This window comes from Ureibacillus chungkukjangi (assembly GCF_044795995.1).
In the GTDB taxonomy this organism is placed as follows: domain Bacteria; phylum Bacillota; class Bacilli; order Bacillales_A; family Planococcaceae; genus Ureibacillus; species Ureibacillus chungkukjangi.
This window is the reverse complement of sequence record NZ_CP085009.1, coordinates 995073-1225758: the sequence shown is the minus strand read 5'-3', so window position 1 is coordinate 1225758 and position 230686 is coordinate 995073. Positions and strand designations below refer to the sequence as shown.

The window sequence follows — 230686 nt, the reverse complement described above, 5'->3', positions numbered from 1 at the left end:
GCTTTTACCTTTACTAACCGTTAAAGTAATTTCTGTCTCACCTGGAATAACCTCTTCGCCAGCCTCTGGTTCCTGTCCGATAATTATTCCTTCATTTTCATTTGAATCTTCTTCTATTAAATTTACTTTAAAGTCACTGTTTTCAAGGATAGCGATTACCTGATCAATTTGCTTTCCAGTATAATCGTCCATTGGAACAGTTTCATTTCCTAGGCTCGTGTAAATCGTAATTTCTGTGCCTTCTACACGTGTAACGCCAGCTTTTGGATTTGTTTCAATGACAAGGCCTTCTTCTACATCCTCTGAATGCTTCTCTTTCGTTTCACCAATAGTAAACCCAGCTGTTTCAAGAGTTTCAATAGCCTCTTCAAGCTCTAAATTAGCCACGTCAGGAATTTCAACCTGCTTTGGACTAAGTAAGTTAAATAGTAAAATAGCAGCTAAAATGACAATCAAAAGTGAAGCAAGAATTATTCCAAAAATCTTTCCACGACTTTTTTTCTTCTTCTTTTCGCCTTTTGGCTCTTTTTTATTTTTTGTCAGTTCAACCTTCTCAATCTTACCTATTTCTTGATTTAAAATTTTTGTATTCGCCATATCGCCGATTGGCATTGGCTCTTTTATAATTGGGATAGCTTTTGTTTCATCATCATCGACAGGTGGAGCAAATTTTTGTTCATTTGTACGATTTGGCGATAAAACTGTTAACAGGTCCTCCTCCATCGCTTCAACTGTAGGATATCGATGAAGTGGATTTTTTGCGGTAGCCCTTAACACGACATTTTCCAAGCTTTGTGGAATCGAGGCATCTATCGCTCTAATTGACGGTGTTTCTGCCTGTAAATGCTTTAATGCGATAGATACGGCAGATTCCCCAGAAAATGGAAGTTCACCTGTCAATAATTCATACAATACGATTCCAAGTGCATAAATGTCGGATTGACTTGTTGCAGTTCCTCCACGCGCCTGTTCAGGTGATAGGTAGTGCACTGTCCCAATGACAGAATTAGTTTTCGTATAGCTAGTCGCAGATAATGAGGTTGCAATACCGAAATCGGTAATTTTCACATTCCCTTCAACATCTACCAATATATTTTGCGGCTTAATATCTCGATGAATAATTTGATTTTCATGTGCATGGGTAATTGCTGAAGTTAATTGCTTCATGATTTGAACACTTCTAGCTGGTGATAAAGGCGAAAACTCATTTATGTATTGTTTTAACGTTTTGCCTTTTATATATTCCATCACGATGTAGTGCATATCCTGGTCTTCACCAACATCATAAATACTTACGATATTAGGATGTGTAAGGCTTGTAGCTGATAATGCTTCCCTATGGAAACGCCGATGGAACTCTTCTTCGTTCGTAGCATCATAGCGAAGAATCTTCACAGCCACATCACGGTTAAGAATCATATCGTGCGCTAAATAAACATTCGACATTCCGCCTCCGCCAATGAGGTCTAAAATCTTATAACGGTCATTTAATCGTTTTCCTTCAAGCATCTCTACACCTCCCCATCGTTAGATAATAAAATTACTGAAATATTATCTTCTCCACCTGAATCATTCGCCAGCTGAATTAGCTTCTTACCTTTTTCCTCGATTGATAAAGGCAAGGTTAAAATGGCTGCCATCTCTTCAGTGGTAAGTTTATTACTTAAACCATCAGAACAGATTAATACATTTGATGCATCTTCTACTTGTAGCTCATAGAAATCTGGTTCAATGGTACTTTCCGTACCAAGCGACTTTACAATAAAGTTTTTTTGAGGATGATTTTCTGCTTCCTCTTCACTAATTTCCCCATACTCCACCAGGAAATTTACATAAGAGTGATCCTTCGTAATTAACGTGACCGAATCAGCCGTAAAATAATAGACTCTACTATCCCCAATATGTCCTATTAAACAGTCGTATTCATCAATTAGCATCGCAATTAAGGTTGTTCCCATCCCTTTACAGCTTTCGTGTAATAAGGAATGGTTATAAACCTTTTCATTAACTGACTGAATTGTTTCTAGCATCCATTGTCTTTTGGCCTCAGTTGAGTCTAGCTGCGTTACATCTAAGTTAAGAAAATATGATTTCATCTCTTCAATCGCCATTTCACTAGCAACATCACCAGCATTATGACCACCCATTCCATCTGCTAAAATGGCGAGCTTAAAGCGATCGGGATGCTCAAAAAAAGCAACCCGATCCTCATTAACCATACGTTTACGCCCCACATCACTTTCGACTGTAAACTTCACATAAGTCACCTGCCTACTTTGTTTCTTCTTGACGTTCTTGTGCACGTAACTGTCCACAAGCTGCAGCAATATCCGCGCCTTGCTCACGGCGAATTGTTACGTTAATGCCACGTTTCTTTAAAGTTTTTTCAAACGCAAAAATACTGTTTCGTGATGTACGAATATAATCACGCTCTGGCACATAGTTGATAGGAATTAAGTTTACATGGCATTTGATGCCTTTTATTAGAGCTGCTAATTCTTCTGCAACTTCAACTGAATCATTTTCACCTGACATTAGACCATACTCAAAGCTCACACGACGTCCTGTTTTGTTCGTATAATAACGAACCGCCTCTAATAGATCTTCAAGCTTGTAGGCACGAGCAATCGGCATTAATTTTTGACGTGCTTCTTGGTTTGGTGCATGTAGTGAGACCGCGAAATTGATTTGTAATTCTTCATCTGCAAATTCGTAAATTTTAGGCACAATACCTGATGTAGATACGGTAATATGACGTGCACCAATATTTAACCCCTTGTCATTATTGATGACCTTTAAGAAGTTCATCATAGCATCATAGTTATCGAATGGTTCACCAATTCCCATAATAACAATATGAGAAACACGTTCGCCTTCTTTATCTAACTCTTGTTGTACCTTTACAACCTGTTCAACAATTTCACCGGCTAATAAGTGACGTTTTAGCCCACCTAGTGTTGAGGCACAGAATGTACAACCGATACGACAACCTACTTGTGTAGTTACACAAACAGAATTTCCATATTCATGGCGCATTAATACAGTCTCGATTGAATAGCCATCTTGAAGTTGGAATAAAAATTTGATTGTACCATCTTTTGATTCCTGTTTAATAATTGTAGATAATGTTGTTAATAAGAAATTCTCTGCTAATTTTTCGCGTAATGCTTTTGAAAGGTTTGACATCTCTTCGAAGGTTTTTACACGTTTTTCATATAACCATTCATAAATTTGTCCAGCACGGAAAGCTTTTTCACCGTTTGCTGTTAACCATTCTCCTAATTGATCAGGACGCAGTGAATAAATTGATTCTTTTAATTTTGGTTTTTCTTTCTTCTCACGACGAACCGGCTTTTCTTCTGACTTTTCTTCTGGCTTTTGTTCAGCCTCTTCTACCAAGTCTTGTATACGTTCAATAAATTTATTTTCATCCATTAGTCTTTAGGATTCTCCTTTTATGTCTAATCTTGTTTGTTTTTTCGGAAGGCAGCTACAAAAAATCCATCGCTCCCAAAATCTTGTGGGAATACTTGTAGCATACCACCCTGGCTTTTTTCTAAAAGTTCTTTTGGTAAATTTTCTAACGGGACAGCTTCCATTTCAGGATGAGACGCTAAAAACGCTTGAACAGTTTCTTCGTTTTCCTCTTTATTTATAGTACATGTACTATAAACTAGTCTCCCACCCTTTTTAAGAACCTTCACCGCATTATCCAAAAGCTGAAGCTGAATTTCATGAAGTCTTGATAAGTCTTCTTCACGCTTTGTATATTTAATATCAGGTTTGCGTCTCATTACACCCAATCCTGAACACGGCGCATCTACTAATACAGCATCAAAGGATTCCGCTTCTAGAAATTCTGCCGCTTTACGCCCATCAACTGGTGCAGTTTGGATGATTTCTAAGCCTAGACGATTACTTGTCTCATCGATTAAGTCCAATTTATGTGGATGTAGGTCTGTAGCTAAGATAGAACCTTCATTTTTCATTTTTTCAGCCATATGAGTTGTTTTCCCGCCTGGTGCTGCACACATATCCAATACACGCCAGCCCGGCTGTGGGTTAAGGGCATTTGCAGGCATCATCGAGCTTTCATCCTGAATCGTAATATAGCCATCTTTAAACGCCTTTGTACGAGAAGCTTGGCCACTCAATAAGTGCAGGCATTCAGGAATGACCTTACTCTGCTCAGCTTTTACACCTTCTTCTTCTAATAGAGCAAGTACTACTTCTACTGTAGCTTTTGCCGTATTTACACGAATCGATGCAATTGGTGGTAGATTATTTTCTTTGAGCATTTCTTTTGTTTTTTCAAATCCATATGCTTCGATAAATCGTGCTACTAGCCAATCTGGATGGCTTGTTTCAATTGCTAGTCGCTTTGTAGAATCCGTAATTTCCTCAGTAGAACGAACTCCCTGACGTAAAATAGAGCGTAATACACCATTCACCACTGATGCAATCCCTTTATGACCTCTACGTTTTGCAATTTCCACTGCTTCGTTTACCGCGGCATGATCTGGAACACGATCTAAAAAAACGATTTGATAAAGTGAAAGACGAAGAAGCCACTTTACCCAAAGGTCCATCTTTCCTTTGATAAACGGCTCTAAATAGTAATCTAGTGTGTACTTATACTGAAGAGTACCATAAGTAAGTTCAGTTAGTAGAGCTCGATCTTTTGCTTCGATTTTATATTTGTTTATCGTCTGGTTTAGTAAAAGGTTACTGTATGCTTGATGTTTGTCTACTGCTAATAGGATTGTTAGTGCTGCATCTCGAACATTGCCGTCCCAAATTTGTTCTTTCTTTTTTGTCATTCAAATTGGTCCCCTATCGCTAGCTTCGATCCTGTCCCACGCAGGTAGTCTTGTGCTGTCATTCTTTTTTTCCCAGCAGGCTGTAATTCATATATCACGATAGACTTCCCGTCACCTGTTGCAACTTCAAAGCTATCGTTTTCAATTTTCACAACTTGACCTGGTGTGTGTGTTGTTACACTGTCGCCTTCTTTTACAGACCATAATTTCACATTCTCGCCTTGGAAGGTTGTATAGGCTGTTGGCCATGGCGTTAAACCACGAACTTGGTTGAACACATTTCTAGCTCCGTTTGACCAATCCACACGTTCCTGTTCGCGAGAGATATTATGGGCGAAGGTTACTTTTTCTTCATCCTGAGGAATTCGTTCATTTTTCCCTTCGATAATTATAGGCAATGTTTCTTTTAATAGTTCTCTTCCAACTACGCTTAACTTCTCGAACATTGTCCCTGTATTATCTTCATCCTCAATAGAGATGGCACGTTGTGTAATTATATCCCCAGCATCCAATTTCTCTGCCATGTACATAATCGTTACACCCGTTTTTTCTTCTCCATCAATGATCGCTTGGTGGATTGGTGCTCCGCCACGATACTTTGGTAAAAGTGAAGCATGTACATTAATGCAGCCAAGAGGAGGTGCATCCAGTAAGCTTTTAGGTAAAATTTGCCCAAAGGCTGCTGTAATAACTATATCTGGCTTCAAATTGATAATTTCTAGTAGCTCCTCAGAATTACGCAATTTTTCAGGTTGAATAACTGGCAGCCCTAAACGTAAAGCCTCTGCTTTAACTGGTGGAGGTGTTAACACTCTCTTACGACCAACTGGACGATCGGGCTGAGTAACAACTGCTAATATCTCGTACCCTTCCTCTTGAATCATTCGTAAAATTGGAACCGAAAAATCTGGTGTTCCCATAAAAACAACTGAAGTCATTCTTATTCCTCCTCACCATACATTTGAGCTAGCTCTTCCTCTGTGACAACTCGAATTAGTTTAGAATCAAATAAAATACCATCTAAATGATCGATTTCGTGGAGAATCGCACGAGCATCAAAGCCACCAGCTTCTAGCTCATAAACACGACCTTCACGATCACATGCTTCAATTTTCACATAAGTTGGGCGTTCGACCTCACCAAATAGGTTTGGGAAGCTTAAGCAGCCCTCTATATCAACCTCTGCACCAGAGGTTTCAATTACAGTTGGATTAATCATTTCTAAAACATCACGTTCTTCGCCAAGCTCTACAATTGCCACTCGTAATGGGACATTAATTTGTGGAGCTGCAATCCCAACCCCATCATGCTCAACCATCGTGTCATATAAATCATCAAGAAGTGTAATAATTTCTTCGTTAATCTCTGTTACTTCTTTACATTTCTCTGTAAGCACCTTTGCTGGATGCTCTACTACTTCTTTAATTGCCATTATTATTACCTCTTTCTACACTTCTTTAAGCTTATTATTATCAGAATTCGCAGCATCATATCTAACTCTACTAATCCTGTTTAAATCATGTTCGGATCTAAATCTACAGTCAAATTAATTCCTTTTTTAATCCAATCTGAACGGTAAATTTTGATCAGTTGCAATAAGGTTGGGATTAAATCTGGCTCTACCTTGTATTTTATCAAACATTGATAACGATATCTATTTTGGAGACGACTGATGCCAGAAGCGGTCGGCCCAATGATTGAAACATTAAAAGAAAGCTGTGAGCGCAACCACTCTACTGCTTTTCCTGCATAATCCGCAGCCATCAATACATCCTCGTGAGATACTTGTATCAACGCTAAATAATAGTAAGGTGGATAGCCTGCTTGATGGCGCATATGCATTTCACGTTCATAAAATGGGTCATATTCCTGTGCTTCTGATAATTCAATCGCATAATGTTCAGGTGTATAGGTTTGTACAACTACTTCGCCTGGCTTTTCATGTCTTCCAGCTCGTCCACTTACCTGTGTTAAAAGCTGGAATGTTTTTTCTGCAGCTCTGAAATCGGGTAAATGCAGCGACGTATCTGCACTAAGCACCCCTACTAATGTAATGTTAGGATAATCGAGACCCTTCGCAATCATTTGGGTGCCTAGTAAAACATCTGCTTCTCCATCACCAAACGCCTGTAATAGTTGTTCATGCGATCCCTTAGCACGCGTCGTATCAACATCCATCCTCAGTACTCTAATTCCTGGAAAGAATTTTGCTAATTCCTCCTCCACCTTTTGCGTTCCTGTTCCGAAATATCGAATATGGTCGCTCTGACATTGTGGACAGGTTTTTGGCACATGTATTTCGTAGCCACAGTAATGACATTTACATTTTTCATTTTTCCTGTGATAGGTTAAGGAGATATCACAATTTTCGCATTGCAGGACTGTTCCACAATCCCGACACATAACGAAGGATGAATAGCCGCGGCGATTTAAAAACAGAACGATTTGTTCCTTTTTTTCCAAACGAATCTGGATAGATTCCATAAGACTTTGAGAGAACATTGAGCGATTCCCTTTTTTCAATTCATCACGCATATCGACAATTTGAACCTTGGGTAATGATTGCTTTAATGCACGCTCCTTTAATGTCAGTAATGTATAGACATTTTTCTTTGCACGGGCAAAGGATTCTAGTGAAGGTGTTGCACTTCCCAAAATAACCGGACAGTTATGATACTTGCTTCTCCAAATGGCTACATCGCGAGCATGGTATCTTGGTGAATCCTCTTGCTTATACGTCGATTCATGTTCTTCGTCTAAGATGATAATTCCGACGTTTTCAAAGGGAGCAAAAACAGCCGAACGAGCACCAACAACTACCTTTACTTTGCCTTGGTGAATTTTTCTCCACTCATCATACTTTTCACCAACTGATAAACCGCTGTGCATAACCGCTACTAATTCACCAAATCGAGAGCGAAATCGCTCCGTCATTTGTGGTGTTAAGGAGATTTCAGGAACTAGGACAATCGCTTCTTTCCCATCATTTAATACCTTGGCGATAGTTTGTAAATAGACTTCTGTTTTACCACTACCGGTAACACCCTGGAGTAAAAAGGTCTTTGGTTCTTGTCCTTCGATTGCGTTCATAATTTGATTTAATGCTACGGACTGTTCATCTGTTAAATTTAAAAAATTTGTTCTTTTAACCTCTTTTGTAAAAGGATCTCGATAGACCTCTTCTTGAACAAAGGCTGCTGCACCTAGGTCAACTACTGCATTTAACACTTGGGCTGAAGTATGCATCTCTTTATAGATAACTTCTGGATTCATTATTTCACCAGCATGAAGCTGCATCCATTCCACAAGTTGCTTTTGCTTTTTAGCACGATTTGAAATATTCGCCTGGATGTCAGCTAGCTTTTGGTTGTCTTCTATGATTTGAACTTTTCTAACTTCCTTTACTTTTCCCTTTTGCTTTACGACATTTGCGATTGAAACCTGCTTATTTTTTATCGCTGCTTTCAACTGAGGAAGTAGGTTGTTTTTTTCAAATACATTTAAATTAATCTGCTGTGAGGCTCTAAAAATTTCCTGAAGCGGCTCAGGTAAAAGTTCCAATTCAGTTTGCAGATTTGCGATTTTTTCATATTTAGCTCTTAAGGCAGAAGGTAGCATCACCTGTAGAGCATCGATTTCATAACAGATGGTTTCATTTTTCAGCCATTTTGCAAGATCTAGCATTTCACCAGTTAAAACGGGTTCAATATCAAGAACCTGCGAGACTGGTTTTATCTTTTCTATAGGGACATCGGTTTCGTTTTTAATAGCTACAACAAATCCGAGTACATTTCGTGGTCCAAATGGTACTTTAACGCGACATCCCGTTTCGATTATTTGTGTCATTTCAGCAGGTACTAGATAATCGAAGGGACGATCGACAGGATATGCAGCAACGTCCACGATAACTTGCGCAACGGTGATCATTTTTCTTTTACTTCTTCTTTAAAAAAGTCGACCACAATTTGTGTTATCTTTTCTGGTTCTTCTAGTCGCCCTTTACCGACATACCCACAGGCTAAAAATCCTTCTGACGGCTCGATAAAGGAACATCCATCCTCTGCAAGCTGAGCAATATTGCGTTTTACAGCAGGATGATCATACATATGTACGTTCATGGCAGGAGCTAGCCAGACAGGACAGGTAGCAGCAAGTAAAGTAGTCGTCACCATGTCATCTGCTATACCGTTGGCAAGTTTTCCGATCACGTTTGCCGTAGCTGGAGCGACTAGAATTAGGTCGGCCCAATCAGCTAAATCAATGTGTGCGATTTTACTTGAGTCTTTTTCGTCAAAAGTATCAAAGAATACATCGTTTTTTGACATGACCTGAAACGTTAGAGGTGTTACAAATTCCCTTGCGGATTCAGTCATAATGACTTTTACGTTGAACTGTGCTTTTGTTAGTTGACTCACAAGTGCTACTGCTTTATAGACTGCAATCCCGCCTGATACGCAAAGCAAAATATTTTTTTGCATGGCTAATCTCCTTTCAAATGACAAGCTCCCAAAGAAATATTCTTCGGGAGCTTCTTAATAACAACTTATCTACAAACAAATTCAGAACTAGAAATTAAAGTTTGGAGAGCGACAAAAAATGTACTATATACACCTCAAACAGTTTTTAACAAGGATTCTAATAATAGTATTTTAATTGAGCGTTCGGAAGCACACAAGCCGCAGAGCCACCTTGAAGTGTCTCTCCGACTTGTCTATGTGCTTTTGTGAAGGCCCGCTCAATATAGTCTATTGTTCTAATACTTCGGAAATTTTTGCGCAGCTTACACGGTAGGCTGCGAGTTCTACAATTAATACCTTTCCCAAATACTGTTAAAGATACATTTGATCCGCTCTGTCTAATGTTACAAATTTAATGTATCTATTAATTAAACTTCGTCTTCGTAAATTGTTGATGCGTCTTGTTTTTCTTTTTTTAGTACGCCAGCTGCTACTTCTTCTAGTGCTTTACCTACTGGTTTGTAAGAAACGTATTTGGCTAATTGCTCGTTACCCTCTTCTTGCATTTGACGAGCACGTTTTGAAGCTAAACTCACTAAAGAGTATTTTGAATCGATTTTGTTTTTTAAAGCGTCAATAGATGGGTATAACATATAATTTATTCTCCTCTCAACATAGACAAATAGGTTTTTTCAATACGTTCACGACGGCAATGCTCAGCGACAATGATTGCATTTATTTTATCACATGCGTTTTGAATTTCATCGTTTTCAACCACATAATCATATAAACTCATCATTTCAAGCTCATTACGTGCCGTATCAATTCTCTTTTTAATAATTTCTTCTGTTTCAGTACCGCGTCCAATTAGACGATTTTGCAACTCAGAAATACTTGGTGGCGCCAAGAAGATGAAAAGAGCATCTGGAGCTTTTTCACGAATTTGAGCTGCTCCTTGCACTTCTATTTCAAGAAATACATCACGACCTGCATCCAAGGTTTCATTTACATAGGCAAGTGGCGTGCCATAATAGTTACCGACAAACTCAGCATGCTCTAATAAGCCGCCTTCTTCAATAAGCGCTTCAAATTCATTACGTGATTTAAAGAAGTAATCTACTCCATCAATTTCACCTTCACGAGGCAAGCGAGTTGTCATTGAAATCGAATATTCATAATTAGTGCCGGCCTTAGAAAAAAGTTCTTTACGTACTGTTCCTTTACCGACACCAGATGGGCCTGATAGAACAATTAATAAACCTCGTTCTTTTCTCATTGTTCTCAAATTCTCCCTTACTTACTGCTTTTACAACAATATTTTTAATGATTACTACAGTATAAAGTAAAATTTTAAATTGTGGGGACTTTTTTATTCTTCTACTTATAAAGTTAAATCGATGAGGTTTTAACAAGAAGTGAAATTCCCATTAAATAGAAGACTCCTTTTATATAGAGGATTCTTGCCACTTTAAAGGGTGATACTTTTATTATTCAATATTTTGTACTTGTTCACGCATTTTTTCTAGAATTGTTTTAGATTGAACAACTGCTAGTGAAATCTCGGAATTTTGATTTTTAGAACCAATCGTATTAATTTCCCGGTGCATTTCCTGCATTAAGAAATCTAATTTACGTCCAATAGACTCTGACTCTTCAATTGTACTTTCCAACTGTTTAAAGTGACTAGTCAAACGATCCAGTTCCTCAGAGATATCAATTTTTTCAGCGAAAATTGCCACTTCTGCCAACAATCGATCTTCTAGTTCATCTAAATTACCAATTTCTTTTATGCGATCAATTAGTTTATCTCGAAACTTATTGACAGCTTCACCAGATAATCCCCTAATACGTTGGATTAATTCTTTTAACTGGCGATTAAAACTTGTCAAAATTTGTTTCAGCTGCTGACCTTCTTGAATCCGCATTTCAACTAATTTTTCTGCAGCCTCTTTAACTGCGAGTCCAATCGATGTCATTAACTCTTCAGGGGCTAATTCCTGTTTTTCATAAGATATAACATTCTCTAATGAAAGAATTTCTTTCATCGACCATTTCTCTTCTATAGAAACGACTTCTTGAAGCTGTTCCTTAGCCTTTTGATAAGCTTCAACTAATGGCCAATTGATTTGGATAGCTAACTTCTCATTCCCAATGGTTTTCAAATCAATCGCAACATCAATTTTCCCACGTTTCACATATTGTGATAATTGTTTTTTTGTTGCGATTTCAGCCTCAAACCACTCTTTTGGAAACTTCGTATAAATTTCTAAAAAACGATGATTCACTGAACGAATTTCCACAGTGAGTTGATAGTTATTCGTAGCTGTGACACCCCTGCCAAAACCGGTCATACTACGCACCAAGGTCATCACACCTTTCTTTGCATACTATTCCAAGTATAACACATTTAAGTAAATTTTTAATCTAAGAGGTTTATAAAAAGTAAATATTGGAGGAAACGTGCTAGAACTGTAGTATAATGTGAAATAGATTTTTTCTATCTAATAAGAAACAGAAGAATTTTCACCATTTTCAAATTGATTTTTAGAAAAGAGGAACACAATCATGGCTTTTGATGGATTATTTACATTTGCAATGGCAAATGAATTAAAAAAAATAGAAACTGGTCGTATAACTAAAATTCACCAACCTAACGCCATTGAAATTGTATTACACATACGGGCAAATGGCGAGAATTTCAAATTATTAAGCTCTATTCACCCATCTTACGCTCGAGTACATTTAACCGGGCATTCGATTGATAATCCTTCTGAACCACCGATGTTTTGCATGCTACTTCGTAAACACATAGAAGGCGGCTTTATTCATACCATTGAAACAGACCCCTTTGAACGAGTTATTTCATTAAATATTGAAAGTAAAAATGAAATTGGGGACCAAATTTTTAGAAAGCTAACAATCGAAATAATGGGACGACATAGTAATATTATTTTGATTGATAAGGAAAACAGCAAAATTATTGATAGCTTGAAGCATTTACCTCCATCTATTAATAGCTATCGTACAGTGTTACCTGGACAGCTCTATATCACACCGCCTGAGCAAAACAAAAAGAATCCCTTACTGGTTAGTGATGAAGAAATAAATCAATTTTTCACTGAGGAAACTTCAACAAAAGAAATTGTTGAACAATTTAAAGGCTTCTCGCCAACCCATGCACAGGAGTTATTGCATCGACTACAAGGTGACGATAAAGTAACTCATTTCCGAGGTTTTCTTGATGAAATTGTAAAAAGTGCCCGTCCAACCTATATCGAGGTTGATCGAAAAATCTTTTTCTCGCCTACAAAGCTAACACATTTAGAAGGTGCAGAAACAGCCTATGAAACACTAAGTATTCTTTTAGACCGTACTTTCTTTGCACGTGCCGAACGTGATCGTGTAAAGCAGCAAGCCGGAGACCTAGAACGTTGGCTTCAAAATGAGCTTAACAAATTGAAGCTTAAAATCAAAAAGCTTCAAAAGGACTTAGATCATGCATCTAAACTCGACAAGTTCCAGCTTTATGGCGAATTGTTAATGGCCAATCTCTACTTATTTGAGAAAGGCATGAAGGAGGTTACGGTTTCCAATTACTATAGTGAAGCTGGTGAACAAATTACAATTCCTATAAGTGAACGAAAAACTCCTGTTGAAAATGCTCAAAGCTATTATAGTAAATATAATAAAGCTAAAAACGCTCTTATAATGGTTAAAGAGCAGCTGGAAAAAACGGAAAGTGAAATTCAGTATTTCGAAATGCTAATGGCTCAGGTTAACCAAGCATCCCCTGCAGATATCGAGGAAATTCGTGAAGAACTAGCAGAGCAAGGTTATCTTCGCCTCCGTGCAAGCAAAAAGAAGAAAAAACCGACGAAGCCTTCGCCAGAATCCTTTGTTTCTTCTACTGGAATACCGATTTCTGTCGGAAAAAATAATAAACAAAACGATTATCTAACCTTCAAGCTCGCAAAAAAATCAGAGATTTGGCTACATACGAAGGATATCCCAGGCTCACACGTCGTTATCCATTCAAACGAACCCGATGAATCAACTCTACATGAAGCAGCAACTTTAAGTGCTTATTTTAGTAAAGCTAGAGATTCTTCCTCAGTTCCTGTCGATTATACTGAAATTCGACAAGTAAAAAAGCCAAATGGATCTAAGCCTGGTTTTGTTATATATTTCGAACAAAAGACACTTTATGTCACACCAGATGAAGAGCTTGTTATGAAGTTAAAAAAATAAAATTAAAATAATTTTCCTGATCTAAGAAGATTTTCACCTTCTTAGATCTTTTTTTATCCTTTGAAATAGTCATATTATCCCCTATGCACTAAGCCTTTTCTATTATCTTAAAATCTTCCAAAAGGTCTATTAACACTCCTTCTCGACAATTAGCAACTTAATGCGACGCCATAATTCATTTCCCATTTATTTTCCAAACAAAAGTATCATCCTTTAGATTCAAAATTTACACAATTGAAGGAATATTCTGTCTGCCAATCAAATAATAGAATAATAGAAATAACTCTCTTAAATCTAAAGTCGCTATAGATTTAATTTCAGTTTTTCTACAACAACTTTTATATGAAACAGGGGGAAAACGAATGAATTTAAGGAAGTCCTTACTAGTGGCACTTATTTTTATGCTGTCATTAAGTTCAGCGCTATTTAACGTTAGTGCTGCAAGTGCTAGTACAAAAAGTATTAAAAATTTACCAACAATTCAGCAAGAAAAACCAAAAGCCAACATTTCTAAATCACTAATCAATCCAGAAAATCCTGACGAAAAAGTTCGTATTGTAATCGAGCTTGAGGGAGAACCTGCAATTCAAAAAGCGACGAAAAAAGGTCTTCTTTACAAAGAATTAAAAGCAGCAGAAAAAGAATCTATAGAAGCTGCTGTTGAGAAAGAGCAAAAAAACGCAAAAGCAAGCTTAAAGGCTGCTGCTCCTTCTATGAAATATCTTAAAAACTTCACAGTTGTATTTAATGGATTCTCTGCCGAGGTTGAAGCGAAGGTTGTAGAGAAAATTGCAGCAACTACTGGAGTTAAAGCTGTATATGAGGCGACAGAATACGAAAGACCAGAAGAGACGCCAGATATGGTCTATTCAAAGGAATTAGTTCAGGCACAACAAGCCTGGAATGATTATGGCTTCAAAGGTGAAGGTATGATTGTCGGAATCATTGATACAGGTATCGACCCTAGCCATAAGGATATGATTTTATCTGACAACAGTACAGGCGAGTTAACTGAAAGCGAAGTAAACGCACTGTTAGCAGATGGATCTATCGAAAATGGTCAATTCTATACTGCCAAGGTTCCTTTTGGCTATAACTATATGGATGCAAGCCATGAAATTTTAGATTTAGGTCCTGAAGCCTCTATGCACGGTATGCACGTAGGTGGAACTGTTGCGGCAAATGGCGACGAAGAAAACAACGGTATTAAAGGAGTAGCTCCAGAAGCACAGCTTTTGGCTCTTAAAGTATTCGGGAATGACCCTTTAATCTCTACTACTTATGGAGATATCTACATTAAGGCAATTGACGATGCTATTAAACTAAATGCAGACGTACTTAATATGTCTTTAGGTTCTCCTGCTGGCTATGTTGACTCAAATAGTCCTGAACAACAAGCAGTTTCAAGAGCAACTGAAAACGGAATTATTGTTGCTATCTCTTCAGGTAACTCAGATATGTATGGATCAGGTACCTTCTATCCATACGCTGAAAATCAGGATTATGGTGTAACAGGCTCTCCTGGTATTTCACAAGACTCAATTAGTGTTGCATCCTTTGAAAATAGTATGATCACTGCTTATAGCTTTGACTATCAATTCGATGGTGAAAAAGCTGGTGGAGCTCTATATCTAGCAGCAAATGATGCAGATCCGCGATCAGTTTTATCTGGAGCAGTTGAAGTAGTAGATGCTGGTTTAGGTTATCCTGATGATTTCGTTGGGAAAGACTTTACTGGGAAAGTAGCTCTAATTTCTCGTGGTGATATCTCTTTTGTTGAAAAAGGAATCAACGCGCAAAATGCTGGTGCAGTAGCTGCAATTGTTTACAATAATGCAGCTGGTACAATCAATATGGCATCAGATCCTGCGATTACAATTCCATTTATGTCAACATTGCAGTCAGATGGATTAGCTTTGAAAGCGGCTATTGCTAACGGGCAAACGGTAACAGTATCTTTTGAAGGGAATTTCATCGAGGTTCCAAATCCAACCGCTGGCGAAATGAGTAGCTTCACTTCTTGGGGTCCAACACCAAACTTAGACTTCAAACCTGAAATTACAGCTCCAGGAGGCAACATCTTCTCTACTTTAAACGACAATGAATACGGTATTATGAGTGGGACATCCATGGCTGCTCCTCATGTTGCCGGTGGTAGTGCATTAGTTTTAGAACGTGTTGACACAGAATTCAACCTAACTGGTGCTGAACGTGTTCAGCTTACTAAAAATCTACTAATGAATACTGCAACTCCAATCGAGCTATATGAAGGTGAATATGTATCACCTCGTCGTCAGGGTGCGGGTTTAATGCAGATTGCAAATGCTCTTACATCAGATGTTGTAGTTACAGAAAGTAATTCAAAAGAAGGTAAGGTTGCGTTAAAAGAAATTAAAAACGACCAATTCTCCTTCACACTTCAAGCGAAAAATTATTCAGGTGAAGCAGCAACATATGATGTAAATACTCAGCTTCAAATCGACTATCCTGCTAATGCTGGCGGAGGTTTATACATTACTCCAACAAACACTTACGGTTCATACGTGTTAACTGACGTAGAAGCCGATATTGATGCTCCAGAAACTGTTACTGTTCCAGCTAACGGTACAGCAACAATTACAGTTTCAGTGGATGTAACTGATATTCCAGCTGACATTCGTTCAATCTATAAAAATGGTTTCTTTGTAGATGGATTTGTTACTCTAACAGATGCAAATGAAGAAATTACAGGCAATGTTCCATTATCTGTACCATTCTTTGGATTCAACGGTGGCTGGGATGATGCTCGTATTTTCGATTACTTTGCATGGGATGATCTAACATACTGGGGCTATACTGCTTTAGCTGATGAACAAGGTAATTTCATTGATGGTGGAGGCAGCTTTGACACAACTCGCTTTGGTTTCTCTCCAAATGGTGATGGTGTTCGTGATAAAGCAATCCCTGTATACTCTCTATTCCGTAATGCAAAACAATTTAAAGTGGAAGTTGTAGATAGTAAGGGCAAGGTTGTACGTACTGTTCGTACTGCAAATGATTTACGAAAGCATTATGTTTCTTCAGCTACTACTCTTCCTTACACGTACAATACAAATTACGGCTGGGATGGAAAAATTAATAATAAAGTCGCTGCTGACGGTGACTACAAAATCCGCTTAAGTGGTGTAATCGATTATGATGGTGCAGAATGGCAATCCATCGAATACCCTGTAAAAGTCGATACTGCAGCACCAACGGCAAAAATAAGCTTCGATACTGCCACAAAAACAGTTTCAGCTTCTGATTTTGCTGATGTAGGTTCAGGTACGGGCGTGGAATACTGGCAAGTACTTGTAAATGGCAAAGCTGTTTCACAAAATCTAGCAACTGCAACTACTAGCTTTGTAGTTTCAGGCGAGTTAACAAATAAAGATAAAATTACTGTCCAGGTTGTGGATGCTGCTCGTAACGCGACTGCATATGATTTCCAAGTAGGAAGCACAGCAGAAACAAAAGCACCTGTTATTTACATCCAGTCTCCTGGATTATTCGATGTATTTAATACTAACGAAGTGGACGTATACGGAACAATTGAAGATGATTCTAAAATTACTTCAGTAACCGTAAATGATGCAAAAGCAGCATTTGATGGTTTAAACTTCTCACACAAGCTAAACCTAAAAGATGGTTTCCATAACGTTCGTGTGAAAGCAATTGACGAGTTCAACAATGAAATGCAAATTGCACGTCAAATTTTCGTTGATACACAAGCACCAACTATTAAACTTGGTAGCGTTCCTAAAAACACAAAGGATAGTGTAGCAACTGTTATCGTTACATTAAAGGATAATTTTGACGAGCTACGTTTAACTGTAAACGGCGATGAGAGATTCATGCACGAGCTTTCTTCACCTTACGCAATGAAAGGCTTCGAAAAGCAAATCGAATTAAAGCTTGAATTAGTTGATGGTACTAACGAATTTGTTATCGAAGCAGAAGACCTAGCCGGCCACATTACAACTCAAACAATCCAAATCAAAAAGACTGGAAGCTCGAATGAGAAACCAGGGAATGGCAATGGAAACGGTAAAGGCAATGGAAAAGGGAATGGAAAATAAGTAAAGTTTGAAGATGGAGAAAAACGGAGACGTTTTTCTCCATTTTTTTATTTGGCTACTCTTTATTGTTTTTGGCGGGTGAATGAAATGCATTGTGAGTCTGTTTTGTGCGTGGGATGCAGTTCATCGGGTAAATGAAATGCATCGCGACTCTGATTTTGCGGCTGGTGCATTTCATCGGATGTATGAAAATGCATTGGGACTCTGATTTTACAGCGTGGTACAGTTCATTTGGAGTAAGAAATACATCACGAATCGATTTCTACACTTCTACCATATTAATAAAAGGAGTTCATCAAATTGATGAACTCCTTCTTTTCAAACTCTTTCAAATCCGCGGTGCGCCTGTCGAAGCTTTCGGCACAGCTCCCGTTTAGTATAAATAAATTTACAAAATAAGCTATTCGTTTGAGATTTATAATCTCCCTGCCTTCAAATCTGCGTGCCACTCTTTTAAGAATGGGATATCGCCTTCATTGATAGCACCGGTTTCTGTTGCTGCTTCTACTAGGTAGTCGAAGTTTGTTAGGGAGACGTATTTTATGCCGGCTTCTTCAAAGGCTTGTTCGGCACGTGGTAAATTATATGTATAAACGCAGACAACGCCTACTACTTCACAGCCAGCTGCACGTAATGCTTCTACGGCTGTAATCGATGAGCCGCCTGTTGAGATGATGTCCTCTACTACGACTACTTTTTGACCTGGTGCAATTTTCCCTTCGATTTGGTTGCCTCGGCCATGCTCTTTTGCTTTAGATCGAACGTACACCATAGGGCTCTCCAATACATCTGAAACCCATGCAGCATGCGGGATTCCAGCAGTTGCTGTACCAGCTACAATTTCTGTTTCAGGGAAAAATTCTTTGATATTTTGTGCAAGACCATGCGCGATTTGTTTACGAACTGCTACGTCAGAAATTGTTAAACGTGTGTCACAGTAGATTGGTGATTTTATTCCTGAAGCCCAAGTAAATAAATCAGTTGGATTTAATTCGACAGCTCCTACCTTTAGCATTCCAAGAGCAATTTCTTTATGTAATGACATTTAGTTTTCCTCCCATAATTCGCAAACTTTTTTATATGCAGCTGCTGGATCAGCTGCTCCAGTAATCGCGCGACCCACAACGATTAACGATGAGCCGCTAGCCTTTGCCCCGTTTGGTGTTGCAATTCGTTTTTGATCGTGAGCTTCTCCACCCGGTAAACGAATACCAGGTGTTACTCTTAAAAACCCCTGGCCACAAGCTTCACCGATTTGACCAGCTTCGTGCACAGAGCAAACAACTCCATCCAAACACGCATCCTTTGTGATACTTGCATAATGCAATACAGAGTCAAGTAACGTTAAGTTGATTTTTTGCTCACTCTTCATTTGTTCTTCTGTCGTTGAAGTTAGCTGTGTAACTGCAATTAGTTTCGCTCTTTCCTTACCTGCTGGCGTTCCTGCCTCCAAACCTTCAAGTGCACCACGCATCATGTCGATTCCACCTGCTGCGTGTACATTAACTAAATCCACGCCTAAACGAGCTAATCCTTTCATGGCAGACTTTACGGTATTTGGGATGTCATGAAGCTTTAAATCTAAGAAAATATCATGGCCTTGTTCCTTTACCTTTTGAACAATGCTAGGGCCCTCTTGTAAATATAGCTCCATTCCAATTTTCACGAAAATCGGCTCATTAAAATTGCTTAAAAACTGGAATACTTCCTTTTCGCTTGGAAAGTCTAGTGCAATGATTGGTTTCGTGTTCATTTACAGATGACTCCTTCCGATAATTTCTTTTATGCGTTGTACTCCAAGCTCTTCTAGGCGAGCTGGCAATGCTTCGATAATATTCGGACAAACGAAAGGATCTACAAAGTTTGCAGTACCTACTGCAACGGCTGATGCACCTGCAGACATGAAGTCAATTACGTCCTGTGCGTTTGTTACTCCACCCATACCGATAATCGGAATGTTTACATTTTTGTATACTTCATAAACCATACGTATTGCTACTGGTTTAACAGCAGGACCTGATAAACCACCTGTACCATTTGCAATAACAGGCTTACCAGTACGTTCATCTAAACGCATACCAACCAAAGTATTAATCATCGTAATACCGTCTGCTCCACCTGCTTCAACAGCTTTTGCTATTTCCACTATATCCGTTACATTTGGCGATAGCTTCACGTAAACTGGAACCTTTGAAACTTTTTTAACTGCTTCTACTAATTCTCTAGCGACAACAGCATCTGTACCAAAAGTGATTCCGCCATGCTTGACGTTCGGGCAGGAAATGTTTAACTCTAGTGCCTTTACATTTGCCGCTTCAGAAATCTTCTCAGCCACTTCCACATAGTCTTCCGTTGTCGTTCCTGCAACGTTTGCAATAATTGGAACATCGAAGCGTTCTAAATATGGAAGTTCGTTTTTCATTACTTTTTCTAAGCCTGGGTTTTGCAGTCCAATTGCGTTTAGCATCCCAGCTGCCGTTTCTGCTACACGAGGTGTTGGGTTACCTAGACGTGTCTCTACAGTAGTAGCTTTAATCATGATGGCCCCAAGCTTTGACAAATCATAGAGATTAGAAAATTCTTTACCGAATCCGAAACAGCCTGAAGCTGGCATGATTGGGTTTTTTAAATCTAAGCCTGGGAGTTGAATACTTAGTCGACTCATAACTCTACAACTCCTTTCGGGAACACTGGTCCATCTGAACAAACCTTTACATAATCCTTGTCTGTTTGATCTGTCGTTTTGCAAATACATGCAAAGCAAGCACCAATTCCACAGCCCATACGTTCTTCGAAGGATAGGAATCCAGTCTTATCTGGATAAAAGTTTTCTAATGCGCGAAGCATCGGTAAAGGGCCGCATGCGTAAAAGACATCAAATTCAGGCTTTAGCTCCTCAAGTAAATCCGTTACAAAGCCTTTTGTTCCTTTCGTACCGTCAACTGTTACGAAATGCGTCTCACCTAAAGTCGTAAACTGATCGTCATAGAAGCATACATCTTCCGTTGCAAATCCGAATACATGAATTGTTCGGATGCCTCGTGCATTCAATTGTTGGGATAGCTCATAAAGTGGTGGTACGCCAATCCCTCCACCTACTAATAATGCTGTACCGCCTTCATGTGTAGCCTCTACTGGGAAGCCATTTCCTAATGGACCTAGAACATCTACTTCATCGCCCACTTGTTTTTGGGAAAGTATCTGTGTACCTCTTCCTTCAGCACGGTAGATAACAGTTGCTTCACCTGTTTCTTTGTCTATATTAGAAATACTTATTGGTCGTCGAAGAAGTGGCTCAAAGCTGTCTGACACACGAATATGGACAAATTGTCCAGGATTCATGTCCTGAACAATTTGACCTTGTAATGTTAGTTCAAAAATATGATGAGCTATTTCTCTTTGACGAACGACAATCATTCGTTCTTGTTGAATCATTAATGAACTACCTCCGCTTTTGGCATTTCTTCTGCTGTAAATGTCATTGATTCAATAACCTCTAACATTGCTTCTGCTGTATCTAATGATGTTAAGCAAGGTACACCATTTTCAACAGATTCACGGCGAATTCGGAAGCCATCACGAGCTGGCTGCTTACCTTTAGTTAAAGTATTGACAACTAACTGAGCTTGACCGTTTTGAATTACTTCTAGTAATGTCTTTTCTTTTGACCCGATTTTTCCAACTACATCTGCTTGTACACCAGCTTCTTTAAAGCTTTGTGCAGTACCTTCAGTAGCCATAATGCGGTAGCCAACTGTGTTGAAGCGTTTCGCCAGCTCAATCGCTTCCTTTTTATCTTTATCAGATACTGTGAATAACACAGTTCCATGAGTTTTGATTTCCATCCCTGCTGCTACAAAGCCTTTGTATAAAGCTTTTTCGAATGTTGAGTCTTTCCCCATTACTTCCCCTGTTGATTTCATCTCAGGTCCTAACGTAATGTCTACACGACGAAGCTTTGCAAAGCTAAATACTGGTACTTTTACAAATACACCCTTTTGCTCCTTCGCTAAACCAGTTGGGTAGCCTTGTTCTACAATGGATTGACCAAGAATAGCCTTTGTTGCGATATTAGCCATCGGGATATTTGTAATTTTACTTAAGAACGGTACAGTACGACTTGAACGCGGGTTTACTTCGATTACGAAAATGTTCCCTTTTGATAGTACATACTGAATATTCATCAGCCCTACTATGTTTAACCCTTTTGCTAGACGAGTTGTGTAATCAACAATTGTTGCTTTTTGTTCGTCTGTTAGCTTTTGAGGTGGATATACAGAGATTGAGTCACCCGAGTGAACGCCTGCTCTTTCAACGTGCTCCATAATCCCTGGTATCAACACATTTTCGCCGTCACAGATTGCGTCTACCTCAATTTCTTGCCCCGTTAAATAACGGTCAACTAATACTGGGTGGTCCGGCGAAGCCTCTACTGCATTTTCCATGTAATGCTCTAGTTCTTGCTCGTTATATACGATTTCCATCGCACGTCCACCTAATACATAAGATGGGCGAACAAGCACTGGGAAGCCAAGTTTTTTACCGATTTCTAATGCTTCTACAGTTGATATAGCTGTTTCTCCTGCCGGCTGTGGTACATCTAATTCGCGTAAGGCTTGCTCGAACTTATCACGGTTTTCTGCACGATCGATATCCTCTAAGTTTGTTCCTAAAATTTTCACACCATTTGCCGCTAATTTGTCAGCTAGGTTTATAGCAGTTTGACCACCAAATTGAACAACTACACCGATTGGTTTTTCTAAATCAACAATGTGCATTACATCTTCAATCGTCAGCGGCTCAAAGTATAGCTTATCTGAAATCGAGAAGTCGGTAGAAACTGTTTCTGGATTTGAGTTGATGATGATTGCTTCATAGCCAGCCTCTTGAATTGCCCATACCGAGTGAACTGTTGCATAGTCAAACTCAACCCCTTGTCCGATTCGGATTGGGCCAGACCCTAACACGACTACGGATGGTTTTTCTGTTACGATGGATTCATTTTCATCCTCATAAGTTCCGTAGAAGTATGGTGTTGTTGATTCAAACTCTGCAGCACAAGTATCTACCATTTTGTATACCGGAATAATGTTTTGTTCTTTACGATATGCATATACCGCTTCAGGATTTGTGTTCCAAAGCTCGGCGATTTTCTTATCCGCAAAGCCCATACGTTTAGCTTGACGTAAAATTTCTGCATTATTTACGTTGTCAGCTAAAGTGGCTTCCATTTTGATGATGTTTTGTAATTTGTTTAAGAACCAAAGATCAATTTCTGACCATTCATGAATTTTTTCTATCGTTACACCACGGCGTAATGCTTCACCGATGAAGAATAAACGCTCATCCCCTGCTTTACGAATACGTTTTTCAATCCAGTTATCACTATTTTCTTCAGCGTGCTTCAGCTCAATATGTGTATGTCCCGTCTCAAGCGAGCGAACTGCTTTTAGAATGGCTTCTTCAAAGTTGCGGCCAAGTGCCATAACTTCTCCAGTTGCCTTCATTTGTGTTCCTAGATTACGTTTTGCAGATTCGAATTTATCGAATGGCCAGCGTGGAATTTTTGCAACAACATAGTCAAGTGCTGGTTCAAAGTCAGCATAAGTTGACCCTGTTACTGGATTGACAATTTCATCTAAAGTTAAGCCTACTGCAATTTTCGCTGCTAGCTTCGCAATTGGATAACCAGTTGCCTTAGATGCTAATGCTGATGAACGTGAAACACGCGGGTTTACTTCAATTACATAATAATTGAAGCTATTCGGGTCTAATGCTAGCTGTACGTTACATCCACCTTCAATTTTTAGAGCGCGGATGATATCTAATGAAATATTGCGCAGCATTTGGTATTCGCGATCCGATAATGTTTGAGAAGGTGCTACTACGATTGAATCGCCTGTATGAATCCCCACTGGGTCGAAGTTTTCCATATTACACACAACAATTGCATTATCGATGGAGTCACGCATTACCTCGTATTCAATTTCTTTATAGCCTGCAATTGATTTTTCAAGTAAACATTGTGTTACAGGGCTATATTTCAAGCCGCTTGTTACGATTTCCTCTAGCTCCTGATCGTTTGAGCAAATTCCTCCGCCTGTACCGCCAAGAGTGAAGGCTGGACGTACGATTACTGGGTAGCCAATTTTAGCTACAAAGTTTTTTGCTTGCTCAAGATTTGTAATAATATCAGATTCAGGTACTGGTGCACCTAATTCATACATTAAAGTACGGAATAAATCACGGTCTTCTGCCTTATGAATGGCATCTAATTTCGTACCTAAAATTTCAATTCCTAGCTCATCTAAAATGCCAGAGTCATTTAATTCGATAGCCATATTTAAGCCAGTTTGTCCACCAAGTGTTGGAAGGATTGCATCTGGACGTTCCTTACGTAAAATACGTGATACAAATTCTAGTGAAATTGGTTCAAGATAAACTTTGTCTGCAATTTCTGTATCTGTCATAATTGTGGCAGGGTTTGAGTTGATTAAAATTACACGGTAGCCTTCCTCTTTTAAAGAAAGACAAGCTTGTGTACCTGCATAGTCAAATTCTGCTGCTTGTCCAATTACGATTGGACCTGATCCGATTACTAAAATAGTTTCAATATCTGTACGTTTAGGCATGTTGTTTCCCTTCCTTTACATGTGATTCCATTAATTCAATAAATTCGTCAAATAAGTGATTGGAATCTTCTGGTCCCGGTGATGCTTCTGGGTGGTATTGCACTGTAAATACTGGATGCTTTTTGTGACGTAATCCTTCAACTGTTCCATCATTTAGGGCAACATGTGTTACTTCTAAATCGGTATATGCTAGTGAGCTTTCATCAACAGCATAGCCGTGGTTTTGTGAGGTAAGCTCTGTACGACCAGTGCGTAAATCCTTTACAGGGTGATTTGCGCCGCGGTGACCAAATGGAAGCTTAAAGCTTTTTGCTCCACTAGCTAATGCAAACAGCTGGTGCCCTAAGCAAATACCGAAGATTGGAACTTTTCCGATTAAATTACGAATTGTTTCAATGCCCTCTGTTACATCAGCAGGGTCTCCAGGTCCATTTGATAGCATAATGCCGTCTGGATGCCATGCTAAAATTTGTTGTGCTGAAGTGTTGTAAGGTACTACTAGTACGTCACAATCACGTTTGTTTAACTCACGTAAAATACCATGCTTCATACCGAAATCTATTAGTACAACACGTTTTCCACGCCCTGGACTTGGGTAAGCCGCTTTAGGTGACACTTCTTTCACATGATTTGTGATTAATGGTGTCGCTTGTAACGTTGCTACTATTTCATCTATATTTACTTCCTCATCAGCTGCTGTCAGCATCGCTTTTACAGCACCCTTTGAACGAATAATTCTTGTTAGCTTGCGTGTGTCAATTCCTTCAATACCGGGAATATCCTGTGACACTAGATAATCATTTAATGAAAGGTCACTTCTGAAATTCGAAGGTTCCTTTGCAAGCTCGCGACAGACCATGCCGCGAATAGCTGGTGTAATGGATTCAAAATCATCACGATTAATGCCGTAGTTCCCGATTAACGGATAAGTGAATGTAACGATTTGTCCGTAAAAGGATGGATCAGATAACGTTTCCTGATAGCCAGTCATCCCCGTTGTAAATACTACCTCACCCTGTGACGCTCTTTCGCTGCCGAATGCGTACCCGTAAAATACTGTTCCATCCTCTAAAATCAATAATCGCTTTTTCATTATTTTGCCTCCTCGTTGTAAACGATGTTACCTTCAACCATTGTTAGTACCGGCCAGCCTTTTGCCTTCCATCCAGTAAATGGTGTATTGCGACCCTTTGATGCAAATTCATCTGGGTTGATTGATTGTTCTTGATTTAAATCTATTAATACTAGGTCAGCTGCAGCCCCTACTTCTAATGTTCCATATGGAAGGTCAAAGATTTGTGCTGGCTTAACCGTCATCCAATCTACCAATTGCTTCAAAGTCCATTTCTTCGTTTCTACAAATTGTGTATATAAAAGTGGGAATGCTGTTTCAAAGCCTACAATCCCAAATGGAGCACCAACCATTCCACAGCATTTTTCCTCAACTGTGTGAGGTGCGTGGTCTGTTGCGATACAATCGATTGTTCCATCAAGTAGTGCAGCATGCAGTGAGTCTTTATCATCGATTGCTCGTAATGGCGGGTTCATTTTCCAATTCGCATCATCACTTGGAATATCCATTTCTTCTAATAGAAGATGGTGTGGACAAACCTCCGCAGTAACTCGAATACCTGCCGCCTTTGCATCTCTTACTGCGCGTACAGATTCCTTCGTAGAAACGTGACATACGTGGTAACGTGCTCCTGCTGCTTCAGCCAACAGAACGTCACGGGCAATTTGCACCGACTCACAAATCGAAGGAATACCTGGTAAACCAAGCTCTTTATTACGTTTTCCTTCATGCATAACCCCGTCGTAGATCAACGAGTTATCCTCACAGTGTGCTACCACAACCATGTCAAGCTTTGCTGCAGCCTGCATTTGCTCATACATCGTTGCTGCAAGCTGTACACCAACTCCATCATCCGAGAAGGCAACTGCACCCCTCGCTTTAAGCGCCTCTAAATCCGTACGTTCGTCACCAGATTGAGCAACCGTTAATGATCCATATGGCAGTACTCGCACTTTTGCACTTTGTTCGATTAAGCTGTTGATTAATTCCAAATTTTCAACCGAGTCAGGCACTGGTTTCGTATTTGGCATCGCACAAATAGTTGTAAAACCACCCTTTGCAGCAGATGCGGTACCTGTTGCAATTGTTTCTTTATGTTCAAATCCAGGCTCACGTAAATGCACATGGACATCAACAAATCCTGGTGCCAGGAAGTTTCCTCTACCATCAATTATTTCAGCACCAGCTGGCTGTTCTCCACCTATTTCTGTGATGCGTCCGTCAACGATTGTTATCGTACTTTCTACTAGTTCACTTTGTCCGTTTAGTAATTTTACGTTTTGAATATATTTTGTCATATCGATCTTCCCTCCAGGAGTGTCTCTAATATTGCCATTCTCACAAAAACGCCATTTCGAACTTGATCGAATATCCTTGAACGTTCACATTCTACAAGCTCTGATACGATTTCTACATCTCGGTTGACTGGAGCTGGGTGCATGATAATCGCGTTTTTCTTCATTTTTGCTTCGAGTTCAAAAGTCAGTCCATATTGCTCGTGGTAGCTTTCTTTTGAAAAGCTTTTATTGATAACATGACGTTCATGCTGAATTCTTAATAACATGACCACGTCACTATCCTCAATTAGTCCATCCCAGGAGTGATATGCTTCAAAATCTCCAGCCCATTCTGGTGGACATAAGAAGCGAACGTTCACACCTAAACGTTTTAGTGCAGTTGCATTTGATTTAGCGACACGGCTATGAGATATGTCACCAACGATTGTGACATTCAAGCCTTCAAATGATCCAAATTCCTTATGTATCGTATATAAATCAAGCAAACTCTGAGAAGGATGCTGCCCAGCACCATCTCCTGCATTAATGACTGCTACATTGATCCCTTCAAGAAGCTCATTATAATATTCATCCTCTTTAGCTCGAATGACGACTGCATCCATTCCAATCATTTCAAGAGTTTTGACAGTGTCATACATTGTTTCTCCCTTTAATGCACTCGAAAAGTCAGCATCAAACGGGATTACTGTGCATCCTACTTTCCTTTCAGCCATTTCAAAGCTTGTTTTCGTTCTAGTACTTGGCTCAAAGAAAAGGTTTGCTACGTTATAGGATTTTGCTAATCTTGTCATTTCCCCATCCTCAAACTGAGCGGCGCGTTCTATAATCTGCATTACTTCTTCATTTGATAAATGCTCCATCGATAATAAGTTTCTCATTACCTCTTCCTCCTAATTGTCGTATTTCCTCTAGAAAACACGTTTACTAGATCCCTATTAGTAGAAAAAAATGCCTCGCAAATGTCGATTCGCGAGGCAAAAGGTATGACAAGCTAAGGTACCCTATTTTAGATGTACCTACTTGTTATTCCCCTTCTTTGCCTCTCTGGACAATTCATTAAAAGGTTTTCTTTATTCTTCTAATTCATTTTCTTGCCTTGGTCTTCCTGGTAAGACAAGATTTAAAATTACTCCGACGATAGCTGCTAAAGCCATCCCTTCAATAGTGAATAACTCATCAAACAATCGAAGTGAAGCTCCACCAATCCCAACTACTAAAATAACAGATGCAATTACCATGTTGCGGTTGTTTCCAAAGTCAATGTTGTTTTCAACTAACATACGTAGACCACTTGAAGCAATAATCCCAAATAGCAGTATGGAAATTCCACCTAGAACAGCTGTAGGAATTGTTTGGATTAATGCCATCGCTTTTCCTAAGAAAGAGAATAGAATGGCTAATACTGCTGCACCAAAGATCACATACACCGAAAACACTCTTGTGATTGCAAGGACTCCGATATTCTCTCCGTATGTTGTTTTAGGAGGTCCACCTATGAATGCACTGACAAATGTCCCTAATCCATCCCCTAGTAGGGATCTATTTAAACCTGGATCTTTTATGTAATTACGGTTTACTACTTTTCCTAATACTAATTGGTGACCAATATGTTCTGAAATCGTTACAATTACAATCGGAACCATTGCTAGTAAGATCGTTGATGTGATTTTAAATTCGTAATCCACACCTGGAATCAAGAAGTCTGGCAAGGCGAACATTTTTGCTTGTGATACAGGCGTAAAGTCAACAATACCGATAATTGCTGAGTAAACATATCCAACGATTAAGCCTAAAAGAATTGGCATTGTACTTAGTATGTTCTTAAAATACACATTGAAAATGATTGCTGCGAACAAAGTTACAAGTGCTGCTGAGAAATGCTTGAAGCTGTATTCTCCATTTACGTTCATCGCCATATCTACTGCAGTTCCGGATAATCCAAGCCCAATCACGATAATAACCGGTGCTACTACGATTGGCGGTAATAAACGCATTAGCCATTTATAACCTGTTGTCCAAATTAATAAGGATACAATCCCGTAAACAACTCCGACTGCCATCGCACCCATCATTGCGTTTCCTGGGTTTACACTTGCTCCATTTTCTAATCCACCAACTGCAAGAATCGGCGCTATGAAGGCAAAGGATGAACCTAAATATGCAGGTACTTTAAATTGTGTAATTAGTAAAAATATAATTGTTGCGATCCCACTAGTTAGTAATGCAATTGCAGGACTTAATCCTACCAATTGAGGCACTAATATTGTTGAACCAAACATTGCAAACATATGCTGAAAACTTAATGTAACAAGTTGTCCTGCTGTAGGTTTGTCATTGATGTCTAACACCGCTTTTGACATATTCTTTTCCCTCTTTTGCCAGTTAGTCTTCTTTATGAAGTGTTACGTTATCTTCTTTATCCACTTCTGTTAAACGAACAACGATTCTCTCAACACCTGATGTTGGAATGTTTTTTCCTACATAATCAGCACGGATTGGCAATTCACGATGCCCCCTGTCTACAAGGACAGCCAGCTGGATATGAGAAGGTCGACCTAAGTCCATTACCGCATCTAATGCAGCTCTCACTGTACGACCAGTGTACAAAACGTCATCTACAAGAATAATTTTTTGATTCGCCACTACATAATCAATATCAACCTGTTTTACAAGTGCTTCACCGTTTTCGGTTTTAGTAGTAAGATCATCTCGGTAAAGCGTGATATCTAATTCCCCTGTACGAATTGGTTTTCCTTCGATCTTCTCGATTTTGTCTGCCAGTCTTCTAGCTAGAAAAGCACCACGTGTTTTAATGCCTACTAGAATACATTCGTCGATTCCTTTGTTCTTCTCGATGATTTCATGAGCAATTCTTGTTAAAGCGCGATTCATTGAAGGGCCATCTAATAATTCTGTAATTTGTCCCATCATTTTTCCTCCTTCCTAACTTGGATTTACAAATAGCTTGATACAGTCAAAAGAGGGTTGTAGTTTTTCACAAAATAAAAACCTCTTAAAGCTTTTGGCTTTAAGAGGTTGGATATACGTGTTGAAATAACATGCTTGGATAATTTTTGCACTATATTCATATAGTGCTGCAATCTTTTCTCTACTATTTTGAGTTAACAGTCTAAACTATTCCTCATTCGAAAAAAGCGCATAATCATTCCATAACATTTCTACAAGTACCTTCTCAGCCTCTCTGGACTGCCATTAAAGGTGTATCTATTTGATTTTACTTTTCGTGTTCCCATCTCTGTAGGCTTCACTGTTGTTAGTATAGTATTGTAATTGTTATTCGTCAACCTTATTTTGAAAATTATTTGAAAATATGAATAGGAATTAGATTAAGAGTGTTGTGGGGGTGGGGACTTTGCTACCTTTCGGAGTGAGGTTCTTGCTGGATTGTTGCAATGCTGGGGGTTTTGCTACCTTTCGGAGTGGAGTTCTTCTTGGATGGTCGTAATACCGGTTGCTTTGCTACCTTTCGGAGTAAGATTCTTACTAAATCGTTGTAATCACCAACGTTTTGCTACCTTTCGAAGTGAGGTTCTTGCTGGATTGTCTTAATGCTGGGGGTTTTGCTACCTTTCACGATGAGCTTCATGCTGGATTGTCTTAATACCGGCTGCTTTGCTACCATTCGGAGTTAGGTTCTTGCTGGATTGTCTTAATAGCTGTTGTATTGCTACCTTTCAGAGTTAGGTTCTTGCTAGATTGTTGTAATGACTAACGCTTTGCTACCTTCTAACACGTTTCACCACAGATATGAATTGCATTCCAACCCCAATTCCTCCTCCTAACACGCTTCATCACCATTAGAAACCGCATTCCTATTCTAATTCTTCTTCGTAACGCATTACAACCCTAACTCTCCCTTCCAACACGTTTCATCTTCCATATGAAACGCATTCTAACCCCAAGTCCCTCTCCAAAAACGTTTCATCCCCGATATGAAACTCGTTCCAACTCCGACCCTTCATCCAAACGCGTTTCATTTCAAATATGAAACTCATCCCAAGCCCAACTCTCCCTCCTAACACGCTTCCTCACCATTACGAACCGCATTCTTATTCTAATTCTCCTTCGTAACACGTTTCATCCCAGATATAATTGCACTCACCCCACCTCCCAAAAACACGCCAGCCTGGTCTCCCCCCAACAAAAAAAGCCGCAGAGTCAACTTAGCGTTGTCTCTTGCGGCTTGTTAGTTATGCTTTTCGTAATGCTTCTAATAATGCCACATAGTCTGCTGGAAGTGGCACTTCAAATTCTAGGTATTCTTTTGATGTTGGATGTACAAATCCTAAAACACCTGCGTGCAGTACTTGTCCACCAAAGTCGATTGTTTTCTTTGGACCGTATTTTGGGTCTCCTGCTAATGGATAGCCAATATAATTCATGTGTACACGAATTTGGTGTGTGCGTCCTGTTTCTAGACGGCATTCCACAAGTGTGAAATCAACAAGTCGCTCCATTACACTGAAGTGAGTGACAGCATGCTTACCATTATCAACAACTGCCTGTCTTTGGCGGTCTTTGGGATCACGTCCGATTGGGGCATCTACTGTCCCTTTGTCATGAGCAATATGTCCATGCACTAGAGCGGTATATTTACGAGTTACTGTTTTATTTACAAGTTGTTCCACAAGTGATTGGTGGGCTTGATCATTTTTAGCAACCATTAATAAACCTGATGTATCTTTGTCGATTCGGTGTACAATACCAGGTCGTAAAATGCCGTTAATGCCTGATAAATCTTTGCAATGGTGCATTAAGCCATTTACTAATGTGCCTGTTAAGTGGCCTGGTGCCGGATGGACAACCATGCCTTTAGGTTTATTTACAACAAGTACATCCTTGTCTTCATAAATAATTTCTAAATCTAAATTCTCTGGAATAACTTCTAGTGCTTCAGGATCTGGCACGTCCACTTCAATGACATCGCCTTCTTTTACCTTGTATTTTGGTTTAATATCTTCACCATTTACTTTCACAATTCCATTTGTAATCCATGTGGAAATTTGTGATCTTGACCATTCTGCTTCAATTGTTGACAGCGCTTTGTCAATACGCTCTCCTGCATTTTCTTGTTCGATTGTAATTGTGACTAGTGTCATCATTTCACCTTTTTCTTTTCATTCCGTTCTTCTCTAAGCATTACTAAAATAAGCATGATAACTGATATTGTTAAAGCTGCATCAGCAATATTAAAAATTGGGAAGTCATAATTAATAATTGGGATTAGTACATCTGCAAAATCGACTACTTCTCCTCTGAAAATTCGATCGATAAAATTACCTAAAGCCCCACCAAGTAAAACCATTAAACTGATTCCAAAAGCTGGCTTTCCTTTTGCTTCTTTATGGAAGTAATAAATAATACCTGCAATAACGATTAAGGTTACAATGGTGAATATCCACATTTGCCCTTGTAGCATTCCCCAAGCAGCACCACGATTACGATGAGAAAGAAGCCCAAACCATGGATCCCAAATTACGATACGGTCTCCAAGCTCCATATTTTTAACTACTAACCATTTCGTCCACTGATCTAATATTATAACGATTGCAGCGATACCATAGTATTTATACACAGTATTCCCCCATTTGCCATTATCTTTACCTTTTTTCAATTTCAAATTAACCATGGCAAAGATTAAATTTAATATATACTGTTATCCTAACACTTAAACGGTGTCAGTAGGTACTAAACATCATTTTTTTGTGTCACTATAAAACAACCGCCCCCGAAAACGAGAGCGGTTATTTATCTGCGCGTCGTAATAAGACTTAATTTTTTTTGTGATGGAGGTAAAGTTCTGGATATCCTGTTAGTTTTGGCATTTTTTGCGCCAATTAGTGTCGAATGTCCGCCACTTTTACGAATATATCCGCCAACTACAAAAAATTAATCTTAAACGTAATGTTTTTCTACTACATCCGCACAACGGCTACATAAAGTAGGATGTGCTTCGTTTTGACCTACAGTTTCGGAGTAAGACCAGCATCGCTCACATTTTTCTCCGCCTGCTTTTTCAACTACGATTGAAGTTTTCTCTAAAACTAGAGCATTTTCAGGTGCATTTTCTTTCCCTGCTACTACTTCAAGCTGAGAAATGATACAGCTTTGAGCAAAGTTAACCGCTGTATCATTTAAAAGTGCAGTAACCTCTTCATTTGCGAAGATAGTTAATTTAGCCTCTAATGATTTACCGATTGTTTTTGCATTACGAGCTTCTTCTAGTGCTTTTAGTACTTCGTCACGTACAGTAATTACCTTTTCCCATTTCGCACGTAGCTCAGAGAAATTACTATGCTCGTCAACTTCAGGGAAGTCTGTTAATTGAACAGAAGCTTCTTCTTCGTTTAAGTAAGACCATAATTCATCCGTTGTATGTGGCAGGATTGGTGTTAACACTTTTAATAGTGTTTGAAGCGTATCATACATTACTGTTTGCATTGCACGACGATCATGGTTCTCTTTACCTTCGATATATACAACATCTTTTGCCACATCTAAATAGAATGCTGATAATTCAACTGCAACAAAGTTGTTAATAGTGTGGTAAACAGATGCAAATTCATAACGATCATAAGCAGCACGTACAGCTTTTAAAACATCCTGCAAACGCATGTACATGTATTGATCCATTTCACGTAAATCATCGTAAGCTACGCGGTCTTCTTTAGGATTGAAGTCAGAAACATTCCCGTGTAAGAAACGAAGTGTGTTACGGATTTTACGATATACTTCAGAAATTTGTTTTAACATATCCATTGAAATACGTACATCCGCAGTATAATCCACTGACGCTACCCATAAACGAAGGATATCTGCACCATATTGATTCATTACTTTTTCAGGAATGATAACATTTCCTAAGGATTTACTCATTTTACGACCATCGCCATCTAATACGAAGCCATGCGTTAATAGGCCTTTGTATGGTGCATACCCATTAATGGCAACAGATGTAATTAATGAAGAGTTGAACCATCCTCGGTGTTGGTCAGAGCCTTCTAAGTAAAGATCAGCTGGATATTTCATGCCGCGCTCAACAAGTACACCTTGGTGTGATGAACCTGAGTCGAACCATACGTCCATGATGTCATTTTCTTTAGAGAACTTCCCGTTAGGACTACCTGGGTGTGTAAAGCCTTCTGGAAGTAAGTCTTTTGCTTCCCATTGGAACCAAATGTTTGAACCGTGCTCACGGAACAGCTTCGATACATGAGCAATTGTTTCAGGTGTAATAATTTCTTCACCGTTTTCAGTATAGAATACTGGAATTGGAACTCCCCATGCACGTTGACGAGAAATACACCAATCTCCACGGTCACGAAGCATATTATAAAGTCGTGTTTCTCCCCAAGCTGGCGTGAAAGTCGTACTTTCAACCGCATTTAATAGCTCGTCACGGAATGCTTCTACTGAACAGAACCATTGTGGTGTAGCACGGTAAATAACCGGTTTTTTTGTACGCCAGTCATGTGGGTATGAGTGAGAGAAGAAGGATAGCTTTTCTAAAGCACCAGCCTCTTTTAACTTTTCAGTAACCACTTTATTTGCATCGTTATAGAACAAACCTTCAAAACCAGGTGCTTCATTTGTATAGCAGCCTTGATCATTGATTGGGCTTAGTACCTCTAATCCATAGCGTTTACCAACTTGGAAGTCATCTTCACCATGACCCGGAGCCGTGTGAACACATCCTGTACCAGCATCAGTAGTAACATGATCCCCAACCATAATTAATGAATCTCGGTCATATAATGGGTGTTTTGCAACTACGTATTCAAGCTCTTGCCCTTTTACTTCTTGAACAACCTCTGCATTTTCCCACTCTAGTGTTTGTGAAACTGTTTCTAATAAATCCTTTGCAATGATAAATTTGTTACCATTTACAGCCACTACTACGTAAGTAATTTCAGGGTTTAAGGAAATCCCTAAGTTTGCAGGAATAGTCCATGGTGTCGTTGTCCAAATGATGAATTTTGCATCCTCAGGAACAACACCCTTTGCATCCTTAATACCGAAGCTTACATAAATTGAAGGAGATTTAATATCTTGATATTCGATTTCTGCTTCTGCAAGAGCTGATTCTGAAGAAGGAGACCAATAAACTGGTTTTAAACCTTTATAGATATAGCCTTTTTCAGCCATTTTACCGAATACTTCGATTTGACGTGATTCAAATTCGGGCTTTAATGTGATGTAAGGATTTTCCCAATCGCCACGAACACCTAAACGTCTGAATTGTGATTTTTGGTTTTCAACTTGCTCATAGGCATATTTTTCACATAGCTCACGGAACTCGGCCACTGTCATTTCTTTACGTTTAACACCTTTGTTTGTAAGAGCTTGCTCGATTGGTAAACCGTGTGTATCCCAACCTGGTACATAAGGTACATGGTAGCCAGTCATTGAACGATGACGGTTGATCATATCTTTAATAACCTTGTTCAATGCATGCCCGATATGGATATCTCCGTTGGCATATGGAGGACCATCGTGTAGTACGAAATGCGGACGGTCTTTTGTACGTTCTAATACTTTTGCGTTGATGTCCATTTCATTCCATTTCCCTTGCATTTTTGGTTCATTTGCCGGTAAATTTCCGCGCATTGGGAAATCTGTCTTTGGCATTAATAACGTATCTTTGTACTCTACCATTTTAAGTCCTCCTAAAGTTTCAACTTCTCAAATTTAAAAATAACTAGCGCTGTTTCAATCAATAAATAAAGTGGATTCTTGGATCTATTTCGCAGCTTTCATAGTAGGCTACATATTGTGTATTAGAAGCCTTTTCCGAATCCAATATAAATGACTCAGAACTTTTTTAAAATAAAAAAAGCCTCTCATCCCTGGTAAAAGGGACGAGAAGCTATAACTCGTGGTACCACCCTAATTTGTAATCTAACACTAAGATTAGATTACCTCTTAGACACTTTAACGCTAGTGTTAACGAAATCACTTACTTACAGCACCATTTTGCGCGCTCTTTTTCAGGGATTTTGCTCTGGAGTGATTTTCTTTTTTTGAAGGTATTGTTCGAGCTTTCACCATCCTCGAATCGCTTGTGGTCACTTTCAAAAAATACTGTCTCCGTCAACGCATATTTTAAGTTATTTTTAATCTCGTTTATCAGTATATGAAACCGAATAATTTTCGTCAAGTAAATCGGATATTATAGAAGCTTGTTTAACTCTTCGCTAGTAAGCTCGATTTCATCTGTTTCTTTTCTGGCATGATTTTGGATTTCAGTAAGACCCACATTATATTCCATTAAATGATCCCAGTCATCTGTGCTTAACAAATCTAATTGAGCTTCTACTAGCATTTTGAAGCGATTACGGAATACTTTCGATTGTTTTTTCAACTCATCAATTTCAATTGCAATTTTACGAGCTTTGCCCAATGCTTCATTGACAATACGATCAGCATTCTTTTCAGCTTCTTTAATAATTAGCTTAGATTCCTGCTGAGAATTACGACGAACCTCTTCTGCTGCTTCTTGAGCTACAACGATAGATTTTTGTAATGTTTCTTCTAGTGTATTATAATGACCCATTTGTACAGTCATTGTTTTAATCTTCTCTTCTAACTCTTTTTTCTCACGAAGGATAATTTCATAATCTTTAATAATTTGATCTAGAAATTCGTTCACTTCGTCCTCTGCATAGCCGCGGAAGCCTCTAGTAAATTCTTTATTATGTATATCAAGAGGTGATAATGGCATGGTCAACACTCCTTCTCATTTGAAATAACTAATCCTATTATACAACTCGTGTCGTCACTTGACATCAAATTTTCGTAATTTTTCACCAGAAACTACTATTTTTGCTCTAATCGTCCTACTTGCAGTCGTATTTTATCCTTTTTTGTTCTACCTTCAGTCATCATAACCTTGATTCTACCATGACCTCTAGCTGAAATTACATCGCCTTCTTGAACCTCAAAGGAAGTATCCTCTCTAACGGTCCAATTCACTTTTACTTTTCCAGCCTTAATAAGACTTTGAGACTTTTGTCTAGATATATTCACTACTGTTGCAACTATCACATCTAACCTCATAGAAGATACGGTATAGGTATTGTCAAACCATTCTTCCTTTACGGTGATTAATTGATCGGTAGTTTTTACATATTCTAGCTTTACTTTCGATTTCCCGATTGAAGTTAGGTTCGCTAAAATATAGTCCTGTACTTCCCCTACTGCTGCAAATTGGATAGTGTCTCCTTCTATTCTTATATCTCCAAATTTACTGCGTTCAATACCAAGGGATAGTAGAGCCCCTAAGACATCCGGATGTTTTAACTGCACAAATTTGGATGGGTAGTTAATAGAGAAAAAGGAGATTTGGAAGTCCTCTGAGGATGGTTCAAAGTAACTCGGGCAAATAAATAGCCTTTGACGCTCGGCTTCCTGAAACCCTCCAAAAGTTTTTACTTGCAGATCATTATCCTGACCAATTATGGACGAAACAATAAAACGTTCTCGTGGGTCAAGGAAATCTGTTAGCTTTGGAGCGAAACGGTCCTCTACTTCCCGTTGCCAGCCAATGACTTTTTCTATAAACGTTTGTTCATCTTTTCTAAAATGCTGGATTAAATGCTCCATCTGCAAAAAGCCCCTCTTTTATAAATATTATTATTCCTATTTTTTTAAGTTTTATAGTAAAATTGAGAGTTTTTTCACATAAAATTCTTATCTAATTTTTCCTTCTAAAAAATATGGAATAAAGTCTCTTTAGCTATAGTGTTTTTCAAAATTATAAAAAAACCCCCACTTGTTTGTAGGGGCTTGTCCTATGCAATCAGGCTAAAGATATTAAGAAAAACAATTTTTATGCCTCGTTCGATAAAGCTTAATAATAAGATACCGATGATTGGCGAAAAATCGATCATACCGATTGGTGGAATGAACTTTCTAAAGATGCCTAAATAAGGCTCACATGCTTTTGCTAATAAACGGCCAAATCCAGATTGTTGTACTGCCGGAACCCAGGACATTAAGATGTAAATGATTAGCATAAACGAATAAATCGAGAATGCAATTGTGATTACTCTTAGGATTGATTCTAATAACATATAAATTGATGACCCTCTCTAAATTAAATTCCCCTTAATAGCTAGGAGTAAACCTTTACCAAAGCTAGTTGATTGTTCTTTTATGTACTTTAATATCAGAGGGAAACTCCATTCCTGGTGAAGGAATGAAGCTAGTATTCCTCAGAAAAATAATTAGAGATTTCACCAGATACCTCTACATTTTCTGGTGTACATAAGAATATATCGGTACCGATTCTTTGAATATCTCCACCTAAAGCATACACTGTTCCACTTAAGAAATCGATAATTCGAATACCAGATTCACGATCAATTCTTTGTAAATTGACAATAATAGCACGTTTATTCTTTAAATGCTCGGAAATATCCTGTGCTTCTGCATACACACGTGGTTCGATAATGACCACTTTAGAATTTTTCAGCGCGTTTGCAGCTTGTAGACTTACAACATTACGTGGTGGCTGCGCTGTAGTTGCTTCAACCTCCACTACTTTTCTTTCCTTTTTCGCGCGCGACTTTGCTACCGGTTGCTCTTTTGGAAGATTCACTGGGCTTTGAGCTTGCACTTGTGCTGCTGCTTCCTCTTCTTCCTCTAAGTAAAAGAAATTTTTGATTTTGTTTTTCATGCTCATCTAGTATCCCTCTTTTCTATCCAACAAGAGCTGTTCCAATTCTTACAAAGGTTGCACCCTCTTCTACTGCAATTTCGTAGTCATTTGACATACCCATTGAAAGCTCTTCGCAAGGTGCAAACGGTAAGTTAAGCTTAACAACTTCCTGTTGTAGATTTTTTAATTCACGAAATACGTTTCGAATTATTTCTTTCTCTCCTGTATTTGGAGCCATTGTCATTAAGCCTACGATACGAATATGTTCAAATTGTGCTAGACTTTCGATAAAAGGTATTACTTCATCTCTGTTAAGTCCGTGCTTTGACTCTTCTCCTGATACATTTGCTTGCACAAAACAATTAATCGTTTTTTGTGCTCTTTTATTAATTTCTTCAGCTAAGCTAAAACGGTCTAAAGAATGGAGATAGTCAATTTCATTTATTACTTGTTTTACTTTTCTTGACTGCAAGGAGCCAATGTAATGCCATTTTGCTTGATTATTAATTTCGCTTTTTTTAGCCAATAATCCTTCTGGTCTGTTTTCACCAAGATGAATTAGCCCAGCTTCAACCGCTTCAAAAGCTCTTTCGGTAGTGACCTGTTTTGTTACAGCAATTACGGTCACATCCTGCTTTTTTTCAGAACGATTTTTTGCCTGTTTTATTTTTTCATTTATGAATTGTAAGTTTTCTGTAATCTTTGCCAATTTAAACCCAACTTTACATCATTAGTTTCTTTTATTGTATCAATCTACATGCTACTTTTCAATGCATTGCTACTTCTATCAGACAAGTTCTCTAACTAAAATTACATCTTTTCCTACTACGAGCACATCGCTAATCAGCACTTTTCTCACTTGTTCGTCGCTTTGCATAAAGGACATAAACTTTTTGGGTTCCGAAACTAAAAAAGCTACAATGTCACCTGACTTTTCATCCACCTCGGCGTCAATAATATACCCAATAAAACGACCACTACCAGCCTCAATAATTTCCTTTTGCTGCACATCAGAAAAACGCAAATCCGATCTCCCTTCGTGTACATATTCACATATACCACTCTTTAATAACACTTATGCTTGGTGAGGCTAAATATTTACTTGTTCAAAGGAATTTCTAGATTTATTGTGTCGCGTCTTACTTACTCCCAAATAAAAACGCACTTAAAAGATAAGTGCGCTGCATGTTTTATCCTAATTTATAGTCTTTTTGCATTGTCTCAATTGCATTTTTTTCTAATCGAGAAATTTGCGCCTGAGATATGCCGAGTGATTTTGCGATTTCCGTTTGAGTTTCGCCGTAATAGAATCGTTTTGATAGTATCATCTGCTGTCTTTCATCTAATTTCTGCATACTTTCTTTTACACTTACATATGCAACCCATTGTTCCTCTGATACATCATCATCTCTTAACTGATCCATAATATAAACGGCATCACCGCCATCTGAGTAAATTGGCTCTTGTAATGATAAAGGATCCTGAATTGCATCCAGTGCATACAATACATCTTCCTTTTTCATTTCAATTGCTTCTGCCAATTGTTCAATTGTCGGCTCATGTAGATTTTCTGAAATAAACGCTTCCTTGGCTTGCATTGCTTTATAAGCAATATCTCGTAAGGATCTAGATACACGTAATGCATGATGATCACGCAAATGTCTTCTAATTTCACCAATGATCATTGGTACAGCATATGTCGAAAATCGAACATTATGCTTAAGGTCAAAATGATCAATAGCTTTTAATAAACCGATACACCCTACTTGAAATAGGTCATCTGCTTGTTCGCCTCGATAGGAGAACCTACCGACAATACTTAACACAAGCCTTAAATTACAAATTACCAGTTCATCTCTTACCCATTCTTCTCCAGCTTGTAAGCGAACGAACAACTCTCTCATCTCTTCATGTTTTAGCACTGGCAAAGAAGCAGTATCTACACCACAAAGTTCTACTTTAGTACGAACCATCTTCTTTTCCTCCGAACTGTCATTTTTTTCCCCGCACTATCCTGCTGTTATGACCAAAGGAATATACAGTCAAGAAATGCATGAATTTCTATGTGCACAGACAAGGAGCATAAATGAATGCAGTTATGTCTATGAAGCACATGAGATGCACTTCAACCTTCATTAGGAATTTTTATGAAAGTTTCACATATATCTCTGAACTGTTTTTTAAGTTTGTCCGGAATAAAAAAGAATATGCACAAAATTTTCGTCCAATTTCATCCAATCGGATTCGTACTAAAGCTCTCAATATTCAATTGTATTTGTCTTAAACAAAACCTTTCTTATTATATAAATTAAGAAATTGGTTGATTTAAATGTTCACGTAAATCTAAAATTATTTTCTTTTCTAAACGTGAAATATAGGATTGTGAAATTCCTAAATGGTCTGCCACTTCTTTTTGTGTCATTTCTTGCTTCCCATTTAAACCAAAACGACACTCCATAATATATCTTTCACGTTCACTCAAGCCGTTAATCGCTTGGAACATATGCTGACGTTCTATCTTCTTCTCAACATCATTCATAATAATTTGTTCTTCTGTACCAAGAATGTCTGAAAGAAGTAATTCATTTCCATCTGGATCTGAATTTAAAGGCTCGTCTAACGAAACCTCACCCTTCATACGGCTTGTCTTTCTCAAATGCATTAAAATTTCATTTTCAATACATCTGGAAGCGTAAGTTGCTAATTTAATATTTTTTTCTGTATTAAAGGTCTCAATGGCTTTTATCAAGCCAATGGAACCTATGCTAATTAGATCCTCAATAGGTGTACCAGTGTTATCAAAACGTCTTGCAATGTACACAACAAGACGAAGATTTCTCTCAATTAGTGTATCTCTTGCTCTTAAGTCACCATTCATAAAGGCTTCAATAACTGTCGTCTCTTCTTCTCTAGTCAATGGTACTGGCAATGAATCGTGCCCTCCTATATAGTACGTTCCCTTTAGTCGAAACTTACTCCAAATTTTTCTAAATAAGTCAATAATTTTATTAAACAATCATTTTCCCCCTTTATGCGTAAATTTGATTAAGTGACCCTCCAATAGCTAAAACCTGTTTAGCTTTTGTTAGGTGAGCTGATTTGGCGCATGTGGACTTACCTCTCCTACACTTCTTCATTTTACTTATCATCTAGGAAGGAGATTTTAGTACCCTATTATGCGGGTTGAATACACCTGGAGCACCTTGTCCAAATTTTGGTTCTAGTAGCTTCAACATTTCACAAATAGTTTTGAAAATGAAGTCGAAGCAGCTCACTGCTACCTTAAGAAAATAGCTTAAAGTGCCAAAACATGAAGAATCATTTGTGCGTCTTGTGGGTACCTCGCATCTTGCTTAGTGAAAACAACATACTGTTCGAAGATTTCTTTCGTAGTTGTACCACTTAGTTTTAGTTTGTCAAAACGGAAGGCAAGTACTGTTGAACGTTCTTGTTGAACTGTCGACAGCGTTAAAACCCTTACCTTTGGATAGACATACGTTGGAAACATCTTAAGCTGATAAGGATTCTTTTCATCCCATTCTAGTAATGCTTTATGGAAGTCCTCTGGTAGCTCCTGTGAGACTGCCGAATACGAAAGAAAATGTACTGGCTTTCCACTCATAGGCTCCGAGCACTCATTCCCCGTGTCAATAAATCCTTTTAAACTATATGTGTTCTTAAATAATTCGAGGTCACAATCTACGACAAATGAATGTTGAATCTTTGATTGCATCATTTCTCTCCACTTTGAATGAATCGCTGTTAAACCAAGAAAGGCGACTGCTGTACATAATATAAAAAAGGTGACATCGGATTGATTTAATAAAAAGGGCAGTAAGCTTGTTAACACGCCACCTAGAAAAAAGGTTGTAATAAAAAGTACAGTGCCTTGCTTTAACAACGACTGGAGTCTAAAGGAAAATGCCATTCCAATTAGTACGATAAAACTCAGTAAGGCTCCAAGTAATGTCTGGTAGAAAATGCTGGCAATCAGTCCACTACAAAACGCACTAAGTAGCAACCTACTCCTTTTTACATACAATCCCGTTATTTCTTGCGTAAATTTTAATAAAAAATAGTTGAATAACGTATTGTATAGTACGAGTAATTCTCCAATCATTTCAGCGTCCTCCTGTAAATAGAGTAACATCCTGCCTGTTCAGAAATTGTCAAACTGTCGTACAAATATCCAATTTCTTTTTGACAATAACCCTTATAAAACTGAGTAATTTCGACATGTTTTGTAGAAATATTCAACTAGGGAGAGAGTATATGTGGATGTAAAAAATAATAGAATTTATTAAATCGAGATTTGGAGGTTTCTAAGTGATTAGAGATAGAGGATGCAAATTTAGTATTTTGGTGGTGAGCTGGCTAAACACACAAGTAGCTCCGAGCCAACATGGAGTGTCTTTACAACTGTCTTGGTGATATATGAATAGGCATACTGATAATAGTTGTCCCTATAATAGGTTTTGGATATAGAGTGGAGCTTAAGCTGTAGGATGCGGCTTTTGGAATAGAGTAGCTTCTGGATAAACTTCTTTATTGCGGAGGAGAACAGCTTCTATTTATGTCGAATTTTACCTTACTGTAGTATGTATATTTTTGAAATTTGATAGATTAATTGGGGATGGGAATAGGATAAAGGGTGGAGGATGTGAAATGTGTTTTTTGTGTACCTCTTTTTTAAATGAGATCGATGCTGGTTATGAAGTGCGTTTTATGTAAATTTTCTACTTCTAACGCTTTTCAATTCAATATCCACCTCCCAAAGCGTTTCATCACCGAGCTGAAACGCATTCCATTCCATTCTCCACTCCCTACTCACTCTCCTAGCACGCTTCATCCCCAAATTCCCCTATGAAATCCTCATTAAAATCAAAAAAGAAGCCATCTCAACTTAATGAGACGGCATCCTTTTATATGGTTTTGTTTTATATCTTACTTCGGTGTCTTATCGGTTGCGACGGTTGCGTAAGAATGTTGGAATTTCTAATACGTCATCTTGCTGTTGTTGTTGAACCTGTCTTTGAGGCTCTTGCTGGTGTTGTTGCACTGATTGTTGTTCTTGTGCACGTTCACGAATTGGCGCTTGTGGCTGAGCTTGAGCTTGTCCACCACGAATAGCCCCCGTTGAACGATTCGTATTTGAGCGTTGTGGCTGAGTAAGGATATCGTCAGAGAAACCTGTTGCAATAACAGTAACAATAATTTCATCATTTAAGCTTTCGTTGATAACCGAACCAAAAATCATGTTTACTTCTTCATCTGAAGCTGATGCAACGATATCTGCTGCTTCTTGTACTTCAAATAAGCTTAAATTAGATCCGCCTGTGATGTTCATGATAACGCCTTTAGCACCATCAATTGAAGTTTCAAGTAATGGACTTGAAATCGCTTTTTTCGCAGCTTCCGTTGCACGGTTTTCACCTGTTGCAATACCGATACCCATTAATGCTGAACCTTTGTCAGACATAATTGTTTTTACATCGGCGAAGTCAAGGTTAATAAGACCAGGAGTTGCGATTAAGTCAGAGATACCTTGTACACCTTGACGAAGTACATTATCTGCTTCGCGGAATGCTTCAAGCATTGGCGTGCTTTTATCTACAATTTGTAATAATTTATCATTTGGAATAACGATTAATGTATCAACAGCATCTTTCATAGCTCCGATACCGCCGATTGCTTGTGTTTGGCGTTTTCGGCCTTCAAAAGAGAATGGACGTGTTACTACACCAACAGTTAACGCTCCTAAATCACGAGCAATTGAAGCAATGACTGGTGCTGCACCTGTTCCAGTGCCTCCACCCATACCTGCAGTTACGAATACCATATCTGCTCCTCGAAGTACCTCTTCAAGCTGCTCACGGCTTTCTTCGGCTGCTTTTTTGCCTACTTCAGGGTTTGCACCTGCTCCAAGACCTCTTGTTAACTTATTACCAATCTGTAATCTATATTCGGCTTTTGATAGATTTAAAGCTTGTGCATCTGTGTTTACAGCGATAAAGTCAACACCTTGTACACCATGCTCAATCATTCGATTTACTGCGTTGTTACCGCCACCGCCGACACCAATGACCTTGATGTTAGCTAGTTGGTCTATATTCGTATCAAATTCTAACATAGTTTCTCCTCCTGCCACGAATCTTGAATTATTATTCAAAAAACTTATCGAATAGTTTCTTAGCTTTATTAATTACGCTTGTTTTGTTTGTATTGTTGCTTTCTTTTTCTACTGTATTTGATTGTTTTTTTGGAGGCGTTGCTCCAGCACCGACCGTTGCATATGCAGGTGTTTGAACTGGACTTCTACCATAAAATTCATCCTCTGAATGTGCATAGCGTATTAAACCTACAGCAGTTGTATAAGCTGACTCACGAACTCCTATATAATCTGGAGTATAAATTCTTACACGTGTTTGCATAACTTGACGAGCAAGCTGTGCAATTCCCTCTAGCTGAGCAACACCACCTGTAAGGACTACTCCACCAGGTAAATCGCGAACACCTAAACGAGCTAATTCATCTAAGACTAGTTCGAATAATTCTTCAAGACGGACACCGATAATTTCTGAAATGAATTTTTGACTATATTGATCCATTGCATCTGTGCCAGAAACTGGTACTTCAAAAATTTCATCGTCTGAAGCATCTTCATAGAATGCATGTCCAAACTGCTTCTTAATGATTTCTGCTTGTTCAGTTGGAGTTTTAAGAACAATTGATAAATCTTTCGTTATATGTTCGCCACCAACTGGGATAACACCTGTTCTTGTTAATAAACCTTCTTCAAAAACTGCAACCGTTGTGGAACCGCCTCCAAGATCGATAAATGCTGTTCCTTGGTTTTTCTCGTCCTCTGTTAAGGCAAAGAATCCTGCAGCTAATGGTTGTAAATAGATTTCTCTAATTTGCAGCCCAGCTCGTTCAACACAACGTAAAACGTTATGAACTAAAGTTTTTGAAGTTGTAATCATTGTAGCATCCATTTCTAAACGAATACCAATCATACCTCGTGGATCTTTGATTTCATCAAGATTATCAACAATGAATTGTCGAGGGATAAGATTTACAAGTTCTCTTTCAGGTGGAATTGACATCACTTGTGCGGATTCAATTACTCTGTCTAAGTCTTCATCAGTAATTTCACGGTTTTCGCTATTAACAGCTACTACACCTTTTACTGGTTGAAGTGTTGTTTGATTTGCGGGTATACCAAGAACTACTTCGTTTATTTTAATTCCAGTCATACGTTCCGCTTGTTCAACTGCTTTTTTAATGGATTGTACTGTAGCATCTATATCAACGATTGCGCCTTTACGTATACCGTTCGATTTTACATTACCAACACCAATTACGTGTAATTGGTTATCTGTAATCTCTCCTATCAAAACTTTAATAGAAGATGAACCAATATCTAGTGATATATAAATATCCTGGTGATTCATCACTTCCGCACCTCCTTCGTTTCCTACTATATTTTATTCTATTGTAATTCCATAGTAATGTCTAAATAAAATCATATATACGATATCATTTTACAGCTATTATACTGTATTTTCATCCTTTTTTATATGTCTCTCTTCCCATTTTACTATCAAAATTCGTCGAATGACTGCAATATTTTGGAATAACCGGACACCAAAGGCAAAAATGGCAGCTAAATAAAGGTCAACACCTAGATGAACACCTAAAAATGCTAGTCCAGCTGCAAGGGCTATATTGAAGAAAAAACCTGATAAAAATACCTTGTCGTCATACACTTGCTGTAAATTTGCTCGAATCCCACCAAACAAAGTATCTAATGCTGCTAAAACAGCAATTGATAAATAATTTTCATAAATAGCAGGAATTTGTATATCGGTTAACAAACCTAAGCTCAAGCCTAATATTAACCCTAATAATGGTAACCACATAGTTATTCCCCTTCGTTGTTTTCAACTAAATAATCTGTTGATAATTTTCCATCAAATTCTGCAATGGTAATAGCTCTTTGCGCTTCGTTGATACTTAAATTTAAGTTATCGAGATAGAAATCATCCCTAAATGTCGAAGCGTATAAGTAACCATATAGTTTTTCAGCTTTTTCGAAGGTTTCAGTGATAATTTTGATGGTAATTTCTGCGTCATCGATTGGAACACTATTTACGGTTGTGACACCATTAATGTCTCGAATTGCTGATGTATGAGTAAGCCGTTGTCCGTTAATTTCAATATAAAGGCCATCATATCGGTAAATTTCATTAACTAATCGAATTAATAAATCAGGTGAAATAGGTTCAATCTCATAACCAAATTGGATTAATTCAGCAGCAGGAGTAATTTCTAATTCAAGCCCTGGACCATCTACTGATAATAAACCAATTTGACGTTTGAGATCCTCTACCGTGTTATTCAATAAAACAGCTTGGTTATTTGTATCATTATCTTCATATTGTTCAACAAATTCGTTGTAATTTGCGATTTCTCTTAATAGTTCTGAGTGATTTTCTTTTTCCTGTGACAATTCCTGCCTAATAGCCCAAATATCCCGTGTGTCCCTTGTAGTCGGGTTCTGAACCGTATTATATTGTACAGAAATCATAATACCTACAATAAATGATATAATCGTTATTCTGGTAACTATTTTGTTTGTCATCGGTTCCCCTCCTAAACGTTATAGGCTTGTCCTCGAATAATTTTACGCCTCATCATTTATTGAAGGCATTTGTATTAGATTTTTTTCCTCGATTGTCACAACAATATTATCACTCAGTAATTGGTCGAAAACTCCACCAACAATTTTTAAAGATGATACAAGGGTTTTAGAATCACCAACTGCTTCGATTACAAATGGTGCTGGATATTGCTTTCCATCAATTGTAATAACCGGGCCATTACATCTGATATATGAATTCGATTTTAACCTTTGTCCATTAATAGCAATACTTTCTGCTCCTGAAATTTTCAGTTCATTGATAACTGATAAAACATGGCTTTCATGTACGATGTATTCATTTGGATTTGTGGAATTCGGGTTATATTCATTATCCTTTAATGTAACCTGAATACCTCCTCCCTGTGCCGGAATTATCCCTAGCAACAACCGTAATTTTTCAGCCTCTTCTATTAAATGCTCATATTCCACTTCATTTTCCGCAAAGGATTTTTCATATTCTCTTAAGCGATTTTGCAGATCATTAAGCTCTTCAGCTAATTCCTTATTTCTCTCCTGCTGATCAATCAAATCCTCTCTATAGGATTCTTCCTGATCGATATAGGAATTATTAATTTTTTCGTGATTTTTTGTTAGTTTATACGAATAACCAATAATAAATCCTGTTGTGATACATACAATTAGTATGATGAGCTGCTTTCTTGTAAATTTGTTATTTTTTTTACTCTGAAGTGGTATCTTCATCATCGATCACTTCCTGTTCTTCGATCACCGCTTCACCAGATTCATCAATATTAAAATCAAATTGGGCATATTCATCTAGATAAGATCTGTAGTATGAACCAACTTCTATATCAATTATTCCTTTTTCATAGCTTCCTGTACTTTCAATTTGAGCTACAATGGAAGGATAATAATTTAGCTTTTCTGCTAAAGTTGTTACTTCAGCACGAACCTCATACCCGTCATTCATATAAAGAGTGACCGCATATGGGTCGCTGCTTGAAGGGGTTGAATTGATTTGAGAGATAAGCGATAAAACCGTTGGATCTAGCTTTGCAAGCTCTGTTAATAATCTTTTTCTCAATTTTTCATCATCAAATTCTAAAAATAATGGTGCATCTATTGGCTCAAGACTACTTACTTCCTTTAACACATCCCCATTTTCTAGCATAGGGTAAAGTTTATTATCAAGGGAGATATAAGCAACCTTTTCCCACTCTTCCACTTCAATTTGAACAGTCGTTAACCATTTTCTTTGTACATTTACACCCTTCACCCAATGATATTCGCTGATTTTGTCCTCAATATCATTTGTAGTAAATCCCCACATCGAATCTCCTGTTTGTAAAGCAGCTTGTTCTTTATAAGCATCTGCCTCTACTAACCCAGCACCAATCACTTCGACTTTTTTGATTTCGCTATACGGAGATTGAAAGTAAAGGAGTAAAAATAATGTTACTAAAAATAATACTAGTAAGAAGATAAATTTAAAATTTGTTCTTTTTCTTCTTTTTTCCCTTAGGGTCGGGATTCTTTCTTCAATATCAATTACCTTTTCCATAATTTTTACTCCTCCTTTCCTCCACTATTTTTGTTTAAAAACTACTGTTAAACTTACGTGATATCGGTTCGATTTGCAAAGCTCACAATAATCGCTACTACAAACCAAATAATCATTAGTGACGTACCACCATAACTAATGAATGGCAAGGTCACCCCTGTTACTGGTATTAACCCAATAACAACGCCAATATTTAACGCTGCTTGGAATCCGACCATTCCAACTAAAGCCGAGATCGCATAAAAATCTGAACTCTTCAATGATTGAACAGCCAATCCGCACCCTGAGTATATAAATACTGCAAAAAGGGCTAACACGACACAGCCACCTAAGAAGCCAACCTCCTCTAAAATAATAGAAAAGATAAAGTCATTTTGAGGCTCTGGTAAATATAAAAACTTTTGACGACTCTCTTGGAAGCCATGTCCAAGTAATCCGGCTGGACCTATGGCAAGTAAAGACTGAACAGCTTGGAACCCACTACCTAATGGATCTTCCCAAGGATTGAGAAAAGCTTGGATACGTTTTAAGCGATATGGTGCAGAGACGATTAAGGCAATCAATCCAATGACACCTAGTCCAATAAAGCCGACATATAATTTAATCGGATATTTGGCAATGAATAACAAGATAAATGATGCTACAACTAATATGAAAACAGAACCAAAATCGGGCTGCAGCATGATTAATCCACAGGGAATGATAATAATTAAAAAATGCTTTAGCTGAACAACACGTTCATCATTTCTTACTTTACTTAGTAAAAAGCTTAAATACATCAAGGTCGTAATTTTCACTATCTCTGCTGGTTGAATCGTTAAGGGACCAAGACCAATCCAGCTTTGTGAACCATTTCTAACAAGACCGATTCCCGGTATTAAAACAAGAACTAACAATAATAACGAAATGACATAAAGTATTATCCAAGTCTTTTCCTCGGTAAAAATGGGCATATTTGTTATAAATAAAAATACGACAATAGCTAATATCAAGTAAATACTTTGCTTCAGATAGAAGGGTAACTCCCCTTCATAATGCATAGAGCTCCAATATGTACCGGCCGAATAAATGAAAATGATTCCTATCAATGACAATAAGATTGCAGAAATTATGAAGATTCTCTTATAAGTAAACTTCAGTTAAGGCATCCTTTCCTCTTATATCTAATACAGTGCTTAGAGCTTTACCTCTAAGCACTAGGTTTGATCATTCGTTCAAATATTCTATTCATTAGCGCGACTTAAAGCTTCATGACTGCATCAATGAATAAATCGCCTCTAATTTCAAAGCTTTTATACTGATCCCAGCTTGCACATGCAGGTGATAACAATATGACATCCCCACTTTGTGAAATAGAGGCTGCTTTTGGCACTGCAACTTCAACATTCTCTGCTAATACCGCTTCTTCCACTCCACAGGATTTTGCAAACTCGATAAATCTTTCACCAGTTTGACCAAATGCTACAACACTTTTAACATTTTTCATAGATGCTCGCAGCTCCTCAAAGGAGTGGCCTCGGTCTAATCCACCAGCCAGTAAAATCGTTGGCTGTGTAAAAGCGTCTAGAGCAACCTTTGTCGCTAAGCAGTTGGTCGCTTTTGAGTCATTGTAAATTTTTCTTCCATTCCATTCACGAACAAATTGGGTACGGTGCCGAACACCAGTAAATGTTTTTAGCACTTCTTCTAACGCTTCTATTTCACAGCCATATAAAATACATGCAGCAAGTGCTGCTAAGATATTTTCTAAATTATGTTTCCCGGGTAGTGCAATATTTACTCTTTCTAAAATGGCCTCACCCTGCCAGTAAATCGTTGTTTCATCTGCACTAATTCCCTCATTGGAACGTCCATTTGAGCTAAATGGAACTTTTTGTGCATTTGATTTAGCAGCATACTTCTGAACAATCTCTTGCTCTCTGTTATAAATTAACCAATCTGTTTCATCTTGATTTCTCGTAATGTTGAATTTAGCCTCTGCATAATCCTCAAAAGTACCATGATAATCTAAGTGAGCATCATAAAGATTTGTTAAAATTGCAATTTTTGGCTTAAACTCCTTCGTCCCCATTAATTGGAAGGAGGAAAGTTCAGTAACAATCACATTTTCCTTACTTGCACTAGCAGCAACACCACAAGCAACCGTCCCAATATTCCCAGCGATTAATGGTTTTTTACCTCCACTATTTAACATTTCAAATATTAAAGTAGTAGTCGTTGTCTTTCCGTTTGTCCCTGTGATTCCGACTATAGGAGCCTCGCTAACTAAATAAGCGAGTTCTACTTCCGTTATTACTTGAAGGCCACGCTTAACCGCATCATCCACGATTGGATTTGAATAAGGAATACCTGGATTTTTAACAACTAGTTCAAATCCTTCATCTAGTAAGTCCTCTGGGTGACGCCCACAAATAACTGTAATCCCTTTTTCCAAAAGGCTCTGTGCCTGTGGATTTTCATCAAAGGGCTTTGAATCATTTACCGTAACAAAAGCACCTAGTTCGTGGAGTAGTTCTGCTGCTGCGACACCACTTTTGGCTAAACCGAGAACTAATACCTTCTTATGTTGTAATTTTGTATATTGAATCATAGCAATGCCTCCGATACGACTGCGATTAACGCAACAACTACTGCTGTTGACCAAAAGACGCCTACTACCTTACGTTCAGACCAGCCTGATAGCTCAAAATGGTGATGAATAGGACTCATTTTAAAAATACGTTTTCCTCGTAATTTAAAGCTTGCTACCTGTAAGATTACCGATAATGTTTCAATAACAAACACTAAACCAATTAGTAGTAAAAGCAGTTCAGCCTTTACTAAAACCGATACTAGGGCAAGGGCACCACCTAAAGCTAATGAGCCCGTATCTCCCATAAATACCTTTGCAGGATTGGCATTAAAAATTAAAAACCCTAAAAGTGCACCAGTAACTGCAAATGTAAACAAAGCAACATCTGCTTGTTCATTAAATAAAGCGATAACACCGAATGCAGTAAAGGCAATTGATGCTGTTCCAGCAACTAAACCATCTAAACCATCTGTTAAGTTCACTGCATTTGAGAAGCCTACCAACCAGAAGATTAAAAACCCCACATATAAAATCCCTAAATCAATAGACCACTCTGTAAATGGAACACTTATTGATGTATCAAAAGATCCCAGGCGTAATAATAGGAATGCAGCGATTGAAATGATAATTTGACCAATCAGCTTTTGTAATGAAGTTAATCCTAAATTACGTTTAAAAATTACTTTAATACCATCATCTAAAAATCCGATCAATCCAAAACCAGCTAATACTAATATGATTACGACAGATTGAGTCGTAAAGATATCAGATATATTTCCAACAATTACCGTTGTAGCAATTATCGAAATCAAGAAAATTATGCCACCCATTGTTGGTGTTCCAGCTTTTTTCATATGTGATTGTGGACCTTCTTCACGAATACTCTGTCCGAATTTCAGCCGACGAAGTAATGGAATGAATACAGGTGCCAAAATCACTGAAACGATAAATGAAATTGCTAGAATGGTTACTATTGTTGCGATTGTCATGTTAAATCTCCTCTAATTTCTGTTCTTTCTTCTTTTAGTATTGTTTATAAAATCAAATTTTAGTGTTTACACTAAGAAGTTAATCACTAATTTTTTTCGTCTAAATAAAGATGTATTGTCCCATCTTGTTCTAGAATATTGTCCGCTTCTGGTAATTGCGCTTTGACAAGCTGTCCTTCACCATGTATCTCTATTTTAAATGGATACTGCAAATTCGCTAATTCATCCACCGAATAGCCTACTAAGTTAGGTACTCGATCTGTAATAGGGTCTCCCCAGCGATATTGCTTTTCCATCTGTCCTTCACGGTTCACTTCTATTCCAACTGTTGGTGCAATGTCCTCGATAATTTGACCAACGATTGGTGCAGCAATCGTACTACCAAATACTGTTGAGCTTTTTGGATTATCAATAGCCACATAAACAACAACTTCTGGATTGTCTGCAGGAGCAAATCCTATAAATGATACGATATATTCGCCATCTTTATAACGACCATCCACAACTTTTTGTGCTGTACCTGTTTTTCCTCCGATACGAAGGCCATCACGGAAGGCTGCTCTACCAGAACCATTTGCAACTACAGATTCTAAAGCGTTACGAACTAGTGCGGATGTCTCCTCACTAATTACAGATTTTTTCAATTCTGGCTTATTATTAAGAATTACTTTGCCACTTTCTGGATCGACTACTTTTGAAACCACATAAGGCTTATATAATTTTCCGCCATTTACAGCAGCTGCTACAGCTTGCACCTGTTGAATCGGTGTCACAGAAATCCCTTGACCAAAGGAGGTCGTTGCATGCTCGACTGGGCCAAAAGCTTCTTTAGAAAAAAGTATCCCGGATGCTTCCCCTGGAATGTTAGAACCAGTTGCTTCACCAAAACCAAAGTCTTTAATATATTGCAGAAGCTTTTCAGAGCCTACCCTTTGTCCCATCTCGATAAAGCCTGGGTTACAGGAATTTTCTACAACCTCTAAAAAGGTTTCTTGCCCGTGTCCCTCACGTTTCCAGCAGCGCAGGCGAGAATCCTCAACCATTACATAGCCTTTGTCATAAAACGTATCCTTCTCTAAGTCTACAACACCTTCTTCAAGTGCTGCACTTAATGTGATAATTTTAAAGGTAGAACCTGGCTCATAGGTCATCCAAACCGGTAGATTTCGGTTATATATGGATTGATCTACGTCTTTATAATTAGCAGGATCATATGTAGGATAGGATGACAACCCTAATATCTCACCAGTATTCACATTCATAGCAATTGCTAATGCTTGATCGGCATCATATTTTTCCATCGCTTGAGAAAGTTCTCTCTCTATAACCTTTTGTACTTCTAGATCAATGGTTAACTCTACTGTTGCACCTTGATCTCCTTCACGCCATTCATCGTCCACATGAGGTAGGGAATTCCCTTGTGCATCAGTAAAGAGTCGAATCGCAGCTTCTCTAGATGTTAATACCTTATCATACTGGTATTCAATCCCTGCAAGGCCTTGTGTATCATAGCCAGTAAATCCTACGAAACGAGATAATAAGTCTCCATAAGGATAATGTCGGACATAATCTACACCACTATATAGCCCGTCTATTTTGAGGCTTTGAATTTTTACTGCTTGCTCGTAGGTAATATTCTTTGCTTCAGGTGCAAGTTTAACTAAATAAGTTCGTTTGTTCATTTTCTCAAATAACTCTTTTTCATCTAGCTCTAATACTGAAGCAATTTGCTTGGCAGCTTCCTCAATATTATCATTCTGAGCAGGCATAAAATAAAGAGTTGGAGCTAATTTATTTGTTACAATAACTTCCCCGTCGCGGTCTACAATTTCTCCTCTTTCAGACGCAAATGGAATCTCTCTATCCCAGTTTTCCTTAGCAAGTTCTGTTAGCTCATCATGCTGAATAACTTGAACATAAAATAACCGAATAACAACAGCCAATCCAAATAATATAAAACCATAGACAATTAACTTTAACCGATTCTTAGAAATGGTAGATATCCACTTCATGCTAATTTCACACCTCGTTTTTAACAAAGTATGAAAGAAAGACAAGTTCTATTCGGATACATTTAATCAAATTCGCCTTAACGAATTTTTCGTCCAGAGTTTATACTGCATATCTGAAATTAGTCTTGTGGTAATTCTTCTCCATCAGATGATGTTTCTTCTTCAATTGGAGGTGCAGAGTAAGTTTCCTCTGGCGTTCTTAGTTGCACAACAATTGGAGATCCCTCACCAATAACTGTGTTTTCAGATACACTTTGACTTTCAACAAATCCTTCACCGACAATTTCAATCGACAGCCCTGACATCATTTTATATACGAGCAGATTCCTTAATGACCAATTTTCAAAGGATGGTAAGGTAACTGATCCTTCTGTCTTCAAGAAAACAAGGCTTCCCTTTGTAATGGCTAAATCTTTTTCAGGATACTGAGCAATTATTTCCCCACCATCACCGATTATAATTGGTGTAACACCTGCATTCTCTAGCTCGATCTTAGCTCCCTCTGCACTTTCACCAATATAATCCTTTATCTTGGTTGTTTCTACCTGTGCTACATCTTCAGGGTTAATATTTAAATATTTTAAGCTATTTTGCATAACAGAAGTGAATACTTCTGAAACAGGTTGAGAACCAACCTCTGTTGCCTCTAGTTTTGGTTTTTTTACAGCCACATAGACAATCAATTGAGGATCATCAGCTGGAGCCATTCCTAAGAAGGAATATAGATAGTTATTTTTGTTTCCAGTTAAATAACTTCTCGATCCATCCGTCCTTGGAATATAAGCAGTTCCTGTTTTCCCTGCTACGTCATAGCCCTCTATTGCGAAGCTTTTCGCCGTACCAGCTTCTGAAGTAACTGTAGAAGCTAAAATTTCACGTACCTGTTTAGCTGTTTCTTTTGATATTGGATTACCTTTAACCGTTGGCTTCTCATCCTTAACTACATCACCAGTAGCAGAATCTACTATTTTATCAATTACGTAGGGCTGCATCATTTCACCGTCGTTTGCAATCGCTGTCATTGCTTGTACGAGCTGAATAGGTGTAAACGTAGAGCCTTGTCCGTAAGATGAAGTAACATACTCTATTGGGTTATTTGTTAATAAGGTACCTGATGCTTCACCTGGTAAATCGATTCCGGTCTTTTGACCAAAACCAAACTTTTTAAAGTAATCTATTAATGTATCGTTTCCGATATACTCTAGCATATTAGCCATAGCCGTGTTCGATGACCGCTGGAAACCTTCTAAATACGTAATCTGTCCCCAGCCTCGTAGATTATGATCTCGAATAGTATCACCATATAATGTGTAAGAACCGGATTGATAGAAAGCGTTTGGATGCCAATTATTTGTCTCAATCGCTGTTGCTAGAGTGAAAGTTTTTACCGTAGAACCAGGTTCAATTACTGACTCGATAACAATATTATTCCACGAATCTAGCCCTTCTCTTGTATCCGGGTCGAAGGTAGGTCGCTGTGACATAGCTAAAATTTCTCCTGTTTTTGGATCGGCCACTACAGCTACCATAGATTCAGGATTGTATTCTTTATAAACATCGGTCATTGATTCTTCTAAGAAGTTTTGAATTGTTTTGTCTACAGTCAAATAGATATCATCTCCATTTTCTGCAGGAGTGACCATCTTTTCACTGTTTGGCAGTAAGTATCCAAAAATATCACTTTCATATTGCATTGAGCCATTTTTGCCTGTCAGCTCTTTGTTATAGGTATATTCTAAGCCCATTTTCCCTACTGTATGAAAACTACCATCCTCTTGTTCTTCCTTTAGAGCAAAGCCAATTAAATGCGATGCAAAGGGACCATTTGGATAGTAACGCGTAGAATCGCTTGCAAAAGTGATGCCTTCAAGTTCTTCTTTTTTAATAGCTGTCATTAGTTCATGACTTATACTACGACCAGCTACACCAAATTCAACTTGGTAAGGCGTTCTCCCATCTGCTAATTTTTTTGTTAGAATCTTATAAATCTCTGATTCTTCCATTGAAATATAGTTTGCAAGAACTTTAGCAGTTTTTTCAGGGTCTATTACATGACGTGGCTTGTCCTCATCCACAGTTGCTTTAGGATTGACTACAGCTACCAATCGATAACTAAGCGTATCCTCTGCGATGATTCCCCCATTACGATCTAAAATTTTTCCACGTTCAGCAGTTAACACTGCATCTTTTCCATAGAGGGCGGCTGCTCTTGCTTCTAGTTGTTGTCCATTTACAGTTCCCGATGACTGAATGTAAAAGATACGGATAAATAATGCAAAAAAGAGCCCTCCATAAATAACTAACATTAGAAAGGCTCCCCATTGGAATCGAAATCTCTTTTTTTTCATTCTCCCGGCACTACCTTCACATTTTTCTCATTAAGTGTTAAACCGAGTGCTTTTGCTTTTTCCCAAATTCTCTCATATGTCGACAGTTCACTAACTTGAACTTTTAAATCTACATTTTGTTTTTGGATTTCTGTGATTTCTGATTCAATCTTCTGTATTTCTATGGTTGTTTGTTGGATTGAACTTTGTTTATGTAGTATAGTCACTGCCAAAACTGCAACCACCACAATAAATGCAATGTATAACATTTTTTCTTTTGCCGTGATAATAGATTTCTTTCTTTTACTACCCTGCTGTTTAACTGGTACATGTTGCTCTGTAGTTATTGGTTGGCTAATATAAGAATTATGCCTAGCACGCACTGCCATTTACCCTATCCCCTCTCGTTTATTTTTTCGGCAACCCGAAGTTTCGCTGAACGTGAACGATTATTTTCTTCAAGCTCTTCTTCTGTTGGTAAGATTGGTTTTCTTGAAATAAGTTTTAAAACGGGCTTGTACTCCTCTGGAATTACCGGTAAACCTGGTGGTAAATCTGGAATAGAAGAAGCCTCTTTAAAAATCGATTTTGTTAAACGGTCTTCTAATGAATGGAAAGTGATAACACTAACTCTCCCGCCAATTTTCAATAACTTAATAGCATCTACTAATGAGTCCTCTGCAGCTCCAAGTTCATCATTCACTGCAATTCGAATTGCTTGGAAGACTCTTTTAGCAGGATGTCCGCCTTTTCTTCTTGCAGGAGCAGGAATGCCTTCTTTAATCAGTTCAACAAGCTGTCCAGTTGTTTCAATTGGTGCGTGTTTTCTTGCTCCCTCGATTTTACGAGCAATTTGCTTCGAGAATTTCTCTTCGCCATAACGGAAAAAAATACGAACTAAGTCTTCATAGGCCCACTCATTTACTACATGAAACGCAGTAAGTGGAGCTGTTTGGTCCATACGCATATCTAAAGGTGCATCATGATGATAACTAAAGCCGCGCTCTGGTGTATCTAACTGTGGGGAAGAAACACCTAAGTCGTATAGGATACCATCAATTTTCTCAATATTTAATTTCTGTAATTCCTCTTTTACATAACGGAAGTTCGAATGTACAAAAATCACTCGATCTAAATAATCCGCTAATCGTACTTTTGCATTTTCTATCGCTGTTGTATCTTGGTCGAAACAAATTAGTCGACCTTCTGATGATAATTGCTGTACTAAGTATTCGCTATGCCCAGCGCCACCTAATGTACAATCCACATAAATTCCTTGTGGATTGATGTTCAGTCCATCAACAGTTTCTTTTAATAATACGGTTGTATGATCGAACATTAACCATTACTCCTTCTTGGCGCATTCTTAACTAGAAGTCAAAGCCAATTAAATTTTCTGCTATTTCATTAAAGGATTCCTCAGCTTCGTTGAAATAAGATTCCCAAGCTTCTTTTGCCCAAATCTCTATCTTACTTGAGACACCCAAAACTACACATTCTTTTTCAAGCTTTGCGTAAGTAGCAAGTGTTGAAGGAATATTTATTCTCCCTTGCTTATCTATTTCAACTTCTGTAGCTCCAGAAAAGAAGAACCTTGCAAAAGCACGGGCATCTTTTTTGGTCATTGGTAATTCCTTTAACTTTTCTTCGAGTTTTCGCCATTCATCCATAGGATATCCAAATAGACAGTTATCAAGTCCGCGCGTAATAACAAAAGTATTCCCTAAGTCCTCACGAAATTTCGAAGGTACAATTAGGCGTCCTTTTGCATCAACGGAATGCTGATATTCTCCCATGAACATGCTACTCACCCCACTTTAGTAAATAATGTACCACATTCCCCCACTTTCCTCCACATTTTTAAAGATATTGTTAACTACTTTTTACAAATTGTGTATATAGTACTTTCCTCCACTTAGTCACATGTGAAAATTGGCACAAAAAAGAAGTCGTCTCTTTTATGAGACGACTTCTTTTTCTGCACCGAAAGCTCTATACATCAGGGTTTAACGGCTATATTAGGTATATTCACCTAACAATATTAAAGAACCAATACAATTATTACAGATGAATTACATAATGCTTATTTGCAATTTCTAGTGGAAGTGCACATAAATCCTGTATTAGAGTTGGTCCATAATGATTCATATACTGATACGGGTTATAAACTCTCTCTTGCAAGCTATCATCCGGATAGATTTCAAGCTGCATCACATCAAATTGGCGAATTGTTTTATCATGCTTTGTCAAAACCTGCTGCTCAATCTTCTTAGCCAAATAATCAAATTGCATTTCATGGTATTTGATATTTTTTTCTACAACAGCATCCATATCAAGCTTTTGCGATTTTAAGTGATCTTCTAGCTTTTTGTATTGCTCTTTTACCAATTCATTTAAAGTCTCAAGCTGTTGTTTTGCTCCCTCATCCTGAACGCTGGCAATATACTGCTCCTTCTTAGACTTCGCTTTACCCTCGATAATATCTATAATCGATAAATCGTATGTTGAAAGAAGCTGATCAATTTTGCGCTCCACCAAAGTAATATTCATGCGCGGAGCTAATATAGGCATTTGTAGATCAAGGGCGTTAAAGGCATCCTTTAATGTTGCCCAATAGGCTAATTCACCTGGACCACCAACAAAGGCCAATACAGGTATCGTCATTTCCTGCATAAGCGGTCTTGTCACTACATTATTACTTAGCTTTTCAGGGCTATTTTTGGCAACCTCTAGAAGCTGTTCTCTCGTTAATGTGATAAATCCAGTCGAATCTTGATAATTTTGACCTGTTCTTTCCAGTAAAAACCGTTCGCCTTCCAGTACATAAAAAAGATTGGCATTGTCAGCCTTTGCAAGGATGGGCGTACCATAACCTGCACTATCTAGAGCTTGCTCTTTTGCCACTACAGCCTGTGAAATTTGTTCATTTAACTCAATAATTTTCACAAAAAAATCAGCTTCATGCTTCCTGAAAGGTGTATATGCAGCATCAACCATTAATAAACCCTCAGTTTTGAACAACTCATTCATTAAACGAGCAAAGAAGTCTGTAAATGTTGTACTTTGCTCCAGCTGACTGAGACAATTTTTATAAAGAGCTTGTGTATATTCGGTCTCACCATACTCTTTGAAAATCGCGCTTATTAATCGTTCCAGCTCTTCTTTTTGAACCGTTGTTGTGGAAGCCATTGTTTTTAGTTTAGATCGGTTATTGTAGACACGTTTTTTTATCGTGCCATTTACAACGGTATAGGTATGATTGATCTCATCTAAATCATGGTCTTCCCCAGCAATCCAAAAGATTGGAACAATTTTCTCACCTAATTTAAGAGTCTGCTCTTTCGCCAAAAGAATCACTGATATAGCTTTATGAACCGAATATAATGGACCAGTTAAAATGCCGGCTTGTTGACCGCCTACTACAGCAACCGCCCCACCTTCTAGAGCATTTAAGTTTTCTTCTACCATTTCAGAAATACCAAAAGGCTCCATAAATTGACGGATAATACTGCTTAACTCATTATTATAATAATGCTTAGATTTTAAATAATTAAAGCGCGTTTTGAATGCTTCATCGTTATACTCGTATTCAAAAAATGAACGTAATTTTTCACTACCTGACCAATAATCAGCTAGCAATTTATTGTTAACTGGTAATTCAATATGCTCCAGTCTCATAAAAAATCTCCTCTACTCAACGAACAGTTATCGACCTTGTTCTAATTTCTATCTTATTTATAAATAATTCCATATTCTTTATTGTAAAGTATCAATCTTCTACTTCAAAAGAAAATGCTTATCTTTAACTAAAAGCATATTCAATTATACTTTGTATCAACCCAACAATCCATATTACAACAAAGGCAATAGTTAGCAGAATAAAGTATAATCTCCATGTCTTTTTAATCAACCTTAATACTTCAATTTCTTTTTTTGTGCGCCAATCTATGTATGTAAAAATCATCGCGATAACTATTGCGATAATAAGAATGATAATATTATAATTTTTCTCCCAAAGGCTCGAAATGGAAAGGGGTACTGAGAAGAACAATACGACAGTTGTTACATCACTTGCCAACCCGAATGATTTCACTCTGCTCTTTTTCCCTTTACGCCCTAAAAAATATGTAATGATAAATAGAATTATAGGGAAAAAGATAATAATACTCACTAAATAATGAAACAGCATCTTCACATTTTATCACTCCTTCCTTCCTTTGCTAAAACTAATAAATACAAGGTTTCTAACATTGGTAGTCTTTTTCCATTTTTAACTGCTCTTTCAATAACAGCCCCGACAATGGTTTCAATCTCAGTCGGTTTAAAGCTTAAAATATCTCCTAGCATCGAAGACGTATTGGTCGCCGTTCTCCTGCATAAGCCTTCAACGTCAGGAAAAGAAAGCTGTGCCATATCTTCTGGGAAAGCCGTAAACAGTTCATCATATAATTTTCCTAGCAGCTTATAAGTTTGCGGATTTTCTACTAGTATTCCATTCTTCACCTCTAACAGGGCTGTTAAAGGATTTATAAAACAATTCAGCAGCGCTTTCTCGAAAAGCATTTTCTCTGCACTCTTGACAAATTCAACCTGAAATAATGGGCTTGTACTGTCCGGCAAGAACATATATGGACTGGCATCCCCTTTTTCAACAGCAATTTTTAAAATGCCTTGTCCACGATGAAGAACCGTTGTATCATTTTCACGTTGCGCACCAAACTGACATGAACCAAAGGCAATTGATTGTTGAGGCAAAGATTTCGCTTCCTCAAAATGAGCTAAACCGTTTTGTAGGAAAAGGAGTGGAATAGAAGAATCTAAAGTATGTAATGTCTCATAAATCTGATGTAATTGTCCATATTTCACTGCAATAATTACTACTGAATCCTTAGACAGATTGTAGAAATCAGTTCTCGCCTTAATGACAGACTTTGTAAGTGTACCGTCAATATTTTTACGGACAAGCCCAGATTGCTCCAGATTTCTAGCCTGTTCTTCTCTATGGACGATTAGAGTTACTCTATCATTAAATTCTGACAAAAAGCTAGTCATCAGCATCCCAATAGAACCAGCACCAAGCACTACAATCTCCAATGAACCCACCCTCTTTTCCTTTGAAATGCGTAACGAAAATTAAAGGCCTACCAAATGGCAGACCTTGTTTTACATAATTATAATGGATGCTTTAAGTATTTACGATATGTTTCATAAAATTTATTACCACTTTTAGGTATATGTTAAAATCCGATAACAACATTATAAGAATAAGAACAAAAAATTATACCTGTCGGATGTAACACACCTTCTTAAACGATCACATCTATATAAAATGCATTTTTGTGCCGCCCATTTGTTTTAAAGCAACTTCGTTTAGCTACTTATTCTCATTTAGGCGACCCTGAATACATTGATGTGTTTCTTAATTAAATAAAAAATAAAATCGTTCTCATTTAACATGGCACCTTCGATTTGACTTCAAATCTCCAAAAACAAAAGCAGCGGCTAATCATCCTTTGACCCTTCAATTTAAAGATACCAATTTATCAATCTATTATTTCTGGTGTTCCATAAAAACAGAACCCTGTTGAAGCCATTTTAGGATCTTTTCGTGTTCTGTTTGTAATTCTCGATATCTAACTTCTAGCTCGTTATAAGCTTCTGTAAGCTCATCGAAACTATTTAGTGCTAGTTTTAAATGGCTACGCATTAATTGCTTAGGACGCTTTCGAACACTGTTTAGCATTTGCCCATATTGCTGTCTAAGTGTTTTGTTCCAGCGGAAGCCACACGCTTGCTTTGTTCGATTTAATATACTTGCAGCCTCAGCAAAAGCCTCAAGCTGTGTTTTACCATTTTGAACAGCCTGAATAACAATTTCAGCTAATTTTTCATCATCATCGGCCGTCCATTGATCCTTACGTCTTTTTCCATCCATATCTATCACCTCGCATTTTTTACTACTATATGCAGGTAAATAGATTAAATAGAATAACAAACAATAGAAAAAGGATAAATCGTATTAAATTTCCTTCTACCACCTTTTTACCAAAAAGAGTGAGTCAGCCATCCTCTATGACAGAAGAATACCCAATTTTTATTTGGATTTATTTAAAAATCGATTAACAGCTTCATTGTGTGCATCACTTTCCCATAGTTTTGCACATAACCGAATCTCCTGCATCACTCGCTCATAAATATTGCGCTCCTGCCATTTTCGAAGCTCTATTTGCTTATATGCCTGGTGAACCTCTGGATGGATTTTTCTTATATCAAAAATAAACTCCTCTAAGGCTTGGTCCTTGGAGCCTTCGAAAACCTGTGTTGCCCAGCCGATTTCATGGAGATGAGCTGCATCGTATTTTTTCGAATCTATGAGCATTTTTAAGGCTTGGTCGTACCTGAGCCTTCTCTCTAACAAATAGGTTCCTCCACCCCATCCGCTTGTAATCGCTAAGGTACCTTGTATAAAACCACATCTTGCATGACTGGCCACAAGTCTAAAATCACAAGCGGTCGCAATTTCACAGCCTCCACCAACAGCAGCTCCATTTACCAATGCAATCGTTGGTACAGGTAATGTCGCTAATTCGTATAAGATATTGCCCATCTTACTTAACATTCCAAAGGCTTGTTCCTCAGTTTTCAAAAGATGAAACTCCGACAAATCTCCACCCGAGCAAAAAGCCTGTTCGCCACTACCAGTAATTACTAGAAATTTCACTTCATTGTGCTCTTTAATATATGTAATAACCTTCTTCAAGCCTTCCATCACTTCATCATTAACCGCATTCCGTTTTTCCTCGCGGTCAATCGTAAAAGTAACAATCCCCTCGTTATTTTCTATTTTGTAAGCCACACTTACCATCCCCTTTATGGATACTTATGGAATAAATAGACATCTTTATTAAATAGTAAAGGAGACAATTGGATTTTACAAGCTTGGTAGGTCGAGGGAGGCTTTTAGGTTTTCTATAAAAGTCCATAAAAATTAAAAAAGGCTACTAGAGAGCCATGGCCTCTCTAATAGCCTTATTATTAGTAAATACTGAATTATTTACTAACTACTTCTTTACCTTTGTAGTGACCACAAGCTTTACATACGTGGTGAGATAAAGTAGCTTCACCACAGTTTGGGCATGCTACCATACCAGGTACAGATAATTTGAAATGCGTACGACGCTTTCTTTTTGCAGTTTTAGAAGTTCTTCTAAACGGTACAGCCATTATTGGCACCTCCTTACAGATTATCTATTCATCTGTTTGATCAAAATACTTAGCTAAATCAGCCAGTCTTGGATCCACTTTTGGTTCGTCATTTTCGTTTTGACGAGCCACATCTTCATCAGTTAAATAACTCCAGTTTTTGCCTCCCTGTACTTTTCCTTCAGTATCCTCTTTAAAAATTTGCATAGGCACTTCAAGTAGTACTAGTTCCTCTAAAACTGGTTTAAAGTCGATCACGTCACCATCAATATAATGTATATCTTCATCGTCATTTCCACGATGCTCAGGATCTATCCAGCTGAAAATTTCAACTGCATCGACTTCAATCGGGTATTCAACATCTTCCCATGTTCTAGAACATGGTAGAGTTAATGTAGCTGTCATCGTAAACTGACATGTCATTTGCGATGCACCGAAAGTACAGTGTCCTTTTACATGAACGGGTGAAATATGACGAATTTCTTTGTTTCGTTTCATTACATCATCCAATTGTACTTCTGCATCAATCGGCATCCCATTTTGGCGATACTTCGATAATTGATGAATTGACCATTTCATTCACTAATCACCTCGAGACAACAATGTTGATTATATAATGTGTATTTTTAGATGTCAAGATATTTTCTTGTCACTATACAAAATGAGTAATATAATTTTAAATAATTGAAGAAAAACGTTAGAAAAAGGAAATTATTAAAATAGTTTCAGCTAATTTCTTATTTTTACTTCTTTTCCAAGAAATTACTCAGTTAATGCTTTAAAAATCTTCCTACTTAGGAGTGTAACATAATGAAGGCTGTTGGTGTGGTTGTTGAGTATAATCCATTTCATAATGGACATTTTTATCATATAAGTCAATCAAAAAGCAAAGCAAATGCTGATGTCGTTATCGCTGTGATGAGCGGTCACTTTTTACAACGTGGTGAGCCTGCTTTGTTAGACAAATGGCACCGTACCAAGATGGCTTTAAACAACGGTGTAGATCTTGTAATAGAGCTCCCTTATGTGTTTTGTACTGGACATGCTACTTCCTTTGCAGAGGGCGCTATTCAACTGTTAGAGGCTATTGGCTGTACCAAATTTGCATTTGGAAGTGAGGAGGGCTCTATAGATCCTTTTTTAAACACCTTTCATTTATTAAAGAAGCACGAAGAACAATATAATGCTCTGATTAAACAGTATGTTACAACTGGAATTAGTTATCCCCAAAGTTTATACAAGGCATACGAGGAACTTCGTCAAAATGAAGAGAATCAGACAATCGATTTATCACAGCCAAATAATATTTTAGGCTATCACTATATTGAAGCTGCCAAGCGATTAAAACTTGAAATAGAGCCTATGACAATCCCGAGAATACAAGCTGGATTTCATGATGACATTAACACCCAATCTACAATAGCAAGTGCAACTGGCATAAGAAAGGCTCTATTTGAGCAGCACTCGCTTCATGAAATTAAACAATTTGTTCCTGACGAGTCATATAACCAGATGGAAAGCTGGCAAAATAAGTATGCTTCCTTTATCAACTGGGAAACATTTTGGCCTTACCTTCGCTTTTCCATTTTGCGAAACACGCCAGAGCAGCTCACTCAATTTGCTGATGTGAGCGAGGGCATCGAATTTGCTTTAGTCAAGGCAGCTAAAAAAAGTGAAACCTTTAGTCAATTTATGAATCAAATCAAGTCAAAACGCTATACTTGGACAAGACTCCAGCGAATGGTGACACATATCTATACTGGTATCACAAAGGAACAATTGCACTATTCCAAAATGCCATCCTATATTCGATTATTAGGCATGACTAAAAATGGACAAGCCTATCTATCACAAAATAAAAAGCAATTTCAGCTGCCACTAATCAGCCGTGTGGCATCCACGAACGACCCGATGCTACAGCTAGACATCCGTGCAACAGACATGTATGCACTTGGCGTAGAATTAGCATTAGGCAAGCAAATTGCAAGTGACTATCAGACACCTCCGATTCGGGTGTAAGGATGCTGGATTGAATGGGGATGGGAGAATAACGGGAGTGAGCTAACTAGGATTCAACTTCGGTTTGTCTCGGCTTGGGCAGTGCCGGGACACTTCGCTCGGAAAGCAGCGTCGGTTTGTCTTTCCGGGACACCTCCCGTTAACCTCGGCTTCCATTTGTCCCCTTGTAAAGTCTATTAAGTCAGTTTCAGAAAGTTATCCGAAAAATCGGAGGTTATAATTTCTTTAACATTAGAAAAACACAACTCGACTAGAATAGGTCGAGTTGTGTTTTTTCTTATGCGGATTTCCTTCAAATCTTATACTTTCTTATCCGCCATATAGACGGAAAAATTCCGCTTAAATTTCGCTTATATTTGCTTTTTAAGTGCTCTATATCTACATTAACCGGAATTTCTCCTCTTATGATACCTACACGAAAATCAATAAAGTATAATAACAGTACAAACAACAGACTGAAAAAACAGTAAATCTGCCAGAAAGTTATCCGCAAATCGGAATTTTATAATTACAAATGAAAAATAATGGAGAAAAAGCAAATGCTTTTTCTCCAACCTTTTCTCCAACCGCTCTATTCTTCTTTTGGTTTTAATTTTTCTATATAGTTAAGGGCATCATCGATTGTTTTGACTGGTACGATTTCCATTTGCGTGTCGATTTTTTCGGCTGTTTCAACTGCGGCTTGGTAATTGGATTTTAGAGCTGGATTCACATTAAGCATCGCTTCAGTAATTTCGTCATCTGGTGCGAAAAAGATTTCAACCCCATCCTTATCTGCTGCCACCACTTTTTTCTCGATACCACCAATTCGGCCGACCGTGCCATCCTCATACATTTCACCAGTACCAGCGATACTGTACCCCTTTGTTAAATCTTCATCAATTAATTGGTTTAAAATTTCCAAGGTAAACATTAATCCAGCGGATGGTCCTCCGATTTTATCGGCATCAACCTTTACGTTTGGTTCTGTTTTGATGAATTTGCTTTCAGAGTATGTGATCCCTATCCCAACCTTTTCACTGCCTGGGATTTGTTTCAGCGTGAGTGTGCGATCTAGTAGTTTATCTTGACGATTGATTACTAATTCGACTACATCATTTTCTTTTTTTGTACTTAATATCTGTGTAAGCTCCTGTGCTTTTTCGATTAGGACACCGTCCACCTCAACAATTTCATCTCCTGCTTCAAGCTCACCATCAGCTGCACCTTCAGCTAATACATTTAGAACCGTTACACCGTGGTATTCGATTGTATATGGCAGGTTTGCTTTTTGAAAGGCAATATAGAGTGCATTGAATTGAGAATCCGTCATTAGTTTTAACTGACGCACAGTGTACTCTTCTTCGTCTTCTTCCTCTTGTCGTACGTCTTCTTCTTTGAACGTTTCCTCAAATTCTTTAAAATACGAAATGGCATATGTTAGAGGAGTGGCTTCAGCCATTGCTACTGTCATCAAGCTCATGGTTCCTTCATGGTCTTTCTCACCGTCTTCAACCGTGACAAATTGACTTACATCATAGGCGCTACCAGGCTTCATAATATAGTAGTCAAGCCTATAAAAGCTTAGAAAAAAGACTACGATGAACAGAATAATTATAGAAACTAACGATTTTTTCAATATGTATAGCACCTCCAACTAGTAACCTTTTAAGACTAAAATTTTAAAGCATCGCATATATTAGTTTAGCATTTGCAGAAATGGAAAACAAAAATTTGAAAAGAGATGATGCTTATTCCTCTACTCTATTTATTTATCTGTATTACTTTAATCTGTTTATTATTATTCTTTCCAGGAGTCGCACATGAAGGTACTGATCTAGGTGTCGAGTTATTTATGGAGGCTTTATTCCCTTACTTATTACCCTATTTAATTTTAACTCAATGGTTTATCAGATTAACACCTAATAAAAGTAACTCTTCTTCACGATTTAAGCTTTATTTTAAAACCTATGGGATTAGTGCTCTTGGGGGATTTCCGACAGGTGCTGCAACGATTACTTATTTAAAAAAAAGCAATCAAATTTCCCTTCGAGAAGCGAATATCCTATTAAGTATTTGTCATAGTCCAAGCCCTTTATTCGTATTGGGCTTTGTAGGGAATGATTTATTAAATGACACAACTTTTAGCTGGCAGTTTTTATCGTTATATCATATTGTCTCAATTCTAGTATTAACCGGTATATTTTTTTATTTTCGTAGAGAGGATAAAGGAAAACCAATCAAAACTGTATCTACAGAAAAACAGACTAATCCTTTTACAAGCAGTGTAAAGGATAGCATTCCAACTGTTCTAGTAGTTGGAGCGACGATTATATTTTTCACAACAATTTACACGGTTGTCATGCATTCTGTTAAAAGCTTTGTTCCTGACATACATAATAATGTCATGCTGCTTATTGCAGCAATGCTTGAAATGACAAACGGTTTACGAATTGGACATGAACTCTTCGCCAATCACCATACGATTCTTCTGGTCCTGATGGCTACCTTTTTAACGAGTCAGGGCTTAAGCATCCATATGCAGGTTGCTGTAATTGCAAAAGGTGAAGACTTGTCCTTAAAGCCATATATTTTAATGAGAATCTTATATGTATTTTTAATTCCAACTCTTTTTTACCTACTCTTCCTATAGAGAGGGAGGGGTTTAAAAAAATAAAACGACAGACTCCGCTATAGGAATCTGTCGTTTATTTTACTTCTTAAACTTTTCTAGCAATGCATTTTCTACAATTTCTGGTACTAAACCAGTAACGGTGCCACCATATTGTGCAACCTCTTTAACAATGCTTGAGCTTAAGAAAGAATATTGGTTTTTTGTCATGATGAAAAAGGTTTCGATAGAATCATCTAAAAATTTGTTCATGGAAGTGATTTGCATTTCATATTCAAAATCCGAAATAGCACGTAGCCCACGAACGATTGCTTTAGCATTTTTAGCTCTTGCATATTCTATTAATAAGCCTGAGGAGCTTTCAATACGAATATTTGGGAAATCCTTTGTCACTTCTGAAATAAGACTCATTCTTTCCTCAATCGAAAAAAGAGGCTTCTTTGAAGAATTATTTAAAACAGCAACATAAATGACGTCGAACACATCTGCTGCACGTTTGATGATATCTAGATGTCCATTTGTAATTGGATCAAAACTCCCCGGTACAACTGCGATCTTTTCAGACAACGATTTCTCCCCATTTCCCTTTAGCATTTTCACTAAAGTACATTTCTATAAACTGATATTATGGTACTTCCGTACGTTTCTTGTCTTGTTAAAGTATAAGGACCATAATTTTCCGGCAGATTTACTTCTACTGCATGCTCACATACAATGATGGCATCACTAGATAGTTTGTCATTCTCTATTAAAGAATTTAGTAAGTCATAGTACTCCGTTTTATGGTAAGGTGGGTCTAAAAATAGATAATCCAACTGAATATCTCTTTTTAGTAGCCCTTTAACAGCACGAGTGGCATCTGTTTTAAAGGTTTCTGATACATCTTCATACCGGCATTTTTTTATATTCTCCTGCAATGTTTGAAATGCACGACCATCCTTCTCAACAAAGATTGCTTTACTAGCACCTCTACTTAAGGTTTCGATGCCAAGCCCTCCACTACCTGCAAATAAATCTAAAACAATCCCACCATCAAAGAAAGGTCCGATTATATTAAAAATAGACTCCTTTACTTTATCGGTTGTTGGTCTTGTTGTTGTGCCTGTAATTGCTTTTAAAGGCATTCCTTTTCTTTCGCCTGCTACAACTCGCATTCTATCACCAAGCCTTTTTATTTATGTTTTAGTTGCTGTAGCCTTTGAAATAAGCTTAGGTGAAATTCCCAAACTTATTGCTGTTTGATTGTTATAGTTTTTTCACTTTTTTCGATGCTTACATTAAACAGTCTTTGTAGCCATGACTCTTCGATGTAATAGCTATCCGCTATTAGCGTAAGTGGGTCCGAGACTGTATTATATCGCTGATTATTATAAACATAAAACCCATAGCCTTGAGGGAATCTAAAATTCTTCGCTTCATTTTGAACATAATAGCCGTTTTCGCCTACTGAAGTTTGATAGCCTAAGCTTTGTAAAATTGGATCTAGAGAGTAAAGAACTTGGCTATCTTTTAAAACAACGCTTACCTCATTGTTTAGTGCATCTTCAATAATTACTTCTCTTTCGTCATTGAATAAGAACGGAAAAATACGTTCAGTCGTCTCATTCATGGCAAAAAATTCAGTATGAAGTCCAAAAACCTCTTTTAACATTTCGTCTAATTCATTTGCAGAAAGCTTTGTGCCATGCGCATCTTGCAGCATATCTACAAAGCTCACCCTTTGAGTATCTGTCATTTTACTGTTCAAGGTATTAACGATTTCAGTAGATTTGTTACTTCCAACTATTGAATCCGTTAAAAATGAAGCAATGACTTCAGTTAACCATTGCGGACTTTCCTCTAAATCATATTGTAATTTAACCTGTGAAAGTACGACCTGTTCATTAATAGAATCAATCGACAGCTCTTCTAAAAATAGGATTCGTTTCCCCTGCTGAGCCGAAATATTCTTCCCTTGTACAATATCAATATGATCTTCATTTAATAGTTTTAAATCCCTCACATGCTCACTGAGTTCTGAACTTAATAGATTCTTTGCATAAATCGTTAATGCATCATTCGCTTTGTGAATATTGAATTCCCCATTTTGCCAATAGATTTCAGATATTTCACCTGTCCCGGCAAACATCGAATAGTTAACAAGCGTAAGCGATTGACTACCCACTAACGGTAACCCAGTAATCCATTGCCCCTGTACATCACTATCTGTTGAGATATGAACTGTTGTATATGCAGCATGCCCGTTTTGTAAAGTAACAAAAATATCCTTTAAAAGTTGGTTAGATTTTAGCCCACCCTCTAATGGGATGATGTAGGATAAAGACGCATTTCTGCCTTCAAATGCCTCGAATTTTGTTTTATCTTCACTTAAGCGATCACAGCTAGTCTCAGATTCTAAGAAACAATCTGCACTTACACTTAAGTTTGGCCAAGTAATATCAATCGATTGGTTCGCTAAATTATGAAAATGCTGTCGAATATCTAAACTTCCACTTCGATATGTAATTTCAATTTCCTGAGTGTAAGAAAAATCACCTTCACCAGCTTCAAGCTTGTCAGAGAATACGTGATACTGGAAGAAGAGCGTTCCGCAAATTATGAGCATTAAAATTCCCAAAAAACTTATTGCATATTTCATGTGCCTTCCCCCCTTTCGTCGTGATACTATTGTTATCGGAAAGGATGTGTGAAAGTTGATTCAACAATTTATCGAACTTGGTCGCGGGTTTGGAGACATATATGAGCTTTGCGAACTTATTAAAACAAATGAAAAAAGATATCATCATGCCTTTATCTTTATCTCGAATAAAGGAGATGTGCAGGTTGCTTCCATTGCTGTTGCGTTAAAACCGGTAGGGGAAAGTAAATTTATGCCGATATATGTATGTCGCGAAGGTATTCCATATAATCCTGAAAAACCTTCTAAACGACTTGAAATCTTTGAAGAAACTTTAAATGAACTAGGTAAAAAAGCAATTCCAATGGAAGTAAAACATTCCTCAGTATTTTCTGAAACGGTATTGTTTTACCAGCATTTAATTGGCATTTTACGAATGAATCATTTTATCCCACCAAAACAATAAAGAAAAGCTGTTAGCACCTGTAGCTAGACACTGTTTCGAATTACTATACTTCTGTATTTAATTGAACGATTATAAACCAACTTTATAATCATATTCCTTCGCTTTATCTGGTTTGGCATTTTCAAACTCGGTTTTCAAGAATGGACGAAACGACTCTACAACGTCTTTCACAAAAGGAAGGCGTTGTATTTTATTTATCGTTCCTTCAATTTCTTGACGATTACAATAAATAACAACATATTTTAACTTTCGAGAAATATAATGTACATGTCCATATTTTCTTAAACTTTTGGCATGCTTCAACTGATGAATGTATACAATTAAACCTTGTCGTTCTTGCATTCCACTTCCCTCATTTCTTACATAAAAGAATACCATAATGTCAATTTTGATAGCAACAGAGTTTAGTGACACTAAAGCATAATTTCCGTTATAATCTTTGTAGAGAGTTTACAATTCTTTTACTTTCATTTAAATTTACTTATGTGTTGAAGCGAACACATAAAAATTATATTAGATTTATTACTTGTGCTCATAACAACAGTAGAAGAAATCTTACCTCCTCTATAATAAAGAGATGGACTTTAGAATTTTTTAAGGGGAAGTCCCTGCTACATTCAACTGAGGATTATTTGCTGGAAACAGGTTTTGATTATTGTACAAGATAAGGCAGGATTTAAGGAGGATATCCATGGGTAAAAAAACAAAAGTAGCTATTGCTATTGCAGCTGCCAGTGCAGCAGCTTGGGCTGGCAGTAAAGCAATTATAAAACCTCAAAAAAGAGACGATAAAGAAGTTTTACAATACGGGCGACCAATTGTACTTGCTCATCGCGGCGGCTCTCTCTTAGCTCCTGAGCATACTATGCCGGCTTTCGAGAAAGCACAGGCACTCGGTGTAGATGGATTTGAAATTGATATACGTTTAACTAAGGATGAAGAAATCGTAGTATTCCATGACGAAACAGTGGATCGTACAAGTGACGGGACTGGTTCTATAAAAGATTTCACCCTGGAGGAATTAAAACAACTAAATTTCGGCTATAATTTCGAAGATTTAGATGGGCAATCCCCATATAAAGAAGAAAAAGTGGAAATCGTAAGTTTGCGTGAATTGTTAGAGGTGTTCCCTAATATGTATATCAACATCGATATTAAGGATCATCCAGATACGTATGAAGGCAGCTTAATGCCATCTAAATTATGGCGCCTTATTGAAGAATTCGATGCACAAAACCGCATTGTGTTAACAAGCTTCTTTAGCGAACAGGTCGACCGCTTTAACTTATATGCACAAAATCGTGTTGCCTTAGGTGCAGGCGAGAATGATGTAAGAAAAGCCTTTACAGCATTCACAAGCCAATTTGGCCATCTATATCATCCAAAGGTGGATGTATTTCAAATTCCAACCAAGCACGGCAGAGTTTCCTTGGATTCTCCACGATTTATCGCCTTTTTGGAAAAGCTCAACATCCCTGTGCACTACTGGACGATTGATGATGAAGAAACAATTCGTAGCCTAATTGAAAATGGCGCAAAAGGCATCGTAACCGACCGACCAGATATCGCCGTAAGTGTTCTTCAGAGTATACAAGAAGAGAAAGCAGCAGAAGCTGAATAAATAGAATTTTGATTTGCCTCGTGGATGGTTGTCCGCGAGGTTTTTTAGTTGTGCTTTGCTATTAATTGAGTACAAACTATTCCAAAAGAAAAAACCGTCTCTAATTTTAGAGACGGTTGATTTTTAAGCTGAGCAAGAGCAGCCTCCACCAGTGCCACAGCCTGTTCCACAGGAAGACCCACTAGTTGCAAAGAATGGATTGCTTACTGGCACTTTGACAGCTTCAGAAACGGACTTTCCAATAATTAGACTGATTTCATCAAGTAAATCTTGAAAATCGTTTTCTGCTATCTTTAAACTCGCAACACGTTCGTCTAAATCTAGACTTCTTTTTTGCTGGCGAATTTGCTTCATAATTGTATGATAATCAGGATGATATTTACCAAAACGTTGGACATCCTCATATTGTTCTTTCATGCGGTTAAATGTAGAAATCTGATGAACTAAAATATCATCTGTATATACATCGTTATATGCATTGCTTAATTTTTGAGCTTGTTCTGAAGAAAGGATCATTGCACTCAATTCATCTGCTTCATCTAAAATGAAGGCCCATTCTGATGTCATTATCATCATTACTTCCTCCAATCTACTACTACCAATCATAGCAGAATTTAATTAAAGTTTGTATTAAGAAGTTATAAATTTTAATGGAGTTTTAGAATTTTGTTGTAAAAGGCTCCAAATTACGGGATTTAAAAATGTCCCAAAGATTTGTTTATCCAAACCTCTGGGACACTTATTTATTAATCAACATGGTCATTTAATAAATTTTGCAGGGTTAGCCTTACGCTTTCAAAATCAGAGAATTCAATTTCTGTTGAACCAATAGTTTGGGTAGTTTCGTGACCCTTTCCAGCTATTAATATCGTATCCCCAGGCTTAGCTTGACGAATGGCTGTTTCGATTGCTTTTCCTCTATCTAGTATCATTTCATATTTCTGCTTAGGCGAAAATCCTGCAGCAATCTGAGCATTGATAAGTTCTGGGTCTTCACTACGTGGATTATCAGTAGTCAAATAGATTAAGTCTGCATATTTGGAAGCGACAGCCCCCATCTTAATTCTTTTGTGTTTATCTCGATCACCGCCACAGCTGAATACCACTATTAGATCTCTTTTGACCGTTTTGTTTAATGTTTGGAGAACAGCTCTTAAAGCAGCCTCTGTATGGGCATAATCAATATAAATATCTACATCTAAATTATTTTCAATTGTTTCTAATCGACCATTTGGCAAAGTTAGTTTTTCAACTACATCGCAAATGTCTTCTATCGCAAAACCTAATTGACTTACAGTTGTAATGGCAGCAATGGTATTTTGTAAATGGTGCTCCCCAACAAAGGGAATGGAAAATACCTTTTGCCCTTTATTACTCTGCAAGCAGCAGGTTGAAGTTGATAGTCCTTCTGCAAGAAGCTGTAATTGATAATCCACTCGATTACCTAAGCCAAAATATGCTTTTTTCTTTTTCGCCTGCAAACCGACTGTACGACAAAAAGAATCGTCCCCATTTAACACGAGTTGATCTGAAAGTGTAGCAAGCAATTGTTTTGCTGCTTTATATTTTTCATAGGAACCATGATCTTCTATATGGTCTTCTGCTAAATTTAAAAAGACTCCAATATCAATCGAACAATCATCTAAGCGATGCTTTGCAAGGCCCATAGAGGATGCTTCTAGGACAACATACTCAACACCACGACTGACAGCGATTTTCAAAATTTTGTGCAAATGTTTTGGCTGAAGAGTCGTTAAATGCTCATAATCAATGTTTACTTCAACGCCGTTAATGTAAATTCCGTTTGTTCCAATGACTATTACGTTTTTATGTAGTGCTTTTAGTAGCTGTCCGATAAAATGACTAACTGTTGTTTTTCCGTTCGTACCTGTAATTGCTATAACTTGCATTGCATCAGCTGGGAATCGATTTAGCTTTGCAGCACCATATGACATAAATTTTAAGACGTTTGGAACCCAGATGACAGGAACAGAAATTTTTAATGAATCCAACTGTTTCTCATCTTCAATAACAATTCCAACTGCCCCATTTTTTATTGCCATATCGACATATTTTAATCCATCAGACTTTCGCCCTTTACGTACGATGAATAAATCGCCTTCTTTTACACCTTGTGCAAAATCCTCAATTCCAGTTACTTCAACTCGAATAGAACCACCTTTTACCGTACATGGCCATTCCTTTAAAAGTTCTGCTAATTGCAAGTTGTCACTCCTTTTCCCTATTTTATGCCTAGGTTTGAATAGTGACACTAAAATTTGTGTGGGCTTTAAATTTTTTCGTTTCAAAAAAAAGAACCTCTATAGCCAATTTACTCAGCTAAGAGGTCCGGTACCACACTATTCTTCTATTTCATTTTTTTCTTCTTCTACAAAAATTTGTGTATAATAATTCATAAACGTTCCCGACCCCACTTGAGTATAGGCTTCATCAAGCATGTACTTACGGTGTGTACTAGAATTTAGCCAGCCATGAACAGCTTCAATGGAATCAATATAAGAGGTCGCAATATTTTCCTCTGCATTTTTAAACTGGATTCCTTCTGAATCTAATCTTTCCTTTAAGGAGCCTTTAGTTGGTGATTCATGTGAAAGATAACTCTCGGTATACATCTCCTCACTATGCTCCATAGCAACTGATGTTAAAGAAGCCTCCTCAGAAATAATAGGTAAATTATTGTTTACTCGGAATACATTTAGTAAATCATAAATGATAGTTGCATTTGCCTTATTACTTTCTTCTATTAAATAGGAAGTAGGACTTGGAGGAGATAATAATTTACCGACAAAGGACATCTCATATGGGCGATGTATGACTAGTGTTCTGCTATCCATAAAGCGAATTCCACTTAACATGCCAGTTTCACTATCGATATAAAGCTGTGCAAAGATATCACCGAATTTCGTTAAAATTCTTGTATTCATATCATCTTCACTCATTGTAAAACTATAGATATTATTTTCAATCGTTGCATTCAGTTCTGATTCGATAATCGTCATGCTATAAATGTCTTCAAGTGTCTGGCCCATTTTATAGGGACTTATATCAGATTCATTTGCATTGGTATACACTTGCGTTACAACACCATTTGCAACAGCAAACATCATAAACTGAGTTGGAATTTGATTATAAATCCACCAGTCATAACCATAGGCAGATTTATCAGTACGAGCAGGTTCTTTATACAGCTTTTTGAGCTCATCACTACTTTTACCAATCAGGGTTGATAAGCCTTCTTCTGGACGAGGTAAAGAGTCCTGAGAGATTTCTTGGTTACTACTTGTTTTTGGAATAATTTGAGATGTAGAATTGGGCCCCTCTAAAGGTTGATAATTATCTGAGCTTGAAGAATAAAAAAAGATAATTGCAAGAAAAGAAAGGACAATTAATATTCGAAAAAGAGTTTTCATTTCGTTCCTATCCTTTTAAATTTATTGGTACTATTATATCAATAATATAGTGGTTGACACAATGTTGCCATTGCAACAAAAGAAATTTTGCTCTATTATAAAAAATGAGCGTATACTTATTGTACGATTTAGCTAAAGGAGGATTTTTTTAATGTATTTCGAAAACAAAACACTTGAAAATATAACTGCTGAACAAGAACTACTTGTAAGCGTTATGGAAAAGAACGGTCTAGAATGCGACGGTGGCTGGGATTTCGATCGTATGACTTTCGATAAACGTTTCGATTTAAAAGAAGGGCGCTACTACTTACGTGTATTCTGTCAAGCTATTTCAGGAGACGTTGGTAATCGCTCAGCAGTTCTAAAAATCGCTAAACCTGCACTTGGTAAGTACTACTATCCACATGGTGTTGAGTATGGTGAAGATGAAGTATTCCCAAAACACCTAGTGACAGAATGTGAACAAATTCTTGAAAGTGTTAAAAAAGAATTTGCTGCTTTCGGTATTGAAGCATAATATAAAAATACACAAAGGACATGGACAAGCGCCATGTCCTTTTTACTTGCAGTATTTCCTTGGAAAACATAAAAATTCCCCAATTTTCCCGAATGAAAAAAAAAACAGCCCTTAAGACAAGCTCAAAAGACTGTTTTAGTTCAAATTAGAATCCAAGTATTGCTTTAAATAGTGACGTTGTTTCTCCACCATGGTAAATTACATACAGTAATAGATAAACGGCTACACCTGTAATAGCTACGAAAAACCAAATAATACTTGTAATTGGACCGATTTTACGGTGAATACTTAGCTTTGTTTTTAACCCTGTCGTAATACTAACAATACCGAATACGGCTCCCGAAGTAGCTAAAATAATGTGGAAAATTAAAAAGAATGTGTAATACCCTTTTATATCATCTGGACCACCAAATGACGTATTCCCGATAAATATTGTTCTAGAAGCATAAATGATAAAGAAGATTAAAGCTGCAACTCCAGCAGCAAACATTACCTTTTTATGTGCTTCAATTTTCCTCTTATAAATTAGACCCCATCCAATTGCGACTAACACAGCACTAATAACAATAAATGAAGTACTAATTGTAGGTAGAATAGGTACGCTCATTTTACATTCTCCTATCATTTAGTAATCTATATCTTTTCTTAGAAAGAATATGATGCTTTTTTCTAAAGTCAGCAATTAATACTGCTGACTTTGTTTATTTGCCTGGAAATCTCGTAATGCATTCTCTGTGATGGCTTTATCATCTTTCTTTTCTTGTATCCACCATTTTCTGAAGACAGTGGCTAATACAACACAGAAGATAATCTCTTGAATAATTTTCATTAAAACCCCACCTAATTGCTGATCCTCAAGGGGTTTCATATTATTGAAGAGCTCTGGTCCTGACAATGCTAATCCCGATAATGTTGACGCTGGTACACAAAGCTCCATTGCTTTTAACCATGCTTCACCATCTGTGTATGTTGAATACATCGGATTTGGGTTAAAAATGATTAAAGCACACGCTGGTGTGATTAAAACCGCATTGGCAATAATATAGGCGATTTTATATAAGGGCTTCATTTGCTTGTATCCTGGAACATTCCCCACTAACGGCCAGTTCATAAAAAAGGCTGATAGGAATAAGAAGAAAGTGAAAATCCCATGGAATGTTTCATCTAATTTAATGGCATCAAAAATGCCTGGCATATGATATAAAGAGAACATCATTGCAAACACAAAAGCTGAAATCACAGGTTTTGTTAATAAATCAAATATATTACGGAAAACTGGTGCTTCAACGACTACTTTCCAAACCCACCAGGGAATCCCTTTTATAAGAAACATTGGCACTAGCAATAATAGAAAGGCCATCTGTACCATATGATAAGAAAACATAATATGGGACATTAAATCAATCGGAGAGCCTTTAATGACATAAAGCAATATCATTGCTAATATAAAATAAGTTGCTTCCCCTCTTTTTAAGGGTTCACTCACTTTAAAATCTTTTCTCCATACAACTGTTACTAAAAAATAGACGACAGTTAAAAATAATATAACTCCTATTAGATAAGGACTCCACAGTGCTTGAAAACCAAATATACTTAATGGCATAATCATGCGCTCCTTTAAACTTCAGTAGTTCTATTATAGAACGCTTACATCGTAACATCAATGAACGAAGTATGACAATTATAGCAATTTCGGTGTTTAAACAAAATTTAAATGTCTAGGATAATTCTCCTTAGAAATCGAGTAGGAGGGAGTGATTAACTCCCGACCTCTCACACCACCGTACGTACGGTTCCGTATACGGCGGTTCAATTAAGATGAATAACGCAAAGTTTCGTAACGAACTTGCAGACTTTTCAGCCCTTGGCTTTCCCAATAGGAATTGCCGAGGGTTCTGTGTAATATGGGGCTATTAGAAATGCGCCAGTACCCTTTCCGGGTGTTTCCCCACTCGTATGCTTTTCCAAAAGGAACTTTCAATCGAGTAAGATTTCTGACTCTTGTTCGAGGTTTCTTCCAATTCTTCCATAGACACATCCTTAATCTTCTTTTAATCCAGCTATCTAGTGATTTGAATGTGGAACTTGTATCTGCTAATGCAAAATAACCACACCACCCCATTAGATACTGGTTTAACTTCTCGATTCTGTATTCCATGGAATATGGCATCTTTCTTGAGGTAATCTCTCGTATTTTCATCTTCATTCGGACTAGACTTGTTTTCGCAAGACGAACTTTTGGTTCTTTGTGATTCGTGAAACTAAAACCTAAGAACTTTCGGTTCCAAGGACGATCTACTGCTGATTTCTTTTGGTTTACTTTTAAACGAAGTTTTCCCTCAATAAATCTTTGTACACTCGCCATTACTCTTAACCCCGCACGTTCCGTTTTCACATAAATATTGCAATCATCTGCGTATCGAACGAATTTATGTCCACGTTCCTCCAACTCTTTATCAAGTTCATCTAGAACTACGTTTGAAAGTAGAGGACTTAAAGGTCCACCTTGTGGTGTTCCTTCTTCTGTACTTGAAACCACTCCATTTATCATGACACCGGCTTGGAGGTATTTACGAATAAGTTTTAATAAAGGTTTATCTGAAATTCGTTTCGTTAATGTTGCCATTAGTCGGTCATGATTAACCTTATCGAAGAATTTCTCTAAATCCATGTCAATTACCCATCGATAACCTTCCTTTAAATAACCCTTTGCTTTCCGAACGGCGTCATGGGCGCTCCGATTTGGACGGAATCCATAACTGTGGTCCGAAAATGTTTCGTCATATTCCTTCGATAAAATCTGCGAGATAGCTTGTTGAATCAAACGGTCTGTCACGGTTGGGATACCTAGTAAACGCACACCACCATCTGGTTTCGGGATTTCGACTCGACGTACTGGTTGCGGTTCATAGGTTCCATTCAAAATCTGCGATTTAATGGTTTCCCAATTTTCGAGCATGTGCTGTCGTAAGGTTTGTACGGGCATCATGTCTACTCCATGGCTTCCTTTATTCGCTTCAACTCGCTTTAGCGCTTGTATCATATTTTGCCGTTCAAGAATTTGATTCAACATCACCATTTCGTTCCTTTCCGTGATTAGCTTATCTTCTTATGCCCATCTGAACTCCACCCTCCGCAAATACCCTCGTGGGATTCACCACTACTTTCTAAGCGTGAGGTTTCTCTGTTTTCTGTGCTCATTCATTCTAGATGGAAAGCCAAGGGCTAATCTCTCTTAATTGTTCAGTCCTTCCGACTGGTTCTAGACCCAATCGTACTATGACCTCTGCTGACTTCTGATGATTCAGCTACTTGTCACCAAGTAGGTTATGAAGGGTACTTCATGTTTCCATCAGACCTCCCCGGGTAAGCACATGCACTTTCACACCATCTATCCGCCTCATTTACTAGGTATGACCTTCGACAGAAAGGACTTTGTTTTGTCTTGCAAACTCATCCAGTCGTAACTAGCCTTGTATGAGATTCGTGTTCCTCGGACCGGTGTTTTGCCTCCAGCTTCCTTCAGATTCCGCGTCGCCACGGACACCCTTGCTCTTGGCTAACCTCTACTTCTGTCTTCGGGGTTCGGGACTTACACCCTATAGTTCATGCGCATGCCGGGCGCACAAGAAAACAAGCCGCTCAAAAATGAGCGACTTGTTTTTATATTCTTACCACCAAATGATTGTTAAGAACGTTAAGAACATCGTAAATGCGATTACCGCACCAAACCATACAAATGTCGAAATAACACCCATGTGGCTTGCTTTTTTATCATCCATGTGCATGAAAGAATATAATTGTAATACAACTTGAACACCAGCTAAAAGCAGAATAACAGGTTTAATATAATAAGCTGAGAAATCTGCTACTACTACAGCAAATGCTAAGAATGTTAAGAAAATCATAATCGCAAAATTAATTACTTGCTTACGCATGTGAACAGCGTTGTGATGACGGTCATACTCAAACTGTTTTTTTGATTTTGCTTGAACTTGTGTATCGTGTCCCATATTATCCTAACACCCCCATCAAGTAAACTACAGTAAAGATGAATACCCAAATTACATCAATAAAGTGCCAGAAGATAGCAGCAGCATAGTATTTTGGAGCATTGTATAAGCTTAGTCCGCGTCTTGCATTACGAACCATTAAACAGATAATCCAAACTAAACCTACTACTACGTGCAATCCGTGCGTTCCTACTAAAGTAAAGAATGCAGATGAGAACGCAGAATGTGTGTAACCAAAACCAATGTGTACATAGTGATAGAACTCATAAATTTCTAGAGCAAGGAATCCAAGACCTAATAATACAGTAATACCCATCCAGATTTGAACGCCTTTGAAATTATGGTTTTTCAAATGATACATTGCATAAACAGAAGTTAATGATGATGTTAAAAGTAACATTGTCATTATAAATGCTAATGGTAACTCAAATAAGTTAGCAGCAGTGAATTCTGCACCCATACCTGCTGGACCTTTATCTTTTAAAGAAAGGTAAGTAGCAAATACACTGGCGAAAAGCGTAATATCACTACAAATGAAAATCCAAATTCCTACGAATTTATTTTTCCCTTCCATTGTTGCTTGTTCTGGCTTATCTGGCCAAGTTTGTGGGGTGAATTTTGTTTCTTCCATTATTTGTTACCCCCTTTTCCATAAAGCTCTTCTTCAGTTGCAATAACTTCTTCAACGTGTACATGGAAACCATGATCATCCTTCACAGAACGAACTATCATAGCACCAACAGTGATAGCTAAACCAAGAATCAATACTGGAATTGCCCATGGTTTGTCGCCATCTGGGTGATATAAAGCACCAAATGCTGCTACAAAAGTACCGATTGACATGATTAAAGGTAAAATTGAATTGTTAGGCATGTGAATGTCACCAAGTGGCTCTGCATAAATCATACCTTCTTCGTTACCATCATGCTTTTCTAACCAATATGGGTCATACCCACGTACAAGCGGTGTTTGTTTAAAGTTATAGAATGGTACTGGAGTTTTAATCGCCCACTCAAGTGAACGTCCATCTCCCCAGTAGTCGCGGCAATTTAATGGTTTTGATTTAGCACTCAAAATAATATTGATTACTAATAAGATTACACCAATTGCCATTAAGATAGCACCGATTGATGAGATAAAGTTAAATAAATCCCATCCTTGATTTGCTTGGTAAGTGAATACACGACGTGGCATACCCATTAAACCTAAGAAATGTTGAATGAAGAATGTACAGTGGAACCCGATAAAGAAGATCCAGAATGTCCAAACCCCTAATCTTTCGCTTAACGCACGGTTAAACATAATTGGCCAATAGAAGTGCATTGAACCAAAGATCGCTGTAACAATACCACCTACGATTACGTAGTGGAAGTGAGCAACGATAAAGTATGAATCGTGTAATTGATAGTCAAGTGGTGCAGCTGCCTGCATTACACCTGTTACCCCACCTGCTACGAATGATGGAATAAATCCTAATGCATATAGCATAGGTACTGTTACTTTTACTGAACCGCCCCAAATGGTCATAATCCAGTTAAATACCTTCATACCTGTAGGAACGGCAATAGCCATTGTTGCAACGGCAAAGATTGCATTAGCTGTAGCACCAAGTCCAGTTGTGAACATATGGTGGGCCCAAACCATGAATCCTAGGAAACCGATTAAGATTGTAGCGAATACCATTGAAGAGTATCCGAATAAACGTTTACGAGCAAATACCGGAATGATTTCAGAGAATAATCCGAATGCAGGTAAAACTAAGATATATACTTCAGGGTGACCGAAAATCCAGAATAAATGCTCCCAAATTACTGTGTTACCACCCATAGTATGGTCGAAGAAGTTTGCTCCGAACATACGGTCAACTAACATTAAGAATAAACCTACTGTTAATGGAGGGAATGCGAATAAAATTAATGCACTTGAAATTAATGAAGTCCAAGTAAATAATGGCATACGCATAAATGTCATACCAGGTGCACGCATAGTGATAATTGTTACGATAAAGTTAATACCTGAAATTAACGTACCAGCACCAGAAATTTGTAAACCTAATACATAAAAGTCAATACCATGTCCAGGTGAGTATATAGCTAATGACGCATAGTTTGTCCAACCAGCATCAGGTGCTCCACCTAAAAAGAATGATAAGTGTAAGAAGATTGCTCCTAAAAAGAACAACCAAAATCCTAAAGAGTTCAGGAATGGGAATGCAACGTCACGTGCACCAATCTGTAACGGTACGATAGCATTCATAAATCCAAATAGCAATGGTGTTGCTGCTAAGAATAGCATTGTCGTACCATGCATTGTTAATAATTCGTTAAAAGTACCGGCTGAAACAAAATCACTGTTTGGAATCATTAACTGAAGACGCATTAAAAGTGCTTCAAAACCTGCGATTGCAAAGAATAAAGTACCGGCAAATAGATACATTACGCCAAGTTTCTTATGATCGACAGTTGTTAAATAGTCCCATAGTGTTGCTCCGAAGCCCTTTTTATTGGAAACTGCGGCAGAGCTCACAACTTTAACCTCCTTCAAGTGTTACTATCTAGTTCAAATTATTCTTCAATAGACAAGCCCATGATGTAATCTGCAACTGCACTGATTTCTTCATCAGAAAGCTCACCATATTTACCAGTCATTAAGTTACCTGGTTTAATAGTTTCTGGATCATCAATCCATTGCTCTAAGTTTTCTTTCGTATGCTCAAGTACACCAGCAACACGATTACGATCACCAAATGTTGTTAAGTTTGGTCCCATAGCTCCAGTAGTACCTACGCCAGAAACTGCGTGACACATTAAACAGCTGTTAGCAAACGTTTGTTCACCAACGTCAGCTGAATCAGCAGAAGCTGTTTGTCCTTCAGTAGCTTGCATTGCTGCTACCCAATTATCGAAACCATCACGGTCAAGTACTTTAACTTTGAAGTCCATTAAAGCATGTGAAGGACCACAAAGCTCAGCACATTTACCATAGAATACGCCTTGCTCTAAACCTTCTGATTCTTCGTCAAATTGTAAATAGAATTTGTTAACGTTTTCAACGTTAGTATCCATTTTACCACCGACAGCTGGAATCCAGAATGAGTGTTTTACATCAGCAGCTTTTAAGTTAAAGTAAACTTTTTCACCAGTAGGAACAACAAGTTCTTGAGCTGTTACAATACCTTGTTCTGGATATTCAAATTCCCACCAATATAATTTTGCAGTAACATTTACTGTTAATGCAGTTTTGTTTCCTTCTTCATCTACCTCATCCATTGCTCTTACATCTGCAAGTTTATAAGTAGAAATTAAAGTTGGAACCGCAAGGATTAAAAGTAATACGATTGGAATTACTGTCCAAATTACTTCTAAAGTATGACTTCCTTCTACTTGTTTTGGCATGTAGTCTTCGCCTAATTTAGAACGGCGAGCCTTCATAAAAGCATACAAATAAAGAACTGATACTACTATTGTTACTAATGCCATAATTGCAATTGAGAATAATAGTAAATTAAATTGTTCTTTCCCCACTGCACCTGTTGGTTTAAGTGTTGTAATATAATCTTCACCACAGGCAGAAAGGAAAACTGTCATTACAGCTAACAGCGAGAAAAGACGCCATTTTTTAAGCCCTTTCATCATAGCTTATTTAACCCCTCTTTCTTTGTTGTATTTCATGTGTAACCAGGATATTGGTTTTTTAGTTCTATGTGAATCCCTTTTCAAAGAAGAATTCCAAAATGAAAAACACACACATACAAGATATTCTTAAAAATGAAAAAGCAGTTTTTCAAGAATCTCTTTCTGTGCTAAAACTTTTAACCGTCTAGAGCTAGCCAAGCATATTCAGTAGTGTAGCCAAAAATGATACAGCCTGTTCAAAATATTTCTATAAAAGTCACACTATAGACAGCCTTCATATTACCATAGTAATGTTACGTGGTTTCAACTTTTCTACAATAGCATTGGTATATATCCCGTTTGATATTCCTCAGTGCATTTATGATCTTAATGCTACAACTAAATGCTATAAAAAATATTAAATACATTTATTGAATATCAACAGTTATGTAGTAGTAATAAACCACTGTTCCCTCTTACTAATTACTTTAACCTCTTTGAATAGGACATTCGCTAGTTCCCCAAATAGTCACACATGTTGGCAACATGCATTGCCTGACATAACAAAACCTCACCTACAAATCATAAAAGTTAATTGATCTAAATGTCTCACTTTTCGTTTTCGTTGTTGATGAAAAACTGACTTTCTTCTTTTATTTCATACCTTGATAACAAACTGCTATAAAATGTGTTCATCAATCACCTAAATCCCAATTTTTAAAATCAACATGAGACTTAAGTATGAATTAAAAATTTGTAATAAGTGCAAGAAATTCATCTTAAAAAGCAAGTCGTCTTCGTTTTTTACAACTAACACATCAAGTTAAGAACAGGAGATCTGTATTCCTTTCATTTTTGTAAGCATATTTCGCTAACAATAACTATATCGAAATTTGTTCGTGATTTCTAGACATTAAGTTAAATTTCGATGAAGTTTGTCAAAAAGCAGGTTATGTTAACCAAATGTAATATGAACATCTCTATAGTAATGCATTTTACGGGAAGATTTGTGAATGTAATAGCACGAAATTATGAACAATTTGTGAAAACCCCTATGCTTCATGAAACCTTCTACTGTTTCAAGTTGTCTTTTATCTATTTATTCGCTATCATCATAAAAGCAGAGAAGCTTTTTACACTGAATGTAATATTTATTATTTTACCGTAACAGTGTTCGGAAAACATCGAATTTCACCTAATTGGGATAAATCGAGTTCTCCTAAATAAGCGTATTGATAGAAAAAGTAGGTGGCACATAATATGCAAGAAAAACAAAGTAAATTATTGAAGTGGATTGCTTTGGCTACAACAATCGGTATGTTGCTTATTCTTCTTGGTGGAGCCCTTGTTACAAAAACTGAAAGCGGTTTAGGCTGTGGTCGAAACTGGCCAGATTGTAATGGGTCCCTTATTCCAAAAGAAATAACAAAAGAAGTTTTAATAGAATTCTCACATCGTTTTGTTACAGGTTCTGTATCAATTCTTGTCTTAGCTTTAGTGATTGGAACTTGGCGTAAGCTTGGACATATTCGTGAAGTAAAGTTTTTAGGCGTTTTAGCAATTTTTTTCCTTGTAGCTCAAGCATTAATCGGGGCTGCTCAAGTTCTTTGGGGACAAGGTGACTTTATCCTCGCACTTCACTTTGGAATCTCATTAATATCATTTGCCAGTATTTTGCTACTTGCAATGATTGTATTCGAAGTAGATACCAAATTTGATGCCGATAAAGTATTCGTTGGTAAAAAACTAAAATGGCATACAATAGGCGTTTCATTATATTCTTATATCGTTGTTTATACAGGAGCTTTAGTTCGTCATACCCAATCTAGCTTAGTATGTACTGACTGGCCATTATGCAACAACGAAAATCCGTTTGCACTACCAAATAATCTGTATGAATGGGTTCAAATGGGGCACCGATTTGCAGTACTTTTAATTTTTATTTGGGTTACATATATTATGATTCATGCCATTAAGCAATATAAAAATCAGCGTGTAATTTATTGGGGCTGGATAGTAGCATTCCTTATCCTGTTGGCACAAATGACAACTGGTATGCTCATCATTTTGACAAAGCTTAATCTGTTGGTGTCATTACTTCACTCATTATTTATCTCGTGCTTGTTTGGTCTATTGTGTTATATGATTTTACTAGTGTCACGCAGCAATTATAATGAGAAAAAATAATTAGTATTAAGTGTAGTGGATTTTCCGCTACACTTTTTATTTTGCTAAAAGTGGCATTTTTGATTCGAAATCCCACTTTAAGATTTTTGCATTTTCTTCTCGAGCCCGCATAATGTATCTCCTCTATATCACGAACAAAAAAGGGCAACGAGAGTTTCCCCGTTGCCCGATTCCTTTATTCTAATTCAATTAGTAGATCGCCAGTTGAGATGGCGTCTCCTGCTATTACATGTACCTCTTTAACTACTCCATCTTTTGGTGCTTGAACTGTTGTTTCCATTTTCATAGCTTCTGTAATTAATAGGTGGTCACCGCGTTTTACTGGGCTACCTTTAGAAACTACCACTTTAAGAACTGTTCCTGGCATTGTTGCACCAATTTGATTTGGATTGCTTGGATCTGCTTTTAGTGATACATTTCCATCTACTTCTACAGTCAGATCCTGAATTACTAATTCACGAGATTGACCGTTTAGCTCGAAGTACATAATTCGAGTACCATCATGCTGTGGCTCACCAATTTCAATCAATTTAATAATTAAAGTTTTCCCTTTTTCGATTTCAACTTCGATTTCTTCTCCAAGTTTTAGACCGTAAAGGAATGTTGGTGTATCTAACACCGAGATATCTCCAAATAGATTTTGCGCTGTTACATAGTCTTCAAACACCTTAGGATATAAAGCATACGCTAACACATCTTGATGTGAAACAGGGCGTCCTATTTTTTCTGTTAGCTCTTTTTCAAGTGCTTCAAAGTTTACTGGCTCTAGTAATTCACCAGGTCTAACAGTAATCGCTTCACGATCCTTTAAAATTACCTTTTGTAATTCTTGAGGGAAGCCACCTGGAATTTGACCTAAATAGCCTTGGAATAATTCAACAACTGAATCTGGGAAGTCAACTGTTAAACCACGCTCGAAAATATTATTTTCGTTTAAGTCATTTTGAACCATGAATAATGCCATATCGCCAACTACTTTTGAAGAAGGCGTTACCTTCACGATATCACCGAATAATAGGTTCACTCGTGCATACATTTTCTTTACTTCATCCCAACGATCTCCTAAACCTACTGCTTTCGCTTGCTGCTGAAGATTACTGTATTGTCCACCTGGCATTTCATGTACATAAATTTCTGAATGCGGGCTATTCATGCCACTTTCAAAGTCACTATAAAACGTACGAACATCCTGCCAATAAGTTGATAATTCCTCAAGTGCATTAATATCAGCACGAACTTCACGCTTTGTGCCCTTCATAGCATAATACAATGAATTTGCACTTGGTTGAGAAGTTAAGCCGGACATTGAACCAAGAGCTGTATCAATAATGTCTACACCAGCCTCGATCGCTTTAGCATACGTATAAATACCGTTTCCACTTGTATCATGTGTATGAAGATGGATTGGTAGATCAGTAGAATCTTTCAATTCAGAAATCAAACGATATGCTGCTTCAGGCTTTAGTAAGCCAGCCATGTCTTTAATTGCTAAAATATGAGCTCCTGCAGCCTCTAATTCTTTTGCCATATCTTTATAGTACTGAACAGAATACTTCGCACGAGAATCATCTAAAATGTCTCCCGTATAGCAAATTGCTGCTTCTGCAATTTTTCCTGTTTGACGTACTTCATCAATTGCAACTTCCATGCCTTTAATCCAGTTTAAGCTATCGAAAATTCTGAAAACATCGACTCCAGAAGAGGCAGATTCTTTGATAAACTCACGAATTAAATTATCCGGATAGTTTTTATAGCCTACTGCATTTGCTCCTCGTAAAAGCATTTGGAATAGCACGTTTGGCATTTGTTCACGTAATTTTTCTAGGCGAGCCCATGGATCTTCTTTTAGGAAGCGGTAAGCCACATCAAATGTTGCCCCTCCCCATAATTCAAACGAGAAGAAATCATTTAGCATACGGGCATTGTAATCTGCAATTTGGTACATATCCTGTGAACGAACACGAGTAGCTAGCAGTGATTGATGGGCATCACGGAAGGTTGTATCCGTTAACAAAACTTCTTTTTGTTCTTTTACCCAAGAAATAAGCCCCTCTGCTCCGCGCTCATCTAAAATTTGCTTTGTACCAGGTTGAATTTCAGATTTTAAATCAAATTTCGGTTTATTTGGTTGTGCTAAAATCGGCTTTGAACGTTTTTCAACGCCTGGGAAACCGTTTAGCGTTACATTCCCAATGTAATTTAACACTTTTGTTCCTCTGTCTTTACGAACAGGGAAGTTAAATAATTCAGGAGTTGTGTCGATAAAGCTAGTATCAAACACACCTGATATAAAGTTATCGTGAAGTACCACGTTTTCTAAAAATGGAATATTTGTTTTAACGCCTCGGATACGGAATTCTCGTAAATTACGGTGCATTTTGGCCGATGCTTCTTTAAATGTCATTCCCCATGTTGAAATTTTAACAAGTAAAGAATCGTAATATGGTGTTACTACTGCACCCTGGAAGCCATTTCCTGCATCTAAACGTACTCCAAAGCCACCACTTGAACGGTAAACCATTAGCTTACCAGTATCTGGCATGAAATCGTTTGCTGGATCCTCTGTTGTTACACGTGATTGAATCGCATAACCGAATAGTGGGATTTCGCTTTGTTTTGGAATTCCAATTTCCTCTGAATGGATATAGTGACCCTCAGCAATTTTAATTTGGGCATGAACGATATCAATTCCTGTAATCATTTCTGTAATTGTATGTTCTACCTGAATTCTAGGATTTACTTCAATAAAGTAGAACTCATCACCTGAAACTAAAAACTCAACAGTACCTGCATTTATGTACTCTACATTTTTCATCAATTGTACAGCAGCATCACAGATTCGATTTCGAAGCTCATCTGAAATTGAATTTGATGGGGCTATTTCAACTACCTTTTGGTGACGTCTTTGAATCGAGCAATCACGCTCATAAAGGTGGACAATATTGCCTGAAGTATCTCCCAAAATTTGCACTTCAATATGCTTCGGTTTAATAATTGCTTTTTCTACATACACTTCGTCCGAGCCAAAAGCAGCCTTTGCTTCAGACTTTGCACGTTCGTAGCTAGACGCCAGCTCGTCTTTTGAATGGACAAGTCGCATACCACGACCACCACCACCAAGTGCAGCTTTAATCATTAATGGATAGCCATGAGATTCTCCAAATTCTACTACCTCATCGATACTAGAAACCGGCCCATCTGTTCCTGGGATAACTGGGATTTTTGCAGCAATCGCTTGTTCTCTTGCTTTTACCTTGTCGCCAAACATATCAAGATGCTCAGAAGTAGGACCGATAAAGATAATTCCTGCATCTTCACAGCGTCTAGCAAATTCAAGATTTTCTGATAAGAAGCCATATCCAGGGTGAATAGCATCAACATTTGCCTGCTTTGCTATTTCAATGATTCCTTCGATATCTAAGTAAGCATCAATCGGCTTTTTACCTTCCCCAACTAGGTAGGACTCATCCGATTTGTAACGATGATATGAACCACTATCTTCCCTTGAGTAAATTGCAACAGTTTTAAGCTTTAATTCGTTACATGCACGAAAAATACGGATTGCAATTTCTCCACGGTTTGCAACTAAAATTTTGTTAATTTTTTTCACAATGAATCCCCCTATAACTTCTTCTCAAGCTTGACATACATGGAAACATTCACTAATATTCCCATCGCAAAAGATAATAATAATATAGATGTTCCGCCATAACTGATAAATGGTAACGTAACACCGGTTAACGGGATAAGACCCGATAATCCCCCAAGGTTTACAAAAGATTGAACAGCGATCCAGCTGCCGATACCGGCTGCTATCATTCTAGCAAGTGGATCCTTAGTTTTTAGAGCAATAGTTAACGCTCTAAATATGATAAATCCTAAACCACCTAATACAATTATTACACCTAAAATCCCTAGCTCTTCAGCGATAATTGCCATGATGAAATCCGTTTGAGGTTCGGGTAAATAGCCTAACTTTTGAACAGATTGACCTAAGCCAACCCCCTCTAAGCCACCAGAGCCTATTGCAATATATCCATTGATTACCTGATAACTGGAGCCGTCTTCATATTCAAAAGGGTTTAAAAATGATTTAATACGGCCCATCCTGTTATCTGTAAGGATTGCGTTGCCCTTTACTAATATGATTAGGCCAATAAGGGCTGAGCCAAATCCTATTATCACTGTGAAGAACTTGATAAACTTCTTGAATTGGATACCGCTAGCTGCAACTACAGCTACCGCTATACCCGATAATATTAATACAGCACCTAAATCGGTTTCTGTCCCAACAAACATAATAATAATCAACCAAACAAGTATTGGATAAACAATATTATTTGGCTCTAAATTTTCCATAGGGTTATTTAAGCTTTTTCTATAAAAAGCACCCGCAAAATACAAGATTATAAATAGTTTAGCAAATTCAGAGGGCTGGAAGTTCATTAGCCCAAATGGGTTAATCCAGCTTTTTGCTCCACCAGCATCTATTCCATCAATTTTTACCCATGCTAGTAAAACCAAAACAAGTAAAGTCAAAATTTGCATAACTTTTTTGTTACTGAAGTGTTTATAAGGTATAAATGCACCTACTAGAAATGCTACCGCTGCAACGCATAAGTTCAAGAGCTGCTTTCGATAGTAGAATGTAGGTGTACCATCCTCGTTAACAATACTGACCATAATACTCGAGCTATAAATCATTACAAGTCCAAATAGACATAAGAATAAATAAGTAAAGAACAAAGGATAATCAAAATTCCTCACATAATAATTTAGATATTTTCTCATTTTCAATTCCCCATCTTTATTAGAAACCATTAAGTACTGCTAAACTTAGTTTCCCATTTGCAGATAAGCTCATCTGTAAAAAAAACTCAAATCGCCAAAATGCGTTTGAGTTTTAAATTATTTGTTTGTATACGCTTCATGTAACAAGGAAAGTTCTTTTTCTAATGTATCTAGAATTTCTTTACCTCGTTCACGATCGATTAATCCAAGCTTTACAGCAAAATCAATCTCACGTGATAAGCCAAACATTTGAGTATCTAATACTTCTTCATATAAAGGACATGATGGCATTGTTAAATGATCCATTTGAACTTTTATTAAACGTGCAATTTTATCTGCATCCATTAGCAGTAATTCCAAAGCTTGTTCCTGGTAGGAAGCTTGTGATTTCGTATCCATGAGGACGCCCCCATCATTTGAATTTCTTCTATTCTATCTTATTAAAGTTTATCTTTTAGCTGGTAAAAATGCAAGTGTCTACATATGAAAAGGTAACTTTTGATTTATATTTCTTTATTAATTGCTATAAGTAGCGTTATACTAAAATGGATATATAGATTTAGGGGGACTTTTGCAATGGAAAGTATTATACCAGTTAAAGGTGCAGTTAAATATAAAATCACACTAGATCCAACAGTTTGGATTTTTGATGATCGTCGAATAGATTTAAAAACTTTCTTCCTGGAAAAACAAGAGACCGAGGATGAGGATTTAAAATATCTTTTAAATACAGGCAGACATTGGTCTCGTGAAATTATGGAGGGGGCAACATTTCCTCCAACCTTAAAAACAGAAAGAAAATTCGATCGCCAAGGCATGAAGACTGGGACATTTGGAATGGAAATTAAATATTTCCTAAAAAATGCTGAGCTCGAGGAGCATGCTAAGCAAGTTGTATTCGAATTAATGGATGGTCAGGAAGTAGCCTTTTCTATCGAAGAAGCAAATACTATCATCTTTAAATATAGTCAGGATGGCAAACCAATTACTGATGGCGGTCCTGTACACCTATTATTTGCAGATGGATCAAATGTAGACAATCCTATTAAAAATATTGCAGCTATTCGAGTTGACTAATAGGAGGCAATTGTATGCGAGTCAAATGTGTAATTTGTGATTCAATTAACGAGCTTGATGATGATTTACCATTAGCAAAGAAATTACGTAATCGACCAATTCACACATATACGTGTCCAGAATGCTATGGTCGTATTGCCGCAAATACAGAAAAAAGATTAGCAACTGGAAATTTCCGCTTCTTCCGTACTTCTTCACCAATTGACGAAGAATTCTAGTACACAAAAAATCCTTGAACTTTAAAATGTGTTCAAGGATTTTATTTTATTCACTTTTAATAAGCTTCTTTTCGAGCAGCTCAACTAGCTGATACATAATTGTAGCGAAAACCGCAATTATCAGTAGTGACATCAGAACTAGGTTGAAGTTAAATACTTGGAAGCCGTAGATGATTAAATATCCAAGCCCTTTCGACGATACCAAGAACTCCCCTACTATAACCCCGACCCAAGATAAGCCGACGTTCACTTTTAAGGTAGAGATAATCGTTGGAAAAGATGAAGGCAATATCGCTTCTTTGAACATTTGAGAGCGGGATGCATTAAAGGTTTGCAATACTTTTAGATAATTAGCATCCACATTTCTAAATGCAGTATAGATTACGATTGTAGAAATAATGACAGATATAATAGCCCCCATCGTAATAATAGAGCCCATACCAGGTCCCATCGCCACAATCAAAATCGGTCCAAGAGCTACCTTTGGCATTGAGTTTAATATAACTAAATATGGATCTAACACCTTCGATAAAAATGGCGACCACCATAGAATCGCGGCTAATATTGCACCTAGCAAAGTACCGAGTATAAACCCTAATACCGTTTCAAATAGGGTATAGCTGATATGCACCAAAATGGAGCCATCTGCAATATTTTCTATAAGTAAATTCGTTACCTTTGATGGTGAACTAAAGATTAATGGGTCAATCCATCTAAAGCGAGATGCCGTTTCCCATAATCCAAAGAATGCAATAAGGATTAACAGCTGGTAGAATCGAACCCATCTTTTTTCTTTTCTAAGAGATTGAAGAAATTGTTCATGCAGTTTTTGATTATTCAAGGCTTTCAAGCTCCTTCCATATCGTTTGGAATAGAGAGGAATAGCTTGAATGTGCTCTTGCTTCAAAAGGTGTCAGGGTCCTTAATTCCTCAGGAACAAGGAAGGTTTGATGCAGCTTTCCGGGACGTGCTGAGAAAAGGAAAATCCGATCACTCATGGCAATGGCTTCCCCAATATCATGAGTAACCAGAACCGCTGTTTTTCCATATTCTTTTAGTTTGTTGGACACTAGATCCTCGAGCTTTAATTTTGATTGGTAATCGAGAGCTGAAAAAGGCTCATCTAGCAAAAGAATCTTCGGATCCACTGCAAGGGTTCTAGCTAGTGCTACTCTTTGTCGCATCCCACCCGATAGCTCTCTTGGATACTTTTTTTCCACAGGTGGTAAGCCGACATCACTTAAAAGACTGGAGGCTACATTTGTGAAGCTTTTTTTCTCCTGCTTTAAGAGCTTCAAGCCAAGCGTGATATTCTCTTCGATTGTTTTCCATGGGAACAGATAATCCTGCTGCAGCATATAGCCAATCGATAAATCCTTATTTCCATAAACCTCTTGATTTTCAATGTGTACTGAGCCTGAAGTTGGTTCAAAAAGACCAGCAATGATGGAAAGAAGGGTTGTTTTACCACAGCCACTAGGCCCGATAAAGGAAACAAATTCTCCTTTATTTATTGTTAGATTAATATCCTGTAGGGCCTCAGTTGCTGCTTCTTTAGAAAAATACGTATGGTGGACGTTGCTGACACTTAGAAAAGACATCTACTCCACGACCTTCTCCGCAAACGTCGTATCTACTAATTCGTTATAATCCATACGTTTTGGTAATTCGCCAGCCTCATCCATAATATCTTGCAGGTTGTTCCACTCTTCTTCATCTAAGATAGGGTCCTTTGCAAAGGATTCCTGCTCACGATAACGTTCTACTACAGTAGCAATCAACTCAACATCTGTATCTTCAAAGAATGGCTGAAGTGCTTCTGCCACTTCCATTGCTGAAGCTTCGTATACGAAATCCTGAGCTTTCTTCAATGCTCTTGTAAACTTCTCGATTGTTTCTGGATCTGCTTTCATAAAGCTTTCCTTCGCCATAAATACCGTATACGGCAAATGACCAGACTCAGTACCAAAGGAAGCTACAATGTGACCTAACCCTTCTGCTTCAAAAACACTTGCAGTTGGTTCGAATAATTGAACATAATCTCCAGTGCCTGAAGCAAAGGCTGTAGATATATTGGCAAAATCAATATTTTGAATTAACTCTAAATCCGCGTGTGGATCAATGCCATTCTTCTTCAAGACAAATTCTCCAGCCATTTGTGGCATTCCACCCTTACGCTGACCGAGGAATGTAGATCCTTTTAGCATATCCCAAGAAAAGTCTTCAATTTCTTCTCGCGCCACTAAGAAAGTACCGTCTGTCTGAGTTAACTGTGCAAAGTTTTTAATCGGATCATTGGCCCCTTGAGCAGACACATAAATTGAGGTTTCCGAACCGACAAGTGCAATATCAATACCACCAGATAACAAAGCCGTCATTGTTTTGTCTCCACCAGCGATTGTAGATAATTCTATGTTTAACCCCTCTTCTTCAAAGAAGCCCTGAGTAATAGCTACATATTGAGGTGCGTAGAAAATGGAGCGAGTTACCTCACCAATTTTGACCGTTTGAAGCTCATCTGAATCATTACACGCTGCTATAAGAAGGACCGCCAGACTTGTTATGACAACCAAAAGACTAGACTTCACCCATTTTTTCAATGCTCCAACCTCCCCTTTTCGTACTATTCGTACTTGTTTATCAAGAGTAGATTATGCTATTTGGGAAAAATGTGTGAATACCTAGAAATCCAAAAAATGCATTGTCCTTTTAGTTAGTTTTCTTATTAAATAGTACTCTTTGTGGTGCTATAACTAACACAAAATAGATTAGTAGAGCACAAAATGTACTTATAGCAATAACAAGTCCCATTGGAATAGCTGTGAGACTTCCTCCGAGCCCTACAAGAGGTGTAGCAATCGCTCCAAGTCCCATCTGCGCCAAACCAATAAAAGCAGAAGCACTTCCAGCATTCTTCCCTTGTCTTTGCATCGCTAAAGATGTACTGGCAGGCGCAACTAACCCTACACTAGAGACAACAAAAAATAATGGTATTAATATCCCGATTAGTCCTAAATCAAGCTGTATCATTATAAATAGAGCCAAGCCTGCTAAAAATGCTTGCGATAAACCGAAGATAAGTAGCTTTTTCTCTCCTACTGTTCGGCTAAGTCTTGAAGAAATCTGTGAAGCTGTAACAATACCAATACTATTGATAGCAAAAACTAGACCAAAAGCCTGTGGAGAAATACCGTAAATATCCTGTAATACGAAGGGTGACCCAGATATATATGCAAACATTCCAGCAAAAACAAAGCCAGATGCCAAGCAATAGCCCATGAATACTCGATCCTTCAGCATCATTCCCATGGAGAGCACAGTTTGTTTTATTCCACCAGTTTGTCGTTTTTCAAAAGGCAAGCTTTCTTTTAGTTTAAAAATGACACCAAGTAATATTCCAGCGCCGATAATACTTAAAATCACAAAAATCCCTTGCCAGCTAGTAAACCTCAGTACTTGCCCACCAACAGTAGGTGCAATAATTGGTGCAATACTGTTTACGAGCATTAGAAGTGCAAAAAACTTTGTCATTTCATAACCCGTATAGTAATCCCGTACAATTGCTCGAGATATGACTATACCTGTTGCACCTGCTAGCCCCTGAATCAACCTCAGTAAGCATAATACGACGATTGAAGAAGTAAAGGCACATAAAATTGAGGCAACAATAAATACAGTCATCCCTATGATTAATGGTTTTCGGCGCCCATGGGCATCACTTAACGGACCAGAGATTAACTGTCCTAAAGCAAGACCAAGTAAGCAAAACATTAGACTTAGCTGCACAGCAGATGCGCTAGTATTTAAATCAGAGGCCAAGGTAGGTAAAGCTGGAAGGTACATATCCATCGAGAATGGTGCCAGTGCTGACAGGAATCCCAGCACAAGAATCCTTCCAACTTGTTTTTTCTTTTTAGTGCTTACCTCTATAGGTAGCTGATTTTCCACATTTAAGGTCATTCTCTTTCCTCCCATGCGTTCGTTTTTTATTTTGCTCTGTTACGGTACATTATTGAATTTTGAGTTGGTATGAGAGAGATTTTATGCGGTAGAATTTTCGGTTATTTTCAACTGAAAGCTTCTAGAAGCCTATATAAGCGAAAGATTTCCGCTTAACCGCTTTAAATTAATGAAAATCCAAGGGTTTAGCCACTTTAAACGAAAAAATTTCCTTTATTTCCATTAAATAATGAGTTTCTGCCAATTTTAGAGGAATTTCTCCGTTTATTTTTCATAAACAACAATATCAGCGTTAGTAATCACAGAGCCTTTTTTTTAAAGATTACCATTAATTACTATATAATTCCTATAAAAATTACCCTTCAATTTCAGGTGATTCTTAATTGAATTTTTATCGGTAACAAAAAGAGGCGACAGACAAAAGTCGTGAATTTCACAACCCTTGTTGTCAGCCTCTTATTAGCTAAATCCTAAGATGCGGCTCTTTTCTCTTCTCTTTTTTCGCGCCATAAGCGTGTCTTATAAAGAATCAAAATTAAAGCAGCAACAATTAAACCTTCAATCATCGGTAAGAAAAGTGCTAAAAACGTTAATACGATACAACCTATAAATAGGAATACATAAATAATGATATTTTGTATTAATTTTAAATCGTTTTTAGCGAATCCAAGCTTATAAACAATTGCAGATAAGATAAAAATCAAAAGAAATGTAACGTATCCAGCAACAGCATAGCTCGGTAAGTTTTCATAAAGATATCGAGTGATACCTGACATACGTCCGAATACAAAGGCCGTTTCACCCGTAGTAGTAGGTGCGGATGCTTGAATATAATTTAGTGTCCCAAACAAGTTCAACTTCTACAACACCTTTCAAAATTCCAGCAAACAAAAAACAAAAACTTAACTATTACTCAGCGAATTTTTTCTTTTTCGCTTGTTTTTCACGTTCGTTTTTATCTAGAACTTGTTTACGTAAACGGATAGATTCAGGTGTTACTTCTAAGTACTCATCTTCATCTAAGAATTCTAGTGCTTCTTCAAGCGTTAAAATACGAGGACGTTTGATAACGTTCGTTGCATCTTTTGTTGCTGAACGTACATTTGTTTTTTGTTTCATTTTTGTAATGTTAACCGTAATATCGTTGTCACGGTTGTTTTCACCAACGATCATACCTTCGTAAATTTCAGTACCTGGTTCAACAAATAGTGTACCACGGTCTTCAATTTGCATCATACCATAAGTAGTTGCTTTTCCTGTTTCCATAGAAACAAGTGCACCTTGGTGACGTCCACCTACACGGCCTGCAACAACTGGTTGATAAGAGTCAAACGTATGGTTGATAATACCGAAACCTTTAGTTAGAGACATGAATTCAGTTGTATAACCGATTAATCCACGAGCTGGAACCATGAAGATTAAACGAACTTGTCCGTTTCCTTCATTGATCATATCTAACATTTCACCTTTACGGTTACCAAGAGATTCGATAATTGAACCAACGCTGTCTTCAGGTACGTCGATTTGTACACGTTCAATTGGTTCTGATTTTACGCCATCAATTTCACGAATGATTACTTGTGGTTTAGACACTTGTAATTCATAGCCTTCACGACGCATGTTTTCGATTAAGATCGATAAGTGAAGCTCACCACGACCAGAAACGACCCAAGCATCTGGTGAATCTGTATCTTCTACACGTAGAGATACGTCTGTTTGTAATTGAGAACGAAGACGCTCTTCGATTTTTCTAGAAGTAATCCATTTTCCTTCACGACCTGCGAATGGAGAGTTGTTTACTAGGAAAGTCATTTGTAAAGTAGGCTCGTCGATACGTAATGGTGTTAACGCCTCTTGATGCTCTACTGGACAAACTGTTTCACCAACGTTGATTTCTTCCATACCTGATACGGCAATTAAATCACCAGAGTATGCTTCTTGGATTTCTTCACGTTTTAAACCAAAGAAACCGAAGATTTTTGTTACACGGAAGTTTTTCACAGTGCCATCAAGTTTCATAAGTGCTACTTGTTGACCTACATGGATTTTCCCGCGGAATACACGACCAATACCAATACGTCCAACGAAGTCATTATAGTCAAGTAATGCTACTTGGAATTGTAATGGCTCTTCAGTTGTATCTTGTGGCGCTGGGATATGCTCGATAATTGATTCAAATAATGATTTCATATTTTCTTCTTGTTTAGATGGGTCTGAATCTAAAGAAGCAGTACCATTTACACCAGAAGCAAATACGACTGGGAATTCTAATTGATCTTCGTCAGCACCTAATTCGATAAGTAAGTCAACTACTTCGTCAACTACCTCGTCAGGACGAGCTGAGTCTTTATCAACTTTGTTAACAACAACAATCGGTGTTAATTTTTGTTCTAGTGCTTTTTTCAATACAAAACGAGTTTGAGGCATACAACCTTCATATGCATCAACTACTAGTAAAACGCCATCTACCATTTTTAAGATACGTTCTACTTCTCCACCGAAATCAGCATGTCCAGGTGTATCAAGGATATTAATTCTTGTACCTTCATAGTTTACAGCTGTATTTTTAGCAAGGATTGTAATCCCGCGTTCACGTTCGATATCATTTGAGTCCATTGCACGTTCTTCTACATGTTCATTTGTACGAAAAGTTCCTGATTGCTTTAACAATTGGTCTACTAAAGTTGTTTTCCCATGGTCAACGTGGGCGATAATTGCGATATTGCGTATATCTTCGCGTAACTTTGTCATTATTCCACTCCATATTCTTTTTTCATATGATTAACTGTGTTATTATAGCACAAGAAGTTCATATTGTCTTTTTATGTTTTTTTACAATTCGACAATATTCCTAGATTATTACATTTTACATACATACTAAGGAGGCATATTTCCATGAATAAAGCGAAAGCTGTCATGTTTATTTTTGCGGTCGCTGCGATGTTATCCATGATTTCTATCGGGTATGCAATTGCAGCAAAAACAATTCTCGGAGCTATTGCAGGGCTTGTAGCATTATGTGCTGTTATGTTCATCGGATTTAAGATGAAACGTAAATTCCGTGAACAAAATCTTTTATAAAGGTATACATTTAGACTGCCACATGTAATTGAATTAATTCATATGTAAAACACGATTTTGTTGAAGTTTTTTAACAAATCGTGTTTTTTCTTAAAAAAAGTAGAAAACAAATGCTGAATTTGCTTTCTACTTCTGTTTTTTATTTTTCTTCAATATAATTTGTTAAAATTTCTTGGTGGATGGATGGGTTCGCGATTATAAAAGTATCCTGTACTAATAAGTTACACGGCTCCCCTTTTAAATTTGTCGCAATTGCCCCGACTTCCTTAGCAATTATTGTTCCTCCGCCAATATCCCAAGGAGACAGCCTCATCGAAATATAAGCATCTAATTTACCGCTTACTACAAAGGCAATTTCCATCGCAGCTGAGCCATAAGATCTTGTTCCTCTTACTTTATGAACCAATTCAATCATCTTCTCGTGGTTTACACGTCGATTCGGCGCAATCCAGCTAGCGTTAATACCAATAACAGCTTCCTCTAGAGGCAAGGGTTTTAACTTTCTTAAAGGGGAATCATTATACCATGCACCCTCCCCTTCAATCGCATAGAACAAATCTTCTCGCATCACATCAAATATGTACCCAAGCTTTCCTATACCGTCTACAAAAAAACCGATTGTAATCATGAAATGGCGATGCTGCTTCACGAAATTCATAGTCCCATCGATTGGGTCGATAATCCAAACTGAACCATCTAAAGATTCAATTCCTTCCCCCATTCCTTCTTCTCCTAAAATTTTATGATTAGGATTAAAGGCTTTGATTTTATCGATAAAAAACAATTCCGTTTCTCGATCTATATTAGTCACTAGATCATTCGCATCTGCTTTTGTCTCAACCTTAATATCATAAGAGAAGGCATCCCTAATTCTCTTTCCTGCTTCAAAAATAATATCCTTGGCAAACTGGTCTATTTCACGTAAATCCACTTAACCCCCACCTATCCCTATTCATCGTTACTAGGTGTTATCTGTATATAAGAGACACCCAATTATTCGAAAAATTCTTTATTTATCCATTAGTATAACAAAAATCACTTGCAGTCAAAATGAATGCAAGTGATTTTTATAAAAATATTAACTTGTTACACATATGCGTGGAGACCATCTAATTCATCCTGTATTTCCTTTAAACGTTTTTTACTTTTCTCCATTTCGTTTTCGTCCTTATCTTGCATTGCAATGTATAAGGAGGCAAGCTCATAATCGAGCTCAAGACGTAAAACGTGTTCATATTGCTTTTCAATATCAACTTTACGTATAATCTTAATCATCTGTTTCATATTAAATCACTTCCCTTTCATATTTATAAAAATTTTAGTCTCATGAAATGGTTTGTTACAAAATTTTTCCCAAAAAGCAGATAAAATAAACATGTAAATCAAAGAGGGGGCACAAATAAATGAACAAAATTAAATGGACAAACAAAGACTTCGAAGTTTTCGAAATCGATGGTTTAGAACAACGAATGGAAGCTCTAACTACTGTTGTTCGTCCGAAGTTCCAAGAATTAGGTGAAATGTTTTCAAGTTACTTTAGCGCTAAAACGGGTGATGAATTCTTTCCTCATGTTGCGAAGCATGCTAGAAGAACAATCAATCCACCTAAAGATTCATGGGTAGCATTTGCTCCTTATAAGCGTGGATATAAATCTCTTCCTCATTTTCAAATTGGGCTTTGGAATACACATTTATTCATTATTGTGGCAATTATTTATGAAGCACCGCAAAAATCTGAAATGGCAGATCGTTTACTAAATGCTAAGAAGCTATTTGATAAGCTGCCTGACTCATTTATTATTTCAGGCGATCATATGTCACAAGACTCAATTTCTCTAAAAACAGGGCGTGAAAAACAGCTAGAAGAATTATTGATTCGATTAAGGGATGTTAAAAAAGGTGAGTTTCTTGTCGGTCTTCATATTTCACGAGAAGAGGCAATCAATCTTTCATCGGAACAATTTTTACAACTAACTGAAGAAACATTTGAAGCATTAATGCCGATTTATAACACTATAATTGGAAAGTAGCTACTTTTAAAGGCAAAGGTTAGAAACTAACTTTTGCCTTTTAAAAATGCGTATTTACGACTTCTCTGCGATGTCTTGATTTAAGTAATTTAAAGCAAGTTCTAGAGAAGTTCGTGTTTTGCTTTTGGTGTGTTGTATAATTAATATGCACAAGATACTGACAAACATTACATATTTCAACTAATTCTTTTAAATATTTTTATGCTGATTATCAATATGCCTCCAAATCTGCTCACTGTAGAAAATACACCTTCTTTAATCCACCCACACGACCCATTCTCTTTTGTTTAATAAGATTCCTAATACCTTCAAGATGATTAAAAGAAAAATATACGGGTAAAGTCCTAGGACATTATTCGACATATTTAAGGGGTGTTTTGAATTGAATCTTTATAATGGAACTTTATATTGGCCAACAACACTTACTACTCAATTTAGTGTAAAAGCTCCACAACAAGCAAAAAAACTATATGACGCCGTTATCATCGGAGGCGGAATGTCTGGATGTTTAACAGCCTATAAACTTATGAAGCAGGGCTTATCTGTCGCTATATTGGAAGGTAAGAAATTTGGACAAGGCAGTACTGCGGCAAATACTGGTTTACTGCAATATTCAAACGATATTATGCTATCAGAGCTTATCCAACAAATTGGAGAAAAGGAAGCAGTACAGTTTTATAAATTATGCTTAGAGGCATTGGATGACATTGAGAAGATAGTAAATGAATTGCCTCAGGAAGTGGATTTCGTGCGTAGACCAAGTATCTATTATGCTAGTGATCATGCAGATGTAAAAAAACTGCGCAAGGAATATGAAACATTGTATAAAAACAATTTCCCTTGCGAATTTTGGGACGAGTCAACACTAGAATCCTATATGCATTTTAAAAAGCCAGCTGCAATCGTTACTTATCAGGATGCAGAAATAAATCCATTAAAATTTATCATGAGCTTATTGATTTATTTACAGAATAATGGTGTTGATTTATTTGAAAATACAACTGTAAGTAATACATCCTATGAAAATCAGGTGATTCAGCTTAAAACCTCCACACATTCCTTCAAGTCTAAAGATGTAATATATACAATAGGCTATGAAAAAAAGCAAAATGCAAAAAAAGAAGATACGCTATTTAATAGATCCTATGTTATGGTAACAAAACCTATCCAATCTGATTCTAATTGGCATAACAAAGCATTGATTTGGGAAACAAAGAGACCTTATCTGTATTTACGCACTACAGCTGAAGGAGCCATCATGGTAGGTGGAATGGATGAAAATATATCGGAAGCTCCCATAGATGAGAGGGTTATTGAAGATTATGCTGAGAAGCTATTAAAGCAAACCAATGAATTATTCCCTCATTTAGCATTAGAGATTGATTATTGCTTTGCCGCAACATTCGCAGAAACTAAAGATCAATTGCCGTTTATCGGTGCTCACCCGACAAAGCCTCACCATTATTATCTGCTTGGTTATGGCGGAAATGGCACTATATATAGTGCACTTGGTTCTAAAATAATTTGTGACTTGATAACAGAAAAAGCAAACGATGCTGCAGATATGGTTTCTCTCAAAAGAAAGGACTCTGACAGCAAGCCATTTTCATCAATAGCATAATCGTATAGATTTATTTTGAAGAATCTCTTACATTAAAAAGAGGGTGATTGCACAGAACACTTATGACGACGTTCAATGGATTCACCCTCACTTTATTTACATTTTAATAATTTTGCCGTCTTCTTGTTCTTTCATCAGCTTTACAACCCTGTAGCTTACATAGCCACTTGCTTCCTCAAACTCGCGAAATACTGTTTTTTCCTCAGCCTGAGAAGGCACTATTTCTTTAAATCGACGATATCTCGAAAGCATATCTTCTCTTTTAATTCCTTTTTCATAGGCTTGTTCAACGCCCTCAAAAAAGCGAATAACATCTACAATTTCTACTGTTGACCAATCTGTTGAAAATGGATATGAGTATTCCATAGAAAGACCCTACTTTCTTAATTTAATGTCCCCATTTTACTCTGATTTCTTCTGCTTGTGCAACCATTCGGCTAATAAGCTGCTGTACTGTAGGGACATCTTGTATCATTCCAGCTACTTGTCCTGCCCAGCCAAAACCATTCTCCTGATCACCATCATATATAAATCTCTTATTTGCCTCACCACTTATATACTCTTTTAAGGCTTCATAGGTTGGGGAAGCTTTTTCAATTTCTATTATTTTATCTGTAAATTCATTTTTTAGGCATCGTGCTGGTGCGCCAATCGACCGCTTTATAATAGTAGTATCTGACTCCGTACTATTTAATAAGCTTTCAATATATGCACGAGAAGCGTGGACACATTCCTTCGTTGCTATAAACCGCGTTCCCATTTCAATACCTTGTGCTCCTAATGCATGTGCTGCCATCCAGCCCCTACCGTCACCAATACCTCCTGAAGCAATTACCGGAATGGAGACACTATCTACTACCTGAGGAACAAGCACCATTGTTCCCACATCATCACGGCCTAAGTGACCCCCACCTTCTTGACCGACAACCATTACAGCATCAGCTCCAAGCTCTTCAGCCTTTTGGGCTTGTCTTCTCGCTGCCACAAGTACTAGTTTTTTAATGCTTGTTCCTTTTAACAGATCAAAAATCGGCGCTGGATTTCCTCCTGTCATAGAAATAACCGGCACATTTTCTTCAATTGCAACCTTCACCATTTCCTCATAGCCTTTACCATGCATGCCAATAGCAAAGTTTACACCAAATGGTCGATCCGTTTTTTCACGCACCTTTCGTATCTCCTCTTTAAGCAATTGAGGAGACTTTAAACTCATTGCAGTAATCTGACCTAAACCTCCCGCATTAGATACAGCTGCTGCTAATTCAGAGTAGGCTAGATATGCTAATCCCCCTTGTATAATTGGATATTTTATTTCTAGTAATCTTGAAATTTTTGTCTCCCAATCCATGATTCCAACCCCTTTTGCTTTCTTTCTTATAAATACTTCTCTTTAATAGAAAAAAATCCTTTTATTTTTGTAGTCATGAAGGTCAATAGATGCTATAATTCTTTTTGTTTTCAAAAATATATATAAAGTGAGGTGGTACCTGCGTTGTCACAGTTAGAGACTCCATTGTTCGACGTATTACTCAAACATCGAAATAGACATCCAATACAATTCCATATTCCCGGACATAAAAAAGGTCAAGGAATGGATCCAGCTTTTCGTGAGTTCGTCGGCGACAACGTTTTATCAATTGATTTAATCAATATTGCTCCACTAGATGACTTACATTCACCAAAAGGCGCGATTAAAGAAGCACAACAATTAGCAGCTGAGGCCTTTGGTGCTGATCATACATTCTTTTCCGTTCAAGGTACTAGTGGCGCCATCATGACGATGATTTTATCCGTCGTTGGTCCAGGTGATAAAATATTGGTACCACGGAATGTTCATAAATCAACAATGTCTGCAATTGTTCTATCTGGTGCCATTCCTATTTTTATCCACCCAGAAGTTGATGAAGAATATGGAATTGCCCATGGTATTTCTGCAGAATCTGTCGAAAAAGCATTAAAAACATATCCTGATGCAAAGGCAATGTTAGTAATTAATCCAACTTATTTTGGGTTTGCAACAGACTTAAAGCGTATTGTTGATATCGTTCATGCACATAACATCCCAGTCATTGTAGACGAGGCTCATGGAGTTCACATTAAATTCCACGATGAGCTGCCTTTATCGGCTATGCAAGCTGGTGCTGATATGGCTGCAACAAGTGTTCATAAACTCGGTGGTTCACTTACAGGTAGTTCCGTTCTAAACGTTCGAGAAGGTCTGGTCACTGTTAATAGAGTTCAATCTGTACTTTCGATGTTAACTACAACTTCAACTTCATATCCACTTCTCGCTTCTTTAGACTGTGCTAGACGTCAATTAGCAGTTCATGGATATGATTTAATCGATGAGGCAATTCGTCTTGCCAAGGATGCAAGAAAGCGTATTAATAAAATTCCTCATTTAAAGGTAGCAGGCAAAGAAATACTTCACTCATCTGCAACATATGATATGGATCCTACAAAAATCCTAATTAGTGTAAAAGATTTAGGAATTACTGGTCATCAGGCTGAAGAATGGTTACGTCATAATGCCAATATCGAAGTTGAATTATCTGACCTTTACAATATCCTTTGTCTTATTACATTGGGAGATACGAAAAAAGAAATCAACTTACTAGTGAACGCATTGCAAAGAATGTCGCAAACTTTCGAATCAGAGGCAACTAAAAAAGAGACAATTGTGAACGTACCGGATATCCCTGCTTTAGCGATGACTCCTCGAGATGCATTCTATGCTAGTACTGAAGTAATGCCTATCGATGAATCGGTTGGGTATATTTGCGCAGAATTTATTATGGTATACCCGCCCGGAATCCCGATCTTCATTCCCGGGGAAATAATTACCGAGGATAATATTGAATATATTAAGATGAATATTGAAGCTGGCTTACCTGTTCAAGGTCCTGAAGATTTATCACTTAAAACAATTCGTGTAATTAAAGAACGTATGCCTATCATTTAAAACATTAAATTTCTACAATATAAAACACGATTCTCCGTTACTTAGGGACGGAGAATCGTGTTTTTTTGATTTATTCGGCTAGCTTTTTACATTAAATAAATAGAAATACAAAGATTGGACATATTACGGCACCAATTACAGCGCTTAACCCCATGGATAATGAGCCAATCGACAAATCCTCTTCCCCATAGTCCTTCAACTTAGAAACCCCTACACCATGGCTTGCACTTCCCATTGAAATCCCTCTCCCAATCGATGAAGTAACCTTTGAATATTTGTAAACAGCAGGTCCAAATAACGCTCCTGTAAACCCTGCCACCATAACAAATACAGCAGTTAAAGGTGCAATACCACCAATCGTTTCACTTACCTGCATCGCAACAGGTGTTGTTAAGGATTTAGGAAGTAAAGTTAAGATCAGATTTGTTTCCATTTTCATAATTTTCAACATGATATATACACTCAGTAATCCACTTATCATGGCTATAAAAATACCAGATAGAATAGTATATTTAAATTTCATTATTAAGCGTCTTTGGTTATATAGAGGATAAGCTAAAGCAACAACAGCTGGTCCTAATAAGTGCTGAATATATTTCCCACCCTCCATATAGTCGGAAAATGGAATATGAAAAACTAATAACGCTGCAACTAACACTAGTGTCGTCGTTAATATTGGCAATAAAACAGGATATGGATACCTCTTATGAAGCTTATACATCAATAGAAATAGCACCACTGTACTAACGATGAAGATGGTTGCCTTCAAGTATCTCATCCTCCTTCGTCTTCTCATTTTGCTGAGGTTCATTTAGTGAAGCTGATGGATTTATGACATGCGAGTCCTTCTCCTCAACTGAATCTAGCTCTGTCTGCATTAACGCAACTGCATCTTTTTTCACGATCATAGCTAATTCTTTTTTCTCAATCATTTCACTTAGCTTGCTCGATATTAAGATAGCAAATAATGTACTGACAAAAACTGTGCCAAGAAGAAGAATGCCTTCAATTGAAAGTAGCTCTGGGTAATCAATGATTCCAACAATCGCAGGAATGAAAAATAGCGTCATAAAGGCAATTAAAAAACCTGCCCCCTCACGAATGTATTCCACTTTAACCCACTTCATTTTCAAGCAAACAGCTAAAAGCACTAAACCCAATATACTTGCTGGTAGTGGCAGTTCAGTAACCTTGACTATCAAAACTCCAATATAATAAAAAACATAAAGTATTATTATTTGAGCAATGGTTCTTATAATTCTCATCAGGGCATCCGTAAGCCTGAAACTCAATCTCATTTCGAGTCCCCCCTATTTATCGTAATTTTACGCCTATTCAAAACGACTGTCTACGTCTCTAGCAAAAAATAGGAAGAGTTTCTTATGAAAACTTAAGAGTGGAGTGGCACTAGGCTTCACTAGGTATGCGAGTTGCTATTGTTTCATAGCCAGAGCTACCCATTAGGAGCAACTATATTATTTAATATGTAATTTGAAGAATGAAAATCTTTTACTGGCCATTAGCAGACTCATACACGCAACTTACATTATCATCACTATCTAATACTCACTACTTTAAAAAAGGCCCTCACACATAAGTGCAAGGGCCTCAAATAGATATATATTATTTTGAAATGATGTGGATTGGGTTGCCTAGTAATACTTCGGCAGTTTCCATTGTGATTTCACCTAAAGTTGGGTGAGGGTGGATTGTTAAAGCTACGTCTTCAGCTGTCATGCCGCCTTCGATCGCTAAGCAAAGCTCAGAAATCATATCAGATGCACCAGCACCGATAATTTGAGCTCCTACTAGTAAGCCATCTTCTTTACGAGCTACTAATTTAACGAATCCTTCAGTTTGGTTTAATGCTAATGCACGACCGTTAGCTGCGAATGGGAACTTCGCAACCTTCACTTCTAAGCCTTCAGCTTTAGCAGACTCTTCGCTGTAACCAACAGTAGCCATTTCTGGATCTGTGAAGCAAACAGCCGGGATTGCTAGGTAGTCAACAACTGATTTTTCACCAGCGATTGCTTCAGCAGCAACCTTACCTTCGTAAGATGCTTTGTGAGCAAGTTGTGGACCGTCAACGATATCACCGATTGCATAGATGTTTGGAATATTTGTGCGACATTGTTTGTCAACTTTGATTAAACCGCGCTCAGCAAATTCGATACCGATTTGTTCTAAACCGATTTCATCTGTATTTGGACGACGACCTACAGTTACTAATACGTAGTCAGCTTCAACTTTTTTCTCTTCTCCGCCTACTTCGTAAGAAACGATTACGCCATTTTCGTTTTCTTCCACACCTTTAGCAGATGCGCCTACTTCGATTGTAACGCCTTTTTTCTTAAGACCTTTTTTAACGATAGCAGTCATTTGTTTTTCGAAGCCAGCTAAGATATCTTTTCCGCCTTCAATGATTGTTACTTCAGTACCGAAGTTTGCAAATGCAGAACCTAATTCAGTACCGATGTATCCGCCGCCGATAACAACTAATTTCTTAGGTAATTCTTTTAAATTAAGAGCACCTGTAGAGTTTAGTACACGATCTGTATATTTGAAAGTTGGAATTTCAACAGGACGAGAACCAGTTGCTATAATCGCATTTTTGAATGTATATGTTTGAGCAGAATCTCCATTGATAATACGTACTGTATTCGCATCAGAGAAGTATGCTTCACCTTGAACGATTTCTACATTGTTGCCTTTTAAAAGACCTTCAACACCGCCAGTTAATTTTTTAACTACGCCGTTTTTAAAGTTCTGTACTTTCTCAAAGTCAAGTTTCACTTCAGAAGCGAAAACACCCATATCTTCTGAATGCTGTGCTTGTTCAAAACGGTGACCAACTGAAATTAACGCTTTAGAAGGAATACATCCTACGTTAAGGCAAACGCCACCTATTACATTTTTTTCTACGATTGTAACTTTTTGACCAGTTTGAGCTGCACGAATTGCTGCTACATAACCACCAGGTCCGCTCCCTACTACTAAAGTGTCAATTTCGATTGCGAAATCTCCTACTACCATATTATTACGCCTCCATTAATAAAAGTTCCGGGTCACTTAACAAACGTTTTAAATGATTTAAAGCATTTTGTGCTGTGGCTCCGTCGATCATTCGATGATCAAAGCTCAATGATAATGCTAACACAGGTGCGCCTACAATTTCACCATTTTTTATCACAGGTTTCTCAGAAATTCTTCCAATACCTAAAATTGCCACCTCAGGATGGTTAATAACTGGTGTAAACCATTGACCTCCAGCAGATCCAATATTCGTAATTGAACATGAACCGCCTTTCATTTCATTAGGAGAAAGACGCCCTTCACGAGCTTTTGTTGCTAAGTCATTGATTTCTGCAGAAATAGTGAAGATTGATTTACGATCTGCATGCTTAACTACAGGTACAAGTAAGCCTTTTTCAGTATCTGCTGCAATGCCAATGTTGAAGTAATGCTTTTGAATAATTTCATTTGTTGCATCATCAAATGAACGGTTGAACTCAGGATACTCACGTAATGTAGAAACTAAAGCTTTAACTACATAAGGTAAATATGTTAGCTTGATACCTTTTTCTGACGCGATATCCTTGAATTTTTTACGGTGTGCCACTAATGCAGTTACATCTACTTCGTCCATTAATGTAACATGAGGAGCCGTTTGTTTCGAGTGAACCATTGCTTTAGCAATTGCTTTTCGAATTCCAGAAATTTTCTCGCGAGTTTCTGGGAATTCGCCTTCAAGGTTAACAGGAGCTGATGCAGCAACTTTTTCTTCAACAGCACTCTCTTCAACCACTACTGTTTCTTCAAGAGCTTCTGGTTTAGAAGCTTTCGCTCCGCCAGTCAAGAAGCTTTCAATATCTTCTTTTAGGATACGGCCATTTTTACCCGTTCCACTTACTTGCTGAATATTGACATCTTTTGATCTTGCGTATTTACGAACTGAAGGCATTGCAATGATACGTTTATCATTTTCTGTAGAATCTGGTGAAATATCCACAGCTGGGTCTTCTTTAGAATCTCCCTTAACTGACGCTTTTTCAACTGTGTCGCCATCTTCAGCAGTTCCTTGAACTTGTGCGCTAGTTGTAGAAGTTGTTTCTTCTTTATGGTGATCATCACCTTTGAATTGAAGGTTTTCATAGCCCGGTGCATCAATTCGAATGATTACATCTCCTACTACTGCTACTGACCCTTCCTCAACAAGGATTTCCTCAATAGTTCCTTCTACTGGTGAAGGCATTTCTACAACAGCTTTATCATTTTGAATCTCACAAAGTACGTCATCTTCTTGAATTTTATCGCCTGGTTTAACAAACCATTTTACGATTTCCCCTTCATGTATACCTTCTCCAATATCAGGCATGCGGAATTCAAACGCCATATTTTTTCACCCTTTCCTTAGACAAATGATTAGAATGTTAATACTTTTTTCGCAGTTTCTAGGATATCCTTATAGTTAGGCAGCCAAATGTTTTCTGCTTGTGGGAATGGATAAATTGTATCCGGTGCTGCCACACGTAAAACAGGTGCCTCTAGGCTTAAAATTGCACGTTCTGTAATTTCAGCTACTACATTTGCGGCAATACCCGCTTGTTTTTGTGCTTCTTGCACGACGATTGCACGATTTGTTTTTTCAACAGATGCAATAATTGTTTCAATATCTAATGGTTGAATTGTACGTAAATCAACAACTTCTACTGAGTACCCCTCTTTTTCAAGCTCAGCTGCTGCTTTTAAGCTTTCGTGAACCATTAAGCCGTATGCAAAGATCGATAAATCGTTCCCTTCACGTTTCACATCCGCTTTGCCTAGCGGAATTGTGTATGATTCTTCAGGTACGTCTTCTTTTACAGAGCGATATAATTTTAAGTGCTCTAAGAAAATAACTGGATCATTATCACGGATTGATGAAATTAATAGACCCTTCGCATCATATGGCGTTGATGGAATAACTACTTTTAAGCCAGGTTGTTGAGCCATTAAGCCTTCTAAGCTATCAGAGTGCATTTCAGGTGTATGAACACCGCCTCCGAATGGAGAACGAATCGTTACAGGCATATTGAAGGTATTGCCTGTACGGTAACGGTAACGAGCTAACTGACCACTAATAGAGTCCATTACTTCATAAACGAAGCCGAAGAACTGGATTTCAGGTACTGAACGATAACCAGTTAAAGATAAACCTACCGCTAAACCACCGATACCAGATTCTGCAAGTGGTGTATCGAATACACGGTCTACACCGAATTCTTTTTGAAGACCTTCAGTAGCACGGAATACCCCACCGTTCACACCTACATCTTCCCCGTACACTAAAACATTTTCATCATCTCTAAGTTCGCAACGGAGTGCATCCGTAATCGCTTGAATCATTGTCATTTGTGCCATAGGTTATTTCGACTCCTTCGCTTTAAAGACTTCATATTGTTCTTGCAGATTGTATGGCTTCTCTTCGTACATATTTGAAATTAAGTCCGTTACTTTTTGTTTAGGTGCTTCATCAGCTTTTTTAATCGCTTCTTTAATTTCTTCTTTAGCACGTTCGATTACTTCTGTTTCTTTTTCTTCATTCCATAAGCCTTTACCTTCTAAGTAAATACGGAAACGAACGATTGGGTCTTTTGCTGCCCATTCACTATCATTATCAGAAGTACGGTAACGTGTCGGATCATCACCAGACATTGTATGTGGACCATATCGATAACACATTGTTTCGATTAGAGATGGACCTTCTCCTCTAACTGCTCGATCACGTGCATCCTTAGTTGCTACATAAACAGCAAGTGGATCCATTCCGTCAACTAGTACACTTGGAATACCTGCTGCAATCCCTTTTTGTGCAATTGTTTTTGCAGCCGTTTGTACTTCACGTGGTGTTGAAATTGCAAATTGGTTATTTTGTACAATGAAAATTGCTGGAGCCTTAAATGCCCCTGCAAAGTTGATTCCTTCGTAGAAATCCCCTTGAGATGAACCACCATCACCTGTATAAGTAACAGCTACATCAGCAGTACCACGTTTTTTAATGCCTAGTGCTACCCCAGCAGCTTGAACGTACTGAGCACCGATAATGATTTGAGGTGGTAAAACGTTTACGCCTTCTGGAATTTGGTTTCCTACGAAATGACCTCTACTAAATAGGAAAGCTTTCCAAAGAGGAAGACCATGATATACGATTTGAGGAACATCACGGTAGCCTGGTAAAATCCAGTCGTTTTTCTCTAATGCATAGTGTGAAGCTAATTGAGAAGCCTCTTGCCCAGCAGTTGGAGCATAGAAACCTAGTCTTCCTTGGCGGTTTAACGAGATAGAACGTTGATCTAAAATTCGTGTATATACCATACGTGACATTAAATCAACTAGCTCTTCGTCTGATAAATTCGGAACAGCAGCCTCGTTGACAATTTTGCCCTCTTCATTTAAAATTTGGAACATTTCAAACTGATTTTCAATTGTCTCTAAAGTAGCAGCTGGATCAAATTGTTTTGAATTTTTTTCTCCCATATAGCACCTCTCCTTAAGTTCTGTATTAAAATTAATTTCAAAAACACTAGTACAATATCTTATTAAATTGAGTATATAAAAATAAATCCATTCGGTCAATCATTGATTTACGTTTATTTCGCACTTTTTTTCTAAATAAATAACTATTCAGCAAAACGAAACTGTTATATATTAATCCGATAACTGTATTACAACAGAATTTACCAACTCATGTATTTATTAGTTTCCTTAAATAACTTTCCACTAAAAAAACCCTTTAATATTTGTATTCACCTTTACTTTTGTCACTAAACTTTTCTAAAGCAAAATAAAGCAACATATGATATTTTTTATAATAGATAAAAACATTTTTTGTATTTTGCAAGTATACGCCGATTCCTCTGTATTATGTGCTCGTAAAGCCTATTATTAAGAATCCTTGGCCATTCGCAAAGAATACTACTATACTTTAATTACATAGTAATTTAGTGAAAGGAAGTTTATAGAATGATTTTAATGGAAGATATAATTCGTGAGGGTCACCCTACATTAAGAACTAAAGCAGAGGAAGTGAAGTTTCCTCTATCTGAGGATGACCGAGCTCTTGCTCATGACATGTTAGAATACCTTATCAACAGCCAGGATCCTGAAGCTTCACAAAAATATGGTCTTCGTCCTGGAGTTGGTTTAGCAGCAAACCAAGTAAACTCATTAAAAAGAATGTTTGCCCTTCATTTAGAAGACGATAATGGGGAGCAATTAAGCTTTGTAGCCATTAACCCTAAAATCGTTAGTCACTCTGTCGAAAAAACCTATCTTCCCTCTGGAGAAGGCTGTCTTTCGGTTGACCGTTCAATTCCTGGGTTCGTCCCTCGATATGCAAGAATTACTGTTAAGTTCTTCACGGTTGATGGCGAAGAAAAGAAACTACGTCTAAAGGGAATGCCTGCTGTTGCCTTTCAGCATGAATTAGACCATTTAAACGGCATTATGTTTTACGATCACATTAATGAAGCAAACCCATTCGAGCAAGTTCCCAACTCCTTCCCATTAGGTGAAGAATAAATAAACATATTACTAGGTGTCCAGTACGTTTAATCATCTGGACACTTTTTTTATTTCCAATCTGCCTGTCCTTTTAAATATAGTCATAATCGTCGGAAAAGGGGGTGTCTCAAAATTACAGACGCCCCCTTCATTATTAACAAATTATTTTATTTATAGTCTAAGCATTTCAAAACATATTACATAGACTAATAAAGAAAGGAACTTTTATTAATCAATTCTTCCTATTAAAATTGTTAAATAATATTCAGACGCTTCAAGGCTTTTGCTATACCGTCACGATCCACATGATCAGTTACAATATCTGCTACTGCCTTTGCCTGTTCTACCCCATTTCCCATGGCAACGGATGTACCAACTTCCTGAAGCATTTCGATATCATTCAACCCATCACCAAAGGCTATTGAGTTTTCAATCGGGATATTTATTTTTTCTAATAATGTTTTAATCCCTCTCGCTTTCGAGCCGTCCTTTGGCAAAATATCGCAGGAATAGGGATGCCATCTAATAAATTTCACTTCAGAAAAAGTATCTCTATAGAGCTGCTCATCGGATTCTTCGATAAAAATAAGCGTTTGATACACATCATTGTCTTCATAAAATAGTGGGTTGCTGTACGGATACGGATATTTTAATGTATTTAAGCTCTGCTCGATAAAGGAATGGTCTTCTATAGAAGCAATCATTTCTTTGTCATCTATAAAAACAACCGGATGATTTCGTTCTTGTCCAAACTCGATAATTTTTGCTAAATACTCTTTCGGTACACTGTCAGTATAAATTACTTCGCCCTTGTAAACGACGTATTGACCATTAAATGTGACATATGTATCAATTTCTAGCTCTTCTAAAATACTTTCAATCATAAAAGGTGCTCTACCTGTTGCTATCGCAATTTCATAACCGTTATTTCTCGCTGCTTTAATAGCCTCTTTTGCGGATTCAGGGATTTTTTTCTCATCATTGTAAAGTGTCCCATCCACATCAAAAAATATGATACTTGTCATTTCATAACCCTCTCAACACATATTTATATGTAAACGGAAAATACTTTACATATAGAGAATCGTCAGTATTCTTGTAAGTTAGGAGTGATACGCCATGTTAAAACGACTCAAAAAGAGAATTTTGAAACGATTAAATGGCATCCTCGGAAAAAAATCAATTGCTTAAGCCCTTCAAAACGAAGGGCTTTTCTTTATTTTAAGACAGACGCATGATAATATAAAGGAAATGCATCTTTTACAAAGATTATTGACATTTATCTTCTTTCAATATTGAAAAAGCAAACTCTATCCAATTATAGAAAATCACAGTCTCATTTAACCGATAAGCACACCTAGCTATTACTAAAAGGTTTGTGGATTAGCTATACTTTCTAATACTGTGCTTTTCGAAAATTTAAAATACCTTAACGGTAGAACAAGACTCTTTAACCAATTGATGGTAAAATGGGTACAAGTGTTTTTTCGTGTTAAGAAAAATTATTGAAAAGAAGTTAAAGCTTTTTGCAAAATCGGTAGCTTTTGATATATCATCTTTTATTAATTATGTAATTTTAACGCTACTCTTTTTATGGCAAGTAGTTCACTTTAAATAATCTATACGATGCACGTAAATGTACGTTAATTAAAGGAGAGAAATCATGATTTACAAAGTTTATTACCAAGAAAACGCTCTAGAGGTACCAGTTCGCGAAAATACTAAAAGTCTTTATTTAGAAGCAGCTTCAGAAAGAGAAGTGCGTAACTATTTAAAAGATCGTAACTTTAACATCGAGTATATCCAATTACTTGAGGGCAATTATTTAGAATATGAAAAAAATAGCCCGAACTTCCATTTGGAGAACGCTTAGATCATTATGAAATTTGTAAAAAATGATCAAGCAGCGGTATTCGCTCTCGGCGGACTGGGCGAAATCGGAAAAAACACCTATGCAGTACAATTCCAGGATGAAATTATCGTAATTGACGCTGGAATCAAATTTCCGGATGACGATTTATTAGGAATCGACTATGTTATTCCGGATTACACTTATTTAGTACGTAATGTCGACAAAATCAAGGGCTTATTTATTACCCACGGTCACGAGGATCATATTGGTGGTATTCCTTATTTATTACGCCAATTAAATATCCCGGTGTACGGTGGCAAGCTTGCTTTAGGTTTATTGCGAAATAAATTAGATGAGCATGGTTTACTGCGTACAACAAAGCTTATCGAAATTAAAGAAGACGATGTTATCAAATTCAGAAAAACATCTGTAAGCTTCTTCCGTACAACTCACAGTATTCCTGACGCATATGGAATCGTTGTTAAAACACCTCCTGGCAACATTGTGCATACAGGAGACTTTAAGTTCGACTTCACACCTGTTGGAGAACCTGCGAACCTAACTAAAATGGCTGAAATCGGTCGTGATGGTGTCCTTTGCTTACTATCTGATAGTACAAATGCAGAGGTTCCAAACTTTACAATGTCTGAACGTAAGGTTGGCGAAAGCATTGATGATATTTTACGTAAGGTTGATGGTCGTATTATTTTCGCGACTTTCGCTTCAAATATCCATCGCCTACAACAAGTAACAGACGCAGCAGCACAATTTGGCCGTAAAATTGCCGTGTTTGGTCGTTCTATGGATAACGCTATTTCTATCGGACGTGAATTAGGCTACATTACAGCACCTAAAGAGACCTTTGTTGATGCCCAAACGATTAATCGTTTACCAGCAAACGAAGTACTTATTTTATGTACAGGCTCTCAGGGTGAACCAATGGCTGCTTTATCTCGAATTGCAAATGGTACACATAGACAAATTCAAATTCAACCTGGAGATACTGTTGTATTCTCTTCTTCACCAATTCCAGGAAATCAAATGAGTGTTAATAAAATTATTAACCTATTATTCCGTGCTGGTGCAGAAGTAATCCATGGTTCTTTAAACAATATCCATACATCTGGACACGGTTCTCAAGAAGAGCAAAAGCTAATGCTTCGCTTGATGAAGCCAAAATTCTTTATGCCAATCCACGGTGAGTATCGTATGCTAAAAATGCATACTAAACTAGCAGAGGATTGCGATGTTCCGATTAACAATACCTTTGTAATGGAAAATGGTGAAGTTTTAGCTCTAAGCGCAAATGAAGCTCATGTTGCTGGAAAAATCCCTTCTGGAGATGTATATATTGATGGAAGTGGTATTGGTGACATCGGAAATATCGTATTACGCGATCGACGCATCCTATCCGAGGAAGGCTTAGTCATCGTCGTTGTAAGTGTCGATATGAAAAAGCAAAAGCTAGTAGCTGGACCAGACATTATCTCACGCGGCTTTGTTTATATGCGTGAATCTGGCTCACTTATTAGTGAAGCTCAAAAAATGCTAAACAATCATTTAAATGAAATGGTTCAAGTGAAGTCTACACAGTGGACTGAAATGAAAAATGAAATCACTGACGTTTTAGGACCTTACTTATTTGAGAAAACAAAACGTCGCCCAATGATTTTACCAATTATTATGGAAGTTTAAGCACATAAAAAGGTTGTCCAAATTTGGACAACCTTTTGTTTTGGTTTATAGAATAAATATGAATATAGAAATGCTGATTTAGTTAAGCTGTTAGCTCATCATTTTTTTCACAAATCGGTTGATATCCACATCCGCACCGATTACAAGTAAAATATCGCCTAGCAATATTTTGTCGTCAGCTGCTGGAGAGATAACAATGGATTCTCCTCTTTTAATACCGACGATGTTAATCCCATATTTTGCTCGAATATCTAAATCAATTAGTGAAAAGCCTGCGATTCGATCATTCGCTCGAATTTCCATAATCGAATGTTCATCTGATAGCTCCAAATAATCGAGTACATTGCTCGACATCATGTTGTTCGCAATTCGAATCCCCATATCCCGCTCTGGATGTACCACTTGATCTGCCCCAATTTTATGGAGCACCCTTGCGTGATAGTCATTATGGGCCTTAACCGTAATCTGCTCTACCCCAAGGTCCTTTAGGATTAAGGTTGTTAAAATACTTGCTTGAATATTTTCACCAATCGCAATAATTACGTGCTCAAAGTTTCGTAAGCCTAATGATTTAATTACCTCTTCATCTGTTGTATCTGCAATAACTGCTTGTGTTGCAATCTTCGCATATTCATCCACACGCTCGGCTTGTGCATCAATTGCTAATACGTCGGCTCCCAGGCGAATCAATTCCCTAACGATACTCCCACCGAAACGTCCTAACCCTACCACTACAAATTCTTTTTTCATGTTAAACCTCCGTACAATTTCATCAATGGTATTATTTTAACTTAGTGGCCCTAATTTGTACAAATATCCATTGAAAAAATTGTTAAAAGATTTGGATTGACGGATTTGTAGGAAAAGTGTGGGGGTGGATTTCGTAGGTATGCATTGAGTCGTTTTGGATCGAGTGATGCTGGGAAACGTAGTAATATCGTTCTCTTTGCGATGATTGTGGTGGTTCGGGCTTTTGGAGTGTAGCAATATTGCTCTCTTTGCGACGTTCGGGATGATTCGGGCTTTTGAATCGTAGCAATATTGCTCTCTTTGCGACGATTGGCGCGGTTCGGGCTTTTGGATCGTCGCAATAACGCTCTCTTTGCGACGATTGGGCTGGTTCGGGCTTTTGGATCGTCGCAATAACGCTCTCTTTGCGACGATTGGGCTGGTTCGGGCTTTTGGATCGTAGCAATATTGCTCTCTTTGCGACGATTGGGGCCGTTCGGGCTTTTGGATCGTAGCAATATTGCTCTCTTTGCGACGTTCGGGATGCTTCAGGCTTTTAGATCGTAGCAATATCGTACACTTTACGACGACTGGGGCCGTTCAGGCTTTTGAATCGTAGCAATATCGTACACTTTACGACGATCGGGGCCGTTCGGGCTTTTGGATCGTAGCAATATCATTCTCTTTGCTACGTTCGGGATGTTTCGGGCTTTTGGATAGTAGCAATATCGCTCTCTTCTCGACGATTGGTTGCGTTCGGGCATTTGCATCGTAGCAATATCACTCTCTTTACGACTTCACGGAGTACCTCCCCTTCTCAATCGTAGTAATATCACTCGCACCCCACATTCTCATCCACTTTCCACCTAAAAATAAAAAGCATAGACTCAAAAACTCTGGAGTCTACACTTTCACTTTTCAACTTTAACTATAATACCTTAAGCAAACGTTTTTCTAACATCTTCATGCCACTTCCGCCAGCCTGGTAATGGCGAAGAATACCCATTTTATCAAATACATAATAAGAAGGGACATATTGATTGTTGAAAGAATCAGTTAGCTTCATTTTATTATCTATAAAGATAGGCTGTGTGATTTTATATTTACGGGCTACTTTTTTAATAGTTGTGATGTCCATATCCTCGTTGGACCTTGGCATATGCACCGCTAAAAAATTTACTTGGTCGCTATACTTTTCCCTGAACTTACCGAATTCAGGTAAGGCTTCTTTGCAATCAAAGCAGCTAACAGACCAAAAATGAATAATCGTTGGCTTTTCCCCTATTAAATCCATTCGCCTTACTTTCCCATTTAACCAATCCGTCTCACCCTGTATGTCAGGCATTGGGGACCGTAATCTCATTTAAGCTTCCTCCTTAAAAGAATAAGGCTCCTTCCATTTCGGAGTTATAGTGTATCATCGCCTGGACGCCAGCTTGCCGGACAAAGGCGACCTGTTTGAAGTGCTTGAAGAACCCGCAACACCTCTTCTGTGTCTCGGCCAATATTATTGTGGTGCACTACGTGATATTGAAGCTCTCCTTCAGGATTAATGATAAATAATGCCCTTAGAGCGACCCCCTCTTCTTCAACTAATACTCCATACTTTTTCGCCAACTGGTGGTTAGGGTCAGCTGCTAACGGGTATTGAAGTTGACCAAGACCATTTTTTGTACGCTCTGTATTGATCCAAGCTAAATGCGTATAAACCGTGTCTGTTGAAACACCGATAATAGTGGCGTCAAGCTCCTCAAAATCATCGTAATAATCGGACATTTCCGTTATTTCAGTAGGGCAAACAAAGGTAAAATCCATCGGGTAAAAAAATAGAACCGTCCACTTCAATAGCTTTATGTTTTCTTCTAAGGATACTTTTCCAAAGGATTTATCAGGCATGACCGCAGCCATTTCAAATTTTGGAGCTGGTTTACCTACTTGTAAATCTATCATTTTAAACTTCCCCCAATTGGTAGAAATAACTTTTTTGACTAGTTGAAGAAACTATACTCTAGAAAAAAGGGCATTTTTCTAGGGAAATATTTCAAAATCATCTATTGAAATGCTTATCCGTTTCTGTATAATAGTATCGTAATAGTAAACATTAAGTTATTTAAAAGTAAACTTTCATACTTTAAGTTTATGTATATTAAACAAACAAGGAGTTATTCAGGTGCAAATTGGTGCGAAAATAAAAGCATTGCGACTTAAAAAAGGACTGACACAGGAAGAATTAGGTGAAAGAACTGATTTAACAAAAGGGTATATTTCTCAGCTAGAACGCGACTTAAATTCGCCATCAATTGAAACATTATTTTCTCTTTTAGAAGTATTAGGCACAACCCCAAAGGATTTCTTTGATGACTCATTGCAGGAACAAAAAGTAATCTATAACGTAGATGACCAAAGCTCATTTTTCGATGAAGATAAAAAGTATAAGATTCAATGGCTAATTCCGACCTCCAATGAAAAGGAAATGGAACCTGTACTTATTACACTTCAGAAGGATGGCGAGTATAAGCAGTTCGAGCCCTCATTAGCCGAGACGTTTATCTATGTGTTAAAAGGTCGAGTGCGAGTAGTTTTAGGTAATAACGAATATATAGCTTGTGAAGGAAATGCTGTCTATTATGAAGCAGCTACAAATCATCAAATCTTTAACGCACACAATGGCAAAACCCAGATTTTGCTCGTAGCAACAGAATCTTATTTATAGTTTAGGAGGCTAGACAATGAACGATACAATTATTCGGTTTGATAATGTTTCAAAATCCTATGATGATGGAACGGTTGTATTAAAAAATATTAATTTTGAGCTTGAAAGAGGAAAATTCTATACACTTTTAGGGCCTTCTGGTTGCGGGAAAACGACTATTCTCCGCATTATTGCCGGGTTTACAAATCCAACTGAGGGCGGAATTTATTTTAATGATAAAAAAATAAATCAAATCCCTGCAAATGAACGTCAGGTAAATACCGTTTTCCAGGACTATGCACTCTTCCCTCATTTAAATGTTTTCGAAAATGTAGCCTTTGGTCTGCGTATTAAAAAACTGAAGGAAAAAGAAATCCAGCAACGCGTTTTAGAGGCTTTAAAATTCGTTAACCTAGCTGGCTTTAGCACTCGAGAAATTTCTGAAATGTCTGGTGGTCAACGTCAACGTGTAGCAATTGCCCGCGCGATTGTAAATGATCCAGAGGTAATTCTTTTGGACGAGCCTTTATCTGCCCTAGATTTAAAGCTGCGTTCAGAAATGCAGTATGAGCTTCGCGAGCTACAGCAGCGTTTAGGGAAAACCTTTGTCTTTGTAACACATGACCAAGAGGAAGCCTTAGCAATGTCCGATGAAATTTTTGTTATCAATGATGGTGAAATTCAACAATCTGGAACGCCAGTAGATATTTATGATGAGCCGATTAACCGCTTTGTAGCAGACTTTATCGGAGAATCCAATATCGTTACCGGTGTTATGATTGAGGACTTCAAGGTTCAATTTGCTGGCAAAACCTTTGAGTGTGTAGATCAAGGTATGAGACCTAATGAGAAAATCGATATTGTGATTCGTCCAGAGGATTTAGAAATTACAACTGTTGATAAAGGAAAGCTTATTGTTACTGTTGATACACAATTATTCCGTGGGGTTCACTATGAGCTATCCACTTATGATACCGATGGCAATGAATGGCTCGTTCATTCACTAAAAAAAGCTGATGTAGGCGCACAAATTGGCTTAGATTTTGACCCTGAAAGTATTCATGTAATGCGTCTAAACGAAACGGAAGAAGAATTCGACAAACGTTTAGAGTCTTATGGAGACGAAGAAAATGTTCAGTAAGGCTTCAAAGGGCTCGCTATTTCCCTACTATATTTGGATAGCATTATTTGTCATCGCGCCAATTGTTTTAATTGTTTATTATTCAATGCTAGATTTAAACGGGAATTTCACACTAGCAAACTACACTGCGTTCTTTTCAAGCGTTTATTTAAAAATGACATTAACAAGCTTTTGGTATGCGTTTTTAATCACATTTTTCACGTTACTTATCGCATATCCAACAGCGTTTCTTTTAACGAAAACAAAGCATAAGCATTTATGGTTAATGCTTATTATTATTCCGTCCTGGATTAACTTATTATTAAAAACCTATGCATTTATCGGGATTTTCGGATTATATGGTCCCATTAATGCTTTTTTAGAGGTATTTGGACTAGAAGAGCAGCAAATACTCTTTACCGATTTTAGTTTCATATTTGTTTCTGTTTATATTTTTATCCCATTTATGATTATTCCAATTTTCAACTCGCTTGATAAATTGAACCCGGCACTAGTGTATGCAGCACGCGATTTAGGTGCCTCAAGTTTCACTACTTTCCGTCGCGTTATTTTTCCTTTAACAATTGACGGCGTGAAATCTGGTATTCAGGTTACTTTTATACCCGCCCTATCATTATTCATGATTACTCGATTGATAGCTGGGAACCAAGTAATTACATTAGGTACGGCCATTGAGCAGCAATTCCTTGTCTCTCAGAACTGGGGCATGGGGTCTACTATCGCTGTATTCTTAATAATTATTATGGTCATTATTATGCTCCTTACAGGTCAGAAAAAAGGAGGCCGTGCTTAATGAAGAAATTATCAACTGCCTCAAAAATCTATTTATTACTTGTTTTTGTTGTGTTATATGCACCGATTTTTTACCTAATATTTTATTCCTTTAACAGTGGCGGCTCTATGAATAACTTCGAATCCTTCACATTCGAGCATTACGAAGCCGTATTTGGGGATTCAAGACTGTTAGTTATCCTTATTAATACGGTCATCATTGCCCTATTATCAGGATTGATTGCCACAATTATTGGTACTTTAGGTGCCATTGGAATTGTCTCCATTAAAGATAAAAAGATGCGAAACACATTACTGTCTTTAAACAATGTCCTAATTGTAAGTCCAGATGTTGTTATTGGAGCTAGCTTCCTCATTTTATTTACGATGATTGGTGTTAAATTAGGGTTTATGTCTGTTTTGGTTTCACATGTTGCCTTTAGTATTCCAATTGTTGTTCTAATGGTTTTACCAAAGCTTTTAGAAATGAACACATCCTTAATTGACGCAGCACTCGATTTAGGTGCCTCTAGAAGAGACGTGCTTACTCGCGTAATTCTTCCATATATTCAGCCGGGAATTTTCGCAGGGTTCTTCTTAGCATTAACATATTCATTAGATGATTTCGCTGTTACATTTTTCGTTACAGGAAACGGCTTTTCTACCCTATCCATTGAAATTTACTCAATGGCCAGAACAGGTATTTCTTTAACAGTTAACGCGATTTCTGGACTTGTCTTCTTTGTAACAGTATTAGTGGTAGTTGGCTATTACTTCGTTACAAATCGAACAAAACGCGCAAGTCAGGAGGTACAACGATGAAATCACTAGTTCAAGCTACTGTTGCTATCATAGTTGTCTGTGCTCTCCTATTCTTTGTGGCAGACCGATTAGAATCTGCTGGTTCTGCCGGTAGTAAAGATACGATAACTGTCTATAACTGGGGCGAATATATCGATCCGGAATTAGTTGACCAATTCACTGAGGAAACAGGCATCAAAGTCATATACGAAACCTTCGATTCGAACGAAGCCATGATGACTAAAGTCGAACAAGGCGGTTCTGCTTATGATATAGCTGTCCCATCTGAATATATGGTTGAGATGATGAAGGAAAAGGATTTACTTTTACCGATTGATCACTCTAAGCTACCGAATATACAAAATATCGATCCTTACTTCCTAGACCTAGCTTTTGACCCTGGAAACGAATTTACTATTCCCTATTTCTGGGGAACAGTTGGTATTGTTTATAATCCAAGCTTAGTTGCAGATCATTTAGACTTTACATCCTGGGAAGATTTATGGGATCCATCACTAAAAGAAAAAGTATTTTTAGTTGATGGTGCACGTGAAGTAATTGGAATGGGACTCAACTCATTAGGTGAATCACTTAATGCAAAAGATGATGCTCTTCTTCGCCAAGCAACTGATAAGCTAATCACCTTATCCCCTAATATTAAAGCAATAATCGGGGATGAAATTACACCACTGATGATCAACAACGAAGCAACGGTTGCCCTTACTTGGTCTGGACAGGCAGCTGATATGATGTGGGAAAATGAAGAGCTTGATTTTGCTGTTCCTGAGGAAGGCTCTAATTTATGGTTTGATAGTTTCGTTATACCAAAAACAGCGGCGAATATAGATGGTGCCCATGCCTTTATCAATTTCATGCTAGATGCGGAAGTGTCTGCACAGAACAATGATTATGTTGGCTACTCTACACCTAACGCTGCCGCTATGGAATTAATGGATCCTGAAGTAATAGAGGATGAACGTTTCTACCCTGACGAAGAACTGAGAGATAACCTAGAGGTTTATGAAAATCTAGGCCTTCAATGGATTGGTAAATATAATGAATATTTCTTGGAATTTAAAATGAGTATACGATAAACTCTATTCTTTTAGCCGATGACATTCTTTATGAATCTCATCGGCTTTTCTTTCGAATATCAGCCTAAAGCCACTAGTTAAATGTAGTTAATCAATATACAATATGATAAGCTTTTAGATACGAAATATTTTCTTTATGGGGGATATATAAGGGGAAAGGTGGACTGCAATGTCACAGAAAAAGAAAAAATTAGCCTTATCGATTTTGATGCTTAACATGTTTATAACCATGGGTGGTGTAGGGATTGTTATTCCAGTATTGCCTACCTATCTACAGATTTTCGGGGTTGGCGGAGAAGTATACGGTACTTTAATTGCAATATTTGCATTTGCACAGTTTCTATTCTCCCCCCTTGCTGGAGGTTTATCAGATCGCTATGGTCGTAAATTATTTATCATCGGCGGACTTATCGTTTATGGAATTTCACAGATTATATTTGGATTAGCTACGGATGTATGGGTGTTATATCTTGGTCGTTTTTTAAGTGGGTTCGGAGCTGCCTTTATCATGACCACTGTCATGGCTTATGTGGCAGATATCACAACAATTGAAGAACGCGGAAAAGGTATGGGCTTAATCGGGGCTGCTATTTCTCTTGGATTTATGATAGGACCTGGTTTGGGTGGATTTTTAGCAACTGTTAATATACATTTCCCATTCTTTTTAGCAGGTGGCGTATCTTTAATAGCTGCACTTCTTTCATTTATTGTTCTACCAAATGTTAAACCGCATTTGAATGAGGCTGCAAAACATGTACCTCGTGAAAAACTTTTAAAGCAATTAGTTCGTTCAGTTAAAACACCTTATTTTGTTATTTTAATTGTTGTATTTACATTTAACTTTGGAATTTCAAACTTCCAATCGACATTATCGATGTTTTTAACTTATAAATTTGATTATACTGCTACAGATATCGCTATTGTTATCACGGTTGGCGGATTTGCTGGTGTAGTTCTACAAATGTTTATTATTGATAAATTATTTAGACGCTTCGGTGAGATGAAGGTTATTTTAGTGAACCTATTAGTCGCAGCCATTACAATGGTTTTAATGATTTTTGTAAGTGGTTTCTTCGTTATCCTAACAATTGCCACTCTATTCCAAGTTGCAGGGGTATTTATTCGCCCAGCCGTAAACACATTGATTTCCAAATTTGCTGGTAACGAGCAAGGCTATGCAGCTGGAATGAATAATGCTTACATGAGTCTAGGTAACATGATTGGCCCAGCACTTGCCGGTGTACTATTAGAATGGCATTTATCAATACCATTTGCATTTGGTGCAGTTATATTATTAGCCTGCTTCGGATTAGCCCTAGGTTGGACACAGAAAAAAGCGCCACACCTAATGCATCCATCAGTCGAAGGAAAATAAAAATGGAAATGTCCTTTTTACAGGGCATTTCCATTTTTTTATTATAAGCTATGAATAAATTGCTCCACAAATTTCGCATTAAAGGATAGCAGCTCTTCATCAGGGTTAATTTTTGCATGATGTAGACCAAATTCACAATTAGCACCTGTCCAAAACATCGCGCCTGGTATTCCTTTTAGGAAGTAGCCAAAATCTTCACCAGTCATTGCTGCTGGACATTCATAAGCAGTAGCCCCTTCGAATTCTTGCGCAAAATCTAATATCTTTTTCGCAGCTTCAGCATCATTATTTACTTCATAATACATAGATCCATAATCAATGTGAATATCGCATTCAAAGGAGGCTTCAATACCAGAGCAAATTGCTTCAATTCGCTTTTTGACATCAGCCATCGCCTCAGCATTAAGAGTACGTATTGTTCCTTCTAATCTTGCATTTTCAGCAATAATATTTTGAACCGTACCAGAAGTCAGTTTGCCAACTGTCACTACAGCACTATCCATTGGATTTACATTACGGCTTACAATTGTTTGCAACTGTAGGATTAAATTTGCTGCAGCAACTGTCATATCCCGCGTTTTATGAGGATATGCAGCATGTCCTCCCAAGCCCTTTAAATCGATAAAAAGCTCTGATGTATTGGCAAATAATAAGCCAGCACGTGTTGCCACCGTCCCTACAGGGTATTCAGGAGCAACATGCAATGCATACATTTCAGTTGGTAAAAGATCTGGGCGTTCTGCTCTTAACCAATTGACCATTGGCTCAGCACCACCTGGACCTTCCTCTGCCGGCTGGAAGTACACGATTACATTTTGCTTTGGCTGTGAATTCACTAATGCCTCTACTAAGCCAAGAGCGATCGTCATATGACAATCATGGCCACAAGCATGCATATTCCCTTCATGGGTTGATGAAAAAGGTAGACCTGTTTCCTCAACAATAGGCAACCCATCAATATCTGTACGCCAACCAATTGTTTTAGATGGATTACTGCCTTCAATTTTCACCACAATACCTGTTTTCCAAGTTGTCACACTTAAATGTTCTTGTGGAAATTCAGAGATTTTATCTAACAAATACTTTTGAGTTTTGAATTCTTGGAATCCTAACTCAGGTATTTGATGCAGTTCTCTACGAATTTGAATAAGTGTATCCATCATAACACCTTCTTAAATATTTCTTAGAGCATCAATGATTTCAGTTTTTGATTTTGTTTTTTCATCTAATGTTTTTAATACACGTGCAGGAACTCCACCTACAACTGTATATGGCTCAACATCGCTAATTACGATAGCACCTGCTGCAACAACAGCACCTCGACCTACACGTACACCTTCTAAAACAACAGCATTAGCACCAATTACTACGTCATCTTCAATGATAACTGGCGTTGCTGATGGTGGCTCGATTACACCTGCAAGAACAGTTCCTGCTCCGATATGGCATCCTTTACCCACCGTTGCACGACCGCCTAATACAGCTCCCATATCGATCATTGTTTTTTCGCCGATTTCAGCACCGATATTAATAATAGAACCCATCATAATAACCGCGTTATCACCAATAGTTACTTGGTCACGAATAATTGCGCCTGGCTCAATACGTGCATTTTGATATTTTAAATCTAGTAAAGGTACACCAGAATTACGACGATCATTTTCAATTACATAGTCAGCAATTTGGCTACCATGTTCTTTTAGGCTTGCTTCGATTTCATTCCACTCGCCGAAAACTACTGCGCTATTTCCTTCACCGAAAACCTTAGAATTTTCTCCATATGATAAAGAAGCAACACCTTCACCTTTAACGTACACTTTCACTGGTGTTACCTTTTTAGAATCTGAAATAAATTGAATAATTTCTTGTGCATTTAATTTGTTAGTCATTGTTAAATCTCCTTATCTATGTAAAATTAACTCACATATTAGATTGTACTAAATTTTCTAATAAATAGCACGTATAATTGACTGGTTTCTCTTAAGTAATTATACATTACTTCGTATAATCATAAAGACAGCTTGCATGCTGTGTCACAACATCCATAAAGGCAGAAACCTGTCTCAACTCAAAGGAGGAGTCATAGCCGATCAACCAAGTATCTCGAGTTAAGCCTGTATCCTTTTCATTTTGAGTTAATGGAATTTTATTAACCTCTTCTTCCCCATTTAAAGTGATAGAAGGTAAAATTGCATAGCCTATACCGTTCATAGCCATTTGTTTACAAGTTTCAATTTGATCTACAATAATCTGCCTTTTCGGATTGGAGGAGAAATGACGCTGCCACCAAAGCTGAATCTCCTGATAATAGTTTGAATCGCTTTTAAACTGAATAAAAGGTCTATCCGTTGTTAAAATATCATCTATATTTTCAATTTCCTTATCTACGAGGTACATCATATCTCTAAATAAGTGAACTTTTTTCCCTTTCCATTCCACCTGCCCACGGACAATTCCAACATGTGCTTCACCCTCATATAAAGCTTTGACAATTTCAGAGCTCCACCCTGTAATAAGGGAAATTTTAGCATCAGGGTAAATTGTGACAAACTCCTTTAGAACTTTTGGAAGCCAATTTTGACCCACAATCGAAGCACATGCAATCTTCAATGTACCGTGTACCTTCGAATTTAAGGCTTGAATTGTATCAAAGATTTGTTCTTTTCTAATAATCGTTTCGTTTGCATATTGAATGACTAATTCTCCAGCAGGTGTTGGCGTCAGTCCTTTTTGCGAGCGAATAAAGAGCTGGGCACCCCAATCCTTTTCAATGGATTGCAGTCTTTGGGAGAGTGCTGGCTGAGTCAGGAATAATCGCTCCGCCGCTTTTCTCATATTCTTCTCTTCCGCTAGAATTTTAATGATTTCTGCTTCTGTTGCAGTCATTTAACTCTCCCCCTTATTTTTCTTAAGTGTAAAAAACGACAAAACCCATTTTGCGGATTTTGTCGAGTTTTCTAAACAATCTATTCTATTAATCTTCTACTTGATAAATATATTTTTTTAACTGCTTTAAAATTACACGACGAGTTAAAATGCCGACAAATGTTCCTTCTTCGTCAACAACACATAAAAAGGCATGGTTAATGACCAAATCTAATGCTTTTTGGAACGTATCAGTTATTTTCAAATACGTAACTTCACGATCCATGCAATCATCAACTTTGATATTGCCTAATTTTTCATATTCAATTCGTTCTAATCCTAAAATGGATTCTGTTATCATTTTACTGCTTAAAAGACCGTGTAAACGATACTTAATATCCAATACTGGTACAGAAGAATAACCTGTTTTTGTTAAGACGAGTAAAGCATGTTCTGCACTATTGCCAATTTGTACATGGGCAACTTTTTCCGATGAAATGATAAAGTCACTAATTGGCGTCTCTAATAATGCTCTTGTATTTGTTGAAATCATGACCTTCTACTCCTTTGCCTGTCAATAACTTTTGTAACAGGAAAACTACAATCTCCTTATATCATATCACAATTTGTTCACAATTGACCATGATATAAGCCGGTATTTTTGAGTAGAAGGATGATTTCAAAAAAAATTTCACATACTAATATCCGTAAATTGACCAATAATAAAAGATAATTATTCCAGTAAATAACCCGAAAATAAGATACATAATTATGATCGGGTTCATCGCCACTGGATGGTCTCTGACAATTTTACTAATAGGTACGTCGGTAGCTGATTCACGGTGTTTAACTTTTTTCATAACACCAGCCGTAAGAAAGTACGAGATAGCAACAATAATTATGCCAGTAATAATAGTGGGCACAGTCCACATCCCCATAATTACACCTCCTTTTTTTCTTATAAAGAAAGTGTAATTAGTATGTAACTAACCCTGTTTGGTATTCTGTTTTAAAGTGAAATGCCAAGATTTACTTTTGGTTATATTTTTAATGGAAACGTTTTAGCTGGTGGTCATTTTGAATTTAATTCAAGAAAAAATCAAAATGGAAATGGATTTAACCATTGTCCGCCATCTAGCGTCACACATTCCCCATTCATATAAGAAGCCTTGTTGGACATAATAAATGTAGCAAGTTCTGCAATTTCCTCCGGTGTTCCAAGTCGCTTTAATGGTACCGAATTCAACGTTCGTTTAGCCTGTTCCTCCGACTCCCAAAGCTTGCCCGCTCCACCTGTTCTTTCAATCGGACCTGGGGCGATTGCATTAACTCGAATGCCATATTGATTTCCCCATTCTACAGCTAAAGTACGCGTCAATGATAAAACACCAGCTTTCGCTGCAGCAGAATGTACGACACCAGCACCAGCACCCCATGCATAAGTCGCCACCATATTCACGATTTTTCCTTTGATTCCATTTTCAATCCAATACTTTCCAACCTCAGATGAACAATAGAACGTTCCATTTAAAACGATGTCGATAACTGCTTTCCAGCCATTTGGCGAAAGCTTTTCAGCTGCCACAATAAAGTTACCTGCGGCGTTATTCACTAGTCCATCAATTTTCCCGAATTTCTCAACTGTAAATTGAACCATGGCCTTCACATGCTCCACTTCACGTACATCCATCTGAAAAATCTCAATACTATCTCCAAAAGCCGTGATTTCTTCCTTCGCATTTTGTAAGCGTTCTCTATCACGACCAGTAATTACAACATTTGCCCCCTCTTTGACAAACTGCTTTGCCATAGCCAGTCCCATCCCACTAGAACCACCAGTAACAATAATTGTCTCACTCTTCAACATGAAAATTCCCCCTACCCCTTAATGAATGTTCATTCACTTTTCATCTTACTATAAATTTACAATTCTGTCACTTTAGTTTTCAGAATTTAAAGATAAGTGATTTTAAGAATATGGTGTAGGAAGAAGTTGATGGTAGCTAGCTGTAGTGACAATTACAAATGGGATGGGGAGTTAAGGATTATTGTTCACGAGGGGGGGCGTGGACTGAGTATCTTAGGTTTGTTTATTGGGGTTGGATTTTGGTAGCTTTTATTTAACTTTTGGTATACATGGTGAATTATTTTATCTTATGTTCCCAGTGATGCTGTTTTTGGATGTTTTGGGGAACTGACACGTTTTCTCTTTTCCCGATATCGCTGCTCTCGCTCTTTTTGGGGAACTGACTCGTTTGCTCTTTTCCCTATAACGCTGCTCTCGCCCGTTTCGGGGAACTGACTCGCTTGCTCTTTTCCCGATAACGCTGCTCTCGCTCGTTTCGGGAAACTGACTCGCTTGCTCTTTTCCCTAAAACGCTGCTCTCGCTCTTTTAGGGGAACTGACTCGCTTTCTCCCTTTCCGATAACCCTGCTTAGGCTTGTTTCGGGGAACCGACACACATTCTCTCTTCCCGCTTTCGCTGCTTTCGCCCGTTTCGGGGAACTGACTCGCTTTCTCTCTTTCCTATAACTCTGCTCTCGCTCGTTTCGGGAAGCTGACACGCTTGCTCTTTTCCCGTTACACCTACCACTTCCTGTCCGCAAAGTTATTTATTACATCATTTCTAACTATTTTTTTACCAAATGATAGTAATTTATATCTCGCTCTATTAAAATAGAAATATAAATTAATATAGAAAGGTTGAGCCCACTGATAATTAAAACTCGTCAAGAATCCTCAGAGTTAGTTATATTAAAAACCCTCAAATCTAGATTTACACTTTCAAAGGAAGACCAAACTAAATACTATAATCTAAATAAGGGATTAGAAGGAGAGCAGCAATTTGATGCCCTACTGGAAAACCTTCAGTGTGAATGTTTAATTTTAAATGATTTACTTCTAACTATTAATAATCAACGGTTTCAAATTGATTCTCTACTAATTTTTAATAATAAAATCCATCTTTATGAAATTAAAAACTATGTTGATGATTTTTATTTTGAATCTAACCAGTTATTCAAAAAAGACGGATTTGAAATCTCAAATCCCTTGATACAATTGGAACGAGCTACCTCTCTACTACGTCAATTACTGCTTAAAAACAATTTCCAAATCCCAATACAGTCTTTCGTTATCTTTAACAACCCGGAATTCTCGCTATTACAAGCTCCCCTTGATAAGCCTTTTATTCTTTCAAGTCAACTTAATCGTTTTTTAAAGGACATAAATAAAGAAGGTGTAGCCCTAACACAACAACATAAAAAAATAGCTGAAAAATTAATAGCATTAAACATGAAAGATTACCCACTTCAGCAATATCCACTTTATTCGTATGAAAATATACAGAAAGGGATCAATTGTTTACATTGCAATTCATTTTCGTTTAAAACGACAACTAATCGTTGTTTGGAGGTTGTCTGTTTAAATTGTGGAAGAAAAGAACAACTTGCATCTGCTTTAGCCAGAACCATAAAGGACTTTCAACTCTTATTTCCTCAAGATAAAATAACCACAAACAAAATGTACGAATGGTGCGCCAAGGTGATCTCTAAAAAAACACTTAGAAGATTCCTCAAAGTACACTTCAGCCAAACGGGTTCCAATCGATGGACCTTTTACTCATAGCTATTATTTACACTGACCTCGCTGCTTTCGATTTGCTTACTAAACCGCTCACTTGCATGCTGCCCACTGTCTTCCCCACTTACTTACTTACTTACTTACTTACTTACTTACTTACTTACTTACTTACTTACTTACTTACTTACTTACTTACTTACTTACTTACTTACTTACTTACTTACTTACTTACTTACTTACTTACTTACTTACTTACTTACTTACTTACTTACTTACTTACTTACTTACTTACTTACTTACTTACTGCCCGCTGACTTCCCAGCTCACTTGATTACTTACTTGCCTACTGTCTTCCCTAACTCCCACTCCCCCACATGCACAAAAAAACCAACAAATTCTACTTACATAAAATTTGCTGGCTGCTTTTATTTTACTAGATATTTTTCTACTATTTCTGCTATAGGAAGAGGTTTGTTGTATAGGTAGCCCTGTCCTTTTTTACATTGATGAAGCTTCAGGAAGTTTTCTTGCGAGATTTCCTCTACGCCTTCTGCGATTACGTCCATTTCTAGGTTTTGAGAAAGCGCAATAATGGCTTTTACTATCGCTTCGTTTTTATCATCCTTATTTAGATCGGCGATAAAGGATTGGTCGATCTTGATAATGTCAATTGGGTATTTTTTCAGATAACTTAAAGATGAATAGCCTGTCCCAAAATCGTCAACCGAAACGAAGACACCTAATGCTTTTAGGTTTTTTAAGATACATTCCGTTTCATCGACATTTACCATTGAGCTCTCAGTAATTTCTAGCTCAATATAACGTGGCTCAACATTGTATTTGAAAATGATTCGTTTTACCTTCTCGGCAAAATTTTCTTGTTTGAATTGCTTTGGTGAGATATTGACAGCAATTCGAACGGGTCTGTAGCCCTTTGTCTTCCATTCCTGCTGGTATCTGCAAACCTGATCTAAAACCCACTCACCAATTTGGATGATCAAGCCTGATGATTCAGCAATTGGGATAAATTGTGATGGTGGGACGAAGCCAAACTTTGGATTATTCCATCTGATTAATGCTTCAAAGCTATCAATTTCATATGTATCAAAATCAATTTGTGGCTGCAAATGTAGGGAAAGTTCATTAAACTCAATAGCTCTTCTTAAATGAGCTTCCATTAACACTTCATTTTGGAAGGTATGACTCATTTCCTCTCGATAAAATCTAAAATGTGCACGACCATGTTTTTTTACATAGAACAATGCCTGTTCCGCCTGGTGCAATAATGTCTCTAGATCACGGCAATCATCCGCTGCAATTGTTGAAATCCCAATTGAACAAGTCACAAAGTACTCATGAACATCTATCAAAAAAGGCTCCTTTAGCTGTTCGTAAATTTTATTAACTACAAGCTCCACTTCTTCCCGAAGTGTATGGCGTACCAAAAACACAAACTCGTCTCCGCTATAGTGGAAAAGTTCACAGGATTCACTGCCAACCTGATAGAAGCGTTCACTGATTTTCTTGATCATCTCATCTGCTTTTTGCTTACCTAGTGATTCATTGTATTTTTTAAAACGGTCTAGGTCCACTAGTAAAAAAGAGATTTGACGAGAATCATTATAATTTTGATAATGCTCAGACCATTTAATATTTAAAGCTCTTTTATTTAATAAGCCTGTATTTTCATTTTGAAAGGTATAGAGACTATAAGAATCCTTATCCTCATTTACTTTCTTCAAAATTAATGCATAATATTTTTCATTGTTTTTAACAATTGGTTGAATGTAAATTGAAACTTGCTTTGAATGATTTTCTAAGGATATAAATTCGACTTCTTCCTTTGGATTTTGGAGCATTTCCACCAAATTCGGCCAGTTTAACCATTGAAAAAACGCACTTGCATCCATTCCCTTTAAAAAAGGTACAGGAGATAGAATTGAGGCATTTGAGTTAATCATCTCTACAGTAAATTTTCCTTCATTCTGTGCTTTTAATACGACAACAGAATCAAATGGACTTAGTTTCATCATATCTTGCAAGTAGTTTTCAAACTCCATTGTTGGAAAAGTAATCATATTATCCTCCATTAGATAAAGACGTGATGCAAAAATAAATATAGTTATATTATAACACTATAATCCATTAAGTTTTGATATTTCCATCTAATTGTAGGACAAATGTACAGCTAAATCAACTTTTCGTTAAATTTTTCTTTTTTAATAAGAAAAAATGCCCATAAAAAGCATCTCTCACCATGAAATAGATGAGAGATATCGTTTTTCTAATATACTAAGGTCCTTGGATTTTCAGCTTATTCTTCAACTACTACTGTGCTCATTGCCTCAAGTAAAAACTGCTCCTGAGAATTAATTCTCTTATCGGAATCATTTAACTCTCTAAAGTAATACTTCCCTGTAGAATCTTGAATACGCGCCTTTACATTGTCAGCTATCTGAGTCTGTAAAATATTCATTACTCTATGTTTTATGTCGTGCGAATAAAGCGGGAATAATATCTCAACACGCTTAATCATATTACGTGTCATTAAATCAGCAGAAGATAAATAAATATTATCTTCTCCATTGTGGTGGAACCAATAGATACGTGTGTGCTCCAAGAAACGTCCGACAATACTCGTTACGGTAATGTTTTCACTTATCCCTGGAATTCCTGCACGCAAGCAGCTAATCCCCCGAATAACCAATTCAACCTTGACGCCATTAATAGAGGCCTCGTAGAACTTCATAATAAGGTCTTTATCAGTTAATGAGTTCATTTTTGCACGGATGAATCCATTTCCATATTTTTTATGGCAGCGAATTTCTTTATCTACTAATTCTATAAATTCATCACGAATATCAAAGGGTGCTACTACTAAATGGTGGAATTTCGGTTTTTCTGTGTAACCACTTAAGTAATTAAAGAAGTTTGTTGCATCAATCCCGAATTCCTTCACTGATGTAATAATCCCCATATCTGTGTAAAACTTAGCAGTGGCATCATTATAGTTTCCTGTTCCTAGATGGACAAAACGCTCAATCTTGCCGTTATTTTGGCGAACTACTAATGTAATTTTAGAATGTGTTTTTAAATTATTCATCCCATAAATTACGAGACATCCAGATTGCTCTAACTCTTTTGCCCAATGTACATTGTTTTCTTCGTCAAATCGAGCCTTTAACTCTACTAGAACAGTTACCTGCTTGCCATTTTCAGCTGCTAGCTTTAATGCATTGATAATTGGTGAATTGCCGCTTACACGATATAAAGTTTGTTTAATCGCCAAGACAGAGGGATCAGTTGCAGCTTCAGTAATAAAATCCACTATCGGTTCGAAGGATTCATATGGATGATGGAAAAAGATATCCTGAATTAATGCCTTCTCAAAGATATTTTCATTAGACGCTAGATCCTTTGGTCGTAAAGGAATAAAGCTCTCGTACTCTAAATGCTCCCGGCCAACAGAAATCTTCTTCATAAAGCCAAATAGGAACGTTAAATCCAGTGGCCCATCAATTTTAAATACATCGGATTCTTGAATCTCAAACTCTTCTAGCAAATAGTCTAGGACTTCATCACTCATTTCACCGTCACGGACCTCTAAACGGCTACCAACGCCCCATTTTCGTTTTTTCAATTCCTTTTCAATCTCAACAAGTAAATCTCGTGCACCCTCCTCATGAATCGTTAAGTCGGCATTACGAGTTAAACGGAAGGCTTGAGTAGATTTCACATTGTATCCATAGAAAAGCTTATCGAGATGTGAGGTAATAACATCCTCTAAAAAGACAAAAACCTTTTCACCTTTTTCACTTGGCACTTCTATAAAACGGTCTAAAACGGAAGGAACCTGTACAATTGCTACTCTTTCGTTATGCTCACTATACATATTTTCTTCAAGCATCACTAGCAGATTTAAAGTTTTACCTATTAAAGTAGGGAAAGGACGGTATGCATCAACTGCTACTGGTGTAAGAACTGGAAAAATTGTTTCTTCAAACATCTCATTTACAAACTTTTTTTGTTGTTCATTTAATGCTTTAATGTCACGGACATATACTTTTTCCTTTGGCAACAAATCGTGTACAAGATATCGAAAGACTTCCATTTGTCTACGAACAAGCGCCTGTGTCTTTTGCGCAATTTTTGCTAGCTGTTCCTTAGGTGTAAGACCAGATTTATTTTCGGGCTTATGAAAGCCCGCTCTTACCTGGTCTTGTAAGCCCGCTACTCGAACCATGAAAAATTCATCTAAGTTCGAACTGAAAATTGCTAAAAACTTTAAACGTTCTAGTAAAGGGTTAGCTGGATCTTCTGCTTCCTCCAATACCCGTTCATTAAATGCTAACCAGCTCAGCTCCCGGTTATTGTAGTATTGTGGCTTTGCAATTTCTTCTAATATATACTCGTAATCAATCATCTCTTCATTTTCTCTCTCTCCATAAGAGTCTAATTGAAATTCAGTAGTCATCTCTAGTCACCCTTTTTATAAAAATGAATTTGTACAGGTTTTTTAAATATCCGTTCAATATGTTTTTTTTGACGTTCACATTGGTAAATTTCAGCCATTGGTAAGTGCTGTGCCTTTACGATGATATGAACGACGTCATCTATTTTTTCAAATTCAATAGATTCCACAATATTTCGCTTGGAAACGTTGAGTGCATATATAAATTTCAGCATAGCTCCAAAATCTCTTAAGGTTTTTAGCTCATCTCTTGGTATCCAGGTAATAAAAGGAGCTGCAAACCTTCTGAAATAATCTTTATTTTTATAGGAAGCAACCAAGGCTAGTTTCACTCGATCCACGTGATTCATCCCTGCAATGGATTGGTTTGCAAGTAAGTAAAATGTATGGCGATTGGAGGAATCCTGTTCAATATATTCACCGATTGCAAATACTTGAGCAGCTCTTTTAAGCAATTCCATTTGCTCTTCGTTGAAATTACAAATATTTAATCGACAGCACTCTCTATAAAACTGTTCTGTTATAGCTCGAAGGAATGTACGTTCATCTTCTGTACGGCCATATTCAAAGGTAATTCTACGAGCATACCCTTCGAACACATTATACTTATCAAATGCATGATCATTGCTTTGAAGAACGCGATTATATATTAAGCCCTCTCGTAAGCCTTTCTTGCTTATTTGAAAGGTCTTTGCTTCCACAACCGCCATGAGTTCACTGAATACTTCTAAAGCGATTCCTATAATGTCAGCACGGTCTGAGGAGAGGCCGTCCAATTGCTTCAGCTGCTCAAAGCTTAATGTTTCCAAATAGCTACTTAAGTTCGTCAGCTCTTCACGAGTGATTTCGTATTGGTGGACGCCAGATATTGGATATTCAATTAGCTGCTGATGAATTTGTGCAGCATTTCGAGCACTACCCCCAATTCCTATGACAGGTAGCCCAACCTGCTTTATCCAGTCAAGCTTTTCAAATTGTTGTCTTACATACTGACGCAATGGTTCTTTTTCTTCCTTACTGATTGCTTCTCCAGAAACAAACATTTCTTTAAGAGAAACGGTACCAAATGGAAAACTAATTGTTTTTTGTAGCTTTTTATCCTCAAATAAAGTGATTTCTGTTGAACCACCACCAATATCAATCGTAACTGCCGATTTCGTATCCATCGAATGAGCAACGGCAACGAATCCAAAAAACGCTTCTTCTTCCTCCGTTAATAAATCAATCAGAATCCCTGTTTCTTTTTCCATCCGATTGATAATTGTTTGGTTATTTGTGGCTTGGCGAATTGCAGCTGTGGCTGTCGCCTTTATATCTGTTACTTCATAATCATCTATAATTTTTTTAAACGAGCTTAAAGTCTCTGCTAACAGTACAATACCTTTTTCAGACATTTCACCATTGGCTTGTAGATATGTTCGCAACCTTGCAACTGTTTTAATATTTCCGAATTCTCTTAAGCCTTCAAGGTTATTATATTTATAAAGTACTAGACGAATTGTGTTGGAACCAATATCGATAATAGCCGTTTTTAAATTTTCCATATTTTCTATTGTTATCACTTCTCTCTTTGAAATTTCATAAGGAAGAAACACTACTCTTCTATACCCTAAAGAATGGTTCAAAAATTTCAACTTTAAACCCGAGAAGAAAAAAGAACACAATCGTTAACCCATGGAAGGTTTCCGACCGTGTTCTAATATAAATCAATTCACCATGGAAGAGCCTTACTAACAAAACTATAATTTTTTAGATTGCCTAAAAAGTTGAACTCTTTTTAAAGAATCAATTCGTCGACCTTTAAAATAAGCTCGGCTATTTCAGGTTTACTAATTTGCTCTTCGGCACCCACTACTTCCCCTTTATGACGAAGGTCGTCTGTTATTAAGCTTGAGAAGATAATTACAGGCAGCTTCGCTAATGAAGGATTTGCTTTGATTTTTTTAGTAAAATGATGTCCGTCCATTTGTGGCATCTCAATATCTGTTACTACTAATTGTACATGCTCTTCAATATTGCTTCCTGTACTTAGAAGTGATTCTAGGTAGTCAAAAGCATCACGGCCATTTTCAAAGAACTCAAGATTTACATAGCCTGCTTCATGCATCGTATCATGCAATAATTTTCGAAGTAATGGTGAATCCTCTGCAATAACAATTTTCTTTTCAGAACGATCACGTTTACCTAGCTTTTTCACAGACTCTACATTGATTCCTGAATCAGGGTTAATGTCTACCATGATTTTCTCAAAATCTAATAATAAAAGCATTGTGTCCTGCTGTTTGATAACCCCAATTACCTGACTTGAGCCACCTTGATACATATCTGAAGGCTTTTCAATTTCGTTCCAAGAAATGCGATGGATTTGAGTCACATTATCTACATGGAAAACAACCTTTTGTTTATTGAATTCAGCAACAATATATTTTTGCTGTGCAGTAAATGTTCCATTAGAAATCCCTAAAACCTTAAGCATATTCACTACAGGTAATACTTCTCCACGTAGTTGAATAATCCCTTCAACATGCGGATGTGCATGCGGGATAAAAGTAACAGGAATCGGTTGGATGATTTCTTTAACCTTTATCACATTAATACCAAATTTATTATTAGCGACTTCAAATTCTACAATTTCAAGTTCATTTGTACCACTTTCAAGTAAAATACCTTTATGTTCCAAGTCACTCACGCTTTCCTTTCCCGGCTAAAACATTATTGTTTTAGCTACTTTTGATACAGATTTTTATAAGTAAATTGTAACATAGGGGAAGGTAATCTCCTATCATCTATTTTCTTCAGGTTTTACCTTCAAATGTATGATAAGTCCAATTATTGTAAGTAAGATTAGGGAGCCTAAAGCCACTCTACTCGCTATCGTTCCATGATCTCTAAGGATTAATGTGATGGTACCGTATATTGCTGGCCCAATAATTGAAGACACTTTTCCAGAAAATGCGAATAATCCAAAAAATTGTCCGCGCTTCTCTTCTGGTGATAATTCGATGATTAATGTTCGAGAGGTAACCCACATGGACCCAAGAGAAATACCAAACATACTACCTGCAATCCAGAACATTCCCTGAGTTGTCGCAAATACAGCTAACACAAGTGCAACAATCATAATAAGTGCAACAATCGTTATTGAACGTTTCGCTCCAATCCATTTAGCGATATACCCAAATACCATTGACCCGATGACAGTTGCAATCGTGCTGACCAAATACAGGATTATAAATTGACCTGATGTAAATCCTACAATCGCCGTTGCATAAACAGCCATCATAGCGATCGTCGTTGCTATTGCATCATTTAAGAAAAAGTAAGCAATCATAAAAGTAAAAATCGCTTTATGCTTTTTCATTTCCTTGAAGGTCTGAATAATTTCCTTATAGCCTTCCAAAAATTTAATCTTTTTTCTTTGTTCCTTAGGTATTGGCTTATCCTTTATAAAGAAAAATAATGGCAAGGAAAAGATAAGATAGAGAATAGCTGTTGGTATAAATGCACGATGGAAATCCCCATCACTTACAAGTAGGTATACAAGCAAGCCGCATAGCGTACCCAAATACCCTACCGCGACACCAAATCCAGATATTAATGGCATCTCTTCTTTTGTACCAAGATCACCCATCATGGAATCATAGAATACTAAACTAGAATTGAAGAAAAATTTAGCTATAACAAAGCTTACAACGACTAAAAACAAACTGAGGGGAACACCTGAGTAATTTACATTAAAATCAAAACTCGCAAAGACCCCCATCATAAACGTGAAAATAATCGAAATTGAAGCAAACCAAACGATAAATCTCTTTTTGTAGCCAGTATTATCAATCCACACACCAAACAATGGTGAAAAAAGGACTAAGAAAATACTAGCTACTGCATTCGCATAAGAAATAAACGTGCTTGCAACCTGCTGCCGAACTTCGTCAGTTCCTAGTACTTCATCCATATAAAAAGGAAAAAATACTGTATTGATGTTAGACGAAAATATCGTGTTGGCAAAGTCGTAAAATGCCCAGGAAAGAATGGGTAACGAAAGATATAAGGCAATCGGACCTCTTGTATTAGAGTTTTGACGATTAACTGTTTTCCCCAAAGTGTTCGCCCCTAAAAAAATATTTTCTATATCTAAATTTCAACAAACACAAGACAGCGTTCAATACTTATAGATTGAACTAAAAATTAATCAATATAGTATTTAATTAGGCTCTGTGTCCCATTATCTCCATAGCCTTTTTCTAAAAGCGTGTTATAAAGCTCTTTAGAAAGTTTTACACCCGGTAGATTTAGGTTCATTTTTTCCGCTTCATCAATGGCAATTTTCATATCCTTAATGAAATGCTTCAAATAAAAGCCTGGTTCAAAATCCCCTTTAATCATGCGTGGTCCTAGATTGCTCAATGACCAGGATCCAGCTGCTCCACTAGAAATAGATTGAAGTACCTTTTCAATATCTAATCCTGCCTTCGTGGCATATGCAATCGATTCACAAACACCAATCATATTCGTTGCAATCAGCAATTGATTACACATTTTTGTATGCTGACCTGCACCAGCTTCTCCTTGATACACTATATTCTCACCAAAGATTTGTAGAATCGGAAGTAATTCATTAAAAACAGATTCGTCTCCGCCAATCATAATAGAAAGAGTCCCATTTCTAGCTCCAACATCCCCACCTGATACAGGTGCATCAATGCTAGAAAGCCCTTTTTCTTTTGCTGACTCATATATCTTTTTAGCTAGTGTTGGCTCAGAAGTTGTCAAATCTACAACAACCGCTCCTTTTTTGGCCGTTTGTAATAGTCCATTTTCACCAAAGTAAACCTCCTCTACATCTGCAGGGAAGCCAACCATTGTAAAAATCACGTCACTATTTATAGCTGCGTCTTTTGGCGTTTCTGCCCATTTTGCACCAAGCTCAACTAAGCTTTGTGCCTTAGATTTTGTACGAGTATATACACTTACTTCATAATCAGCTTTTAATAAGTGTTTAACTATACTAGAACCCATAACACCCGTTCCGATAAATCCAATTTTTTTCATATGTATCATTTGATCAACCCTTTCCTATTCCCTTGAATAGCAAACAAAATTATCTGTATTAATACAATTTAGGTATATCTCATATAATTAGAATGAGATAATTTTTATAATAGTTTACCAAATATTTTCTGATTATTGCTTATAAATAGAAAAAAATTACATAAAATTTACAAAATAATTGTCATATTCTCAAAAAGGGTAGTGCTTCCTCTCATGAAGCTTTTCACTTAGGCAATACAATTTCCTTATTTGAACACAAAAAGAGAGCAGAAGACTAATGCTCCTGCTCTTAAAGGGGGAAATGAGAATGTTGCTGTGTTCATAAATAATATATCCCCCTTAATACCTTTTTAAACAATTTTTACAAAAATTTTTTCTAAATATAATTGTACTTATCATTTTTTTCTAATTGCTCGTCTTCACTTGCAAATCCAACATCATATTCATTCATTAAACGATCTAATTCTTTACTTATACGAATAGTTTTGGGGTTTTGAAGACCGTACTCTATTCCTGTTTGAATCATTAGCTGTCTTTTTTTCTCAAGTTCTTTTAAAAGGTCCTTACCCACTAAACTCCTCCTAAAAAAATATGATGTAATTATTATAAGGGTTTCTTTAGAAAATAAGGACGAAAATCGCTAGACAAAGTTCGACAGAAATAGAGTTTAACTTCTAGGCTCCTTTAAAAATGTGAAAATTACATCTCCACCCTGTTGTGCTTCCCCACGAAAATGTTTAAACTTTTCATCGCTTACTAAGAGCGTTCGAAATTGCAAAAATTCTTCCTTCGGTATTTTGATACTTTCGATTTCACCGTTTTTAAGCTGTTCGATTATTTGTTGATAGTTATCCATTTAATCACCTTTTAATTGTTAAATTTTAGATAAATTAATTAAAAATTCTAAAAATCTCTTTACTTTTTTTAGATTTTCATGCAAAATTTCTTAATATTAGTCGATAAGGAGCTGACTCTTATGAAAATAGCAGAGGTTGGAAATATTGTCGAGTTTAAAGAAGGTTTACAAGGTGTCGTAGAAAAGGTAAACGAAAACTCTGTGATTGTAGACTTAACGATTATGGATAATTTTCATGATCTAGATATGGAAGAAAAAACAGTTGTAAATCACAAACGCTATAAGATTTTAAATCATCCAAAGGAACATTAATTCTACTAACATGGTACTAGCCTTTGAAGTACCTAGAATTCACCCGAGGTCACCTCGTTTAGTTCTCACCTAAAATTAATCACCTCTGGTAGAGGCTTTAACTTCACTACATTAGTGAAGTTAAAACAAATTCCAAAAAAGTTCAACAGATTAATACAAATAAATAAAAATCTCCTTTTCATTTGCTAATAGATGATAGGAGATTTTTTTTTTGATAATATGATAAGAAGGAGGTCATTAAAAATGGAAAAATCTAAACAATTTGTCGGGCTCCTTCTCTCTTTAATATTCATTTATGTAATGCTGTATATTACTTTTAAAGAAGTTAATATCTTTTGGTACTTATACACCTTTACACTTTTGGTAGGAATAGCGATAGCCATTGTCTACGGGAAATTCATGGATGAAGTATCCACATGGCAATACATTATCTATGGTATTGGTTATGGGACAATCCTTTATGGAATTGTGCGATTAGGCTACTTGCTCATTACAAAGGTTGATAGTGGAGCCCAAATGGCAATAACAAGATTTTTAGAAGCCTATGGACCAGCTAATATTGGGCATTTTTTATTGCTAGTTTTCATCATCGTCTTAGGTGAGGAATTATTCTGGCGTGGTTATGTACAACAATATTTAAAAAAATGGGTATCATCTAAAATGGCCGTTATTATTACTAGTGTCCTTTTTGCACTATCTGTGGCTATAAGTGGGTTCTGGCTAGGTGTTGTTGCAGCCTTTGTGGCAGGACTGATTTGGGGATTCCTTTATGAGTGGAAAAAAAGCTTGCCACTGATTATTGTCTCACATGAAGTATTTATTTTACTACTATTCATGATTTTACCTTTACATTAAGCTATAGGTAAAAAATGAATTAAATGTGAAACCTTTTATAAGATAAAACGTTCTATATAATAATTAAGGGGGCTAAAAAAATGTCAAAAACTATTCAATTAATCATAACACTATCATTATCCATTGCCGTTTTAGTTGCATGTAACACTGCTGAAGAATCTACAACAACTACCGAGTCTGAAAAAGAAACTGTGACTGCCACAACTGATTCTAAAGAAGTCAACGAATCTGTTGATACAGAAGAAACAGCAGCAGAGGATACACAAAAAGAAGAAGATACTACTGAAGAAACACAATCAACTCTTACTTTTTACTCTAAAGGGGAAAGTAAAACTGAAGAGCTTACAGAAATTTCAGGTGAACGATATACACTGCAAGCAATTCCAGGCTTCAGTTTAACGCCAGAAGAGCCTGGTAAAGACATGTTAATATATGACCAAGACGATACAGTCTCTATGCGAATAGAGGCCTTAACAACAAGTGCTACAACCTTTGATGACTTAGTAGCAAACACAGAACAAACAATGGCTGCTATAAGTGAAGACTACAAACCTTACGATATTTCGGCATTTGTGGAAGATCAAAATTTATCTAACTCAGCTGCTTATGTTGCAAATTTTGACACTGAAGAAGTAATAACTGTAGTATTTTTAAAAGCAGACAAATTAGTTCGTTTAACAATCTACGATAATACTGAAGTAGATTTATCGGAAGCAATGATTAAAATGGGCTTAACAATTAAATAATCTTACATGTGAATGTTAGAAATACTAAAGGAGTTGCCTCGTAATAGAGACAACTCCTTTTAGTATGACAAATCCTTTATTGATAGTCCTAATTTCTTTAACAGCTCAATCACAGTATCCTTTTCTTCGGAAGTTAAAACACTTAATAATTCATGTAAATTTTCTTCGTGCTCTGGAAATAACTTCTTCATGAATTCCGCACCTGATTCTGTTATCTCTGCAAATGTTACGCGTCGATCTGAAGGACACGAAACTCGATCTAAATAACCTCTTTTTTCTAGCTTATCAATCACATACGTAATAGAGCCGCTAGCAAGTAAGATTTTATTCCCAATTTGTTGCAGCGGTTGACGACCTTTATGATAAAGTAATTCTAATACCGCGAATTCTGTTGGATTTAAACCGTGCTGTTGAAAAAATTGATTCGTCACTTCATTAATTGCCTTATTTGCTCTCGACAAGACAATATACAATTTAAGCGATTGCTTAATTTCATCAGAAGACATGACAAAACACCCTTTTTATCATTATATATGAATTATAGCGATAAAAAGAAACTTTTGTCAAAATACTCATCTCTATTTTTCTTTAAACTACAGGTAAACGGTTAAAAGAATCATGGCTCATCCACATTTCAATTAAGTTATCATCCTCATGTCTTAAATACTGACGATCAGATATAGGTAATGAAATTTTAAATGTTGTTCCTAAGCCAATATTACTTTCAACACTGATAGAGCCATTATGCTCCTCGACAACCTTCTTGACTAATGCCAGTCCTAATCCAGTACCCGTTGATTTCGTTGTATAGAACGGCGTGAATAACTGATTCATTTCAACATCTGACAACCCAGCTCCTTCGTCAATGACAGATACCTCTACTCCTCCGTCATGATTCTCAAGCTTAATAACGACAACCCCGCCACTACACATTACTTCAATTGCATTTTTAACTAGGTTAATAAGCATTTGCTTTAAACGATTATGGTTACCCATTACACTAATCGGACAGTAATTTGAATCATCCATCTTTAACCTGACATTGTGTTGAATAGCATGAGGAATCATCAATTCAATTACATCCTTCACTACAAGGATAATAGAAGTCTCCTCATAGCTTCGTTGTTTAGGCTTTGACAAATACAACAGATCCGTTAGTATTGACTCCATTCGCTGTAACTCTGAATCCATAACAGATAAATAATTTTGATGATCTTCATTTGAGTTTAGTCTTAGCAAATCAACAAATCCCTTTAATGAAGTCATTGGATTACGAATTTCATGAGCAATACTTGCTGCCATTTGTCCAATAGAGTTTAAAGTTTGCTGCTGTTCAACCTGTTGCTTTAATAATATTTTCTCTGTTTCATCAGTAATTGTTGTAACAATCATATTCATATTATAGTTGAATTTACTTTCCATTTTATAATAGGAAGGCTTTCCAATATCACTCGAAACATTTATAGCAGCTCGTCCACCATTCATTAGATTTGCAAAATATTGTAGTTTACTATATTCGTAATCCGAAAGTGTTTCGAATATCACTTCATGCTGCTTCTTGATAATCTGACTTTTTTCGCATTGCATACATTGTAATGCTTGACTATTTAAATCCACAATTTCCCCATTTAAATCAGTCAGAATAATACCATGCGAAATGTCATTAAACATAGAGTAGATGTCAATACTGTTGCTTTCATTAATTGAGCTAGCTTCAGACTTTGGAGAAATTCTTACAAATATAAGATCCTTCTTTTCATGAAAATATCCCATCAAGCGAAATTCCTTATACTTACCCTCATCAATTTTAAGATTCAGATTACAAAATCCACCAAGAGTGCTTTGAATTTTCTTTAAATACTTATTCCACTTACTTTTAGATGACTCGTCCATCTCTAATAGACTTCTTGATGATTGATCTATATTTAGCATTTGCGCTGCATAGTCATTAATTGACTCAATTTGACAGGAAGTATTCAATATTAGTACTGGATCTTTAACGGTTTGAAACAATTTCCTAAAAATAGGTCTGACAGTTTTCACCATTTCACGCTCACCAATCCTTTCCTTCTGGAAAAAATACTCTCTTCCACGCAATTCTCTTACTTTTATTCTATTAATAAATTGGTTAATTTATGACTTTGTAAATTAAATTATACTAAATATTCAAACTATATCTTTTAATACAAATTATTCCATAGATTTTTTTTAATAAAATGGGACAAAAACATTATTTATAAGGCATATAATCTATCTAAGTAACATTTTTATGATTATTTTTGTATTTTTACACTTTTTGCATGCTGTTAGATGTAAGACCTTTGACCTTTTATTTTTTCGACAAATTTTAAAATATAAATTCATTAGTCCTATTTAATTCCATTTTTTTCAAATTATAATTCTATCATTACAATATTTAACAAAATATTTCAATCATTCAAATAGTTATTACATTATCTTGAAGTTAATCTTAATTTAACTAATAAAACCAAAAATTGCACGTTAAATATCTGTAAATTCTAATAATTTAATATTTGTAATATAAAAGGGTCTCATATTTACAATGAGACCCTCAGAAAATTATCCTATTATCACTCGTTCCTTTGGATAGCGATAAGGTGGTTTATCGACTCTACCTCCAAGTGTATATAAGAATGAAATTAATCCAACACGACCGATAAACATCAAAATCATAATTACGAATTTGCCTTCAGTCGACAAATGCTCGGTTATTCCTAGAGACATACCTGCTGTTCCGAAGGCAGATGTGATTTCGAATATAATTTGTGTGGTAGAAGCAGCAGGCTCCGTTATTAGTAAAATCATTGTCGAAATCATAACCATAAAGAAGGCAAGCATAATGACAACATAGGACTTGAAAATATCAATCAAATAAATTTCACGACCGTATAATTGTATCTCTGTTCGTCCATTTGCAAAATTATATAAAAACAGGATAGCAAGTGCAAAGGTCGTTGTCCGAATTCCTCCACCTACTGAGCTTGGTGAAGCACCTATAAACATTAAAAAGCTTAAGAATATATCAGTTGCTTCACTAAATAAAGTTACATCATATGTCACTAACCCACCCGAACGCGCAGAAATCGAGTGAAACATTGATGTAAACAGCTTTTCATGCCATGGCATGCCACGAAAAGAGTGAAAGGTTTCTATCAGTAAAATAACTAAAGTACCAACAACAAATAACAGACCATAGGTAACCGTTGTTATTTTTGTGAATAAGCTAAAACGAAATGATGGATTTTTACGGAACATATAATTTTTCACTTCAATTAATACCGGGAAGCCAATCGCACCTAGTACGATTAAAATCATTGTAATGAATTGAACAAAATAATCCTTGTGATAGGGTATTAAGCTATCACCGGTAATACTAAATCCGCCATTTGTGGTTGCCGAGATGGCAGCAAAAACACCGTGCTTGAATGCTTGTTCCCACGTATCAAAGTATTGAAGAAAATGCATTGATAAAATAAGTGCACCGATCGCTTCAATGATAAATAGTATTTTTACGATTTCCCTCAATAAATGAACTACACCAGATAAATTGTATTGGTTATGGTCAATCATAATTAGCTGTCTTTCACGCATTCCGATTCTTTTCCCCATAATAATCCAAATAAAAGTCCCTAATGACATGATTCCTATTGCCCCTAATTGTAATATTACGAGCAATACAATCATTCCAAATGATGTAAGAGCTTCAGATAGTTCAAATACAGTTAAGCCTGTAACACTTACAGCACTTACAGCAGTGAATAACGTATCGATTAAAGATATATCAACGCCATCCTTATATACGCCAGGAATTCTTAATAAAAGGAAGGAAGTAGCTATTGCTATAAAATAATAGCTAACAAGTATTTGAAATGGTGTTATGACTCTAGTTTTTTTAGGATGCTGGGCCATATAATTCGCCTCTTTTACTTATCGTTCTAGTTCTACAAGTATAATGGAAAATTCATCTAAAGTGAACCTTCAATCAGTGAGTTTCATTGAGATAAAATATTATGTATTAAAGTTACCGACATCACAGTTTCTTCAAATAACATTCCTCAAGATTAGTTTGTGATGAATATGGTAAATTAATTCGAAATATAAAAGAAAGAGGAACAGTTTACACTGTTCCCCATTTCTATAGGTTTATTCCTGTGTAGTTTGTTTTTTCTTTTTCGAAACTCCAAGGAACCATCCACCAAGAGCAATAGCTAGTAATACAACCCAGAAAATTGCTTTCCATGTTGTAGAATGCGCAAAGTCATGTGGTAAAATTCCAACACCATCGTGGGATAATGTTAGGACTGCCAATTTCACACCTACCCAACCAACAATTAAAAATGCGGCTGTTTCTAAATCTGGGTAATCGTGCAGTACTTTAACAAACCATTGTGCTGCGAAACGCATTAGTATTAAACCAACAATACCACCAAAGAACATAACTCCGAATTGTCCGGCATTAATACCACCGATATCGAAATTACCCACTTCAGGTAATGTAACCGCAATAGCAACAGCAGCTAGCATAGAATCTACTGCAAAGGCAATGTCTGCCATCTCAACTTTAGCAACAGTAGCCCAGAAGCCCTTACCTTTTTTCGTATGTTCTTCAACACCGTCATCTTCTTCATCATCCTGCTTAAACTTCTGGTCGTAAATATTCTTAATCGAGATGAATAAAAGATAAGCAGCACCAATGGCTTGAATTTGCCAATAGTTTACTAAAACCGTGATTAGGAACAGTGCTGCAAAACGGAAAACAAATGCACCTAATAATCCATAAAATAAAGCCTTTTTCTGCTGATCTTTAGGTAAATGCTTTACCATTACTGCCATAACAACGGCATTATCAGCAGCTAATAATCCTTCTAATACGATAAGTACAAGTAATACCCAAGCATATTCTAAAAATATTTCCACTACATCTTCCTCCTTACCATTTGTTTACCCACATGAAGGGATTTTTATTAGAAAATTTCACTTATCATCATGAGCTTTGAAATAAGCAAAATTTTGTTCCCGCAGTTACACTTTCTTACTGCAGGTAAATAAATTCACTGATAACCATTTTTAGACAAATCGAGTAGGAGGGAGTGATTAACTCCCGACCTCTCACACCACCGTACGTACGGTTCCGTATACGGCGGTTCAATTAAGATGAATAACGCAAAGTTTCGTAACGAACTTGCAGACTTTTCAGCCCTTGGCTTTCCCAATAGGAATTGCCGAGGGTTCTGTGTAATATGGGGCTATTAGAAATGCGCCAGTACCCTTTCCGGGTGTTTCCCCACTCGTATGCTTTTCCAAAAGGAACTTTCAATCGAGTAAGATTTCTGACTCTTGTTCGAGGTTTCTTCCAATTCTTCCATAGACACATCCTTAATCTTCTTTTAATCCAGCTATCTAGTGATTTGAATGTGGAACTTGTATCTGCTAATGCAAAATAACCACACCACCCCATTAGATACTGGTTTAACTTCTCGATTCTGTATTCCATGGAATATGGCATCTTTCTTGAGGTAATCTCTCGTATTTTCATCTTCATTCGGACTAGACTTGTTTTCGCAAGACGAACTTTTGGTTCTTTGTGATTCGTGAAACTAAAACCTAAGAACTTTCGGTTCCAAGGACGATCTACTGCTGATTTCTTTTGGTTTACTTTTAAACGAAGTTTTCCCTCAATAAATCTTTGTACACTCGCCATTACTCTTAACCCCGCACGTTCCGTTTTCACATAAATATTGCAATCATCTGCGTATCGAACGAATTTATGTCCACGTTCCTCCAACTCTTTATCAAGTTCATCTAGAACTACGTTTGAAAGTAGAGGACTTAAAGGTCCACCTTGTGGTGTTCCTTCTTCTGTACTTGAAACCACTCCATTTATCATGACACCGGCTTGGAGGTATTTACGAATAAGTTTTAATAAAGGTTTATCTGAAATTCGTTTCGTTAATGTTGCCATTAGTCGGTCATGATTAACCTTATCGAAGAATTTCTCTAAATCCATGTCAATTACCCATCGATAACCTTCCTTTAAATAACCCTTTGCTTTCCGAACGGCGTCATGGGCGCTCCGATTTGGACGGAATCCATAACTGTGGTCCGAAAATGTTTCGTCATATTCCTTCGATAAAATCTGCGAGATAGCTTGTTGAATCAAACGGTCTGTCACGGTTGGGATACCTAGTAAACGCACACCACCATCTGGTTTCGGGATTTCGACTCGACGTACTGGTTGCGGTTCATAGGTTCCATTCAAAATCTGCGATTTAATGGTTTCCCAATTTTCGAGCATGTGCTGTCGTAAGGTTTGTACGGGCATCATGTCTACTCCATGGCTTCCTTTATTCGCTTCAACTCGCTTTAGCGCTTGTATCATATTTTGCCGTTCAAGAATTTGATTCAACATCACCATTTCGTTCCTTTCCGTGATTAGCTTATCTTCTTATGCCCATCTGAACTCCACCCTCCGCAAATACCCTCGTGGGATTCACCACTACTTTCTAAGCGTGAGGTTTCTCTGTTTTCTGTGCTCATTCATTCTAGATGGAAAGCCAAGGGCTAATCTCTCTTAATTGTTCAGTCCTTCCGACTGGTTCTAGACCCAATCGTACTATGACCTCTGCTGACTTCTGATGATTCAGCTACTTGTCACCAAGTAGGTTATGAAGGGTACTTCATGTTTCCATCAGACCTCCCCGGGTAAGCACATGCACTTTCACACCATCTATCCGCCTCATTTACTAGGTATGACCTTCGACAGAAAGGACTTTGTTTTGTCTTGCAAACTCATCCAGTCGTAACTAGCCTTGTATGAGATTCGTGTTCCTCGGACCGGTGTTTTGCCTCCAGCTTCCTTCAGATTCCGCGTCGCCACGGACACCCTTGCTCTTGGCTAACCTCTACTTCTGTCTTCGGGGTTCGGGACTTACACCCTATAGTTCATGCGCATGCCGGGCGCACAAGAAAAAGACCCATGCCTAATAAATAGGCAAAGGTCTTGCTAAGCAATTTTAGTGATTCCAAAAACAACATTTTGAAATCAAATAATCAAATGCTTTCACACCCGATGGTTCCCACCATGTAATGACGAATGTGAAGTAAGTATTTTTCAATACTTATAAGCTACTCCCCTTTGACAATAGTCAAATGGTTATTCAGTTATTATTTAACTTAATTAAAACATATGCCTAGGGTAAAAGCAATGATATTTTTAGATTTAAATGTAAATGTATTGTAAAGCTCTAATACCTGTGGAAGCTGATAAGAAAAAGAACGCCAAAATATGGCGTTCAAGAAGATTCTATAATAAGCTATATAGCTTGATATCTTCGTTTTTCTCTGAGAACCAGCGCATTGCGAATTCATTTTCGAATAAGAATACAAGGTTATCAAAGCGGTCTTTTACAAGCATTGAACGAGCCGAATGCATTGATTCTTTTACATCCTCTTCGTTTTCAATCCAACGAGCAATTTTCGAACCAACTGGCTGCATTTGCACTTCTACATTATATTCGTTTTTCATACGATGCTCGAACACTTCAAATTGTAATTGTCCTACTGCACCTAGAATTACTTCTTCCGTATGAAGCGTTTTATAATATTGAATTGCTCCTTCTTGCACTAATTGCAAAATCCCTTTATGGAATTGCTTTGACTTCATAACATTTTTCGCTGTAACACGAACAAATAGCTCTGGTGTAAATTGAGGTAGTTTCTCAAATTGGAACGTCTTCTTTCCACCAACTATTGTATCCCCTATTTGGTAAGTACCAGTGTCATATAAACCAATGATATCACCAGCAACTGCCTCATCGACTGTTTCACGATCATCTGCTAAGAACTGAGTAGATTGAGTTACTTTAAAGGATTTATTTGTACGAGAAAGCGTAATGTTCATACCACGTTCAAATTTACCTGAAACAATTCGCACAAACGCAATTCTGTCACGGTGAGCCGGGTTCATGTTTGCTTGAATTTTGAAGATGAAACCAGAAAGTTCATTATGATCTACCGGGTCGATAAACTGCTCATCCTCTGTTAAACGTGGCTGCGGTGTAGGTGCGAATTGTAAATAGGTTTCAAGGAAAGTTTGCACACCAAAGTTTGTTAAGGCTGAACCATAGAATACTGGCGTTAACTCCCCACGACGAATTTTTTCCTCTGAGAAATCATTCCCTGCTTCGTTTAATAGCATGATATCATCCATTGCTTGTGTGTAGTAAGAAGTCACTTTCATTGGATGATCTACTGCTAACTCTCCGTCTTCATCGATTGGTAAGAAGCGTTCTGTTTCATCTGTACGGAATTGTTCAATTCTTTTGTTATATCGATCATAAATTCCTAAGAATTCTTTCCCCATCCCGATTGGCCAATTCATTGGGTAAGCATTGATTCCTAAAACTTCTTCTAGCTCTTCGATTAACTCAAGAGGCTCTTTCCCTTGACGGTCAAGCTTATTGATAAAAGTAAATATTGGAATACCGCGAAGACGACAAACTTTAAATAGCTTTAATGTTTGTGCCTCAATCCCCTTTGCCGCATCGACAACCATGACAGCACTATCCACTGCCATTAGCGTACGGTAAGTATCTTCTGAGAAATCTTGGTGACCAGGTGTATCTAAGATATTTACACGATTACCAAGGTAGTCAAATTGCATTACTGAGGATGTAACAGAAATCCCACGTTGCTTCTCGATTTCCATCCAGTCAGAAGTTGCAAATTTACCTGTTTTTTTCCCTTTAACAGTACCAGCATCACGGATGGCACCACCGAATAATAATAATTTCTCTGTAATCGTCGTTTTACCAGCATCTGGGTGAGAGATGATGGCAAAGGTACGACGTGATAATATGTCTTGCTCTAATTTTGAAGTCATTTTTGTTTCTCCTTTTTATATACCCTTGCTATTGGAAAATTTACGTTTTCGCCTAAAGAGGGCGATTCGTTGTTTTCCTTATACCGATTCATTTATAAGTACATATCAGTATAATAAAAGATTCTTCTTAAGTAGTACAATCATTTTTCCTTTGTCTACTATATATACTGGGAACAAATTCTATTATATATCCAGTTTCTTGGTCTATCGACAAAATTTTAATGGCTGTTCAATAAGCTAGAGCTTACCGAACAGCCTAAAACAAGCTACATCCATAATAAGTATTACACGAATTTTAAACGGCCAGCTTCCACCGCTATTTCTGCATCACTATGAGGATATTTTGTATTCTCGATAATTTGGTAATCCTCATGTCCTTTACCGGCGAATATAATAATATCACCCGGGTCAGCAATTGAAACAGCATGGCGTACGGCTTCAGCACGATCTCCAATGCAAGCAAACTTGTCATGTAGCATACCTTTTGCTAAATCACCTGTAATACTATCATATTCTTCATAGCGTGGATCATCTGTTGTCAGAACAACATAATCAGCAAGAGATGCTTTTTGTGCCATGGCAGGACGTTTTGATTTATCACGATTACCACCAGTACCGATTAGGAAAATTAATTTATTTTCCGGCTTTTTATAAGGCAAAGCAGCATTAATCGCTTTTTCAATCGCATCTGGAGTATGTGCATAATCAATAAAAATTTGTAATGGCAAATCCGTTTTAACACGTTCCATACGGCCACGGACTGGCGCTAGATCCTCAATTTGTTCGATAATTTCTTCCAATGAGTATCCACGAGCATAAAATACAGCTGTTGCTGCTAATACATTATAAACATTAAATTCACCAAGTAAATGCATTGTTACCGGGAATTTTCCTTCAGGTGTATGCATATCAAAGGTTGTTAAGCCATCTTCATAATTGCAGTTTTCTGCTTTGAAAATCGCATCGTTTTTCAACCCATACGTCCAAGCTGGATAGGATGTCATTCTTTCGTATTTTTCAGACCATGGATCGTCGGCATTTAAGACAACAAACTTATTCTTCGTAAAATCTTGCCCCATTTGAGAGAATAGTAATCCTTTAGCATTGCCGTACTCTTCCATTGTTCCATGGAAATCTAAATGATCATGCGTCAGATTAGTGAATACTGCAACGTCATAATCTACACCAGCTAACCTACCTAAAGCTAAGCCATGGGATGATACTTCCATCACCATTGCACTACAGCCCTCCATTTTCGCACGGAAAATCATTTGCTGTGTACTAAGTACATCATTAGTTGTATTGGCTGTTTCGTAAAGCACACCATTTAATTCAAATCCAATAGTTCCGGATAATGCAGATCGTTCTCCCATACCAACTAGCATGTGATGAATAATGCCCGATACGCTTGTCTTTCCATTTGTACCAGTTACACCAATCATCATTAAATCATTAGATGGGTAGTCGAAGAATTTAGCCGCTAGTAAACCTAAGGCACGTTCCGAATTCTTCACGATTACTTGGGCAACTTCACCCTCTAGTGTAAGCTCTCTTTCAGCTACTACTACCGTTGCACCTGCATCAACAGCTTTTTGTGCAAAATCATGACCATCAACTGTCTCGCCTTTAATGCAAACGAACAAGCTTTTCGGTTGAACACTTCTCGAATCGATTGAAACATCCTTGATGGTATTTGGTAATTGCCCTGAAATTTTTTTTAAAGGGAGAACACTTAATAATTCCTCAGTATACATATTAATCCTCCGAATCCATTCGTGAAATTACGTAAGTGTATAATAACTGTGCAGTTGCTCTTAATGAGTCAACATGCGTACGCTCATATGCATGAGAAGCTTCAATACCAGGTCCAAATAATGCATGTTTTACATCAAAGCCAGCACGAATTGCTGCCGATGCGTCAGAACCATAATTCGGATAAATATCAAGCTTATAATCAATGCTGTTCGTTTTTGCTAGCTCAACTAAATGTCTTGTTAACTCATAATGATAAGGGCCACTCGAATCCTTAGCACAAATTGATACTGTATACTCATCAGAGCTTTGACCATCACCAATTGCGCCCATATCCACCGCAATATATTCAACTACTTGTTCAGGAATATTTGAATTTCCCCCGTAGCCGATTTCTTCGTTATTTGAAATATAAAAATGTGTTGTATATGGTAGTTTAATATCATTTTCTTTAATGTACTTCACCAATTGTAAAACTAACGCTGTACTTGCTTTGTCATCTAAATGTCTTGACTTAACAAATCCACTATCGATAACCTCAAAGCGCGGGTCAAAGGAAACAAAGTCTCCTACTTCAATACCAGTAGCACGTACATCGTCGGCATTAAAGCATTTTTCATCTATACGAACTTCTATATGATCTGCATCACGTTTGATGGCATCGGGATTGCTATATACATGGACAGTTGTTTCATGAAGAAGTATTGTTCCACGAATTTTTTTCCCCTGTGCAGTGTGGATTGTACAATACTCACCTTCCACTGCATTCCATTTAAATCCACCAATCATCGCTAGCTTTAATCGACCGTTAGCTTTAACTTCTTTTACCATTGCACCTAAGGTATCCACATGTGCAGTTAGTAAACGATGAGAAGCGTTATTTTCGCCTTCGATAGTCGCGATTATTGCACCTTTATTTGTTTGCTTATACTCAATCCCAATGTTTTTTAAATAACTTCCTATAAATTGCATAATTGTTGCTGTATACCCTGATGGACTAGGAATATTTACTAATTGACCTAATAAATCAATTGTACGTTTTTCATCAAATACATTATTCACTAAAAAGCCCCCTCAATTTCCGTAACTTCTAAATAAATTTAATGATATCAAAATTCACCAAAAATCGACACCCTCATTAAGTATGTAAAACCAAAATTTTTTTTAGAAAACTTGGCTAAGCACCAATCCTTTTAGCGATTAGCCTTAGTTGTACTTATGCGGATAAGAAAGTTTTATACTTTCTTATCCGTTATAAAAGCTAATAATTCACTATCCGATAATATTTGTATACAATATTATACCACTTCTAATGCATTTCAATAATAAGGAAGATAGGTCGATTTTTAGAAAAACACGATTTTCGCCAAAAGTAGCGAAAATCAGTGTTTATGAGGAAAGGTTTTATTTTAGCATCGTTTTCACAAGCTTTAACTTTTGCTTGTAGGGTGGGAATAATAAATTATTCGCCAATTTTGAGGATCGCTTCATGATGGATTTTGGATGTGTAAAGTTCTCAAAGCTTGCTTTACCATGATACGCATTGACTCCAGATGGTCCTACGCCGCCAAATGGCAGATATGGGTTCCCTACATGTGTAACGGTATCATTAATACAGCCACCTCCAAAAGGTAATTCCTCTAGGAAGATTTCAATTGCTTTTTCATGCTCCGAGAAGAAATAAGCTGCTAATGGTTTAGGGAGCTTTTGAATTTGATGTAATGTGTATTTTAAATTGTCATATTTCATGATTGGTAGGATTGGACCAAAAATCTCATCCTCCATAATAGGACTGGACCAATTGATATTTTCTAAAATAGTTGGTTCAATATAAAGGTTTTCTTCATCTAGGTTTCCACCGAATGTAATATTTTCTTTTTCAGCTTCAAGTAATTTTTGCAGTCGAGTAAATTGACGATTGTTCACAATCCGTCCGTAGTCACCGCTCTCCTGCGGATCTTCTCCATAAAATTGTTCGATGGTTTTTTTCAGTTCTTTTATGAACTGCTCATAAACCGAAGAATGTACAAATAAGTAATCCGGTGCTACACAGGTTTGACCGGTATTATTAAATTTCCCCCAGACGATTCGTTTAGCTGCAACCTCAAGATTTGCAGTCTGATCTACAATCGCTGGACTTTTACCACCAAGCTCCAAAGTAATTGGCGTTAACCTTTCTGCTGCCGCCCGCATAACTACCTTCCCAACTGCCACACTACCTGTGAAGAAAATATAATCGAATGGAGCGTGAATTAAATGAGTGACCTCCTCTTTTTCTCCTTCAACTACTCTTATATATGAAGTATCAAAAGTTTCCTCAATAATTTTTTTTGTAACTTCAGTAGTATGAGGAGTCGTTTCAGAAGGCTTAACTACTGCTGTATTCCCACCAATAATGGCACCAATTAGCGGCTCCATTACAAGCTGAAATGGATAATTAAATGGACCAATAATCAGGACAACACCATAGGGCTCCCTAACAACAAAGCTTTTTGCAGGCTGAAAATGAATAGGTGTCTTAACATGTACAGGCTTTGCCCATTCATCGATATTTTTTACGAAATAGCTAATGCTCTCTAGAACAATCCCGACTTCATTTGAGTAAGCTTCAAATTCACTTTTGCCTAAATCTAAATTTAAAGCCTTTAATATATCTTTTTCGTAATGCTTGATTTTATCTTTTAGCTTTAATAATTGTTTTTTTCGAAATTCTATATTCCTTGTATGTCCAGTTAAAAAAAATTTTTTTTGCTCATCTATCATGAATTCTACGTCTTCTGCTGTATATCTTGTCATCTACATCCCTACCCCTTAATACATAATTTAAATTTTTCTGTTCATAATAACTATGTACAATTTACTACAATTTATCGTCTAATTCCTTCTTTAATGTTTAATTTAAATTTATAAATGGTATTTAGAAGGAAAGAGACAAACTAAAAGGGGGCAATTTTATATGATTTCGACTGATACTTGGTGGGAGAAAATTTTTTCAGGACCTTTGTCTGTAGGATTGAATGAAGAAAGATTACATCAGTTAAAGGACGAATCTTTTTTATTCTTAAAAGAGGATGAAGAAGAATTGCCACAAGGTGTTTTGGATCAACAACAAATTGATTACTAATCATCTTGAGTAGTATTTGTTATGAAAGTAAAATTTAGATTCAAATAAAAGTACGGGACCCTTTTCGAAAAAAGAAAAGGGTCTATTTATTTTACTTTCGATATTGACAAATATATTGGTAAAATTTAGAATATTAGAAAATATATACAAGAAACGCAGTGATTAGGAGTATTAAGGAGACATTATTGATAAGAGAACTGTCGGTTGGTGCAAGACAGGCAATAACCTCCCCAACTTACCTATGAGTGTATAGAGATAAAATCTATACGGTTAACTTCCGTAAACGAGTCCTGAGATATTTCGGTTTTTGTACTGAAATAAGAAGAGTGGTACCACGATAAAATCCTATCGTCTCTTTAGAGATGATGGGATTTTTTATTTATTTTAAACAGACTGGGAGGAAATGAGATGAGTATGAACTGTTTTATTTGTGATAAGCATAAAGGGAAATTTGAAACTTCCGGGATTACAATTTATGAAGACGGGTATGTCTATGTTGGCCATATTGATCAAAAAGAAAAGCCACACTACCTAGGTCATATTATGATTGACTTAAAGCGTCATGTTCCAACACTTGGTGACATGACAATGAAAGAAGCTAAAGTATTTGGAGTGACCATGGCTAGAGTTAGTAAAGGATTAATGGAATCGGAGGGTGCAGAGCATGTATATTCTTTAGTATCGGGCAATGCAGTTCCTCACCTTCACATGCACTTGGTCGCACGTTATCCAAATACACCTAAAGATTATTGGGGACCGATGTCTGTTTACAATTGGGAGGGTGCTCCGACGGGTGATTCTACTGATGTAAAAAAATTATGCCATCGATTAAAAACTTATTTAGAGGAATTGGCATGAATAATTCAGTAATCGAATTCGGCTGGGTTGGAAGTCAAGAAAACTTTGTAGATAAAATTGATATAAGTAAATTCAGTTATGTATCCCTCGGGCGATTTGGAGGTAATTCTAAAGCAGGTCAGTATAAAAATGAAGATGCCTGCCTTATTTGGTTAGATCCCTTTAAAACCTGGGAGTTTACTGTAATCATGGATGCACACAATACGGCTCTGAGCGCTGAATTAGTATTGCAGCAATTGGAAAGAGGAAAAAAGGATATACAAGCTTTAATAATATTACCCATCGATCAAGCGTTTAGAGAAATAGAAAGTACCTTGCTAAGCCTGTTTCAAGAGGAGCAGTTTCTTGAGGATTGTCGAAAGGTTCAGGGTGAAACAGCATGCCTCATCGTTCTAAGAAAAGATAAATACATTTGGTGGTTTTCAGTTGGAGATTGCATATCCATGATTTTCCACGAAGAGCTTGCCAAGCTTGGTCAATATGAAATTAACCAAAGACAATTTTATGAATGGATTGGTCAAGTCAACACGTTTAATCAAGCCATTCCCTGCTATAGTAGTGGCATTAGAGAGCTAAGAAAAGGTGTAAATCGTATATTTTTAACTACTGATGGACTGATTGAATGTCCGAATGAACCTTTCTCTTCAGGTAAAAAAATCTCTAGCATTATGAACTTCAAAGAGATAGATGCAGGGCTAACGATGCTCCTGCAAACCGTTAAAGATAATCATGTTAGGGATAGTACTACTGTTATTTGTTGGGACGTCAATATTACGCAAGAAGTAACTGAACCGAGTGATGCATAATTTGATTTTAAAAATAGAATAGGAGGGTTTTATGAACAAAGATCTTGAAACAAATGTATTTAAGAGAGATACAGCATTTATAAGATTCAGCATCTTTGCAGACGAATGGCCTATTGATAAATTTACGGATGAAATTCGCGTTATACCGTCAGAAGCCTATAAAAATGGGGACACTTTTGTTAGAGGAAATCGGGAGCGTACAAGATTTGAGACAGTATGGAGCTTAAATACTGAAGCTTTTTTACGATTTGAGGACGAAGAAGATAAAGAAATTATTGAAGTCTTAATTGGACCATTAAAATCGAAAATTGATGTCATCAATGAATATAGAAACAAACATCAGCTCACTTGTATTTTCTTTATCCACTATCGCTTTTATGATGCCTCAACACCTGGAATTCGACTCTACCCTAGTGTGATTTCCTTTGCCAATAGCATTGAAGCGATAATCGACGTGTATATCGACAATGAATTACCAAGAGAGAATGAGGAAGAATGACAATAAAAAATCAGCTCTTTTAATAATTTGAGCTGATTTTTCAATATATGGATGCTACTGCTTCGGTGGGCGAAACCCCGCGTCAACAGCCTCTTTTTCTGTACAAAACATTACTTCTGCCTTGGTTTGTTCATACGAAGGTGATACTGGTGTATGGTAAATTTTATTTGAACCGATATTCCCTTTTATGAGGCAATCATTTGAGGCGTTCGCTTTTGAACTATGCTCGAATGATTCGGGATGAAATCCATCCTCCTGTGCATAATTTTCTACGGACCATATCCCAACTGCCTCTTCTTTTGCAGCTGTTTGAATAGCATCAAACCAGTCTACATGCTTTGTATTGGGCTCGTAGATGTAAGCAACTCGAGCAAGACCATTTTTCAATAATTCTTCCTGTACATTCTTTCCGTCAGCTGTATAGACATAGGCCAAGAGACGATTGTACTTATCTCGATAGGAAACATCAAATTCCAGGTAAATTGTTTCATACCCTGCTAACAACTCTTTCGTAAACGCTTTTGCTTCTTGACCAAAAGGTTGTTCACCATGAGTTGGATGATTTGTTTCGGGCGTGTCTACTAGTAGAAAACGTACAGATTCAACAGCCCCATGATATCTTATTTTAATGGTATCCCCGTCAATAACGTTCTCAAGCGGAAATTCTTCATAGGAAGAAATGTCATGGTTTTTCTCGCTATCCGCTTTTTCGAGGCTACATGCTCCTAATATTAATAATAAAATGATTGGAAAGACCCTTTTTAGCATTGTTCGTCCCTTCTCATGCAAAATACAAGTTCTATCTAAATAATAAATATAAAACGACCGCTAATATGATAGTGCCACTAGTTATTAATGTTTTAATATCTTTTGGTGTCATTGGTTTTGCCTCTCTTAATAAATAATTTTCTAGCTACAATATTATTGTACAATAAAACAATACAGCTAGATATCCGAATTTAAATTTGATGATGATTCCAGAACTAATGTCCGGGCATTAGCAAATGTTTCTTCATTCTCTTCTAAATCACGCATACGATGGGCAATTCGGGATGCCGCACTTGCTGCGATACTGGCAACTAAATCATCTAAAAATGTATGCACACAGTTATTTTTAGTATCCAGCTTTTTTATAATTCCTACTTTATTTTTATCTAAATAGCCAAAGGTAGTTAAAGCAATGCTTCCATAGGTCATAACTGCACCTAAGGCAAGGGTTTCATCAACACCAAATAATCCTTCATCTGACTCAACAATCGATTGTAGGGGCTCAGATAACATTTTCTTTTCTGCTAATTCGTCTAATTCAATCCCCACTAGTACAGAATGTTGCACTTCCCTTTTCCGTAAAACACGTTCAACCGATTCAATACAATGCTCCATTAATAGACCATCATTATAGGGTAATTGCATTTGATAGACAATTTCTGCGATATCTTCAACTTTTACTCCACGTCGCTTTAAAGCAACTTTTGTTGCTTGTGCAACAGCTTCTGATGGAACACGATTCTTTTTTCCCTGCATATTAACAAGCCCCATTTCATTAATTGTATGTAGAAGATAACTTCTTCTTTTCGTGCTTTTTGCCATACTACATAGTACACGTTGTATTATGCTTATGATACAATTTCGGTACATTGGATTTAAAAGGAGGAATACCTCGTGGATCACGGAACCATTAAAGAAATATTATTTTTTAGTACTGCATTAAACGAAGAACAGGAATTATTAATTTACGTACCTGCAAACTATACTCCTCTAAATAAATATCACATTTTAATCGCTTCTGACGGTAAAGACTATTTCCAATTAGGCGGTATCAGTCGGTTAGCTGATCAGTTACTGGATGAGTACGAAATTGAAAATATTATTATTGTTGGGATACCATATAAGAGTGTCGGAGATCGCAGAAGAAAGTATATACCTACAGGCGAATTACATGAAGCTTATTTACGTTTTCTCGCTCATGAGCTTGTTCCTTATTTAGACGAGGAATATTCCACTTTCCAGTTAGGGTCAACTAGAGGTGTCATTGGAGATTCAATGGCAGCTACCGTTTCACTAATTGCTGCTTTAAAGTATCCTACTATTTTCGGTAAAGCCATCTTACAATCACCTTACGTTGACGAGCATGTATTAAAAATTGTAGAAGAATCGAATAATATGAATGCGGTTTCAATCTATCATGTCATCGGAACAGGTGAAGATAAGGTTGTAACGACAGATAAACAAGTAAAAGATTTTTTAACACCGAATAGACAGCTGCACACATTGCTTACATCAAAGGGTTATACTACATTCTATGAAGAATTCGATGGAAATCACACCTGGAAATATTGGAAGCCTGATCTTAAGAGGGCCTTAATCAAAAATTTCAGTTAAGTACCTGATGAGGGAAATGTCGAATTTTTTTAAATTCTGTTATAATTGATAGTATCATGAATTTTAAGGGGGCTAAAATGATGAAATACGGTATTGTAGCATTTCCATCAAAAAGATTACAGGATTTAGCGAACACGTATCGCAAACGTTATGATTCACATTATTCAAAAATCACTCCGCATCTTACTCTAAAAGAGGCATTTGAAGCAGAAGAAACAGAGATTAGCAACATTTCTCAGAAGATTGCTTCAATCGCAGAAAAGCATGCACCTTTAAATATTCACGCGTCTAAAGTTAGTTCCTTCTTCCCAACTACAAATGTTATCTACTTTAAAGTTGAACCTACAGATCAGCTAAAAAATCTACAACAAGATTTACAGCAGCAATTGAATATTGGAAAACCAAAGCATGTCTTTATTCCACATATCACAATTGCACAGGATTTAACTGAGACTGAGCATGATGACATTTATGGGCAATTGCGCATGATTGGCGTTAGTGAGCAGGAAGTAATAGATCGAATTCATTTAGTATATCAATTAGAAGATGGCTCTTGGACTGCTTACGATACTTACCGATTAACTGGGGCTGAATGACCATTGTATCAGTTTAACATTGTGGAAAACAAAACGGACCTTGCTTTAGCATTTTCTGTTAGAAAAAATGTCTTTGTTGAAGAACAAGGTGTCCCAGAGCATGTTGAACTAGATGAGCATGATTCTTCTTCGTACCATTTTATCGTCAAAGACCAAGATCAACCAATTGGTGCAGCTAGACTGCGTAAATTAGAAGAAACAATCGGTAAAGTTGAACGTGTTTGTGTGCTTGAACAATATAGGGGCAAAAAAATCGGTTTACTGATAATGGAGGAACTTGAAAAGTATGCTAAGGAGCTTGGTGTAACAAAGCTAAAGCTTAATGCTCAGAGCTATGCAATCCCTTTTTATGAAAAGCTTCATTATACAGTAACTTCACCCGAATTTCTTGATGCTGGAATTCCACACCGTGCAATGGAGAAAGAAATTTAGACAATCCAAGCCTGAGTCATCTAACACTATATAAATTAAAAACACAACTCGACCAAAAAAGGCCGAGCTGATGTATTTTGGCGGACATAACGAAACCCGCTAACAAAAGCAGTCGCAAACTTTAAGCGACTGCTTTTGTACTGTTAGCCTAACATTTTTTGAATTTTGCCTAGATCTAGTGATTTTCCATCCTGTACAATCGATTTAACGATTTGATCCTCTAATTCTTTAGTTACAGGTTTGTTAGCCACCTTGCTAACTCGTTTAATAATTTTACGAACTTGTTTTTCATTTGAAAAATCAGCATGTTGAATTGCATTTGCAAGAGCAAAAATTTCCTCCATACTTACACCTGTTTTGTTTTCTATCTGTTTAAAAAAAGGGTTTTGCATTTATCTCCCCTCCTTACATATAACACTTTCCTACGATGATTAATAAGATGAATAGTACAACGATTAATACAAAGTAAGATCCTTTGTACCCTCCATCGCCTCCACACATATCATATGCAGGCATAGTGTAAGTTGGTGCACACATATCGAACGCTGGCATAGTTTGAGTTGGTCCACAGAAATCTTGGGCAGGGCTAACCTGACCGCAACCACAATTATTATTCCACATTAAAAATCCCCTCCTTTCACTTTGTATACTATGTCAGTACACAAAGGAAAGTCGGGGTATTTGTCTAGTTTGCTTTTCCTTTTGGTTTAAAAATTAGGGCTGCTATGAATCCAAAAACAATCGCTGCACTTATTCCAGAGCTTGTTACCTCAAACATTCCAGTGAGCACACCAACCCATCCATGTTTCTCAGCCTCGGCTAACGCCCCATGTGTTAAGGAATTACCAAAGGAAGTGATAGGTACTGTCGCTCCAGCTCCTGCAAAATCTATCAAGGGTTCATATAAGCCGAGACCATCTAAAATTGCTCCGGATACGACTAATATAACCAAGGTATGACCTGGTGTCAGTTTCCCTACATCCATAAGCAATTGTCCGATAACACAAATGATTCCTCCAACGATAAACGCAAATAAAAAACTATAAAAAACAATCATCCTCTTCGCCTCAATCCATCGTAATTTCGATTGCATGTGCAGTACAAGGAATTGTCTCGCCTTGCTGGAAAGACATTGGAGAGAGTAGAGCACCTGTTGCAACTAGCAAAACCTTTTTATAGCGTCCTGTTTTCATTTGCTGTTCAATATAACTGAAATAAACGGATGCTGAACAGCCAGCACCACTAGCCCCTGATTGGAATGCCTCATCTTCTCCGTAATATTCTGCACCAGCGTCTCGGAAAACTTCTAATTCTTCTTGGGTTGCATCTGTTTGAGCAAACATCGCCTTGAGAATTTTCAAACCAATTTTTCCTAAGTCGCCCGTCATGATTAAATCATAATCCGTTATTTTTTGATGACGCTTCTTTAAATGAGAGGTGATTGTATCATAAGCTGCCGGGGCCATTGCACCTCCCATATGAAACGGACTTACCTCCCCATAATCTACAACCTTCCCAACAGTAGCAGCCACTACAGAAGGCAATTTCGGATCATGTTTTCCTATTAAAGCATAGCCTGCTGCAGTAACTGTCCACTGAGCAGTTGCAGGCTTTTGGGCACCATAGTCTAATGGGTAACGGAATTGTCGCTCAATTGCATTATGTTGACTAGCAGCACCTGCAATTGCAAAACGAGAGGCACCTACTTCTGTTAGAAGACTTGCTATGATAACAGAGGATACAGAAGTCGCACAGGCAGAAAATAGCCCTATAAAGGAAATAGCCAGTTCTCTCGCTGCAAAATTGGTAGGGGTCATCTGGTTTACAAGATCCCCACTTAAAAAGAAATCAACATCTAAATTTTTCAAATCTGCTTTCTTCATAACAATGTCACAGGCTTCTTGAATCATTTTTGAGTGTCCTTGTTCATTTGTCTTTTGCCCCCATCTCTCATCTTCAGAAACAGAGTCAAAATAAGAATAAAATACACTTTTACTTTCAACTGGACCAGCTACAGCACCACAAGCAACGATGGATGGCTTTGAAGGAAATAATATCACCATTCGACCACACCCATTGATACTAAAATCAGCTTAATAAGCGCTATGAAAAAGGCTGAACCAACTCCGAACAAAATAACAGAGCCCGCTAGCTTGAACATGTTGCCTCCTACACCTAAAACCCAGCCTTCCGTTTTTCCTTCTATTGCGGCAGATACCACAGCATTCCCGAATCCTGTTACTGGGACTGCACTACCTGCTCCTGCAAACGCACCAAGCTTACGATATAGCCCTAAGCCTGTTAATACCATTGCTAAAAATACCATTGTTGCAACTGTAGCATTGCCTGCTGTTTTATCTGTAAAGTCAAAAAAGATCATATATAAAAAAGTAATTGCTTGTCCTATTGCACAAATAATACCGCCAACTAAAAATGCTTTTAAACAATTTTTCAAATACGGAGTAGGAGGTGTATTTTTTTGTTCAATCTGTTGATACTCTTGTGGATCCAATTAAGTCTCCTCCTTTGCTAAATCTTTCAGCTTCTTCACTTCATCAGTTACTTTTTTTTCATCCTCTTCTTCTAATAGCTTTTGTGTTTCCCAGTGCATTTTGAAATCAGAGGACACAAGTACATTCATATCTGGATATTTTTCTTCTATTTCCTTTTGTAATTCTTTTTCAACCTTTTGTTCTTTAAACCCAAGCCAAGGATTCACTTGTATGGCTATTAACACTTCATCCTGAACCATAATGGCCGTTCCCGTATAAACGTCCTTCTTGTCTCGTATCAAGCTTTCTATTTCAGCCCTTTTTTCCTCATCTGTTGTTATTCCAGATACTTGAATGGTTTGTTCACTAGAGCATCCAATCAAAAAAAGTGGAATAAGAACAATCGCTGCCAATTTTTTCAAGCTTCAACCCCCTTTTTTTTCTTATTATGCGCATTAAAAAATTAATCTATTCAATTCGTTAAGATAGGTATAACGGTAATTTTTTGCAATAAATTTTCAAGGAATTTTAATGCTTCAGTACAAAAGCCCGGTTTACATTTTCGAAATCACATATTGTAGATTGAACTAAACTTAAGAGGGGTGAAACAAATGGGTTGTGGAAGAAACAAATTTGAGAGTTCATCGAAAGAAGATATGATGGGCGGTTCAGGTTGTATTTGTGAAGTTGTTAAGACGATTTTAAACCTACAAAATCAAGCAGTAAAACATGATGACACTTGTGGTAGTAGCTGTTTTATCGAACCAATCGGAGGTCTAACTAAACATGGTCACGCGGATACTCGCGTATTCATGCTACTAGATCACCTAGGAAGACCATTTAAAGTGGTGGCTAAAGGTAAGGATTGCACTTACTCTTATACACCATTCTTCCGAGTAGAAGATGTATTCGGTGATTGCTGTGCTACTTTACGTGCTGTTGTAGCTGTAGAAGATGAGGAAGCTGTAGACTTCTTCGACGAAGATCCAAACGTAATGGATCCAGAAGCATTCGAAGATATCGCTAAATTCAAGAAAACAGAAACTTGTGTAACTGTTGACTTAAACAACTTCACTGCTATTCAATGTGTGGCAGATGTTGACCTAAACATCCACCATCACTAAGATATAGCTTATGCAAGACCCAAACAGCCGGCTATTTTAGGCTGTTTGGGTCTTTTTTATTTAGTAATATTCGTTTAATCTAGCCAGTTTGATGATAATCTAGCCTCTTTTTGTGATAATCTAGCCACTTTCTCCAATAATCCCGCCACTTCTAGCGATAATCTAGTCACTTCGATTAAATCCTTTCATAAAAAAAGAGCGATTCAACTTTTTACGTTGAATCACTCTTCCCACTTTAAATTCCGTTTGCGATTGTAATGGCTTTGATTTCATTTCCATTGACCATGATAATTTCGTTTAAAGATTTTAATTTGACATCAGAACCTACCACTTCATCAACTTTACCAACTACTTTTTCGCCATCTTCTAGATGAAATACCAATGTTCTGTATTGGTTGATAGGTTGTGAAAAATAATTTAACTGTCTTGCGATTACTTGATCAATGATACGATCAGATCGATTCGGCACAAAAACTGATGTACTCTCTTCTAAGAAAGTTTCCTTAACCTCCACAACCTCAGTAAAATAAACTGGAGGGCTTGAAATAAACAGTATTGGCTCTTCCATTTTACACATCCTTTTTTACTTATAGATATGCAGAAGGAAGTTTTTCGTGAATCCTGTCACAAAGACCAAAAAACTAGGACAATCAACTAACTAATTTTACATTAACTGACCTAAAAACATCGAAGCTAAACCTAAATAAATTAAAATACTTGTCACGTCATTCAACGTCGTAATGAACGGACCAGAAGCTACTGCTGGGTCAGCGCCGAGCTTATGAATAAGTAAAGGTATGAAGGAGCCTGCGATAGTTGCTACAAGAATTGAAACACTAATTGCAGCGCCTACCAATAGTCCAATAATTAGCGAATGCTTCCAAAAGAAAATGATGCCCACGACAATAAGTCCACATACAATTCCTGTTATTAAACCTGTTAGTACTTCACGAAGAAGCATCTTTATTTTGCTATTTCCGCCTATTTCGCCTGTTGCAATACCACGAACAGCTACAGCAAGGGCTTGCGTGCCACTGTTACCAGATGTCCCTGAAATCAAAGGAATAAAGAGTGCAAGTAAAGCAACCTTATCTAAAGTTGCCTCGAATTGCCCCATTAACGTTGCCGTTATCATTCCTAAAAACAATAGCATGATTAACCAAGGCAAACGTTTTTTAGCAGCTTTAAAGGGGCTCGACTCAACGTCATCCACATCCGATAAACCTGCAAGCTTTGAATAGTCATCGGATGCTTCTTCATCGATAACATCAATAATATCATCGACTGTTATGATACCGAGCATTTCATGATTATCATTTACTACTGGAATCGCTAAAAAATTATAATCCTTCATGATTTGTGCAACTTCTTCTTGATCATCCGAAGCCTTCACATAGACCACACGTTCATTCATAATATTACGAATTAACGTGTCCTCCTCTGAAATGATTAAATCTCTTAATGAAATAACACCACTTAAGCGATGGTCATCATCTACAACGAATACATAATAAATAGTTTCGGCATTGGGTGCCTCATTACGAAGAACGGTCATCGCCGAACGGACTGTCGAGTTTTCAAATACTGAAACGTACTCCGTTGTCATGATCGCCCCGGCAGTATACTCAGCATATGCCAGCAGCTCATTAATTTCTTCAGCTGTTTCGCTATCCATCATTTCTAGATAACTTTCTCGTTGCTCATCATCTAGTTCGTTTAAGACGTCTACTGCATCATCGGTATACATGTACGAAAGCATTTCTGCCCCGTATGCTGTATCCATTTCTTTTAAGAATTGCTCATATTCATCGTCTTCTAATTCAATTGTTTCAAATATTGTCGCCATCTCTTGAGGAGACAAGAATTGATAAATGGTTTTTCGTATATCAGGTCCTACCTTCTCATAAAATTGGGCCTGATCATATGAATGCAGCTCTAAAAAGATTTCACGAAATTCGTCAATATTTTCATCAAGCAAATACTGACGTAATTCTTCCTCGTTAAAAAGCTCTTCATTTTTATTATTTTGTTGTTCTACCATACTTGTCCCCTCCTCTCAAAGTAATAATATGTGGAAATTGAAATAAGGTAAAGGCATTTTTAATACATCACAAAATTTTAATAATTCAAATTTATATAGAAAAATAAAAGATGTTCGCACACTTTCCGATCATCTTCCATTTAGTTATTCATCAAATTTCGCATCGACTCAGGAATTTCACTTGTAACCTGTAGCTTTTCGTTTGTCAAAGGATGGTTCATTTCCAGCATAACACAGTGAAGTGCTTGCCTATTGAAAAGTTCCCTACTTCCTCCATATAACTCATCGCCCACGAGAGGATGACCAATATGCGCCATATGCACACGAATTTGATGAGTTCTACCAGTATGAAGTTTTAGTCTTACATGGGTGACAGGCTCCCTATCCTTTGTAAAACCTTTTTTTATAACCTTCACATCTGTATGGGAAGCTTGTCCATCTGAACGTACTTCCCTCTCAATAATACTTGTATTTTTTCGACCTATAGGAGCAATGATTGCTTGTGAGTCTTCTGCTACATGCCCATGGACAATGGCTTCATACTGCTTATTGATAAGGTTTTGCTTTTGCTGTAGCCCCATTAAATGATGGATATGACTATGCTTTGCAATACAGGCAATACCGGAAGTATCACGGTCTAGTCTAGTGACAATATGTACCGTCGAATGAATCCCCTGCATTTCAAAATACCCGCAAATATAGTTCGCCATACTACCTGTTGGATTTTCACGAGATGGAATCGTGTTCATGAAGGCAGGTTTATCTAACATTAGAAATGCCTCGTCCTCATAAAGGATCGTTAAATCTGTATGTTCAACAATAAGCCCTTCACTAAATTCTTCTTCGGGGAAATAAACAGTTATCACATCTCCTGCTTTAAGAGCATGTCGAACTGTTTTTTCCTCTCCATTCACAAGTATTGCCCCACCCCGATACTTGATTGATGTTAGTCCTCTTTTAGAAATACCAAATTTGCTAATAGCATCCCTTAAAAGCTGCCCATCATTTTCTGCGTGAAATTGTAGCTTAAATCTTTTATCCATGCTGGCTCCTCATTAATCATTCGAAACAAACGAATCATGAACGCGTTCCCAGAATGGAAAAGGACGGAAGCGTGCAAAACGTACTTTTTCATTGGCCACATTAAATGTAATCCATTTTAAATCGCTTTGTAATAGATGCTTATGATCAATCGTCATCGTGAATTGTTGATCTTTAACTGGCTTTAAAGTACAGCTATGGTGCGCTGGAAGCACAAGGGATGATCCTACTGTACGGAACACACGGTTATTGATCGAAGCCATTTCTGTAATTTGGAACGCTTGTAGAGTTGGATGGATGATTGCTCCACCAAGTGCTTTGTTATAAGCTGTACTTCCGGATGGCGTAGAAACACACAAACCATCTCCACGGAATCGCTCAAATTGATTGCCATTTAGCTCGATATCCATAACAAGGGTTACGTCTGGTGATTTAATCGTCGCCTCATTTAAAGCCAAATATCTAGCAGTATCTGAATTATGGGTATGCACTTGCACCTCTAATAACGGATACTCCACTACATTAAATTCATTTTTGGCAATGGAAAGCACTAACTTCTCCAATTCTGATGGTTTCCAGTCTGCATAAAATCCAAGATGGCCAGTATGTATTCCTACAAACGCCACTTTATCTAGTCGATGTGCATGGCGATGAAAGGCATGCAGAAGTGTCCCATCTCCACCGATAGAAATCACAATTTCTGGCTCTTCTTCATCTAAAATTAGTCCAAAATCTGTCAAATACGTTTTTGCGAGCTCCATCAATTCATTTGATTGGGAATCTCTGCGTGATTGAATTGAAAATCTCAAAACTTATTCACGCTCCTTTTCCTCTGTAGTCGTTTGAATTCGAATTTTTGGGTTTGTTGAGTCCTTAAACTCACTAAAGTAGACTTGTGCTTCTTGTATTTCACTTCTAATCGAAGACATTTCTTCATCTAATTTAAAAGCTGCTTCCGCCGCATTTTGCAAACGATTTTTGATTTCCTCTGGGAAAACCCCTTTGTACTTATAGTTCATTGAATGCTCGATGGAGGCCCAGAAATTCATCGCTAACGTTCTTATTTGAATCTCAGCCAATACTTCTATTTTCCCTTGAATTGTTTCAACAGGGTATGCCACAATCATGTGATATGAGCGGTAACCACTTGGTTTACTAAATGTAATGTAATCTATTTCTTCAACAACTTTCAAATCATCTCTTTGACGAATCAAATTAACTACGGTTGAAATATCATCTACAAATTGACACATGATACGTAAGCCCGCAATATCCTGTAAATCACTAGCCAATTGTTTTGACGGCTCAAACGTAATGCCCTTTTCCAGGCTTTTATCATATATACTTGCTAAAGGTTTTACACGCCCTGTCACAAATTCAATTGGAGAAGTTGTTCCTGAAGCTCCAAACTGTGAACGCATCCCTTTAAATTTTATCTTTAACTCATCAACTGCCTGAATATAAGGACTTAAAAAATCTCCCCACGTTCCCATCGAAGACTCCTCCCAAATGCAAGACTTTCAGCTTTCGTATTTTACTATGCTTGTTCTTTTAAAATTTCAGTAAAGGCTGTTTCTACTGCTTCAACAAAGGTTTTCCCGTAATTTTCGTTCCCTTCAATATTGAAAAGAAGCATAGTCAATTCTTCAGTGAAATTTTCGAGTTCGATTTTTTGCTCATTTAAAATAAGATAAGGGTTTTGCTCTGACTGTAAAACACGTACTAATGCCGGCCATAAGTCATCTGGCAAATACAAATAACTATACTCTCCTACTTCTTCAACAAGGTAGATAAATGCTAAATGATCAGAATCTGTCAAAACTTGTCCTGCAGGTTGGATTTGAATTTCATTTTGATTTTCGTTTAAACTAAGGTGTAACTCATTATGTACGAATTGATATTTCTCTATATAATATATATTTCGCATTATGTAACTTCCCCTTCTAAGCTTTTCTCTACATATTTTAACATAGCTCATTGCAAATCGAGAAAGAGAATGTGGAAAATACATGTTAAGAAAGGAAAAAACAATGGCCCAAGAATTAGAAATTGAATTTAAAAATGTCTTAACTAAACAACAATATGAAAACTTAATAAAAAAATTCCAGGTAACCGATGAAATGATCATCCGTCAAACTAACCATTATTTTGATACAACGGATTTTCATTTAAAGAAATTATTGAGTGGCTTAAGAATCCGTGAAACGAAAAAACGAATTGTCTGCACATTAAAAGAGCGTACAGCTGAAAATACTCATCTAGAAACCACTGATGAAATTTCTAAGGAGCAAGCTGATTCAATGCTTGCTGGAAAAGGGTTCTTTGCAGAGAGTGTTAAAGCAAAGCTACTACTATTAGGAGTTCAAGTTGATCAGTTAAAGGTCTTTGGGACGTTAACAACAGACCGTGTGGAATTATCTTACAAAGGTGGTACTATTGTGTTTGACCATTCTTTCTATTTAAACTGCGATGATTATGAGGTAGAATATGAAACAGATGAGGAATCCCTCGGAAAAGAAATTTTCGAACAGTTTTTAAAGGATAACAACATTCCAAAGCAGGTAGCAGATAAAAAAATCGCTCGCTTTATGAATGCATTAAAATTGGAGAGAGGTTGATTGTATTGAATAATATATCATCAATGAAAGCATTATTAGAACTCCAAGCTATCCAATCATTTGGTAATTCAGATGCCAATGTTCAATCAGCATCCAATGATCAGTCAATCTTCACTCAGTTCCTAAACGAAATGATGAGTACACCAAACTCATCACTTACTGAAGCTGAAAATTTACTTGGACATTTTGCAAGCTTAGATAGTACTTCTACTAATGGTTTGGATAATAATTATTTATCATCCTTTGCCTTAAATGGAGAAGCAAATTTTTTACCAAATACTTATTACAATGAATTAGTACAAAACGAAGAGAGTATGCTCTCAAATTATATAAATAATGATTATTTAAATTCTGGTGGATTTACAAATGTATTAGCAGGGGCAAATGCATATAGTGATATTATCGAACAAGCCTCTCAAGCATATGGTGTCCCACAGAAGCTAATCGCAGCTGTCATGAAACAAGAATCTAATTACAACGAAAATGCGGTAAGCTCTGCAGGTGCTACAGGCTTAATGCAGCTTATGCCAGGTACTGCAAAATACCTTGGTGTGAATGACTCAAAAGATCCTGTTCAAAATATTATGGGCGGTGCAAAATATTTAGGTCAAATGTTAGATAAATTTGGTCAAAATATCGAATTAGCATTAGCAGCCTACAATGCTGGACCAGGAAATGTCTCAAAATACGGTGGTATTCCTCCATTTACTGAAACAAAAAACTATGTTAATAAAGTTCTTAATTATTACAACGCTTAATACTTGGAAGCGTTTTTATGACTGCTTTTCCATCATTTCAACAAAGATCCTATGACTCGGTTATGCTATTTGTTTGAGAAAAAGGTAATACGTTGTTAGAATGTATTTATCACATAATTTTTAAACAGTGGTTATAGACTAAACAGTATACTCTACTTGGATTTTCTTACGTATACTAAAAGAAGTAAAGGAGTACACCTATGAATCGAAAATATACGATTCCTTACGAGGAAATTGGTGCTGAAAAACTTTCTGAGCTCCTTCACGCTTTTTATGAACGTGTTGGAAGACATCCACAGTTAAAATCTATTTTTCCAGAGGATTTAACTGAAACAACAAGAAGACAAATTCAATTTCAGACACAGTACTTAGGTGGGCCTAATTTATATAGTGATGAACATGGACATCCGATGCTAAGAGCTCGTCATATCCCATTTAAAATTACACCTGATCGTGCACAAGCCTGGTTAGAATGTATGAAGGAAGCAATGGATGAAGTTGGACTCGAGGGTAAATTCCGCGATGTGTATTACCAACGACTTGTCCTAACGGCGAATCATATGATTAACTCGCCAAATGAAGATGAGGAGGGGTTAGAGTGAATAATGTTCAATTATTATCAGAACCTGCCCCTACATCTACTACAAAACCAATAGAATTATATATTTTTATAGATCCGCTATGTAAGAATGCCTTAAAAATGCAAACGATGTTGCGCAAGCTTCAATTAGAATATGACCATTACTTTACTTGGCGTTATATTTTAAGTACAAAGCTTGCTTCTCTCAATACATTAGGCCGCCGCACAAAAGGCTGTATTACTGGAGCCGAATTAGATATAACGCATCCTGCACTTCCGTCTATTGCGATTAAAGCCGCAGAATTACAAGGAAAACGTGCATCAGCTCGCTTTTTACTAAAATTACAGGAGCATGCACTTTTAAAGACAAAAGAAGTTACTTCCTATTCTGCTTTAATCGAAATTGCCAAGGAATCCAATATTGATATTGAAGAATTCATTTCTGATTTTGGATCCAAGGAGGCTGCTCGTGCTTTTCAATGTGATTTACACATCACACGCGAAATGGAAATTGAAGAAGTCCCAAGCATTGTATTCTTTAACGAATGCATTGAAGACGAAGGGTTAAAGGTAAGTGGAATGTACGCTTATGAGGTGTATGTCCAAATACTTCAAGAAATGATGAATGAGGCAATCATTTGTAACCCACTACCCACTTTCGATGAATTATTTGCTCGATACCATACGTTAACGACAACTGACGTTGCAGCAATCTATTCCATCTCCACTCAGGAAGCTGAACGCGAATTAAAAAAGCGTATGCTCCAACAAAAAATCGAACGCCTATGTAATGAAGAAATCACCCTCTGGCGTCGCAAGTTAACTTAAACAGCACTTATTAATCTTAAAACTATTATTATATTAAATTTCTAGTAGACAAAGTCACATTGGCTTTGTCTATTTTTTTATGGATGTCACATTTCATCTGATGTTATAGGAATGAGTTTGGAAGTAGAAAGATTATATGGATGCAAGTTTTAGAAGTGGACAACTATTGATTTTGAAAACAATAAAAAGAGGCGTCATCGACTGACGCCTCTCACAAAGGGGATGGGAGAAATGTTCACGTTCAAACAAAGGGGTGTATGTTTGTTATGTGATTTATTTCACGTATTTACTTTATCACGGAATAATAATGTATGCAATACTATGAAAATAGTTTCACAAATTCGTCAAATAGTAACCGTTTTCACAGGTATATTATATATTGCCACTTACCCCCATACTACAAAGTGTGCTTTTACACCTTAAATCTATTTTGTGAAACATTTAGAAAATTGAATACAAAATTACTATTGCATTTATAATAACTCGATTTGCTTTTAGGGTTTAAATACTCCCACTACCTTCCCCCCTCCCTAACTCAAATAAAAAACGCCCACAGTTTTAAACCAACTGTAGACGTTCTAATTTCAGGCTTATTTCAATAATAACCCTTCAAGTTCATTTAATTTTTCTTCAAATACTTTACATGCTTCTTGGATTGGTGTAGGTGATTCCATATCTACTCCTGCTGCTTTTAATACTTCGATTGGGAAATCAGAGCATCCAGCTTTTAAGAAGTTATTGATATAACGTTCTACTGCTGGTTGGCCTTCTTCAAGAATTTGCTTGCTTAAAGCTGTTGCAGCACTTTGACCTGTTGCATATTGGTATACATAGTAATTGTAATAGAAGTGAGGGATTCTAGCCCATTCTAAACCAATTTCCTCGTCAACTGTCATATCTTCACCAAAGTATTGTTTATTTAAATCATAGTAGATTTCTGTTAGACGCTCAGCTGTAATTGCTTCACCTTTTTGATCTAAGTCATGAATGATATGCTCAAATTCAGCAAACATTGTTTGGCGGAATACCGTACTGCGGAATCCATCTAGCCAGTGATTTAATAAATAGATTTTTTGCTGAGCATCCTCAGTTGTTTTTAATAGATAATCGAATAATAATTCTTCGTTACAAGTAGAGGCAACCTCAGCTACGAAGATTGAATATCTTCCGTATGGGTATGGTTGGTTTGCACGTGTATAATAGCTGTGCATACTGTGACCAAACTCATGAGCTAATGTAAATAGGTTGTCTAAGTTATTTTGCCAGTCCATAAGGATGAATGGGTTTGTGCCATAAGTACCCGATGAATAAGCACCACTTCTTTTCCCTTTGTTTTCTAATACATCTACCCAACGGCTGTCTAAGCCCTTTTGTACAGTAGCTTGATATTCTTCACCAAGTGGCTCGAAGCTTTTTACCATAATATCTTTTGCTTTTTCATATGGCATTTCAATTTTCACTTCTTTTACTAACGGAGTGAATAAATCATACATGTGTAATTCTTCTAAACCTAATACCTGCTTGCGTAATGCAACATAGCGATGTAATACAGGAAGAAATTCATGAATTGTTGAAACAAGTTGATCGTATACTTTTTCAGGAATATGGTTGTTGCTCATCGCGCTTTGACGTGCTGAACCGTAATTACGGATTCTTGCACTTACATTATGAGCTTTTACGTTTCCAGCTAAAGTAGTAGCGAATGTATTTTTAAATTGACCATAAGTTTTGTACATTGCTTTAAATGCATTTTCACGTACTTCACGGTTGTCACTTTCTAAGAAAGTAACATAGTTTCCATGTGTTAACTGTACGTCTTCCCCTTTGTCATTTTTAACTGTTGGGAATTCTAAATCTGCATTATTTAATGCACTGAATGTGTTTCCAGATGCTCCTGTTACCTCAGAGAACTGTGCAAGCAATTCTTCTTTATCAGCAGTTAAAACATGTGGACGTTCTAAATTTAGCTCAGTTAACATTTGCTTGTACAAAGTTAATGGCTCATACTCATTTATATAGTTATTGATTGTCTCTTCATCAATCGATAAAATTTCAGGTGTAACAAATGACCATGCAGCAGAAAATTTCGCTCCTAATGAACGGATTCTACTATCTGTTGCTTGATATTTGCCATTTGTTGTATCCTGATCATGCTTTAAATGGCTATACACATACAGCTTTCCAAAGCGTTCTGAAATTTTATCGCTAAATTGTAATGTTTCATATAAAGCTTGTGCACTTTCAGCCACTTTCCCCTTGTATTTTTCAGCCTCAGGGATTAAATTTTCGATTTCCTTGAATTCTTGCTCCCATGCTTCGTCAGATTGGAAAATTCCTTCTAAATTCCAAGTTAAATCTACTGGTACTTCATCACGAGTTAACACTTTTTTAGCCATTCTAAATCCTCCGATACTATTATTTCGAAATTCGAATCACATGTTTATTTTCTCAATATTTCGTCTATATTGCAAGGAAATGATTATATAAAACCTCTAATAACTTGTCCTCTTGAATAGATTGATAGGAATGCTGTACTGACAGCTCTTCAAGCAATCTGCAATATTGATAGACTACATGTTTTGCTCTTGCGTTTTCAGGCAATCTTGCCCACTTTAAAAAGTAGAATATAGTTTGTCCCTTCATATGACTTAGTTCAATTTGTTCTGTGTGAATAAAATAAAAAATCGCGAGCTGCCAGTCGACCGAAAACACTTGTAATTCGTCATTACCTACAAGAGGGATACCTATATAATTAGGCAAAGCGTGCAAATTTAAACGCAGCTCATAAGCACTTCTTAATAGTATGTCCCTTACACCTCTCCTACTTAATAATACTCTCCGCTGTAAATACTTATGTTTCTCTTCGTTATTAATAAGCAAAAATTGCTTGAACTCATTTTGGGTTAACGGTTTCGGAAGATAAAAGGGGAACTTTTGTTGTGTAATCGGAATAGCTTGGACTTTTGAGATAAAGCGATTCCCCTGAAGATAAATTAGATTGGAAATATAAAAAAACTGTCGCACATTTGGATTGTACGTCATAAGATAGGGATGGTGTTCAGAAGAATGTAAAAATTGCTGATGGTTTTTAGTAAGCGATATTTTTTGTATCCCTTTTCTTACAATATTATTTGGTGTATTGGGAATCCAGATGGGAAAAATTTTCTCACTAGCATAGCCCTCGTCACGCTCTACTAATCTTTCATGTGAGATTGAGCTGCACTGAAACTCGATGGCAAATCGTTTTTCAGTTTGATCTTGCAACAGAATATCTGGCCTTTGCTGAATACTTGGTAAATAAGGCTCTAACTCGGCATTCAATTTCAATGCCTTAAAATAATTATATAATTGCTCTTTACCTTTTAAATGGATTTCGGATTCTCTATCTGAAAATAGATATTCACAATTACTTTTTGAGAAATGGGCAAAATGGGGAATTTTTAAGGAACCAATTTTAAATAAAAGCTGTTGTTTACATAGTGGGCAGTAAAATTTTTTGGACTTTCGAAGCTGGTGTAATGTTGTTTGAGGCATGCTTGAATTTAATATAAAGGGCTCATTCTGCTCTGTATAAGCTACAAGCATAACACACCTCCTTTTGTTTATTATAAATTGTGGAATATAAATTTTCAATATTTTCTGTTAATAGTAGATAAATTTATATTTTCCCCCATTTTAATAACAAAAAAAGAGATGCCTTATGATCAAGACACCTCATTTTATATAACGGGCACTAAACTCCAAATCAAGACTTTTGAAAAACAGCTGGGAGCCCGTTTGAATATTAGATTGAATTTGTTGTCTTCAATTAGGTTATTACAACCTATATCACTGCTTAAGCGAAGTATTGAAGTACTGTTTCAAAACAATCCTGTTCCATAATTGTTTCACCATATTCTTGAATGCGATAAATCGTCATTTTGGAGCCAGCCAGATATTCATTAATAATTGCACGGATATCTTGACGTTCTTGATTTTCTTCAAGATTTGAGAAATCAACTGCTAGGAAATAGTATTTTTCATATTTGTACAAAGAAGAATGTACGCCATGTGATACTACACGTTTAGCAACAGGAATAATTTCGTCAATGTCCTTAAATTTATAAAGAGATATATTATTGAGACCGAGTTGATTAATATCATCGTCATCAAAGGCATCAAAAATAGAGTCATCTAAATTTTTATGAGCAGCATCTCGATGCTCATCGAAACCGGATAGCAACCCGTTGGATTCCCCATCGGAATTTATGTTAGCTCTTGTCACAATCACTTCAAGGCCATGTTCAGAGGCATTTACGTGAATCCAAATTGGTCCATCAAGGTCAAAGTAATCTTCTGTATTTATTTCGCCAATCATATCCCAGAAAAGTTCTTCCCCTTTATTTCTGTTGTACCAAATCTCTTCGCGACTATAACCGCGGTCCTCAATATCACGATAAGTAATAAAGAGCTTTATTGTATTTTCGTTTACGCGTTCGATGTCCATTAGACTTCAACTCCCTTCACAGTCATTCGTTGAAAAACAAAGAAAGCGTTCTTAGTATGTTTTGGATTGCTAAAGTTTAACCAAACAATTCAAAACACAGCATTCATAACAACTTATTACAGAACTAAAGCTTTTTTTTCTATATATCTATGCTTTATTCTATAACTCTATTGTATGATTACCTATATGAAATGAAAAGAAAAAACAACTACAGAAAAAATTAGTTTGAATATTGAAATTGTAGATGACAAAGCAATTGAAATCAAGTAGAAAGCATTCAGATTTTAGTTAAATAAAGTGTGAAAATTCTTGCTCATGTACTAAAATTATGTAATGCATACACTGGATTGGAAAACCTGGTTTTATCAAAACATTTCTAACCAGATTGCACTTAAAATGCCTGCAAAAAATAAAAACGATAAAATCCAGTGATAATGGATTTTATCGATATACTCGCAAGAATATTCCTAGAAATGATTAATTAACCATTTTTTGTGCTTCAAGTAATTGGAACGCTCGAACTTTTCTTGGTAAGAAGCGTCGAATCTCATCCTCATTGTACCCAACCTGTAAGCGTTTTTCGTCTAATATAATTGGACGACGAAGTAAACCAGGGTACTCTTGAATTAACTCATATAATTGTTGAAGTGGTAAACTTTCTACATCAACATTTAATTTTTGGAATATTTTAGAACGTGTAGAGATAATTTCATCAGTTCCATCTTCTGTCATTCGAAGTATTTCTTTTATTTCACTGATTGTTAAAGGCTCAGAAAAAATATTTCGCTCTCTATAAGCAATTTCATGCTCTTCTAGCCATGCTTTGGCTTTTCTGCAAGATGTACAGCTTGGTGATGTAAATAATGTTACAATCATTATTACACTTCCTTTCCGATTAGGATGGATATTATCTATTATCAAGTATTTATTATTTTAGAATTAGTTTAATTAAAACAACGTCTTAATTATACAATAATCTTAGCCTTTTGGATATAGCTTACATTTAAAAATGATAGTAAACGCAATATTAATTATACCTATTTCTTCTCGCTTATGCAGAAAATCCATATGTTTGTTATAGTACACAAATAATATTCCCTTACTTGGTTAAAGTAAACATTTAACAAATAAATATAGCCAATTCTCAATTAGTCGACATTAATCGAGAAGATATCGCAAATTTCTGTTAATTACTTCTTTGGTTTACACAGATTTCACCAAAAGAAAATAATTATCTTTCACGATACAATTATTCCCCAAATTCTTTCTATTTCATTCCAAAAATAAAAAGAAAATATAATTTGCTTTTGAAACTTATTTTGTATATGATTTTTTTATATAATTTTACGTCAGGTATGTTGACGAATCGTATTTAAATGAATTGAAAAAACGATGATAAAGAATAGTACATGTGCCTCTTTGTGCATAGAGAGTCTGTGGTTGGTGGAAACAGAAGACGGAGCATATGGAATGGACTTTTGAGTGGCTTTATGAAAGTAGTAGTAAAGCACGGCAGCTTCACGTTACGAAGTCGAAGTGGTCATTATTGACAAACTGGGTGGTACCGCGGATTCAACATCATTCGTCCCAATGCGCATAAGCGTATTGTGGAGCGTATGGTGTTTTTTTTATATTAAAAATTAATTATAGGAGGGTTTACGATGAAAACCATTTTTTCTGGTGTTCAACCAACAGGCGTTATTACTTTAGGTAACTATATCGGGGCTTTTATGCAGTTTCCAGCACTTCAAGATGAGGGGAATGCTATTTATTGTATCGTGGATCAGCATGCAATAACAGTTCCTCAGGATCCAAAGGAATTGCGCTCAAATATCCGTACATTAGCAGCTACATATTTAGCGACTGGAATTGATCCAAACAAATCAACTTTATTTATCCAATCAGAGGTACCTGCCCATGCCCAAGCAGGCTGGATGTTACAATGTGTAGCGACAATAGGTGAACTTGAGCGCATGACTCAATTCAAGGATAAGTCAGATGGAAAAGAATCCGTAACAGCTGGCTTATTAACATATCCCCCATTAATGGCTGGTGATATTCTTTTATATAACACAACTATCGTGCCGGTAGGAGATGACCAAAAACAACATATCGAGCTGACACGTGACCTTGCAGAGCGTTTCAATAAGCGTTATGGTGATGTATTTGTTATTCCAGAAATTCAATTACCAAAAGCAGGTGCACGTATCAAGTCTTTACAGGAACCTACAAAGAAAATGAGTAAGTCTGATCCAAACACAAAAGCAACAGTACGATTCCTAGATACACCTAAGCAAATCGAAAAGAAAATCAAATCCGCAGTTACGGATTCCGATGGTTATGTAGCATTTGACGAGGTAAACAAACCTGGTGTTTCGAACCTATTAACAATCGAATCTGCTGTTACAGGAATTGATATACCTTCTCTAGTACAAAAATATGATGGCCTTGGTTATGGTGCCTTTAAAGAGGGTGTTGCAACAAGCTTAGTCGAGCATTTAGAGCCAATCCAACAACGATTCAACGATTTAATCGATTCTGATGAGTTAGATAGAATTCTTGATGAGGGTGCTGAAAAAGCAAATGCCATCGCTTCAAAAACGATTAAACGAATGGAAAACGCGATGGGCTTAGGTCGAAAATCAAGATAAACAATATAATGATTGATCCAATAGCCATATAAAGTTCGTTTGTGGTAATGATAAAAGCCCAAACAGCTGACCAAGAATATCCGAGAGTACTATAGTTTAAATACAGTAGTAAGTTTCCTACTGACATTACGCAAATACCATAGCAAAATAAAAACAGCATAAATCGAAACATGTCCACCATCCTTATATTAACTAAATATTCATTTACCAACATAAAAATGCCTTTAGCTTTTCGCTAAAGGCATTTAACTTATCGACAAATCCTTACAGAGATTATTAGGCTGGAGGAGCAGCTAGATATTTGCTAGATTCTATCAGCCTATTTAATCAACCTTTTTCAACAAGATACTTGCATTATGTCCACCAAAGCCGAGTGAGTTACTCATTGCATATTCAACATACTGATTACGTGCAGTATTTGGAATATAGTCTAAATCACATTCTGGGTCTGGCGTTGTTAGATTAATAGTTGGAGGTAAAATTCCCTCTTTTAAAGCTAATGCAGTAAAGATAGCTTCTACCCCACCAGCAGCACCTAGTAAGTGGCCAGTCATTGATTTTGTAGAACTCATCGCTAGATTATAGGCATGATCTGCAAAGACAGTTTTCACTGCTTTTGTTTCAAATAAATCATTATATGGTGTACTCGTACCATGAGCATTTATATAGCCCACTTGTGTTGGATCCACATCGCCATCCTCTAATGCTTGACGAATCGCTCTTGCAGCACCTTCTCCTTCTGGAGCTGGAGCTGTAATATGATGAGCATCTCCTGTTGAACCATAGCCAACGATTTCAGCATAGATTTTAGCACCACGAGCTTTAGCAAATTCATATTCTTCTAAGATTAAGATACCTGCTCCTTCACCGATAACAAAGCCATCACGATTTGCATCAAAAGGACGTGAAGCAATCTCAGCATCTGGATTTAGAGAAAGTGCAGTACTTGAACAGAAGCCTGCTACTGCCATGTTTACGATTGGTGCCTCTGCTCCTCCCGTAATCATTGCATCAGCATCTCCGCGTTGAATTACTTTGAATGCATCACCAATTGAGTTCGTTCCTGAAGCACAAGCAGTTACAGAACAAGAGTTAATCCCTTTTGCACCAAAGTGAATTGAAACTTGACCAGAAGCCATGTTAGGAATCATCATCGGAACGAAGAATGGGCTTACTCGTCGTACGCCGCGTTCTTGGAAGGTTACATATTGGTTTTCGTATGTTTCCATCCCACCAATCCCAGAGCCAATCCATACACCAACACGAGGAGCGATTTCTTCTGTAATTGTTAAGCCTGAATCCTTCATGGCCATGATGGAGGACGCTAAAGCATAATGAGTGAAACGGTCCATTTTTCGCGCTTCTTTTTTCTCAACATATTGTTCGATATCAAAGTCTTTCACTTCTGCTGCTATTTTAACTGGAAATTTCTCTGCATCTAATCGTGTTAATGCGCCGACACCAGATTTCCCAGCGATTACATTTTCCCATGTTTCCTCTATTGAATTTCCTAAAGGAGTAACAGCTCCAATTCCCGTAATAACAACTCTTCTTTTCATCGTTTTAAAATCCCCCTTTGGTTTTAAACTACTAGCATTTTTACAGTACTATTTTCCCCACTTAATGACAGCTGCACCCCAAGTCAGGCCGCCACCAAAACCAACTAATACGATAATATCGTCATCTTTGATTTTACCATCTTCTAATTCGTCTGCCAAAGCAAGTCCGATAGAAGCAGAGGAGGTATTTCCGTATTTGTGGATATGCTTTGAAAGTTTTTCTTCGGGTAACTCAAGTCTTTCGCGAGATGCTTCCATAATACGAATATTGGCTTGGTGTGGAATTAGTAAATCCACGTCTTGTTTCGATAGACCCGCTTTATCTAGAACGGATACAGCTGACTCGCCCATTTGTCTAACCGCAAATTTGAAAACTTCTCGGCCATTCATGGTAATTGTATGTTCATCGTTCAAGAATAGCTGTTTACCCCCAGTTCCATCTGCACCTAATTCAAATGATAAAATACCTCTTCCTTCACTTACCTCACTAACTACTGCCGCACAGGCGCCGTCTCCGAACAATACTGCTGTATTCCGATCATTCCAGTCAGTGATTTTGGACAGTTTTTCAACACCTACTACTAAGACATATTGATAACTCTTACTTTCAATAAATTGCTTAGCAGTAGCAAGCGCATAAATAAAGCCTGAACAAGCTGCCGACACATCCATTGCAGCAGCATTTACAGCGCCTAATCTTTCTTGAATTTGACATGCAACACTTGGAAAACCTCGATCTGGCGTTACCGTAGCAACTAAGATTAACCCAATTTGATCTGCCGTTATGTTCGCATTTTTTATCGCATTGATGGCAGCGTTATACGCTAAATCAGAAGTATTTTCTTCCGGTCCAGCAATTCTTCTTTCTTCTATACCAGTTCTTGTACGAATCCATTCATCATTTGTATCTAAAGTTTTTTCTAAATCAAAATTTGTTACAACCTTCTCTGGAACGTATTTCCCCAATCCAATGATCCCTGCGTTCATTTTAATCCCCCCAGTTTACTACTAACATTTAGTACCTGGTAATAATTATAGCTCATAAAAAAAAGAACCTCAACCTTTTATTCACGATTTGTTCTTAAGTTTGTAGTTCTTTTTTATGATTGTATATGTTATGATAATTAAGATGAAAATTGGAATACTATTTAAAATTGTTTTATAGAGGTGAAAAAGAATGCAATATGTAATGACTTTAATTTGGTCTGTTCTATTAATGTTAATGTTAAATTATGTAGTAAGCTCAGTTTTAGCTGTACCATTTGTACTTTCAACTAGCTTAATTCTTGGTGTTATTTTTACAATTTTAATCTTTATCATTGGTGCGATTATTCCAAACGACCCAACACCAGAAGCAGATCATCACTAATTTAGAATTTTAGCACTTCTTCTATGAAGTGCTTTTATTTTTCTATTATATATTTTAAACGGGTAACTCTTTAAATAGAGCTACCCGTTTTTTCGGATATTAAGCTTTCTATTTTTTCACTAGTAATTGGCCATCCTCTAATGTAGCATATAAGCTTTCTCCTGGAAGAACTTCTCCCCTTAATAATTCTTTTGCTACTGCTGTTTCGACATTTCGTTGAATAAAGCGTTTTAAAGGTCTTGCTCCAAATTGAGGATCAATCCCATGTTGTACAATCCAATCAACTACCTTATCAGTTACCTTTAGCTCAATCTCTTGTTCAGCCACACGCTCCTGTAGCTGACCAATATATTTCCTGGCGATTGCGTGGAAATGCTCGGTACTCAATGCATGGAAGGTAATAATGTCATCCACACGATTTAAAAGCTCTGGTTTAAAGTGGGCACGTAATTCCGTCATAACTAGATCTTCTATAGATTGCTGGTGTTCTGGCATAGCTTCAAGCAAATAATGCGAGCCAATATTAGATGTCATAATCACCACTGTGTTAGTAAAGTTAACCAAACGCCCTTGACTATCTGTAATTCGCCCGTCATCTAATATTTGAAGTAAGATATTTGCAACATCAGGATGTGCTTTTTCAATTTCATCTAAAAGTACTACCGCGTATGGATTACGACGAACGGCTTCTGTTAATTGACCACCCTCTTCATAGCCAATATATCCTGGAGGCGCACCGACAAGTCTGGAAACACTATGTTTTTCCATATATTCACTCATATCAATGCGAATAAAATGATCCTCTGAATCAAAAAGCTGTGCTGCTAAGGCTTTCGCAAGTTCCGTTTTCCCAACACCAGTAGGACCGAGGAATATAAATGAACCAATTGGTCGATTTGGATCTTTAATGCCTGAGCGAGCCCGCCAAACGGCTTCAGTTACAAGCTTAACGGCATTTTCTTGACCAACAACTCGTTCATGTAATGTATCCTTTAAACGCAGGAGCTTGTCTCTCTCACCCTCTACAAGCTTTGTAACCGGAATGCCTGTCCATCTTGAGATGATGGAAGCAATTTCTTCTGCAGTTACTTCCTCTCGGAGAATTCTTGTGTCAGAGCTACTGTTCAGCTCCTCCTCTAAGATAGTTAACTCCTTCTCTAAGGTTGGAATTTTACCATGACGAAGCTCAGCTGCTTTGTTTAAATCATATTTACTTTCTGCGTCCTCTAAGTCTCGTCGATAGCTTTCAAGCTGTACCCGTTTTTTCTGAATAGCTTGCAGGCATTGTTTTTCACTTTCCCATTGCTTACGTATCTTCTCTGTAGATTCCTTTAAATTAGACAATTCAGCTCTTAATGCTTCCAGACGCTTTTGACTTTGAGCATCTTTTTCCTTTTTCAATGCCTGCTCTTCAATTTCTAACTGTAATACCCGACGAGTTACCATATCTAGCTCCTGTGGCATTGAATCGATTTCAGTACGAATCATCGCGCATGCCTCATCGATCAAATCGATTGCCTTATCCGGTAGAAATCGTTCCGTAATATAACGGTTAGAAAGCTCTGCTGCTGCAATGATGGCACGATCATGAATGCTCACTTTGTGATGTACTTGAAAGCGTTCCTTTAACCCTCGCAAAATCGATACCGTGTCCTCGATAGATGGCTCTCGGACAATTACCTGCTGGAATCGGCGCTCTAGAGCTGGATCTTTTTCAATGTACATACGGTATTCATCTAATGTAGTTGCTCCAATACAATGCAGCTCACCTCGTGCAAGCATCGGCTTTAGCATATTGCCCGCATCCATTGCTCCATCTGTTTTACCAGCACCCACAATTGTGTGAATCTCATCTATAAATAAAATGATTTGACCTTCAGAATCTTTTACCTCTTTTAATACACCCTTTAATCGTTCTTCAAATTGTCCTCGATAGCTAGCCCCTGCGATTAATGCACTCATATCAAGCTCATATAAAAGACAATTTTTTAACCCTTCAGGTACATCCTTACGAACGATTCGTTGTGCAAGCCCTTCAACAATTGCAGTTTTACCGACACCAGGCTCACCTATTAGAATCGGATTATTTTTTGTTTTTCTTGATAGGATTCGAATGACATTTCGAATTTCTTCATCTCGACCAATAACAGGATCCATCTTTCCATTTTTCACTTCTTCAATTAAGTTACGACCGAATTGTTCTAATGGACTACGATTGTCTTGCTGTTGAAATTGCATTCTTAAGCACCCTTTCAAAATTTTATCTTATATAATATTTCGATTTTAGTTTGACCTTTTTTGACTAATTTGATTATAAGCTGTTTACTCTAGAATTGCAAAAATTGGCACATAGATTCTACATTTTATTTGCCCATCTTGTGATATCATATATTGAAATTATTTTTCTGATCGAAGCAAAAAGTTCACTAAATAAAGGGTGTGAAGAAATGGCAAGAACTGATACATTACCAATGAATATTAGTCAGCTATTTGAAGAGCGTGGTCTACAACTCCAAGTAGAAAAAGGAGATTATATCTTTCATGAAGGTGAAAGTGCTGGAGATTTGTTTTTTATAAAAAATGGTTCCATCCAAATCAGTAAAGAATCAGAAAACGGAAAAGAGCTTACGTTTCGTGTCTGTGGCAAGAATAGTATCATTGGTGAAAGCTCTTTATTCGGCCCTACAACAGTCCATTCAAATACCGCAAAAGCAATCGTAGACTCAGAAATAGCGATTCTTAATAAGCACTCACTTGAAATGTTTTTAACAGAACAGCCTACACTCATGATTGGATACCTAAAATGGATTCAAAATGAAAATTTAAAAAATCAAAGCTTAATACGAGATTTAGTTATTCATGGAAAAAAAGGCGCACTCTACTCTACTTTGATTCGTTTATCGAATACTTATGGAAAACCACTTGATGAGAATAAAAATCATATTCTCCTTGATATATATTTAACTAACACAGACGTAGCTAGCTTGTGCTCAACAAGTCGAGAAATGATCAATCGTATGCTAAATGATTTAAAGAAACAGAACATTATTTCCTTTGATAAAGGTTATATTACAATTTTAGATTTGAAGTATTTAAAAGAAGAAATTGCTTGTGAGAACTGTCCAGCAACTATTTGTCGAATCGATTAAAAAGGTACGCAGAGGAATTTTTTGCGTACCCTTTTTATGTTAAGGCTTCAATACAACCTTGATACATTCATCTTCATGATCATTGAATATCTTATATGCCTCGCTAGCACGCTCAAGTGCAATTCTGTGGGTAATGATTTCAGTTGGATCAATTTTTCCGTCCTTAATCATGTCAAACAGCATTGGCATGTAGTGAATAACCGGAGCTTGTCCCATTTTAATATTAATATTTCTTTCAAATAAGTTGCCTAATGGGAAATGATTATACATAGAGCCATATACACCTGTAAGCTGTAATGTACCAAATTTTTTCACAGCCTTCATTCCAATACGGATGGCACTCGTTGTACCACCTGAAAGCTTCAGCTTTTGCTCCACTGCTTCCAGAGGGTTCTTTTTCCCATCCATCCCTACGCAATCGATTACAACATCGGCTCCACCTTTCGTAATTTCAGCAATATATTGACCTGTATCATCATGCTCGTCAAAGTTGATGATTTCAACATTATTCATTTTCTTCGCATGATTTAGACGATACGGGAGATTATCGATTGCAATGACACGTTTTGCACCTTTCATCCAGGCAAATTTTTGCGTCATTAAACCGATGGGACCACAGCCTAATACTACGACTGTATCTCCTTTCTTTACGCCACCACTTTCAACACTCCAGTAGGCTGTTGGGAGAACGTCAGACATAAAGAGTAGGGACTCATCTTCAAGCTCTACAGATTCTGGAATTACAAACGGTACAAAGTTTCCGAAGGGTACACGTAATAATTCCGCTTGTCCACCCTGATAACCACCATAACGTTCCGTGAATCCAAAATATCCGCCTGTATCAACATGTGGGTTTGGATTCGAGTTATCACATTGGCTTTCCATCTCATTTGAGCAATAATGACAGTGACCACAAGAAATATTAAATGGGAGTACGACACGATCTCCCTTTTTCACTTTTTCTACACCAGCACCGACTTCTTCTACAATCCCCATCGGCTCATGGCCAACTACGTAATCCTTTGATGCAGGAAGTGCACCTTGATAAATATGGAGGTCAGAACCACAAATCGCTGTGGACGTTACGCGAATAATGATATCATCACTTTTCTCAATCTTAGGATCAGCAACCTCTTTTACCTGCATATCTTTTGTACCTTGGAAAGTAACAGCTTTCATGTGAAATACCTCCTTATTCATAAATAATCATTAAAATTTGATATTTCTACACTTCCCCTTATTTTGCATGATAATCATATAAATATTCTTATCGTTAAATTTCTTAGAAAGGATTAGTAGACCTCAATAAAAAAAATGCAGACAAACTAAAAATTTAGTTTGCTGCATTCTAAAGAGCTGTATTGCTCGTTTTATCGAATTCCTAAAGCCATTTTGGCATAGCGTGACATCATATCTTTTGACCATGCTGGCTGCCAAACGATATTAACATCAACTTTTTTCACTTCAGGCAGTTCACTTAGAGCCGTGTTTACCTGGTCAACGATTACTGGACCAAGTGGGCACCCCATAGATGTTAACGTCATTGTTACTGTTGCTAACCCTTCTTCATCTAAATCTACCTCATATACTAAACCTAAGTTGACAATATCGATGCCAAGCTCAGGATCAATTACATTTTCTAAAGCACCTAACATGCTCTCTTTCATATCATCACTGATTGCCATTTTTTTGATTTCCCCCTTATCTATAGTGTTAACTCTATCATAGCAAATGAAATTATTTATGCCAAATGTTGAGAAAGAAACGATGTGACAGCAAGTACGCCGCTACGTGGAACCTTATGCCCAGAATTTTTTGATTCGATAAACTTCAATTTCTCAGGTGATTGTTCATAGTGTGAACGTAATTCCGTATAAAAATGATATGTATTTTTAAATGGAACTGTCGTATCTTTATATCCATGCCAAAATATCACAGGTCTTTGATTGAATCTCTTTGGCTCAACTGTTATATCATATTCTGATAATTGATTTAGGATTGCCTCTTTTTGTTTTTCATCGAATGGTAATTTTACGCCCATTTTTTCAAATTGGTCTAGCTGATAATTCGCTAAATCCACATAACCAGGAGCTCCCATACAAATCGCGGCAGCACTTATCCACTCATAAGTATTTAAACAGCCAGCTGTAATAATTCCCCCCATGGAAGAGCCAGCTATCCCAATTTTAGCATCTCCATAGCCTCTTTGCTTTAGCTCTTCATATATGGTGTTAACCTCATGAATAGATTTTAGGACTATCTCCCAAAAGTGCATATTCATTTTTAGCTCTGAAATATTCTCATCTCTTACCCCGTGTAAATATGCGTCAGGCATGATGACACGGACACCATTTTGTACTAATTGATAGGCGTAGTGTAAATTATGCTCCTTTGCACTTTGAAAGCCATGGAGAAATATTACAACAGGCGTTTGTTCGTTCATTGAATTATCGTAAACATGTAATAAAGGTATACCTTTCCACATATCATCTTGAACATACATTTTCTTTCACCCCTAAACAATTTTAGAAAAATCTATTTTATTTCCTAAATAGTTTTTCTAAAGCTAATATTTTATCAATAATAGAAAAAACTATTATTAATAATCATATCATTGGTGGAAAATTTTTGCTAAAAATAAAATCAGATTATCAATTTTTGACTAAATATATCCATAAGGATAAAATTTAAAGAGAGAGAAAGGAGACTTCCTTCATGAAACAACATTTAATAGTGTTAGATTTAGATGGTACTTTATTAACGGATGAGAAAAAAATATCCGAAAAAACAAAGGCAACTTTATTCAAGGCCAAGGAAGCCGGACATCAAGTAATGATAGCTACTGGTCGTCCATTCCGCGCAAGTCAGCTGTATTATAATGAAATGATGTTAACGACACCAATCGTTAACTTTAATGGTGCCCTAATACACCATCCTAAAAATGCTGGATGGAAAATGCTCCATTCCCCAATTGATATTAGCGTCGTCCATGATGTAGTTGACTCAGTGGATAAATATCAATATGAGAATTTGATTGCAGAAGTAAAGGACGATGTTTTTATCCATAATGAGGATAATCGCATGATGGATATCTTTAATATGGGCGATCCTCGCGTGACAATCGGGAACCTACGCGGAAGCTTAAGTGAAGATCCTACAAGCTTACTTATTCATGCAGATGAGGCTAATGTGCCAATCATTCGTGATCATTTAGCAAGTGTACATGCCGAATTAATCGATCACCGTCGTTGGGGTGCACCTTTCCATATTATTGAGATTGTACGCAAAGGGTTAAACAAAGCGGTTGGAATCTCACATATTGCAAAAGACTTAAATATCCCACGAGATCGTATTATTGCATTTGGCGATGAAGATAATGACTTAGAAATGCTTGAATATGCAGGAGTCGGAGTAGCAATGTCGAACGGTATTGATCAGCTAAAAAATATCGCAAATGAAATTACTTTAAGTAATAACGAAGATGGCATTGCCAAATTCCTAATAGAAAGACTAAAATTATAAGTATAGATATAGATAGATATACCAGTATCCCCTTTAATTCACTAAAATGAATGGAATAGAGGATATTACAAATTCAAAGCTTAAAGGAGGTATGAATATGAAAATTTTTGCAGATAGCGGTAGTGATTTACCAAAGGAGTTTTTTACTGAGAATAATGTAGAGCTCTTTACCTTACGAGTAGATCTAAATAACCAACAGTATGATGACATCCTAGATATCGATCCCAAGGTGGTATACGGTGCAATGCGAGAAGGCGCTGTTCCAAAAACTTCTCAAGTATCGCCTGAGATTTTCTTAAATAAGTTTGAAACCCTTGCAAAAAATGATGAGGAAGGTATTTATATTGCCTTCTCTTCTAATTTATCGGGTACATATAACACAGCTGTGATGATTGCTTCCCAGGTACGCGAAAATTATCCAAATTTAAAATTAAAAATTATTGATACAAAATGTGCTTCTCTTGGACATGGGTTACTCGTACTTGAGGCTGTTCGTTTACGTGATGAAGGACTACCCTATGAAGAAATCGCTCAAAAGATTACGCACATGGCTGAGCATATGACTCAATTGTTTACAGTTGAAAACTTAAGCTACCTAGCTGCAGGAGGACGACTTTCTAAATCGAGTGCATTTATCGGTGGCCTTTTAAGTATTAAGCCGATTTTACATGTAGAAGACGGTAAGTTAATTCCTCTAGAAAAAATTCGAGGACGTAAAAAAGCAATTAACCGCATCATCGAGCTGATGGCAGAACGTGGCGGCGATTTTTCAAATAAAATCGTTGGAATAAGCCATGGAGATGATTTAGAATTCGCCAAAGAGGTTCAGGCTTTGATCGAAGATAAATTACACCCAAAAGCCTTCGAAATAACAATGATTGGCTCAAGTATTGGTGCACATGCTGGCCCTGGTACAATTGCCATTTTCTTTACTGATAAAGACTATTAATAAATTTCGAGCTGTTTCTAACTGAAACAGCTCATTTTTTATGCATGAATAAATAAAAAAGATGAATCCTGGGAGTTTAACACTCCTGGATTCATCATTTTTAGTAATTAGTTAGCTACTGGCTCGTCAGCTACTAATTCAATTTCATGAACTTCTGTTGCATCTGCATAGTCAATATTGTAGTTTTTCACACGTTTATTGACTGGGAAGATTTCATAACGGAATTGCATTGGAATTGTTGTTGCAACTTCCTCAATATGCTGTTGGAAGATTTTGAACTGCTCTGCACGGAAGTCAGTATCAAATGCTTCTGGAGAATCGATTGCTGTAATAGCAGATTGTAATTCTTCTGATGTGTAACGGCTGAAGTTAAACGCATCAACTTCTCCATATAAGCCTGATGGAGATGGGTTAGTACCAGTTCCCCAAGCACCCATGAACATATCGATTTCTGGGTCATCAGCTTCAACCATATCATAGAATGCGTTGAATTCGATTAAACGACCAGTTGATAATGTAACATTTAAGCCAACATCAGCCCAATTTTGTAGATAGAATGCGATAATTTCTTCTTGAGTCGCATCACCAGACATAGCTGCTAATTTAATTTCTAATTTTTCACCGTTTGGATCTTCACGTAAACCGTCACCATCAACATCCACATAACCAGCTTCTTCTAATAAAGCTTCAGCTTTTTCTGGATCATAAGTGTAACCAGCTAATTCACCATCGTAGAATGATTGGAATACTGGTGGAATTAAAGAATTTGCACGCTCACGTAAGTTTTCATAGAATACTTCAGATACTTGTTCGATATCTAAAGCGTAACCCATAGCTTGTCGTAATTGTTGGTTACCCATTTTAGTGTTTTCTAAATCTGTAATAACTTTACCTTGTTCAGTGTCGAATTTACCTACTTTGAAACCAACATAAGAATAGTAAAGCTCTGGACGTCCTAGGATAGTAATGTTTTCTAAGTCTTTAATTTCTGCCATTTTTGTTGCATTGAAGCTTCGAATTAAATCATAATCCCCAGAAGCGATTGCTACAGAAATAGAGCTTGATGGAACCACTTTTACGATAACGCCGTCAAGTTTTGGTTCACCTTTCCAGTAGTGTTCATTTTTAACGAATGATACTGATTCACCTGGTACAATTTTGTCAATTTTGAATGCACCTAATGTGATTGGGTTTTTACGAACTGCATCAGACTCGATTAATTCAGCTACAGGAATTTCACCGATTTGATGAACTGGAGCTGCGTAAGTCCAAAGACCGTCACCACCGTAGAAAATAGATGGTGATAATTGTTTAAAGCTGATTTCTAATGTTAAATCATCAATTTTCTTTAGACCTGAGATTGTTTCAGCAGTACCTGCATGATATTCTTCAGCACCAATAATGTTTTGGAATTGAGTATCATAACGTACACCCGTATAATCTTTGTGTCCAATAATATGGTAAGGTAAAATCACGTCTTCAATAGTTAACGGCGTACCGTCAGACCATTTAACGCCTTCACGAATTTTTACAGTTGCTTTATTGTTTTCTTGGTCAACTTCTAATGATGCGATACCTTCATCAGTAAGCATGAAGTCTCCATCAGTTTCAAAAAGTGCATTTGAAGCCCATTCCATTAAATCAGCGTCATATGCATCTTCATAAAGTTCCCAGTTGAAGATCCCCTGGAATGGCTCATCTTTAACCATAGCAACTTGAAGTGTACCACCTTCAATAGCTTCACCTTCGTTTGTAACAGAAACTTCAAATAGCTCTTCCGAACCTTCAGTTGTTTCTTCAGCACCTTCAGCTGGCTCTTCAGTTGTAGTACCTTCTTCTTTCCCACTACAAGCTGCTAGAACTAGCAATAATGAAAATAGTGCTGCAAATAATAACCATTTAGATTTCTTCATTGCTTTTCCTCCCTTTTCTTTTTGTACCTAATAAGATTTATTTATATAACATATTTACTTTAAATTTGTGTAAATATGGTGGTACCGCATTTAACTAACTAATTTAAAAACATGAAATCTTCAGATATTTCTACCTAAAAAAATGTCTCTTACCCTAAGCGTTGACGAGAGTCTGCTGCTCTACGTAATGCTTGACCTACATAGTTGATTCCTAACATCATAAATAAGATAAATAATGATGCAGGTAACCAAACCCACCAATATTGTTGTAATACTAGAGGATTATTGGCATTACTAACCAATGTTCCTAATGACGGTGTTGAAAGTGGAAGCCCAAATCCTAAATATGAAAGACCTGTTTCAATACCAACATTCCCTGCAAAGTTTAACGTCATTTCAACAATGATTATAGAACTTAAGTTTGGCAGTATCTCTCGTACAATGATGACAAAATCATTCGTTCCGAGAGTCTTAGATGCATGTACATAGTCTCGTCTACTTTCAGATAAGGCTTTCGAACGTACCAGACGAGCAGTACTTGTCCATAAGAACAAGCTCATTATTAAAATGAAAGCTCCAACAGTATATTTTGGTACTACTGTGATGAACACAATGATTAACATTAAACTTGGAATAGTGATAAAGAAATCAATAATTCGCATGAACATATTATCAATCCATCCACCAAAGTAACCACATAATAGTCCAACTAAAATTCCAAATATACCTGTTATTAAAGTAATTGAAATCGCAATTAACATTGAGTTTTTGGCACCTACAATAATTTGTCCGATGATATCTTTACCACCCTCATCGGCACCAAGTAAGAATTTTTCACCTGGAGCACCAAATTTATCTCGTAAGCTTACACGCATCAACTGCTGCTGATCAATCATGAAATATGCCCAAAAGAAAATACCTATAATTACTGCTACTAAAACTACGAGTGAAAACATTGCTAATTTATCTTTCATAAACTCTCTAAAAATTACTTGTAATCCAGTAGGAGGAGAGTTTACGTGATTAACATTACTAATTTCTTTATTTTTCTTTGCCATATTAAATCCTCCTTAACTTTTTAGTGTCGCCTATTCAATCCTAATACGTGGGTCGACAATACTCATAATGATATCGGATAATAGACTACCTAAAAGGGCTAAGAAGCCAAATAACATAACTAATGCTGTAATTACACTGTAATCACGTGAAGAAATTGAGCTTACAAATAGTTGTCCCATACCAGGGTAACCGAAAATTGTTTCAATAAAGATTGATCCACCTAGTAATCCAGTAATCGTAAATCCTAAGAACGCTGCGATTGGTAGTAAGGAGTTACGGAAAATATGTTTTGAATAAACTTTTCGCATCGGAATCCCTTTACTACGAGCAGTACGAACGTAATCCATTGATTTTGCATCGATAATTTCAGAACGTAAGTATTGAATAATACCTGTTGTTCCTAAAATAGCATAAGTAATTGACGGTAGAAGGATATGATAGAATCGATCCCAATAATAAGCCAATGTACCAGCCTGCATTTTTATATCAACACTACCACTTGTAGGGAACCAGCGTAGTTGATATCCAAATAAGAATAGGAATACTAGCGCTAAAACAAATGTAGGTATTGCATATGTAACAAAGCTATACAGTACAATTGTTTTATCTAAACGAGAGTTCTGATATCTACCCGCTAAAATTCCTAATGGGATAGCAAGAGCATAAAGCAATATAACACTTAGTAAAGAAAGCCAGAACGTATTTAATGCACGTTCACCTATTAACGCACCAACATCGCGTTTATACGTATAACTTAGACCAAAATCACCCTGGAAGGCATTCCCCATCCAACGAAGATACTGCATATGGATTGGATCGTTTAATCCCGCTTTTTCAGTCAGCTCTGCAATTCGTGCAGGATCTGTTTGAGGTGTGATTAAACCTGTAAATGGATCACCAGGCATGTTTTTTGCTAGTATAAAGATGATTATACTTAATACAAACAATTGAGGAATCATTATTAGAAATCTTCTTACGATTGTTTTCCACATCTCTACAAGACCTCCTTCACTTGTGAAGTAGCCGCTACATAATGAGTGTTTGTGACTGGTAATAAGTCAAATACACGTTCATTTTCATCAAAATAGTTTTTATGCTCTGCTTGATAATGTTGCTCTACTCGGATTCTTTCACGTTTTCTTTCTTCTCTACCAATAGGTGATACTTCTGGAATAGCAGAAAGTAAACGTTTCGTATAGATATGTTGTGGGTTTGTATAAATATCCTCTTTAGAACCCGTTTCTACAAATCTACCTTTGTACATGATAGAAATGTGATCACACATATGTTTAACAACACCCAAATCGTGGGATATAAATAAATAGCTTAAACCAAATTCGTTTTGAATATCCTTCATAAAGTTTAATACTTGTGCTTGTACAGATAAGTCAAGGGCTGAAACTGGCTCGTCCGCAATGATTAGCTTTGGATTTGTTGCAATCGCACGGGCAATCCCTAAACGCTGCTTTTGTCCTCCTGAGAATTCATGAGGATATTTAAACTTTGCATCTTCAGGCATCCCGACAATCTCAAGTAATTCACTTATTTTACGTTCTTCCTCTTTTGGAGTAAGGCTTAAGAAATTACGAATCGGTTCTGCAATAATATCCTTTACTCGTTTACGAGGGTTTAAGCTTGAATGTGCATCCTGGAAAATCATTTGTACATCACGATTAAATGAAGATTTTCGACTTCTTCTTTTATTCGTAACGTTTTCGCCTTCATAAATAATGCTTCCATTTGTAATTTTTTCAAGGCCAATTAAAGCTTTCCCAGTTGTGGATTTGCCACATCCAGATTCACCAACTAATCCATATGCTTTTCCTCTTTCAAATTCCATTGTGATACCGTCAACTGCAAGAACTTGATCAATAACAGTATTAAAGAATCCGCCGCGAACAGGATAGTGAACTTTTAAATCATTTATTTGCATAAAGCTCATGTGTCCCGCCCCCTTTATCCGTTTTAAACTGAAACTCTTTCCAGCATGTACAGCGAACAAAATGTCCTGGTGAAATTTCATGAAGTTCTGGATTTTCCTCATGTGCATCTCCTGATATCCAAGGGACACGAGAAGAGAAACGGCAGCCAGATCGTGGAAGATTCATTAATGAAGGAACAATACCTTCTATTACATTTAAACGATCTGATTTAGAGTTCATCTGAGGAATTGAGTTAAATAAAGAACGTGTATAAGGGTGTTTAGGATTTTCAAACAATTCTTCTACACTTGCCTCTTCAATAATTTCTCCTGCATACATAACTGCTACGCGGTCTGCTACTTCAGCAACTACACCTAGGTCATGGGTAATTAATATAATTCCTGCTTCAGTTTCAGCCTGTAAATCAATTAATAAGTCTAAAATTTGTGCTTGAATTGTTACATCCAATGCTGTAGTAGGTTCATCTGCAATAATAATTTGTGGTTTACACGCTATCGCAATTGCAATAATAACCCTTTGTCTCATCCCACCAGATAATTGGTGTGGGAACTGTCTTGCGACACGCTCAGGATTACGAATCCCAACTTGGTTTAATAATTCTAATACTCTAGCATCTCTTTCAGTTTTGTTTAAAGTAGTATGATAGATTAAACCCTCTTCGATTTGCTCTCCAATTCGCATAAGTGGATTCAGTGCCGATAGAGGATCTTGGAAAATCATACTAATTTGAAAACCTCGAATATCGTTCATATCCTCTTCTGATAATGTTGCTAAATTTTTGTTATCAAATAAAATCTCGCCTTGAACCTGAGTCTTATTCTGGTCATATAGACCAATAATGGATGTTGCAAGTGTACTTTTACCACATCCAGATTCACCTACGATAGCAAGTATTTCATTTTTCTTTACTGTTAATGAAACACCATCCACTGCATCGTAAAATGCATCTTTAATTCGAAATCCAGTATGTAAGTTATTAATCTTTAAAAGTTCGTTACCTTTCAATTTAACTCTCCTTTCTAGCAATCATGTTGACTTTAATTTGAATACTACATTCGAATCTACTATGCAAATTTTTCAAATTATTGAAACCTACCAATTATTCTTAATCTTTTTTGTATTCTTGCAATAAATTATATATTCCTGTAACAATTGAAGTCAATATAATTTAATTTTATTTTTCAGAAATAACTAAAAATTGAGTTAAAAGCGTTGCTAATGACACATTATTACGAGAAAATTCGATAGAAGTTTTTTTAACATAATATTAAAAAAGGTAAAATTACCGGAGTAATTTTACCTTTTTTATCTATTGCTGTTCAGATTTTCTTTTTTTACCACGTTTAATAATGGCAATTATAAAAGCAATAAATAATAAATAAACAACTGCTAAAGCTGCTAGATAGCCTTTATTTATCCCCTTTTCTTCCGTAACCTGGAAAATTTCGACGATTTCTCGATCTAGTACAATAGGGTAAGTGCCATTTTTAGTCATACGAATCGTATCATTGTCTAACATGGCACGAAGCTCTTTCCCAGTACCAATTTCTTCTTCTGATATATCAAATCGAGTTGTTTGCCCAGTGTTATTAATGACAACAATCCATCTTTCTGTATCAGAATAACGCTCAAAAACTAAAAACCCACTGTCATTTTTCAGTAATTTGTATGCACCATCTCTTAAAGTTTCAGATTGTGAACGTAAGGTTTGAACATTTCCGATAAAATCTATCATTTCTTCATCTGTTTTGAAGTTATAAAGCTGATGTGCCTCTGCTCCAGCTTCACCGTTCATAATAAGCTCTGTTCCGTATTGTGTTACAGGAACACCTGGTAAAAGTAATGTTGCGACAATTCCTAGTCTTGTTCTAGTTGGCGGGTAAGCTTCTACTGTTAATGTAAAACGGTCAGTGAAGACATTATCAAGCATTAACTGGGTTGGCGCTTCTTCCCCGTTCACGTAAGGTTCAATATTCGTTAAAAGATTAGATGAATCTTCGTTTACATTTTTGTAAACATTACGGAAAGCTTCTGTCGTTTCTGAGTAATAATTAGCATCAAAATTCGCATCACTTTCTTCATTAGAGATTACGTAAAGCTTCTCATTCACTTCTTTAATAGCAGAAATCAATTCATTTATAAATTCCGTGTCAGCGTTACCAAGATTAGTTAAGCGAACGCCACCAAATTTATAAGAAGTAACAAAGTCTACTACCGAATTAACTAAGGCTTGCTGAACGTCTTCATTTTCCAAATCCCACTGTACTTTACCATCAGAGGAACCTGTAATCCATTCAGCCTTTGCTGGATCCTGAGCCCATTCATGATTCTCACTGACATTTGTTAGAGGGAAATCAACCATTACCTTTACATTGCTTTTAGCATATGTATTAATAACATTTGTCAGCTCTTCTGCTGTACCAAAATGAGGTTCGATTTCTTCATAGCTAGTAACCATTGACCCATCATATTTTTCTGTTTTGAAAACAGAGCCAAGCGAGACAATACTATAGCCCATATCTGTGATTAATGAAAATTTGTCAATTAACCCGCCGAAGTCACCACCTGCAAATTGTGTAATATCCTTAGGATCTGTATTGTAATCATTTTCTGCAGTCGAGTTAAAATAACGGTCTACCAATAAATCATATATCGTTTCATCTGCAATCGTTTTTGTTTCTTGTGCATCTGCAACTGTCGTTAAAGAAAATGATGCAGCAACTAATGCTGACGCCACTGTGACACTTATCCATTTTGTGAATTTCAAAATTATCCCTCTCCTATCAAATCCGCCTGCATTTTACATCTGTAATTGCCAGGCTCTAACCTCATCCAATGCTCTTAAAAATTGAATGAAGTGAAGACATATCATCGCCATTTTACCAAAAAGAAAAGACCTTCTGCTATCTTTTACTAGGAAATCAGGAATTTACATTGGAAAATGCGACAAAAACGTGAACGTGTCACTATGATGCTGAGTTGCCTCGTGTATGAAGTTTAGTTTCGGTAACACCGATGAGTATAATACAGGGGATTTAATTGATTCAGTGTGGAGTTGATGGGAGTTTTGTACTGAGGCGTGTTTTGAGGAAGAATCAGCGCGATGGGATGTTCAGGAGATTGGATGGTTGTACAGTAAGTATGGCTTATTGCGATGGTTGCGGGGGATTAGGAGCTTGAATGGTAGCAATGTTTCTCGTTTTGCTACGTTTCAAGAGCTACACCCGCTTGGATCGTAGCAATGTTTCTCGTTTTGCTACGTTTCTGGGGCTACACTTGCTTGGATCGTAGCAATCTTTCTCGTTTTACTACGATTCGTGGGCTACACTTGCTTGGATGGTAGCAATGTTTCCTTTTTTGCTACGTTTCAAGAGTTACACCTGCTTGGATCGTAGCAATGTTTCTCGTTTTGCTACGTTTCGTGAGCTACACTTGCTTGGATCGTAGCAATGTTTCTCGTTTTACTATGTTTCTGTGGCTATACTAACTTGGATGGTAGCAATGTTTCTCCTTTTGCTACGTTTCGTGAGCTACACTTGCTTCGATGGTAGCAATCCTTCTCGTTTTGCTACGTTTCGTGAGTTACACTTGCTTGGATCGTAGCAATGTTTCCTTTTTTGCTACGTTTCAAGAGTTACACCTGCTTGGATCGTAGCAATGTTTCTCGTTTTGCTACGTTTCGTTGGCTACACTTGCTTGGATCAGTCAATGTTTCCTTTTTTGCTACGTTTCTGCGGCTACACTTGCTTGAATGGTAGCAATGTTTCTCCTTTTGCTACGTTTCTGGGGCTACACTTGCTTGGATCGTAGCAATGTTTCCTTTTTTGCTACGTTTCAAGAGCTACACCTGCTTGGATGGTATCAATGTTTCTCCTTTTGCTACGGTTCTGGGGCTACACTTGCTTGGATCGTAGCAATGTTTCCCTTTTTGCTACGTTTCAAGAGCTACACCTCCTTGGATCGTAGCAATGTTTCTCGTTTTACTACGATTCGTGAGCTACACTTGCTTCGATGGTAGCAATGTTTCTCCTTTTGCTACGTTTCTGCGGCTATACTAGCTTGGATGGTATCAATGTTTCTCCTTTTGCTACGTTTCTGGGGCTACACTTGCTTGGATCGTAGCAATGTTTCCCTTTTTGCTACGTTTCAAGAGCTACACCTCCTTGGATCGTAGCAATGTTTCTCGTTTTACTACGTTTCGTGAGCTACACTTGCTTCGATGGTAGCAATCCTTCTCGTTTTGCTACGTTTCGTGAGTTACACTTGCTTGGATCGTAGCAATGTTTCCTTTTTTGCTACGTTTCAAGAGCTAAACCTGCTTGGATGGTAGTAATGTTTCTCGTTTTGCTACGTTTCGTTGGCTACACTTGCTTAGATGGTAGCAATTATCGGCTTATTGCTACACTCTACCAACACTAACAACTAGAACCGTAGCAAACTTCGGCTTACTACGATGCATATGTTTCATTTCACTACTCGTTCAGCGCAACATTGTCTCAAAACCGCCCCTTTCCAATCTCCCCTACCCATTTCAAGTTACAACCAAAAAAAATCGCAAAGTGCAAAAGCACTCTGCGATTCTCGAGATTATTAAGCTAAGAAATTAAAACCCATTTGTAATGCAAAGCCCATATACAATATAGCAAATAAAGAAATTGCAAATAGTACCCAGAACATTGTAGTTGGTTTGTTTTTAGCTTGACGTACTAAAACCATTTCCATCATTCCGATTACTAAAATACCTAATAGGAATTTAATGCCGTAAAGCATGCCTTGTCCAAAATCCATTGCTTCAATGAATAGTGCCCCACCAGTAATGATGACAAGAATATAGAACAAACGTAATGCCATATGAATACCTTTAGATTTTGAAGCTACTGCTGCCACGAAAAATAGTATTAAAGCAACTACCCAAGTGGTAATGTGTAAGTGTGTTGAGCCTGTTAAAAAGTCCATCTTGTTCCCACCTTATTTTTCTTTGTCAGCAATATCCTACCATATGCATGTTCGGGTATTCAAATATATTAGGCTCTATTTACTTTAATGTACAAATTTAAAACTATTTTTTAAGATTTGAAGGGCAATTTACTAGACAAATTAAGAATTTTTATTCAAATCGATTGGAAAGTGTTCCAATTCCCTGAATTGAAACCTTTACTAGATCTCCAGCCTTTAAGAAAGTTGGCGGATTCATCCCTTTACCAACCCCAGCAGGTGTACCTGTTAGAATGATGTCACCTGGCTCAAGCGTTACATAGCGAGATAGAGTAGAAACTAACTCGTCGATAGGGAATACCATATCTTTTGTAGAGCCGTTTTGTCGCACTTCCCCGTTTACTTTAGTAACAACAGTTAAATTTTGCGGATCAGTAATTTCATCTTTTGAAACGATATATGGACCTATTGGACAAGAGCCTTCTAAGCTTTTACCTAAGAAAAATTGTTTATGACGATCTTGAAGATCACGTGCTGTAATATCATTGGCGATTGTATAGCCAAAAATATAGTCATAGGCTAGCTTTTTCGGAATATCCTTCCCTTTCTTTCCTATTACAATAGCAAGCTCGCCTTCATAATCTAGAGAATTTGTTTTTTCCTCATGGATTGGCAGAACTTGTTCATCAGCTGCAATCGAAGTTGGTGATTTTGTGAATACGACTAAGTCTACAGGTGCTGCATCAGCGCCCATTTCTTTAGCATGATCCTGATAATTTTTACCGATACATAAAATATTTTTTGGTGTTCTTGGAATTGGTGATAACCACTCTATTTCAGAAAATGAAAGCTTATATTGATCAACTTCTGCAGTATTTTTTACTGCTTCAACTAATCTACGCGTTTGTTCAACAAAGTCAAAACCTAATGTAATTCCATCAATAATCTGTTTTGGAAAAGAAGGGAGAATTTTAAGCTCTTCTTGAATAGCTAGTACATCCCAAACCGCTTCCTCTTTTTTTACTTTCGGACCGAATTTCACTTCTCCATTTAATTTGAACGATAAAATCTTCATAAATAAAGGCTCCTTCTTTTTTCCTTTGTAGTCTTCACATTCTCCGATATTTAGAATATATCGAATAAATGCTAGATTAGTTTCATCATACATCAAATTTTCTGAAATTGCTCACTTTTCCGACAAGAAATTTTTAGCAATTTAGTGAAATAAAATTAATATTTTAAATTACATTCCACTCTGCCATCTTTCTAAATCACTACGATTATCGATAAGTTAATTTCTTTACTAATAGCTCTAATGGGCCTTGTTTAAACTTGGTAAACCAAAGCTCTGCAAAAATGACCTGAATTACAAATAGACCAATCGCTATATAAGTTCCCATTTGAACGTCCACTTCACCATATAGCCCGAACCCAAAATTATAGAAGATTAATGTGCAAATAATCGATTGCATAATATAAAGCGTTAATGACATTCTTCCCGCTTTAGCTAACGGCTTCAATAGCTTTGGCATTACTGGAATCATACATAGACAAACTACCACGCCAATATAGCCTATGGAAAGAATCGGTCCACCTACATATACTTTTAAATAATCTAATAGATAAGTACTATTATAAATAAACGGTGTGCTCTTAATGAAAAGCCCCAGCGCTAAACAAATAACTGTTAAGCTAATCCATAGAATTTTTAATTCCTTTCCTCTTTCGATTAAGCGCCATTTTGCGAAGGCTGCACCGATTAGCATATATGGTAAAATCGTCAGCAACGAGGTAATCCACATTACTATCCCCATTTGAAGCGCTAAATCATCTAATCTTTGTAGAAAAGCATCTGTCCAGCTACCAATTCCATAGGCAGATAAGGCATTGTTAATCATTGTAATATCGACAGCCGGCTCCTCAACCTCTAAATTAGCCACGCTAAGAAGCGAAAACATGCCAATGAAGAATACCTGCATGATTCCATTAATGACTATCCCAAATGTTAGCAGCCAGCCACTTCCAAAGCGCAGGAAGAGAAGAAGAATAAAACCACAAAATGCATACATTGTTAAAATATCTCCCCACCAGATGAAAAAGGCGTGGAATAAGCCAATTATTAATAAAATAATTAATCGTTTTGGGGCAAATTTATAAAAGCTTGCACCTGTCTTTTCGGCCTTCATAAATTGCATGGCTAGCCCATAGCCGAATAACATTGAAAATAGTGGGTAGAAGCTACTTTGTACATAGATATCTAAGGTTTGATGCCAAATAATATCCTTAGCTTCTGTAAACCAATTACCTAAATCTATATGAGGCAGTGGTAGATAAAATCCGAACATGTTTACTAGTAGAATTCCAAATAAACTAAATCCTCGTAAAATATCTAGAGAGTCAACTCTCTCATTTAAAGCTGTTGGTTGAAAATTCACTATGGTTCTCCTTTTCTTTGAAAAAAATAATAACTTGTTAATTTTATTTTACATGATTATCCAACATTTTTTCCGAAAAAAAGCCCATTAATTCTGTTAAAATTAATAGGCTTTTTATGCTTTAATGCTAATCTAGTTGGATTTCTGCCTCTGCATTATATAAATACAGTATTTTTTCATCAACCTTTACCTGTAAAATCGATTCGATTGCCTCTGTGTAAATCCTCAATTGAACACCATAGCGTTTTTTCATTTCATTTGTTAAATAGGGCTCCTCTGAAAACTGTGGGAGAATTTTGTCTGTTTTATAATCAAGCAGGATCCACTTACCATCCTCATCTTCAATTAAACAGTCAATAATCCCCTGAATTATCTGTGAGTCTCCCTCATCATCTTCAATACTTAAAGTAAACGGAACCTCTCGATGCAATTGCTTGGCACGAGTAAAACGCTGCCCAATATTACTTAAAAAGAATTGATTGACCTTTTCGGGGTCAACCACTTGAATTTCATCTTCTGTTAGTAAATTTCTTTCAAGCAATACATTCAAGTACGCCCCTATTTCATCAATAGTAGAGAAGCCTTCCTGAGGTATATGCTGCATCACTGTGTGAACGACCGTACCAATTTCAGTTGCTGATAATTTCTTTTCCTGCAAAAATAGCGGTCTTTTCTTCGCAGAAACTGATTTCAAATGCATAATTTGTGTCTCTGGTTCTTCCTCTCGTTGCAAGCTTTCAATTCGTTTAATCTCTGAAACACTTGTTTTAGACTTTTTCGATACTGCACTAGCATGAGCATATGGTGTAGTATATTGGAGTTGCATTTTAGCTAGCAATCCTTGATCTACCTCTTGATCTACCTCTTCTGTCGAATCCCTCTCTTCTTCAGATTGCAATGCATTCATAAAGGAAGTATTCGAAATAGGAGTGACCAGCCATTTAGAAGAATTTTCTACCGGTTTGTACTCTTCTTGACTTAAAGCTATAAAGCATTCATGTCTAGCTACCGCAGGACCGATCCAATCTAAGTAATTTTTTGCGCGAGCACGTAAAAATTCTGGCAGCATTACCTCTGTTGGCAGATGCTGTACCTCTGCCCACTTGGCATTGACCTTCTCCCAATCCTTCACAGTACCTACTAGAATCAATCTTTCCTTTGCTCTTGTCATGGCCACATATAAAACACGCATTTCCTCTGCTTTTAACTCAAGTATCTTCTTCTCTTTCATCGCTAAAAATGGAAGTGATGTATACATAATTCGATCATCTGGGTCAATCGCCTTCACAGCTAACCCAAATTGCTGATCAAACAAATAAGAATTATTAAAATCCATCTGATTGAAGCTACGTCCTAATCCAGCCACAAAAACGACAGGATACTCAAGTCCTTTGGAGGAATGAATCGTAACGAGTCGTACTACATCATCCTTTTCCCCAATGGACTTGGCTACACCCAAATCATCGCCTCGAGAACGCATACGATCGATGAAGCGTAAGAAACGGAACAGCCCTCGGAAGGAAGTTTTCTCATACATAAGGGCGCGGTCATGCAAGGTTCTTAAATTTGCCTGACGTTGTTTCCCATTAGTCATGGCACCAACCATTTCATAATAATTCGTATCGATATAAATTTTCCAAATTAAATCAGACAAGGAGCCTCTACGTGCTAAATTTCTCCAATGTTCTAGCTGAGTTAAGAAACGTTGTAATTTTTCAGCGGTATTTGTATCAAGACCTGAATGCTCTTCTTCAACAAATTGTTTCACAGCATCGTAATAAGGAGCTTTACGATTAACTAAACGAATTTTAGCCAATTCATTTTCGGTACAGCCAACAAATGGAGCTCTTAGAATAGAAGCTAAAGGAATGTCTTGGTAAGGATTATCGACTACCTGTAAGACATTTAGCATGACCATAACTTCTAGTGCCTCGAAATAGCCCTTTGAGGACTCAGCATATAAAGGAATGCCTGCTGATTTAAACTCTTCTACTAAATCATTGGACCAAGTCATTGAACGCATTAATATTACAATATCGCTATACTTCATTGGGCGAACACGTTTTTCAGGGTCCTTTTGTTTTGCATCATAAACCGTTGCACCACTATCGATTAGCTCGCGGATTCGTTTAATGATAAACCGCGCTTCTGCTTGCGACTTCTGAAGCTCCTCTTCCATGGCAATATCAGGGGCTAAGTCTTCATCTGCTTCTTCCAATGAGTCATCCGGGTTTTCTTCATATATAATCGCCAGTTCGATTGGCATTTCCACTTCATTATAAGGAGCACCTGGCTTAAGTCCAGCCTTTTCGTCGTAGTGGATTTCCCCAACTGTCTCACCCATTATTTGTTCAAAAACAAAGTTTGTCCCGTGCAATACCTCTTTTCGACTACGGAAGTTTGCATTCAGATCTATTTTCAAGCCATTAGAAACTGGTTCTTCCTCAAATTGCGTATATTTATTTAAAAATAACATTGGCTCAGCAAGTCTGAATCGATAGATGGACTGTTTTACGTCACCCACCATAAATAAGTTTCCATCGAATTCACTACCGCTTTTAACCAACTGTAGAATCGTCTCTTGAAGCATATTCGTATCCTGATATTCATCGACAAGCACTTCTTTAAACTTATCTTTAAAATCTAATGCTACTGGGGAGGGCTGGAGCTTCCCATCCTCTTCTACCGTAAGAATTTCCAGAGCATAATGCTCTAAATCAGAAAAATCCACTAGCCCTCTTTGTAGCTTGGCTGATTTAAATTTCTCACTAAAGCTCTCCGTTAACTCGACCAATGTATCAATAATCGGAGCCATTAAACGAATTTCCTGTAACAGCCGCTCTGGTTTTCTCAGGAAGAACGATTCCTTCAGCTGATTTACAATCTTTTTGGCTTGATCTCGTTTTTTCTGTCCCATTGCCTTTAGGTCAGGATCACAGCTATCCTTTGGTATTCTTGCTATGCCCGGCCACTTCAATGTATTGAAAAAATCATATGCCTCCTGCCAAGTATGATGGGTAATAATCCGTCTTGCTTCATCGATTATGGCCATATCTAGCATTGCCGTTTCTCCATAGCCTGCTGGACCATCCGGCTTTAACGAATACTGGCGCATTTCTTCAATGTGTGCAAGAGCCTCTTCTAAGCTGAACCTTATGGAATTTTTCAATGGCTCGATAAAGGCAAGCTCATCAATTGTAATATTTTCTGGCAAATCATATTGCAGAGATAAAGAACGTAACCATTTTGTTGGCTCTGGGTGCACTCTTGACGTCTCATACAGTTTATTGATGAGTGTTTCAATTGCTTGGTCGTCACGATCAGATGTAAAACTATCCACTAATCGATACACTGCATTTAATTTAGCTTCATCGTCTTGATCATAGGCATCTTCTAATACTTCTGCTAAGGCGTCATCGCGTAATAATGCGGATTCTCCTTCGTTAGCAATTCGAAAACCAGGATCGATTTCTATTAGATAGGCATATTGGCGAACTATAGCTAAGCAAAATGAATGCAAGGTAGAAATTTGTGCTTTATTTACTAAGCTTAGCTGGCGACGTAAATGCTGATTTCGAGGATCCTTGGCAATTTCTTTTTCTAACGCCTCTGCCATACGATGGCGCATTTCTGCTGCTGAGGCATTCGTAAATGTCACAACAAGGAGTTCATCCACATCTATAGGATTCTCGCTTGAGATTACCTTTTCTATCATTCGATTTATAAGTACTGCTGTTTTACCAGAGCCCGCTGCTGCTGAAACTAGAGTATCCTGACCTGTAGCCCAAATCGCCTTCCACTGTTCGTCAGTCCATGTTACGTCTGGTTTTTTTTCAGGAATTGATAGACCCATCGTTTTTCAACTCCTCTCTTATTTTAGAGACAATATTATCTGTTTTGTCGGCCTGTAGCTGGTGATAGAGCTGCTCATGGTCTGTCGGGTCAAATTGACATACAGATTTAAAGCTACAGTAGTCACAGGCTGTCCTCCCCTTTAAGCGATAAGGCTTGATTCCCGTTTCACCACTTAAAATGCCGTCCCCTGCCACTTTATGCTTGTGTCTGACATATTGCTGGATTTGTCCCATATCACTTGGCTGCACAACACGAGATTTAGATAAGGATGTCGTTCCGTCCTTCTTTAAATACACAGGGACGATATTTGAGCTACCGCCAAGCTCTAGCTCCTCATCCATTGCAATTAATGACTCTGCATTCTCTGTTAGGAGTCCCTTCATACGATATTTTTTCATTCGCTCTAGCTCAAGGGTCATTTCGTCGACTTCCTGCTCCATTTTTAAAATTGGATTATGCACATGAACATAAAGTACGCCAGCAGGATCGACGTCTCCTTCAAACCATAACTCAGAATTTTCAACCGCTACATCTAAATACGTTAGAAGCTGTAGTGAAATCCCGTGGTATACCTCATTTAAATCCAAGTCACGGCTAGAGGATTTGTAATCGATAACTCTTAAATAGGACTTGTCCCCGATTTTCGCTCGATCAATTCGGTCAATTCGCCCCTGGATGCGCATTTTTTTACCACCTGATAAATCAATTTCTAAAGGTGGCAGCTTTTCATTTGGTCCAAATGCCGCTTCAATTGCTACTGGTTTGAAAAAGGAATTTTTGGCATGCTGGGAAAGTGCCATCATTGTTCTTTCAACGATTCGAATTAACTTTCTTTGAATATAGCGATAACGTGCACTGCTTAGTAAGATTTGATGAGAAAATACTGGTACGATATGCTCTACAGCCTGGCGAGCAAGCTGACTACATTGCACCTTCGATAAGCGATTCCATTGCAGGTTTAACCGTTCTGTTTCAAGTGTGATCCATTTTAAGGCTTCATGGAATAAATCACCCATCGCAAAATTTTCAAGGCGATAAACTGCTCGTTCCTCGAGTCTTAAGCCATAGGTTGTGAAATGAGAGAAAGGACAGCGATAAAATTTTTCAACACGAGATACACTGGAGGTTAATTCTGTACCATATAAGTTTTCAGTAATTTCCGGTGTTAGATTTTCTGTATTCTTTTTCTTTTTTAATGGTCGCATCACCGCTTGAAGCACATACTTCCAATTAGCATCCTGTTCATAAAATGATTTTAAAGCCAGCCATTCCGGTGCTAGCTCTTGAGTATACTCGGCCTGACGTAATTGCATCATTAAATAAGCCAAGGAAGTCCTCGGATGCTGTAAATAAGAAAGCGTATTTGTTGGCTCCAATTCCTCAATCGGATCATTAAGAACTCGCGTATGAGGCAAGGTTTTTACGCCTCCCACCTCAAAGAGCTTATGCAAACGATTGACGTAGAGCGAAGGCAGTAATGCTTTACTTTCTTCATCTGAGCTAGCATATGTTACATAAAGTCGATTTGTAGGAGATGAAAAAGCACGATAGATTAAAAATGCCTCCTGTAGCAAACGATGCTTCGACGTTGGTGATAGCTCTATATCAGCTCCTGCAAACCAACCTCTCTCCACATCAGTAATCAATCCCTCATAATCCATTCGCATTGGATAGACGCCATCATTCACACCAATAACAAATACTGTTTTCTTATTGTCAAAGCGTGAAAATTCAACTGTTGAAACCGTTACCTCATCAACTGAAGGTGGAATTTTTGAGAAATGAAGTGTATCAAACCCTTCATCTAATATTTGGGCCGCCTCTTCAAGAGTTAGCTTTTGATCACCGAATAAAAGAGCAAATTGTTCTAATACATTAATCCAACGGTTCCAGGCTTGGTCATGCTCACTTGCACCATGAAGATCATGCTCCTCCAATTCTGTATTTTTTATGGCCTGTAATTTCTCATAGACCTTCAAATCGTCGATACAATTATATAAGGCAATGGCGATTTCTCTACCAGTTTCAGCTTCCTTTAGCTGCTCCTGAAGCTTCTCTAATGGAGCCTTGATGATTTCTCGCATTTCATCGATGAGCTTCTGCATTTGAATCTCTTCATCTGTTTGTTTTTTAGAATAAAACTCCAGCCCACGATATTTTTTATAAAACCACCTTGAATCCTCGAACCAGCGATAGCCATAAATCCCTTGCGCAATAACGAAGTTTTCGAATAGATCCGCCTTTTCACGCATCCCTTTCAAATCGCTTTTCAATGGAAAGAATAAATCCGTTTTTACGCTTCTGAAAACGGGCTCATACTGCCAATTTGATGAGATTACTTCTAATATCGAACGACTAAACTCAATTAATGGATGATGAAGCATCGTCTTTTTTTCGTTTGTAAAAAGAGGGATATCATATTGGGCGAAAATCGTTTGAATTAATGGGTCATATACAGCGGCTTGACGATACATAATCCCAATATCCCGATACCGTATTCCCTCTTCCTGGACAATTCGACATATTTCCCGGGCAATCGCATGAATTTCTGCTCTACGGTTTGCCCCTTCAATGACTTGGACAAATCCTTCTGCCACAATTGGCTGTGGAATTGCTTGATGGAACTGTTCTTCAACATGTTGTAAATCATGATTTTGATAGCGATGATTATTTTCCAAATGAATACGCGGTTCGACATCAATTTGAAATTTATATGCCTCTTGTAGCAATTTATCGTACATTACAGCAGGTCGATAAAAGACAGCTTGGTCATCATACTTATCGTTTGGATCCTCAAAAGGTAACACAACCGTCACTCTTTTAGCTAAAGACATTAATTGTTTGACGATTTCAAACTCTCGAACTGTAAAGGCTGTAAAACCATCTATATAAATGTGTGCATCTCTAATTCTCTCTGAATTCTGCAATTGTTCAATTAGAATCGGGTAGTATCCCTCACTATCTATAAAGCTATCACCTAGTACCTCTTCAAGCTTTGTTAAAATCAGCTGTAAATCCTTCGACTTTGCGATGAGTGTATTAGGAGCAGCAGCCTCTTCTAACTGAGCAATTGTTTCGGCTAAGGTCTGACTATCGATGTTATATTGACTGAACTCTTTAATAAGCTGCTCAATTTCTTTTGTAAACCCACGCTTATCTGCTGCCTGGCGGAATAACGAAAACTGGTCTTTATTTTCTGCTAGCAAGCGACGGATGAGCATACGATAACCAATTTTATCGATTTGCTCTTTTGCAATTCCCCCAGTCTCCTGCAGGATATGCCATGCTAAACGTTTAAACGTCATGACCTGTGCTCGAATAATCCCTTTTATATCATACTGATTAGTAAGCATGTATTCTGCTTGGTAAGACATTTGGTCAGGAACGATTAAATAAATCTGGGAGCCTAAAGGTTGTTCCTTTAACTCTTTTACGATTTCCTGATGTATGAATGTAGACTTCCCTGTACCGGCTCGTCCACTAACCACTCGTAACGACATGACGTTCCCTTCTTTCTTTTCCGTGTATTATCTTCTATTATATCAGAATATACGTTCGTTTTTAAAACAATGCGTTTATGAAATTTTCACGATTTACTTAACTTCTTAAAAGTTTTTTTCCATCAAAAAAGAGCGATTTATAACAACCGCTCCTTCTTTACAGACATTTTAATGTTTTTTTTATTGGCAACCGATTTTAAGTCTTTCTCAACTTTTTTGTTTAAATGCTTTTCGATGCCTTTACCAACAATCCAAAGCAGGAAAATACCTACACCTGCGATGATTAACTTTACAGGGTCTGTTATTAATGCCTTTAGGTCGTAGCCTAGTACACTCATGCTGGCAATCATGATGAACTTACCTGCCATGACAACGATTAAATAATATTTTTTCTTAATATTAGAAAGACCCGCTACAATATTAACTAGAACTGATGGTGTGAACGGGAAGCAAAGTAGGATGAATAATGGACTTAACCCTCTCATATCAACCCATTTGATCAATTTTTGAACCTTTTCTTTTTCAATAAAAACCTTGAGTCTTGGATGTTTTCCAAATCTCCGTGTAAGTAAGAAAACAACATAAGAACCTAGAACCGTTCCTATCCACGACAATAAAAAACCTATCCATAAACCATAGGAGCTAGCGTTAGCCACAACAATAACCACTAAAGGAAGAAATGGTAAAAAGGCTTCTATAAAAGGAAGTAAAATACCTATTAGCGGTCCAAGTGTCCGATAATGTGCTGCTAAGTTTTCAATATTTTCAACTGTAAAAAAATCGTTCACATGTTCCACCCCGACTTTTAAGGAATGATATTTTTTATAATTTACTGGCTAAATCGAATTTATTTGACACTGTTAATTCAGTCCATACTTTGAATGTTTTATTTGTTACTATCTTTTGCAACATTATCCAAAGTTAAACCGTTAATTTGAGGTTATTTTTAAATCTATTACTCTCTCTATTCCCTATTTATTCGATTTTCAAAATGATATTCGCTTATTTTTTATATGATTTTAATATAGATGAATGGATATTTAAAGTAAATTTACCAATCCGAATATAAATAACGATTTTGATTGTAAATTGTTCCATTTAATTTTAATACTAGATTACCTCACACGAATATGTCTATTAATGTTAATATTTTATTAGATAACTATCGAAATAATTTTGTTGAGAAAGGAGTCAAACAAATTGAGTACCCATTTAAATTATAGTGAGTCTGCACTAACAAGCGACTCATTCTCTCAAGGGATTAAAGACTGTATCCCAACCTTATTAGGCTATGTAAGTATCGGCTTAGCTTTCGGTGTCATTGCTATTACTTCTAATCTTTCGGTTTTAGAGATATTTTTATTATCTGTACTTGTTTATGCAGGATCTGCACAATTTATTTTTTGTGGATTATATGTAGCGGGAGCACCGTTTTCTGTCATCATAATCACGACTTTCATTGTGAACTTACGTCATTTTCTTATGTCTTTAACGGTTGCTCCTCATTTAACACGGTATTCACCACTACGTAACATTGGGTTTGGAACATTATTAACCGATGAAACCTTTGGTGTTGCCGTTACAAAGGTGATGAAGGAGAAGCAGCTTGGTGGCAATTGGATGGATGGTTTAAATCTAACAGCTTATCTTACGTGGATTGCTTCTTGTACAATAGGAGGACTGATTGGAAAATGGTTGCCTAATGCAGAAAATTGGGGATTAGACTTTGCCTTAATAGCAATGTTTGGGGCTTTACTCGTTCTTAACCTAAACGGTATTGGGAAAAGCAAACTCTTACATTACTTAAAGCTAATCGCAATGATGGCAATCTTGTTATATGCATTATTATATTTTTTCCCAGGTCATTTAGCCGTACTAATTGCAACAATTATTGTAGCAACGATAGGGGTGGCAACTGAAAAATGAGTATTTCCTTACCTATGCTTTTGTTAATGCTCGGCTGTGCCCTTGTCACTTGGGTACCTCGAGTTATTCCATTTATATTAGTACGTAATATACAATTACCAGATGTCGCTTTACGTTGGCTTGCCTACATCCCAGTCTGTATTTTAAGTGCTCTTGTGCTAGAATCTCTTTTTGAAGCAGAAGGGAAATTCGTTACTTTTGATTGGCTCAACTTAGCGGCCTTTATCCCGACATTATTTGTTGCCATCTGGACGAAAAGCTTATCTAAAACAGTGATCGTTGGTGTTATTACGATGGCGATATTGCAGTTATTTATTTAGAATATATGAAGGACATTTTGATTGTAAAATGTCCTTTATTTTCGTGGAGTTTTGATTTCTGAGAATCAACTTTAGTAGAATGACAGTTTAAGTCCCCTATAACATAATAAAGAGCGAAGACTATTAAAAGTCCTCGCTCTTTTTTTATTCCGCCACCAACAAGCCAATGCGATGGTGGTCGCCGTTATATACAACGTGCTGGGTTAATCGGACTTCGTTTTCATGGTTGAGGACCTCTAAGCGACAATGGGCAGCATTAATTTGTAATGCTTCATATAATTGTCGTTCACTATGAACTTCCATACCATTAACTTTTCGTATGATTTCACCAACATCCAAGCCCATTTTTTCTGCTGGAGAATTTGGCAATACTCCTGCTATCATAACACCACTGGATTTTGCTGAAACTGCATAGACATCCTTTTGCTCACGAATAACAAAACGAATAGAAATACCGATTCTTGCAACTAACCCTACTAGTAACATTGCAAAACCTACGATAGGAATAAAATAAGCAACAAGCCCACCAATAACCACTAACTCTCCTAAAATCACAACGGCACGACCTAGTTTAGGATATAAATATACCGGCAACGTATGTCGAGTCATTTGCTGGAAGCCTATAATTATTGGGAATAAAACTAGAGAAAATTGGTTTGACCCAAGTGAAAACTGCGGCCACCATGGGAGATATGCATCAATGACATTCCCTGGAACAACGAAAAATATCGGTAGCACCCAAATCTTCTTGCTTAAAAAGGCTACTGCTTTTAAGCCTCTTTTTGAATTTTCTACAATTGGTGATGCATATTGTGCACCATATTTACGAATTAGCATCCCTTCTGCAACTAATAACAATCCAGCTAAAACAGCTGCTGTTACAGCTACGTCCTCATTCATATTCACACCATTTAACTCTATACCAAATAAATTAATCGACACATTAAAATAGTTAAATAAGAAAAGTGTCACTAAGCTTGCCGTGAATATAATGATTGGCGACAGAAGATGAAAAATGTAAATAATCAATGCTAGAAAACTAATAATCGTCGCTACATATAAAAATTGAACTGGTAATGTTAATCCAAAACTGATTGAAAGAAGTGAAATACATAGTGCTATCAGTAAGCCTTCCTTCAATAACCCAATCGCTTCAGACCATCCCCACAAAATACGAATATGGAAAAACTTTCTTTCCCTTTTTACTCGACGATAGCCTAAATAGATAGCCATTACGATTGCTATATAAAAGATTGGATTCATAAATAATCGTCCAAATGCTCTAGCAATCTCTATTAATATTTCTGTAACCATTTTTCCACCGCCCGTTTACTACTAACTAATGTCATTGTATCAAACGAGCAATGAATTGCGTAGATAGAATCTAACTATTTCGGCATAAAATTGTATTTTTCTTGCAAGCAAGCCTTCAATACTGAGAGGAATTATTTTAAATCTATCTAAAACCTATTAGACTTAGTTAAATATCCCCTTTTAAGCGATTCATCATTACACTAAGACCCATGTTTAATTGAGCATCATTTTCTACATTTTTCTTATACTTGACTACTTGCTCACTAATACTTGCAAAGAAATCATCATCCATATGACGTCCCTTTTTCAGGTCATTTTGCTCACGATAAAGCATAACTGCCTCAGCGGTATTTTCATCATAGAAGCCATCCGTTCTTGCCACATTATAGCCAAGTCCACTTAATACTTTTTGGGTGTAGGCAACCTCTTCTTTAAAATCACCTTCAGCATATTCTCCTGTTAATGGGAGTACTTCAAGGGAGAACAAAGGATGCTGTTCCACTTCGATATCTGCTTCAATCCCTTTTCCATGAATCCATTGTCTTTCAGGAGTAAGCCATTTATTTGTAGATAATTTTAATTCTCCACCATTATCAAGACCCCATGTTTCTTGAACAGTTCCTTTACCAAAGCTAGTAGAACCTACAAGCAACGCTCGCTCCCAGCTTTGAACTGCGCCAGCCATCACTTCACTTGCCGATGCACTACCTTCATTTTGAAGAACTACAATCGGTAATTTTTTCATTTCTTCTAAATAATACTCATCCACTTCAAGCTTTGAAGTTTTTAATGGCTCCATAGCCCCTTTTCCATTTTGCATATATGCAAAAACATCATTTTCCTTCTCGATACTACTTACAACAGCTGCTACGCTATGTAAATATCCGCCTGGATTATCACGGAGATCCACTATAATTCCTTCTACATCTTCACTGATTAATTTCTTCGTTGCTTCAACCCATTCTTCAGCTGTCTTTTCACCAAACATGGAGATCGATACGTAACCAATGTCAGTCTCTTCAGCCTTCATCACCTTTGATGCAACTGTTTTGTTATTCATTTCAGCTCGTTCAACACTGATTTTGATATGGCGTTCTGTACTTGGTCGATACAATACAAGGCTAATTTTTTCGCCAGCTTCACCTTGAATCATTTGCATCAATTCCCCAAGAGTTTTCCCATCAAGTCGTTCTTCGTCAACTTGTACAATTTCATCAAAAGGACGAATTCCTGCTTTTTCAGCTGGTGATGATTTCACAGGTGAAACAACAATGAATTTCCCGTCTTTTTCTGTGATTTCAATACCAATGCCAACACGTTGTCCAGCTAAAGATTGCTTATGCAGTGCAGCCTCTTTCTCAGTATAGTAAGTACTATACGGGTCTTGAAGGGCTCCTGCCATTCCTCGTATTGCTCCTTCAATAAGTGCAGATTCCTTAGTTCCATAAACAGAGTTTTCTTTAATTAAAGAATAGGCTTGGTCAATAACTGCGATATCACTGACTTTAGCGCCTCCCATTTCAGAATCCTTCGAGCTTTGCCAGAATATAAAGCCAGCTATAATTATACAAAGCACAGCTAGTAATACAAAAAATCGACTTTTCCTCATTGTTTACCCCCTCTCGTACACTCTATGAAAAAACGAAAAGGGATAACACATGGAAAAGCCGATTTTTAAATTTTGCAACTTATTCTTCAAATAAATTAAGCATTTTTGCTTATCTTAATAGAAAAAAAACGATTAAAGAATAGAGATTCTATTTATTTACTTGCTCAGTCCAAACTCTCTACATACTCTCCTATCGTATCCTGATCAAGTGGACCAACGATGTGATACTGGATGCGTCCTTCTGAATCAATCATAAAGGTAGAAGGAATGGTGATAATTTGATAAAGCTTATCAACACCCTGTTCCTCCATTAAAGGAATTGGGAATGTCAAATTATAGCTCTCCACAAATTGCTGCACTGTTTTAATCGCATTTAATGATCTTTCGGTATGTGTCAGATTTACAGCAATAATCTCAACATTATCTTCTTTGGCATCTTCCTTATAATACTTTTGAAGATGAGGCATTTCTTTTTTACAGGGTGGACACCAGGTTGCCCAAAAGTTTAAAACAACATTCTTCCCCTTTAGTTCAGACAGTGTAACAGACTCTCCTGCTATAGTTTTTAAAGTGAAGTCTGGAGCAATTTGTCCTTTTGCTAACCCTTCCTCTTGATCCAAGTTCATTTCATAGGAAACTGCTTGTTCAGAAATGGCTTCACTTGCTTCTATTTGATCTTTTATATAAGTACCTAGCATTATGACTACGAGTGCCATTACAACGACTAGCCCAATTGCTTTCTTTTTCATTTTCCACCCTCCAAGATAGAAAAAAATACTTTATTGAAGAGAGCTAAAGCTTCTTTTTTTGAGGCTCTCTCTTTCATTATCTTCATAAGAATACCACAGATGTCGAATTATTAGAAATTCCTAAAGCATAATAAAAGCAGGCTATTTGTGATAATCACGAATAAGCCTGCTTTGTAACTGCTATAAAGAAATATAATTTAGTGGGTTTACACTTCCAACACTTTGTTTTACCCATGTACCTACATGAATTTCAAAGTGTAAGTGAGTTCCTGTTGAACCACCTGTGTTCCCCATTCCTGCAATTTGTTGACCTTTTGATACTTGTGTTCCAACACCCACGTGAATTGAATTTAAGTGAGCATAAACAGAAGTGAAAATTTGCCCATCGATTGAATGAGTTACCATAACAACATTACCAAAAGTAGAAAGACTTCCTGCGTAAGATACTACACCATCTGCTGCTGATACGACTGGAGTACCTGTGCTGTTGGCAATATCGATTCCGTAGTGGAATTTATATTGACCTGAAATTGGATGAATACGAGCACCATAAGGGCTTGTATAACGTCCGTTCGCCGGCTTTGTCCAATTTCCTGCAGAAACTGCTGGTGCAGAAGTGCCACCACCATTATTTTTCGAGTTATTAGCAGCTGCAGCTTTTCTTGCAGCTTCTTGTTGACGAGCGATTTCTAGTAATCTTTTTTGTTCTGAAGCAATTTGAGCATTAATTTCATCACTTATTTCTACTGCTTCTTCATATTGCTCTTCTAATACCTCTTTCTCACTAGCAATCTGCTTTTGTTGAGCCTCTAATTGAACGATTAAATTATCTTTCTCTTTCTTTTGAGAGTTAAGTGAAGCTTTTAAACTATCAAGCTCAGCTTTTTTTGTTTCTAATTCTTTTTTCGTTTTTTCTAAAGTAAGCTTTTGCTCCTCTAGCTTGTCCTGATCTTGTTTTTGCTCTTTCATAATTTGACGATCGGCATCCATTAACGTATTAACAGCGGAGTAACGATCAATGAAATCTACAAAACTATTAGCGCCAAGTAAAACGTCTAGGAAACTAACAGAACCATTTGCCTGAAGTGCTCGAGCACGCTCTGCAAGTAGTTCATTACGTTGGTCAATTTTAGCCTGTAACGCAATAATATCAGCTTTTAATGTTTCAATTTCTTGTGTAGCTACAGCAATTTCTTGTGTAACTTGATTAATATTATTATTTGTATTTGTTATTTTATCTGTAATTTGGGTAATTTGATTTAAAAGAACCTCTTGTTTTGATTTAATAGAATCAATTGCAGCTGATTTTTCTTTGATTTCATTGCTTAAGTGATCTTTTTGTTCTTCTACCTCAGATTTTTCATTTTTTAAATCTGATAGACTTGCAGCATATGTAACTGGTACTTGAAGAGCAAGTACCAGGGCAGTTGTTGCCATAAAAATTTGGAATGGTTTTTTACTTATTTTCACAGATTAAGACCCCTTTCAACTTTCTTACACAGGATTCTACTTTTTTATTCTACTTTTTTCGCAAGACAGGCATAATTATACCCTTAGGAATTTTCTTACTGACATGAAGCTTCCCCATATCCCAATGAACACACCCATTATCAGGAGTAATCCATTTACTTGATATAGTAGTGGAGTAGCGCTAAGCAGCTGTAAAAATTCACCGTCCAGCTTTGGTTGAACGATGTTGAAAATATTAACATAAACTATTGATACTACAGCAATTGGAATCAATGCGCCTAAAACACCTAGCCACATTCCTTCTAAAACAAATGGAATTCGCACGAAAGAATTTGTTGCTCCTACTAGCTTCATAATTTCGATCTCATCTTTACGCGCAATAATCGTAATTCGAATTGTGTTGGAAATTAAGAATATCGCTGTAAATAATAAGCCTACTATTAAGATTAAACCTACATTTCGGCTTGTATTTAAGAAACTAAATAGTTTTTCAACCTTACCTTCTCCATACTTCACTTCTTGTGTATACTCGAATTTTTCAATTGCCTTTGCAACACTAGCTGTTTGTTGAGGCTCTGTTGCTTTTACATAAAGCACATTGTTTAATGGATTACTTTGCTCAAAAAGACTAAGTTCTTCTCCATAACCTGCTATTAATAAATTAAGTTCCTCTTCCTTAGATGAATATACGACCTCTTCAACTCCAGGTAAACCCTTAATTTCTTCCATTAGTTGTTCTTCAGCTGTTTTAGCTTCAGTTGGATCGGAAATAATATCTATTAACACTTTAATTTCCACATCATTTTCAATATCATCTGCCACTTTGTTTAAGTTCATCATAATGATAGTGAAGACACCTACTAAAAGTAATGTGACAGTTACAGCACTAATCGATGCAAAAGTCATCCAACCATTTCGGCCAAGTGACTTTATACTTTCACGAAAATGTCGTCGGATTGTTCTAGCTTTCATAGCCGTAGTCACCTCCGTATACATCTCGTACAATTAAACCGCCTTCGATAGCGATAACACGTTTTCTAATTGTATTAACAATTTCACGGTTATGTGTTGCCATAACGATAGTCGTTCCACGTGTATTAATTTCTTCAAAAATATTCATGATTTCCCAGGAAGTCTCCGGATCCAGGTTACCCGTAGGCTCGTCCGCTATTACAACCTTAGGCATATTAACGATTGACCTAGCGATTGCCACACGCTGCTGCTCTCCACCTGAAAGCTCATTTGGGAACATACGAACTTTATGCTTTAGACCAACTAAGTCTAAAACATCCATCACGCGTTTACGGATATCTTTTGGGTTTTCTTCTATAACTTCAAGAGCAAATGCAACATTTTCATATACATTAAGTCTTGGTAGTAATTTAAAATCTTGGAATACTACACCTAATTGACGTCTAAGTAGCGGAACTTGTCGATTTTTAAGATTCGTCAAATCCATTCCTGCTATAACAACTTCACCTGACGTAGGCTTTTCTTCACGATACATTAGTTTTATAAAAGTAGATTTACCAGCACCACTTGGGCCAACTACGTAGACAAACTCACCTTTTTTTATATCTATAGAAATTCCATTTGCTGCAACAACACCATTTGGATACTTCTTTACGACGTTATTCATTTGAATCATAAATAAAACCACCTAAGTTTCAAGTTTCTATTAAAATAGATTTTTTCACTCAACATCCATTATAGCATTCATTTCCTAAGATTTTATTACAATTTCATTTCATATTTCTTGTTAGGACGGATGGAATTTGTAATTTTTCCATATTTTCTATGCGTATAGAACTATTTCTTTTCTTACCTCTTTCTATTATTCCATAAACAGACAAAAATCCCTTTTAAATTAAAAATAGAATTTAAAAGGAAAATTAGCTATTACTAATAACAATACTTATGTATTGTAATGCATGGAAGCGACTTAAGCATACAAGTCACCTTTAATAAAATAGAATAAGTTTGTTATTCTATCACAGCTTGTTGTGTGATATTTCTTGGCCAACCCATATGACTTTTATCCCAAATGTGCTAGTTTGAAATGTGAATATCCATGTATAAAACACTCATACATAAGGTTCTGTTAAGCTTTCCCTTAAATTTTAAAATAATAATCGAGTAGAGGGAGAATAAGTTCTCGCCCCTCTCACAACACCGTACGTACGGATCTCGTATACGGCGTTTCAATTTATATTACAGTGTGTACTTTTAAGTAACGTTCAAGAGCAGAGGGTATTCCCCTCTGTTCTAGTCTTTTATTAGAGATAGCTCTATGAACAACTTTCGATAATCCGATAAATCGATAACCTTTCCTACAGTATGTTAAGCCTTTGGCTTCTTCTTCGGGTATCCCTAATTGGATTAGAGACCTAATCTGCTTTCTCGGTACCTTCCATTGCTTCCAAATAATTACCCTTATTCTTGAGCGTAGTTTCATATCAATTTCTCGCATAGCCGTTTTCATTTTTGCAGTTCTAAAGTAATTTACCCAACCGAATATTACTTGTTTTAGTTTCATTATTCTGTAGTCTAACGGTATGCTCCAGTTTCGCTTTGTTAATTGCCGAAGTTTCCTTTTAAATTTCTGTACTGACATTGGATGTGGTCGAACTTGATACTTCTTGTCTTTTGAATCGTAGTAATAACCAAACCCCAAGAATTTCAAATCTTTTGGACGAGCGATTTTACTCTTTTCTGCATTGACTATCAATCCTAATTTCTTTTCTATAAACTTCACGACTGATTCCATAACTCTATTTGCAGATTTCTCGCTCTTCACGAAGATAAGAGCGTCATCCGCATATCTTACGAATTGAAGACCTCTACTTTCTAGTTCCTTATCCAGTTCATTCAACATTATGTTACTTAACAGTGGGCTGAGGTTTCCTCCTTGCGGAGTTCCAACCGGTGTTTCTTCATATTTACCCTTTACCATAACCCCACTGACCAAGTATTTTCTTATTAAAGAAATGACATCTCCATCATCGATTGTATTGGATATAATTCGCATTAGTTTATCATGGTTGACTGTGTCGAAAAATCTTTCAAGGTCAATGTCCACTATCCAATTGTATCCATCATTCAGAAATTCGAGGCTTTTTATAATTGCCATCTCACAACTTCTATTTGGTCTGAAACCGTAACTGAATTCACTAAACTCTTTTTCGAATATCGGACTGAGTACTTGATGAATTGCCTGTTGAACGACCCTATCCACTACTGTTGGTATTCCCAGTTTGCGCATCTTACCATTTTCTTTTGGAATCTCCACTCTTAAGGCAGCTTGTGGTTGGTATTTTCTAGTTCTGATGCGCTGACATAGCTCATCCTTGTTCTCTTTCAGATATTGTTTAAGTTCATCGACCGTTATTCCATCGACACCACTTGCACCTTTATTTCTAAAGACACGTAGATAGGCTTCATTCATATTTCGATTGCTTAGAATCTTTTCTAATAGTTGCACACTCGTTTCTCCTTTCCTCTCACGTAGTAAGTAATATCTCCATTTTGGTTATCATTTGAGATACGCTCATACTTTCACCATTAACACATTCGGAGTCCGTCACTTACGCATTTGTGGTGTTGAAACACTATAAATTGTTCTGCCCTTCATGACCAAAGGTCATTACTATGGCATCTGCTGACTTCTTGCGACTAACCTTTTTCGACTGTACTTTTGGTACATCCGCAAGACCTCCCAGGGTAAGACAACTATCTTTCCTCTTTCACTCGCCTGATTTACCCTACAAAGCTACGCACATCTTTTGGACTTTGACTTGTCGTGGAGCCTTATCCCTTTATAGAGCCTTAGTATCAGATTTCTGTTCGTCGAGCCAAGATTTTATTCCACGCTTCCTCCAGCCCTTACCTCACGATAAGTACCTTGCGCTTCCTTAGTGGTTGGTCGATGTGTACCCCCACAGTGGACTTTCACCACCTAGATAGTTGCCATGCCTGGCACACACGAAAAAACGAACCGCGATTGATCTGCGATTCGTTTTTTTAATTTATTCTGCGATGTAGCGAACGACGATAGCGCCAGTTCGTGACTCACCGTTTAGTTTTAAAATATTGGCATCATCGATAATTTTATCGAAGTGGTAGGTTTTAAGGAAGAATTGGTCTTCTTCCAGTCTTGTTTCTACATCAGGTAAACCTATATCTGCTTTGCCAAAGTTTGTTGCCACTTGTCCATCCAAGGATATAGATTTTGGAACATATAGTTCAACAGCTCCTGCAACCGTTTGGGCTTTTACTTTTCTAGCATCTTTTGCATTTGTAGTAATAACCACTGCACCGTTTACAGATTCAGCTTCCACCTCTTGCAGCTCGCCATCGATATAAATGCGTCCGTTCACTGTCTCAGCTTCTAAAGCTTCACCTTTGACATTACGCAAATCAATTGAGCCATTTCCTGTCTCAATATTGGCATGCTGGAAGGATACTTGATCAACTTTAATTGCTCCATTATAAGTCTTTACTTTTAATAGCTTAGATTCTAAATTTTGAATCGTTACACTGCCATTTAATAAACGGATTAACAGAAGATCATATAGTTTTTCTGGTACCACTAGTCGTAATGAAACCTGAGAAAGCTTTGTTGAAACAGAAATCGTTAATTTGTCATTTGTTAAGTTTACAAATTTCTCTTCAAATTGAGCTTTTGTTTTTACTTCATCATGGTCAATAATGGACGTTTTAACCTGTGTTTCCACTAATATTTGTTGCACGTCTGATTTAACAATATCTACTTTTCCATTAGGGAGGTCAATCTCAATTCCTTTTACTGCATGTGCATCAAAGGTATATGTTTTATCAAACTGTACTTTTTCACCAAATGGAAATTCTAAATCGAAATCCTTAATTTTCGTAAAGGTTGTATTCATTAATCCCATTACTCGTTCACTAAAATGCGAGAGATCTTGTTTTAAATCATTCATGAATTCATCCATTTTTTTATTTGTATCAGTATTGTTGAATGCTTTGCCAAAAATGTCCTCAAAGCCTGTTGCTTTTGATTTCTTTTCTTCAGTTGTTTGTTGTTGTGATGCCCCACTATGCTCTTGTGTAGCTTTTGCCTCTTCTACTGTACTTTTAGTTAGAGGAACGATTGTAGGTTGAGTGGAGTTCTGTTCTTTTGTTAACGCCTCAAGTAAAACTATCGCCTCTTCAGCTGAGATTGTTCCGTTTTCAACTAATTTTAATATGCGCTTGCGTTCGTTTTCCATTTTCAAAAAAGCCTCCCTCTGTGTGTATACATAGTTATACGCTGAGGGAGGTTAAAAAGTTTCATATATTACCTTTAAATTTCGTCATTTATTATTTATTCGTTGCTTCTGCTAATAAAGTATCCATGCGTTTACGGTCGCGGTCTAATACAGTTTTTAAATAGTGCCCTGTGTACGACTTTTCGTTTGCGGCGATTTCTTCAGGTGTCCCAGTTGCTAAAATTGTACCACCCTTTTCTCCACCCTCTGGACCTAAATCGATTAGGAAATCTGCTGTTTTAATAACATCTAAATTATGCTCGATTACTAACACCGTATCTCCATTTTCAACAAGTCGTTGGAGTACCTTTAACAAACGTGCAATGTCATGTGCATGAAGCCCAGTTGTAGGTTCATCTAAAATATAAATAGATTTCCCTGTTGAACGGCGATGTAATTCTGAGGCAAGTTTTACACGCTGCGCTTCTCCACCTGATAGAGTTGTAGCAGGTTGCCCCAGCTTCATATAACCGAGACCTACATCCACAATTGTTTGGAGTTTTCGTTGAATTTTAGGGACGTTTTCAAAGAATACTACTGCATCTTCAATCGTCATATCTAATAGCTCGGCAATGTTTTTTTCTTTATAGCGTACCTCTAGTGTCTCACGGTTATAGCGTTTTCCATGACACACCTCACATGGAACATAGACGTCTGGTAAGAAGTGCATCTCGATTCGGATAATACCGTCTCCACTACAAGCCTCACAGCGACCACCTCTTACATTGAAGCTGAAACGTCCCTTTTTATAGCCACGAATTTTCGCTTCGTTAGTTGAAGCATAAAGATCGCGAATATCATCAAATACGCCAGTATATGTGGCAGGATTTGATCTAGGTGTTCGACCGATTGGAGATTGATCGATATCAATAACCTTTTCCAAATGTTCAATGCCTGTAATTTCTTTATATGCACCAGGCTTTGTTCTTGCACGATTTAATTTTTGTGCAAGTGCCTTATATAAAATTTCGTTAATCAGTGTAGATTTACCAGAGCCTGAAACCCCTGTTACAGCTATAAATTGGCCTAAAGGAATATCTACTTTTACATTTTTTAAGTTATTTTCTGTTGCACCTTTGATCGTTAGCTTTCTTCCATCAGATTTACGACGCTCGATTGGAAGAGGAATAAATTTCTTGCCACTTAAATATTGCCCTGTAATCGATGCTGAATCGTTCATCACTTCTACTGGTGTTCCAGCAGCTACAATCTCACCACCATGAACTCCAGCTCCAGGTCCCACATCAATTAAATAATCGGCTGCCATCATTGTATCTTCATCATGCTCAACTACAATCAATGTGTTTCCTAAATCACGCATATCCTGCATTGTTGCCACCAGTCGATCATTATCTCGCTGATGCAATCCAATCGATGGCTCATCTAGAATATAAAGAACTCCTGATAAGCGTGAGCCTATCTGTGTTGCAAGACGAATCCTTTGTGCCTCTCCTCCTGATAAAGTACCAGCAGCACGAGAAAGGGTTAGATAATCCAGCCCAACATTTATTAAAAAGCTTAATCGCTCAGTAATTTCTCGAATAATGAGTCTAGCAATTTGCATCTCTTTTTCTGAAAGCGTTAAATTGGAGAAAAATCCAAACATATCTCCTACCGAATGCTGTGTTGCTTCTGCAATATGTAAACCCTCTACTTTTACTGCAAGTGTCTCAGGCTTTAAACGATAGCCTTTACACGATGGACAAGCTTGTTCAGTCATATACTTTTGCATTTGTTCACGAACATAATCTGAAGTAGAGTCTCGGAAACGTCGCTCAATATTGCGCACAACCCCTTCAAATTCAATCGCTTTGTTATGAACACTGCCATATTCATTTTGGTAATAGAAATGGATTTTCTCGCCATCGGAGCCATATAAAATTTTATCCATCTGACTTTTTGGTATTTGCGAAACCGGTACATCCATTGGTATACCATAATGTGTACAAACAGCCTTCAGGAGCTGTGGATAATACTGCGAGCTAGTTGGTTCCCATGCAGCAATTGCATGCTCTTCCAAAGTTTTCTCCCAGTCTGGAATTAATAAATCCAAATCAACCTCTTGTTTTGTTCCTAGTCCATCACATGAAGGACATGCGCCAAAGGGACTGTTGAAAGAAAACATACGCGGTTCTAATTCGCCGATTGAAAATCCACATAATGGACAGGCGTGATGCTGACTAAAGAGTAATTCCTCATGCTCCATCACATCCACTAGTACTTTTCCATCAGCTAAGTTACAGGCTGTTTCAAGTGACTCATATAAACGAGATGAGATGCCCTCTTTAACAACTACACGGTCAATTACAACCTCGATATTATGTTTTTTATTTTTATCAAGCTCAATCGAGTCGTCTAAATCCTGCATTTCACCGTCTACACGGACACGTACATATCCTTGCTTTTTTAAATCCTCAAGCAATTTGACATGTGCTCCCTTACGTCCTGATACTACCGGCGCCAATAACTGCATTTTTGTTCGCTCCGGATATTCTAATAATCGATCTACCATTTGTTCAATGGTTTGAGAAGCGATTTCTGTCCCGTGGATTGGACAAATCGGTTTCCCAATACGTGCAAATAAAAGACGTAAATAATCATAAATCTCTGTTACTGTTCCTACTGTGGAACGAGGATTTTTACTCGTTGTTTTTTGGTCAATCGAAATTGCAGGAGATAGTCCTTCAATTGAGTCAACATCTGGTTTATCCATTTGACCTAAAAATTGTCTTGCATACGCAGAAAGGGATTCAACATAACGGCGTTGTCCTTCTGCGTAGATTGTATCAAATGCCAGGGAAGACTTTCCTGACCCAGATAAGCCGGTAATGACAACTAGCTTATCTCGAGGAATAGTAACGTTAATATTCTTCAAATTATTTGAACGTGCACCCTGCACTACTATTTCAGTATTTTTCACGATTGCTTATCCCTCTACCTTCAGTTCAAATATTGTATCTCTCAATTCTGCGGCACGTTCAAAATCAAGTGCTTTTGCTGCTTCTTTCATCTCTAGCTCAAGCGATGCAACAAGCTTCTCGATTTCGGACTTTGTCATTTTCTTTCCTTTTGTCACCTTTGTCATGTAAGTCTCTTCGGCTTCTGCTGCTTGAGTTGCTCGAATCAATTCAGGTATTTTCTTTTGAATTGTCATCGGTGTAATGCCATGCTCTGTGTTATAGTCTTCTTGAATAGAACGACGACGTTTTGTTTCATCAAGCGCTTTTCTCATGGAATCTGTAATATGATCTGCATACATAATGACATGCCCATTTGAATTTCGGGCAGCTCGTCCAATCGTTTGAATTAGTGAACGTTCAGAGCGTAAAAATCCTTCTTTATCAGCATCAAGAATTGCTACAAGAGAAACCTCAGGAATATCCAATCCTTCTCGCAGTAGGTTAATTCCTACTAGGACGTCATAGGTTCCTTTACGCAGCTCTCTTAAAATCTCAATTCGTTCAAGTGTTTTAATTTCTGAGTGAAGATACTCAACTTTCATGCCCAGTTCTTTTAAATAAGCCGTCAAATCCTCTGACATTTTCTTCGTCAATGTCGTTATAAGAACTCGCTCTTGTTTTCTTACGCGTTCGTTAATTTCATCGATTAAATCATCTATTTGTCCTTCTATTGGTCGTACATCAATTGTTGGATCTAGCAATCCTGTTGGACGAATGATTTGCTCTACCATTTCTGGTGTATGCTCTATTTCATATGGCCCTGGTGTTGCAGAAACATAAATTGCCTGACTTACATGCTTTTCAAATTCTTCAAATCTCAATGGTCTGTTATCTAAGGCAGATGGTAGGCGGAATCCATGATCTACTAAAACGCCTTTTCGGGCTTGGTCACCGTTAAACATTCCACGAATCTGCGGCAATGTTACGTGACTCTCATCGACTACAAGTAAAAAGTCCTTTGGGAAGTAATCGAGTAATGTATAAGGTGTAGCGCCAGCATCTCTCAAGGTTAAGTGACGCGAATAGTTTTCAATACCTGAACAGAAGCCCATTTCACGCATCATTTCTAAATCGTAGTTTGTACGTTGCTCTAATCGCTGTGCTTCTAATAATTTATCCTCTGAACGGAATTTTTCTAGCTGGTGCTCTAGTTCCACTTCGATATTTTCAATAGCTTTCACCATTTTTTCTTCACGTGTTACGAAGTGGGATGCCGGGAAGATGGCAACATGATCACGATCACCTAAAATTTCACCTGTTAATGCATCTACTTCACGAACTCGGTCGATTTCATCTCCAAAAAACTCTACACGAAGACATTTTTCATCTTTTGAAGCTGGGAATATTTCAACAACGTCTCCTCTTACTCGGAATGTCCCGCGTGTAAAATTGACATCATTTCTTTCATATTGGATATCAACTAATTTTCTTAATAATTGATTTCGTTCGATTTCCATTCCTGTTCGTATGGAAACAACCATTTCTCGATATTCTTCCGGATTCCCCAAGCCATAAATACAGGATACTGAAGCAATGATAATTACATCATCTCTTTCAAACAGTGCGGATGTTGCAGAGTGTCTTAACTTATCAATTTCATCGTTTATGCTGGAATCTTTTTCGATGTATGTATCTGTTTGCGGTACATACGCTTCTGGCTGAAAGTAATCATAGTAACTAACAAAGTATTCTACTGCATTGTTGGGGAAAAACTGCTTAAATTCACTATAAAGCTGTCCTGCTAATGTTTTATTATGTGCAATTACTAGCGTTGGCTTCTTTACTTCTTGTATAACATTAGAAACTGTAAAAGTTTTTCCTGTACCTGTTGCTCCGAGTAACGTTTGGTGTTTTTTGCCCTCTTGAATGCCCTTCACAAGCTCTTGTATGGCATTCGGCTGATCGCCACTCGGATGGTATACAGATTGTAAGTCAAAAGTGGCCATTTTTTGTTCGTCCTTCCATCCAAATCTTGTATATTTATTTTAACA

Annotated in this window: 206 protein-coding genes, 1 pseudogene and 3 other annotated features (1 of these 210 running past the window's edge); of the genes and pseudogenes, 46 read left to right on the top strand and 161 right to left on the bottom strand. The window is 37.1% G+C overall.

The genetic code is table 11. The features are described from left to right. From pknB to LG296_RS05970, 11 genes and pseudogenes are all read right to left on the bottom strand, one after another. Positions 1–1509: the 5' portion of a Stk1 family PASTA domain-containing Ser/Thr kinase gene (pknB, locus tag LG296_RS06020; RefSeq protein WP_107933928.1), read on the bottom strand. Its footprint begins 465 nt before the window's first position; 1509 of the gene's 1974 nt are visible here — the first part of the coding sequence; the start codon lies at positions 1507–1509; the stop codon falls past the left edge of the window. 2 nt (positions 1510–1511) lie between these two features. Further along, entirely contained in the window at positions 1512–2258 is a 747-nt protein-coding gene (locus LG296_RS06015; RefSeq protein ID WP_107933926.1) for a Stp1/IreP family PP2C-type Ser/Thr phosphatase, read from the bottom strand. A gap of 13 nt (positions 2259–2271) precedes the next feature. Next, complete coding sequence (gene rlmN / locus LG296_RS06010) at positions 2272–3435, bottom strand: 23S rRNA (adenine(2503)-C(2))-methyltransferase RlmN (RefSeq protein ID WP_107933924.1); 1164 nt, start codon at positions 3433–3435, stop codon at positions 2272–2274. Between the two features lie 26 nt (positions 3436–3461). Beyond that, positions 3462–4820 (bottom strand): 16S rRNA (cytosine(967)-C(5))-methyltransferase RsmB, encoded by a 1359-nt coding sequence (gene rsmB / locus LG296_RS06005; RefSeq protein WP_107933922.1) that lies wholly within the window; start codon positions 4818–4820, stop codon positions 3462–3464. Continuing rightward, the gene (gene fmt, locus LG296_RS06000; RefSeq protein ID WP_251397179.1) at positions 4817–5758 is read right to left on the bottom strand and encodes a methionyl-tRNA formyltransferase; all 942 of its coding nucleotides are present in this window, start codon (positions 5756–5758) and stop codon (positions 4817–4819) included. The genes rsmB and fmt overlap by 4 nt, the downstream gene beginning before the upstream one ends. 2 nt (positions 5759–5760) lie before the next feature. Continuing rightward, entirely contained in the window at positions 5761–6252 is a 492-nt protein-coding gene (gene def, locus LG296_RS05995; RefSeq protein ID WP_251397176.1) for a peptide deformylase, read from the bottom strand. An 80-nt stretch (positions 6253–6332) separates the two neighbouring features. Beyond that, positions 6333–8747: a primosomal protein N' gene (gene priA / locus LG296_RS05990; protein WP_404427667.1), complete on the bottom strand. Its 2415-nt coding sequence runs from the start codon at positions 8745–8747 to the stop codon at positions 6333–6335. Positions 8748–8752: 5 nt separating this feature from the next. Further along, positions 8753–9298: pseudogene (coaBC, locus tag LG296_RS05985) on the bottom strand (bifunctional phosphopantothenoylcysteine decarboxylase/phosphopantothenate--cysteine ligase CoaBC); the annotation flags it as partial. 407 nt (positions 9299–9705) lie between these two features. Beyond that, the gene (gene rpoZ, locus LG296_RS05980) at positions 9706–9930 is read right to left on the bottom strand and encodes a DNA-directed RNA polymerase subunit omega (RefSeq protein WP_107933913.1); all 225 of its coding nucleotides are present in this window, start codon (positions 9928–9930) and stop codon (positions 9706–9708) included. A 5-nt stretch (positions 9931–9935) separates the two neighbouring features. Further along, the gene (gene gmk / locus LG296_RS05975; RefSeq protein WP_251397171.1) at positions 9936–10553 is read right to left on the bottom strand and encodes a guanylate kinase; all 618 of its coding nucleotides are present in this window, start codon (positions 10551–10553) and stop codon (positions 9936–9938) included. Positions 10554–10764: 211 nt separating this feature from the next. Continuing rightward, on the bottom strand, positions 10765–11628 hold the full coding sequence (locus LG296_RS05970) for a YicC/YloC family endoribonuclease (RefSeq protein WP_404427666.1): 864 nt from the start codon (positions 11626–11628) through the stop codon (positions 10765–10767). A 214-nt stretch (positions 11629–11842) separates the two neighbouring features. Here LG296_RS05970 and LG296_RS05965 point away from each other — a divergent pair, with 214 nt between their 5' ends. Continuing rightward, a complete protein-coding gene (locus tag LG296_RS05965) occupies positions 11843–13525 on the top strand; it encodes an NFACT family protein (protein ID WP_404427665.1) in 1683 nt (560 codons plus the stop codon). 362 nt (positions 13526–13887) lie between these two features. Next, positions 13888–17622, top strand: coding sequence for a S8 family serine peptidase (locus LG296_RS05960; RefSeq protein ID WP_404427664.1), 3735 nt, complete (start codon positions 13888–13890; stop codon positions 17620–17622). Positions 17623–18037: 415 nt separating this feature from the next. Here the strand turns inward: LG296_RS05960 and pyrE are convergent, their stop codons facing one another. From pyrE to LG296_RS05745, 43 genes are all read right to left on the bottom strand, one after another. Beyond that, positions 18038–18667, bottom strand: coding sequence for an orotate phosphoribosyltransferase (pyrE, locus tag LG296_RS05955; RefSeq protein ID WP_404427663.1), 630 nt, complete (start codon positions 18665–18667; stop codon positions 18038–18040). Then, a complete protein-coding gene (pyrF, locus tag LG296_RS05950) occupies positions 18668–19375 on the bottom strand; it encodes an orotidine-5'-phosphate decarboxylase (RefSeq protein WP_404427662.1) in 708 nt (235 codons plus the stop codon). Continuing rightward, on the bottom strand, positions 19376–20287 hold the full coding sequence (locus LG296_RS05945) for a dihydroorotate dehydrogenase (protein ID WP_251397154.1): 912 nt from the start codon (positions 20285–20287) through the stop codon (positions 19376–19378). It abuts the gene before it with no gap. Beyond that, positions 20284–21057, bottom strand: coding sequence for a dihydroorotate dehydrogenase electron transfer subunit (locus LG296_RS05940; protein WP_404427661.1), 774 nt, complete (start codon positions 21055–21057; stop codon positions 20284–20286). Before LG296_RS05940 ends, LG296_RS05945 begins: the two co-directional genes overlap by 4 nt. After that, on the bottom strand, positions 21057–24254 hold the full coding sequence (gene carB / locus LG296_RS05935; protein WP_404427660.1) for a carbamoyl-phosphate synthase large subunit: 3198 nt from the start codon (positions 24252–24254) through the stop codon (positions 21057–21059). The genes LG296_RS05940 and carB overlap by 1 nt, the downstream gene beginning before the upstream one ends. Beyond that, on the bottom strand, positions 24247–25347 hold the full coding sequence (locus LG296_RS05930) for a carbamoyl phosphate synthase small subunit (RefSeq protein ID WP_251397145.1): 1101 nt from the start codon (positions 25345–25347) through the stop codon (positions 24247–24249). Before LG296_RS05930 ends, carB begins: the two co-directional genes overlap by 8 nt. Further along, positions 25347–26624 (bottom strand): dihydroorotase, encoded by a 1278-nt coding sequence (locus tag LG296_RS05925; protein ID WP_251397143.1) that lies wholly within the window; start codon positions 26622–26624, stop codon positions 25347–25349. Before LG296_RS05925 ends, LG296_RS05930 begins: the two co-directional genes overlap by 1 nt. After that, the gene (locus tag LG296_RS05920) at positions 26621–27502 is read right to left on the bottom strand and encodes an aspartate carbamoyltransferase catalytic subunit (protein ID WP_251397140.1); all 882 of its coding nucleotides are present in this window, start codon (positions 27500–27502) and stop codon (positions 26621–26623) included. The genes LG296_RS05925 and LG296_RS05920 overlap by 4 nt, the downstream gene beginning before the upstream one ends. 192 nt (positions 27503–27694) lie before the next feature. Beyond that, positions 27695–28984, bottom strand: coding sequence for a uracil-xanthine permease family protein (locus LG296_RS05915; RefSeq protein WP_404427659.1), 1290 nt, complete (start codon positions 28982–28984; stop codon positions 27695–27697). Positions 28985–29006: 22 nt separating this feature from the next. Further along, complete coding sequence (gene pyrR, locus LG296_RS05910; protein WP_404427658.1) at positions 29007–29552, bottom strand: bifunctional pyr operon transcriptional regulator/uracil phosphoribosyltransferase PyrR; 546 nt, start codon at positions 29550–29552, stop codon at positions 29007–29009. A 1283-nt stretch (positions 29553–30835) separates the two neighbouring features. Next, positions 30836–31744 (bottom strand): RluA family pseudouridine synthase, encoded by a 909-nt coding sequence (locus tag LG296_RS05905; RefSeq protein WP_404427969.1) that lies wholly within the window; start codon positions 31742–31744, stop codon positions 30836–30838. Further along, the gene (gene lspA, locus LG296_RS05900; protein WP_404427657.1) at positions 31744–32220 is read right to left on the bottom strand and encodes a signal peptidase II; all 477 of its coding nucleotides are present in this window, start codon (positions 32218–32220) and stop codon (positions 31744–31746) included. Before lspA ends, LG296_RS05905 begins: the two co-directional genes overlap by 1 nt. A 320-nt stretch (positions 32221–32540) precedes the next feature. Beyond that, on the bottom strand, positions 32541–35300 hold the full coding sequence (gene ileS / locus LG296_RS05895) for an isoleucine--tRNA ligase (RefSeq protein ID WP_404427656.1): 2760 nt from the start codon (positions 35298–35300) through the stop codon (positions 32541–32543). A gap of 196 nt (positions 35301–35496) precedes the next feature. Continuing rightward, positions 35497–35748 (bottom strand) — a binding site (T-box leader). 66 nt (positions 35749–35814) lie between these two features. Next, complete coding sequence (locus LG296_RS05890) at positions 35815–36366, bottom strand: DivIVA domain-containing protein (protein WP_251397128.1); 552 nt, start codon at positions 36364–36366, stop codon at positions 35815–35817. A gap of 95 nt (positions 36367–36461) precedes the next feature. Beyond that, on the bottom strand, positions 36462–37247 hold the full coding sequence (locus tag LG296_RS05885; RefSeq protein WP_404427655.1) for an RNA-binding protein: 786 nt from the start codon (positions 37245–37247) through the stop codon (positions 36462–36464). A 188-nt stretch (positions 37248–37435) separates the two neighbouring features. Further along, entirely contained in the window at positions 37436–37717 is a 282-nt protein-coding gene (locus tag LG296_RS05880; protein WP_251397122.1) for a YggT family protein, read from the bottom strand. 131 nt (positions 37718–37848) lie between these two features. After that, positions 37849–38328 carry a cell division protein SepF gene (locus tag LG296_RS05875; RefSeq protein ID WP_251397120.1) on the bottom strand — a complete coding sequence of 160 codons (480 nt, stop codon included), beginning with the start codon at positions 38326–38328 and terminating at the stop codon, positions 37849–37851. Between the two features lie 16 nt (positions 38329–38344). Further along, the gene (locus LG296_RS05870) at positions 38345–39013 is read right to left on the bottom strand and encodes a YggS family pyridoxal phosphate-dependent enzyme (protein WP_404427654.1); all 669 of its coding nucleotides are present in this window, start codon (positions 39011–39013) and stop codon (positions 38345–38347) included. 78 nt (positions 39014–39091) lie between these two features. Beyond that, positions 39092–39328 (bottom strand): PRC-barrel domain-containing protein, encoded by a 237-nt coding sequence (locus tag LG296_RS05865; RefSeq protein ID WP_404427653.1) that lies wholly within the window; start codon positions 39326–39328, stop codon positions 39092–39094. Positions 39329–39494: 166 nt separating this feature from the next. Further along, complete coding sequence (sigG, locus tag LG296_RS05860; RefSeq protein WP_251397111.1) at positions 39495–40277, bottom strand: RNA polymerase sporulation sigma factor SigG; 783 nt, start codon at positions 40275–40277, stop codon at positions 39495–39497. 335 nt (positions 40278–40612) lie between these two features. Next, a complete protein-coding gene (sigE, locus tag LG296_RS05855; protein ID WP_107933861.1) occupies positions 40613–41320 on the bottom strand; it encodes an RNA polymerase sporulation sigma factor SigE in 708 nt (235 codons plus the stop codon). Positions 41321–41599: 279 nt separating this feature from the next. After that, complete coding sequence (locus tag LG296_RS05850) at positions 41600–42424, bottom strand: sigma-E processing peptidase SpoIIGA (protein ID WP_251397108.1); 825 nt, start codon at positions 42422–42424, stop codon at positions 41600–41602. An 837-nt stretch (positions 42425–43261) separates the two neighbouring features. After that, on the bottom strand, positions 43262–44434 hold the full coding sequence (gene ftsZ, locus LG296_RS05845; RefSeq protein WP_251397105.1) for a cell division protein FtsZ: 1173 nt from the start codon (positions 44432–44434) through the stop codon (positions 43262–43264). Between the two features lie 31 nt (positions 44435–44465). Then, positions 44466–45758, bottom strand: a complete 1293-nt coding sequence (ftsA, locus tag LG296_RS05840; protein ID WP_107933855.1) for a cell division protein FtsA — start codon at positions 45756–45758, stop codon at positions 44466–44468. A 99-nt stretch (positions 45759–45857) separates the two neighbouring features. After that, positions 45858–46226, bottom strand: coding sequence for a small basic family protein (locus LG296_RS05835; protein ID WP_107933853.1), 369 nt, complete (start codon positions 46224–46226; stop codon positions 45858–45860). A gap of 2 nt (positions 46227–46228) precedes the next feature. After that, positions 46229–46948, bottom strand: a complete 720-nt coding sequence (locus LG296_RS05830) for a DUF881 domain-containing protein (protein WP_107933851.1) — start codon at positions 46946–46948, stop codon at positions 46229–46231. 42 nt (positions 46949–46990) lie between these two features. Beyond that, positions 46991–47710 (bottom strand): DUF881 domain-containing protein, encoded by a 720-nt coding sequence (locus LG296_RS05825; protein WP_107934057.1) that lies wholly within the window; start codon positions 47708–47710, stop codon positions 46991–46993. After that, positions 47688–48530 (bottom strand): cell division protein FtsQ/DivIB, encoded by an 843-nt coding sequence (locus LG296_RS05820; protein ID WP_107933849.1) that lies wholly within the window; start codon positions 48528–48530, stop codon positions 47688–47690. Before LG296_RS05820 ends, LG296_RS05825 begins: the two co-directional genes overlap by 23 nt. Positions 48531–48583: 53 nt before the next feature. Continuing rightward, positions 48584–49669, bottom strand: coding sequence for an FtsW/RodA/SpoVE family cell cycle protein (locus LG296_RS05815; RefSeq protein ID WP_235867599.1), 1086 nt, complete (start codon positions 49667–49669; stop codon positions 48584–48586). Between the two features lie 101 nt (positions 49670–49770). Continuing rightward, complete coding sequence (gene murD / locus LG296_RS05810) at positions 49771–51120, bottom strand: UDP-N-acetylmuramoyl-L-alanine--D-glutamate ligase (protein WP_107933845.1); 1350 nt, start codon at positions 51118–51120, stop codon at positions 49771–49773. Next, positions 51117–52091, bottom strand: a complete 975-nt coding sequence (gene mraY, locus LG296_RS05805; RefSeq protein ID WP_107933843.1) for a phospho-N-acetylmuramoyl-pentapeptide-transferase — start codon at positions 52089–52091, stop codon at positions 51117–51119. The genes murD and mraY overlap by 4 nt, the downstream gene beginning before the upstream one ends. An 86-nt stretch (positions 52092–52177) precedes the next feature. Beyond that, on the bottom strand, positions 52178–54103 hold the full coding sequence (locus LG296_RS05800; protein ID WP_107933841.1) for a stage V sporulation protein D: 1926 nt from the start codon (positions 54101–54103) through the stop codon (positions 52178–52180). A gap of 119 nt (positions 54104–54222) precedes the next feature. Further along, positions 54223–56409, bottom strand: a complete 2187-nt coding sequence (locus LG296_RS05795; protein ID WP_107934055.1) for a penicillin-binding protein — start codon at positions 56407–56409, stop codon at positions 54223–54225. Positions 56410–56447: 38 nt separating this feature from the next. Then, the gene (gene ftsL, locus LG296_RS05790; protein ID WP_107933839.1) at positions 56448–56819 is read right to left on the bottom strand and encodes a cell division protein FtsL; all 372 of its coding nucleotides are present in this window, start codon (positions 56817–56819) and stop codon (positions 56448–56450) included. Positions 56820–56824: 5 nt separating this feature from the next. Further along, positions 56825–57769, bottom strand: coding sequence for a 16S rRNA (cytosine(1402)-N(4))-methyltransferase RsmH (gene rsmH, locus LG296_RS05785; RefSeq protein WP_107933837.1), 945 nt, complete (start codon positions 57767–57769; stop codon positions 56825–56827). 31 nt (positions 57770–57800) lie between these two features. Beyond that, complete coding sequence (mraZ, locus tag LG296_RS05780) at positions 57801–58232, bottom strand: division/cell wall cluster transcriptional repressor MraZ (RefSeq protein WP_107933835.1); 432 nt, start codon at positions 58230–58232, stop codon at positions 57801–57803. A 259-nt stretch (positions 58233–58491) separates the two neighbouring features. After that, positions 58492–60108, bottom strand: a complete 1617-nt coding sequence (gene bshC / locus LG296_RS05775; protein ID WP_107933833.1) for a bacillithiol biosynthesis cysteine-adding enzyme BshC — start codon at positions 60106–60108, stop codon at positions 58492–58494. Between the two features lie 124 nt (positions 60109–60232). Next, the gene (locus LG296_RS05770; RefSeq protein WP_235867598.1) at positions 60233–60619 is read right to left on the bottom strand and encodes a DUF3397 family protein; all 387 of its coding nucleotides are present in this window, start codon (positions 60617–60619) and stop codon (positions 60233–60235) included. Positions 60620–60621: 2 nt separating this feature from the next. After that, a complete protein-coding gene (locus LG296_RS05765; RefSeq protein ID WP_107933829.1) occupies positions 60622–61524 on the bottom strand; it encodes a ketopantoate reductase family protein in 903 nt (300 codons plus the stop codon). Between the two features lie 457 nt (positions 61525–61981). After that, complete coding sequence (locus LG296_RS05760) at positions 61982–62365, bottom strand: transcriptional regulator (protein ID WP_107933827.1); 384 nt, start codon at positions 62363–62365, stop codon at positions 61982–61984. A gap of 159 nt (positions 62366–62524) precedes the next feature. Then, positions 62525–63286, bottom strand: coding sequence for an enoyl-CoA hydratase/isomerase family protein (locus LG296_RS05755; RefSeq protein WP_107933825.1), 762 nt, complete (start codon positions 63284–63286; stop codon positions 62525–62527). Between the two features lie 194 nt (positions 63287–63480). Continuing rightward, positions 63481–63654 carry a 50S ribosomal protein L32 gene (gene rpmF, locus LG296_RS05750; protein WP_107933823.1) on the bottom strand — a complete coding sequence of 58 codons (174 nt, stop codon included), beginning with the start codon at positions 63652–63654 and terminating at the stop codon, positions 63481–63483. Between the two features lie 24 nt (positions 63655–63678). Beyond that, positions 63679–64212: a DUF177 domain-containing protein gene (locus LG296_RS05745; protein WP_107933822.1), complete on the bottom strand. Its 534-nt coding sequence runs from the start codon at positions 64210–64212 to the stop codon at positions 63679–63681. Between the two features lie 231 nt (positions 64213–64443). Here LG296_RS05745 and LG296_RS05740 point away from each other — a divergent pair, with 231 nt between their 5' ends. Next, positions 64444–65652 (top strand): nucleotidyltransferase, encoded by a 1209-nt coding sequence (locus LG296_RS05740; protein WP_107933819.1) that lies wholly within the window; start codon positions 64444–64446, stop codon positions 65650–65652. Between the two features lie 571 nt (positions 65653–66223). Here LG296_RS05740 and LG296_RS05735 read toward each other — a convergent pair. Next, entirely contained in the window at positions 66224–67273 is a 1050-nt protein-coding gene (locus LG296_RS05735) for a SepM family pheromone-processing serine protease (protein ID WP_404427968.1), read from the bottom strand. Positions 67274–67375: 102 nt separating this feature from the next. Between LG296_RS05735 and LG296_RS05730 the strand changes: the two genes are divergently transcribed. After that, entirely contained in the window at positions 67376–68284 is a 909-nt protein-coding gene (locus LG296_RS05730) for a hypothetical protein (protein ID WP_404427652.1), read from the top strand. A gap of 60 nt (positions 68285–68344) precedes the next feature. On the opposite strand, the gene coaD is transcribed toward LG296_RS05730, so the two are convergent. The 3 genes from coaD to LG296_RS05715 all read right to left on the bottom strand — a co-directional run bounded on the left by coaD (position 68345) and on the right by LG296_RS05715 (position 70901). Then, positions 68345–68830: a pantetheine-phosphate adenylyltransferase gene (gene coaD / locus LG296_RS05725; protein ID WP_107933816.1), complete on the bottom strand. Its 486-nt coding sequence runs from the start codon at positions 68828–68830 to the stop codon at positions 68345–68347. Positions 68831–68862: 32 nt separating this feature from the next. Then, positions 68863–69417 carry a 16S rRNA (guanine(966)-N(2))-methyltransferase RsmD gene (gene rsmD / locus LG296_RS05720; protein WP_107933814.1) on the bottom strand — a complete coding sequence of 185 codons (555 nt, stop codon included), beginning with the start codon at positions 69415–69417 and terminating at the stop codon, positions 68863–68865. A gap of 74 nt (positions 69418–69491) precedes the next feature. Beyond that, complete coding sequence (locus LG296_RS05715) at positions 69492–70901, bottom strand: RNA polymerase II (protein ID WP_107933812.1); 1410 nt, start codon at positions 70899–70901, stop codon at positions 69492–69494. A gap of 55 nt (positions 70902–70956) precedes the next feature. Here LG296_RS05715 and LG296_RS05710 point away from each other — a divergent pair, with 55 nt between their 5' ends. Beyond that, positions 70957–71346 carry a methylthioribose kinase gene (locus tag LG296_RS05710; RefSeq protein WP_107933810.1) on the top strand — a complete coding sequence of 130 codons (390 nt, stop codon included), beginning with the start codon at positions 70957–70959 and terminating at the stop codon, positions 71344–71346. 69 nt (positions 71347–71415) lie between these two features. On the opposite strand, the gene LG296_RS05705 is transcribed toward LG296_RS05710, so the two are convergent. Beyond that, positions 71416–71688 carry a YlbG family protein gene (locus tag LG296_RS05705; RefSeq protein WP_107933808.1) on the bottom strand — a complete coding sequence of 91 codons (273 nt, stop codon included), beginning with the start codon at positions 71686–71688 and terminating at the stop codon, positions 71416–71418. A gap of 349 nt (positions 71689–72037) precedes the next feature. Here LG296_RS05705 and LG296_RS05700 point away from each other — a divergent pair, with 349 nt between their 5' ends. Further along, positions 72038–72967, top strand: a complete 930-nt coding sequence (locus LG296_RS05700; RefSeq protein ID WP_107933807.1) for a glycerophosphodiester phosphodiesterase — start codon at positions 72038–72040, stop codon at positions 72965–72967. A gap of 123 nt (positions 72968–73090) precedes the next feature. Here LG296_RS05700 and LG296_RS05695 read toward each other — a convergent pair whose 3' ends face one another. From LG296_RS05695 to LG296_RS05685, 3 genes are all read right to left on the bottom strand, one after another. Then, complete coding sequence (locus LG296_RS05695; protein WP_107933805.1) at positions 73091–73540, bottom strand: YlbF family regulator; 450 nt, start codon at positions 73538–73540, stop codon at positions 73091–73093. A 173-nt stretch (positions 73541–73713) separates the two neighbouring features. Further along, positions 73714–75192, bottom strand: a complete 1479-nt coding sequence (locus LG296_RS05690; protein WP_107933803.1) for a UDP-N-acetylmuramoyl-L-alanyl-D-glutamate--2,6-diaminopimelate ligase — start codon at positions 75190–75192, stop codon at positions 73714–73716. A gap of 135 nt (positions 75193–75327) precedes the next feature. Next, positions 75328–76398 (bottom strand): CAP domain-containing protein, encoded by a 1071-nt coding sequence (locus LG296_RS05685; RefSeq protein WP_107933802.1) that lies wholly within the window; start codon positions 76396–76398, stop codon positions 75328–75330. Between the two features lie 151 nt (positions 76399–76549). Here LG296_RS05685 and LG296_RS05680 point away from each other — a divergent pair, with 151 nt between their 5' ends. Then, positions 76550–76915, top strand: a complete 366-nt coding sequence (locus LG296_RS05680; RefSeq protein ID WP_107933799.1) for a YugN family protein — start codon at positions 76550–76552, stop codon at positions 76913–76915. 145 nt (positions 76916–77060) lie between these two features. Here the strand turns inward: LG296_RS05680 and LG296_RS05675 are convergent, their stop codons facing one another. The 7 genes from LG296_RS05675 to coxB all read right to left on the bottom strand — a co-directional run bounded on the left by LG296_RS05675 (position 77061) and on the right by coxB (position 84563). Next, positions 77061–77522 (bottom strand): DUF420 domain-containing protein, encoded by a 462-nt coding sequence (locus tag LG296_RS05675; RefSeq protein ID WP_107933797.1) that lies wholly within the window; start codon positions 77520–77522, stop codon positions 77061–77063. A 75-nt stretch (positions 77523–77597) separates the two neighbouring features. Beyond that, a complete protein-coding gene (ctaG, locus tag LG296_RS05670) occupies positions 77598–78518 on the bottom strand; it encodes a cytochrome c oxidase assembly factor CtaG (protein WP_404427651.1) in 921 nt (306 codons plus the stop codon). A gap of 210 nt (positions 78519–78728) precedes the next feature. Next, entirely contained in the window at positions 78729–79991 is a 1263-nt protein-coding gene (gene ltrA / locus LG296_RS05665) for a group II intron reverse transcriptase/maturase (protein WP_107937924.1), read from the bottom strand. Positions 79992–80586: 595 nt separating this feature from the next. Continuing rightward, positions 80587–80928 carry a cytochrome C oxidase subunit IV family protein gene (locus LG296_RS05660; RefSeq protein WP_107934922.1) on the bottom strand — a complete coding sequence of 114 codons (342 nt, stop codon included), beginning with the start codon at positions 80926–80928 and terminating at the stop codon, positions 80587–80589. A gap of 1 nt (position 80929) precedes the next feature. Beyond that, on the bottom strand, positions 80930–81559 hold the full coding sequence (locus LG296_RS05655) for a cytochrome (ubi)quinol oxidase subunit III (RefSeq protein WP_107934923.1): 630 nt from the start codon (positions 81557–81559) through the stop codon (positions 80930–80932). Beyond that, positions 81559–83454: a cytochrome c oxidase subunit I gene (locus LG296_RS05650; RefSeq protein WP_107934924.1), complete on the bottom strand. Its 1896-nt coding sequence runs from the start codon at positions 83452–83454 to the stop codon at positions 81559–81561. The genes LG296_RS05655 and LG296_RS05650 overlap by 1 nt, the downstream gene beginning before the upstream one ends. 38 nt (positions 83455–83492) lie before the next feature. Then, positions 83493–84563, bottom strand: coding sequence for a cytochrome c oxidase subunit II (gene coxB / locus LG296_RS05645; RefSeq protein WP_107934925.1), 1071 nt, complete (start codon positions 84561–84563; stop codon positions 83493–83495). A 1239-nt stretch (positions 84564–85802) separates the two neighbouring features. Here coxB and LG296_RS05640 point away from each other — a divergent pair. Continuing rightward, entirely contained in the window at positions 85803–86729 is a 927-nt protein-coding gene (locus tag LG296_RS05640; RefSeq protein ID WP_251397057.1) for a heme A synthase, read from the top strand. Positions 86730–86904: 175 nt separating this feature from the next. Here LG296_RS05640 and pyc read toward each other — a convergent pair whose 3' ends face one another. The 3 genes from pyc to LG296_RS05625 form a co-directional block, all read right to left on the bottom strand. Next, positions 86905–90339, bottom strand: a complete 3435-nt coding sequence (gene pyc / locus LG296_RS05635; RefSeq protein ID WP_404427650.1) for a pyruvate carboxylase — start codon at positions 90337–90339, stop codon at positions 86905–86907. 11 nt (positions 90340–90350) lie between these two features. Further along, a complete protein-coding gene (locus LG296_RS05630) occupies positions 90351–91520 on the bottom strand; it encodes an FtsW/RodA/SpoVE family cell cycle protein (RefSeq protein ID WP_251397050.1) in 1170 nt (389 codons plus the stop codon). Positions 91521–91637: 117 nt separating this feature from the next. Then, complete coding sequence (locus LG296_RS05625; protein WP_107934929.1) at positions 91638–91919, bottom strand: YlaN family protein; 282 nt, start codon at positions 91917–91919, stop codon at positions 91638–91640. A gap of 177 nt (positions 91920–92096) precedes the next feature. On the opposite strand from LG296_RS05625, the gene LG296_RS05620 reads away from it, so the two are divergent. Both LG296_RS05620 and LG296_RS05615 read left to right on the top strand, forming a co-directional pair. Continuing rightward, positions 92097–92597, top strand: a complete 501-nt coding sequence (locus LG296_RS05620) for a hypothetical protein (RefSeq protein ID WP_107934930.1) — start codon at positions 92097–92099, stop codon at positions 92595–92597. Between the two features lie 14 nt (positions 92598–92611). Next, on the top strand, positions 92612–92815 hold the full coding sequence (locus LG296_RS05615; RefSeq protein ID WP_107934931.1) for a YlaI family protein: 204 nt from the start codon (positions 92612–92614) through the stop codon (positions 92813–92815). Between the two features lie 46 nt (positions 92816–92861). On the opposite strand, the gene LG296_RS05610 is transcribed toward LG296_RS05615, so the two are convergent. The 6 genes from LG296_RS05610 to typA all read right to left on the bottom strand — a co-directional run bounded on the left by LG296_RS05610 (position 92862) and on the right by typA (position 99526). Further along, positions 92862–93656 carry an ABC transporter permease gene (locus tag LG296_RS05610; RefSeq protein ID WP_251397048.1) on the bottom strand — a complete coding sequence of 265 codons (795 nt, stop codon included), beginning with the start codon at positions 93654–93656 and terminating at the stop codon, positions 92862–92864. Next, positions 93649–94416 (bottom strand): ABC transporter ATP-binding protein, encoded by a 768-nt coding sequence (locus LG296_RS05605; RefSeq protein ID WP_404427649.1) that lies wholly within the window; start codon positions 94414–94416, stop codon positions 93649–93651. The genes LG296_RS05610 and LG296_RS05605 overlap by 8 nt, the downstream gene beginning before the upstream one ends. After that, the gene (locus tag LG296_RS05600; protein WP_404427648.1) at positions 94417–95415 is read right to left on the bottom strand and encodes an ABC transporter substrate-binding protein; all 999 of its coding nucleotides are present in this window, start codon (positions 95413–95415) and stop codon (positions 94417–94419) included. 109 nt (positions 95416–95524) lie between these two features. Continuing rightward, complete coding sequence (locus LG296_RS05595; RefSeq protein ID WP_404427647.1) at positions 95525–96775, bottom strand: Bcr/CflA family multidrug efflux MFS transporter; 1251 nt, start codon at positions 96773–96775, stop codon at positions 95525–95527. A 470-nt stretch (positions 96776–97245) separates the two neighbouring features. Next, the gene (locus LG296_RS05590; RefSeq protein ID WP_251397694.1) at positions 97246–97551 is read right to left on the bottom strand and encodes a YlaH-like family protein; all 306 of its coding nucleotides are present in this window, start codon (positions 97549–97551) and stop codon (positions 97246–97248) included. 133 nt (positions 97552–97684) lie between these two features. Then, on the bottom strand, positions 97685–99526 hold the full coding sequence (gene typA, locus LG296_RS05585) for a translational GTPase TypA (protein ID WP_251397040.1): 1842 nt from the start codon (positions 99524–99526) through the stop codon (positions 97685–97687). 144 nt (positions 99527–99670) lie between these two features. On the opposite strand from typA, the gene LG296_RS05580 reads away from it, so the two are divergent. After that, the gene (locus LG296_RS05580; protein WP_251397038.1) at positions 99671–99856 is read left to right on the top strand and encodes a DUF5325 family protein; all 186 of its coding nucleotides are present in this window, start codon (positions 99671–99673) and stop codon (positions 99854–99856) included. A 139-nt stretch (positions 99857–99995) separates the two neighbouring features. On the opposite strand, the gene LG296_RS05575 is transcribed toward LG296_RS05580, so the two are convergent. Both LG296_RS05575 and LG296_RS05570 read right to left on the bottom strand, forming a co-directional pair. Further along, positions 99996–100787 (bottom strand): inositol monophosphatase family protein, encoded by a 792-nt coding sequence (locus LG296_RS05575; protein ID WP_251397034.1) that lies wholly within the window; start codon positions 100785–100787, stop codon positions 99996–99998. A 155-nt stretch (positions 100788–100942) separates the two neighbouring features. Then, positions 100943–101140, bottom strand: a complete 198-nt coding sequence (locus tag LG296_RS05570; RefSeq protein ID WP_107934939.1) for a hypothetical protein — start codon at positions 101138–101140, stop codon at positions 100943–100945. A 119-nt stretch (positions 101141–101259) separates the two neighbouring features. Between LG296_RS05570 and LG296_RS05565 the strand changes: the two genes are divergently transcribed. Beyond that, a complete protein-coding gene (locus LG296_RS05565; protein ID WP_251397031.1) occupies positions 101260–101886 on the top strand; it encodes a YktB family protein in 627 nt (208 codons plus the stop codon). Between the two features lie 382 nt (positions 101887–102268). Continuing rightward, positions 102269–103507, top strand: a complete 1239-nt coding sequence (locus LG296_RS05560) for an NAD(P)/FAD-dependent oxidoreductase (RefSeq protein ID WP_404427646.1) — start codon at positions 102269–102271, stop codon at positions 103505–103507. Positions 103508–103603: 96 nt separating this feature from the next. On the opposite strand, the gene LG296_RS05555 is transcribed toward LG296_RS05560, so the two are convergent. Both LG296_RS05555 and LG296_RS05550 read right to left on the bottom strand, forming a co-directional pair. Next, positions 103604–103873, bottom strand: coding sequence for a UPF0223 family protein (locus LG296_RS05555; protein WP_404427645.1), 270 nt, complete (start codon positions 103871–103873; stop codon positions 103604–103606). A 22-nt stretch (positions 103874–103895) separates the two neighbouring features. Continuing rightward, positions 103896–104855 carry an NAD(P)H-dependent flavin oxidoreductase gene (locus LG296_RS05550; protein ID WP_404427644.1) on the bottom strand — a complete coding sequence of 320 codons (960 nt, stop codon included), beginning with the start codon at positions 104853–104855 and terminating at the stop codon, positions 103896–103898. Between the two features lie 144 nt (positions 104856–104999). On the opposite strand from LG296_RS05550, the gene LG296_RS05545 reads away from it, so the two are divergent. Further along, on the top strand, positions 105000–106469 hold the full coding sequence (locus LG296_RS05545) for an aminotransferase class I/II-fold pyridoxal phosphate-dependent enzyme (RefSeq protein WP_251397020.1): 1470 nt from the start codon (positions 105000–105002) through the stop codon (positions 106467–106469). A 91-nt stretch (positions 106470–106560) separates the two neighbouring features. Here LG296_RS05545 and LG296_RS05540 read toward each other — a convergent pair whose 3' ends face one another. From LG296_RS05540 to pdhA, 6 genes are all read right to left on the bottom strand, one after another. After that, positions 106561–107247: an LrgB family protein gene (locus LG296_RS05540; RefSeq protein WP_404427643.1), complete on the bottom strand. Its 687-nt coding sequence runs from the start codon at positions 107245–107247 to the stop codon at positions 106561–106563. Then, positions 107213–107767 carry a CidA/LrgA family protein gene (locus tag LG296_RS05535; RefSeq protein ID WP_251397015.1) on the bottom strand — a complete coding sequence of 185 codons (555 nt, stop codon included), beginning with the start codon at positions 107765–107767 and terminating at the stop codon, positions 107213–107215. The genes LG296_RS05540 and LG296_RS05535 overlap by 35 nt, the downstream gene beginning before the upstream one ends. Before the next feature lie 325 nt (positions 107768–108092). Beyond that, positions 108093–109505: a dihydrolipoyl dehydrogenase gene (gene lpdA / locus LG296_RS05530; RefSeq protein WP_251397014.1), complete on the bottom strand. Its 1413-nt coding sequence runs from the start codon at positions 109503–109505 to the stop codon at positions 108093–108095. A 4-nt stretch (positions 109506–109509) separates the two neighbouring features. Next, positions 109510–110865, bottom strand: coding sequence for a dihydrolipoamide acetyltransferase family protein (locus LG296_RS05525; RefSeq protein WP_251397012.1), 1356 nt, complete (start codon positions 110863–110865; stop codon positions 109510–109512). 29 nt (positions 110866–110894) lie between these two features. Further along, positions 110895–111872, bottom strand: coding sequence for an alpha-ketoacid dehydrogenase subunit beta (locus LG296_RS05520; RefSeq protein WP_251397010.1), 978 nt, complete (start codon positions 111870–111872; stop codon positions 110895–110897). A gap of 3 nt (positions 111873–111875) precedes the next feature. Next, on the bottom strand, positions 111876–112988 hold the full coding sequence (gene pdhA / locus LG296_RS05515) for a pyruvate dehydrogenase (acetyl-transferring) E1 component subunit alpha (RefSeq protein WP_404427642.1): 1113 nt from the start codon (positions 112986–112988) through the stop codon (positions 111876–111878). 486 nt (positions 112989–113474) lie between these two features. Between pdhA and def (LG296_RS05510) the strand changes: the two genes are divergently transcribed. Next, the gene (gene def, locus LG296_RS05510) at positions 113475–114032 is read left to right on the top strand and encodes a peptide deformylase (RefSeq protein ID WP_251397005.1); all 558 of its coding nucleotides are present in this window, start codon (positions 113475–113477) and stop codon (positions 114030–114032) included. Positions 114033–114268: 236 nt separating this feature from the next. Here the strand turns inward: def (LG296_RS05510) and LG296_RS05505 are convergent, their stop codons facing one another. Then, positions 114269–115039 (bottom strand): Cof-type HAD-IIB family hydrolase, encoded by a 771-nt coding sequence (locus LG296_RS05505; protein WP_404427641.1) that lies wholly within the window; start codon positions 115037–115039, stop codon positions 114269–114271. A gap of 638 nt (positions 115040–115677) precedes the next feature. Here LG296_RS05505 and LG296_RS05500 point away from each other — a divergent pair. Further along, positions 115678–115887, top strand: a complete 210-nt coding sequence (locus LG296_RS05500; protein ID WP_251397001.1) for a DNA-dependent RNA polymerase subunit epsilon — start codon at positions 115678–115680, stop codon at positions 115885–115887. 6 nt (positions 115888–115893) lie between these two features. Further along, positions 115894–117561 carry a ribonuclease J1 gene (rnjA, locus tag LG296_RS05495; protein WP_251396998.1) on the top strand — a complete coding sequence of 556 codons (1668 nt, stop codon included), beginning with the start codon at positions 115894–115896 and terminating at the stop codon, positions 117559–117561. 90 nt (positions 117562–117651) lie between these two features. Here the strand turns inward: rnjA and LG296_RS05490 are convergent, their stop codons facing one another. From LG296_RS05490 to LG296_RS05480, 3 genes are all read right to left on the bottom strand, one after another. Continuing rightward, positions 117652–118311, bottom strand: coding sequence for a TrkA family potassium uptake protein (locus LG296_RS05490; RefSeq protein ID WP_251396995.1), 660 nt, complete (start codon positions 118309–118311; stop codon positions 117652–117654). 907 nt (positions 118312–119218) lie between these two features. Then, positions 119219–119653, bottom strand: a complete 435-nt coding sequence (locus LG296_RS05485) for a TlpA disulfide reductase family protein (RefSeq protein WP_251396992.1) — start codon at positions 119651–119653, stop codon at positions 119219–119221. Between the two features lie 44 nt (positions 119654–119697). Further along, a complete protein-coding gene (locus tag LG296_RS05480; RefSeq protein ID WP_404427640.1) occupies positions 119698–120240 on the bottom strand; it encodes a peroxiredoxin in 543 nt (180 codons plus the stop codon). A 220-nt stretch (positions 120241–120460) separates the two neighbouring features. Here LG296_RS05480 and LG296_RS05475 point away from each other — a divergent pair, with 220 nt between their 5' ends. From LG296_RS05475 to LG296_RS05450, 6 genes are all read left to right on the top strand, one after another. Next, positions 120461–121003, top strand: coding sequence for a helix-turn-helix domain-containing protein (locus LG296_RS05475; protein ID WP_404427639.1), 543 nt, complete (start codon positions 120461–120463; stop codon positions 121001–121003). 16 nt (positions 121004–121019) lie between these two features. After that, positions 121020–122123: an ABC transporter ATP-binding protein gene (locus LG296_RS05470; protein WP_404427638.1), complete on the top strand. Its 1104-nt coding sequence runs from the start codon at positions 121020–121022 to the stop codon at positions 122121–122123. Further along, a complete protein-coding gene (locus LG296_RS05465; protein WP_251397692.1) occupies positions 122113–122916 on the top strand; it encodes an ABC transporter permease in 804 nt (267 codons plus the stop codon). The genes LG296_RS05470 and LG296_RS05465 overlap by 11 nt, the downstream gene beginning before the upstream one ends. Further along, on the top strand, positions 122916–123716 hold the full coding sequence (locus tag LG296_RS05460) for an ABC transporter permease (protein WP_404427637.1): 801 nt from the start codon (positions 122916–122918) through the stop codon (positions 123714–123716). The genes LG296_RS05465 and LG296_RS05460 overlap by 1 nt, the downstream gene beginning before the upstream one ends. Continuing rightward, the gene (locus LG296_RS05455) at positions 123713–124789 is read left to right on the top strand and encodes a PotD/PotF family extracellular solute-binding protein (RefSeq protein ID WP_251396978.1); all 1077 of its coding nucleotides are present in this window, start codon (positions 123713–123715) and stop codon (positions 124787–124789) included. Before LG296_RS05460 ends, LG296_RS05455 begins: the two co-directional genes overlap by 4 nt. Positions 124790–124958: 169 nt before the next feature. Beyond that, positions 124959–126164 carry an MFS transporter gene (locus LG296_RS05450; RefSeq protein WP_404427636.1) on the top strand — a complete coding sequence of 402 codons (1206 nt, stop codon included), beginning with the start codon at positions 124959–124961 and terminating at the stop codon, positions 126162–126164. A gap of 41 nt (positions 126165–126205) precedes the next feature. Here LG296_RS05450 and LG296_RS05445 read toward each other — a convergent pair whose 3' ends face one another. From LG296_RS05445 to fadH, 6 genes are all read right to left on the bottom strand, one after another. Then, positions 126206–127324, bottom strand: coding sequence for an N-acetyldiaminopimelate deacetylase (locus LG296_RS05445; protein WP_251396972.1), 1119 nt, complete (start codon positions 127322–127324; stop codon positions 126206–126208). Positions 127325–127336: 12 nt separating this feature from the next. Further along, the gene (gene dapD / locus LG296_RS05440; protein WP_404427635.1) at positions 127337–128053 is read right to left on the bottom strand and encodes a 2,3,4,5-tetrahydropyridine-2,6-dicarboxylate N-acetyltransferase; all 717 of its coding nucleotides are present in this window, start codon (positions 128051–128053) and stop codon (positions 127337–127339) included. A 106-nt stretch (positions 128054–128159) separates the two neighbouring features. Further along, the gene (locus LG296_RS05435; protein WP_251396966.1) at positions 128160–129050 is read right to left on the bottom strand and encodes a LysR family transcriptional regulator; all 891 of its coding nucleotides are present in this window, start codon (positions 129048–129050) and stop codon (positions 128160–128162) included. Positions 129051–129138: 88 nt separating this feature from the next. After that, on the bottom strand, positions 129139–129582 hold the full coding sequence (gene cbpB, locus LG296_RS05430) for a cyclic-di-AMP-binding protein CbpB (RefSeq protein WP_404427634.1): 444 nt from the start codon (positions 129580–129582) through the stop codon (positions 129139–129141). Between the two features lie 145 nt (positions 129583–129727). Next, the gene (locus tag LG296_RS05425) at positions 129728–129967 is read right to left on the bottom strand and encodes a short-chain dehydrogenase (protein ID WP_251396959.1); all 240 of its coding nucleotides are present in this window, start codon (positions 129965–129967) and stop codon (positions 129728–129730) included. A gap of 161 nt (positions 129968–130128) precedes the next feature. After that, on the bottom strand, positions 130129–130896 hold the full coding sequence (fadH, locus tag LG296_RS05420; RefSeq protein WP_404427633.1) for a 2,4-dienoyl-CoA reductase: 768 nt from the start codon (positions 130894–130896) through the stop codon (positions 130129–130131). Positions 130897–131733: 837 nt separating this feature from the next. Between fadH and LG296_RS05415 the strand changes: the two genes are divergently transcribed. After that, positions 131734–132657, top strand: a complete 924-nt coding sequence (locus LG296_RS05415; protein WP_404427632.1) for a nuclease-related domain-containing protein — start codon at positions 131734–131736, stop codon at positions 132655–132657. Positions 132658–133037: 380 nt separating this feature from the next. Here LG296_RS05415 and LG296_RS05410 read toward each other — a convergent pair whose 3' ends face one another. The 8 genes from LG296_RS05410 to LG296_RS05375 all read right to left on the bottom strand — a co-directional run bounded on the left by LG296_RS05410 (position 133038) and on the right by LG296_RS05375 (position 142991). Beyond that, entirely contained in the window at positions 133038–134690 is a 1653-nt protein-coding gene (locus LG296_RS05410) for a putative bifunctional diguanylate cyclase/phosphodiesterase (protein WP_404427631.1), read from the bottom strand. A 236-nt stretch (positions 134691–134926) separates the two neighbouring features. Then, positions 134927–137086, bottom strand: coding sequence for an RNA degradosome polyphosphate kinase (locus tag LG296_RS05405; protein WP_404427630.1), 2160 nt, complete (start codon positions 137084–137086; stop codon positions 134927–134929). A 2-nt stretch (positions 137087–137088) separates the two neighbouring features. Then, a complete protein-coding gene (locus LG296_RS05400; protein WP_404427629.1) occupies positions 137089–138627 on the bottom strand; it encodes a Ppx/GppA family phosphatase in 1539 nt (512 codons plus the stop codon). A gap of 233 nt (positions 138628–138860) precedes the next feature. Beyond that, positions 138861–139763, bottom strand: a complete 903-nt coding sequence (locus tag LG296_RS05395) for a chemotaxis protein (RefSeq protein WP_251396944.1) — start codon at positions 139761–139763, stop codon at positions 138861–138863. A 102-nt stretch (positions 139764–139865) separates the two neighbouring features. Further along, a complete protein-coding gene (locus LG296_RS05390) occupies positions 139866–141185 on the bottom strand; it encodes an MFS transporter (protein ID WP_404427628.1) in 1320 nt (439 codons plus the stop codon). 86 nt (positions 141186–141271) lie between these two features. Next, the gene (locus tag LG296_RS05385) at positions 141272–142135 is read right to left on the bottom strand and encodes an NAD(P)-dependent oxidoreductase (RefSeq protein WP_404427627.1); all 864 of its coding nucleotides are present in this window, start codon (positions 142133–142135) and stop codon (positions 141272–141274) included. A gap of 376 nt (positions 142136–142511) precedes the next feature. Then, complete coding sequence (locus LG296_RS05380; protein ID WP_251396938.1) at positions 142512–142706, bottom strand: aspartyl-phosphate phosphatase Spo0E family protein; 195 nt, start codon at positions 142704–142706, stop codon at positions 142512–142514. A gap of 96 nt (positions 142707–142802) precedes the next feature. Beyond that, positions 142803–142991, bottom strand: a complete 189-nt coding sequence (locus LG296_RS05375) for a hypothetical protein (protein WP_251396935.1) — start codon at positions 142989–142991, stop codon at positions 142803–142805. A gap of 120 nt (positions 142992–143111) precedes the next feature. Between LG296_RS05375 and LG296_RS05370 the strand changes: the two genes are divergently transcribed. The 3 genes from LG296_RS05370 (at position 143112) to LG296_RS05360 (ending at position 144904) form a co-directional block, all read left to right on the top strand. Next, entirely contained in the window at positions 143112–143303 is a 192-nt protein-coding gene (locus LG296_RS05370) for a DUF2187 family protein (protein WP_107934977.1), read from the top strand. 243 nt (positions 143304–143546) lie between these two features. After that, the gene (locus tag LG296_RS05365) at positions 143547–144158 is read left to right on the top strand and encodes a lysostaphin resistance A-like protein (protein WP_404427626.1); all 612 of its coding nucleotides are present in this window, start codon (positions 143547–143549) and stop codon (positions 144156–144158) included. An 80-nt stretch (positions 144159–144238) separates the two neighbouring features. Beyond that, complete coding sequence (locus LG296_RS05360; RefSeq protein ID WP_404427625.1) at positions 144239–144904, top strand: hypothetical protein; 666 nt, start codon at positions 144239–144241, stop codon at positions 144902–144904. Between the two features lie 59 nt (positions 144905–144963). Here LG296_RS05360 and LG296_RS05355 read toward each other — a convergent pair whose 3' ends face one another. From LG296_RS05355 to LG296_RS05315, 9 genes are all read right to left on the bottom strand, one after another. Beyond that, entirely contained in the window at positions 144964–145410 is a 447-nt protein-coding gene (locus tag LG296_RS05355) for a MarR family winged helix-turn-helix transcriptional regulator (RefSeq protein ID WP_251396926.1), read from the bottom strand. Between the two features lie 82 nt (positions 145411–145492). Next, on the bottom strand, positions 145493–146950 hold the full coding sequence (locus LG296_RS05350) for an ATP-binding protein (RefSeq protein WP_404427624.1): 1458 nt from the start codon (positions 146948–146950) through the stop codon (positions 145493–145495). Positions 146951–147484: 534 nt separating this feature from the next. Next, positions 147485–148834, bottom strand: a complete 1350-nt coding sequence (locus LG296_RS05345) for a TrkH family potassium uptake protein (protein ID WP_404427623.1) — start codon at positions 148832–148834, stop codon at positions 147485–147487. 234 nt (positions 148835–149068) lie between these two features. Then, positions 149069–149842 carry a TerC family protein gene (locus LG296_RS05340; RefSeq protein ID WP_251396918.1) on the bottom strand — a complete coding sequence of 258 codons (774 nt, stop codon included), beginning with the start codon at positions 149840–149842 and terminating at the stop codon, positions 149069–149071. A gap of 232 nt (positions 149843–150074) precedes the next feature. Beyond that, the gene (gene ltrA / locus LG296_RS05335; protein ID WP_107937924.1) at positions 150075–151337 is read right to left on the bottom strand and encodes a group II intron reverse transcriptase/maturase; all 1263 of its coding nucleotides are present in this window, start codon (positions 151335–151337) and stop codon (positions 150075–150077) included. An 891-nt stretch (positions 151338–152228) separates the two neighbouring features. Then, complete coding sequence (locus LG296_RS05330) at positions 152229–153806, bottom strand: peptide chain release factor 3 (RefSeq protein ID WP_404427622.1); 1578 nt, start codon at positions 153804–153806, stop codon at positions 152229–152231. A gap of 284 nt (positions 153807–154090) precedes the next feature. After that, entirely contained in the window at positions 154091–155560 is a 1470-nt protein-coding gene (locus LG296_RS05325; protein ID WP_251396912.1) for a UDP-N-acetylmuramoyl-L-alanyl-D-glutamate--2,6-diaminopimelate ligase, read from the bottom strand. A gap of 1 nt (position 155561) precedes the next feature. After that, complete coding sequence (locus tag LG296_RS05320) at positions 155562–156620, bottom strand: M42 family metallopeptidase (RefSeq protein ID WP_251396910.1); 1059 nt, start codon at positions 156618–156620, stop codon at positions 155562–155564. Positions 156621–156962: 342 nt separating this feature from the next. Further along, positions 156963–158354 carry an aldehyde dehydrogenase gene (locus LG296_RS05315; protein ID WP_404427621.1) on the bottom strand — a complete coding sequence of 464 codons (1392 nt, stop codon included), beginning with the start codon at positions 158352–158354 and terminating at the stop codon, positions 156963–156965. Between the two features lie 160 nt (positions 158355–158514). On the opposite strand from LG296_RS05315, the gene LG296_RS05310 reads away from it, so the two are divergent. The 4 genes from LG296_RS05310 (at position 158515) to LG296_RS05295 (ending at position 160845) form a co-directional block, all read left to right on the top strand. Further along, the gene (locus tag LG296_RS05310; protein WP_251396906.1) at positions 158515–158682 is read left to right on the top strand and encodes a hypothetical protein; all 168 of its coding nucleotides are present in this window, start codon (positions 158515–158517) and stop codon (positions 158680–158682) included. 149 nt (positions 158683–158831) lie between these two features. Further along, positions 158832–159041: a binding site (T-box leader), on the top strand. A 49-nt stretch (positions 159042–159090) separates the two neighbouring features. After that, positions 159091–159540, top strand: a complete 450-nt coding sequence (locus tag LG296_RS05305) for an HIT family protein (protein WP_404427620.1) — start codon at positions 159091–159093, stop codon at positions 159538–159540. Beyond that, complete coding sequence (locus tag LG296_RS05300; protein WP_404427619.1) at positions 159537–160346, top strand: protein phosphatase 2C domain-containing protein; 810 nt, start codon at positions 159537–159539, stop codon at positions 160344–160346. The genes LG296_RS05305 and LG296_RS05300 overlap by 4 nt, the downstream gene beginning before the upstream one ends. Before the next feature lie 31 nt (positions 160347–160377). Next, on the top strand, positions 160378–160845 hold the full coding sequence (locus tag LG296_RS05295; RefSeq protein WP_251396899.1) for a DUF4279 domain-containing protein: 468 nt from the start codon (positions 160378–160380) through the stop codon (positions 160843–160845). Positions 160846–160899: 54 nt separating this feature from the next. On the opposite strand, the gene LG296_RS05290 is transcribed toward LG296_RS05295, so the two are convergent. Together LG296_RS05290 and LG296_RS05285 are read right to left on the bottom strand one after the other, a co-directional pair. Beyond that, on the bottom strand, positions 160900–161613 hold the full coding sequence (locus LG296_RS05290) for a thermonuclease family protein (RefSeq protein ID WP_251396897.1): 714 nt from the start codon (positions 161611–161613) through the stop codon (positions 160900–160902). A gap of 177 nt (positions 161614–161790) precedes the next feature. Then, positions 161791–162369: a phosphatidylglycerophosphatase A gene (locus tag LG296_RS05285; RefSeq protein ID WP_404427618.1), complete on the bottom strand. Its 579-nt coding sequence runs from the start codon at positions 162367–162369 to the stop codon at positions 161791–161793. 138 nt (positions 162370–162507) lie between these two features. Between LG296_RS05285 and LG296_RS05280 the strand changes: the two genes are divergently transcribed. The 3 genes from LG296_RS05280 (at position 162508) to LG296_RS05270 (ending at position 164255) form a co-directional block, all read left to right on the top strand. Continuing rightward, positions 162508–163227 carry an alpha/beta hydrolase gene (locus tag LG296_RS05280; RefSeq protein ID WP_404427617.1) on the top strand — a complete coding sequence of 240 codons (720 nt, stop codon included), beginning with the start codon at positions 162508–162510 and terminating at the stop codon, positions 163225–163227. A gap of 80 nt (positions 163228–163307) precedes the next feature. Then, complete coding sequence (locus LG296_RS05275; RefSeq protein ID WP_251396891.1) at positions 163308–163823, top strand: 2'-5' RNA ligase family protein; 516 nt, start codon at positions 163308–163310, stop codon at positions 163821–163823. Positions 163824–163826: 3 nt separating this feature from the next. Continuing rightward, entirely contained in the window at positions 163827–164255 is a 429-nt protein-coding gene (locus tag LG296_RS05270) for a GNAT family N-acetyltransferase (RefSeq protein ID WP_251396889.1), read from the top strand. 143 nt (positions 164256–164398) lie between these two features. Here LG296_RS05270 and LG296_RS05265 read toward each other — a convergent pair whose 3' ends face one another. The 6 genes from LG296_RS05265 to LG296_RS05240 form a co-directional block, all read right to left on the bottom strand. Continuing rightward, on the bottom strand, positions 164399–164647 hold the full coding sequence (locus LG296_RS05265; protein ID WP_251396887.1) for a stage VI sporulation protein F: 249 nt from the start codon (positions 164645–164647) through the stop codon (positions 164399–164401). A 13-nt stretch (positions 164648–164660) separates the two neighbouring features. Beyond that, on the bottom strand, positions 164661–164876 hold the full coding sequence (locus LG296_RS05260; protein ID WP_404427616.1) for a YjcZ family sporulation protein: 216 nt from the start codon (positions 164874–164876) through the stop codon (positions 164661–164663). Between the two features lie 64 nt (positions 164877–164940). Beyond that, entirely contained in the window at positions 164941–165312 is a 372-nt protein-coding gene (gene spoVAE, locus LG296_RS05255) for a stage V sporulation protein AE (RefSeq protein WP_107934994.1), read from the bottom strand. Positions 165313–165322: 10 nt separating this feature from the next. Beyond that, the gene (locus LG296_RS05250) at positions 165323–166318 is read right to left on the bottom strand and encodes a stage V sporulation protein AD (RefSeq protein ID WP_404427615.1); all 996 of its coding nucleotides are present in this window, start codon (positions 166316–166318) and stop codon (positions 165323–165325) included. Next, positions 166312–166767: a stage V sporulation protein AC gene (gene spoVAC / locus LG296_RS05245; RefSeq protein WP_404427614.1), complete on the bottom strand. Its 456-nt coding sequence runs from the start codon at positions 166765–166767 to the stop codon at positions 166312–166314. Before spoVAC ends, LG296_RS05250 begins: the two co-directional genes overlap by 7 nt. After that, positions 166768–167169, bottom strand: coding sequence for a hypothetical protein (locus LG296_RS05240; protein ID WP_251396878.1), 402 nt, complete (start codon positions 167167–167169; stop codon positions 166768–166770). 189 nt (positions 167170–167358) lie between these two features. Here LG296_RS05240 and LG296_RS05235 point away from each other — a divergent pair, with 189 nt between their 5' ends. After that, positions 167359–167871 carry a CotY/CotZ family spore coat protein gene (locus LG296_RS05235; RefSeq protein WP_251396875.1) on the top strand — a complete coding sequence of 171 codons (513 nt, stop codon included), beginning with the start codon at positions 167359–167361 and terminating at the stop codon, positions 167869–167871. A gap of 235 nt (positions 167872–168106) precedes the next feature. On the opposite strand, the gene LG296_RS05230 is transcribed toward LG296_RS05235, so the two are convergent. From LG296_RS05230 to LG296_RS05205, 6 genes are all read right to left on the bottom strand, one after another. Continuing rightward, positions 168107–168439: a 4-diphosphocytidyl-2C-methyl-D-erythritol kinase gene (locus tag LG296_RS05230; RefSeq protein WP_251396872.1), complete on the bottom strand. Its 333-nt coding sequence runs from the start codon at positions 168437–168439 to the stop codon at positions 168107–168109. 96 nt (positions 168440–168535) lie between these two features. Further along, entirely contained in the window at positions 168536–169912 is a 1377-nt protein-coding gene (gene mgtE, locus LG296_RS05225; protein WP_404427613.1) for a magnesium transporter, read from the bottom strand. A gap of 140 nt (positions 169913–170052) precedes the next feature. Next, positions 170053–170955 (bottom strand): RluA family pseudouridine synthase, encoded by a 903-nt coding sequence (locus tag LG296_RS05220; RefSeq protein ID WP_251396866.1) that lies wholly within the window; start codon positions 170953–170955, stop codon positions 170053–170055. Between the two features lie 12 nt (positions 170956–170967). Beyond that, complete coding sequence (locus tag LG296_RS05215; RefSeq protein WP_107935002.1) at positions 170968–171762, bottom strand: NAD kinase; 795 nt, start codon at positions 171760–171762, stop codon at positions 170968–170970. A gap of 3 nt (positions 171763–171765) precedes the next feature. Beyond that, the gene (locus tag LG296_RS05210) at positions 171766–172446 is read right to left on the bottom strand and encodes a GTP pyrophosphokinase family protein (protein WP_251396863.1); all 681 of its coding nucleotides are present in this window, start codon (positions 172444–172446) and stop codon (positions 171766–171768) included. Between the two features lie 44 nt (positions 172447–172490). Beyond that, positions 172491–172880: a hypothetical protein gene (locus LG296_RS05205; protein ID WP_251396860.1), complete on the bottom strand. Its 390-nt coding sequence runs from the start codon at positions 172878–172880 to the stop codon at positions 172491–172493. Positions 172881–172962: 82 nt separating this feature from the next. On the opposite strand from LG296_RS05205, the gene LG296_RS05200 reads away from it, so the two are divergent. The 4 genes from LG296_RS05200 (at position 172963) to LG296_RS05185 (ending at position 175737) form a co-directional block, all read left to right on the top strand. Next, entirely contained in the window at positions 172963–173571 is a 609-nt protein-coding gene (locus tag LG296_RS05200; protein ID WP_404427612.1) for a CYTH domain-containing protein, read from the top strand. Between the two features lie 5 nt (positions 173572–173576). Beyond that, the gene (locus LG296_RS05195; RefSeq protein WP_404427611.1) at positions 173577–174329 is read left to right on the top strand and encodes a lytic transglycosylase domain-containing protein; all 753 of its coding nucleotides are present in this window, start codon (positions 173577–173579) and stop codon (positions 174327–174329) included. Between the two features lie 200 nt (positions 174330–174529). Then, positions 174530–174931: a globin gene (locus LG296_RS05190; RefSeq protein WP_404427610.1), complete on the top strand. Its 402-nt coding sequence runs from the start codon at positions 174530–174532 to the stop codon at positions 174929–174931. After that, positions 174928–175737 carry a DsbA family protein gene (locus LG296_RS05185; RefSeq protein ID WP_251396854.1) on the top strand — a complete coding sequence of 270 codons (810 nt, stop codon included), beginning with the start codon at positions 174928–174930 and terminating at the stop codon, positions 175735–175737. The genes LG296_RS05190 and LG296_RS05185 overlap by 4 nt, the downstream gene beginning before the upstream one ends. A gap of 590 nt (positions 175738–176327) precedes the next feature. Here LG296_RS05185 and pepF read toward each other — a convergent pair. From pepF to spxA, 4 genes are all read right to left on the bottom strand, one after another. Continuing rightward, on the bottom strand, positions 176328–178133 hold the full coding sequence (gene pepF / locus LG296_RS05180; protein WP_404427609.1) for an oligoendopeptidase F: 1806 nt from the start codon (positions 178131–178133) through the stop codon (positions 176328–176330). 64 nt (positions 178134–178197) lie between these two features. Then, positions 178198–179322 (bottom strand): competence protein CoiA, encoded by a 1125-nt coding sequence (locus LG296_RS05175; RefSeq protein ID WP_404427608.1) that lies wholly within the window; start codon positions 179320–179322, stop codon positions 178198–178200. Between the two features lie 250 nt (positions 179323–179572). Beyond that, complete coding sequence (gene mecA, locus LG296_RS05170; RefSeq protein WP_107935010.1) at positions 179573–180223, bottom strand: adaptor protein MecA; 651 nt, start codon at positions 180221–180223, stop codon at positions 179573–179575. Positions 180224–180700: 477 nt separating this feature from the next. Further along, positions 180701–181096, bottom strand: a complete 396-nt coding sequence (gene spxA, locus LG296_RS05165) for a transcriptional regulator SpxA (RefSeq protein ID WP_181418012.1) — start codon at positions 181094–181096, stop codon at positions 180701–180703. Positions 181097–181606: 510 nt separating this feature from the next. Then, positions 181607–181816 (top strand) — a binding site (T-box leader). A 68-nt stretch (positions 181817–181884) separates the two neighbouring features. On the opposite strand from spxA, the gene trpS reads away from it, so the two are divergent. Next, positions 181885–182874, top strand: a complete 990-nt coding sequence (gene trpS / locus LG296_RS05160; RefSeq protein ID WP_404427607.1) for a tryptophan--tRNA ligase — start codon at positions 181885–181887, stop codon at positions 182872–182874. A gap of 323 nt (positions 182875–183197) precedes the next feature. Here trpS and fabF read toward each other — a convergent pair whose 3' ends face one another. Both fabF and LG296_RS05150 read right to left on the bottom strand, forming a co-directional pair. Continuing rightward, positions 183198–184433 (bottom strand): beta-ketoacyl-ACP synthase II, encoded by a 1236-nt coding sequence (gene fabF, locus LG296_RS05155; protein WP_251396843.1) that lies wholly within the window; start codon positions 184431–184433, stop codon positions 183198–183200. Positions 184434–184481: 48 nt separating this feature from the next. Next, positions 184482–185420, bottom strand: coding sequence for a beta-ketoacyl-ACP synthase III (locus LG296_RS05150; RefSeq protein WP_404427606.1), 939 nt, complete (start codon positions 185418–185420; stop codon positions 184482–184484). A 190-nt stretch (positions 185421–185610) separates the two neighbouring features. Here LG296_RS05150 and LG296_RS05145 point away from each other — a divergent pair, with 190 nt between their 5' ends. Continuing rightward, positions 185611–185802, top strand: a complete 192-nt coding sequence (locus LG296_RS05145) for a YjzD family protein (RefSeq protein WP_107935016.1) — start codon at positions 185611–185613, stop codon at positions 185800–185802. 108 nt (positions 185803–185910) lie between these two features. On the opposite strand, the gene LG296_RS05140 is transcribed toward LG296_RS05145, so the two are convergent. Next, positions 185911–188040: an ATP-dependent Clp protease ATP-binding subunit gene (locus LG296_RS05140; protein WP_404427605.1), complete on the bottom strand. Its 2130-nt coding sequence runs from the start codon at positions 188038–188040 to the stop codon at positions 185911–185913. Between the two features lie 209 nt (positions 188041–188249). On the opposite strand from LG296_RS05140, the gene LG296_RS05135 reads away from it, so the two are divergent. Next, the gene (locus LG296_RS05135; RefSeq protein WP_404427604.1) at positions 188250–188951 is read left to right on the top strand and encodes a Crp/Fnr family transcriptional regulator; all 702 of its coding nucleotides are present in this window, start codon (positions 188250–188252) and stop codon (positions 188949–188951) included. A gap of 39 nt (positions 188952–188990) precedes the next feature. Here the strand turns inward: LG296_RS05135 and LG296_RS05130 are convergent, their stop codons facing one another. The 3 genes from LG296_RS05130 to LG296_RS05120 all read right to left on the bottom strand — a co-directional run bounded on the left by LG296_RS05130 (position 188991) and on the right by LG296_RS05120 (position 191454). Next, complete coding sequence (locus LG296_RS05130) at positions 188991–190130, bottom strand: zinc-dependent alcohol dehydrogenase (protein ID WP_404427603.1); 1140 nt, start codon at positions 190128–190130, stop codon at positions 188991–188993. Between the two features lie 191 nt (positions 190131–190321). Continuing rightward, on the bottom strand, positions 190322–190636 hold the full coding sequence (locus LG296_RS05125; protein ID WP_404427602.1) for a metal-sulfur cluster assembly factor: 315 nt from the start codon (positions 190634–190636) through the stop codon (positions 190322–190324). A 56-nt stretch (positions 190637–190692) separates the two neighbouring features. Continuing rightward, positions 190693–191454, bottom strand: a complete 762-nt coding sequence (locus LG296_RS05120) for a prolyl oligopeptidase family serine peptidase (protein WP_404427601.1) — start codon at positions 191452–191454, stop codon at positions 190693–190695. A gap of 212 nt (positions 191455–191666) precedes the next feature. Between LG296_RS05120 and LG296_RS05115 the strand changes: the two genes are divergently transcribed. Both LG296_RS05115 and LG296_RS05110 read left to right on the top strand, forming a co-directional pair. Further along, positions 191667–192473 carry a Cof-type HAD-IIB family hydrolase gene (locus tag LG296_RS05115; RefSeq protein WP_404427600.1) on the top strand — a complete coding sequence of 269 codons (807 nt, stop codon included), beginning with the start codon at positions 191667–191669 and terminating at the stop codon, positions 192471–192473. A 97-nt stretch (positions 192474–192570) separates the two neighbouring features. Continuing rightward, positions 192571–193422, top strand: a complete 852-nt coding sequence (locus LG296_RS05110; protein ID WP_404427599.1) for a DegV family protein — start codon at positions 192571–192573, stop codon at positions 193420–193422. Between the two features lie 107 nt (positions 193423–193529). On the opposite strand, the gene LG296_RS05105 is transcribed toward LG296_RS05110, so the two are convergent. The 12 genes from LG296_RS05105 to LG296_RS05050 form a co-directional block, all read right to left on the bottom strand. Then, positions 193530–195335: an oligopeptide ABC transporter substrate-binding protein gene (locus LG296_RS05105; protein ID WP_404427598.1), complete on the bottom strand. Its 1806-nt coding sequence runs from the start codon at positions 195333–195335 to the stop codon at positions 193530–193532. Positions 195336–195484: 149 nt separating this feature from the next. Next, positions 195485–196393 carry an ABC transporter permease gene (locus LG296_RS05100; RefSeq protein ID WP_251396820.1) on the bottom strand — a complete coding sequence of 303 codons (909 nt, stop codon included), beginning with the start codon at positions 196391–196393 and terminating at the stop codon, positions 195485–195487. A 30-nt stretch (positions 196394–196423) separates the two neighbouring features. Further along, positions 196424–197386 carry an oligopeptide ABC transporter permease gene (gene opp4B, locus LG296_RS05095; RefSeq protein ID WP_251396818.1) on the bottom strand — a complete coding sequence of 321 codons (963 nt, stop codon included), beginning with the start codon at positions 197384–197386 and terminating at the stop codon, positions 196424–196426. A gap of 2 nt (positions 197387–197388) precedes the next feature. Beyond that, the gene (locus tag LG296_RS05090) at positions 197389–198336 is read right to left on the bottom strand and encodes an ATP-binding cassette domain-containing protein (RefSeq protein ID WP_251396815.1); all 948 of its coding nucleotides are present in this window, start codon (positions 198334–198336) and stop codon (positions 197389–197391) included. Beyond that, positions 198314–199342, bottom strand: coding sequence for an ABC transporter ATP-binding protein (locus tag LG296_RS05085; RefSeq protein WP_404427597.1), 1029 nt, complete (start codon positions 199340–199342; stop codon positions 198314–198316). Before LG296_RS05085 ends, LG296_RS05090 begins: the two co-directional genes overlap by 23 nt. A gap of 304 nt (positions 199343–199646) precedes the next feature. Next, positions 199647–201104 carry an alpha-amylase family glycosyl hydrolase gene (locus LG296_RS05080; protein WP_251396810.1) on the bottom strand — a complete coding sequence of 486 codons (1458 nt, stop codon included), beginning with the start codon at positions 201102–201104 and terminating at the stop codon, positions 199647–199649. Between the two features lie 1823 nt (positions 201105–202927). Next, the gene (locus LG296_RS05075; protein WP_404427596.1) at positions 202928–203293 is read right to left on the bottom strand and encodes a YisL family protein; all 366 of its coding nucleotides are present in this window, start codon (positions 203291–203293) and stop codon (positions 202928–202930) included. 151 nt (positions 203294–203444) lie between these two features. Next, positions 203445–204347, bottom strand: a complete 903-nt coding sequence (locus LG296_RS05070; RefSeq protein ID WP_404427967.1) for a fumarylacetoacetate hydrolase family protein — start codon at positions 204345–204347, stop codon at positions 203445–203447. Between the two features lie 205 nt (positions 204348–204552). Next, positions 204553–205707: a DUF418 domain-containing protein gene (locus tag LG296_RS05065; protein WP_251396804.1), complete on the bottom strand. Its 1155-nt coding sequence runs from the start codon at positions 205705–205707 to the stop codon at positions 204553–204555. Between the two features lie 127 nt (positions 205708–205834). After that, positions 205835–209560: a helicase-exonuclease AddAB subunit AddA gene (gene addA, locus LG296_RS05060; RefSeq protein WP_404427595.1), complete on the bottom strand. Its 3726-nt coding sequence runs from the start codon at positions 209558–209560 to the stop codon at positions 205835–205837. After that, positions 209541–213062: a helicase-exonuclease AddAB subunit AddB gene (gene addB, locus LG296_RS05055; protein ID WP_404427594.1), complete on the bottom strand. Its 3522-nt coding sequence runs from the start codon at positions 213060–213062 to the stop codon at positions 209541–209543. Before addB ends, addA begins: the two co-directional genes overlap by 20 nt. Positions 213063–213199: 137 nt before the next feature. Next, complete coding sequence (locus LG296_RS05050; RefSeq protein WP_107932726.1) at positions 213200–213850, bottom strand: TVP38/TMEM64 family protein; 651 nt, start codon at positions 213848–213850, stop codon at positions 213200–213202. Between the two features lie 412 nt (positions 213851–214262). Here LG296_RS05050 and LG296_RS05045 point away from each other — a divergent pair, with 412 nt between their 5' ends. Together LG296_RS05045 and LG296_RS05040 are read left to right on the top strand one after the other, a co-directional pair. Next, positions 214263–214988, top strand: coding sequence for an AzlC family ABC transporter permease (locus LG296_RS05045; protein ID WP_251396797.1), 726 nt, complete (start codon positions 214263–214265; stop codon positions 214986–214988). Further along, positions 214985–215308, top strand: a complete 324-nt coding sequence (locus LG296_RS05040; protein WP_251396795.1) for an AzlD domain-containing protein — start codon at positions 214985–214987, stop codon at positions 215306–215308. Before LG296_RS05045 ends, LG296_RS05040 begins: the two co-directional genes overlap by 4 nt. A 144-nt stretch (positions 215309–215452) precedes the next feature. On the opposite strand, the gene LG296_RS05035 is transcribed toward LG296_RS05040, so the two are convergent. From LG296_RS05035 to uvrB, 10 genes are all read right to left on the bottom strand, one after another. Beyond that, on the bottom strand, positions 215453–216622 hold the full coding sequence (locus LG296_RS05035; protein WP_404427593.1) for a PDZ domain-containing protein: 1170 nt from the start codon (positions 216620–216622) through the stop codon (positions 215453–215455). A gap of 166 nt (positions 216623–216788) precedes the next feature. Next, the gene (locus LG296_RS05030; RefSeq protein WP_251396790.1) at positions 216789–218231 is read right to left on the bottom strand and encodes a S41 family peptidase; all 1443 of its coding nucleotides are present in this window, start codon (positions 218229–218231) and stop codon (positions 216789–216791) included. A 164-nt stretch (positions 218232–218395) separates the two neighbouring features. Beyond that, positions 218396–218980, bottom strand: coding sequence for a peroxiredoxin family protein (locus tag LG296_RS05025; protein ID WP_404427592.1), 585 nt, complete (start codon positions 218978–218980; stop codon positions 218396–218398). Positions 218981–219160: 180 nt separating this feature from the next. Beyond that, the gene (locus LG296_RS05020; RefSeq protein ID WP_404427591.1) at positions 219161–220450 is read right to left on the bottom strand and encodes a murein hydrolase activator EnvC family protein; all 1290 of its coding nucleotides are present in this window, start codon (positions 220448–220450) and stop codon (positions 219161–219163) included. Between the two features lie 75 nt (positions 220451–220525). Continuing rightward, positions 220526–221422 carry a permease-like cell division protein FtsX gene (gene ftsX / locus LG296_RS05015; protein ID WP_404427590.1) on the bottom strand — a complete coding sequence of 299 codons (897 nt, stop codon included), beginning with the start codon at positions 221420–221422 and terminating at the stop codon, positions 220526–220528. Then, positions 221412–222098 carry a cell division ATP-binding protein FtsE gene (ftsE, locus tag LG296_RS05010; RefSeq protein WP_251396780.1) on the bottom strand — a complete coding sequence of 229 codons (687 nt, stop codon included), beginning with the start codon at positions 222096–222098 and terminating at the stop codon, positions 221412–221414. The genes ftsX and ftsE overlap by 11 nt, the downstream gene beginning before the upstream one ends. Positions 222099–222656: 558 nt before the next feature. Next, the gene (gene ltrA / locus LG296_RS05005) at positions 222657–223931 is read right to left on the bottom strand and encodes a group II intron reverse transcriptase/maturase (protein WP_404427262.1); all 1275 of its coding nucleotides are present in this window, start codon (positions 223929–223931) and stop codon (positions 222657–222659) included. Positions 223932–224475: 544 nt separating this feature from the next. Then, positions 224476–225696, bottom strand: a complete 1221-nt coding sequence (locus tag LG296_RS05000; RefSeq protein WP_404427589.1) for a DUF4097 family beta strand repeat-containing protein — start codon at positions 225694–225696, stop codon at positions 224476–224478. A gap of 91 nt (positions 225697–225787) precedes the next feature. After that, positions 225788–228655 carry an excinuclease ABC subunit UvrA gene (gene uvrA, locus LG296_RS04995; protein WP_251401382.1) on the bottom strand — a complete coding sequence of 956 codons (2868 nt, stop codon included), beginning with the start codon at positions 228653–228655 and terminating at the stop codon, positions 225788–225790. Between the two features lie 6 nt (positions 228656–228661). Further along, positions 228662–230641: an excinuclease ABC subunit UvrB gene (gene uvrB, locus LG296_RS04990; RefSeq protein ID WP_404427588.1), complete on the bottom strand. Its 1980-nt coding sequence runs from the start codon at positions 230639–230641 to the stop codon at positions 228662–228664. Between the last annotated feature and the right edge of the window lie 45 nt (positions 230642–230686).

Coding starts and splice junctions, on each gene's coding strand:
- LG296_RS05485 (WP_251396992.1), bottom strand. CDS start 119,653: ATGAGATTACGGTCCCCAATGCCTGACATACAGGGTGAGACGGATTGG.
- LG296_RS05565 (WP_251397031.1), top strand. CDS start 101,260: ATGAACAAAATTAAATGGACAAACAAAGACTTCGAAGTTTTCGAAATC.
- LG296_RS05760 (WP_107933827.1), bottom strand. CDS start 62,365: ATGGATGGAAAAAGACGTAAGGATCAATGGACGGCCGATGATGATGAA.
- LG296_RS05000 (WP_404427589.1), bottom strand. CDS start 225,696: ATGGAAAACGAACGCAAGCGCATATTAAAATTAGTTGAAAACGGAACA.
- LG296_RS05675 (WP_107933797.1), bottom strand. CDS start 77,522: ATGAGCGTACCTATTCTACCTACAATTAGTACTTCATTTATTGTTATT.
- mecA (WP_107935010.1), bottom strand. CDS start 180,223: ATGGACATCGAACGCGTAAACGAAAATACAATAAAGCTCTTTATTACT.
- LG296_RS05555 (WP_404427645.1), bottom strand. CDS start 103,873: ATGGAATACTCATATCCATTTTCAACAGATTGGTCAACAGTAGAAATT.
- LG296_RS05075 (WP_404427596.1), bottom strand. CDS start 203,293: ATGGACTTTTTAACAGGCTCAACACACTTACACATTACCACTTGGGTA.
- LG296_RS05200 (WP_404427612.1), top strand. CDS start 172,963: ATGTTAAGAAAGGAAAAAACAATGGCCCAAGAATTAGAAATTGAATTT.
- pdhA (WP_404427642.1), bottom strand. CDS start 112,988: ATGGGAGAAAAAAATTCAAAACAATTTGATCCAGCTGCTACTTTAGAG.
- LG296_RS05500 (WP_251397001.1), top strand. CDS start 115,678: ATGATTTACAAAGTTTATTACCAAGAAAACGCTCTAGAGGTACCAGTT.
- rnjA (WP_251396998.1), top strand. CDS start 115,894: ATGAAATTTGTAAAAAATGATCAAGCAGCGGTATTCGCTCTCGGCGGA.
- addB (WP_404427594.1), bottom strand. CDS start 213,062: ATGTCGTTACGAGTGGTTAGTGGACGAGCCGGTACAGGGAAGTCTACA.
- LG296_RS05685 (WP_107933802.1), bottom strand. CDS start 76,398: ATGAAAACTCTTTTTCGAATATTAATTGTCCTTTCTTTTCTTGCAATT.
- LG296_RS05070 (WP_404427967.1), bottom strand. CDS start 204,347: ATGAAGATTTTATCGTTCAAATTAAATGGAGAAGTGAAATTCGGTCCG.
- LG296_RS05135 (WP_404427604.1), top strand. CDS start 188,250: ATGGCAAGAACTGATACATTACCAATGAATATTAGTCAGCTATTTGAA.
- LG296_RS05105 (WP_404427598.1), bottom strand. CDS start 195,335: ATGAAGAAATCTAAATGGTTATTATTTGCAGCACTATTTTCATTATTG.
- LG296_RS05800 (WP_107933841.1), bottom strand. CDS start 54,103: ATGAAGTGGATATCTACCATTTCTAAGAATCGGTTAAAGTTAATTGTC.
- addA (WP_404427595.1), bottom strand. CDS start 209,560: ATGGGTCTATCAATTCCTGAAAAAAAACCAGACGTAACATGGACTGAC.
- fadH (WP_404427633.1), bottom strand. CDS start 130,896: ATGTTGAAGAGTGAGACAATTATTGTTACTGGTGGTTCTAGTGGGATG.
- LG296_RS05465 (WP_251397692.1), top strand. CDS start 122,113: ATGTTCAGTAAGGCTTCAAAGGGCTCGCTATTTCCCTACTATATTTGG.
- mgtE (WP_404427613.1), bottom strand. CDS start 169,912: ATGGTAGAACAACAAAATAATAAAAATGAAGAGCTTTTTAACGAGGAA.
- LG296_RS05890 (WP_251397128.1), bottom strand. CDS start 36,366: ATGCCATTATCACCTCTTGATATACATAATAAAGAATTTACTAGAGGC.
- LG296_RS05140 (WP_404427605.1), bottom strand. CDS start 188,040: ATGCAATTTCAACAGCAAGACAATCGTAGTCCATTAGAACAATTCGGT.
- LG296_RS05345 (WP_404427623.1), bottom strand. CDS start 148,834: ATGGCCCAGCATCCTAAAAAAACTAGAGTCATAACACCATTTCAAATA.
- ctaG (WP_404427651.1), bottom strand. CDS start 78,518: ATGCCATTAAGTATATTTGGTTTTCAAGCACTGTGGAGTCCTTATCTA.
- LG296_RS05220 (WP_251396866.1), bottom strand. CDS start 170,955: ATGGATAAAAGATTTAAGCTACAATTTCACGCAGAAAATGATGGGCAG.
- LG296_RS05625 (WP_107934929.1), bottom strand. CDS start 91,919: ATGGATACGAAATCACAAGCTTCCTACCAGGAACAAGCTTTGGAATTA.
- cbpB (WP_404427634.1), bottom strand. CDS start 129,582: ATGATTTCAACAAATACAAGAGCATTATTAGAGACGCCAATTAGTGAC.
- LG296_RS05375 (WP_251396935.1), bottom strand. CDS start 142,991: ATGGATAACTATCAACAAATAATCGAACAGCTTAAAAACGGTGAAATC.
- LG296_RS05540 (WP_404427643.1), bottom strand. CDS start 107,247: ATGAGATACTTGAAGGCAACCATCTTCATCGTTAGTACAGTGGTGCTA.
- ftsA (WP_107933855.1), bottom strand. CDS start 45,758: ATGAATCACCAGGATATTTATATATCACTAGATATTGGTTCATCTTCT.
- rlmN (WP_107933924.1), bottom strand. CDS start 3,435: ATGGATGAAAATAAATTTATTGAACGTATACAAGACTTGGTAGAAGAG.
- pepF (WP_404427609.1), bottom strand. CDS start 178,133: ATGGCTAAAAAAGTGTTAACTCGTGATGAAGTACCAGTAGATTTAACT.
- fmt (WP_251397179.1), bottom strand. CDS start 5,758: ATGACTTCAGTTGTTTTTATGGGAACACCAGATTTTTCGGTTCCAATT.
- LG296_RS05275 (WP_251396891.1), top strand. CDS start 163,308: ATGAAATACGGTATTGTAGCATTTCCATCAAAAAGATTACAGGATTTA.
- LG296_RS05210 (WP_251396863.1), bottom strand. CDS start 172,446: ATGGGAACGTGGGGAGATTTTTTAAGTCCTTATATTCAGGCAGTTGAT.
- LG296_RS05830 (WP_107933851.1), bottom strand. CDS start 46,948: ATGACAAACAAAATAGTTACCAGAATAACGATTATATCATTTATTGTA.
- LG296_RS05940 (WP_404427661.1), bottom strand. CDS start 21,057: ATGATTCAACAAGAACGAATGATTGTCGTTCGTCAAAGAGAAATAGCT.
- ileS (WP_404427656.1), bottom strand. CDS start 35,300: ATGGTAGAGTACAAAGATACGTTATTAATGCCAAAGACAGATTTCCCA.
- LG296_RS05630 (WP_251397050.1), bottom strand. CDS start 91,520: ATGAGAAAATATCTAAATTATTATGTGAGGAATTTTGATTATCCTTTG.
- gmk (WP_251397171.1), bottom strand. CDS start 10,553: ATGAGAAAAGAACGAGGTTTATTAATTGTTCTATCAGGCCCATCTGGT.
- LG296_RS05705 (WP_107933808.1), bottom strand. CDS start 71,688: ATGCAAGAACGACAAGGTTTAATTGTATACATTCATCAGTTGAAGCAT.
- LG296_RS05325 (WP_251396912.1), bottom strand. CDS start 155,560: ATGTATACTGAGGAATTATTAAGTGTTCTCCCTTTAAAAAAAATTTCA.
- LG296_RS05930 (WP_251397145.1), bottom strand. CDS start 25,347: ATGAAAAAGCGATTATTGATTTTAGAGGATGGAACAGTATTTTACGGG.
- LG296_RS05285 (WP_404427618.1), bottom strand. CDS start 162,369: ATGCAGGGAAAAAAGAATCGTGTTCCATCAGAAGCTGTTGCACAAGCA.
- ftsE (WP_251396780.1), bottom strand. CDS start 222,098: ATGATTCAAATGAATAACGTCGTAAAGAAGTATCCAAATGGTGTTGTT.
- LG296_RS05405 (WP_404427630.1), bottom strand. CDS start 137,086: ATGACTACTGAATTTCAATTAGACTCTTATGGAGAGAGAGAAAATGAA.
- LG296_RS05385 (WP_404427627.1), bottom strand. CDS start 142,135: ATGAAAAAAATTGGATTTATCGGAACGGGTGTTATGGGTTCTAGTATA.
- LG296_RS05370 (WP_107934977.1), top strand. CDS start 143,112: ATGAAAATAGCAGAGGTTGGAAATATTGTCGAGTTTAAAGAAGGTTTA.
- LG296_RS05715 (WP_107933812.1), bottom strand. CDS start 70,901: ATGAAATATGCAATAAGTTTTTTGGGAATTTTAATGCTCATAATTTGC.
- LG296_RS05305 (WP_404427620.1), top strand. CDS start 159,091: ATGAGTATGAACTGTTTTATTTGTGATAAGCATAAAGGGAAATTTGAA.
- lpdA (WP_251397014.1), bottom strand. CDS start 109,505: ATGGTAGTAGGAGATTTCGCAATCGAAATTGACACTTTAGTAGTAGGG.
- LG296_RS05620 (WP_107934930.1), top strand. CDS start 92,097: ATGGAAAGTATTATACCAGTTAAAGGTGCAGTTAAATATAAAATCACA.
- LG296_RS05640 (WP_251397057.1), top strand. CDS start 85,803: ATGCAAGAAAAACAAAGTAAATTATTGAAGTGGATTGCTTTGGCTACA.
- mraZ (WP_107933835.1), bottom strand. CDS start 58,232: ATGTTCATGGGAGAATATCAGCATTCCGTTGATGCAAAAGGACGCCTA.
- LG296_RS05265 (WP_251396887.1), bottom strand. CDS start 164,647: ATGCAAAACCCTTTTTTTAAACAGATAGAAAACAAAACAGGTGTAAGT.
- LG296_RS05145 (WP_107935016.1), top strand. CDS start 185,611: ATGCAATATGTAATGACTTTAATTTGGTCTGTTCTATTAATGTTAATG.
- ftsL (WP_107933839.1), bottom strand. CDS start 56,819: ATGGCAGTGCGTGCTAGGCATAATTCTTATATTAGCCAACCAATAACT.
- spoVAE (WP_107934994.1), bottom strand. CDS start 165,312: ATGATTGTTTTTTATAGTTTTTTATTTGCGTTTATCGTTGGAGGAATC.
- LG296_RS05030 (WP_251396790.1), bottom strand. CDS start 218,231: ATGAGGAAAAGTCGATTTTTTGTATTACTAGCTGTGCTTTGTATAATT.
- LG296_RS05290 (WP_251396897.1), bottom strand. CDS start 161,613: ATGCTAAAAAGGGTCTTTCCAATCATTTTATTATTAATATTAGGAGCA.
- LG296_RS05470 (WP_404427638.1), top strand. CDS start 121,020: ATGAACGATACAATTATTCGGTTTGATAATGTTTCAAAATCCTATGAT.
- rpmF (WP_107933823.1), bottom strand. CDS start 63,654: ATGGCTGTACCGTTTAGAAGAACTTCTAAAACTGCAAAAAGAAAGCGT.
- def (WP_251397176.1), bottom strand. CDS start 6,252: ATGGCAATTAAAGAAGTAGTAGAGCATCCAGCAAAGGTGCTTACAGAG.
- trpS (WP_404427607.1), top strand. CDS start 181,885: ATGAAAACCATTTTTTCTGGTGTTCAACCAACAGGCGTTATTACTTTA.
- LG296_RS05100 (WP_251396820.1), bottom strand. CDS start 196,393: ATGGCAAAGAAAAATAAAGAAATTAGTAATGTTAATCACGTAAACTCT.
- LG296_RS05770 (WP_235867598.1), bottom strand. CDS start 60,619: ATGCTGTTTCATTATTTAGTGAGTATTATTATCTTTTTCCCTATAATT.
- LG296_RS05235 (WP_251396875.1), top strand. CDS start 167,359: ATGGGTTGTGGAAGAAACAAATTTGAGAGTTCATCGAAAGAAGATATG.
- LG296_RS05505 (WP_404427641.1), bottom strand. CDS start 115,039: ATGACAAGTATCATATTTTTTGATGTGGATGGGACACTTTACAATGAT.
- LG296_RS05820 (WP_107933849.1), bottom strand. CDS start 48,530: ATGGAAAAGGTAATTGATATTGAAGAAAGAATCCCGACCCTAAGGGAA.
- LG296_RS05205 (WP_251396860.1), bottom strand. CDS start 172,880: ATGCGAAATATATATTATATAGAGAAATATCAATTCGTACATAATGAG.
- LG296_RS05360 (WP_404427625.1), top strand. CDS start 144,239: ATGTCAAAAACTATTCAATTAATCATAACACTATCATTATCCATTGCC.
- LG296_RS05795 (WP_107934055.1), bottom strand. CDS start 56,409: ATGTTAGTTATTTATGGAGGGCTCTTTTTTGCATTATTTATCCGTATC.
- pyrR (WP_404427658.1), bottom strand. CDS start 29,552: ATGGGACAAATTACAGAATTATTAGATGGCCCTTCAATGAATCGCGCT.
- LG296_RS05905 (WP_404427969.1), bottom strand. CDS start 31,744: ATGACACTAGTCACAATTACAATCGAACAAGAAAATGCAGGAGAGCGT.
- LG296_RS05190 (WP_404427610.1), top strand. CDS start 174,530: ATGAATCGAAAATATACGATTCCTTACGAGGAAATTGGTGCTGAAAAA.
- priA (WP_404427667.1), bottom strand. CDS start 8,747: ATGATCACCGTTGCGCAAGTTATCGTGGACGTTGCTGCATATCCTGTC.
- LG296_RS05970 (WP_404427666.1), bottom strand. CDS start 11,628: ATGACCGGTTTTGGCAGGGGTGTCACAGCTACGAATAACTATCAACTC.
- LG296_RS05835 (WP_107933853.1), bottom strand. CDS start 46,226: ATGTGGTTACCATTATTAGGGTTAATATTAGGCTTGAGCTTAGGTTTG.
- rsmD (WP_107933814.1), bottom strand. CDS start 69,417: ATGCGAGTTGTAGCAGGCGAAAGAAAAGGAATGCCTTTAAAAGCAATT.
- LG296_RS05915 (WP_404427659.1), bottom strand. CDS start 28,984: ATGTCAAAAGCGGTGTTAGACATCAATGACAAACCTACAGCAGGACAA.
- rsmB (WP_107933922.1), bottom strand. CDS start 4,820: ATGACAAAAAAGAAAGAACAAATTTGGGACGGCAATGTTCGAGATGCA.
- LG296_RS05035 (WP_404427593.1), bottom strand. CDS start 216,622: ATGGTTACAGAAATATTAATAGAGATTGCTAGAGCATTTGGACGATTA.
- LG296_RS05480 (WP_404427640.1), bottom strand. CDS start 120,240: ATGATAGATTTACAAGTAGGTAAACCAGCTCCAAAATTTGAAATGGCT.
- LG296_RS05885 (WP_404427655.1), bottom strand. CDS start 37,247: ATGGAGCATTTAATCCAGCATTTTAGAAAAGATGAACAAACGTTTATA.
- LG296_RS05695 (WP_107933805.1), bottom strand. CDS start 73,540: ATGATAATGACATCAGAATGGGCCTTCATTTTAGATGAAGCAGATGAA.
- uvrB (WP_404427588.1), bottom strand. CDS start 230,641: ATGGCCACTTTTGACTTACAATCTGTATACCATCCGAGTGGCGATCAG.
- LG296_RS05295 (WP_251396899.1), top strand. CDS start 160,378: ATGAACAAAGATCTTGAAACAAATGTATTTAAGAGAGATACAGCATTT.
- mraY (WP_107933843.1), bottom strand. CDS start 52,091: ATGACAATCGCAACAATAGTAACCATTCTAGCAATTTCATTTATCGTT.
- LG296_RS05310 (WP_251396906.1), top strand. CDS start 158,515: ATGATTTCGACTGATACTTGGTGGGAGAAAATTTTTTCAGGACCTTTG.
- LG296_RS05025 (WP_404427592.1), bottom strand. CDS start 218,980: ATGAAAAAGAAAGCAATTGGGCTAGTCGTTGTAATGGCACTCGTAGTC.
- LG296_RS05455 (WP_251396978.1), top strand. CDS start 123,713: ATGAAATCACTAGTTCAAGCTACTGTTGCTATCATAGTTGTCTGTGCT.
- typA (WP_251397040.1), bottom strand. CDS start 99,526: ATGACAAAGTTACGCGAAGATATACGCAATATCGCAATTATCGCCCAC.
- LG296_RS05315 (WP_404427621.1), bottom strand. CDS start 158,354: ATGACAAGATATACAGCAGAAGACGTAGAATTCATGATAGATGAGCAA.
- ftsX (WP_404427590.1), bottom strand. CDS start 221,422: ATGAAAGCTAGAACAATCCGACGACATTTTCGTGAAAGTATAAAGTCA.
- LG296_RS05570 (WP_107934939.1), bottom strand. CDS start 101,140: ATGAAACAGATGATTAAGATTATACGTAAAGTTGATATTGAAAAGCAA.
- LG296_RS05120 (WP_404427601.1), bottom strand. CDS start 191,454: ATGTATGTTCAAGATGATATGTGGAAAGGTATACCTTTATTACATGTT.
- LG296_RS05740 (WP_107933819.1), top strand. CDS start 64,444: ATGAAGGCTGTTGGTGTGGTTGTTGAGTATAATCCATTTCATAATGGA.
- LG296_RS05090 (WP_251396815.1), bottom strand. CDS start 198,336: ATGAGCTTTATGCAAATAAATGATTTAAAAGTTCACTATCCTGTTCGC.
- LG296_RS05550 (WP_404427644.1), bottom strand. CDS start 104,855: ATGGATTGGGAGACAAAAATTTCAAGATTACTAGAAATAAAATATCCA.
- pyrF (WP_404427662.1), bottom strand. CDS start 19,375: ATGAACACGAAACCAATCATTGCACTAGACTTTCCAAGCGAAAAGGAA.
- LG296_RS05535 (WP_251397015.1), bottom strand. CDS start 107,767: ATGAGATTGAGTTTCAGGCTTACGGATGCCCTGATGAGAATTATAAGA.
- LG296_RS05300 (WP_404427619.1), top strand. CDS start 159,537: ATGAATAATTCAGTAATCGAATTCGGCTGGGTTGGAAGTCAAGAAAAC.
- LG296_RS05125 (WP_404427602.1), bottom strand. CDS start 190,636: ATGGCAATCAGTGATGATATGAAAGAGAGCATGTTAGGTGCTTTAGAA.
- LG296_RS05700 (WP_107933807.1), top strand. CDS start 72,038: ATGGGTAAAAAAACAAAAGTAGCTATTGCTATTGCAGCTGCCAGTGCA.
- LG296_RS05680 (WP_107933799.1), top strand. CDS start 76,550: ATGTATTTCGAAAACAAAACACTTGAAAATATAACTGCTGAACAAGAA.
- LG296_RS05330 (WP_404427622.1), bottom strand. CDS start 153,806: ATGACTTCAAAATTAGAGCAAGACATATTATCACGTCGTACCTTTGCC.
- rsmH (WP_107933837.1), bottom strand. CDS start 57,769: ATGTTCGATCATACAACCGTATTATTAAAAGAAACTGTTGATGGACTG.
- fabF (WP_251396843.1), bottom strand. CDS start 184,433: ATGAAAAGAAGAGTTGTTATTACGGGAATTGGAGCTGTTACTCCTTTA.
- LG296_RS05130 (WP_404427603.1), bottom strand. CDS start 190,130: ATGAAAGCTGTTACTTTCCAAGGTACAAAAGATATGCAGGTAAAAGAG.
- LG296_RS05590 (WP_251397694.1), bottom strand. CDS start 97,551: ATGTCAGGTATCACTCGATATCTTTATGAAAACTTACCGAGCTATGCT.
- LG296_RS05595 (WP_404427647.1), bottom strand. CDS start 96,775: ATGACCTTAAATGTGGAAAATCAGCTACCTATAGAGGTAAGCACTAAA.
- LG296_RS05605 (WP_404427649.1), bottom strand. CDS start 94,416: ATGTCTTTTCTAAGTGTCAGCAACGTCCACCATACGTATTTTTCTAAA.
- LG296_RS05925 (WP_251397143.1), bottom strand. CDS start 26,624: ATGACAAAATATATTCAAAACGTAAAATTACTAAACGGACAAAGTGAA.
- LG296_RS05040 (WP_251396795.1), top strand. CDS start 214,985: ATGAGTATTTCCTTACCTATGCTTTTGTTAATGCTCGGCTGTGCCCTT.
- rpoZ (WP_107933913.1), bottom strand. CDS start 9,930: ATGTTATACCCATCTATTGACGCTTTAAAAAACAAAATCGATTCAAAA.
- LG296_RS05945 (WP_251397154.1), bottom strand. CDS start 20,287: ATGAGTCGACTAAGTATTCAACTCCCAGGCTTAGATTTAAAAAACCCA.
- coxB (WP_107934925.1), bottom strand. CDS start 84,563: ATGATGAAAGGGCTTAAAAAATGGCGTCTTTTCTCGCTGTTAGCTGTA.
- LG296_RS05400 (WP_404427629.1), bottom strand. CDS start 138,627: ATGGAAAATTTAAAAACGGCTATTATCGATATTGGTTCCAACACAATT.
- LG296_RS05960 (WP_404427664.1), top strand. CDS start 13,888: ATGAATTTAAGGAAGTCCTTACTAGTGGCACTTATTTTTATGCTGTCA.
- ftsZ (WP_251397105.1), bottom strand. CDS start 44,434: ATGTTAGAATTTGATACGAATATAGACCAACTAGCTAACATCAAGGTC.
- LG296_RS05410 (WP_404427631.1), bottom strand. CDS start 134,690: ATGATTACTTTTCCAACAATGGAGTTTGAAAACTACTTGCAAGATATG.
- LG296_RS05520 (WP_251397010.1), bottom strand. CDS start 111,872: ATGGCACAAATGACAATGATTCAAGCGATTACGGATGCACTCCGTTGC.
- LG296_RS05745 (WP_107933822.1), bottom strand. CDS start 64,212: ATGAAATGGTCAATTCATCAATTATCGAAGTATCGCCAAAATGGGATG.
- LG296_RS05580 (WP_251397038.1), top strand. CDS start 99,671: ATGAATAAAGCGAAAGCTGTCATGTTTATTTTTGCGGTCGCTGCGATG.
- LG296_RS05365 (WP_404427626.1), top strand. CDS start 143,547: ATGGAAAAATCTAAACAATTTGTCGGGCTCCTTCTCTCTTTAATATTC.
- LG296_RS05450 (WP_404427636.1), top strand. CDS start 124,959: ATGTCACAGAAAAAGAAAAAATTAGCCTTATCGATTTTGATGCTTAAC.
- LG296_RS05460 (WP_404427637.1), top strand. CDS start 122,916: ATGAAGAAATTATCAACTGCCTCAAAAATCTATTTATTACTTGTTTTT.
- murD (WP_107933845.1), bottom strand. CDS start 51,120: ATGATTCAATATACAAAATTACAACATAAGAAGGTATTAGTTCTCGGT.
- carB (WP_404427660.1), bottom strand. CDS start 24,254: ATGCCTAAACGTACAGATATTGAAACTATTTTAGTAATCGGATCAGGT.
- LG296_RS05880 (WP_251397122.1), bottom strand. CDS start 37,717: ATGTTATTAGAATCAATCCTAAGAGTAATCACAATTGCATTCTCGATT.
- LG296_RS05660 (WP_107934922.1), bottom strand. CDS start 80,928: ATGGGACACGATACACAAGTTCAAGCAAAATCAAAAAAACAGTTTGAG.
- LG296_RS05615 (WP_107934931.1), top strand. CDS start 92,612: ATGCGAGTCAAATGTGTAATTTGTGATTCAATTAACGAGCTTGATGAT.
- LG296_RS05175 (WP_404427608.1), bottom strand. CDS start 179,322: ATGCTTGTAGCTTATACAGAGCAGAATGAGCCCTTTATATTAAATTCA.
- LG296_RS05260 (WP_404427616.1), bottom strand. CDS start 164,876: ATGTGGAATAATAATTGTGGTTGCGGTCAGGTTAGCCCTGCCCAAGAT.
- pyrE (WP_404427663.1), bottom strand. CDS start 18,667: ATGTCATTACATAAAGAAATTGCTCTTGGAATGCTAAAGGTAGGAGCT.
- LG296_RS05965 (WP_404427665.1), top strand. CDS start 11,843: ATGGCTTTTGATGGATTATTTACATTTGCAATGGCAAATGAATTAAAA.
- LG296_RS05110 (WP_404427599.1), top strand. CDS start 192,571: ATGAAAATTTTTGCAGATAGCGGTAGTGATTTACCAAAGGAGTTTTTT.
- sigG (WP_251397111.1), bottom strand. CDS start 40,277: ATGGTTCGTACTAAAGTAGAACTTTGTGGTGTAGATACTGCTTCTTTG.
- LG296_RS05230 (WP_251396872.1), bottom strand. CDS start 168,439: ATGGAAGAGCCAATACTGTTTATTTCAAGCCCTCCAGTTTATTTTACT.
- bshC (WP_107933833.1), bottom strand. CDS start 60,108: ATGAGACTGGAGCATATTGAATTACCAGTTAACAATAAATTGCTAGCT.
- LG296_RS05355 (WP_251396926.1), bottom strand. CDS start 145,410: ATGTCTTCTGATGAAATTAAGCAATCGCTTAAATTGTATATTGTCTTG.
- LG296_RS05115 (WP_404427600.1), top strand. CDS start 191,667: ATGAAACAACATTTAATAGTGTTAGATTTAGATGGTACTTTATTAACG.
- LG296_RS05490 (WP_251396995.1), bottom strand. CDS start 118,311: ATGAAAAAAGAATTTGTAGTGGTAGGGTTAGGACGTTTCGGTGGGAGT.
- LG296_RS05445 (WP_251396972.1), bottom strand. CDS start 127,324: ATGGATACACTTATTCAAATTCGTAGAGAACTGCATCAAATACCTGAG.
- LG296_RS05250 (WP_404427615.1), bottom strand. CDS start 166,318: ATGGTGATATTATTTCCTTCAAAGCCATCCATCGTTGCTTGTGGTGCT.
- LG296_RS05350 (WP_404427624.1), bottom strand. CDS start 146,950: ATGGTGAAAACTGTCAGACCTATTTTTAGGAAATTGTTTCAAACCGTT.
- def (WP_251397005.1), top strand. CDS start 113,475: ATGATTTTAATGGAAGATATAATTCGTGAGGGTCACCCTACATTAAGA.
- LG296_RS05655 (WP_107934923.1), bottom strand. CDS start 81,559: ATGGAAGAAACAAAATTCACCCCACAAACTTGGCCAGATAAGCCAGAA.
- LG296_RS05730 (WP_404427652.1), top strand. CDS start 67,376: ATGATGCTTATTCCTCTACTCTATTTATTTATCTGTATTACTTTAATC.
- LG296_RS05875 (WP_251397120.1), bottom strand. CDS start 38,328: ATGAGCATGAAAAACAAAATCAAAAATTTCTTTTACTTAGAGGAAGAA.
- LG296_RS05435 (WP_251396966.1), bottom strand. CDS start 129,050: ATGACTGCAACAGAAGCAGAAATCATTAAAATTCTAGCGGAAGAGAAG.
- LG296_RS05425 (WP_251396959.1), bottom strand. CDS start 129,967: ATGGGGATGTGGACTGTGCCCACTATTATTACTGGCATAATTATTGTT.
- LG296_RS05150 (WP_404427606.1), bottom strand. CDS start 185,420: ATGAACGCAGGGATCATTGGATTGGGGAAATACGTTCCAGAGAAGGTT.
- LG296_RS05525 (WP_251397012.1), bottom strand. CDS start 110,865: ATGGCGTTTGAATTCCGCATGCCTGATATTGGAGAAGGTATACATGAA.
- LG296_RS05850 (WP_251397108.1), bottom strand. CDS start 42,424: ATGATTGGAGAATTACTCGTACTATACAATACGTTATTCAACTATTTT.
- LG296_RS05920 (WP_251397140.1), bottom strand. CDS start 27,502: ATGAGAAACTTATTATCGATGGAGCATTTATCAAATGAAGAAGTAATG.
- dapD (WP_404427635.1), bottom strand. CDS start 128,053: ATGACTAACAAATTAAATGCACAAGAAATTATTCAATTTATTTCAGAT.
- LG296_RS05825 (WP_107934057.1), bottom strand. CDS start 47,710: ATGAAGATACCACTTCAGAGTAAAAAAAATAACAAATTTACAAGAAAG.
- opp4B (WP_251396818.1), bottom strand. CDS start 197,386: ATGTGGAAAACAATCGTAAGAAGATTTCTAATAATGATTCCTCAATTG.